The sequence below is a fragment of the Halovivax limisalsi genome, from assembly GCF_023093535.1.
GTDB lineage: Archaea > Halobacteriota > Halobacteria > Halobacteriales > Natrialbaceae > Halovivax > Halovivax limisalsi.
This window is the reverse complement of record NZ_CP095757.1, coordinates 1-230,686: the sequence shown is the minus strand read 5'-3', so window position 1 is coordinate 230,686 and position 230,686 is coordinate 1. Positions and strand designations below refer to the sequence as shown.

195 protein-coding genes, 1 tRNA gene, 2 pseudogenes and 2 CRISPR repeat arrays (1 of these 200 cut by a window edge) are annotated in these 230,686 nt (G+C 66.7%); of the genes and pseudogenes, 103 read left to right on the top strand and 95 right to left on the bottom strand.

The annotated features are described in order from the left end of the window. The 4 genes from MXA07_RS00990 to MXA07_RS00975 all read right to left on the bottom strand — a co-directional run. Positions 1 to 122, bottom strand: partial view of a hypothetical protein gene (locus MXA07_RS00990; RefSeq protein WP_247730189.1) — the 5' portion only. 220 nt of this gene lie to the left of the window's left edge; the window shows 122 of its 342 coding nt (coding positions 1–122); the start codon lies at positions 120 to 122; its stop codon lies beyond the left edge, outside the window. Positions 123 to 308: 186 nt separating this feature from the next. After that, positions 309 to 947 (bottom strand): IS6 family transposase, encoded by a 639-nt coding sequence (locus MXA07_RS00985; RefSeq protein ID WP_247730188.1) that lies wholly within the window; start codon positions 945 to 947, stop codon positions 309 to 311. Between the two features lie 170 nt (positions 948 to 1,117). Continuing rightward, the gene (locus MXA07_RS00980) at positions 1,118 to 2,854 is read right to left on the bottom strand and encodes an excinuclease ABC subunit C (RefSeq protein ID WP_247730187.1); all 1,737 of its coding nucleotides are present in this window, start codon (positions 2,852 to 2,854) and stop codon (positions 1,118 to 1,120) included. A gap of 9 nt (positions 2,855 to 2,863) precedes the next feature. Next, a complete protein-coding gene (locus MXA07_RS00975) occupies positions 2,864 to 3,610 on the bottom strand; it encodes a hypothetical protein (protein ID WP_247730186.1) in 747 nt (248 codons plus the stop codon). Positions 3,611 to 3,864: 254 nt separating this feature from the next. Between MXA07_RS00975 and MXA07_RS00970 the strand changes: the two genes are divergently transcribed. The 3 genes from MXA07_RS00970 (at position 3,865) to MXA07_RS00960 (ending at position 6,098) form a co-directional block, all read left to right on the top strand. Continuing rightward, positions 3,865 to 4,179, top strand: a complete 315-nt coding sequence (locus MXA07_RS00970; RefSeq protein ID WP_247730185.1) for a DUF7967 family protein — start codon at positions 3,865 to 3,867, stop codon at positions 4,177 to 4,179. Between the two features lie 105 nt (positions 4,180 to 4,284). After that, complete coding sequence (locus MXA07_RS00965; RefSeq protein ID WP_247730184.1) at positions 4,285 to 5,217, top strand: ABC transporter ATP-binding protein; 933 nt, start codon at positions 4,285 to 4,287, stop codon at positions 5,215 to 5,217. Beyond that, positions 5,214 to 6,098, top strand: a complete 885-nt coding sequence (locus MXA07_RS00960; RefSeq protein WP_247730183.1) for an ABC transporter permease subunit — start codon at positions 5,214 to 5,216, stop codon at positions 6,096 to 6,098. Before MXA07_RS00965 ends, MXA07_RS00960 begins: the two co-directional genes overlap by 4 nt. Positions 6,099 to 6,169: 71 nt before the next feature. Here the strand turns inward: MXA07_RS00960 and MXA07_RS00955 are convergent, their stop codons facing one another. Beyond that, positions 6,170 to 8,743 (bottom strand): efflux RND transporter permease subunit, encoded by a 2,574-nt coding sequence (locus MXA07_RS00955; protein WP_247730182.1) that lies wholly within the window; start codon positions 8,741 to 8,743, stop codon positions 6,170 to 6,172. A 313-nt stretch (positions 8,744 to 9,056) separates the two neighbouring features. On the opposite strand from MXA07_RS00955, the gene MXA07_RS00950 reads away from it, so the two are divergent. Next, a complete protein-coding gene (locus MXA07_RS00950; protein WP_247730181.1) occupies positions 9,057 to 9,698 on the top strand; it encodes a helix-turn-helix domain-containing protein in 642 nt (213 codons plus the stop codon). A 513-nt stretch (positions 9,699 to 10,211) separates the two neighbouring features. On the opposite strand, the gene ligA is transcribed toward MXA07_RS00950, so the two are convergent. Next, positions 10,212 to 12,368, bottom strand: coding sequence for an NAD-dependent DNA ligase LigA (ligA, locus tag MXA07_RS00945; protein ID WP_247730180.1), 2,157 nt, complete (start codon positions 12,366 to 12,368; stop codon positions 10,212 to 10,214). 141 nt (positions 12,369 to 12,509) lie between these two features. On the opposite strand from ligA, the gene MXA07_RS00940 reads away from it, so the two are divergent. The 3 genes from MXA07_RS00940 (at position 12,510) to MXA07_RS00930 (ending at position 16,551) form a co-directional block, all read left to right on the top strand. Continuing rightward, on the top strand, positions 12,510 to 13,307 hold the full coding sequence (locus tag MXA07_RS00940) for an aldo/keto reductase (protein WP_247730179.1): 798 nt from the start codon (positions 12,510 to 12,512) through the stop codon (positions 13,305 to 13,307). A gap of 229 nt (positions 13,308 to 13,536) precedes the next feature. Next, entirely contained in the window at positions 13,537 to 15,150 is a 1,614-nt protein-coding gene (locus MXA07_RS00935) for a hypothetical protein (protein ID WP_247730178.1), read from the top strand. A 111-nt stretch (positions 15,151 to 15,261) separates the two neighbouring features. Further along, on the top strand, positions 15,262 to 16,551 hold the full coding sequence (locus MXA07_RS00930; protein WP_247730177.1) for an adenosylhomocysteinase: 1,290 nt from the start codon (positions 15,262 to 15,264) through the stop codon (positions 16,549 to 16,551). A gap of 48 nt (positions 16,552 to 16,599) precedes the next feature. Here the strand turns inward: MXA07_RS00930 and MXA07_RS00925 are convergent, their stop codons facing one another. Further along, positions 16,600 to 16,821: a type II toxin-antitoxin system HicA family toxin gene (locus MXA07_RS00925; RefSeq protein ID WP_247730176.1), complete on the bottom strand. Its 222-nt coding sequence runs from the start codon at positions 16,819 to 16,821 to the stop codon at positions 16,600 to 16,602. 42 nt (positions 16,822 to 16,863) lie between these two features. Next, positions 16,864 to 17,133 (bottom strand): type II toxin-antitoxin system HicB family antitoxin, encoded by a 270-nt coding sequence (locus MXA07_RS00920; protein WP_247730175.1) that lies wholly within the window; start codon positions 17,131 to 17,133, stop codon positions 16,864 to 16,866. A 222-nt stretch (positions 17,134 to 17,355) separates the two neighbouring features. On the opposite strand from MXA07_RS00920, the gene MXA07_RS00915 reads away from it, so the two are divergent. Then, positions 17,356 to 18,189: a hypothetical protein gene (locus MXA07_RS00915; protein WP_247730174.1), complete on the top strand. Its 834-nt coding sequence runs from the start codon at positions 17,356 to 17,358 to the stop codon at positions 18,187 to 18,189. Between the two features lie 63 nt (positions 18,190 to 18,252). Continuing rightward, on the top strand, positions 18,253 to 18,480 hold the full coding sequence (locus MXA07_RS00910) for a hypothetical protein (protein WP_247730173.1): 228 nt from the start codon (positions 18,253 to 18,255) through the stop codon (positions 18,478 to 18,480). 8 nt (positions 18,481 to 18,488) lie between these two features. Here MXA07_RS00910 and MXA07_RS00905 read toward each other — a convergent pair whose 3' ends face one another. Together MXA07_RS00905 and MXA07_RS00900 are read right to left on the bottom strand one after the other, a co-directional pair. Further along, positions 18,489 to 19,853 carry an MFS transporter gene (locus MXA07_RS00905; protein ID WP_247730172.1) on the bottom strand — a complete coding sequence of 455 codons (1,365 nt, stop codon included), beginning with the start codon at positions 19,851 to 19,853 and terminating at the stop codon, positions 18,489 to 18,491. A 146-nt stretch (positions 19,854 to 19,999) separates the two neighbouring features. Further along, entirely contained in the window at positions 20,000 to 20,911 is a 912-nt protein-coding gene (locus tag MXA07_RS00900; RefSeq protein ID WP_247730171.1) for a winged helix-turn-helix domain-containing protein, read from the bottom strand. A gap of 141 nt (positions 20,912 to 21,052) precedes the next feature. Here MXA07_RS00900 and MXA07_RS00895 point away from each other — a divergent pair, with 141 nt between their 5' ends. The 3 genes from MXA07_RS00895 to MXA07_RS00885 all read left to right on the top strand — a co-directional run bounded on the left by MXA07_RS00895 (position 21,053) and on the right by MXA07_RS00885 (position 23,245). Further along, on the top strand, positions 21,053 to 21,889 hold the full coding sequence (locus MXA07_RS00895; RefSeq protein ID WP_247730170.1) for a CPBP family intramembrane glutamic endopeptidase: 837 nt from the start codon (positions 21,053 to 21,055) through the stop codon (positions 21,887 to 21,889). A 119-nt stretch (positions 21,890 to 22,008) separates the two neighbouring features. Then, positions 22,009 to 22,530 (top strand): Holliday junction resolvase Hjc, encoded by a 522-nt coding sequence (hjc, locus tag MXA07_RS00890; RefSeq protein ID WP_247730169.1) that lies wholly within the window; start codon positions 22,009 to 22,011, stop codon positions 22,528 to 22,530. A 94-nt stretch (positions 22,531 to 22,624) separates the two neighbouring features. After that, entirely contained in the window at positions 22,625 to 23,245 is a 621-nt protein-coding gene (locus tag MXA07_RS00885; RefSeq protein ID WP_247730168.1) for an alpha/beta hydrolase, read from the top strand. A gap of 78 nt (positions 23,246 to 23,323) precedes the next feature. Here MXA07_RS00885 and nucS read toward each other — a convergent pair whose 3' ends face one another. Beyond that, positions 23,324 to 24,151, bottom strand: a complete 828-nt coding sequence (gene nucS, locus MXA07_RS00880; protein WP_247730167.1) for an endonuclease NucS — start codon at positions 24,149 to 24,151, stop codon at positions 23,324 to 23,326. A 168-nt stretch (positions 24,152 to 24,319) separates the two neighbouring features. Between nucS and MXA07_RS00875 the strand changes: the two genes are divergently transcribed. The 3 genes from MXA07_RS00875 (at position 24,320) to MXA07_RS00865 (ending at position 26,494) form a co-directional block, all read left to right on the top strand. Beyond that, complete coding sequence (locus MXA07_RS00875; protein ID WP_247730166.1) at positions 24,320 to 24,736, top strand: universal stress protein; 417 nt, start codon at positions 24,320 to 24,322, stop codon at positions 24,734 to 24,736. Between the two features lie 208 nt (positions 24,737 to 24,944). Next, positions 24,945 to 26,033, top strand: a complete 1,089-nt coding sequence (locus MXA07_RS00870) for a DUF7957 family protein (protein WP_247730165.1) — start codon at positions 24,945 to 24,947, stop codon at positions 26,031 to 26,033. A 74-nt stretch (positions 26,034 to 26,107) separates the two neighbouring features. After that, positions 26,108 to 26,494, top strand: coding sequence for a MaoC family dehydratase (locus MXA07_RS00865; RefSeq protein WP_247730164.1), 387 nt, complete (start codon positions 26,108 to 26,110; stop codon positions 26,492 to 26,494). Between the two features lie 561 nt (positions 26,495 to 27,055). On the opposite strand, the gene MXA07_RS00860 is transcribed toward MXA07_RS00865, so the two are convergent. The 6 genes from MXA07_RS00860 to MXA07_RS00835 form a co-directional block, all read right to left on the bottom strand. Continuing rightward, positions 27,056 to 28,318 carry an MFS transporter gene (locus MXA07_RS00860; protein WP_247730163.1) on the bottom strand — a complete coding sequence of 421 codons (1,263 nt, stop codon included), beginning with the start codon at positions 28,316 to 28,318 and terminating at the stop codon, positions 27,056 to 27,058. 11 nt (positions 28,319 to 28,329) lie between these two features. Beyond that, positions 28,330 to 30,396: a dipeptide ABC transporter ATP-binding protein gene (locus MXA07_RS00855; RefSeq protein WP_247730162.1), complete on the bottom strand. Its 2,067-nt coding sequence runs from the start codon at positions 30,394 to 30,396 to the stop codon at positions 28,330 to 28,332. Beyond that, complete coding sequence (locus MXA07_RS00850) at positions 30,397 to 31,308, bottom strand: ABC transporter permease (RefSeq protein ID WP_247730161.1); 912 nt, start codon at positions 31,306 to 31,308, stop codon at positions 30,397 to 30,399. Beyond that, entirely contained in the window at positions 31,305 to 32,294 is a 990-nt protein-coding gene (locus MXA07_RS00845) for an ABC transporter permease (RefSeq protein WP_247730160.1), read from the bottom strand. Before MXA07_RS00845 ends, MXA07_RS00850 begins: the two co-directional genes overlap by 4 nt. A 26-nt stretch (positions 32,295 to 32,320) precedes the next feature. Further along, on the bottom strand, positions 32,321 to 34,216 hold the full coding sequence (locus MXA07_RS00840) for an ABC transporter substrate-binding protein (RefSeq protein ID WP_247730159.1): 1,896 nt from the start codon (positions 34,214 to 34,216) through the stop codon (positions 32,321 to 32,323). A 304-nt stretch (positions 34,217 to 34,520) separates the two neighbouring features. After that, positions 34,521 to 35,663: a pyridoxal phosphate-dependent aminotransferase gene (locus tag MXA07_RS00835; RefSeq protein ID WP_247730158.1), complete on the bottom strand. Its 1,143-nt coding sequence runs from the start codon at positions 35,661 to 35,663 to the stop codon at positions 34,521 to 34,523. 654 nt (positions 35,664 to 36,317) lie between these two features. On the opposite strand from MXA07_RS00835, the gene MXA07_RS00830 reads away from it, so the two are divergent. Beyond that, entirely contained in the window at positions 36,318 to 37,331 is a 1,014-nt protein-coding gene (locus tag MXA07_RS00830) for a threonine ammonia-lyase (RefSeq protein ID WP_247730157.1), read from the top strand. A gap of 141 nt (positions 37,332 to 37,472) precedes the next feature. Here the strand turns inward: MXA07_RS00830 and MXA07_RS00825 are convergent, their stop codons facing one another. After that, entirely contained in the window at positions 37,473 to 38,639 is a 1,167-nt protein-coding gene (locus MXA07_RS00825; RefSeq protein WP_247730156.1) for an NAD(P)/FAD-dependent oxidoreductase, read from the bottom strand. 164 nt (positions 38,640 to 38,803) lie between these two features. Here MXA07_RS00825 and MXA07_RS00820 point away from each other — a divergent pair, with 164 nt between their 5' ends. Both MXA07_RS00820 and MXA07_RS00815 read left to right on the top strand, forming a co-directional pair. Further along, entirely contained in the window at positions 38,804 to 39,250 is a 447-nt protein-coding gene (locus tag MXA07_RS00820; protein WP_247730155.1) for a universal stress protein, read from the top strand. A gap of 111 nt (positions 39,251 to 39,361) precedes the next feature. Continuing rightward, on the top strand, positions 39,362 to 40,255 hold the full coding sequence (locus MXA07_RS00815; protein ID WP_247730154.1) for an NAD(P)-dependent oxidoreductase: 894 nt from the start codon (positions 39,362 to 39,364) through the stop codon (positions 40,253 to 40,255). A gap of 20 nt (positions 40,256 to 40,275) precedes the next feature. Here MXA07_RS00815 and MXA07_RS00810 read toward each other — a convergent pair whose 3' ends face one another. Beyond that, a complete protein-coding gene (locus MXA07_RS00810; RefSeq protein WP_247730153.1) occupies positions 40,276 to 41,442 on the bottom strand; it encodes an MFS transporter in 1,167 nt (388 codons plus the stop codon). A 276-nt stretch (positions 41,443 to 41,718) separates the two neighbouring features. Between MXA07_RS00810 and MXA07_RS00805 the strand changes: the two genes are divergently transcribed. After that, complete coding sequence (locus MXA07_RS00805) at positions 41,719 to 42,852, top strand: NAD/NADP-dependent octopine/nopaline dehydrogenase family protein (RefSeq protein WP_247730152.1); 1,134 nt, start codon at positions 41,719 to 41,721, stop codon at positions 42,850 to 42,852. Between the two features lie 367 nt (positions 42,853 to 43,219). Here MXA07_RS00805 and MXA07_RS00800 read toward each other — a convergent pair whose 3' ends face one another. Beyond that, complete coding sequence (locus tag MXA07_RS00800) at positions 43,220 to 43,804, bottom strand: cupin domain-containing protein (protein ID WP_247730151.1); 585 nt, start codon at positions 43,802 to 43,804, stop codon at positions 43,220 to 43,222. A 117-nt stretch (positions 43,805 to 43,921) separates the two neighbouring features. Here MXA07_RS00800 and MXA07_RS00795 point away from each other — a divergent pair, with 117 nt between their 5' ends. Further along, positions 43,922 to 44,077, top strand: coding sequence for a hypothetical protein (locus MXA07_RS00795; protein ID WP_247730150.1), 156 nt, complete (start codon positions 43,922 to 43,924; stop codon positions 44,075 to 44,077). A gap of 3 nt (positions 44,078 to 44,080) precedes the next feature. Then, positions 44,081 to 45,079, top strand: coding sequence for a YeiH family protein (locus MXA07_RS00790; RefSeq protein WP_247730149.1), 999 nt, complete (start codon positions 44,081 to 44,083; stop codon positions 45,077 to 45,079). Between the two features lie 104 nt (positions 45,080 to 45,183). On the opposite strand, the gene MXA07_RS00785 is transcribed toward MXA07_RS00790, so the two are convergent. Continuing rightward, positions 45,184 to 45,963, bottom strand: coding sequence for an IclR family transcriptional regulator (locus MXA07_RS00785; protein ID WP_247730148.1), 780 nt, complete (start codon positions 45,961 to 45,963; stop codon positions 45,184 to 45,186). Between the two features lie 1,444 nt (positions 45,964 to 47,407). Here MXA07_RS00785 and MXA07_RS00780 point away from each other — a divergent pair. Further along, entirely contained in the window at positions 47,408 to 48,046 is a 639-nt protein-coding gene (locus MXA07_RS00780) for a cyclase family protein (protein WP_247730147.1), read from the top strand. Positions 48,047 to 48,124: 78 nt separating this feature from the next. Here the strand turns inward: MXA07_RS00780 and MXA07_RS00775 are convergent, their stop codons facing one another. Then, positions 48,125 to 48,751, bottom strand: a complete 627-nt coding sequence (locus MXA07_RS00775) for an SWIM zinc finger family protein (RefSeq protein ID WP_247730146.1) — start codon at positions 48,749 to 48,751, stop codon at positions 48,125 to 48,127. Positions 48,752 to 48,973: 222 nt separating this feature from the next. On the opposite strand from MXA07_RS00775, the gene MXA07_RS00770 reads away from it, so the two are divergent. Beyond that, the gene (locus MXA07_RS00770) at positions 48,974 to 49,204 is read left to right on the top strand and encodes a DUF7472 family protein (RefSeq protein WP_247730145.1); all 231 of its coding nucleotides are present in this window, start codon (positions 48,974 to 48,976) and stop codon (positions 49,202 to 49,204) included. 94 nt (positions 49,205 to 49,298) lie between these two features. On the opposite strand, the gene priL is transcribed toward MXA07_RS00770, so the two are convergent. After that, entirely contained in the window at positions 49,299 to 50,450 is a 1,152-nt protein-coding gene (gene priL, locus MXA07_RS00765) for a DNA primase regulatory subunit PriL (RefSeq protein ID WP_247730144.1), read from the bottom strand. 206 nt (positions 50,451 to 50,656) lie between these two features. Here priL and MXA07_RS00760 point away from each other — a divergent pair, with 206 nt between their 5' ends. Continuing rightward, the gene (locus MXA07_RS00760; protein WP_247730143.1) at positions 50,657 to 51,568 is read left to right on the top strand and encodes an alpha/beta fold hydrolase; all 912 of its coding nucleotides are present in this window, start codon (positions 50,657 to 50,659) and stop codon (positions 51,566 to 51,568) included. A gap of 37 nt (positions 51,569 to 51,605) precedes the next feature. Here the strand turns inward: MXA07_RS00760 and MXA07_RS00755 are convergent, their stop codons facing one another. The 3 genes from MXA07_RS00755 to MXA07_RS00745 all read right to left on the bottom strand — a co-directional run bounded on the left by MXA07_RS00755 (position 51,606) and on the right by MXA07_RS00745 (position 58,360). Then, a complete protein-coding gene (locus MXA07_RS00755) occupies positions 51,606 to 52,847 on the bottom strand; it encodes a CARDB domain-containing protein (protein ID WP_247730142.1) in 1,242 nt (413 codons plus the stop codon). 28 nt (positions 52,848 to 52,875) lie between these two features. Then, on the bottom strand, positions 52,876 to 56,817 hold the full coding sequence (locus MXA07_RS00750; protein WP_247730141.1) for a S8 family serine peptidase: 3,942 nt from the start codon (positions 56,815 to 56,817) through the stop codon (positions 52,876 to 52,878). A 799-nt stretch (positions 56,818 to 57,616) separates the two neighbouring features. Continuing rightward, positions 57,617 to 58,360 (bottom strand): DNA polymerase sliding clamp, encoded by a 744-nt coding sequence (locus tag MXA07_RS00745; RefSeq protein WP_247730140.1) that lies wholly within the window; start codon positions 58,358 to 58,360, stop codon positions 57,617 to 57,619. A gap of 198 nt (positions 58,361 to 58,558) precedes the next feature. Here MXA07_RS00745 and MXA07_RS00740 point away from each other — a divergent pair, with 198 nt between their 5' ends. After that, on the top strand, positions 58,559 to 58,888 hold the full coding sequence (locus MXA07_RS00740; RefSeq protein ID WP_247730139.1) for a DUF7130 family rubredoxin-like protein: 330 nt from the start codon (positions 58,559 to 58,561) through the stop codon (positions 58,886 to 58,888). Positions 58,889 to 59,048: 160 nt separating this feature from the next. Then, positions 59,049 to 59,948 (top strand): ketopantoate reductase family protein, encoded by a 900-nt coding sequence (locus MXA07_RS00735; protein WP_247730138.1) that lies wholly within the window; start codon positions 59,049 to 59,051, stop codon positions 59,946 to 59,948. A gap of 92 nt (positions 59,949 to 60,040) precedes the next feature. On the opposite strand, the gene MXA07_RS00730 is transcribed toward MXA07_RS00735, so the two are convergent. The 3 genes from MXA07_RS00730 to MXA07_RS00720 form a co-directional block, all read right to left on the bottom strand. Beyond that, positions 60,041 to 60,805: a class I SAM-dependent methyltransferase gene (locus MXA07_RS00730; protein ID WP_247730137.1), complete on the bottom strand. Its 765-nt coding sequence runs from the start codon at positions 60,803 to 60,805 to the stop codon at positions 60,041 to 60,043. A 1,031-nt stretch (positions 60,806 to 61,836) separates the two neighbouring features. After that, positions 61,837 to 62,196, bottom strand: a complete 360-nt coding sequence (locus MXA07_RS00725) for a NifU family protein (protein ID WP_247730136.1) — start codon at positions 62,194 to 62,196, stop codon at positions 61,837 to 61,839. A 93-nt stretch (positions 62,197 to 62,289) separates the two neighbouring features. Beyond that, the gene (locus MXA07_RS00720; RefSeq protein WP_247730135.1) at positions 62,290 to 62,607 is read right to left on the bottom strand and encodes a DUF5783 family protein; all 318 of its coding nucleotides are present in this window, start codon (positions 62,605 to 62,607) and stop codon (positions 62,290 to 62,292) included. Positions 62,608 to 62,743: 136 nt separating this feature from the next. Here MXA07_RS00720 and MXA07_RS00715 point away from each other — a divergent pair, with 136 nt between their 5' ends. After that, positions 62,744 to 63,127: a hypothetical protein gene (locus MXA07_RS00715; RefSeq protein WP_247730134.1), complete on the top strand. Its 384-nt coding sequence runs from the start codon at positions 62,744 to 62,746 to the stop codon at positions 63,125 to 63,127. A gap of 1,655 nt (positions 63,128 to 64,782) precedes the next feature. Then, positions 64,783 to 65,484: a TVP38/TMEM64 family protein gene (locus MXA07_RS00710; protein ID WP_247730133.1), complete on the top strand. Its 702-nt coding sequence runs from the start codon at positions 64,783 to 64,785 to the stop codon at positions 65,482 to 65,484. Between the two features lies 1 nt (position 65,485). Here MXA07_RS00710 and recJ read toward each other — a convergent pair whose 3' ends face one another. Beyond that, the gene (gene recJ / locus MXA07_RS00705) at positions 65,486 to 66,967 is read right to left on the bottom strand and encodes a RecJ family nuclease (protein WP_247730132.1); all 1,482 of its coding nucleotides are present in this window, start codon (positions 66,965 to 66,967) and stop codon (positions 65,486 to 65,488) included. A 74-nt stretch (positions 66,968 to 67,041) separates the two neighbouring features. Beyond that, positions 67,042 to 68,148, bottom strand: a complete 1,107-nt coding sequence (locus MXA07_RS00700) for a CapA family protein (RefSeq protein WP_247730131.1) — start codon at positions 68,146 to 68,148, stop codon at positions 67,042 to 67,044. Positions 68,149 to 68,334: 186 nt separating this feature from the next. Between MXA07_RS00700 and MXA07_RS00695 the strand changes: the two genes are divergently transcribed. Beyond that, positions 68,335 to 68,970, top strand: a complete 636-nt coding sequence (locus MXA07_RS00695; RefSeq protein WP_247730130.1) for a hypothetical protein — start codon at positions 68,335 to 68,337, stop codon at positions 68,968 to 68,970. 45 nt (positions 68,971 to 69,015) lie between these two features. Here the strand turns inward: MXA07_RS00695 and MXA07_RS00690 are convergent, their stop codons facing one another. After that, positions 69,016 to 69,771 (bottom strand): uroporphyrinogen-III synthase, encoded by a 756-nt coding sequence (locus MXA07_RS00690; RefSeq protein WP_247730129.1) that lies wholly within the window; start codon positions 69,769 to 69,771, stop codon positions 69,016 to 69,018. Further along, complete coding sequence (gene hemC / locus MXA07_RS00685; RefSeq protein ID WP_247730128.1) at positions 69,772 to 70,986, bottom strand: hydroxymethylbilane synthase; 1,215 nt, start codon at positions 70,984 to 70,986, stop codon at positions 69,772 to 69,774. A gap of 197 nt (positions 70,987 to 71,183) precedes the next feature. Here hemC and MXA07_RS00680 point away from each other — a divergent pair, with 197 nt between their 5' ends. Beyond that, positions 71,184 to 71,561 carry a hypothetical protein gene (locus MXA07_RS00680; protein WP_247730127.1) on the top strand — a complete coding sequence of 126 codons (378 nt, stop codon included), beginning with the start codon at positions 71,184 to 71,186 and terminating at the stop codon, positions 71,559 to 71,561. Between the two features lie 513 nt (positions 71,562 to 72,074). Here MXA07_RS00680 and MXA07_RS00675 read toward each other — a convergent pair. From MXA07_RS00675 to MXA07_RS00660, 4 genes and pseudogenes are all read right to left on the bottom strand, one after another. Beyond that, positions 72,075 to 72,947: a hypothetical protein gene (locus MXA07_RS00675; RefSeq protein ID WP_247730126.1), complete on the bottom strand. Its 873-nt coding sequence runs from the start codon at positions 72,945 to 72,947 to the stop codon at positions 72,075 to 72,077. Positions 72,948 to 73,248: 301 nt separating this feature from the next. Next, the gene (locus tag MXA07_RS00670) at positions 73,249 to 74,301 is read right to left on the bottom strand and encodes a guanosine monophosphate reductase (protein WP_247730125.1); all 1,053 of its coding nucleotides are present in this window, start codon (positions 74,299 to 74,301) and stop codon (positions 73,249 to 73,251) included. Positions 74,302 to 74,398: 97 nt separating this feature from the next. Further along, positions 74,399 to 75,445 (bottom strand): NOG1 family protein, encoded by a 1,047-nt coding sequence (locus MXA07_RS00665; RefSeq protein ID WP_247730124.1) that lies wholly within the window; start codon positions 75,443 to 75,445, stop codon positions 74,399 to 74,401. Between the two features lie 223 nt (positions 75,446 to 75,668). Then, a pseudogene (locus MXA07_RS00660) lies at positions 75,669 to 75,902 on the bottom strand (HepT-like ribonuclease domain-containing protein); the annotation flags it as partial. A 713-nt stretch (positions 75,903 to 76,615) separates the two neighbouring features. On the opposite strand from MXA07_RS00660, the gene MXA07_RS00655 reads away from it, so the two are divergent. Together MXA07_RS00655 and MXA07_RS00650 are read left to right on the top strand one after the other, a co-directional pair. Then, entirely contained in the window at positions 76,616 to 76,987 is a 372-nt protein-coding gene (locus MXA07_RS00655; protein ID WP_247730122.1) for a DUF5518 domain-containing protein, read from the top strand. Between the two features lie 93 nt (positions 76,988 to 77,080). Beyond that, complete coding sequence (locus MXA07_RS00650; protein WP_247730121.1) at positions 77,081 to 77,917, top strand: arylamine N-acetyltransferase family protein; 837 nt, start codon at positions 77,081 to 77,083, stop codon at positions 77,915 to 77,917. Positions 77,918 to 78,034: 117 nt separating this feature from the next. Here the strand turns inward: MXA07_RS00650 and MXA07_RS00645 are convergent, their stop codons facing one another. The 5 genes from MXA07_RS00645 to MXA07_RS00625 form a co-directional block, all read right to left on the bottom strand. Beyond that, positions 78,035 to 78,922, bottom strand: a complete 888-nt coding sequence (locus MXA07_RS00645) for a sulfurtransferase (RefSeq protein WP_247730120.1) — start codon at positions 78,920 to 78,922, stop codon at positions 78,035 to 78,037. Positions 78,923 to 79,145: 223 nt separating this feature from the next. Continuing rightward, positions 79,146 to 80,243, bottom strand: coding sequence for a glycosyltransferase (locus tag MXA07_RS00640; protein WP_247730119.1), 1,098 nt, complete (start codon positions 80,241 to 80,243; stop codon positions 79,146 to 79,148). Continuing rightward, the gene (locus MXA07_RS00635; RefSeq protein ID WP_247731687.1) at positions 80,240 to 81,238 is read right to left on the bottom strand and encodes a glycosyltransferase family 4 protein; all 999 of its coding nucleotides are present in this window, start codon (positions 81,236 to 81,238) and stop codon (positions 80,240 to 80,242) included. Before MXA07_RS00635 ends, MXA07_RS00640 begins: the two co-directional genes overlap by 4 nt. Positions 81,239 to 81,327: 89 nt before the next feature. After that, entirely contained in the window at positions 81,328 to 82,185 is an 858-nt protein-coding gene (locus MXA07_RS00630) for a hypothetical protein (RefSeq protein WP_247730118.1), read from the bottom strand. 153 nt (positions 82,186 to 82,338) lie between these two features. Continuing rightward, positions 82,339 to 83,907, bottom strand: a complete 1,569-nt coding sequence (locus MXA07_RS00625; RefSeq protein WP_247730117.1) for a sulfatase — start codon at positions 83,905 to 83,907, stop codon at positions 82,339 to 82,341. 207 nt (positions 83,908 to 84,114) lie between these two features. Between MXA07_RS00625 and MXA07_RS00620 the strand changes: the two genes are divergently transcribed. Beyond that, positions 84,115 to 84,651, top strand: coding sequence for a DedA family protein (locus MXA07_RS00620; protein ID WP_247730116.1), 537 nt, complete (start codon positions 84,115 to 84,117; stop codon positions 84,649 to 84,651). Positions 84,652 to 84,712: 61 nt separating this feature from the next. Here MXA07_RS00620 and MXA07_RS00615 read toward each other — a convergent pair whose 3' ends face one another. Continuing rightward, positions 84,713 to 86,116: an aryl-sulfate sulfotransferase gene (locus MXA07_RS00615; RefSeq protein ID WP_247730115.1), complete on the bottom strand. Its 1,404-nt coding sequence runs from the start codon at positions 86,114 to 86,116 to the stop codon at positions 84,713 to 84,715. 564 nt (positions 86,117 to 86,680) lie between these two features. Between MXA07_RS00615 and MXA07_RS00610 the strand changes: the two genes are divergently transcribed. Further along, entirely contained in the window at positions 86,681 to 87,700 is a 1,020-nt protein-coding gene (locus MXA07_RS00610; RefSeq protein ID WP_247730114.1) for a lysylphosphatidylglycerol synthase transmembrane domain-containing protein, read from the top strand. 42 nt (positions 87,701 to 87,742) lie between these two features. On the opposite strand, the gene MXA07_RS00605 is transcribed toward MXA07_RS00610, so the two are convergent. From MXA07_RS00605 to MXA07_RS00585, 5 genes are all read right to left on the bottom strand, one after another. Then, complete coding sequence (locus MXA07_RS00605) at positions 87,743 to 88,228, bottom strand: metal-dependent hydrolase (RefSeq protein ID WP_247730113.1); 486 nt, start codon at positions 88,226 to 88,228, stop codon at positions 87,743 to 87,745. A 165-nt stretch (positions 88,229 to 88,393) separates the two neighbouring features. Next, a complete protein-coding gene (gene hisE, locus MXA07_RS00600; RefSeq protein WP_247731686.1) occupies positions 88,394 to 88,669 on the bottom strand; it encodes a phosphoribosyl-ATP diphosphatase in 276 nt (91 codons plus the stop codon). Positions 88,670 to 88,857: 188 nt separating this feature from the next. Then, positions 88,858 to 89,325 carry a bifunctional nuclease family protein gene (locus MXA07_RS00595; RefSeq protein ID WP_247730112.1) on the bottom strand — a complete coding sequence of 156 codons (468 nt, stop codon included), beginning with the start codon at positions 89,323 to 89,325 and terminating at the stop codon, positions 88,858 to 88,860. 121 nt (positions 89,326 to 89,446) lie between these two features. Beyond that, positions 89,447 to 90,049 carry a pyridoxal 5'-phosphate synthase glutaminase subunit PdxT gene (pdxT, locus tag MXA07_RS00590; RefSeq protein ID WP_247730111.1) on the bottom strand — a complete coding sequence of 201 codons (603 nt, stop codon included), beginning with the start codon at positions 90,047 to 90,049 and terminating at the stop codon, positions 89,447 to 89,449. Between the two features lie 210 nt (positions 90,050 to 90,259). Then, positions 90,260 to 90,421 carry a preprotein translocase subunit Sec61beta gene (locus MXA07_RS00585; RefSeq protein ID WP_247730110.1) on the bottom strand — a complete coding sequence of 54 codons (162 nt, stop codon included), beginning with the start codon at positions 90,419 to 90,421 and terminating at the stop codon, positions 90,260 to 90,262. A gap of 359 nt (positions 90,422 to 90,780) precedes the next feature. Here MXA07_RS00585 and MXA07_RS00580 point away from each other — a divergent pair, with 359 nt between their 5' ends. After that, positions 90,781 to 91,641, top strand: a complete 861-nt coding sequence (locus MXA07_RS00580) for a DUF8054 domain-containing protein (protein WP_247730109.1) — start codon at positions 90,781 to 90,783, stop codon at positions 91,639 to 91,641. 97 nt (positions 91,642 to 91,738) lie between these two features. Then, the gene (locus MXA07_RS00575; protein ID WP_247730108.1) at positions 91,739 to 92,986 is read left to right on the top strand and encodes an aminotransferase class V-fold PLP-dependent enzyme; all 1,248 of its coding nucleotides are present in this window, start codon (positions 91,739 to 91,741) and stop codon (positions 92,984 to 92,986) included. Positions 92,987 to 93,387: 401 nt separating this feature from the next. On the opposite strand, the gene MXA07_RS00570 is transcribed toward MXA07_RS00575, so the two are convergent. Next, the gene (locus MXA07_RS00570; RefSeq protein ID WP_484496858.1) at positions 93,388 to 93,921 is read right to left on the bottom strand and encodes a PIN domain-containing protein; all 534 of its coding nucleotides are present in this window, start codon (positions 93,919 to 93,921) and stop codon (positions 93,388 to 93,390) included. Beyond that, on the bottom strand, positions 93,908 to 94,444 hold the full coding sequence (locus MXA07_RS00565; RefSeq protein WP_247730106.1) for a winged helix-turn-helix domain-containing protein: 537 nt from the start codon (positions 94,442 to 94,444) through the stop codon (positions 93,908 to 93,910). Before MXA07_RS00565 ends, MXA07_RS00570 begins: the two co-directional genes overlap by 14 nt. Before the next feature lie 1,192 nt (positions 94,445 to 95,636). Then, positions 95,637 to 96,062: a CRISPR direct-repeat array (repeat unit 30 nt; unit sequence GTTTCAGAAGGACCCTTGTGGGGTTGAAGC). 791 nt (positions 96,063 to 96,853) lie between these two features. Between MXA07_RS00565 and cas6 the strand changes: the two genes are divergently transcribed. From cas6 to cas2, 8 genes are read left to right on the top strand one after another with little or no spacing between them, the layout of a single operon-like run. Next, positions 96,854 to 97,681, top strand: coding sequence for a CRISPR-associated endoribonuclease Cas6 (gene cas6, locus MXA07_RS00560; RefSeq protein ID WP_425492183.1), 828 nt, complete (start codon positions 96,854 to 96,856; stop codon positions 97,679 to 97,681). Further along, positions 97,678 to 99,852, top strand: coding sequence for a type I-B CRISPR-associated protein Cas8b/Csh1 (cas8b, locus tag MXA07_RS00555; protein WP_247730104.1), 2,175 nt, complete (start codon positions 97,678 to 97,680; stop codon positions 99,850 to 99,852). The genes cas6 and cas8b overlap by 4 nt, the downstream gene beginning before the upstream one ends. A 40-nt stretch (positions 99,853 to 99,892) precedes the next feature. Beyond that, complete coding sequence (gene cas7b, locus MXA07_RS00550; RefSeq protein WP_425492209.1) at positions 99,893 to 100,957, top strand: type I-B CRISPR-associated protein Cas7/Csh2; 1,065 nt, start codon at positions 99,893 to 99,895, stop codon at positions 100,955 to 100,957. A gap of 4 nt (positions 100,958 to 100,961) precedes the next feature. Continuing rightward, positions 100,962 to 101,822, top strand: coding sequence for a type I-B CRISPR-associated protein Cas5b (cas5b, locus tag MXA07_RS00545; RefSeq protein WP_247730102.1), 861 nt, complete (start codon positions 100,962 to 100,964; stop codon positions 101,820 to 101,822). A gap of 14 nt (positions 101,823 to 101,836) precedes the next feature. Continuing rightward, the gene (locus tag MXA07_RS00540; RefSeq protein ID WP_282102532.1) at positions 101,837 to 104,671 is read left to right on the top strand and encodes a CRISPR-associated endonuclease Cas3''; all 2,835 of its coding nucleotides are present in this window, start codon (positions 101,837 to 101,839) and stop codon (positions 104,669 to 104,671) included. Further along, complete coding sequence (gene cas4 / locus MXA07_RS00535; protein ID WP_247730100.1) at positions 104,668 to 105,237, top strand: CRISPR-associated protein Cas4; 570 nt, start codon at positions 104,668 to 104,670, stop codon at positions 105,235 to 105,237. The genes MXA07_RS00540 and cas4 overlap by 4 nt, the downstream gene beginning before the upstream one ends. A gap of 3 nt (positions 105,238 to 105,240) precedes the next feature. Further along, positions 105,241 to 106,236 (top strand): type I-B CRISPR-associated endonuclease Cas1b, encoded by a 996-nt coding sequence (cas1b, locus tag MXA07_RS00530; RefSeq protein ID WP_247730099.1) that lies wholly within the window; start codon positions 105,241 to 105,243, stop codon positions 106,234 to 106,236. A 2-nt stretch (positions 106,237 to 106,238) separates the two neighbouring features. Further along, the gene (cas2, locus tag MXA07_RS00525) at positions 106,239 to 106,499 is read left to right on the top strand and encodes a CRISPR-associated endonuclease Cas2 (protein WP_247730098.1); all 261 of its coding nucleotides are present in this window, start codon (positions 106,239 to 106,241) and stop codon (positions 106,497 to 106,499) included. A 101-nt stretch (positions 106,500 to 106,600) separates the two neighbouring features. Continuing rightward, positions 106,601 to 108,212: direct repeats of the CRISPR family, unit length 30 nt; unit sequence GTTCCAGAAGGACCTTTGTAGGGTTGAAGC. A gap of 150 nt (positions 108,213 to 108,362) precedes the next feature. Here the strand turns inward: cas2 and MXA07_RS00520 are convergent. Further along, entirely contained in the window at positions 108,363 to 108,689 is a 327-nt protein-coding gene (locus tag MXA07_RS00520) for a DUF7344 domain-containing protein (RefSeq protein ID WP_247730097.1), read from the bottom strand. Positions 108,690 to 109,116: 427 nt separating this feature from the next. Between MXA07_RS00520 and MXA07_RS00515 the strand changes: the two genes are divergently transcribed. Further along, the gene (locus tag MXA07_RS00515; protein WP_247730096.1) at positions 109,117 to 109,548 is read left to right on the top strand and encodes an iron-sulfur cluster assembly scaffold protein; all 432 of its coding nucleotides are present in this window, start codon (positions 109,117 to 109,119) and stop codon (positions 109,546 to 109,548) included. A gap of 274 nt (positions 109,549 to 109,822) precedes the next feature. On the opposite strand, the gene MXA07_RS00510 is transcribed toward MXA07_RS00515, so the two are convergent. The 3 genes from MXA07_RS00510 to pspAB form a co-directional block, all read right to left on the bottom strand. After that, positions 109,823 to 110,233, bottom strand: coding sequence for a hypothetical protein (locus tag MXA07_RS00510; RefSeq protein ID WP_247730095.1), 411 nt, complete (start codon positions 110,231 to 110,233; stop codon positions 109,823 to 109,825). A 192-nt stretch (positions 110,234 to 110,425) separates the two neighbouring features. Beyond that, positions 110,426 to 111,457 carry a DNA repair and recombination protein RadA gene (gene radA, locus MXA07_RS00505; RefSeq protein WP_247730094.1) on the bottom strand — a complete coding sequence of 344 codons (1,032 nt, stop codon included), beginning with the start codon at positions 111,455 to 111,457 and terminating at the stop codon, positions 110,426 to 110,428. A 106-nt stretch (positions 111,458 to 111,563) separates the two neighbouring features. Then, a complete protein-coding gene (gene pspAB, locus MXA07_RS00500) occupies positions 111,564 to 112,184 on the bottom strand; it encodes a PspA-associated protein PspAB (RefSeq protein WP_247730093.1) in 621 nt (206 codons plus the stop codon). 333 nt (positions 112,185 to 112,517) lie between these two features. Here pspAB and MXA07_RS00495 point away from each other — a divergent pair, with 333 nt between their 5' ends. Continuing rightward, on the top strand, positions 112,518 to 113,786 hold the full coding sequence (locus MXA07_RS00495; protein WP_247730092.1) for a glycosyltransferase family 2 protein: 1,269 nt from the start codon (positions 112,518 to 112,520) through the stop codon (positions 113,784 to 113,786). Positions 113,787 to 113,972: 186 nt separating this feature from the next. On the opposite strand, the gene htpX is transcribed toward MXA07_RS00495, so the two are convergent. Further along, complete coding sequence (gene htpX, locus MXA07_RS00490; protein ID WP_247730091.1) at positions 113,973 to 114,857, bottom strand: zinc metalloprotease HtpX; 885 nt, start codon at positions 114,855 to 114,857, stop codon at positions 113,973 to 113,975. A 479-nt stretch (positions 114,858 to 115,336) separates the two neighbouring features. Between htpX and MXA07_RS00485 the strand changes: the two genes are divergently transcribed. From MXA07_RS00485 to MXA07_RS00405, 17 genes are all read left to right on the top strand, one after another. Continuing rightward, entirely contained in the window at positions 115,337 to 116,458 is a 1,122-nt protein-coding gene (locus MXA07_RS00485) for a 60S ribosomal export protein NMD3 (protein WP_247730090.1), read from the top strand. Beyond that, positions 116,451 to 117,749, top strand: coding sequence for a class I SAM-dependent methyltransferase (locus MXA07_RS00480; protein WP_247730089.1), 1,299 nt, complete (start codon positions 116,451 to 116,453; stop codon positions 117,747 to 117,749). Before MXA07_RS00485 ends, MXA07_RS00480 begins: the two co-directional genes overlap by 8 nt. Before the next feature lie 345 nt (positions 117,750 to 118,094). Continuing rightward, entirely contained in the window at positions 118,095 to 121,358 is a 3,264-nt protein-coding gene (locus tag MXA07_RS00475; RefSeq protein ID WP_247730088.1) for a S8 family serine peptidase, read from the top strand. Between the two features lie 210 nt (positions 121,359 to 121,568). Beyond that, a complete protein-coding gene (locus MXA07_RS00470; RefSeq protein WP_247730087.1) occupies positions 121,569 to 124,445 on the top strand; it encodes a S8 family serine peptidase in 2,877 nt (958 codons plus the stop codon). Positions 124,446 to 124,514: 69 nt separating this feature from the next. Beyond that, a complete protein-coding gene (locus tag MXA07_RS00465) occupies positions 124,515 to 125,102 on the top strand; it encodes a cohesin domain-containing protein (protein WP_247730086.1) in 588 nt (195 codons plus the stop codon). Between the two features lie 326 nt (positions 125,103 to 125,428). Beyond that, complete coding sequence (locus MXA07_RS00460; RefSeq protein ID WP_247730085.1) at positions 125,429 to 125,992, top strand: cohesin domain-containing protein; 564 nt, start codon at positions 125,429 to 125,431, stop codon at positions 125,990 to 125,992. A gap of 239 nt (positions 125,993 to 126,231) precedes the next feature. Further along, positions 126,232 to 126,978 (top strand): cohesin domain-containing protein, encoded by a 747-nt coding sequence (locus MXA07_RS00455; RefSeq protein WP_247730084.1) that lies wholly within the window; start codon positions 126,232 to 126,234, stop codon positions 126,976 to 126,978. Positions 126,979 to 127,226: 248 nt separating this feature from the next. Then, positions 127,227 to 129,068 carry a cohesin domain-containing protein gene (locus MXA07_RS00450; protein WP_247730083.1) on the top strand — a complete coding sequence of 614 codons (1,842 nt, stop codon included), beginning with the start codon at positions 127,227 to 127,229 and terminating at the stop codon, positions 129,066 to 129,068. 319 nt (positions 129,069 to 129,387) lie between these two features. After that, positions 129,388 to 131,358, top strand: a complete 1,971-nt coding sequence (locus MXA07_RS00445; RefSeq protein ID WP_247730082.1) for a S8 family serine peptidase — start codon at positions 129,388 to 129,390, stop codon at positions 131,356 to 131,358. Between the two features lie 223 nt (positions 131,359 to 131,581). Further along, entirely contained in the window at positions 131,582 to 133,381 is a 1,800-nt protein-coding gene (locus MXA07_RS00440; RefSeq protein ID WP_247730081.1) for a cohesin domain-containing protein, read from the top strand. A 210-nt stretch (positions 133,382 to 133,591) separates the two neighbouring features. Then, positions 133,592 to 135,598, top strand: a complete 2,007-nt coding sequence (locus MXA07_RS00435) for a S8 family serine peptidase (protein WP_247730080.1) — start codon at positions 133,592 to 133,594, stop codon at positions 135,596 to 135,598. 135 nt (positions 135,599 to 135,733) lie between these two features. Next, positions 135,734 to 137,647, top strand: coding sequence for a S8 family serine peptidase (locus tag MXA07_RS00430; RefSeq protein ID WP_247730079.1), 1,914 nt, complete (start codon positions 135,734 to 135,736; stop codon positions 137,645 to 137,647). 221 nt (positions 137,648 to 137,868) lie between these two features. Further along, positions 137,869 to 140,595, top strand: a complete 2,727-nt coding sequence (locus MXA07_RS00425; RefSeq protein WP_247730078.1) for a S8 family serine peptidase — start codon at positions 137,869 to 137,871, stop codon at positions 140,593 to 140,595. Positions 140,596 to 140,886: 291 nt separating this feature from the next. Further along, positions 140,887 to 142,842, top strand: coding sequence for a S8 family serine peptidase (locus MXA07_RS00420; protein WP_247730077.1), 1,956 nt, complete (start codon positions 140,887 to 140,889; stop codon positions 142,840 to 142,842). Between the two features lie 609 nt (positions 142,843 to 143,451). Continuing rightward, entirely contained in the window at positions 143,452 to 149,526 is a 6,075-nt protein-coding gene (locus tag MXA07_RS00415) for a cohesin domain-containing protein (RefSeq protein WP_247730076.1), read from the top strand. A 289-nt stretch (positions 149,527 to 149,815) separates the two neighbouring features. Further along, the gene (locus tag MXA07_RS00410; protein ID WP_247730075.1) at positions 149,816 to 153,055 is read left to right on the top strand and encodes a S8 family serine peptidase; all 3,240 of its coding nucleotides are present in this window, start codon (positions 149,816 to 149,818) and stop codon (positions 153,053 to 153,055) included. Positions 153,056 to 153,325: 270 nt separating this feature from the next. After that, positions 153,326 to 154,171: a hypothetical protein gene (locus tag MXA07_RS00405; RefSeq protein WP_247730074.1), complete on the top strand. Its 846-nt coding sequence runs from the start codon at positions 153,326 to 153,328 to the stop codon at positions 154,169 to 154,171. 400 nt (positions 154,172 to 154,571) lie between these two features. Here the strand turns inward: MXA07_RS00405 and MXA07_RS00400 are convergent, their stop codons facing one another. Then, positions 154,572 to 156,443 (bottom strand): helicase C-terminal domain-containing protein, encoded by a 1,872-nt coding sequence (locus tag MXA07_RS00400; protein WP_247730073.1) that lies wholly within the window; start codon positions 156,441 to 156,443, stop codon positions 154,572 to 154,574. 181 nt (positions 156,444 to 156,624) lie between these two features. On the opposite strand from MXA07_RS00400, the gene MXA07_RS00395 reads away from it, so the two are divergent. After that, positions 156,625 to 156,712: transfer RNA gene (locus MXA07_RS00395), tRNA-OTHER, on the top strand. A 72-nt stretch (positions 156,713 to 156,784) separates the two neighbouring features. Here MXA07_RS00395 and MXA07_RS00390 read toward each other — a convergent pair. Beyond that, a complete protein-coding gene (locus MXA07_RS00390; protein ID WP_247730072.1) occupies positions 156,785 to 157,051 on the bottom strand; it encodes a DUF7561 family protein in 267 nt (88 codons plus the stop codon). Positions 157,052 to 157,141: 90 nt separating this feature from the next. Between MXA07_RS00390 and MXA07_RS00385 the strand changes: the two genes are divergently transcribed. Next, on the top strand, positions 157,142 to 158,113 hold the full coding sequence (locus tag MXA07_RS00385) for a YkgJ family cysteine cluster protein (protein ID WP_247730071.1): 972 nt from the start codon (positions 157,142 to 157,144) through the stop codon (positions 158,111 to 158,113). A gap of 155 nt (positions 158,114 to 158,268) precedes the next feature. Here the strand turns inward: MXA07_RS00385 and MXA07_RS00380 are convergent, their stop codons facing one another. Next, positions 158,269 to 158,442, bottom strand: coding sequence for a DUF5786 family protein (locus MXA07_RS00380; protein ID WP_247730070.1), 174 nt, complete (start codon positions 158,440 to 158,442; stop codon positions 158,269 to 158,271). Between the two features lie 190 nt (positions 158,443 to 158,632). On the opposite strand from MXA07_RS00380, the gene MXA07_RS00375 reads away from it, so the two are divergent. Further along, positions 158,633 to 159,703: a DUF5784 family protein gene (locus tag MXA07_RS00375; RefSeq protein WP_247730069.1), complete on the top strand. Its 1,071-nt coding sequence runs from the start codon at positions 158,633 to 158,635 to the stop codon at positions 159,701 to 159,703. A gap of 139 nt (positions 159,704 to 159,842) precedes the next feature. On the opposite strand, the gene MXA07_RS00370 is transcribed toward MXA07_RS00375, so the two are convergent. Together MXA07_RS00370 and MXA07_RS00365 are read right to left on the bottom strand one after the other, a co-directional pair. Further along, on the bottom strand, positions 159,843 to 160,061 hold the full coding sequence (locus tag MXA07_RS00370) for a hypothetical protein (RefSeq protein ID WP_247730068.1): 219 nt from the start codon (positions 160,059 to 160,061) through the stop codon (positions 159,843 to 159,845). A gap of 121 nt (positions 160,062 to 160,182) precedes the next feature. Further along, positions 160,183 to 160,470: a DUF5789 family protein gene (locus MXA07_RS00365; protein WP_247730067.1), complete on the bottom strand. Its 288-nt coding sequence runs from the start codon at positions 160,468 to 160,470 to the stop codon at positions 160,183 to 160,185. Between the two features lie 201 nt (positions 160,471 to 160,671). Here MXA07_RS00365 and MXA07_RS00360 point away from each other — a divergent pair, with 201 nt between their 5' ends. The 4 genes from MXA07_RS00360 to MXA07_RS00345 all read left to right on the top strand — a co-directional run bounded on the left by MXA07_RS00360 (position 160,672) and on the right by MXA07_RS00345 (position 162,766). After that, the gene (locus MXA07_RS00360) at positions 160,672 to 161,475 is read left to right on the top strand and encodes a PHP domain-containing protein (protein WP_247730066.1); all 804 of its coding nucleotides are present in this window, start codon (positions 160,672 to 160,674) and stop codon (positions 161,473 to 161,475) included. Between the two features lie 82 nt (positions 161,476 to 161,557). Next, the gene (locus tag MXA07_RS00355; RefSeq protein WP_247730065.1) at positions 161,558 to 161,722 is read left to right on the top strand and encodes a DUF6757 family protein; all 165 of its coding nucleotides are present in this window, start codon (positions 161,558 to 161,560) and stop codon (positions 161,720 to 161,722) included. A gap of 157 nt (positions 161,723 to 161,879) precedes the next feature. After that, complete coding sequence (locus tag MXA07_RS00350) at positions 161,880 to 162,464, top strand: peroxidase-related enzyme (RefSeq protein WP_247730064.1); 585 nt, start codon at positions 161,880 to 161,882, stop codon at positions 162,462 to 162,464. Between the two features lie 119 nt (positions 162,465 to 162,583). Next, on the top strand, positions 162,584 to 162,766 hold the full coding sequence (locus MXA07_RS00345) for a hypothetical protein (protein ID WP_247730063.1): 183 nt from the start codon (positions 162,584 to 162,586) through the stop codon (positions 162,764 to 162,766). Positions 162,767 to 162,784: 18 nt separating this feature from the next. On the opposite strand, the gene MXA07_RS00340 is transcribed toward MXA07_RS00345, so the two are convergent. Beyond that, complete coding sequence (locus MXA07_RS00340; protein WP_247730062.1) at positions 162,785 to 164,377, bottom strand: heme-binding protein; 1,593 nt, start codon at positions 164,375 to 164,377, stop codon at positions 162,785 to 162,787. Between the two features lie 172 nt (positions 164,378 to 164,549). Between MXA07_RS00340 and MXA07_RS00335 the strand changes: the two genes are divergently transcribed. From MXA07_RS00335 to MXA07_RS00300, 8 genes are all read left to right on the top strand, one after another. Continuing rightward, complete coding sequence (locus MXA07_RS00335; protein WP_247730061.1) at positions 164,550 to 165,074, top strand: PadR family transcriptional regulator; 525 nt, start codon at positions 164,550 to 164,552, stop codon at positions 165,072 to 165,074. 207 nt (positions 165,075 to 165,281) lie between these two features. Further along, the gene (gene pyrH / locus MXA07_RS00330; protein ID WP_247730060.1) at positions 165,282 to 166,007 is read left to right on the top strand and encodes a UMP kinase; all 726 of its coding nucleotides are present in this window, start codon (positions 165,282 to 165,284) and stop codon (positions 166,005 to 166,007) included. Then, positions 166,004 to 167,842 carry a lysine--tRNA ligase gene (lysS, locus tag MXA07_RS00325; protein ID WP_247730059.1) on the top strand — a complete coding sequence of 613 codons (1,839 nt, stop codon included), beginning with the start codon at positions 166,004 to 166,006 and terminating at the stop codon, positions 167,840 to 167,842. Before pyrH ends, lysS begins: the two co-directional genes overlap by 4 nt. Positions 167,843 to 167,970: 128 nt before the next feature. Further along, the gene (locus MXA07_RS00320) at positions 167,971 to 169,779 is read left to right on the top strand and encodes a site-2 protease family protein (RefSeq protein WP_247730058.1); all 1,809 of its coding nucleotides are present in this window, start codon (positions 167,971 to 167,973) and stop codon (positions 169,777 to 169,779) included. A 179-nt stretch (positions 169,780 to 169,958) separates the two neighbouring features. Beyond that, the gene (locus MXA07_RS00315) at positions 169,959 to 170,789 is read left to right on the top strand and encodes a molybdopterin synthase (RefSeq protein ID WP_247730057.1); all 831 of its coding nucleotides are present in this window, start codon (positions 169,959 to 169,961) and stop codon (positions 170,787 to 170,789) included. A gap of 420 nt (positions 170,790 to 171,209) precedes the next feature. After that, positions 171,210 to 172,463 carry a NosD domain-containing protein gene (locus tag MXA07_RS00310; RefSeq protein ID WP_247730056.1) on the top strand — a complete coding sequence of 418 codons (1,254 nt, stop codon included), beginning with the start codon at positions 171,210 to 171,212 and terminating at the stop codon, positions 172,461 to 172,463. 442 nt (positions 172,464 to 172,905) lie between these two features. Next, a complete protein-coding gene (locus MXA07_RS00305; protein ID WP_247730055.1) occupies positions 172,906 to 173,151 on the top strand; it encodes a DUF7123 family protein in 246 nt (81 codons plus the stop codon). A gap of 134 nt (positions 173,152 to 173,285) precedes the next feature. Further along, positions 173,286 to 174,404, top strand: a complete 1,119-nt coding sequence (locus MXA07_RS00300; protein ID WP_247730054.1) for a site-2 protease family protein — start codon at positions 173,286 to 173,288, stop codon at positions 174,402 to 174,404. 56 nt (positions 174,405 to 174,460) lie between these two features. Here the strand turns inward: MXA07_RS00300 and thiL are convergent, their stop codons facing one another. Continuing rightward, positions 174,461 to 175,378: a thiamine-phosphate kinase gene (gene thiL, locus MXA07_RS00295; RefSeq protein WP_247730053.1), complete on the bottom strand. Its 918-nt coding sequence runs from the start codon at positions 175,376 to 175,378 to the stop codon at positions 174,461 to 174,463. Between the two features lie 112 nt (positions 175,379 to 175,490). Here thiL and MXA07_RS00290 point away from each other — a divergent pair, with 112 nt between their 5' ends. The 3 genes from MXA07_RS00290 to MXA07_RS00280 all read left to right on the top strand — a co-directional run bounded on the left by MXA07_RS00290 (position 175,491) and on the right by MXA07_RS00280 (position 177,038). Continuing rightward, positions 175,491 to 175,946: a 30S ribosomal protein S19e gene (locus MXA07_RS00290; protein ID WP_247730052.1), complete on the top strand. Its 456-nt coding sequence runs from the start codon at positions 175,491 to 175,493 to the stop codon at positions 175,944 to 175,946. Between the two features lie 157 nt (positions 175,947 to 176,103). Further along, a complete protein-coding gene (locus MXA07_RS00285) occupies positions 176,104 to 176,445 on the top strand; it encodes a DNA-binding protein (RefSeq protein WP_247730051.1) in 342 nt (113 codons plus the stop codon). Next, positions 176,445 to 177,038, top strand: a complete 594-nt coding sequence (locus MXA07_RS00280) for a DUF7411 family protein (RefSeq protein ID WP_247730050.1) — start codon at positions 176,445 to 176,447, stop codon at positions 177,036 to 177,038. Before MXA07_RS00285 ends, MXA07_RS00280 begins: the two co-directional genes overlap by 1 nt. A 44-nt stretch (positions 177,039 to 177,082) precedes the next feature. Here MXA07_RS00280 and MXA07_RS00275 read toward each other — a convergent pair whose 3' ends face one another. Next, positions 177,083 to 178,117 (bottom strand): sensor histidine kinase, encoded by a 1,035-nt coding sequence (locus MXA07_RS00275; RefSeq protein ID WP_247730049.1) that lies wholly within the window; start codon positions 178,115 to 178,117, stop codon positions 177,083 to 177,085. A gap of 294 nt (positions 178,118 to 178,411) precedes the next feature. Here MXA07_RS00275 and hisS point away from each other — a divergent pair, with 294 nt between their 5' ends. Further along, the gene (hisS, locus tag MXA07_RS00270; RefSeq protein WP_247730048.1) at positions 178,412 to 179,746 is read left to right on the top strand and encodes a histidine--tRNA ligase; all 1,335 of its coding nucleotides are present in this window, start codon (positions 178,412 to 178,414) and stop codon (positions 179,744 to 179,746) included. A gap of 84 nt (positions 179,747 to 179,830) precedes the next feature. On the opposite strand, the gene MXA07_RS00265 is transcribed toward hisS, so the two are convergent. Both MXA07_RS00265 and MXA07_RS00260 read right to left on the bottom strand, forming a co-directional pair. Further along, entirely contained in the window at positions 179,831 to 180,016 is a 186-nt protein-coding gene (locus MXA07_RS00265; RefSeq protein WP_247730047.1) for a hypothetical protein, read from the bottom strand. 162 nt (positions 180,017 to 180,178) lie between these two features. Beyond that, positions 180,179 to 180,331 (bottom strand): hypothetical protein, encoded by a 153-nt coding sequence (locus MXA07_RS00260; protein WP_247730046.1) that lies wholly within the window; start codon positions 180,329 to 180,331, stop codon positions 180,179 to 180,181. Between the two features lie 199 nt (positions 180,332 to 180,530). Here MXA07_RS00260 and MXA07_RS00255 point away from each other — a divergent pair, with 199 nt between their 5' ends. Next, positions 180,531 to 182,024: a sulfatase family protein gene (locus MXA07_RS00255; RefSeq protein ID WP_247730045.1), complete on the top strand. Its 1,494-nt coding sequence runs from the start codon at positions 180,531 to 180,533 to the stop codon at positions 182,022 to 182,024. 299 nt (positions 182,025 to 182,323) lie between these two features. On the opposite strand, the gene MXA07_RS00250 is transcribed toward MXA07_RS00255, so the two are convergent. Continuing rightward, complete coding sequence (locus MXA07_RS00250; protein ID WP_247730044.1) at positions 182,324 to 182,599, bottom strand: PadR family transcriptional regulator; 276 nt, start codon at positions 182,597 to 182,599, stop codon at positions 182,324 to 182,326. A gap of 387 nt (positions 182,600 to 182,986) precedes the next feature. Between MXA07_RS00250 and MXA07_RS00245 the strand changes: the two genes are divergently transcribed. Then, a complete protein-coding gene (locus tag MXA07_RS00245) occupies positions 182,987 to 183,307 on the top strand; it encodes a hypothetical protein (RefSeq protein WP_247730043.1) in 321 nt (106 codons plus the stop codon). 89 nt (positions 183,308 to 183,396) lie between these two features. On the opposite strand, the gene MXA07_RS00240 is transcribed toward MXA07_RS00245, so the two are convergent. After that, on the bottom strand, positions 183,397 to 184,914 hold the full coding sequence (locus MXA07_RS00240) for a sulfatase family protein (RefSeq protein WP_247730042.1): 1,518 nt from the start codon (positions 184,912 to 184,914) through the stop codon (positions 183,397 to 183,399). Between the two features lie 211 nt (positions 184,915 to 185,125). On the opposite strand from MXA07_RS00240, the gene truA reads away from it, so the two are divergent. After that, positions 185,126 to 186,055, top strand: a complete 930-nt coding sequence (truA, locus tag MXA07_RS00235) for a tRNA pseudouridine(38-40) synthase TruA (RefSeq protein WP_247730041.1) — start codon at positions 185,126 to 185,128, stop codon at positions 186,053 to 186,055. Positions 186,056 to 186,074: 19 nt separating this feature from the next. Here truA and MXA07_RS00230 read toward each other — a convergent pair whose 3' ends face one another. The 3 genes from MXA07_RS00230 to secF all read right to left on the bottom strand — a co-directional run bounded on the left by MXA07_RS00230 (position 186,075) and on the right by secF (position 188,964). After that, positions 186,075 to 186,230: a hypothetical protein gene (locus MXA07_RS00230; RefSeq protein ID WP_247730040.1), complete on the bottom strand. Its 156-nt coding sequence runs from the start codon at positions 186,228 to 186,230 to the stop codon at positions 186,075 to 186,077. A gap of 191 nt (positions 186,231 to 186,421) precedes the next feature. After that, on the bottom strand, positions 186,422 to 188,056 hold the full coding sequence (locus MXA07_RS00225; RefSeq protein ID WP_247730039.1) for a preprotein translocase subunit SecD: 1,635 nt from the start codon (positions 188,054 to 188,056) through the stop codon (positions 186,422 to 186,424). Beyond that, positions 188,053 to 188,964: a protein translocase subunit SecF gene (secF, locus tag MXA07_RS00220; RefSeq protein ID WP_247730038.1), complete on the bottom strand. Its 912-nt coding sequence runs from the start codon at positions 188,962 to 188,964 to the stop codon at positions 188,053 to 188,055. The genes MXA07_RS00225 and secF overlap by 4 nt, the downstream gene beginning before the upstream one ends. A 163-nt stretch (positions 188,965 to 189,127) precedes the next feature. Between secF and MXA07_RS00215 the strand changes: the two genes are divergently transcribed. After that, positions 189,128 to 189,517 (top strand): DUF7968 family protein, encoded by a 390-nt coding sequence (locus MXA07_RS00215; RefSeq protein WP_247730037.1) that lies wholly within the window; start codon positions 189,128 to 189,130, stop codon positions 189,515 to 189,517. 67 nt (positions 189,518 to 189,584) lie between these two features. On the opposite strand, the gene MXA07_RS00210 is transcribed toward MXA07_RS00215, so the two are convergent. Further along, positions 189,585 to 190,076 (bottom strand): DUF5812 family protein, encoded by a 492-nt coding sequence (locus tag MXA07_RS00210; protein ID WP_247730036.1) that lies wholly within the window; start codon positions 190,074 to 190,076, stop codon positions 189,585 to 189,587. Between the two features lie 50 nt (positions 190,077 to 190,126). Continuing rightward, complete coding sequence (locus MXA07_RS00205) at positions 190,127 to 190,816, bottom strand: mechanosensitive ion channel family protein (protein ID WP_247730035.1); 690 nt, start codon at positions 190,814 to 190,816, stop codon at positions 190,127 to 190,129. Positions 190,817 to 191,074: 258 nt separating this feature from the next. On the opposite strand from MXA07_RS00205, the gene MXA07_RS00200 reads away from it, so the two are divergent. Together MXA07_RS00200 and MXA07_RS00195 are read left to right on the top strand one after the other, a co-directional pair. Further along, positions 191,075 to 192,385, top strand: coding sequence for a glucose-6-phosphate isomerase (locus MXA07_RS00200; RefSeq protein WP_247730034.1), 1,311 nt, complete (start codon positions 191,075 to 191,077; stop codon positions 192,383 to 192,385). 191 nt (positions 192,386 to 192,576) lie between these two features. Then, on the top strand, positions 192,577 to 193,752 hold the full coding sequence (locus MXA07_RS00195; protein WP_247730033.1) for a CPBP family intramembrane glutamic endopeptidase: 1,176 nt from the start codon (positions 192,577 to 192,579) through the stop codon (positions 193,750 to 193,752). 86 nt (positions 193,753 to 193,838) lie between these two features. On the opposite strand, the gene MXA07_RS00190 is transcribed toward MXA07_RS00195, so the two are convergent. The 8 genes from MXA07_RS00190 to MXA07_RS00155 all read right to left on the bottom strand — a co-directional run bounded on the left by MXA07_RS00190 (position 193,839) and on the right by MXA07_RS00155 (position 201,408). Beyond that, positions 193,839 to 194,297, bottom strand: coding sequence for an NOB1 family endonuclease (locus MXA07_RS00190; protein WP_247730032.1), 459 nt, complete (start codon positions 194,295 to 194,297; stop codon positions 193,839 to 193,841). 16 nt (positions 194,298 to 194,313) lie between these two features. Beyond that, the gene (locus MXA07_RS00185; RefSeq protein WP_247730031.1) at positions 194,314 to 194,559 is read right to left on the bottom strand and encodes a PRC-barrel domain-containing protein; all 246 of its coding nucleotides are present in this window, start codon (positions 194,557 to 194,559) and stop codon (positions 194,314 to 194,316) included. Between the two features lie 107 nt (positions 194,560 to 194,666). Further along, entirely contained in the window at positions 194,667 to 194,915 is a 249-nt protein-coding gene (locus MXA07_RS00180; protein WP_247730030.1) for a hypothetical protein, read from the bottom strand. A gap of 461 nt (positions 194,916 to 195,376) precedes the next feature. Next, a complete protein-coding gene (locus MXA07_RS00175) occupies positions 195,377 to 195,805 on the bottom strand; it encodes a HalOD1 output domain-containing protein (protein ID WP_247730029.1) in 429 nt (142 codons plus the stop codon). A 114-nt stretch (positions 195,806 to 195,919) separates the two neighbouring features. Then, complete coding sequence (locus MXA07_RS00170) at positions 195,920 to 196,402, bottom strand: Lrp/AsnC family transcriptional regulator (RefSeq protein WP_247730028.1); 483 nt, start codon at positions 196,400 to 196,402, stop codon at positions 195,920 to 195,922. A gap of 90 nt (positions 196,403 to 196,492) precedes the next feature. Further along, positions 196,493 to 199,678: an ATP-binding protein gene (locus MXA07_RS00165; protein ID WP_247730027.1), complete on the bottom strand. Its 3,186-nt coding sequence runs from the start codon at positions 199,676 to 199,678 to the stop codon at positions 196,493 to 196,495. A gap of 80 nt (positions 199,679 to 199,758) precedes the next feature. Then, entirely contained in the window at positions 199,759 to 200,376 is a 618-nt protein-coding gene (gene engB / locus MXA07_RS00160) for a GTP-binding protein EngB (RefSeq protein WP_247730026.1), read from the bottom strand. A 120-nt stretch (positions 200,377 to 200,496) separates the two neighbouring features. Further along, on the bottom strand, positions 200,497 to 201,408 hold the full coding sequence (locus MXA07_RS00155) for an MBL fold metallo-hydrolase (RefSeq protein ID WP_247730025.1): 912 nt from the start codon (positions 201,406 to 201,408) through the stop codon (positions 200,497 to 200,499). 104 nt (positions 201,409 to 201,512) lie between these two features. On the opposite strand from MXA07_RS00155, the gene MXA07_RS00150 reads away from it, so the two are divergent. From MXA07_RS00150 to MXA07_RS00140, 3 genes are all read left to right on the top strand, one after another. Continuing rightward, the gene (locus MXA07_RS00150) at positions 201,513 to 201,767 is read left to right on the top strand and encodes a hypothetical protein (RefSeq protein WP_247730024.1); all 255 of its coding nucleotides are present in this window, start codon (positions 201,513 to 201,515) and stop codon (positions 201,765 to 201,767) included. A gap of 123 nt (positions 201,768 to 201,890) precedes the next feature. Further along, on the top strand, positions 201,891 to 202,949 hold the full coding sequence (hemB, locus tag MXA07_RS00145) for a porphobilinogen synthase (protein WP_247730023.1): 1,059 nt from the start codon (positions 201,891 to 201,893) through the stop codon (positions 202,947 to 202,949). Positions 202,950 to 203,091: 142 nt separating this feature from the next. Further along, a complete protein-coding gene (locus tag MXA07_RS00140; protein ID WP_247730022.1) occupies positions 203,092 to 203,805 on the top strand; it encodes a class I SAM-dependent methyltransferase in 714 nt (237 codons plus the stop codon). Between the two features lie 24 nt (positions 203,806 to 203,829). Here MXA07_RS00140 and MXA07_RS00135 read toward each other — a convergent pair whose 3' ends face one another. Then, complete coding sequence (locus MXA07_RS00135; protein WP_247730021.1) at positions 203,830 to 204,765, bottom strand: DMT family transporter; 936 nt, start codon at positions 204,763 to 204,765, stop codon at positions 203,830 to 203,832. A 150-nt stretch (positions 204,766 to 204,915) separates the two neighbouring features. Continuing rightward, positions 204,916 to 205,497 (bottom strand): DUF8170 family protein, encoded by a 582-nt coding sequence (locus MXA07_RS00130; protein ID WP_247730020.1) that lies wholly within the window; start codon positions 205,495 to 205,497, stop codon positions 204,916 to 204,918. Between the two features lie 102 nt (positions 205,498 to 205,599). Here MXA07_RS00130 and MXA07_RS00125 point away from each other — a divergent pair, with 102 nt between their 5' ends. Beyond that, on the top strand, positions 205,600 to 205,995 hold the full coding sequence (locus tag MXA07_RS00125) for a winged helix-turn-helix domain-containing protein (protein ID WP_247730019.1): 396 nt from the start codon (positions 205,600 to 205,602) through the stop codon (positions 205,993 to 205,995). Positions 205,996 to 206,172: 177 nt separating this feature from the next. On the opposite strand, the gene MXA07_RS00120 is transcribed toward MXA07_RS00125, so the two are convergent. Beyond that, the gene (locus tag MXA07_RS00120) at positions 206,173 to 206,388 is read right to left on the bottom strand and encodes a hypothetical protein (protein WP_247730018.1); all 216 of its coding nucleotides are present in this window, start codon (positions 206,386 to 206,388) and stop codon (positions 206,173 to 206,175) included. A 164-nt stretch (positions 206,389 to 206,552) separates the two neighbouring features. Between MXA07_RS00120 and hemL the strand changes: the two genes are divergently transcribed. Together hemL and MXA07_RS00110 are read left to right on the top strand one after the other, a co-directional pair. Continuing rightward, complete coding sequence (hemL, locus tag MXA07_RS00115) at positions 206,553 to 207,827, top strand: glutamate-1-semialdehyde 2,1-aminomutase (RefSeq protein ID WP_247730017.1); 1,275 nt, start codon at positions 206,553 to 206,555, stop codon at positions 207,825 to 207,827. Positions 207,828 to 208,513: 686 nt separating this feature from the next. After that, positions 208,514 to 209,329 (top strand): DNA-directed RNA polymerase subunit epsilon, encoded by an 816-nt coding sequence (locus tag MXA07_RS00110; RefSeq protein ID WP_247730016.1) that lies wholly within the window; start codon positions 208,514 to 208,516, stop codon positions 209,327 to 209,329. A 184-nt stretch (positions 209,330 to 209,513) separates the two neighbouring features. On the opposite strand, the gene arlG is transcribed toward MXA07_RS00110, so the two are convergent. Next, on the bottom strand, positions 209,514 to 210,248 hold the full coding sequence (gene arlG / locus MXA07_RS00105; protein ID WP_247730015.1) for an archaellum stator protein ArlG: 735 nt from the start codon (positions 210,246 to 210,248) through the stop codon (positions 209,514 to 209,516). A gap of 133 nt (positions 210,249 to 210,381) precedes the next feature. Further along, the gene (locus MXA07_RS00100; protein ID WP_247730014.1) at positions 210,382 to 211,674 is read right to left on the bottom strand and encodes a TIGR00341 family protein; all 1,293 of its coding nucleotides are present in this window, start codon (positions 211,672 to 211,674) and stop codon (positions 210,382 to 210,384) included. A 248-nt stretch (positions 211,675 to 211,922) separates the two neighbouring features. On the opposite strand from MXA07_RS00100, the gene MXA07_RS00095 reads away from it, so the two are divergent. Beyond that, positions 211,923 to 213,917, top strand: a complete 1,995-nt coding sequence (locus tag MXA07_RS00095; protein WP_247730013.1) for an AMP-dependent synthetase/ligase — start codon at positions 211,923 to 211,925, stop codon at positions 213,915 to 213,917. 39 nt (positions 213,918 to 213,956) lie between these two features. On the opposite strand, the gene MXA07_RS00090 is transcribed toward MXA07_RS00095, so the two are convergent. The 4 genes from MXA07_RS00090 to MXA07_RS00075 form a co-directional block, all read right to left on the bottom strand. Then, the gene (locus MXA07_RS00090) at positions 213,957 to 214,565 is read right to left on the bottom strand and encodes a metal-dependent hydrolase (RefSeq protein ID WP_247730012.1); all 609 of its coding nucleotides are present in this window, start codon (positions 214,563 to 214,565) and stop codon (positions 213,957 to 213,959) included. 205 nt (positions 214,566 to 214,770) lie between these two features. Beyond that, complete coding sequence (locus MXA07_RS00085; RefSeq protein WP_247730011.1) at positions 214,771 to 216,018, bottom strand: Zn-dependent hydrolase; 1,248 nt, start codon at positions 216,016 to 216,018, stop codon at positions 214,771 to 214,773. 139 nt (positions 216,019 to 216,157) lie between these two features. Then, positions 216,158 to 216,550, bottom strand: a complete 393-nt coding sequence (locus MXA07_RS00080) for a hypothetical protein (RefSeq protein ID WP_247730010.1) — start codon at positions 216,548 to 216,550, stop codon at positions 216,158 to 216,160. 124 nt (positions 216,551 to 216,674) lie between these two features. Beyond that, positions 216,675 to 217,811, bottom strand: a complete 1,137-nt coding sequence (locus tag MXA07_RS00075; RefSeq protein ID WP_247730009.1) for a thiolase family protein — start codon at positions 217,809 to 217,811, stop codon at positions 216,675 to 216,677. 208 nt (positions 217,812 to 218,019) lie between these two features. Here MXA07_RS00075 and MXA07_RS00070 point away from each other — a divergent pair, with 208 nt between their 5' ends. The 4 genes and pseudogenes from MXA07_RS00070 (at position 218,020) to MXA07_RS00055 (ending at position 223,887) form a co-directional block, all read left to right on the top strand. Continuing rightward, the gene (locus MXA07_RS00070) at positions 218,020 to 218,457 is read left to right on the top strand and encodes a hypothetical protein (protein WP_247730008.1); all 438 of its coding nucleotides are present in this window, start codon (positions 218,020 to 218,022) and stop codon (positions 218,455 to 218,457) included. A 165-nt stretch (positions 218,458 to 218,622) separates the two neighbouring features. Further along, the gene (locus MXA07_RS00065) at positions 218,623 to 220,602 is read left to right on the top strand and encodes a beta-propeller domain-containing protein (RefSeq protein WP_247730007.1); all 1,980 of its coding nucleotides are present in this window, start codon (positions 218,623 to 218,625) and stop codon (positions 220,600 to 220,602) included. A 510-nt stretch (positions 220,603 to 221,112) separates the two neighbouring features. Then, a pseudogene (locus MXA07_RS00060) lies at positions 221,113 to 221,649 on the top strand (DUF5806 family protein); the annotation flags it as partial. Between the two features lie 411 nt (positions 221,650 to 222,060). Beyond that, complete coding sequence (locus tag MXA07_RS00055) at positions 222,061 to 223,887, top strand: sensor histidine kinase (protein WP_247730006.1); 1,827 nt, start codon at positions 222,061 to 222,063, stop codon at positions 223,885 to 223,887. A 96-nt stretch (positions 223,888 to 223,983) separates the two neighbouring features. On the opposite strand, the gene MXA07_RS00050 is transcribed toward MXA07_RS00055, so the two are convergent. Continuing rightward, positions 223,984 to 224,610: an MBL fold metallo-hydrolase gene (locus MXA07_RS00050; protein WP_247730005.1), complete on the bottom strand. Its 627-nt coding sequence runs from the start codon at positions 224,608 to 224,610 to the stop codon at positions 223,984 to 223,986. Between the two features lie 120 nt (positions 224,611 to 224,730). Here MXA07_RS00050 and MXA07_RS00045 point away from each other — a divergent pair, with 120 nt between their 5' ends. After that, positions 224,731 to 224,904, top strand: a complete 174-nt coding sequence (locus MXA07_RS00045) for a DUF5786 family protein (protein WP_247730004.1) — start codon at positions 224,731 to 224,733, stop codon at positions 224,902 to 224,904. A gap of 172 nt (positions 224,905 to 225,076) precedes the next feature. Further along, positions 225,077 to 225,637, top strand: a complete 561-nt coding sequence (locus MXA07_RS00040; protein WP_247730003.1) for an endonuclease dU — start codon at positions 225,077 to 225,079, stop codon at positions 225,635 to 225,637. 122 nt (positions 225,638 to 225,759) lie between these two features. On the opposite strand, the gene MXA07_RS00035 is transcribed toward MXA07_RS00040, so the two are convergent. Then, on the bottom strand, positions 225,760 to 226,104 hold the full coding sequence (locus MXA07_RS00035; protein WP_247730002.1) for a winged helix-turn-helix transcriptional regulator: 345 nt from the start codon (positions 226,102 to 226,104) through the stop codon (positions 225,760 to 225,762). 285 nt (positions 226,105 to 226,389) lie between these two features. Between MXA07_RS00035 and MXA07_RS00030 the strand changes: the two genes are divergently transcribed. Together MXA07_RS00030 and hisH are read left to right on the top strand one after the other, a co-directional pair. Continuing rightward, positions 226,390 to 227,004, top strand: a complete 615-nt coding sequence (locus MXA07_RS00030; RefSeq protein WP_247730001.1) for a uracil-DNA glycosylase — start codon at positions 226,390 to 226,392, stop codon at positions 227,002 to 227,004. Positions 227,005 to 227,094: 90 nt separating this feature from the next. Continuing rightward, positions 227,095 to 227,874, top strand: coding sequence for an imidazole glycerol phosphate synthase subunit HisH (hisH, locus tag MXA07_RS00025; protein ID WP_247730000.1), 780 nt, complete (start codon positions 227,095 to 227,097; stop codon positions 227,872 to 227,874). 178 nt (positions 227,875 to 228,052) lie between these two features. Here the strand turns inward: hisH and MXA07_RS00020 are convergent, their stop codons facing one another. The 4 genes from MXA07_RS00020 to MXA07_RS00005 form a co-directional block, all read right to left on the bottom strand. Then, positions 228,053 to 228,202: a 50S ribosomal protein L40e gene (locus MXA07_RS00020; RefSeq protein ID WP_247729999.1), complete on the bottom strand. Its 150-nt coding sequence runs from the start codon at positions 228,200 to 228,202 to the stop codon at positions 228,053 to 228,055. 69 nt (positions 228,203 to 228,271) lie between these two features. Further along, positions 228,272 to 229,363, bottom strand: a complete 1,092-nt coding sequence (locus tag MXA07_RS00015; RefSeq protein ID WP_247729998.1) for an aminopeptidase — start codon at positions 229,361 to 229,363, stop codon at positions 228,272 to 228,274. A gap of 90 nt (positions 229,364 to 229,453) precedes the next feature. Next, positions 229,454 to 230,176, bottom strand: coding sequence for a queuosine precursor transporter (locus tag MXA07_RS00010; RefSeq protein ID WP_247729997.1), 723 nt, complete (start codon positions 230,174 to 230,176; stop codon positions 229,454 to 229,456). 158 nt (positions 230,177 to 230,334) lie between these two features. Then, positions 230,335 to 230,586: a hypothetical protein gene (locus MXA07_RS00005; protein WP_247729996.1), complete on the bottom strand. Its 252-nt coding sequence runs from the start codon at positions 230,584 to 230,586 to the stop codon at positions 230,335 to 230,337. Positions 230,587 to 230,686 lie beyond the last annotated feature (100 nt).

The following is a 230,686-nucleotide window of genomic DNA, read 5'->3' as shown; positions in this document are numbered from 1 at the left end:
ACCAACTGGTCTGCCGCACCCACACCACTTCTCCCTTTCTCAACAAGTGTGTCTTCCAGCTGCAGTTCTGTCTCGTCACCTCTCGGCATGAGGCTGAGTTGCACGTCCAGCGACGCGTCCATCAAGTTGACCGCTCGGATCAATCCCAACGGGAGTGATGGAGCGGAGCGAAATCGACTGCATCCAGGTGTGGCGACTGTGGCGACTCCACCGACTGTCGCGAGCACCGTCCGACGGTTGATCACGGCTCTATCGTCGACTGCCGGACTGCTCGCGGTTATACGTTTGTATCCGCTTTGCGGTCGTGTTCAGATAAGCCGGTTCTTGGCAAATGCGAGCGATCCTAACCACTGGTCGGCGGTTTCTAATTGCGCGTGACTGAACGAGCTGAAAAACGAAAACGTGCGTCGTTTTACCTCTCGAAACACTCGCTCGGCGCTGTTTTGAATTCCCTGTCTTTCGTACCTGAACGTAAGTCTATGGTGGTGGTGGTAGGCGTATTGGAGCGAATGATCGCCGTCGAAAAGAAATCCGGCGTCGTCGACGTCGTGTTTCTCTCGAAGTTCGGCGAAAAACGAGTTCGCTAACACCTTGTTCCTGGTCGATACAAGCTTCGTATGCAGCAAATCATTCGTATCAACGTCGACGGCGGCGTACAGCCAGTACCGTTCCCCGTCGAGTTGGATCACCGTTTCGTCGACCGCAACGTGATCCGGATGTTGGCCCGAAACTGGCTGTAATTTTGCTTTGTGTACCCAGTTATGAACAGTCGATCGAGCGAAGTGAATGCTGAATACATCGAGAATTGAGGCCGTCTTTGCCAGTGAGAGACAAGTCAGATGAAGCTGAATGCCGAGCTTCATAAACAGTCGAGGCGTTGCTTCTCGCTCCACAACATCCAAGTCGATCTGGCTGATACAACCAGTGAGACGGTCGGTTTCGGACATACCATCACATAACCCCGTCATCTCACTCCTTCAAACTCCTATCTGAACACCGCCGGGAGGACGGTCCCGAGCGGCAAAGGTCTGCGGCAGACGTATTCCGGCAGCCGTATCGGCTGCGGAGCCATCGCGGCGGACGCGATCGATGGGGCCGCGATCGACGGCCGTCGGGGCTACAGCCGCGACTTGACCGTCTGGGCGGTCTTCTCGCCGACACCGTCGACGCTCGTCAGGTCCTCGAGGCTCGCCTCGCGGACGTTCTCGACGCTGCCGAACCGGCCCAGCAGGCGCTTTCGCGTCTCGGGGCCGATTCCGGGGACGTCGTCGAGCACCGTCTTCACCTCGTCGCGGACCGTCTGGTGGTACTGTACGGCGAATCGGTGGGCCTCGTCGCGCACGCGCTGGAGGAGGTGGAGGTGGGGCGCGTCGCTCGGCCACGAGTGCTCGCGATCAGGGGTGATCACGCGCTCTTCGGATTTCGCGAGGCCGACGGCGGGCACGTCCCACCTTTCCGCCTCCAGGGCCTCTCGGGCGGCCTCGAGTTGCCCTTTTCCGCCGTCGATCAGGAGGAGGTCCGGATCGGGCCGGTCGTCGCGATCCTCGACCGCTCGCCGGGCGCGCCAGGCGACCAGCCGGCGCATGTTGGCGTAGTCGTCGTTCTCGTCGTCGAGCTTCTTCCGGCGGTAGTCCGGTTTCTCCGCGCTGCCGCCCACGAACGTGACGTCGCTCCCGACGGCCGATTTCCCCTGGGCGTGGCTCACGTCGAAGCCCTCGATCCGGCGCGCACTGTCGATCTCGAGCGCGTCGGCTAACATGGCGCACTCGTCGCGGCCGCCGACGTTGCGCCGGGCGTTCTTCAGGGCGAGGTCGACCAGCTTCGCCTCGCGGCCGGCGCCCGGCACCCGGACCGCGACGCCTTCGGCGTCGAGCCAGGCCGCGACCTCCTCGTCGTCGTGGCGCTGGGGGAGCAGGAGTGCGTCCGGCAAGTCCCGCTCGGCGTAGTGCTGGACGACGAACGCGGCGATCACGGTGGGGACGCCCTCGTCCGCGCCGTAGGGTGCCGCGAGGGTGAACCGATCCCGGTCGACGAGTTTGCCGCCCTCCGATCGCAGCCGGGCGACGGTCGCCTCCTCGCCCTCGATGGCGACGCCGAGGACGTCGACCGTGTCCTCGCCGCCGTGGGCCTGGACGGCCTCGCCGCCCTCGCCGTGAAAGCGCTCGACGGCGGCCAGGCGATCGCGGAGGTGGGCCGCCCGCTCGAAGTCCGCCGATTCGGCCGCGTCTTCCATGGCGGATTCGAGCGGATCCGCGAGGATGCCCGTCTCGCCGCTCAGGAACCGGCGGACGGGCTCGACCGCCTTGCGGTAGGCCGCCTCGTCGATCTCGCCCGTGCAGGGCGCCGTACAGAGGCCCATCTCGTAATCCAGGCAGGGCCGATCGCGGCCGCTGTACTTGTGATCCGAGCAGCCGCGGAGGCCGTACGTCTCGCGCAGCGCCTTCACGACGGTCTCGACCCGCGTCTTCTTCGTGTAGGGACCGAATACCGCGGCGGATTCGCTGGGATCTCTCGTAATTTCGATCCGCGGGACCGGGTGATCGGTCAGCTGGACCATCGGGTAGGACTTGTCGTCCTTCAGCCGGACGTTGTACCGCGGCTGGTGGCGCTTGATGAGGTTCGCCTCGAGCAACAGCGCCTGCGTCTCCGTGTCGGTGACGGCCACGTCGATCGCGTCGGCCGCCCGGACCATCCGCCGGATGCGCGCGCTTCGGGGGTCGGCGTACGATCGCACGCGCGAGCGGACGTCGACGGCCTTCCCGACGTAGAGGGTGCTCTCGCCGTCGAGAAACTGGTAGACGCCGGGCTCGCGGGGAAGGTCCGACGCGCGCTCGCGGAGCCGCTCGGCCTGCATCGAGCCCGGTTAGGTCGTCGACCCGTATGAGCGTGACGCGTTTCCGTCGTCGGTCGGCGGCCGCTCGATCGCCGATTCGAGCGCGGCGACGGCGCGCTCGTCGGCCTCGGGTCGCGGGATCGAGAGGTCCGGCCCGCCGTCGACGGCCACGACGAGGCGCTGCGAGCGCGTCCGGAGGTACCAGCCGAAGGCCCCGAGCCCGGCCGCGATCGTGAGCAGGCCGGCCACGAGCAGGAACAGGTCGAAGACGGCGAGCAGCGATTCGATCCCGTCGAGGGTGTCCTGGACGACGCCGGCCGTCGCCCCGCTCGGATCCACGGCAGGGACCATCCCGGCGACGTCCGTCGTCGCCGCGGCCAGCGCCAGACCGGTACCGAGTCCGACGAAGCCGATCGACCAGACGAGTAGTCGCAGGGATTCGACCATCTGGAGGCGGACCGCGGCCACGTTCGCCCGTTCGACCTGCCGTACCCGTGGACCGTCGGCCCCCTCGGGCGCGAGCAGCAGGACCCGGTGACTCGTCACGACGAGATCGTGTCCGTCCGCGTCGACCCGTTCCAGAACCGACTCGCCGCCGTACAGGAGCCCCTCGACGCGGTCGGCTTGGGATTCGCCGCGACCGTCCGTCGGGACGCCGTCATCCCCGCGGCGCTGGCCGCCCGATTCAGTGACGTCTCCGTCGGTCAGGCGCTCCACCTCGATCCCTCGCGGTCCCGCCCCCTCCCGACCGTCGCGGCGATCGTCTCGCGGGACCATCTTACCCGCTCTTCGGTGGGTTCGTGGAATAACATTCCGGCCCTACGATCGCTGCGGCCGGGTGTACGGCCAGCCTACGCCGACGCGAGGGCACGGATGTCCGGCAGTGACGACCCCGCCTGAGAGCTGCACCGACGGGCGAGCTGAACCGTTGCGGTCACCCGCACATCGTCTTCGCGGTGATCCGCCAACAGTTCGCCTCCCGGAGCGCCACACCGCCAGCGGGATATGCCTCCCCGTCGAACTGCGACGGTGTGACCGACCGGGACGCGGCGGACGGGGGCGAATCGAACGCGGCTGGGGAGTCGACGGGCGTCCGCTGCTGGCTCGTCGAGCGGACGCTCGACGATCGAAACCTCGTGACGCTCGTCTACGCGACGCCCGAGGGGGATCGATATCTCCGCCGCGAGCGGAACGCTGCCAGCCTCCGGGCGGGGGACGCGCCGACGGCCGCGATCGAGGCCGACCCCGAGTCGCTGGAGCCCGTCGAAGACGGATCGACGCGCGAGCGATACGCGACTGAAGCAACTCGCGTGGCAGCCGCTCACGACCCCGACGATCCGATCTGACCCGAGTCACCGATACCGCGCTCGCGGACCGACGCCGGGTCGGATCACCGTCGGAATTGCTATAGATTGACAATCCTTTTATCCCTGTCATGGGATGGAGCGAATATGGCAACAGTCACCGTCGATGGGGTGTCGAAGCACTTCGGCGACGTGGTCGCCGTCGACTCCCTCTCCCTCTCGATCGACGAAGGGGAGATATTCGGCTTCCTGGGGCCCAACGGCGCAGGAAAGTCGACGACGATCAACATGATCCTCGACTTCGTCAAGCCGACCAGCGGCTCGATCTCCGTCCTCGGGATGGACGCCCAGCGCGAGAGCAAGCAGATCCGCCAGCGCATCGGCGTCCTGCCGGAGGGCTATCACACCTACGACCGCCTGACCGGCTACCAGCACCTCGAATTCGCGATCAGCTCGAAGGGTGCGACCGACGACCCGGACGCCCTGCTCGAGCGCGTCGGGCTCGATCCGGTGGACGCCGAGCGCAAGGCCGGCGGCTACTCGAAGGGGATGGCCCAGCGGCTCCTGCTCGCCATGGCGCTGGTGGGCGAGCCGGACCTGCTGATCCTCGACGAGCCGACGACCGGGCTCGACCCCAACGGCGCCCGCGAGATGCGCGAACTCGTCCGCGACGAAGCGAGTCGCGGCGCGACGGTCTTCTTCTCGAGTCACATCCTCGGACAGGTCGAGGCGGTCTGTGACCGCGTCGGCATCGTCCGCGAGGGCCGGCTGGTCGCCGAAGACACCATCGAGGGGCTGCGCGACTCGGTCGGCGGCGGGGAGACGCTTCGGATCGAACTCGACCGCGCCACGGACGAGGCGGTCCAGGCGGTCCAGTGGGTCGACGGCGTGACGTCGGCCTCGATCGATCGGGACGCCTCGGATCCCACGATCGTCGTTTCGACCGGCGGTTCGAAGACGGCCGTCCTCTCCGCGCTCGAGGACGAGGGCTTCGTCGTCGAGGACTTCGCGACCGAGGAGGCCTCCCTGGAGGAGGTCTTCCGCGCCTACACCACCGACGGAGCGGAGGTGACGGCATGAGTTACGCGGCCGTCGCCCGGAAGGACTTCTCGGACGGCATCCGCTCGAAGATGCTCTGGGGCCTGATGGCGCTGTTCCTGCTCGGCGTCGGCGGAATCACCTACCTCTTCGTCGACACGGCCGGTACGACGGACTTCGGCAGCGGCGTCGAGCGCCAGCTCGCCGTAGCCTTCCTCTTTACCATCTCGGCGCTGCCGGCGATCGCCTTCCTGGTCCCGCTGACCGGCCTCGTCGTCAGTATCAAGTCCATCGTTCGCGAGCGCGAACTCGGCAGCATCAAGATCCTCCTCTCGCTGCCCCACAGCCGGCTGGAGGTCCTCGGCGGCAAGCTGATCGGCCGCTCGGCGCTGCTGACCGTTGCGATCCTCGTCAGCTTCGTCCCGAGCGCGGCCCTGCTGATGACGCAGTTCGACGCGTTCCCGGTGCTCGAACTCGCCGTCGTGACCCTGATGACGGTTCTCTTCGGCGTCGCGTTCGTCGCCGTCGGGATCGGCGTTTCGGCGCTCGTCAGCACGGAGACGCGGGCGACGATCGTCGGCGTCGCGGTCTTTATCCTGTTTTACGCGTGGAAGAGCATTTTCAACTACGTCAACAGCCGACTCGGACTGTTCAGCGGCGAGGCCGAGCTGTTCATCCTCCGATTCGACCTCTTCACCGTCTTCCAGGATACGCTGCTGGCGCTACTCTCGTTGCGCTACGACGTCATCCCCAACACGTCGATGGTCGGGTACGGGCAGCGGGTAATCGAGAATCCACAGCAGTACCAGGCGCTCGAGCAGCCGTTCTACCTGCAGCACTGGTTCGCGTTCGTCATCCTCGCGCTCTGGGTCGCCGTCCCGATAGCGATCGGCTACTGGCGCTTCCAGCGGACCGATCTCTGAGCGGCCGGGACCACGCGAACGGGCGCTTCGACTCGTTCTCCCGTGCGCCGAGTCGGTCCGTCGCGCGACGATCACGGGACGGTTCGACTCCCGGACCGCGCCCAGACGACCAGTAGACTCGGCAGGACGAACACGCTGGCGAGAAAGGCGTACACGATCGTCAGCGCGGTGATGAGCCCGAACGACTGGAGGAAGGGCAGGATGGCGACGAGCAGGACGGCGAACCCGCTCGCGGTCGTCGCCGCGCTCGAGAGCAAGGCGCCGCCGGTTCCGGTGACGGTTTCCCGAAGCGCCGCGGCGGTCGCGTCCGCGATCGCGAGTTCCCGGACGAACCGTTCGCTGACGTGGAGGCTGTAGTCGACGCCGAGGCCGATCGTGAGGCCGGTGATCATGCCGGTGACGATGTTGAAGGGGATGTCGAGCAGCGCCATCGTCCCGAGCACCCACGTCAGGGTGGCCGCGACGGGGAGGATGGTGACGACGCCGAGCGAGGCGCTCCCCTCGGTGAGGCGGTAGGCGACCGCGAGGACGACCAGGACGGCCGCCAGCGCGACGAGCAGGCTCGTGATCGCCGTCTCCGCGAGCTGGTCGGCCGTGATCCGGTTGACCACGACGTCGCCCGTCGCGATCGCGGCGACGCCGTCGCCGTCCGCGTCGGCGGCGACCGATTCCAGCTGGTCCTGCACGGTCCCGTCGTCGACGCTCCCGTCGACGGTCACGATCATCCGGAGCGCCTCGTAGGACCCGTCCTCGCGGTGGAGGACGTTCGACGCGTCTTCGGGCGCGATCCGGTAGAGATCGTCGTAGACGCCGGTCACGTTCCGATCCGGAACGCCGTCGCCGTCCGCGTCGGCCGACGCGAGCGTCGCCGCGAACGAGGGGTTCTCGGCCGCCACTCGATCCAGCACCGTGATCGGGTCGGTGACCGCTGGCTCGCCGTCGGCGTAGGTCTCGGTCGCGCTCATGTTGCCGGCGGTGGCCCGGGCCGCATCGAGTCGATCCAGCGTCGTCGGATCGGTGACGTCGCCCCTGACCAGGATCGAGGCGGTCGTGTCCTGCCTGACGAAGTCCGCCTCGAGCGTGTCGATCGCCCGCTCGGCCGTGTACGTGCCGGGCGCGACGGGTTCGGGCAGGTCCTTCAGCCAGTCGTCTGGATCTTCGGCCAGAAAGCCGGATTGCTCGAAGCTGGCGTCGACCGTCGTCGCGCCGTAGGCGCCGACGCCGCTGACGACGAGCGCGACGACGATGACGGCCGCGGGCGCCCGCGCGGCGAGCGTCGCCCCGGCGCCGAGGAGGCGATTGATCGGTCCGCGCCCCGTGCCGACCGCCGGCTGCGCGCGATCGACGCCGCGGGCCTCCAGGAACTCGTCGAGTTCGACCTTCAGCGCGGGGACGAGGAGGCCGAAGACCGCTAGCGTGGCCGCGATGCCGATCGCGCTGACGATGCCGAGATTCCGGAAGATCCCCAGCGGACTCGTCAGGTTCGAGAGGAACCCGATGACGGTGGTGACCGTCACGTAGACGAGCGCGACGCCGACGCTGCCGAGCGCGACGGCCATCGCGCGACCGGGCGCGGACTCGCCGGCGGCCCGGGCCTCGCGGTAGCGCATGACGACGTGGAGGCCGTAGTCGATCGAGAGCCCGATCAGCAGGACGAGCACGACGACGAACGGCTGACTGAACGGGATACCGAACCAGCCCATCGCGCCGAACGTCCAGACGAGGACGAGCGCGACCCCGGCGAGCCCGAGCAGGATGTCGAGGCGATCCCGGTAGACCACCACGAGGACGACCAGGACGAAGGCGATGGCGAGGGGCCCCACGAGCGTTACGCTGTCGACCATCGAGTCGGTGATCTCCGTGGAGACGATCCCGTCGCCGTAGACGAGCACGGACATCGAGTCGTCGTCCGGAGCGAGGTCCTGCATGGCCGTCTGGGACGCTTCGATCTCGTCCGGCGCATCGCCCGGGGCGAACGAGGCGCCGGGCGACTCCTGCGTGACCGCCAGCAAGGTCGCGTTGGTCTCGGTCGATCCCGGTTCGTAGTAGTCGGGCACGAGTGAGAGCGCCCGCGAAGAGCGGTCACCGTCGCCGGCGAGGACGTCACCCACGAGCCGTTCGACGTCGTCGTCGGAGAGCGACCGGAGCGCGTCGAGCTGGGCGTCGATGCCGGGCGTTCGCTCGCCGTCCGACGGTTTCGCGCTCGCATCGGAGGGCGCCGTCCAGTCCCGCATTGTGCCCCCGTCTGACGATGTGGTCCCGTCTCGCGTCGCGTTCGCCCGGTCGCGCTCGTCGCGGATCGCCGCGGTCGCGACCAGGGTCGCCACGCTCCGGGTCTCGACGACCGTTTCGTCGTCCCGCAGGGCGCGTTCGTACTCGAGCGTGGCGACGAGCGTCTCTCGATCCAGGACGTTCTCGTCCTGCACGACGATCTGCGCCATCGTCGTTTTCGAGCCGTCGGCGGAGAAGTTCGCGTCGACGTAGTCCGCGGCATCGGTCGCCGCCGCGTCCGCCTGGAACTGATCGAGCGACGTCGAGCGCTCGACCATCGGCACGCCGGCGCCGACGACGGCCGACGCGACCAGCATGATCGCGACGACGAGGCGCGCGTTGTCGGCGAGGAACCCCGCAATCCCCGTCGTCATCCGACGGTCACCCGGCGAGCGGTGACCGAGTCACGCCGCAACGGTCTCGACCGTTCGGTCCCGTCTTCCAGCCGCCACCGATTGCCTCCGTCCGTCAGTCCCGACCGTTCGGTACGGTCTTTCGGCTCTGACCGATCGGCCCCGTCGTCCAGTCCCGATCTCAGCGCCCTGGCGTCCGGATATGAACCGAGCCCTCTCATTACTGGCACGTACGGTTGGCGTCCGGGTAGCCGAACGGGCGAACGCTCGAGGAAGGGACGAATATATTCGAAGGTGGCGTTATTCTTCGCCGGACCGTCAGATCGCACACGCGATGCCCCACGCGAAACTGGCGATCGACCTTCCCGCCCAGACCTGGATCGGCGAACTCTCGAGACAGCACCCGGCGGCGGTCTTCCAGGTCGTCACCGGAACGCCGGGTGACGACGTCGGGATCGGCCTCGTCCGCCTCGTCGCGAGCGACCCACTTCCGATCATCACCGACATTCAGGCCCGCGAGAACGTCGAACGGCTCGAACTCCTCTGGACGCACGACGACGAGGCGCTCCTCCAGATCGAGACGACGAATCCGCTTCCCCTCGTGCCCGCCTGGCGCGCCGGCGTGCCGCTCGAGATGCCGTTCGACATCCAGGACGGGTGGGCGACGTGGGAGGTGACGACCTCGCGGAGCCGGCTCTCGGCCCTCCGAACGCAGCTGGAGGACCTCGGCATCGGGTTCTCCATCGAGCACGTCCGCGAGATCGACGCGAGCCAGGCCGATCGGTTGCTCACCGACCGCCAGCGGGCGGTGCTCCGGGAGGCGATCGAGGCGGGCTACTACCGGACGCCGCGCGAGGCGACGCTGGGCGACGTCGCCGACCGACTCGGAGTGGCGAACTCGACGGCCAGCGACGTGCTCCACCGCGCAGAGGACCACGTTATCCACTGGTTCGCCGAGGAACACATGGGTCCGTGACGAACCGTTCGCCGAGGCATGGCACGGCCGAGTCGGCCCGGTTGGACGTCAGGTGGACCACGGTCGGTGACTTCAACGTCCACTACACGGACGCCGACGGGCGAAATCTCCGATGGGACGTCCATCCGCCGGGTTCCTAGACCGACGGACGACCGTCACTTCCACCCGCCGCCGGCTGCATCGGACGCACCCGAGGGCGTGGAACCGTCCTGTATCGAGGTGTCCGAAGTCTTTCCCGTCGCCAGAGCGGTCCTCACCTGCTGGCGACAGGCGTACGACCGCGGCGACTTCGAGGAATGTAACGCCGTAGACGATCCGCCGTGAGCGATACGTTCAGAGTGATATCGATATCTCGTCCCCCCATTCGACGCCGTTCTCACCGCTTCGTCGGTGAGCCTTCCTTCGACGCCGCTCCGTCGAACCCCACTGCGTGGCGGCTTCGCCGCCACGTTTTCGGAGGGCGATGAAACCGGCCTCCCTCGCGACCTCGACCCTGGCCCCTGCGATCTCGATCTACGCAACCTCGATGCCGTTCGCTGCGAGGAGCTCCGTGAACTCCGCCTCGTCGATCACCGGGACGTCGTTCGCCTCGGCGTCGGTCTGCTTCGAGGCGCCGGCGTTCTCGCCGGCGACGAGGTAGTCCGTGTTGCCGGAGACGCTGCTCGTCGCGTTCGCGCCGTGTGCCTCGACGAGGTCCTGGGCGTCGCTCCTGGTCCAGGCGTCGAGCGCGCCGGTGAAGACGAAGGTGAGCCCGTCGAGTTCGTCGCCGCCCGCTTCGATATCCGCAGCCTGTGGCGAGACGTGCTCGAGAAGTTGCTCGACGACGGCCGCGTTGGCCTCGCTCGTGAAGAAGTCATGGACGGCCCGCGCGACCGTCTCGCCGACCTCGTCGACCGACTCGAGGGCTTCGGGCGAGTCGACCGCCGCCTCGCGGACCGCCTCGAACGTCTCGAATTCGCGCGCGAGTTCGCGCGCGGTCGTCGGGCCGACGAGCTGGATGCCGAGCGCGGAGAGGAAGTCGGCAAGGGGTGGCTCGCGAGCGTCTTCGAGCTCGGCGAGGAGGTTGTCGGCGCTGGTCTCGCCCCAGCCCTCCAGCCCGACGAGGTCCTCGCGCTCGAGTTCGTAGAGGTCCGCGACGGTCTCGAGGAGGCCGGCCGCGACCAGCTGCCGGACGCTCTTCTCGCCCAGTCCCTCGATGTCGAGGCCGTCGTCCGAGGCGTAGTACTCGATCGAGCGCCGGCGCTGGGCGTCGCAGGCGAGCCCGCCCGTACAGAAGGCCATCGGCCCGTCGCGCTCGAGCTGGCTCCCGCAGACGGGACAGGTGTCGGGCAGCACCCAGTGCCCGTCGCTCTGCTTCTCGACGACTTCGGCGACGTACGGGATGACGTCGCCGGCCCGCTGGACGCGGACGGTGTCGCCGACGTTGACGTTCTTCTCGGCGATCTCCGAGGGGTTGTGGAGGCTGGCCCGCGAGACCGTCACGCCGCCGACGTCGACGGGATCGAGCAGGGCGACGGGCGTGGCCCGGCCCGTCCGGCCGACCTGTACCGCGACGTCCTGGATCGTCGTCACCTCCGCGCGGGCGGGGAACTTGTAGGCGAAGGCCCACCGGTCGTGACGGGCCGTCGCGCCCAGCTCCTCGCGGGCGGCGTAGTCGTCGACCTTGATGACGACGCCGTCGATCTCGAACGACAGGTCGTCGCGCCGCTCCATGAGGGCGTCGCGATAGCGAATGGCGTCGTCGATGGACTCGACGCGTTCGAGTTCTTCGGTGACGCGCAGGCCCCAGTCGGGGAATCGTTCGAGGGCCTCCCAGTGGCGTTCCAGGCCGTCGCTCGAGTCGAGCACCTCGAAGAAGAAGACCGAGAGCGGGCGCTCGGCGACGATCGTCGGATCGAGCTGGCGGATCGTCCCCGCGGTCGCGTTTCGCGGATTGGCGAAGGGCTCTTTTCCTTGCTCGATGCGCTCGCGGTTGTGGGCCTGGAAGGCGTCTTTCGGCATGTAGACCTCGCCGCGAACGGCGAGAAAGTCGGGGTGGTCGCCGCGAAGTCGCTGCGGGACGGTACGGATCGTCCGGGCGTTCTTGGTCACGTCGTCGCCCTCCTGGCCGTCGCCGCGGGTCACCGCGCGAACCAGCCGGCCGTCCTCGTAGACGAATTCGACCGAGACGCCGTCGAACTTCGGCTCGCAGACGTACGCGAAGTCGGATCCGGCGTCGGTGAAGTCGGAGAGAGTTGCGGCATCGCCGTCGACCGCCGCGGCTCCGGTTGCGCCGAGTTCGTCCCGAACCCGGCGGTCGAACTCGTAGACGTCATCGACCTCGCCGCTCTGGTCGATCGAGAGCATCGGGGCGACGTGTGCGACCGTCTCGAATGCGTCGACGGGTTCGCCGCCGACGCGGTTCGTCGGGCTGTCGGGAGCCGATCGGTCGAAGTGGTCTTCGAGCGCTTCCAGCCGGGAGAAGAGCGCGTCGTAGGCGCGATCGGCGATCAGCGGGTCGCTCTCGACGTAATACCGGCGGTCGTGCTCGCGGATGGCCTCTCGAAGTAGCTCGATCTGTCGATCGGCCTCGGTCCCGTCCAGTTCCTCGACGGGCCGGAAATCGGTCGGCGGCTCGCTGAGGTAGGGGTTCTCGCTATCGGCGGCGAGGGATTCCTCGTCGGCGTTCATTGGCGGCGTTTGGAACTGGGGGTCGGTAAACGTGCTGGGTCGCGGTGGCGGACCGCTGGTGCTGGCGATCGTCGCAACTACGTCGCGGTCTCGCTTGCCGCTTTCCCGGGACCGGAGTGCGAAGACCGCGTTCACTCGCCCGTGACCACGGAGATTCCACAGCCGGGATTCGGCACGTCGGGCCACGAGGGTGACGACTGCACCGAAAACGTCGTCCGCGCGCTCGAAGCGGGCTACCGCCACGTCGACACGGCGCAGATGTACGACAACGAGGACGCGGTCGGCGAGGCGCTCGACCGGGCGGAGGTGGATCGCGACGACGTCTTCCTCGCGACGAAGGTCGCCCCCGGAAACCTCGCGAGCGAGGACGTCGTCGAGACGACCCGGGAGAGCCTCGACCGGCTCGGCGTCGACGCCGTCGACCTCCTGTACGTCCACTGGCCGACCGACGCGTACGAGCCCGACGATTCCCTCCCCGCGATGGACGAGGTGCGCGACCGCGGCTGGACGCGCCACGTCGGACTCAGCAACTTCGACGTCGAACACCTGGAGGAAGCCCGCGAGATCCTCGACTCGCCGGTGCTGGCCCACCAGGTCGAGTGTCACCCGTGGCTCCAGCAGGACGAACTGGTCGCATACGGCCGCGAGCACGACATCACGACGGTCGCGTACTGCCCGATAATGCAGGGCCGGGCCGACGAGGACGAGACGCTCGCCGAAATTGCGGCGGCCCACGACGCAACACCCCACCAGATCGCGCTGGCCTGGCACCACCAGCGCGAGGGCGTCGTCGCCATCCCGAAAGGGAGCGGCGAGCACGTCGAGGCGAACCTCGAAGCGCGGGAGATCGACCCGTCCGACGAGGAAGTGGCCCGGATCGATGGCATCGACCGTGAGGAGCGACTGATCGACCCCGACGCCGCCGTCTGGAACGGCTGAGCGTCCGATGGATTCACAGCCCCTCGGTCGATCTTGGCGAGTCCCAACAGCAATTGTCGGCCAACCCGATGGTAATTGGCGATGTAAACGTTTTTACGCCCCGTTTCAGTTGGATACGATACCGGATGCCGTCCGCTTTCGACTGCGCCCGCCGTCTCCCGCCAGACCCACTCACGGTCCTCCTCGCGTCTCGAAAACGGTCGACTGACGTATCCGCTTTACTCGTTCGATGCCCCTGAAACAGTTACTTCGACAAAGTCACCTGATCGGCCGGACCGAGTGGCGTCGCGACGGGCGTGCGTTCACCCGGTTCGTCTCCGGCCCGGCGTTCGCACTGGCCCTCGCCGCGATCGTCGCCTGGTTTAGCCGGCCGATCGCGAGCGAGTACGCCGCGGGTCGGCGGCCACTCCCCGTCAACGTTCCGGTCCTCGCCGTCGCCGCGTTCGGATGGGTCATCGTCGGGAGCGGTCAACTCGCCCACCGTCGGTTCCAGCGACTGGAACCGGCCCTGCAATTGCAACTCTCCAGTGCGACAGCAGTGGCCATCGGTCTCATCGCATTCGTCTATGTCCGGTACCTGACATCCGTCGCCCCGTTTGCGGTCGGGGTGGCCGTCGGCGTCGGATTGGGCCTCGAGTCGCCGATTCTCGCGCTCTGGATCCTCGCCGCCGTCCTGCCGACTCTTGCCGTCGCCGTCTCGGTCGGCACTGCGGGGCGGCTTCTCGCTCACCACGTCGGCAAGCGCGTGATCGGCGGCCGGGGACTGGTCGGCTCACTTCGCCTCGTCGGTGTAGTGTTGCTCCCGTTCGTCCTCGTCGGCCTCCTGTCCACGTTCGGCGATCCGCTGTTCGAATCGACCGGGCCCGCTGCCCGCGCTCCGGGTCTTCTCTCGTCGCTGATCGGCCTCGACGATCCGATCGCCGATCCATTCGCCCCGGTCGCGATGGGGCTTCTCGTCTTCGCCGCCTCGATTCTGGCTTGTACGGCGGTGACGACGGCGGTCGTCCGTCGAATCTGGTTGAGCGATCCGGTCGACTCGGCTCGGTCCGTCGATTCGCGGTCGGTGCTCCCGCCGGGTCGTCTGGACCGCGCGTTCGGTCACCTCGTCTCCTCGCGGACGCTGGCCGTGATCCGGATGACGATGCGCCTCGAACGGCGCAATCCGCGGACGGTGCTGTACCCTGGCTACGCCATCACGTTCGCCTCGTTCGTTGGCGCGCCGATCTTCGCGTTAGCGGAGCTTCCGGTCACGCTCTTGCTCGTTCTCGCACTCGGGCAATCGGTCGGCCTCGTCTTCGCCGGCGATCCGATCGGTCGCTCCTACCGCGCGCTTCCAGTCCTCCTGCTCAGCGCCGATGCGCGCTCGTTCGTCCTCGCACCGATCGTCGCCACGACCGCCGTCGCCAGCGTGCTCGTGGTGCCGCTGGTCGTCCTGATCGGACTGGCGACGGCTATCGGCCCGCTGGAAGCGCTCTTGCTGGTATTCGTGGGTCTCTCCGTCGCGACCACGACCGCATCGGTCACGTGCTGGCGCCAGCTCGGCGTCTCGCCCGCCGACATCGGCCCCGCGCCGTCGCTGTTCAGCGACGTCGTTACCCACGGCGAATCGGGCTTGGGCGGCTTTCGCCACCTGGGCGTGACGCTCCTGACGACGTTGCTCGTCGTACTGCCAGCCTCGCTGGGCAACGCCTCGTGGGTCACCGAGTCGCTCGCGGCAACCGGGATCCCGTCCGCGCTAGTCGGTTACGCTTCGCTCGTCGTGACGATCGCGCTCGGCGCCGCAGTCACGCGGGTGGCGACCGGCCTCGCGTGCGAGCGCTATCGAACCTACGAACTCGACTGATGGCCGATTGTGACGTGACATTCCATTCCGTCGACTGCCGGTTCGGTTTCGAGCACGTCCCCGTCGTCCGCTGTCGGTAGGGTTTTGGCTGCGGTCCCATTCGGTTCGGGTATGAGTACGTATCCGCGGATATCCGACCAGCTCGACGACGTCGCCGACGCCGTCGAGGAGGGCCGCCGGAAGATGGAGTGGGCGCGCCAGCACATGCCGATCATGGAGGCCGTCAGGGAGGACTTCGAGGCCGACCAGCCCCTGGCTGGCGAGCGCATCGCGATGGCGATGCACGTCGAGGCGAAGACGGCCATTCTCGTCGAGACGCTGGCCAAGGGCGGCGCGGAGGTCGCCGTCACGGGTTGCAACCCGCTGTCGACCCACGACGACGTCTCCGCCGCGCTGGACGACGTCGACAACATCACCAGCTACGCCAAACGCGAGGTCGACGACGAGGCGTACTACGCCGCGATCGAGGCGACGCTCGACGTCGAGCCCACGATCACCGTCGACGACGGGATGGACCTCGTCGCCGCGATCCACGAGGACCGCCCCGACCTGATCGATTCGATCGTCGGCGGCTGCGAGGAGACGACGACCGGCGTCCACCGCCTGCGCGCGATGGCCGCCGACGGCGCCCTGGAGTACCCCGTCTTCGCGGTCAACGACACGCCGATGAAGCGCCTGTTCGACAACGTCCACGGCACCGGCGAGTCCTCGCTGGCCTCGCTGGCCATGACGACGAACCTCTCGTGGGCCGGCAAAGACGTCGTCGTCGCGGGCTACGGCTACTGCGGGAAGGGCGTCGCGAAGAAGGCCAGCGGCCAGAACGCGAACGTCATCGTCACCGAGGTCGAGCCCCGCCGCGCCTTGGAGGCCCACATGGAGGGCTACGACGTCATGCCGATGGCCGAGGCCGCAGAAGTGGGCGACGTCTTCCTCACCACGACGGGCAACCGGGACGTCATCGTTCGCGAGCACTTCGAGCGCATGCAGGACGGCGTCCTGCTCGCCAACGCGGGCCACTTCGACGTCGAGATCGACCTCGACGCGCTCGACGACCTCGCCGCGGATCGCTACGAGGCCCGAGACGGCGTCGAGGCCTTCGAACTGGACGACGGCCGCCGCCTCAACGTCGTCGCGGAGGGCCGGCTGGTCAACCTCGCCGCGCCCGTCTCCCTGGGCCACCCGGTCGAGGTCATGGACCAGAGCTTCGGCGTCCAGGCCGTGGCGGTTCGCGAACTCTTAGAACGCGAGTACGCGGAGGCGTACGAGCCCGGCGTCCACGACGTCCCCGACGCGCTCGACCGCGAGATCGCCGAGATCAAGCTGGCGGCCGAAGGCGTCGACTTCGACTCGATGACCGACGCCCAGCGCGACTACGTCGACAGCTGGGATCACGGGACCTAGAGCGGGTCGGACCACGACACCGACTCTCCTGTCGGATTTGCCCCCGGCCTACAGATTTCGATCCAGCCAGTCCAAAAATCGCTGGAAGTCCTTCATTCCAGCCTGTTCGCCGATCTTCCTGAGCGTTCCCGTCGAGAGTTCGTCGTGACGCGGAACGGGGACGGTTCGTGCGTGTGAATCATGTTCGGCGGGCGGCTCCCACCGGAGGATGAAGTGGTCGCCGTTCACCCGGTCGACGTAGAACGGTCCGCAATTGACCAGTACGCGCATCACGTCGTCGCCAGAATAGGTCCGCCTCGACATCCGTCCGTCCTACTCGAGCACGTCAGGGATCGAGTCCCCTGATTCGTTCTCGTCCGGATCGATACCGACCGCGTCGAGTTCTTTCTGCGTCGGTGGCCGGCCCTCACCTTCGTACCCGGCTACGGCCTCGTCGAGGTTATCGAGCGCTGATTCACGAGTCTTCCCCTGACTAGTCACGTCCGTGTGCTCGTCGGTTGCGACCCACCACTCGTCTTCCTTCGTGAGCGTAATCCGCGCCTCGACGCTGGTGGCGTCGTTCGAACCGATATCGGTACTCATGGGCTGTCACCTGAATAGAACAGCCTAACACGTTTATATCTTCACATATGTGTGGCTGGTGAGGGGTTGTCCGCACCGGCGGAGACAGGACGTATGAGCTACTGGTCCCAACGAGACTCCGTCGACAGCTGGGATCACGGGACCTAGATCGGGCCGACTTTCTACCCAGACAACTAGGAGGAATAATTACTCCACAGCGACGACTGTCCGTCAGACTCTGCTATGGAACTCCGACTCGACAGACCGTCGGCGGCGATCGGTGCCGTCGGCGGCCTCACTCACGTCCTCCTTGTCGTCACGCTCCTATCGTATTTCGATTACTCCCCGTTCGTGACGTCGACTGGTCTGGTCTTCCTCTCGATCGGTGTCTTCATCCTCGGGGCGCTCCCGCTTGCGGTCTCTGCGTACACGCGTCTTCTCCTCCCCAGCGGTGGCTTGCTCGCACTCGCCGCGAGCGTCACGGTCGTCGAGGTGACGACGCCCGCTCCGCAGAAAGTCGTCGAATTGGGCGGGCACGCGATCATCGACGGCTCGTTTCACGCCCTGCGGTACGCCGATTCGTGGTATCTCTGGCTCTCGATCCTGCTCGTCGCCGGCCTCGCCGAATTCGCGATTCGGCGCGGGTACGCCATCGGTGACGATCGACTTCGACACCTCCCGGAATTCTCGCTCGTCCGATCCAGACAGTGGACGGTGGTCGCCGCCTGTAGCATCGTGGTCGGGACAGGGACGATGGTATTGCTAATCGACGGCACCCTGTGGGATACCGTCCCCGGCTACGTCGTCGGCTTTGGGGCCGCTGCCGTCGCGACGGCCGTTCCCTTCGCGGCGTTACTCGCACGGGGCCTCGTCTCTCCAGTTCTGCTGTACAGTCTGGTCATCACGACCCACGCTCGGGCCGAAGCCTTCTCGAGTCCCGATGGACTGGCCATCGTCTTTCTCGGGTTCATGGCGGTCGTGTTCGCGATCGTCGCCGTGATCGAGTGGCTCGTCCGCTCGCGCCTGTTCGGGTGGGACGGCGGCCGATTCGTCGACAGTCAGTCTCTCAGTCGGTAAGTACGCGGAAAGAATCTGACAACATCGACACCGTAATAATTGCGCGAGGCTGTACGGAACCTAATGGCTACAGAAGGAGACGACGCGTCGTCCGGCCCAGGACCTCAGTACGGCAGTAAAGCGGCGTTTATCCTCGTTCTCGCCATCTTTTTCGGATTTTTCGTAGCCGTGTTCGTCACGAACGACCTTGGACCCATTCTGCAGTGGTTTTGGATCGGCATCGCCGTGACCGTGGTCTACCTCCTCGCCGCCCTGGCCAACGCGGTGGAGCGACTACGACAGGGCTCGTGAACGCTCACCTACGCCTCCAGGCTCGTCTCGGCGGCCGGCGGCAACGACCGCAATCGCCCGTTCGCGAGGACGTAGGCGGCCTGGGCGATGGCCGCCGCACCGATGCCGGCCATGGCCACTCGCGGCCCGAACGCGCCGGCGACGACCCCGCCCAGCAGGGCGCCGACCGGGACGACGGCCGTCGAGGCCGAGCCGAGGAGGCTGCTCACCCGGCCGACCAGCGCCTCGGGCGGCGCGGTCTGAACGATGGTGGCGATCTGGACGTTGACGGCGCCGATGGGGACGAGCGCGAGCGCGAACAGCGCCGCCGTCAGCGGCAACCAGTCTGCCAGCAATGCGGCCGTCCAGCAGGCCCCGGCGGTGAGACTGGCGGCGAGGAAGACGGTGCCGAACGGCCGGTCCTCGATCATCGAGGCCGAGAGCGCCCCGAGGAACGTACCGCCGGCGAACGCCGCCATCAGGATGCCGTAGGCGCCCGCGGCGCCGATCGCGGACATCGCCGCTGGCACTGCCAGCGTATCCGCGTAGGCCGGAATCGCCGCAAGGGTCATCCCGCTGGTGGCGTTGAGGATCGCCGCGGCGACGACGAGCGGCAGCAGGAAGGTTCCCCGGACGACCGCGGCCCCCTCGCGAAGGCGCTCGCGGTAGGTGTCGGGCTCGTCGGCGGTCTCTCCCGAACTATCGCCGTCGTCAGCGGAAACTTGCCCACCATCGGTCGCCGCGGCCGTCCCCTCACCCGGGTTGTCGGCCCGCTCTGGCGTCTCGCCCGCTCGCTCGTCGGCGGTCTCGGTTCGGTCCCTGGCGGGCGGGATGGACAGCGTGGCGAAGACGATCGCGGCCAGCCCGAACGTGACTGCGTCGATGGCGAACAGCGATACGGCGCCGACGAGCCCGATGATGGCGCCGCCGGCGCCGTTGGCGACCATGTCGAACCCCTGGTAGGCGACGGAGAACGCCGAGTTCGCCGCCACGAGCTCCGAATCGTCCAGGATCCGCGGGAGCGCGGTCGTCTGGGCCGGGTAGACCACCTGGTTCGCGGCCGAGAGCACGGGCATCACGGCCAGGACGTGCCAGACCGAGAGGGCGTCCATCGCGTGAGCGAGCGGAATCGTCGCGACCACGACGGCCTGGAACAGCTGCGTGCCGACGAGCAACCGGCGGATCGAGTAGCGGTCGACGATCGGCCCGGCGAGAAACTGGAACGCCGCCGGCCCCTGGGTCAGGAAGCCCGCGACGCCGGTGTAGAACGGATCGCCGGTCAGACTGTACACGAGCCACATCGCCCCGACGAAGTAGAGACTGTCGCCGACGTTGGTGATCACGCGGCCGGCGAACAGCCGTCGGAACGTCCGATTTGCGAAGGGTCCTCGCATGGACGAGATCACCGCCGCCGACACCATAATTATAATCAGAACGACATTTCTGTAACGCACGGGACAGAAGGCGCGTTCTGTACGTCCATTGCCACTTCGAGGCGGCACGTTCCGACTGCGAGGCGGCGTCGAGTCGTCGCGTCCGCTCAGGCCTGCTCGCGTCGAACCGTGTCACGAACCGTCAGCTCGTCGTCGACGAACAGCGTCAGCGTCTCGTCCTCGATCCGGTACGTGACCGTCGCACGGTGTGGTTCGTCCTCGACGAGCGTCGACTCCGGGATGGCGGTGCCCGCCCCCAGTTTCCAGAGGCGGATGGCGCGGACGTCGATTCCGTGCTCGTCGTGAAAGGTGACGACGGCCGGGTGGTCGAGCAGGACCGTTCCCAGGTTTATCTGCGTCGTCGACCCGCAGCGGTCGCAGTCGTAGGTGACCATCACGAGCTGGCCCGGCACCTGCGGATCGATTTCGGCGTCCCCCTCGTCGGAGAGCGCCTCGAGGGGTTCCGCCGAGAGCGCGGGCGCCACGCGGGCCGCACACATCTCGCAGAATCGGTTTCGCGCTCGACTCAACAGCGTGCGAACGTAGCGGTCGGCCACCGCCGGAAACGCCGCGGGCTCGTACCCCGCGAACGCGCCCGGCGGGATCGGAAAGGCCGCCCCGAAGGGACACGACTCGCAGGCGACCGTGGCGCGGTCGTCCGCGTAGGAGAACGCGAGCGAATCGCCACAGAGCGGGCAGGGATCGTCGAGCTCGAGCTCCTCGACCGTGCCGTCCATCGTGTAGGTGCCCGACAGGAGCGCGCCGACGACGTGGCGACCCGCCGAGCGCAACTCGTAGCCGTCGTCGGTCTTGCGGACGAACGCGTCGGTGAGCTTTCCCAGGTGGTAGTTGAACTGCCCGGAGTCGCGGACGCCGACGGCCTCGCGCAGGTCGGCGAAGGAACACGTCGTCTCGTCGGCCTGCCAGAGCGCCCGGAGGATGTCGATCCGGATCTCGTCGGCCAGGATGGAGAAGGCGGCTTCCGGTTCCTGCACGTCGGTGATCGGCGAGTCGTCCATATCGACTCTCTCGCCGGCCGACCCATAAAATATCGACGACGAACCGGGTCGCCGAGGCGGTCCCGCCGGTCGCCGGGGACGTGACCCCGATTGGAGTCGCGAAGAGGAACATCCAAGACGCTCGCTCTGGAACTGTGACCGATGGCCTCGCACCAGTCCGGTTCGACCGTTCAGGCGCCCGGCGGGCCCGTTCGTGCGGTCGTCGCCGCGGTGTCGCTCGCGGTCTTCGGGATCCTCGTCTCGAGCGTGGTGACGACGCCGCTGATCCTGCTCGACCCGCTCCTGGCCAATTCACCGGCCGACGCCTCGATGGCGAGTACGACCGCGCTGCTCGTGTTCAACTTTCTCGGATTCATCGTCGCAGGTGCGATCTACCTCTGGTGGACCGGGCGCGGGTGGGCCTGGCTCGACATCTCGTGGCCGACCCGTCGCGGCTGGAAGTACGTCGGCTTCGGCGTCGTCGGCGCGATCGGCTTTTACATCCTCCTCAGTGTCGTCACGACGGTCCTCGGCCTCTCCGGGTCGCAGAACGACGTGATGCGCTTCATCGGCGACGATCCGAACATGGTCCTGATCATGATCGGGATCGTCTTTCTGTTCAACGCCCCGGCCGAGGAGTTCCTCTTCCGGAACGTGGTGCAAAAGCGCCTCTACGCGTCGTTCGACCGCCTGACCGCCGTCGTCATCGCGAGTCTCGTCTTCGCCGTCATCCACGTGCCCTCCTACGCGCTGCTCTCGGACGGCACGGTCGCCCCCGCCGGCGCGATCGCGACCTCGATCGCCAGCGTCTTCGGCGGCGCGCTCATCTTCGGCTACCTCTACGCGAAGTCGGACAACCTCCTCGTCCCCACGATCGCCCACGCGACGTTCAACGCCGTCCAGTTCGGCCTCCTCTACCTCGTCCTGCGCTACGCGCCGGAGGAACTCGAAGCCGAGCCCGCGTCCGTCCTCGAACTGCTGGCCGTCCTCCCGTGGTGAATCGGCGGCTGAGGAGAGCGTCTCGTCCGGTCACTCCGTGTGACCGTCCGCGGGGGCCCGATTTTCACCTCCGGCCCGCTCCCGTCTCGTTTATGTGCGCCCGTCCGCGAGATAGCCCCATGTCACAGGCGAAGGGTGACCGGCGCGAGCGCGAACTCGTCAACCGGCTCGACGAGGCCGGGTTCGCCGTCATGCGCGCACCCGCGAGCGGCTCGGCGACCGAGCGCGAACTGCCGGACGTGCTTGCCGGCGACGGCGAGACCTTCTACGCCATCGAGGCCAAGTCCAGCTCCGGCGACCCCATCTACCTCACCGGCGAGGAGGTCGAGGCCCTCATCTACTTCGCGCGGAACTTCGGCGCGAAACCCCGAATCGGCGCTCGCTTCGACCGCGAGTCGTGGTACTTCTTCCACCCCGGCGATCTCCACCACACCGACGGCGGCAACTACCGCGTGAAGAAGGAGACCGCGATATCCGAGGGAACCGACTTCGAGGAGTTCGTCGGCCACAGCGAGAAGATCACGCTCGACGAGGTGGACGAGGACGTCGGCACCAACCCCGATCCCGAGGTCGTCCGCGTGCTCACCGCCGTCGAACAGGGCGTCGTGGACGTCGAGGAGGCGGCCGATATGCTGAAGTAGCGGTTCTGGACGGGTCTGATCCGGGAAGCGCTCCGGTTCGACCGTCGTTTTTCCGACAGTTTTATCGGACCGTCCCGTGACTGTCGGTTCGCCTATGTGTGCGATGGACGTGACACTCGAGGTCGGCGACGAGCGGTATCCGGGTCGATTGAACGTCCCGAACGAGGAGACCGATCGCGGGGTCCTGCTGGTCCCGGGCGCCGGTCACGGCCCGTTCGGCGACGTGTTCCTCCGCTTTTCTCGGACGGCCGCGGAGGCGGGGTACCATGTCGCTCGCTTCGAGACGTGGCCGTTCCCGGCCGATCTGGAGGAAAAGACCGACGCCGAGTTCGAGGCGGAACTCGAGGCGGCGGTCGATTTCCTCCGGGATCGAGGCTGCGAGACGATCGCGGTGGTCGCGAAGAGCTTCGGCGGCCGGATCGCGCTCCAGCACCTCCCAGATACCGTGGATCGGCTCGTCCTGTGGGCGCCGGCGGTTCTGGCGGGCGAGCACGACGACGAGCCGTCCATCTCGGAAGCCGAACTCGCCGCGATCACGATCCCGGTACGACTCCTCCAGGGCGACGAGGATAGAGGCCTCTCGGTCGAGGATGCGGCACAGATCGTCGAGGGACTCCCGCGGGGGGAACTGGTCGAACTACCCGGTGAAGACCACTCCTTCCGCCGCGACCACGAGCGCGTGATCGAGGAGACGATGGCGTTCTTGCCCGACTGAGAGCTTCTCCGGGGTGAGGGATTCTCCGGAGTGATGGCTCCGCTCTGAGTACCGTCGTTTCCGCCCGAGTGAAGGCGGTCAGCGCCGTCCGTCCGCCTCGGGTTCCAGCGCGACGAACTCCAGTCGTCGCTCCTCGAGCATCCGGCGGGCGCGGTCGGTCGCCGACGGCGCGACGAGGACGCCTCTGACCGGCCCATCGACATCGGGCTCGCGGTCGACGGCCGCGACGTAGCGGTCGAGCTGGCCGACCGCGTCGGGGCCGGCCCGGCTGCGCTTGAGTTCGAGGACGACCGGGTTCCCGTCGGCGTCCTCGCCGTAGATGTCGACGGCGCCGGCGGCGGTGTCGCGCTCGGTCGCGATCGGGGAAACGCCCGGTTCGACGAGATCAGGGTCGGCGAGGACGCGCCGTCTCAGGTCCTCGTGCGTGCCGGTGAGGGCGAGTTCCGCCTCGTCCGTGAGGTCGAACGCCGACACCTGGAAGACGCGTTCGAACGAGACGGACAGCGCTTCGTCCGGCGAGGAGCGCGTCGAGCGGATGACCAGTCGGTCGTCGGCTCCCCCGGTCTCGCTTCGTCCGTCCTCGATCCGACCGTCGCCAGTCCGTCGATCGTTCGGCCCGCCGTCCCCGTCTCGCTCGACCGCGCAGGTACAGCCGGGCGGCTGCCAGTTGACGGGCTGGCGCCCCTCGTCGGTGTGGACCATCACCGTCCCGTCGGGTTTGATCATCAGGTGCCGGTCGCCTGCGCCGAGGGTGCTCGCGGCGCGTCCATCGTACTCGACGGTACAGCGACCGACGGCGGTCAGGAGCGCCCCGCGTTCGATGGCGTCGGTGATCGCGTCTTCGGCGGCCGCCAGGGACGGACGGGTGAGCGTCCGGACGCGTTCCTCCAGCAGTTGCGGCGTCACGGGCCCGTTAGCCCGGAACGGCGCAAAAGCGGCGTGCCGGCCATCGCAACGCCGGCGGCCGGGCGCTTGCGACGCGGTCGACCGTCGGCGGGTCTCGCGCTGCCGACCCGGCTCACCCGTCGCCGCTCGAACCGAACCGCTATGGCCCCGGCCGGCAAATGGCGAGCCATGACGGTACTCGTCGCCTTCGACGGCTCCGATCCCGCCCAGAAAGCCCTCGAACACGCGGTCCGAACCTTCGAGGACGAGGAGATCGTCCTCTTGCGCGTGCTCGACCGCCCCGACGGCCTGATCGACGCGGGCGTCGAGTTCACCCGCGAGAAACTCAAAGAGCTGCGCGAGGAGACCCGGACGGACCTTTCGGCGGAGGTCGAGGCCGTCCTCGACCCGGGCGAGGTCGACCTCCGGACCGAGGTCGCCGTCGGCGAACCCGCCCGCGAGATCGTCGAGTACGCGGAGGAGCACGACGTCGACCACGTCGTGGTCGGCAATCACGGCCGCGACGGGATGGCCCGCGTCCTGCTCGGCAGCGTGGCCGAACAGGTCGTGCGGCGGGCGCCCATGCCCGTCACCGTCGTTCGGTAGGCGGTCAGTCGATTTCTGACCGATAGAGTCGTTTCTCCTGACCGAACGGGAGCTTCCAACTAACGCTTCCACAACGTTCGCGGACATCTTCAAGGGAACCTCCGTCACCGTCCAGGCCGACGATCGCCACGAGATCGTCGACGGCGTCGGGACGGCCGAAGCGGAGGCGATCGAGGTCGGCGGTGTCTTCAACCAGGTCTCGAAGGAGTTGCGCACGGCCGGGTTCTCCCACGCCCGGGTCGAGGCGGGCCTGGGCGTCCTCGAGGGGATGACGACCGGTGCCGGTGAAACGCTCGGCGGGATTCTCGCGGTGTACGACGACCCGGGCGTGATCCTCGAACCGATCGAGGCGGTCCCGGAAGTCGTCGGGAACTTCGACGAGGTTATCGAGGTGTTACCGGCTTCGATCGAGGAGCAACAGAAGCTACATAACCCGCACGAGGAGGGTGACCAGTACTACGCCGATTTTCGTCGGGGCTGGTACCAGGGCTACTTCTTCTGGTTCGTCGTCGAGAGCGAGCGCCCCTGGGACGAGGTCGGCTGGGCGCCGCCGACCGAGGCCGACTTTCACGAGTCGGCTGCGTCCGTCGACCCCGACGAGCGCGCGGATCAGCTGGAATCTGCCTTCGAGGATCCGTTCGCGTCACTCGACGCTGGTGAGATCGGGACCGATCTCTGCGTTCCTCGCGAGATGATCGGGCCGGCGTTTCGCAACGAGGACGTCGAACTCGTGCGCGTCCGGGTCGACGACGAACGGAACCTGGGCCGATGGCGAGATCGAGTAAAAAGGTATCTAGGGAGGGGAACTATTTTGTCCATCCGCTCGATCCCACTTACTGTACGGGCTGCTGAGGACCGTCCGTGGCCACGGTGTAGAGATGAGGGGTTACGTCCCGGAGTTCGAACTGCGAGATCGACTCTCGAACGCGACCATCCAGAACCAGCGAGCGCTATCACGATGATTGACGTCGATTACGACGGCCGAACAGTCCGAATCGGGGCCCTCGAGCGAGACCTTCCTGGCCCGATCGAGGCCGTCAGGGTGGTCGACGAGTTGATCGTCGTCCGCTTCGATAGCGACGACCCCGCTTACGAGTCGTGCAACGTTCGGGCGTTCGAGTCGGACGGCACCCTCCGCTGGACGATCGAGTCGACGACCGGGCCCGCCGGCGACGAGAATCCGTACGTCCGGATCGCGGAACGAAACGGCGAGCTGTGGGCCGCCGACTGGAAGGGGATGGAGTACCAGATCGATCTCGTAACGGGGACCCATCTGAATCGTACCGTGCGGAAATAACGGTATCCATGCCACGCCGCCGACTCTGCCACTATTCTTATTGGTTCGGCCGTCGGAGCCGTACGAGAGCCACGATGGACCGGATCGCCGAGGGCGAGACGCGCGTATTCGAGCGGACGTTCACGGTCGAGGAGGTGCGGGCGTTCGCCGACCTCTCCGGCGACGCCCAACCTCGCCACACCGAGCCGGACGACGACGGGCGCGTGATGGTCCACGGCTTGCTGACGGCGACCCTGCCCACGAAGATCGGCGGCGACCTTCAAGCGCTGGGCCGGTCCGTCGCGTTCGACTTTCACCGGCCGGTCTACACGGGCGAACGGATCACGTGTTCGCTGACCGTCGAGTCGGTCGCGGATCACGGCGATCGGTGCGAGTTCACCACGGACGTCGTCTGTGAGAACGCGGCCGGCGAACCCGTGCTGACGGGATCGATCGAGGGCCTCGTCACGGCGGACGAGTAACGCCGCGCACACCGTCCGACAGATTCGGTACGCGGGGCGGTTCGACCGCCGAACCGGCTGGTTGTCGTGCGTATCAGTCACCGACCGATCTGGCCCGTTGCTCCTGAAACCGCGGTGTCGACCGCGTCGCGACCGATCGATCGGGATATCGGCGTATTATATTGTGAAAAATATACATTTTAGGTGCTGGCCTCGGACCACCGTCACGGTCGGCCGGCGGGTCGGCTCCGACTCCGACTGATCGATTCCGATATCAGTACTCTCCGGACGATAACCGGCTGCGACGGCCCGTCTCGAAATCATACCGGCGGTTAGTACAGTGATCCCGCCTTTCACACCGGGGTATCCGTAAAATCCGATTTCAATCGTCTGATTCGATGATTTACGGACGTTTCGACCGTCGGCAGGAGTCGCCGGCGACGGGATCGACCGCCCACCGACACTATTGATAGAATTAAACAATACTATCGGCCTTCTTCGATTTCGACTCCTCGCACCGATCGAGAACGAACGCGCGTCGCAGGGAACCGAGGACAACGCCCTCGCTCTCCGCCGTGGCCGCTATCGAGCGGCCGGGTCGGGGTCCACGCGCCGAACCAGGAGGAACACGATCACGGTGACGACGCTGACCGCGCCGATCGAGGCGAACGCGACCTCGTCGTTCGCTTCGGTGGCGATGACGCCGAAGACGGTCGGAGCCGCGGCGCCGCCCAGTGCGCTGGCCGTCGTCATGACGCCGAACAGGCTCCCGCTCGAGGCCGGGTCCGAGAACTGGGCGGTGATCGCGTTCATGGCCGGCGTTTTCATGTACAGCACAAGCCCGATCGCGAAGAAGAACGCCGAGAGCGCGCCAAGGGTCGCGGGTACGATCGCGACGAACGAGAAGAGGACCGCCGCGGCGACGCCGGCGGACGCGCCGAGGGTCCGCCGGTCGACGACGTCGGACAGCGACCCGGCCAGGAGCGAGGCGACCCCGCTCCCGAGGAGCAGCGCGAGGAAGACGACGTTCGCAGCGAGCGTCGAGTCGCTGGTGCGCCCGTAGGCGAAGGCCGTCGTGAAGCTGTGCAAGGCGCGTATCTCCGCCGAGACGAGCGCGTGCATCGCGAACAGGAGGATGACGAACTTCAGCGTCGCCGGCTGCCCGAGGAGCGCGACCCACGAACGGGTCTCGACGCCGCCGGCCCCGTCGGGTTCCACCCGATCGCCCGAATCCGAGCGCTCCTCGGCCGCTTCCGCGTCCTCCCGGTCCGGATACCAGAGGAGGAAGACGGCCGTAAAGACCACGCCGAGCCCGCCCGCCGCGATCAGGGCCGTCCGCCAGGTCGAGAGTTCGCTGACGCCGCCGATGACGACGGGCGCGAGCGCGACCCCGACGATGCCGCCGAGGCCGTGGATCCCCATCGCGCGCCCCTCCGTGTCGCCCGATTCGATGTCGCTGATGAGGGCCATCCCGGCGGGGTGGTACGCGCTGCCGCTCACGCCCGAGACGAGCTGTGCGACGACGAGTTGCGCGTAGGAGTCCGCCTGGCTGGCGATCAGGACGCCGACGACGAGTCCGATCGTGCTGACGGCGATCAGCGGCCGTTTTCCCACCCGATCGGCGACGATGCCGACCGGCAGCTGGCAGATGGAGTAGGCGGCGAAGAAGACGGTTAGCAGGAAGCCCGCGGCCGCGTAATCGAACTGGAACTCCGCGACGAGCAGCGGCAGTATCGGCGGCAGCGCGACGCTGAAGAACTCGTTCATCGCGTGCGCGCCGCTGATCAGCCCGACGCGGCGGGGATTGGCGACCGCTAGCCACTCCGAGAACGGTACCCGGCCCATGCGCTACGGGCTCATAGCAGGTCGGTCACGTCCTCGCCCAGTTCCATCGGGTGGTGACACGCCTTCCGGTGATCGCCGTCGCTCGACGTGTCCGTCAACGCCGGATCGTTCTCCCAGCAGTCGTCCTGGGCGTGCGGGCAGCGGGGGGCGAAGTTACACCCCGCTTCCAGGTCGATGGGATCCGGCGGTTCGCCCGGCAGCAGCACGCGATTCCGTTTTTTCAGCGGATCTTTCTGCGGCCAGGCGGCGAGTAGCGCGGACGTGTACGGGTGGTAGGCGTGCTCGAGCACGTCGCCCGTCTCGCCGATCTCGACGATGTTGCCGAGGTACATGATCGCGAGCCGATCGGCGACGTACGCCAGGCTCGAGAGGTCGTGGGAGATGTAGAGGATCCCGATGTCGTTCTCGCGCGCGAGTTTTCGCATCAGGTTCAACAATCCGACGCGCAGCGAGACGTCGAGCATCGAGGCCGGCTCGTCGCAGATGAGCAGGTCCGGCCGGAGGACGAGCCCCCGGGCGACCGCGACGCGCTGGCGCTCCCCGCCCGAGAGCTCGTGGGGTCGCTTCGACAGGAAGCGCTCCGGCGGCGTGAGCCCGACGTCTTCGAGCGTCTGGATGACCTCCCGCTCGCGGCTGCCGTCGCGGTCGCTCTCGATGTCGTGGATATCGAGGGGCTCTTTGACGATCTGGCGGACGGTCTGGCGCGGGTTGAGCGAGTCGAAGGGGTCCTGGAAGATGATCTGTGCCTGTCGTCGGAACTCCTTGAGTTCGCCGCCGCGCAGCGCCTCGAGTTCCTCGCCGTTGAACTCGATGGTGCCGCCCGTCGGCTCCTCGAGGCGGACCATCGTCATGCCGAGGGTACTCTTTCCGCAGCCGCTCTCCCCGGCGAGCCCGACGATTTCCGACTTCGAGACCGTCAGGTCGACCCCGTCGACCGCCTTGACGTAGTTCGGTTCCCGACCGCGGATCTGATCCATGAGCGACTGCCCGGTCGAGAACCACTTCTGTAGGTCTCGAGTCTCGATGACCGGCTCCGACGTCGCGTCGAACTCGGCGTACTCGTCTGCGGACTCGATGCCCCAGACCGTCGGATCGGTCGCCTGCTCGCGGAGGTCCGCCGCGTCGGACTGATAGTGACACGCCGAACGCTGTCCCGTCTCCGCGTCCTCGTGCAGCGGCGGGTGGGCGGCTTCGCACTCCTCGGTCGCGAACGGGCACCGGGCGCGGAAGACGCAGCCGTCCAGCTCGCCGCGGCGTTCGGGCGGCGATCCCGGGATGGAGACCAGACTCTCGTCGTGCGAGCCGATGTCCGGGAACGAGTTCTTCAGCCCCATCGTGTACGGGTTCGTCGGCTTGTCGAGCACGTCGTCCGTCCGGCCCTGCTCCATCGTCTTCCCGCCGTAGAGGACGGTCAGCTCGTCGCAGAGCTCTGAGACGACCCCGATGTCGTGGGTGATCATCAGGAGCGAACTGCCCGTTCGCTGCTGGACCTCGTCGATCTTGTCGAGGATCTTGTCCTGGACGATGACGTCGAGGCCGGTCGTCGGCTCGTCCGCGATGATGAGCTTCGGGTCGAGCGCCATCGCCATCGCGATCGTGACGCGCTGGCGCATCCCGCCGCTGAACTGGTGGGGGTACTCGTCGATGCGGTCCGGATCGATCCCCACGATGTCGAACACCTCCCTGGTCCGCTCGCGGGCGTCCTCGCGGGAGACGTCCCGGTGCTTTCGGATGGCCTGGACGATCTGGTCGCCACAGGACATCACCGGGTCGAGCGCGTCCATCGCGTCCTGCGGGATGAAGGCGATATCCTCCCAGAGCAGCTTCTGTTTCGTCTTCGAGTCCGCGTCGATGAGATCGACGCCGTCGAACAGGACGCCGTCGCTGTCCACCTTGGCCGACGACGGGAGGAGTTGCAAGATCGCGTCGGCGATGGTGGACTTCCCGCTGCCGCTCTCGCCGACGAGGCCGTAGTTCGTTCCCTCGTCGATGGAGAGCGAGACGTCGCTGACGGCGTGGATGTAGTCGTCGCCGGTGCGATATCGGACCGATAGATTGTCGATGTCGAGTAGCGTCATTTATGCCTCACTGATCTCCGGATTGACTATCTCTTCGTACGCCCGGCCGATGAAGAAGACGGCGACGCAGACGAGCGCGATGCCGAGCGCCGGCGGGATGACCCACCACCAGGCCTCGCGCATCGACCCCGAGTCGAACGCCTGGCGGAGCATCCGACCCCAGCTGGTCGTCGACGGGTCGCCGAAGCCGAGGAACGCGATGCCGGCCTGCCCGTAGATGGCCCACCCGACGCTGTAGGCGCCGTAGAGGAAGCCGATCGGCAGGACGTTCGGCGCGACGTGGACGAACATCGTTCGCAGGTGTCCGGCGCCGCTGGCGCGGGCGCCTTTCACGAACGTCCGCTCTTTCACCGTGATCACCTCGGAGCGCAGGACGCGCGCCGTCTGCTTCCAGATGATGGCCAGGTACGCGACCGAGATCAGCCAGACGCTGGGCTCGACGAACGAGAGGATCAGGATCACCAGCGGCAGCCCCGGTAGCGCGAACGCGAGGTCGGTAAAGCGCATCAGCACTTCGTCGACCCAGCCGCCGAAGTAGCCCGCCGTCAGCCCGACGAGGAACCCGAACGCGGCCGCGAACAGCCCGCCGACGACGCCCGCGATCAGCGTCGGACGCGCCCCGGTCAGGAACTGACTGAAGACGTCCTTGCCGTACTGGGTCGTCCCGAAGGGCGCGGCGAGGCTCGGCGATTCGAGGCGCATCACGGACGCGCCTTGCCGCATCGTGTGTTCGATCGGGTGGTGCGGGGCGATGTGCGGGCCGAAGAGGCCGAGGAAGACGAAGACGCCCAGGATGATCATGCTGATGAACGCGCCGCGGTCCTGCGACAGTATCTTCAACTGCTTCAGGACCCAGCTGCTGCGCTCTTTGACCGACCGAAGCGGATTCTCCATCGCGTCCATCGTGCTCATTCGGTATCACCCATGTTGATCGTCGGGTCGAAGTAGCCGTACAGCAGGTCCGCGATCAGGTTCGCGATGATCACGGCCAGCGCCATCAGGAACACCGCCGCCTGGACCGTCGGATAGTCCTGGTCGATGATCGCGATGACGAGCTGGCGGCCGATGCCCGGCCAGGCGAAGACGACCTCCAGCAGGATCATCCCCTGGAAGATCATCCCCATCCGGATCGCGAAGTACGTGATCAGGGGGAGCATCGAGTTCCGCCCGGCCCGAAGGAGCTGTTCGCCCTCGGAGAGCCCCTTCGCGCGGTGGAGCTTCAGGAACGCCGACCCCTGTCGCTCCACGACGCCGTTTCGTGCGAGCAGCAGGAAGTCGCCGCTGTAGACCAGCGCCGCCGTCACGAACGGCAGCACGTAGTGGTGTGCGAAGTCCATCGAGAGGAACGTCTCTTGCCATCCGTCCGGATTGGCGATCGGATCGCGCATGCCGAACGTGGGGAACCACCCGAGCTGGTACGAGAAGATCATCAGCAGGAAGATGCCCGTGATGAAGATCGGCGTCGACCGGAAGGTGGTCCCGAGCAGGATGCTCGCGCGCTCGAGGCGCGACCCTCGCTTCCAGCCGGCGTACATGCCGATGAGGGAACTGACGATCGCGGTGAAGACCAGCGACGGGATGAGCAACACGAGCGAATTGACGAGCTTCGGCCTGATGACCTCCCAGACCGGCGCCCCGGACTGTATCGAGTAGCCGAATTCCCCGGTGAGCAGCGACGAGACGTATCTCAGGTACTGAACGTGGATCGGCTCGTCCAGCCCGTACTGTGCTCTCAGCGCTTCGACCTGCTCCGGGCTGAGCTGGTTGCTCAGCAACATGCTCGTGTACGGCGATCCGGGCAGCGCTCGAAGGATGAAGAAGATGATCGACACGGCGACGACCGCCAGCGCTATCGAGACGGTGACGCGCTTTAGTATAAATCTCTGTAACTTGTTCATTGTGTTCGAAGTGTGGATCTCGGTCGTTAGGAGAAGTCCGGCTGACCGAGTTCCTCGCGGCGCATGTTCGTGTTTTCGGGCTGGACCCGCTCGACGAACGCCTCCCAGGCCTCGCCGCCCGGATACTGCAGATCTCCGTTATTCCAGGTGTAGCCGGCCTTCCGGAGGATCTCCTTGCCCTTCTCGATGTCGTACTCGCGCGGGACGGTGTCGTCGGTGTACCACGGCGAGCTGTCGACGATGGGGTTGTTCGACTTCGAGACGGTTCCGTACCCCTGCATGACGTCCTCGACGAACTGCTCGACGCTCCAGGAGTGCCGACAGAAGGCGATGCGGAACTCCTTGTCGCGCAGGAGGGGAATGGTGTGGTCGACGGAAGTGTTGACGCCGACGAAGTTCTCGGCCTCGACCAGGCCGCGACCCTCGCCCTCGGACGCCCGCTCGGCCTGCGAGACCGAGAGCGTGCCCGAGATCGCGTCGATGTCGCCCTGCTCCATCGCGCCGATGGTCGAGTCGATGTTGCCGGTGTTGACGAACACCAGGTTGTCGATGCCGGGCCCCTCGGTGTAGTCGTCGCCGAGGTGTTCCTGCTGGAAGTCGTCGCTCCAGAACCAGTTGTCCTTGTACGACGAGAACTCGAGGCGCGTGCCGGGATCCCAGCTCTCCCACTTGAACGGCCCCGTCCCGATCGGCGGATCCGGCGAGAAGTCGGCCGGATTCGACGCGTCCTCCCACCGGTGCTTGGGGAGCATGACGTTGCGGACCATCCCCTGGGTGAGGAAGCGGGCGTCCGTCGATTTCAGATTGTATTCGACGGTTCCCGCGCCCGAGTCGTCGACGATCTCGACCGGGTTCTCCTCGTCCAGGTTGTCCCAATAGGCGGCAACGTTCGACGCGGGCGGATCCATGAACGCCTCCGTCGTCCAGACGACGTCCTCCGCGCTGAACGGCTCGCCGTCGTGCCAGGTGACGCCGTCGCGCAGCTCCACCCTGACCGTCGTGTCGTCGGTGAACTCGGCGCTGGTAGCCAGTCCGGGGATGACCTCGAGGTTCGGGCCGATGTCGTACAGGCTGTCCCAGACGAGCGTCATCCAGATGGACGCGGCGTCGGAGGTCGACCACATGAAGTTCGGTCGATTCATCTCGCGCTGGGTGCCCTTGATGAACGTCGTGCGATCGCCCGTCGGCTGGATCGTCACGAAGCTCCATGGGTAGTAATCGTTCGTGACGCCGGCGCCCGGCATCGGGTAGAACCCCTCGAAATCGGCCGTGTTGACCGGGCTCAGGACGGGCGGGAAGTACGTCCAGCCCTGCACTTCGTCTTCGGCCCACAGCTTCTGGCCCTCGTGGACGAGTTCCATCCGGGCTTCCTGATCCGTCTCGGCGAGCTGTTTCTGGACCAGCTCGGTCATCTCGGGGTTGCAGTAGTTCTGGAAGTTGTTCGACCGGCCGCAGATCTTCCGGCCGAGGAACGCGTGCGGGTCGGCCGCACGCTGGGGTTCGGGCGCCTGTGCGATCATCACCACCGGGTAATTCAGGCCCTTGTTGACCCACCCTTCCACGAGCAGCGAGAACGGGTTACTGACGGTTTCGCCGTTGAGCCCGAGGTCGCTGGCACCGCGGGCGATCATGCGGGCGTACTCGCCCATCCACGACGTTCGCTCCGGGGTAAACTCGACCGGGAACTCGCCGACCGTCGCGCAGGGTTCGGCGGTCATCTTGTACCCCATATCGTTCTCGTGTCGACCGCCTTCCCACTCGTTGTAGTACTTGGTCTCGACGGATCCCTCGACGCCGTCCGGGATCTCACAGCTCTCGTCCGCGCCGTCACCGCCGAGGCAGCCGGCGACGGCGGCACCTGAAGAGACGCCGATCATTTGTAATACGTCGCGCCTGTCGATCTTTTTGGGAATGTCCTCCATCGTCATTATACCGGTGGTTGCCACATCATTGTCTTGGTTGCTAACTTCTAGCGCATCCGTTAGAGAGTAGCCTCATCACTTAAACCTTCTCCCGCCCTAACTGAGGTTTTCCATTGTATTTACGGGCAGAGATTTAATATATTCGTGAGGCGGTGTTCGCCGGCTGCTGAGTTCGGGCGGGCGGGATCCACGCGCTACGACGACGGCCCGACTCGGGGCTTCATCTCGCGGTACTGACGCCGCCCGGCAAACTGCCGGGCGGATCGACGGTTCCGTTCGGGTGAGGGAGCGCGAGTCGCCCCTCTCAGTCGAGCAACCCGGCGCCCGCGAGTCGATCGACGGCTTCGGCGAGTCGATCCGCGCTGTTGGCGTAGGAGAGGCGAGCGTACTCGGGCGTGCCGAACGCCGAACCGGGCACGGTCGCGACGTGGGCCTCTCGAAGGGCCGTCTCGGCCCACTCGTCGTGGCCCTGGGTCGGTACGAGCAGGTAGAACGCGCCGTCCGGGGCCGCGATGTCGACGCCGTGCTCGGCGAACGCGTCGACGATCACGTTCCGGCGCTCGCGGAGCGTCGCGCGCATCTCTGCGATCGCGTCGTCGTCCCCTCGGAGCGCTTCGACGCCCGCGTGTTGGACGAAGTTGGGGGCGCAGGAGACCGAGTGCGCCTGGACTTTCATGGCCTCCGTCACGATCGAGTCCGGGGCGCACAGGTAGCCGAGTCGCCACCCGGTCATCGAGTACGACTTCGAGAATCCGTTGACGGTCACGGTTCGATCGGCCAGTCCGTCCAGCGACGCCGGGCTGACGGGCTCGACGTCGTACGTGATGCGGTCGTAGATCTCGTCGGAGATGATCGAGACGTCGTGGTCGACGGCGAGGTCTCGCACCCCCGACAGCGCGCGCCGGGAGAAGACCGCCCCGCTCGGATTGCACGGCGAGTTGAGGATGATGACGGCGGTTTCGTCGGATACCGCGTCGCCGAGCGCTTCGAGCGCCGGCTCGAGCTGGAAGTCGTGGCCCGTCAGATCCACGTGCGTGGTCGACCCGCCGGCCAGCGAGACCATCGGCTCGTAGCTCACCCACGCCGGATCGAGGAGGACGACCTCGTCGCCCGGATCGACGAGCGTCTGTACGGCCTCGAAGACGGCCTGTTTGGCCCCCGGCGTGACGATGATCTCGTCGGGGTCGCGGGCGATGCCGTCCTCGCGCAACCGGTCGGCGATCGCGTCGCGGAGCGGTTCGATCCCCTGGGCCGGCGGGTAGCCGGTGTGGCCGTCGTCCATCGCCGCCTTCCCCGCGGCGACGATGTGCTCGGGGGTCGGGAAGTCGGGCTGGCCGAGGCTGAGGTCGATTACGTCGTGACCGTCGGCCTCGACCGTCGCGGCCAGTTCGCTGATCGAAAGCGTCGCGCTCGGCGCCGTCCGTCGGGTTCTCAGTGTGGCTTGCATGGCTGATTGCGGGCGCGCGATCGGCGTCGCCGCGCGTGACCGGATCGGGTGGACGCCGGCCGGGGCCTTGGTCGCCGAGCCGGTCCCGACGACCGATCCGAACCGGTCGGGCCACCGTCGCGCAGTCCGACCGATCGCACCGTCCGACCGACCTGTTTCGCGAAGAGTATGATAAAGGACTCGGTCCCTGCTACCACCGGGCGTGCCTGCCGCCTCGCCCGCGCCCGTTCAAATCCGTCGGGCGTTTCTTCGAACCCGATTCGGCCCGGACAGGGAGCCCATCCCGTGGCCGATCCCGGCGATCGGGTTTCGCCCACGGACGGATGGTTGAACACACCGCGATTGTGTTCACTGGCGCGGACTGACGGCGTCGAGCAGCAGTTCAACGGGCGTGATTGCGAGTCGGTCGCTCGGCCCGGTGCCAACCGCGCCGGCCCGCTCGACGACCTAACTCATCGGTCACGGCCGCGGCACGTCCCTCGACCGGGGACGGACCGGCGACCGGATACGGCGCTGGGGCGGATGCCAGCCCAGCCCGGCACACCCGCCGGCGGTCGACGTTCCCGTTCGAAGCAGTCCGATCGTCGGCCCCGGTTCCCGGCCGACGGCGTTCGGGGGAAGATTGATTGTCCGCCGTTGGCGCCCTCTATACGAATGAGCGACAACAGCGCGACGCTTATGGACTCGACCGCCGACGTACCGTCGACGATCCCCGATCGTCCGACCACCGCGGACATCTTTCGCGCTCGCCAGACGATCCGCGAGCACGTTCCGAAGACGCCGCTGGTCTACAGCGACTTCCTCTCCGCGGAACTCGACGCGGACGTCTACCTCAAGCGGGACGACACCCTGCCCACGGGGGCGTTCAAACTCCGCGGCGGACTGGTGCTCGCCGCCCACCTCGCCCGACGGGAATCCGTCTCGAAGCTGATCACGGCGAGTACGGGCAACCACGGTCAGTCGATCTCCTACGCCGGGCGGGAGCTCGGCGTCCCCGTCGAAATCGTCGTCCCGAACGAGGCAAACGAGTCGAAAGTGCGCGCGATGGAGGCCCTCGGGGCGACGGTCCGCCACCACGGCGACTCGATGGACGAGGCGTTCGCGTGGGCGAACCGGCGGGCGGACGAGGAGGGGTTTCGGTTCGTCCACCCGGCGAACGAGACCCAGATCGTCGCCGGCGTGGCGACCGCCGGGCTCGAAGTCGTCGAGGAGCTGCCGGACGTCGACGTCGTCTTCTCGCCCGTCGGGAGCGGGAGCTACGCCTCGGGGTACTGCCTGACGGCCGGCGAACTCGCCGGCGCTGACGTGATCGGCGTCCAGAGCGAGGGCGCCGACGCCGCCTACCGCGCCTGGCACGACGGTGGCATGGACCCGATCGACGACGTGACGACGTTCGCCGAGGGGATCGCCGTCGGCACGCCGTTCGAACTGACCATGTCCGTGCTGCGGGACCACCTGACGGATCTCGTCCGCGTCTCCGACGCCGACCTCCGCGACGCCGTCCGGCGACTCGTGTGTGACGAACACGTCTTGGCGGAGGCGGCGGGCGCGGCGAGCGTCGCCGGCGCCTACGCCCGCCGCGACCGGCTCGCGGACCGGACGGTCGTGCTCCCGATCAGCGGCCGGAACCTCTCGGCGTCGAAACTCGCGTCGATCCTCGCCGAGTGAGCGTCGTCACCGGTCGTCGCTCCAGACTGCATCTGTCCTTCCGTTGACCGTCTTCCAGTTTCCCGGCCGGAACGGATCGATCACCGCCGGGCCCGATCGCACGCAACGCTTCGATCACCGGTCGGTCCGACTGGCCACCGCTCAGGCGAGCCGTTCCGGTTCGATCCGATCCGCCGGCGGCCGGTCGAATCGATCCGGACCGAGGCGATCGAGGTCGATCGCGTCGGTCGATCCGTCGACGATTCGCTCGGCGAACGCGCGGCCGATCGTCGGCGCGAGCATGACGCCGAGGCCGTTGAAGCCCGACGCGAGCACGAACCCGTCGATCTCGGTCGGCCCCAGGATCGGGTGGCCGTCCGGCGTGTGGGTCTGGACGCCGGTCCAGCCGTTGACCACGCCCACGTCCTCCACGGCGGGGACGAGTTCGCTCACCTTCGAGAGCGCGTCGAACTGGTAGTCGAGGTCGACGCCGCTGCCCTGGACCGCCGTCGGATCGTCGACGTCCTCGACGTCCCCGTCGAGGTCGCAACACAGCATCGACCCGTTGGCCTCGGTTCGAAAGTAACACCGACTGTCGCGATCGATGACCAGCGGGCTCGCCGCGTCCGTCACCGACTCCGTGACCGCGATCCGGCGCGCCGAGCGCGTGATCGGCAGGTCGAGTCCCACCGACGCGGCCAGTTCGACGCCCCACGGCCCCGCCGCGTTGATCACGTACTCGGCCTCGACCGTCCCCCGGCTCGTGGTGACCGACGTCACCGAGCCGTCGTCGACGGTCACCGACTCCACCGGCGTCCCCGTCTCGATGGTCGCCCCGCGCTCGCGGGCGGCGGTGGCGAATCCCTGCGTGGCGGTGTACGGATCGAGGTGGAGGCACTCCGGGGCGAAGAAGCCGCCCTCGACCGCCTCGGGGTCGATCGGCGGGAACCGCTCGGCGACCGCGTCGGCGTCGATCAGTCGGGTCTCCACGTCGTGCGTTCGAAGCTGATCCCGGCGGTCGGCCCACTCCCGTCGCTCCGCCTCGTCGTGCACGAGATAGAGGTAGCCCGTCTCCGCCACGTCGAGTTCGACGCCCGTCTCCTCGCCGAACCGCCGGTAGAACGCGAGGTTGCGCGTGCCGGCCGCGATCTGCATCGGGTGCGAGAAGACGTTCCGGACGCCGCCCGCCGCTTTGCTCGTGGTGCCGCTCCCGAGCTGGTCCCGCTCGAAGAGGGCGACGTCGATCGCGTCGCGATCGGCGAGGTGGTACGCGATGCTCGTCCCGACGACGCCGCCACCGACGATCGCCACGTCAACGTCCGAAGGCATTGCCACGCAGTCTCTAATCCACCGCATTAAGGGTTCGGAGTCGGGCCGCGCCGACGCGCTCGGTGCCGGCCGGGACCGCAGTCGGCCGTCACCGCCGCCACCGTCGCGATCGCGGGCTCGGCCGACACGAACTTTTAAGACTCCCTGCTCACATTCTCGGCCGCATGGTTATCATCGCCGCGGTCTCCGGGACCCGAGAGGTAGATCCCGTCGTGGAAACGGCCTACGACCTCGCGGAGACGTACGACGAGGACCTCCACGTCCTCCACGTGATTCCCGACGAGGAGTTCCAGGAGCGCCAGTCCGGCGGCGGATCCGACGACAACCCGTCGTACTACCTCGACAACGCCATCACCGACGCCGAGGAGCTCGCGGCGGACGTCGTCGAGGCGACGCTCGGCGACTACGACGAGGCGCGCGTGACGCCGACCGGCGAGGTCGGCGACCCGACCGAGATGGTCCTCGCGCTCGCCGACGACCACGACGCCCGCTTCATCGTCATCGGTGGCCGGAAGCGGACCCCCGTCGGGAAGGCGCTGTTCGGAAGCACCACCCAATCGCTCCTGCTGCACGCCGACCGACCGGTGGTGACGGTCATGCGCGGGGAGTGAGCGGGCGACCGACGATTCGACCGAACGGACCATCCGTCGACCGGTCCGTCGAAGGACGCGACGATCGAACGGACGCTACTATTTTACCGACCGGGGCTGAACGCGTGAGCCATGCCACCAACTATCGGTGTGGTCGGGCTCGGGAACATGGGGAAACCGATGGCGGAGAATCTCGTCGACGCGGGGTACGACGTCGTCGTCCACAACCGCTCGCCGGAACCGGTCGAGGCCGTGGAGGCCTACGGCGCGACGGCGGCCGCCTCGCCACGCGCCGTCGCCGACCGGTCGGACGTCGTCGTCACCTGCCTGCCGGACTCGGACGCGCTCGAGGCGGTCGCCCTCGGCGAATCGGGGCTCGTCGACGGGTTCGATTCGGGGACGGTCCTCGTCGACACGTCGACGATCTCGCCCGTGGCGAGCCGGCGCGTCGCGTCGGCGCTGGAGGAGGTCGGCGCCGCGATGCTCGACGCGCCGGTCAGCGGCGGGACGGAGGGCGCCGCGGCGGGGACGCTCTCGATCATGGTCGGCGGCGACGAGGCGGTGTTCGAGACCTGCCGGCCGATCCTCGAGACGCTGGGCGAGACGATTACCTACTGCGGCGGCCCCGGCTCGGGCCAGGTGACCAAGGTGTGCAACCAGATCATCGTCTCGGTGACGATGCAGGGCATCTGCGAGGCGCTGGTGTTCGCGGCGACGGCCGACGCCGATCTCGAGGCCGTCCTCGGCGCCGTCCGCGACGGGACCGCCTCGTGCTGGATGCTCGACAATCGCGCCGCGGACATGATCGCGGGCGAGTTCGACCCCGGGTTCTTCGCCGAGTACCAGTACAAGGACCTGTGCCTGGCGACCGACGCCGGCGACGCCTACGAGGCCCCGATGCCCGCGACGAAGACGGCCCAGGAGCACTTCAAGGCCGCCGTCGCGATGGGCTACGGTCGCGAGGCGAACACGGCGGTCGTCAAGGTGCTCGAGGAACTGGCCGGCGTCACCCTTCGCGACAGCTAAGGGCCGGATCCACACTCGGCTCAGCCCGTCCGGTAGAGGATGACGAGCGCGACGGCGAGACAGGCCAGGAGCGTCAGGTAGGCGATCGAGTAGCCGACGCGACCCGCGAGCACGCCGACCGACGTCGGCCCGAACGCGCCCACGCCCGTGTAGATCGTCTTGAACACGCCGAAGTCGCCGCCGACGTTGCCGGACGGGAAGATGTCGAGCAGGTACGCCTGCATCGCGGACGGGAAGGACATCAACCCGGCTCCGAACACCGCGATCGCGGCGAAGACCGCCGGCGCGCTGCCGGCGACGACCAGCCAGAGCACCCCGACCCCGCAGGCGAAAATCGCGCTGACGGTGACGGACATGCGGGAGAACCGGTCGCTCAGGGTCCCGGAGATCGGCATGAACACGATGCCGACGAACCAGACGAAGGCGAACCCGCCGCTGGCCAGCGCCGGGGAGAACCCCTTGGTCGCCTGGAGGAACGTCGGCAGGAAGCCGATGCCGCCCTGCCAGACGAAGACGACGAGCGAGTACGCGACGACGAGCCGGCGAATGCGCGCCGTTCCGAACACGCGCCGGATCGTCTCGAGGGCGTGTAGTTCGACGCGGCCGAGGCTGACCGGTTCGGAGAGCATGCGGTGGAGACAGAGGAGCGTCACCACCAGGCCGGCCGCGATGGCGACGAACACCGACTGCCAGGTGTCGCCCGTGAGCACGAACGCGACGAGGCCGGCGGCGAGGATCGCTCCCACGTTACCCGCGGCCATGTTCACGCCGATCGCCCACCCCTGATTCGACGGCGCCAGGTCGAAGACGACCACGCGCATCGTGATGAAGTAGAGGCCGGCACCGATTCCGACGCTGACGACCGAGAGGAGCAACGCCGCGTACGTCCGCGCAAATCCGAGCGCGACGAATCCCGCGACCATCAGCCCGATCCCCGCCGCCAGCACCGGCTTGCGCGAGAGCTGATCCGACAGTCGACCGCCCGGGTAGTGCGCGGCGGCGTAGAGCACCGACAGCGCCGTCAGCACGAACCCCGCGGCGCCGGGCGAGACCGAAAACTGCTCGATGATCGTGGGCAGGAGCGGCGGCAGCGCCTGGCGGCCGAGCTGGGTGAGGAACCAGCCGAACGAGAGGACGACGATCAATCGGGTCGATCGATCCCCGAGTCGTCCGATGCGGTCCAGCACGTCCGGACGTACCGAGATGACACGTATATGTATACCGTCTCCCGACCGCCGGCGACCGCGACCGATCCGGGGGCGCCCCGCGAACCGGCGCGGTGTAACGGCGCGCTGGCGACGGCCGCTCGAAACCGGGTTCGCCGAACCGGCGTTCGGCAGCCCCCGCAGTGGTGCGCCGCTTCGATTGCAATCATTAGATATTCGCGGATTATGCTGGTGAAAAGTAATGCTTCCCACTCTAAAATCCACAATCTATTAATGGTCCGCACGTGAGCAACCGGTATGGCAGCAACAGCCGATGAGAGTGAAGACACGGAGACGGACCCCCTCAGCGTCGCGGTGCTCGGTGCGGGGAGCCAGGGACACGCCTTCGCCGGGTTCCTCGGCCTGCAGGGATGTGACGTTTCGATCGTCGGGCGCAGCGGCGACAAGGTCGACGAGATCGCCGACGCGGGCGGGATCGAGGTCGAGGGATCCGCGACCGGCTTCGCCGAGATCGACCCCGACGCGGCGACGACGAGCGTGGCCGAGGGAATCGCCGGCCGAGACGTCATCTTCCTCGTCGTCCCGGCCTACGGTCACGAACACTTCGCGCACGAACTCACCGACGCCGTCGAGGACGGCCAGACGATCGTCGTCGGAACCGACAACTTCGGTAGCCTCCGGATGCGCCAGATCTTCGAGGAAGCCGGCGTGACGGCCGACGTCACCATCGCCGGCGCCTCGATCTCGCCGTTCCCCGGCCGGAGCCACGACCCGGCGACGGTCGACATTCACGGCGTGAAGGCGAACGTCCCGATCGCGGCGGTGCCCGCCACCGAGACCGACCGCGTCGCCGACCAGCTCAATTCGGCGTTCAATCCGGACGTGCAGTTCAACCCGGCGCGGGACATCTTCGAGGTCAACCTGACCAACCTCAACGTCCCGATGCACACGACGATCTCGCTGTTCAACCTCACCCACATCGATCGCGGCGACGAATACCGCTTCTACGGCGACGGCCTCACGCCCGCCGTCGAACGCCTGATCACGTCGCTCGACGGCGAGCGCCTGGCGCTGGGCGACGGACTCGACCTCGACATCCCGTCGCTCCCGGACCTCGTCGACGACATGTACGAGGTGTGCGAGGGCGAGACGATCATGGAGCTGCTCGGCGAGAGCCCGATTCACAAGTCCGGACTCGGCCCGACGAGCCTCGAATTCCGGTACATCACGGAGGACGTCCCCTACGGGCTCGTCCCGATGGCGTCGATCTGTGACGAACTCGGGATCGCGTGTCCGACGCTCGATTCGATGATCCACCTGCTGTCGGTCGCGACGGGCACCGACTTCGAGGCGGAGGGCCTGACGGCCGAGGAACTCGGCCTCGACGGGCTCTCCAGCGAGGAGATGCAGGCGCTCGTCGGCGGCGAATAACCGGCCTCCGCGTTCTCTTTCTGCATTCGGTGGGTGACAGCGCGCGTAGCGCAGCGGTCGACGAACGGTCCGGACGCGGCCCCGCTGGCGCCGGAAGCGGCCAGTCGCCGATCGGAGAACGGGCGACCGTCGCGGACCGCGCGGCCGACCTGGCGCGCACGATCGAACGCGCGCACGCTGGCGTGCCAGGAGCGCGAGCCCTGCCGGTTGAGCGGATCAACGCCTGGCGTTATAACGCGACGAACACTCGTCACTCACTCGGTCGGTTCTACGCCCGGGCGCAGTTGCCCGTTACGTTGCCGTCAAAATTCCGTCGCCAGCGACACGCGTCGCTCCGTCGGTGGGCTCTCCCGCGGTACGTCGTCAGTTAGTCGTCGTCTTCGCGAAGCTGGAACTCCTTGCGCTCGTAGACGTCACCGTCCGCGTCCTCGTCGTAGACGTAGCCGTAGGACTTGTAGCTATCGTCGGGGTAGACGTGGAGCGACCGGCTGCGAACCGGACTGTACACCGCGTGGATCTCGTTCTCCCGGGGGTCGACGACGGCGGACTCGCCGGGTTCGGTGACCGTGGTCCCGAGCACCTCGAAGGTGTATTCGTTCTCCCCGACCTGAGTCGGTTCGAGGTCCGAGAGCGCGAGGTGTCCCTCGACGAGGACCTCGAAACAGGGACGCCCGTGGTGTTCGTGTGGCATCAGCGCGTACTCCGGCGGCCACTCCATGTACCGGATCACGTGCCGTCCGGGGTCGCCGATGACCTTCTTCCGGGTGTACTCGCCGGGTTCGGCGTGTTCGGTTTCGAGTCCGTCCAGGAAGCCGGGTCGCTCGATGGCGTCTTCGAGCAGCGCCGGGCCCTCCTCGACGAAGACGTCGTCGCCCTGTTCGAGGAGCTCTCCTAGTTCTTCGTATACTTCTCTGACGTGTTCGTTAGCACTACCGGTCTCTTGCTGACTCATCTCGACTGGAATGGCTCGGCGGAGAATATTAAAACTATTGTCCCCGGGTGCCGATCGCCGCTTCGACGGACGAGCCAACTGGAAGCTTTATAGTCGTGGTGGGCAAGACCTCGGGTGATGAGTGTCGCACGGAGAGCGATCGCACAGTTACTGCCCGGCGTGCGGGCCGTCCGTCGGGAGCTGGGCCGCCAATGGCTCGAACTCGACAGAGGCTGGAAAGCGACCGTCCTGAGCGTGACCCTGCTCGTCACGATCATCTACGCCCCGATTTGACCGATGGACGACAGATCGCGCCGGTCGATCGGCTTCGCTCTCGGCTTCCTCACCCTGGTCGCCATCGCGGCGGTCGCGCACGCGCTGGCGGTCTCCGTCGGCGGGAGCGCGCTGTTGCTCTCCGTCGCCATCGGATTCGTCATCGCGAACACGGTCGGCGTTCCGGCCGTCATCCGGCGCGGCGTCGGTTTGCACAAGCTGTTCCTGGAGGTCGGGATCGTCCTCCTCGGCGTTCGCCTCTCGCTGTCGGACGTCGCGTCGACCGGGGTCTTCGTCGTCGTCCTCGCCGTCGGCGTCATCGTCCTCGGACTGGTGCTGGTCGAACTCCTCTCGCGGACCGTCTTCGGCATCGACCGCAAGACCGGAACGCTGCTCGCGGCCGGCTCGAGCATCTGCGGGGTCTCGGCGGCCGTCGCGGTCGCCGGCAGCATCGACGCCCACGAGCGCCAGCTGGCCTACGCCGTCGCGACGATCCTCGTCTTCGACGGCCTCACCTTGCTGACGTACCCGTTCGTCGGTCAAGTTCTCGCGCTCACGCCCAAGGAGTTCGGGCTCTGGGCGGGGAGCACGATGTTCAGTACGGGCCCGGTGACCGCGGCCGGCTTCGCCCACTCGGCCGACGCCGGGCAGTGGGCGACGGTCACCAAACTGGTTCGGAACGCCTTCATCGGGATCGCCGCGATCGCGTACTCGTTCGTGTACGCCCGGAAACGGGCCGGTGGTGGGGCCTCGCTGCGCGGCCTCTGGGAGCAGTTCCCGAAGTTCCTCGTCGGCTTCGTCCTCGTCGCCGCGGTGGCCAACGCGGGGCTGCTCGGCCCCTCACAGATCGAGGCGACGAACGCGCTGACGGACGGCCTGTTCCTCCTCGCGTTCGCGGGGCTCGGAACCGACATCCAGCTCGCCGACATGCGCGATACCGGCATCCGACCGATTCTGGTCGTCCTCACGCACCTGATCCTGATCAGCGTCCTGGTCCTGACGGTCGTGACCACGCTTCTCTGAAGTCGTCGCGTCGACGGGGGAGTCGAACCGGCGTGACGAGACGCGCCGGGCGCGACGATTCACACGAGCGAATCGAGACGCGACGATACGAGCGAACCGATACGCTACGACCGCGAATTCGCGTACGTGAGGCGCAACTCGATCTCGTTGGTCGCCCCGAGGAGGTAGTTGGGGACCTCCTCGCGGAACCGCTCTCCTCTGAGGCGGTTCTCCGGCGCTCCGATGCCGATGGCGCCGACGGCCCGGTCGTTCGCACGGATCGGCGCCCCGATGCCGCGAACGCCCTCGATCTCCTCGTTCTCGTTGAACGCGTAGCCCCGCTCTCTGATCGCGTCGAGCTCCGCGAACAGGTCGTCGACGTCGGTGATCGTGTTCGACGTGCGGCGGGGGAGGCCGCGCCGTTCGACGATCTCCTCGACGCGCTCGCGCGGCAGGTAGGCGAGCAACGCCTTGCCGGCCGCGAGGTAGTGCAGGTGCGAGCGCTCGCCGATCGTACTCTGGACCTGGAGGGCGTTTTCGCCCATCGCCTTGTCGAGATAGACCGCCCAGCCGTGTTCCTCGACGATGAGCCACACCGCCTCGCCGGTCTCGGTGGCGAGTTTCGTCAGCTGCGAGGCGGCGGCGTGGGAGAGTTCCATCTGATCCCGCACGTGGACCCCGAGTTCGAGAAACTGGAGACTCAATCGGTACTCGGTTCCCTCCTTGACCACGAACTCCTGTTCCTCGAGCGCCGAGACGTGGGCGTGTGCGGTACTCTTCGCGACGTCGAGCTGGTCGGCGAGTTCGGTCACCGTCGCTCCCTCAAGGTCGCGAAGCGATTCGATGACCTCGAACACCGTTCCGGTCGTCTGGATCGTGCGCCGTTTCGAACCGTTTTCGCTCATACAGGGGTATTGCGGCCGTCTATGATAACTCTGGCCGTTGTATCCGCCACGGGGTCTCGGGAATGATCGACCTTCCGTTCGACGTTATCGAACGAACCGGGACGAATCGAGATGGACCCTTTCGCCGGGGAGGGTAGGTCGGATCGAAGAGATGGGGTGCCACATTCGAAATGCCTCACTCGCGCGCGTACGAACTACACCGTTCGGAGCCGTCACGCACCCCCGTCAACGCGATTCCGGTCGACCGCTAACCGTGTGGAGCGCACCGTCGGAATCGTGACGATGCCGTCGACCGCAGCCGACCCGGATCAGATCTCGACGCGAGTTTCGACGACGTGATCCGGACACGACGTGGTACGATCCGTCTACGCGCCGCGGACGAGTACTGTTTCGCTCCGTGGACCCCGTCAACCCGGCCGTGGCGGTCGACCGACCGAGCGAGTTCCCGGTGTTCGATGTTATCGAACAGCTGCCCACTCGACGGGAAATCCGGTGGAACGACTGCCGGGCTGGCGTCGGTACGTTCGTCCGTCTCCCGAAAACTGCCGCTGCGAGCCCGATCCGTCGGTTCGGTCACCGCAATCTCCGCTCGTACCCTCCCGACGGCTCGTGCCATCCGCTGGTCGGTTCGGACGAACGCCCGTTTTCCTCAGCGAAAACCCGTTACAGACATACGTTTGTAAGAAAGGTGGACCCGATCGCCCGCCCTACCCGGCTCGCTCACTCGCGATGGCGATCGAACCCGTATGCGCGGGTTTTCTTTCGACGACCGTCACGATACCCGCCACGAATATCGTTCGTTACTATCGAACGAGGGGTGCTGGTGGCGGCGCGACGTATTCGGCGGTGACCGGTCGCAGTCCGGCTAAGGGACCCGCGCGACCTCGACTGGTGGATGACCGGTGCAGCTACCGGGCGCGAATCGTCGACCGGGCGTCCAGTTTCGCAGATAGTATTGTACTAAAACCACAAGATCATTGCGAATATTTGCTTGACACGATCTCCCAGCCGGCGCCACGTCATTCTAACAATCCGCCCTCTGGCCCTCACACTCGAAATAATGACGTTTTAGTGTTCGTGTACCGTCCTGCGCCAATACGCGTTATAGAACGACATTATTTGATTATTTTTCCCTTATCGGAGGATAATGAATCTATTTCGTATTATCATCGTTTTACCGTTGGATATGATGGTACTCTCCGGATAACGTGAATTGAATGTTCCATATCGGATCTATATTGTATTATTATAACAATACTAAACCGGTACAGAGCGCCCGATCCAGTCGAGGGCGAACTGTTCCGCGCCATCGGTCGAGAGCGGTTCTCAGGGACTCCCCTTCCGCGTGTTTCACGTCGGACGGATTCAGCGGCTGTCGCGCAGATCGCCGTCCTCGACCCGGGAGCCGATACACTGATGGTTCGGACGCGTTTCCCTCCGGTCGATGCTCGTCGATCTCTCGATGCCGCTGACGGAGGACCTGCCGGTCTTTCCCGGCTACCCGTCCTTCGAGGCGACCAAGATTCGCTCCCACGAGGAAGACGGAGCGGTATCACACGCGCTCTCGCTCACCACTCACCTGGGGACCCACGTCGACGCACCCGCCCACTTCGTTCCGGGCGGCGCGACCGTCGACGACCTCCCGCTCGAAACGCTGACGGGCGCCGCCCGCGTCGTCGACCTTCGGTCCCACGCCGGCGAGACGATCACCGCCGACGTCCTCGCTGCCGAGGCGGGCTCGATCGACGAACCCATCGCGCTCTTGCTCACGGGCGACGTCGACGACTCCTTCGAGGCGGCCGACTTCTTCGAAACGGCGGCGGTCCTCGACGAGAGCGGCGCCGAGTGGCTCCTCGAACAGTCCGTCTCGGCCGTCGGGAACGACTTTCTCACCGAGTCCATCTCCGTCGACGAGCGACCGGTGCACCACGCCCTCCTGGGCGCCGGGGTGCCGATCGTCGAGTACCTGTGCAACGTCGACGATATCGTGACGGCCGACGTCGTCGAGTTCTCGTGTCTGCCGCTGTCGCTCCCGTCGCTCGAGGCGGCTCCGGCGCGCGCCGTCGCTCGCGTCGACGAGTGACGCGACTCGCTGCGCGCGCCGGCGGTGAACCCCGGCGATGCCCGCTGTCTCTGGCCGGGCCGGCGCGGCCCGATACCGTCAGTCGGCGACGGCTTTCAGTCGCGTTCGCGGGAAGAGGTACACCTGCAACTCCGGAGGAACCGGGCCGTTTCGCCGAACCGTCGCGTGGGGGAACACCGCCGCGACGACCGGTTCGTCGGGGTCGTAGCGCTCGTTGGTCTCGTAGGCGGCGACGGTCTCGCCCGTCGAGCTGATTCTGGTCGCGTCGGCCCGCCGATCGGAGACGTCGACGACGGTCACGGTCGCCCCAGACTCGCGATCCCGCGCCCGGTCGCCGGGCGAGAGGGCGTGGGCCTCGCAGTAGACCGGCGCCTCGATCGGGTCGTCGACGAAGACGGTCTCGCCGCAGTCGGTACACGTCGCGGCCAGTTTGCCGGGTGGCGGCGCGCGTCCCTCGGTGATCTCGATCGCGACGCGGCGGACGTGCTTGCAGCGAGCGCCCCGGAAGAGGTGGTCGGGGCAGCTGCATCGCCCGCTCGTCGCGTCGACGAGGTAGGTTTCGTCGCTCTCGGCTTCGACCTCGTAGAGGCCGTCGCCCAGCGCGAGGACGGACATCGATTCGGTCCGCGCCCGACGCGACCGCTCGTCGAGGCGAGCCGTGTCGGGAACGGGCAGCGACGTTTTCGGAGAGGCTGTCTGTGACATGATTTCGAAGACGCTGGTGGGTTTCGGTGGCGTCTCGTGGCGGTGAGGTGGTGGGCTGGCCGTACGTCTCGGTACGAGTGAACTGAGGAACCCGACGGCGATAAACGGTCGCCTGCGTGCGCAAGCGGCCGATCGAGCGCCCGACCGCTCGCCGATTCGGCCCCCGCAACAACCGTCCCCGACCTTCGACACGCTTTTGTCCGGACCGACGAATTCGATCGTATGTTCGACCGCGAGAGCCTCATCGAAATGGCGGCGGCCGTCGTGTGCGTCCTCGTCATCCTCGGCGGACTGCTGTTCGTCGGCTCCACCTACGGGGACGGCCAGTTCCTCGGCGAGGAAGGTGCAACGATGCTCATCGCCGTGATCGTCGCCTCGATTCTGTTCGCGACGATGGTCGGCGTCGCCCTGGCCTACACCGTCTCGGAACCCGAGAACGGCGCGTCGGCCTGAGACGCGTCCCACCGCCCACGAAGCTGCGAAAGAGGAAGCGTCCGCCGGCTCTCTCTCTCTCTCTCTCTCTCTCTCTCTCTCTCTCTCTCTCGAGTCACTCCGCTTCGGCGGTCGTCTCGCGCCAGTCCTCGAGATCGTCCTCGTCGGCGTCGTCGAGGCGCTGCTCGTAGTAGGCCATCGGGTGCGGAATGCGTTCGCAGAGGTCGTCCATGTTGACGCAGTCGCCGTACGATTGCATCGTCGCACACGAGGGCGGCGAGTACTCCGTCGGCGAGGTGTCGCCGCGGATGTGGTCGGTCTGGTAGCGCGTCATCTCCTCGCCGAACGCGGAGTTGACCCGGTAGAGTTCGACGATCTCGTCGGTCGACATGCCGATCGAGGTCAGAAAGGCCGTGATGGCGAACCGCGAGTGGTGCGGGAGGTGCTCGCCCTTCTGGATGTCGTCGAGCAGAGCCTGCATGCAGGGCGGAAAGAGCTCCGGCACAACCGTGTCGATCTCGCGGACGAGTTCGAGTTCGGCCACCAGTTCTTGCAGCCGGACCACCTCGTCTTCGAGCGCCTCCGCGATCGGCTCGGGCACGTCGAACGGGAGGCCGGCTTCCACCCGGTCGGTGACCGCCTCGCGGAGCAGCGCGCGCAGTTCGGTCTCCGACACCGGTACCGCGCCATCCGCCAGTTCGCGGTTGACCAGTCGCCACTCGTCGCCCCAGCAGTCGGCGGCGAGTGGAAGGTACGCACCCACCTCCAGCAGGTACGTCGGCTCGCCGGTCGCCCGTCCGGCCGTCGCCGCGCCGGGGGCGAACCCGTCGCCGGCACCCTCGGCGCTCCCCTCGTCGAGTGCCGGGGGTGCCTCGCGGATTGAGCCCGCGAGGCCGAACTCCGCGAGCAAGTCGCTGCGGTCGATGCCCGCCGACTCGACGCTCTTGAGTTCCGTCGTGTCCTCGAAATCCGCGGTGAAGCGCTGGTGGGCGGTCGCGCCCTCCGCGCGTGCGTACCGGCGGACCAGGACGCGCTCGTCGACGAGCGAGACGAGGACGCGCGCGACCGGGTACGAGAGGAGTTCGACCCGGGCGTCGGGGACGCCCTCACCGACGTCGCCCTCTTCCAGGGCTCGCTCGACGCGCGAGCGGGCCCGTTCGACGACTGCCGGCTCCGACTCGACGACCGCCGCCAGGTCCACCGCCTCCGCGGCGACGGCTTCCCGTGCGTCGTCGAGGAACGGATACCGTGCGTAACGCGGATCCATCGCTAGCGTTGAATGTGCGCGACGATGGATAAACACGATGGTTGAATCGTTCACGAGTCGTGAGTGTGTCTGGATGCGGGCGACCCACGGCGGTGCGTCTCGTTCACGCCCGTCCCGGCGTCGCTGCGCGTGGCAACACGCGGCGATGGCGTCGCGACGCGGCGCGTGGCGGTGTCTTGATGGATCCGCGCGACGAATCGTGAGACATGCCCCACACTAGCCGCGACGGCGTCACCCTGCGCTACGAGGCGGATCGGACCGACGATCCCGCGGGGGTCGTCGTCTTCCTGCAGGGACTCGGGCTCGGCCGGTGGGCCTGGCGCTGGCAGCGCGAGGCGCTTCGCGACCGGTACGACGTACTCGCGCCGGACACGCGCGGCGCCGGCGTGGCGGACGTGCGCACCGACGGCGGCGTCCGGGTGGCAGCCACTCGCGTGACTCGATCGGACGACGGACTCGGCCCCCTCGTCCCGCGACTACCGGGCCGGATCCGCCGGCCGGTTCTGGCCCGCCGAGCCGCCTACTCCGTCGCCGGGCTGGCGGCGGATCTGGAGGCCGTTCTCGCGGACGTCGGCGAGCGCTCGGTCCACCTCGTCGGCCAGGGCCTCGGCGCCGCCGTCGCGATCGAACACGCCCGGGCCTACCGGCGGGCGGAATCGCTCGCCCTCGTCGGCGCTCACGCTGGCGGTGCAGCGTTCGACCTGCCGGCGGAGATCCGCGAGACAATCCTCGATCCCGACGGGTCGACCGAGCGGTTGCGCGTTCGCAATCGATTGCGCCCGTACTTCTCGCAACCGTTCCTCGCCCGACACCCACGCCTGGTTGACGAGGTGATCGACTGGCAGGCGATGCAGGGACCGAGCCAGGCCGCCCTCGAGGCGGGCGTGGTCGCGTGGGAACGCTTCGACGCGACCGACTGGCTCGACCGCGTCGACGTGCCAACCCTCGTCGTCCACGGCGACGCGGACCGACTCGTTCCGGTCGACGCGGCGTGGGAACTGGCCGACCGGCTCCCGAACGCCGAGTGCGAGGTCGTGGACGAGGCCGGGCACCTGGTCGGGGTCGAAGCCGATCGAGTGGTGAACGATCGACTGCGCGACTTCCTCAGTTTTCGATAACGCGTCTCCGTTCGAAACCGCGTGGCGGGACGGGTGATCAGTTCACGATTCGCCGACCCGCGAGCGCGAGCGTGGCGATCAGCGCGGCGATGGCACCGAAGCCGGGGATCGAATCGTCGTCCCCGCCATCCGCGCCGTCCGTGCCGTCTTCACCGTCCTCGCCGTCGTCCGTACCGTCTTCACCGTCCTCGCCGTCGCCGGACGGCTCCTCGACGGTGACGGTGCCGGCGGTGGTGCCGCCGACGCTGACCTCATAGGTACCGGCTTCCTCGAAGGTGTGCTCGAAGCTGACGGCCGTGGTCGCGCCACCTTTGAGCGTCACCTCCTCGCTGGCGACCGCCTCGCCGTCGATGGCGAGCGAGACAGTCGCCGTCCCCTCGGCCTCACCGAGGTTCTCGATGGTCCCCTCCGCGGTGACCGACGCACCGACCGCGACGGTCGAATCGCTGAGCGTCGCCGCCGTCACCTGCAGGTTCGGCTCACTCGGGTCCGACGGCGCGGGCGGGAGCGACGGCCCCGGTGCGGAGCCGGCGTCCTCGTCGACCGTGATCGTGGTCGTCGCCGAGCCGAAGTCGATCAGATCGACCGTCGCCTCGTACTCGCCCTCGTCGTCCAGCCGGACGGCGAATGGAATCGTCGTGGTTTCCCCGGGTGCCAGCCCCTCGATGGTCCGTTTGCCGACGACGTCGCCGTCGAAGTCCCCGCCGTCGAGGCTGAACTCGACGGTCGTAGGCGTGGTCACCTCGCCGGTGTTCTCGACGACCGCGGCGACGGTCGCCGAGTCGTTGGGCTGGATCTCGGTCGTCGATTCCTCATCGTCGATCGAGACCTGGTAGGAGCGCTCGCCGATGTCGGAGCCAGAGAGCGTCACCTCCTGGAGATCGCTGGAGGCCCACGTGACCGCCGGTTCGGCGTCGACCGTCTGGCCGTTGACGCGGAAGGTGACGGGCTCGCTGGCGTCTTCGGAGTCGCCGGGAACCTCGAGTTTCTCCTCGCCGATGGCGGGGCGGCCGAACTGGCCGTCGGCACCGACGCTGATCGAGCCGCGCTTTTCCCCGCCGACGTAGGCGGTCACGAGCGTCCCTTCGGGCGCCGGTTCGCCGTCGATGAGTACCTCGCCATAGTACGCGGCAGGAAGGGCGGGTGGTTCGTCATCCTGCGCGAGTGCCGGTGCCGCGATGGCTCCCGCACCCGCGGCCGACAGGAGGACGATGAGGGCGAGGCTCGTCGCGAGCAGCCGCCCCGATCTGCCCCGGCGTCGTATCATGTGCTGTGTCATAGGTACATAGAGAGATGGATAGCGTCTGTTAGCCGTCAGCTGCTTCCAGGCTCACGGTATCGGTTGGTGTGAGTGTCGGGATGTACCGTTCCGCCACTCCGGTCGACGAGCCGGCTACGTTCGTGCTCGCCTCGCCGATCGTGATGTTCTGCACCGGGGCGATCACGTCGGGCGTGGCGACCGTGAGGCTCTGGTCGCCCGTCGGGTGGAACGACCGGATCGTCTCCTCGAACGTGATCGTGACGGTCTCACCGCTTTCGACCGTCGCGGTGGTGGCGTTGACGATGAACGTCTCGTTGTCCGCCATGATGTCGGCGGCCGGGTCGGTCACGTTCTCCCCGATCCGGAGCTGGAACTCCGCATCTTCGGCGGTCTCGACGCCGAGATTCGTCACGTTGACGTCGATGCTGAACTGTTCGCTGATGTTCAGGGTCCCCGGGGCCGTGAAGCTCTCGTTGGTGAGGTAGGTCGTCTCTTCGGGAGTGAGTGAGACGCCCGTATCGCCCGCCGACGCCGACGTGTTGTCCGTCGCGTACGCGACGCCGTCGGGCGTGACGACGGTGTGGTCGGTCCCGGTCGGGACGTCTTCGATCGTGAACTCGCCGTCGGAATCGGTGTAGGTGGCGAGTCCGGTCCCCTTGAGGCCGACGGTCGCGGCCTCGACCGGCTCACCGCTGTGTTCGCCGACGACCGTCCCTTCGATCGTCGTGGTCGAGACGTTCAGCAAGTCGTTCGCCTCCGAGAGCGTCACGCCGTCGTAGGCGTAGGCCGGGACGCTCCCGTTCTGATTCGCGTAGACGAAGTAGCCCGAGAACGGGTTCACGGTGGCGTTCTCGACGCTATCGCCGGGCAGGCTGATCGCGGATCGGTCGAGGTCCTCGCCGTGGACCATGCCGCTTTCGGGGTCGGCGAAGACGTCGAGGACGGCCGACGGGTCGGCCGAGCCGTCGAAGACATCGCCGACGTGGGCCTGCTGGGACGGCGCGATGAAGTTCCAGCCTTCGCTCAGGTGACCCACGCCGGGCGTGGGCGTCTCGACGTCGCCAGCCGGGCCTTCGAAGTAGACCTGTGCGACCGAGTCGTTCTCGGTCACGACGACGACGGCGTCGAGCGGCTCGAGTTCGTCGTCGGCGCTCGCCTGCGTCCACTCGTCCGCTGTCGCGTCGAACGCCCAGACGACGCCGTTGGTGTCGTCCGGGAGCATGTCACCGACCGTCATGTCGGAGACGCCCGGGACGCCGATCGCCGTCGGTTCGTTCGCGTTGACGTGGAACGCGTACTCGGTACTCGCCGCCAGCTCGGCGTCGAGTTGCTGGATGGAGCCGTCAGCCGTCGAGGCTTCGGTGATCTCTTTGGTCCCGTACTGCGGATGGTCGACCACCATCAACCACTCCGTCGGCGATCTGTCGCCGACGTCGATCGCGTACTGGCCGTTCTCGTCCGTCGTCACCTGGCCCACCGTTTCGCCCGTGGTGAAATCGACGAGCCGAACCTGCGCGGCTTCGACTGGATCGCCGTCGGCGTCGGTGATCGTGCCGGCGACAGGGCCGGCGCCGCGGATCAGGAGCGGTGCGGTCTCGATGGTCATCAGCCCACCGCTCATGTTGTACAGCGCAATCCCCTGTTGGGCCTGGCCGGCGCCGAGAAGGCCGCCCGCACCACTTATCGGATAGGTCCCCTCGTAGCTCTGGCCCCCTTCGAGCGTGATCGTTTCGAGCTGGGCTGAGCCCCCGGTCTCCGCGTTCGCGACCTGCAGGACGGCGGTGAACTGGGCCGTCTCGTCACCGTGGTTGGTGACGGTCATCGTCGGCGAGATGGTTCCGTCGAGGTCGATCGCGTCCTGGAACTGGACGTCGAGCGAGACGTTCGCCTCGCTCGCCTCGCCGAGCGTCTCGGTCGGCCCAGTGGTCACAGATATCGGATCTCCAACGCCGGCAAACGTATGGTTCAGCCCGACCGGCGGACCGGAATCGGTCACCGCCCCAACCTCGACCTCGACGCCGAGGCTTCCGTTGAAGGTGGTGACGTTCTCGTTGCCCGCGACGTCGACCGTCTGGCCGAGTCCCACGTCGGTCGCGATGACGGATGGGTTCGATGCCTCCGTCGTGTTCCAGACGGTCACGTTCTCAATCAGTACTGGATCGACGCTGTCTGCGGTCAGGTTGACGCTGTACTCCTGTAGATTCGCCACCCGCGTATCGACCATGAACGAACTGTTCGACCCGACGACGTCGGGCTGGTCGGTCGTGACCTCGGCCCCGACGGTGTCCTCGAGCGTGAGCGTCAGGTCAGTGTCGCTCGTGATCTCGGTCATCGTGACGTTCATCCCGTAGCCGAACGTCGTCGAGGCGAAGCCGTACTCGCCATCGGCGAACGTCTCGACGACTTGCCCGTTACCGTCGGTGAAAGCAACCATCCCGTTGCCCGTCTCGTTGTTGACCATCTCGACCGGGAGGTCGGGCATCGGGGTGCCGGAGGCGTCCTCGACGGTCACCGTCACCGCGTTCCCGCTGTTACTCACGTTCGCGACCGCCGCCTGGGCGTCGATGATGCCGTGACCGTAGCGACTGTCCTGGTCGCCGATCGACGTCGCGGCGTCCGTCGCGTACTGCGACGGCGGCTTCATCGCCTCGGCCTCCAGCGTCTCCTTGATCTCCGAGACCGTGAGGTCCGGGTTCGCCGCGCGCATCAGGGCGACCGTCCCCGAGACGTGCGGTGCGGCCATGCTCGTCCCGGAGTAGGCGTCGCTGTAGCCGCCGCCCGGCACGGAACTGTAGACGTCGACGCCCGGCGCGGCGACGTCTGGAACGATGTACTCGTCCGGCCACTCGGCCGGCGCACGGTAGCCGTACGCCGTGGCTTTCTCGACCTTCTCGCCGCTTGAGAAGGTCGCGATCCCATAGTTCGAGTTCGACGCCCCGACCGAGAACGACGTGTAGTCGTTGCCGGGCGTCCCGGTCGACCCCTCGCCCGAGTTGCCGGCGGAGGCGACGACGATCGAGCCCATCGAGTGAGCGGTGTCGATCGCGTCGATGAACACGGTCGAGTACGTCGTTGCACCCAGGCTCATCGAAATAACGTCGACATCCTCGCTCGCCGCCCACTGCATCCCGGCGAGGATCTGGGCGAAGCTCCCCGACCCGCCGGGGATCACGGCACCGGCGTACAATTCCGCGTCAGGGGCCACCCCGATGTGGGTGGCGTTTTCCGCGCCGCCGAGGACCGTCCCGGCCACGTGGGTCCCGTGGCCGCTCGAATCGGACGGCGGCTCGCCGGTTATCATGCCGCTCTCGTTGAAGTGCGCCCAGTTTGTCTCCGCATCGAAATCGGCGAACTCGGGGTGATCCGCGTCCAGCCCGGTGTCGAGCACCGCGACGGACGCCCCATCGCCGGTCACGTTGAACTGTTCCCAGGCCTCGTGGGCGCGGATCTGTTCGAGGCCGTACGTGTACTCCTCTGCGTCGGCCGAGACGAGGCCGGTCTCGCCGTCGAACGGCGCCGGTTCGTCCTCGCCGTCTCCGACGAACTCGAGACCACCCTCCTCCGAGGCGTCCGCGGTCACCTCGAAGTTTTCGTACAGTCCGGTGACGCCCTCGACGGTCGTCAGTTCTTCGAGTGCGACCCGGTTTGTGTCGACCTCGATGAGAGCGACGTTTGCGATCCAGAACTGATTCAGCACCTCGACGCCGGATCGCTCGCTCGCGAACGTTTCGAGCGGCGCTTGCGTCTCGGCCGCTTCGCGTTCGAGCGCCGCTTGCGTCGCCTCCGTGGCTGCCGACGCGAACGACGACGTCTCGGCGTCCATGCTGACCATCACCTCGATGGTCTCACCGCCCGATGCGTGCTGGCTTAGCGCCGAATCGATCGTCACATCATCTCCGGACTGCGTCTGTACCTCGTCGACGGAGAGTGGCGAGTCACTCTCCGTCTCCTCGCCGTTGGCCGTGTTTGTCGTTCCTCCCGTCGCCATCGCGACCGGCGATACCATCATCGCCAGTGCCATGAGAACGATAAACCCGGTCCAGATTCGCCTGCCTGACATAGGTACGTCGACCCGAACTGCTAACTGGAATGACTTATAAGTTTCTCCCACAATCTACTTAATTTGATAATGCGTGCGACAGTTTATACTACCCAAATCACAAGTGATGGGGGGATGGTCTTTAGTGCGCACTCTCCATAGACGTTCTCTGTCACTTACACGTCGGAGGCGCCGAAATCGGTGGGGCGCCGTCTCGGCCTCGCACCCGTATCAGGTTACGCTACAGCGCGTCGGTCGACACCCTGGCCGGTCGAGTCTCATCGCGCTATACTATCGGACCGAAGCCATTGGCAACGCGATCCGCTCTCGGCGCCCGTCCCGGTCGGTGACGGGCGGCCCGGATCGATCGAAGCACGAACCAGTTCGTCCGTTGGGAGACGAATTGAAACCGGCGACCGTGGCAGTCGCTCTCCCCGATTCGAGACGGTGGGCGTTCGGAATGGACTGGGCGGGGCACGTTCCCCTCGGCCAGTGGCCGCGGCGCTTTATCGCCGCCAGAGACGACACGGACAGCTACGTTTGCGAACATTCGGGGTACGACGATGGCGGTCGCGTTTGGCTCCCGCTCGCGTGGCGTCGGTATCGAGTCCCCCTGTGTTCGGGCAGACTGCAGCGAAGCGACGACGAGCGGGACGTCTCGAGCGCGGCGACCGACGGTTTCGGTCAGCAAAACGGATACAAATCGAGCACAGTCGACGGTCCTCCACGGCAAAACTGACCCGGTCGGTCAGTCGCTCTGGATGCGAGGCGCCAGCATGTAGGTGACCTGGCCCTGTCCCTCGGCGAAGCCGTAGTAGAGCTTGATGGGGAACTCCTCGCCGAGGTCCGCGGTGACCTCCGCGTCGGCGGGGATGGCCTTATTCATGTCCTTCAGGTAGTCGAGGCTGAACAGGGAGTGAGCGTCGCCGGCTTCGAGGTCGATCAGCTCGTCGTCGGTGAGTTCGAGGTGGACGTCGTCGGTGTCGCCTTCCGCGTCGACGTAGAACTGCTTCTCGCTCGCGTCGACGCCCAGGGCGATGTGATCGGAGACCATGTCGGCGGCCTTGACCGCCCGGTTGACGTCCTTGCCCTCGAGGACGATCCGCGCCGGCAGATCGAGATCCGGAATGTCCGGTTCCTGGCGGATGGAGTCGGGATCGATCAGCGCGAGCGTGTACTCCAGCCCCTCGATCTGGGCGTGGAGTTTCCGCGTCTCCTCGTCGAGTTCGAGCTGGATCAGCTGGCCGGATTCGGCCATGCTGGCGATATCTTCGAGCCGGGAGAGGTCGACGCCGATGAGGCCGCCGTCGGCCTCGTAGGACTCGAACGCGTCCGCGTCGAGGGAGAGATCGACCATGCCCACGTTCGCCGGGTCGACCGCGCGGATGCGGAGACCGTCCTCCTCGAGGTGGATCTTGCACTCCTCGACCAGCACGCTCACCGAGTCCAGCGCGCTGGAGAGCGTCTCCGCGCTCACGATGGCCTTGAACATATGGTCGGGGTACGGACGAATCACATAAAAAGCCCATCGGTCTCGTCGCACCGACGGCGCGGCGGCGCTCTCGCGACTGTTGCGATCGACCGCGGGTTCGCCAGCCCCGGCGATCGGGCCGAGGACGATCCACTCGGTTTCACCGTCCTTGCACACTGCGGGCAGAGCTTTACCCGGGCTATCGGCGTACGATTCGTCATGGACGAATCAGGGGCGACTCCGACGGGGACGAAACCGGACGAGGACGCGCCGACGGTCGCGCTCGGGAAGTCGGTCTACGACGAGGGAGGGACGGTCCTCGGAACCGTTCGCGGCGTCGACGACGACGGATTCTACGTGACCACCCGGGACGGGATCGACTCGCTGTCGGTCGAACACGTCCGCTCCGGGCAGGCCTTCGGCGAAGCCGAACTGATGTGGCGCTGTACGGTCTGCGGCGAGATGGGCGAGATCAGCGACGGACTGCCGGCGACCTGTCCGAACTGCGGGAGCGAAAAGGAGGAATTGATGTACTGGACGGAGGACTGAACCCGGCCGCCCGCAGCAATTTCGATTCGGCCCTTCCGCGTTGGTCCGTCGTCGGACAGCGCTCGTCCCGTCTCCGTCCGGCCGGCTTCGGCCCCGTTCGCCGGATCGGCGTCCGTCGCGAATCCGAGAGTATTATTGAGTGGCCGCGCGAGGATCCCGCATGGATATCGTCGTCTTCGGCGCTGGCAGCCTCGGGAGCCTCGTCGGCGGGTTGCTCGCGCGCGAACACGACGTGACGCTCGTCGGACGCGAACCCCACGTCGCCCGGATCGAGCGCGAGGGGCTCGTCGTGGAGGGTCGGATCGACGCACACGTCCACCCGCGGGCGACGGCCGACGGGTCGGGACTGGCGGCCGACCTCGCCGTCGTGACGGTCAAATCGTTCGACACCGGCGCGGCCGGCGCAACGCTCGCGACCGGCTCGTACGACGCGGCGCTCTCGCTGCAGAACGGCATGGGCAACGAAGCGACGCTGGCCGACCACCTCTCGTGTCCGGTTCTCGCCGGCACGGTGACCTACGGGGCGGTGCGGTCTGCTCCTGGTCGCGTCGAGTGCACGGGCGTCGGAACGGTCACCTTGGGCCCCCGTCGAGGCGGGGCGACCCCGCTCGCCGACCGAATCGGGATCGCGTTCGAGACGGCGGGGATCGCGACGACGATCGCTCCGGACATGCCGCGTCGGCTGTGGCGGAAACTCGCTGTGAACGCGGGCATCAATCCGGTCACCGCACTTGCCCGGGTCGAAAACGGTGCGACACTCGAGTCGCCCGCCCGCGATCTCGCCGCGGACGCCGCTCGCGAGACGGCCCGCGTCGCACGGGCCGAGGGTATCGACCTGTCCGACGACGAGGCGCTCGAGGCCGTCGAGTCGGTCGCCCGCGCGACCGCCGACAACCGCTCGTCGATGCTCCAGGACGTCGACTCCGGGGCGCGAACCGAGATCGGAGCCATCTCGGGGTACGTCGTCGAGCGGGCACGGGCGACAGGCATCGACGTCCCGACGAACCGTACGTTGGCCCGCGCGATTCGAGCCTGGGAGCGTGGCCGCAACGTCCGATAGGAATGCGACGGCCCCAGGGCCCACCCGGGCCGACCCATCGCTGAGCATTGGTCCGACGGCCCCTCACTCGCCGAGGCACGTTGTGGCGTCGCTTATCGCTTGGTTGCCCGCACGCAGAGGAAGACTGGATACCTCGACTCTTTCTCGTATCGTTCCGGTCGTAGTTTCTCGAACGCCTCGGTCGGCTGGGGCTCGACGATCCTGTCCAGTTCGAAGTCGGCATCGAGGACCGGATTGAGGATCGCTGCGAAGGGGCGTCGGTAGTACGGAACCTCGACGTCCCACGATTTCGTCAACATCTCTATCTCGAAGTAGTTCTCGGCCTCGTCGTTTTCTGGCGGAAACTGGTCGACGGGATGGCCAGTCGAGAGTACGAGGAAGCCACCAGATGTGAGGATCCGAGCGAACTCGGAAAGCACCTGGTCCCACTCTTTGACGTAACTGAGTGCGAGTGCGCAAACGATACCGTCGAACGAATCGGTGTCGAGGAAATCGAGCGGCGCTCCCAAATCGGCCTGCTCGAATCGTGCCCGGTCGCCGACCGCCTCGATCGCATGACTGAGCATCTCCTCGCTCCCGTCGATTCCGAGGACGTCAGCGCCCTGTTCGACGAGCCACGAGGTATATGCGCCAGTCCCACAGCCCGCGTCAAGGACACGCTTTCCCTCCACATCGGGAATCAACGACGACGTCGCGGGAAACTCCAGTTCCGCATTATAGGCGTTTGTTCGGACGTCCGCCGCGTAGGTATCTGCCAGTTTATCGTACGCGTCCGTCGCGATCGGATCGTCCTCGGCAGTCATGTTTGGGTTAGTACAGGTGGGTAAAAGAACGCTCCTGTTCGGGGACGGGGCCACGCCGATTACTCACGACAGAACTCGGTCCGAGGAATACGACCGATGACCTGTGACGATTCAGCCAGCAACCGCCATTTTTGATATAGCGTCATGAGATTTACTATATGAATGGGGCTCGCTTCCGCGCCTCGCTACGAACTCCGCTGGTGGCTGTTTCGCCGCCGCGTGCGATCGTCGGATGTCGTTACGACCGCCTCAACAGTGACGGGGCAGAAGAGTTGTCGTCCAGGGGGTCGGCCTACTGTCGACCGAAAGTGTTCAGCTCGGCTCGCCAGGACTTGTCGCTTCGTTCGGGGTCCGCCGCGAGGTAGTCCGATAGTGCCCTAGGCGCGTCACTATCGAACGACTCGTCCGATCCCATCGGTCGAACTGGTGAGGGGGCAAATTGAGTCCGAGAATCCGACCGTGTCTAACCGGGGCCGTACCCGTCGGATGCGGGGCTGGCTCTGATTCGGTCACACTGATTCGAACGCGATTCGGGTGGGATTGATATGAACGGCTGATTCCGTGCTGACCGCTTGGTCGGTCCGCTCGATTCGCAGGTGGTGGGCCAGGGCGGATGTCGGGTTACCTTCCACTCCGCTTGTTGTAGACGGCCGGCTCTCTGTGCGGCGATCGGGAGTACGAACCGGCGTGTCGGCAGCCACCGATCCGTCCGTTCGGACTACGAGGCTCGCGACGCGGGTCGGGGCCGCGATCGGCGCCGAACCCAGTTCTCGTCACCGTATCGCCCTCGATAAATCCCATCGCGCGATACGGAATTCGGAAGTGTGCGGTAAAACGGTCCCTGATCGAGACGAGGCTGGTGGCGCGATCGAGAGACACGGGCCAGGTCAGTTGCACCGCTCGTCGTCGAGCGTAACTGACACCTCGAGTACTTCGACGGAACTGGGGGCAACAAGTGTGAATCGGACGCAATCGACGCCGACCGAATTCGTCGATCGGGTGCGCCCGACGAGCACCGCGGTCCGATCGGCAGGCGAACCGCAGCGGCTCGTACGGTGTACTACGTTGCGGATCGAATAGCCGATTTAGAAGGGGGCCTGCGGGCCTTCGTCGTCCTCGCCGTCGTCGACCGTTTCGCCGGGGAACGACGGACTCGGGGCGCCACCACCCATGCCGCTACCGCCGTCCATGCCGGTGCTGGCGTTGACCTTCGTGATCTCCGGGATCTCCTTCACCATGCGGCTCTTGATCGCCTGGATCGTCATGGGCGAGATACCGCAACCGCTGCAGGCGCCACCCAGTGCGATCGAGACCTCGCCGCTCTCGCGGTCGATGTCCTGGATCGCGGCGCTGCCGCCGTGCATCTGGATTTGCGGGAAATTGCGTCGCAAGAAGTTGGCGACGCGCTCTTCGAGGTCGTCTTCCTCCTGTGTCTCCGTACTCATATCATCCCGTTGGGTTCGTACCTCCTTAGGCCTTCCGTCGAGGGTGTTCGGCCTTGCCGGTGTGTCAACGATACGCGGTGCCGGCCCGGGCGGTCACGCGAAGTCGAAGACGCGGGCCAGTTCCCGTTCGATCTCCTCGACGTGGAGCTCCAGTAGCTGCTCGAACCGGTCTTCGTCGACGAGCACGCCCTGCAACCGATCGTACGGATCGTCCGGTAGCTCGACGCGGAACTCGCCGTCGCCCTCGTAGACGGGTTCGCTCTCGTTCAGCACTTGCTGGTCGATCGCGTGGACCAGCTCGGAGTCGTACTGGTCGTTCATTCGGTTGAACGCGTTCTTGTACGCCTGCTGGAGCTCCGGGAAGTAGTTCGCGTACTTGTCCTCGAATTGGTCCGGGTCGAACTCGGTCATCGGGTGTCAGTTTGCACGGAACGGCAAAAAGTCGGCCGATCGTCCGCCTCCGTGCACGCGCGAGAACGAACCGGCGCGACGGTCGCATACGCAAGCCGAATCGGTTTTCACTCCGGTCGCATCGACCTCAGCATCGATGTCGTTCGAGTGGGAGCCGCTGCCGTCCGAATGCATTCCGCCGGGCTGGTGCCTGGTCAACGAGACCCCGGATCGCATCGTCTATCGCTGCGCCGAATCGGGGCTGCGGTTGGAGGCGGTGCGAACCGCGGCCGACCACGTCGACCCATCTCTCGGACTCTGTCAGTGCTGGGAGCTGCGCCTTGGCTACTCGATTGGAGAACGGGATAGCATCGATCCCCTCACCAGGGTGTCGAGTCGCCGAGAACTGTGCGACGAGTTGCGCTCGATTCTCGACCGATTGAGCGCACACGCGCCGACCGTTTCGGATCCGCTGTCCGTGCTCGGGCGAATCCGCGAACGGTACAGCGATCAGTCGGATTCGCCGCCCCGGTTTTCCTGACCCCGACGGCCAGGGCGGACGGTTCGTTGCTGCGTTCCGGCTCGCTCCACCGGTGCCAGCCGCACACGGTGTCTGACCGGATCGACGGCACACATACAAATCACTTGACTGTTGTCGGTCGCTCGGACCGCAAGCCCGATTTCTGTATCGCAGTATCGGATACATCGGATACGTGAGGGGGATGACCGGCGCCGACGAACGTCGACCGGCCGTCGATGCGGTGGAGCGGTCGAACCGCAAGGGCAGGCCCGTGAAATCGGCCGCGTCTGCCAGCTGAGAGGTGTATCTGAGGTGGGGCTCCGGCGAAAATTCGTTCGATGGGATTCAGTCCTCCTGCTACGTCCTACCGCTGGGGGCGACGCCCGGTTTTGTTCGTCCACGTACGGACAGGTGCATGTCTGCCGTCACCGACCGGTCCGAATTGGCGAACGGGCTGTCTGATCTCCCGGGCCGACACTCATTTCGTGGACGAACCGGTCCATCGGACGGCTCATCCGATGTTTCGGAGCCCCTCGGTCGGTGGTCTGCTACTATCGACTGGTCGCCGTGGCGTCGAATCAAACGATTCGCACACCGGGACGTTCTTGCGGTGACGCCGGGCCGTGGATACCGGTTGTGCGCTCGTGCGAGCGCTCGCGTGAGGCAGAATACCCTCGGGGTGTTCGTGGGTTTTCGCGATCGCACGACTCCCTCTCCCTCCTCGGCTTAAACGATATATCGTATATCGCGATATGGAATTCCTTAGTTCGGCCGATCTGACGGCAGATTCGCATTGCACCACGGCGGTGGGGGACGCCTTCTGGTTGTTCACCGTTCGGATTGCCGGGCGCTCGATCGGGGCAATAATCCCTTCACAGAGACCGGCCGAGCGTGGCTGAAACGATCCGTCGTTCGATCTCGATGGCCGACTCCTCCTCCCGAACGGCAGGTTCTGCCGGGACCTCCTTTCGCGTCTGCCTGCGAGAATCTCGCACGGCACTACCGCTGGCGGACCGCTACGGTAGACTCGCGAAGCGATCGATGATCCGGGAACGGGATCGGGTGGCGCGCCCTCCTGCGCGTGAGGTATTGGGTTGCTGTCCACGCGGTGCCGCCTCGCCCGGTTCGACAGTGACGATCGACTCCGTCAGGACCGTTCGACTCGACCGATATCGGATCGGGAGAACCGTTCCCCCGGTCTCTCCGGTTCGAACGGGTACCGAATGCGGGCTGATCGGTCGAGCGACGGCCGGTCTCTATCCAGGCGGTGGACCGAACTGACTTTTCGTGACTTCCGCTGAGCTGCACCCGGCTCGAGGCGTATCACCGCCGCCCATCCACGACCGCCGAGCGATGCGCCGGTAGTCCCTACGGATCGGAAACCCGATGGTCCTGCGATCGTCGGTGTCGCCGGCTACACGAGCTGCGTCGAACGAACCCTCGTCATTTCTGATCGGATTGGCGACCCGAAGACATCGGATCGTATGCTCGAGCCGGCAGCTGCGAATTCAATATCGCATTACAGAGTTTACCTTATAAGTTGGCGGCAGGCGGTCGCGTTTCGGACGGGCAGCTCAGCGCCTCGGGCGACGGCGATCGCCGTCACGCACCGTCGTCGTTTTCGGCGGGCTGGAAATAACAAAATTGAAAGCCTCCGGCGGGGTGTGTACGACCGAATGGGTATCTTCTCGTCCCGACGGGATCGATGGCGCGCTCTGGGACTGCTCTGTCTCCTCGCGCTCGCGTTCGGGGCCTTGTATTTCCTCGTGCGTGAATTCGCGCCGTTCGTCTTCGACGCCGACGCCTTCCGTTCCTGGATCGACGGCTTCGGCGTACTGGCGCCGCTCGTCTTCGTCTTCGTCCAGGCGCTGCAGGTCGTCGTCGCGCCGATCCCGGGGCAGGTCCTCGCGTTCGCGGCCGGCTACGTGTTCGGTCCAGTCGCCGGGACCGTCTACAGTTTGACCGGCGTCCTCATCGGTAGCGCCGTCGCGTTCTCGATCGCCAAGCGCTTCGGTCGGGGCTTCGTCGAGAGCATCCTTCACGACGACGTCGTCGCTCGATTCGACGGATTCGTCGACACCGTCGGGATTCCGGGCCTGCTCGCGTTCGTCCTCGTTCCGGGGCTCCCCGACGACGCGATCTGTTTCCTGGCGGGGTTGACGAAGTGGTCGCTGCGAACGTTCCTGCTCGTAATCGCGGTCGGTCGACTGCCGGCGTACGTCTTTACGGTGTACGCGGGCGGGGAATTCGCCAACGGACGGATCACGTACGCGTTCGCTATCGTCGCGATCATCGTTCTGGCGTCGGTCGTCGGTTACCGACGCCAGGAGACGATCCGCAACGTCGTCGAGCGACTCGAACTCCGACTGCCGCTGTGAGTCACGCGTCGAGCTGGTCGCCGATCAACCGATCGGCGTGTTCGATGAAGTCTCCCTCCCGCCCGGCGGGGACCGTCGCGCCGGCGGCGACGTCGTGACCGCCGCCGTCGCCGTCGACTGCACGGGCGGCCTCGCCGAGGACGGCGCCGAGGTCGAGCCCGCGACGAACGAGCGCGTGGGTCCCTCTGGCGGAGACCTTCACGGCGTCGGCCTCGTCCCGTTTTGCGGCGAAGGCGACGATCGGCCGGTCGCGGTCGATCCCGGCGTTGCCCAGCGCCATGCCGGCGACGATGCCGACGATGGTCTCCCTGATCCGATCGCCGGCGTGGAACCACTGGAGGTTCTCCGCCGGGGTGACGCCCTCGTTCGTCACCAGGTCGATCCCCTCCGAGAGGTTGCGCCGGTGCGAGCGAAGGAGCGAGCGAGCGCGCTCGAGCGCGCCGTCCCGATCGCCCAGGCAGACCGCGAGCCCGACGTCTGCGCGCTCGTATCGGGCGGTCGCGTTGAGTAGCGTGGAGAACTCGCTCGCGTCGCGGAGTTCGGTGCCGATCGATTCGGCGGCGAGGTGGTAGCTGGTTCCGACGAGGCCGTCGATCTTCTCGGCCGGAACGCCCCGCGAGACCGCGCGCTGTAAGAGTGCGCTGGCGACGGTCTGTTTCTCCGCGGCGTCGAGGTCGGCCCAGCGACGCCACTCGCCGTCCTCGCGCAGGTCGATGTCCAGCCCGTCGAGGAAGCGGACGGCGCCGGACTGGTCGTTCGAGATGCCCGGGATGCGGACGTCGGTCGCGTACTCGAGCAGTTTCGGGAGCGGCCGTGTCTGCGTGCCGTACAGCGCGAGGTCGGTCGCCGTTTCGAGGACGCCGGCTTCGACGCCCTCCGCGACGATCGCCTCGTTCGCCCCCCGGAGCTGCCCGCTCGAGGCCTGCATGTCGCCGACGGCGCCGACGACGGCGAGGGCGGCCAGATCGCGGTTGTCCGCCCTGGCGGTCGCGGCGACGGTCCCGCCGTCGGTCATCGCGTCGGTCGCTGGGGCGCGGTCGATTTCGTCGGCCAGCGCCCGCGCGACGAGGTAGGTCGTCCCGGCGCCCGAGAGTTCGCTCGCGCCGTCGAGCCCCTCGAGGAGCGGGTTGCAGTGGTACTCGGCGTCGACGTCGGCGGGCTGGTGGTGGTCCGCGATCACCGGCGTGAACCCGCATTCGTCGGCGGAGGCGTCGATGACGTCGAGCTGGCCGCTGCCGAAGTCGGTGAACCAGACCGTCTCGTAGTCGGCGGCGCCGATCCGCGCGACGGCGGCCTCGTCGAGTTGCTTCTCGAAGACGACCTCGAACGGGATCGCCGCCCGTTCGAGTGCGCTCGCGGCGACCGCGGCGCTCGTGAGCCCGTCGGCGTCGATGTGGGAGGCGAGCAGGACGCGGTCGGCGTCGGCCAGGCGCGTTGCGCACGCCGTCGCGCGTGACCCGAGTTCGGGAACCGGACCTGCCATCGCTCTCCTGTGGACCGGCTTCGCTCTTAAACCCGCGGATGGGCGGTCGGATGCGGGCACTCGCCGCGTCGTCCTCAGAGCGCGAGGACGAGGTGCTCGCCGTCGCGTTCGTAGGTCGTTCCGAAGGGAGCCGAGCGCTCGCGCATCGTTTCGCGGAGCCAGGCGGCTTCGCCGCTCGCGGCTCGCCTGACCGTCTCGTCCTCGATGACGGCAGGGACGAGGCGGCATTCGACCGGGGCGCCGTCCTCGGCGAGGCCGACCTCGAAGAGGAACGTCCGGTCGTTTCGGAGGTCGTCCTTGATCACGTAGTCGTCGACGATGTCGCCCGTATCGTGGAGGATCAGCCCGTCGCGATAGCGTTCGACGCCCTGGACGACGTGGGCGCTGTGGCCGTGGACGAGGTCCGCGCCGAGTTCGATCAGCCAGCGGTGGAACGCGGCGAGGTCGTCGTCCGGGTAGACGACCCAGTTCGGTCCGAGGTGGACCGACGCGACCAGCAGGTCCGGATCGAGCGTCAGCGCGCGCTCGATGGCCTCGCGAACGATCCGCCGGGTCCGCTCGTTCGCCGGATCGGATTCGACGTAGGCCGTCCCGGGCCGGTCCTCGCGAACGCCGTACTCGGCGTAGTGGTCGGCGAACGAGACCGCGGCCGCGGTGGCGTCGCCGGCGGCGAACGTCGCCGGTTCGTAGACGGCGGCGGGCGTCTCGCCGGCACCCGCGTTCGCGATGCCGGCGTCGTCGAGCGCCGCGACCGTGTCGCGGAGGGCGACGGGCCCGAAGTCGAGCAGGTGGTTGTTCGCGAGCGCGGTGCAGCGAACGTTGCCCGCGTCGAGTGCGGGAACGGCCCACGCGGGGTCAGCCCGGAAGTAGTACGCGCGATCGGGGAACCGCTCGCCGCGCGTCGAGAGACAGCACTCGAGATTGCAGCAGACGGCGTCGAGCGATTCGAGCCGGGGCCGCAGGTCGCTCCAGACCGCTGCCGGGTCGACCGCTGGCGAGCCGTAGCGGTCGTCGAGATTCCGTCCAAGCATCGCGTCGCCGGCGAAGCCGATCCACGTCGTCGCTCGGTCGGATCGGCCTGGTTCAGTCCGATCGCTCCGCGGGAGCGCACAGCCGGCGAGGGCGGTCGCTCCCGCGGTGAGGCCGGCGGTCGAGACGAATCGTCGTCGGGTCGGTGTCATGCGCGTCCGCTCGGTGGCGCTCCGTGGTCGCGTATCGGACGGGGCCGTCAAATATCGAGCGGTCGGATCCGACGAGTCGGGGCCGTCCGAGACCGCATCCCGTTCGCCGTTCAGAACCGTTCACCGAGATGAACGCGGTCGAACGGTCGTGTCGGTTTTATCGTCCCGGTCGAACCGTCGGTCTGCATGCCCCGTTCAGAGTCGACTGACGAGACGGCATCGCCCTCCAGAGACCAGGCGGATCCGAACCACGGAGCCAGCGACGGCTCCCGCCGAACCGACGATTCGGTTGCCGACGCGGACCGGGCCGACGAGGCGTCGTCGGTGCGTTCGCCGACCGATTCGGCCTGGCGACCGACGGTGCACGACGAGCGGGCGATCCGGACGACGACCACGGTCGTCCTGGGCGGCCTCTCGGTCCTCGTCGTACTCTTCCTGCTCAGCCTCTTACCCGGCGTCGACGCCGCGGGCCGCGCGTTCGCCGCGCTGGGCAGTGGCGTACTCGGCGTGGCGCTCGCGGCGACGATCGGCTACCTCGCGCTGGTCCTCCCGCGGCGCGTCCGCACCGCGTTCGACCTGCCGCGGGACGTTCGCGTGCCGGCCGCGTCGGCGCTCACCTGGGCGCTCACCCTGGTTGCCATCTTGACGCTCCACCGGGGCCTCGCTTCGCTGTACGGACTGCTCGACGGACCGACCCTGCTCTACGACGGGCCCTTCTTCCTGCTCGCGATCGGTCCCGTCGCGCTGGTCGCCCGGGCGCTGTGGCGCCTGATCGACCCGGCGGCGTCGCTCCTCTCGCGAAAACTCGCGGGCAGCCGGTAAGGGCTCACAGCCGGCCGGTCTTCTGGTCCGACGCCGAGAGTCGCATCAGGACCGGTCCCGTTCTCCGAGCACGTCGACGGTCTCTCGCGCCAGCGTCTCGAACGTCGCCTCGCTCGCCACCAGGTCGACGTCGATACCCGTCTCGACTGCGGTCTCGGCGGTCGGCTCGCCGATCGCACTCACCACGAGGTCGTCGAGCGCGTCGGCTACCGCGTCCCGGACGCCGCGTTCGGCGGCGGCTTCGAGGAAGTGTTCGACCGTCAGCGACGACGTGAAGCAGGCGGCGTCGAGGTCGCCGCGGGCGGCCAGCTCGGCCGACTCGCCGCTGTTAGCCGGTCGGACGAGGCGATACAGGACGGTCTCGGTGACGGTCGCGCCGGCGGCTTCGAGCCCGTCGAGTAGCACCTGGCTGCCGTGGTCGCTTCGAGCGACTTCGACGCTGGCCCCGTCGAGGTCGTACTCGCCCCGCAACGCGTCGACGAGGCCGCTCGACGTGTACTCCCCGGGGACGAGGTCGACCGGGTAGTCGTGCTCGCGCAGGACGTCGGCGGTGGCGGGCCCGATCGCACAGATAGTGGTCCCGTCCGGGTGCCAGCCCGCCTCGGCGGCGCACTCGACGCCGGTCTTGCTGGTCAGGACGGTGTAGTCGGCGCCCGTCCGCGGCGCGGCGCCGGTCGGCTCGACCGCCAGCATCGGATCGGGAACGGGCTCCGCGCCGAGCGCTTCGAGGCGGTTCGCGGCGCGCTCGATCCGCTCGTCGTCGGGGCGAAAGACCGCGACGCGCGGCCGGCTGTCGGTCATCTACTTTCCCTCCGGCAGGTCGTCGGCGTCCGGCACGGTATCGCTCGTCCCTTCGCCGTCCGCCGTGTCGTCTGCACTGGCGCCGTCCGCTCCGCCCTCGTCCGCCGCCTCTCCGTCTCGCTCACCCTCGCCTTTCCTGGCCGATTCGATCAACTCGGCGGCGCCGCGATCGGCGAGCTCGTGAGCGAACTCGCGCGCCGCGGTGGCGTGGGTCTCGATCGGCAGGTCGCGCGTCGCCGTGATCGACGTCTCGCCGTCGCGGTCGTAGACGGCGACGGCGGTGTGGACGTACTCGCCCTGAACGACGGCGTGGATGCCGAGCGGCGCGATGCAGCCGCCGCCGAGCGTCGCGAGGATGGTGCGCTCGACGGTGACCTCGACGCGGCTGCGCGGGTGGTCGATCGCCGACTGGATCTCGCGGGCTGTGTCGCCGTCGGTCGCCGTCACGCAGAGGGCGCCCTGGCCGGGAGCGGGTACGAACTGCTGGGTGGGGAGGTCCCGGAACGGGACGGCGCTCGCGAGGCCGCTGCGTTCCAGGCCGGCCCTGGCGAGGACGACCGCGTCGTACTCGGTGTCGACTTCGCGGCCGAGCGCCTGCTTTTCGAGCTCGGGCCGGTCGTCGAACCACTCCTCGACGGTCCGGTCGAACGCGGGCTCGAAGTCCTCCTCGCCGGCGTGGCCGTTCCGTTCCGTCTCGGCCTCGGTTCGCGCCTCGTGCTCGGCCTGGAGCCCGGGCGCGAGCAGCTTCTCGAGGCGGGTGTCGACGTTGCCGCGGATGGGTTCGACCGCGAGGTCCGGGCGAGCGGCGAGGAGTTCGGCCCGCCGACGCAGGCTCGACGTGCCGACGGTCGCGCCGCGGGGGAGTTCGTCGATCGTCGACCCGTCGGGCGTCGCGAGGACGTCGCCCGGGTGGGCCCGCTCGGGGACGGCGGCGGTGACGAGTTCCGACGGCTGTTCGGTGGGGACGTCTTTCAGCGAGTGGACGGCGCCGTCGCAGTCGCCGTCGAGGACGCGCTGGTCGAGCTCGCGGACGAAGGCGCCGGTCTTGCCGAGACGGTGGATCAACTCGTCGCGGATCTGGTCGCCGGTCGTCTCGACGGTGACGAGTTCGACGTCGTATCGCCGCTCTTCGAGCCGCTCGCTCACCGTCGCCGCTTGCCGCCTGGCGAGCAAGGACCCTCGCGTCGCGAGTCGTAGCGTCCCCCGTGATTTCATGGTCCCCTCTCCGGGGCGAGGGTACGAAAACGGCACGCTCTGGGCGCGTCGAATCCGTTCGGCCAGTCGACACGACCGGCGCCGACCGAGCGAACGGTGCCGGACCGCCGCGACGACCGATCGGTCGGCCCCCGCCGCGACGCGAACGGATCAGGCCCACCGAAACCCGTTTTTGGCTACCAGTCCACTGGCGAGGTATGGCACCGTCAATCCGGGATCCGTACCGCATCGGTATCGCCGTCGGGGTCGCGCTCGCGATCGTCGGCGTCGTCGCCTACGTCCTGCCGGAGGAGTCGCACTTCACGGCCCTCCTCCCGGCGGTACTCGGCGTCGGTTGCGTCTTCCTCGGGCGTCTCGGCCTCGCGACGGACCGCGACCGGCTGGCGACGTACGGGCTCGGACTGTTCGGACTGGCCGGCGCCGGGGGTTCGATGCGCGCCGCGGGCGACATCGTCACGCTCGTGACCGGCGGCGAGGTCGGCAGTACGATCGCGACCGTCGCGCAGGGACTGACGATCCTGTTCTCGCTGCTCTTGGTGCTCGTTGTCGCGGCCTCGGTGGCGTCGGATCGATAGCGCCGGGTATCGGGTTCGACGCTCGGTGGAGTGTTGTGATCCATGGTCGCGAGGCAGTCGTTGGCCGTCAGGCCTTTGCCCGCCCCGGCGAGAAGATGGTGACAAGATTCCTGTGCGTGAATCGATCGTCCAGCTACCGTTGTTTCTTGCGTTCGTCTATACGCCAGTGGTCTGCATCGGGACGCTGATCTCGCGGTTGGGGATGACAAGGGGCCATCTACTTCAATAACGGCGAGGCAATGTTTCACCCCAGACCCCACGAAGTCCTGCTGAATGGCACCTACGTAAGCCACACGAACATCATGGGGATCTCGAACCTTCGCTGAGGCCCGGAACCACGCTCCGGGTGACGGTTTCGGGCACCCCTGTTTCGGGACGGACCGCGTCCTAGTCCGGATCGATAGCGGAGGCGCGGCTCATGTTCGAGCTAGTATGACCACGCTTCCGGACTTGACGGGGCGAGGTGCGGCTCGATCGGTCGGTGACCCGACCCACGATCGCCGACGACGTCGGTCAGGGGAACTTCTCGTTCTCGTCAAGCTGGTACTTGCCGTCACCTGGTGGGGACCATTCCCACTTTTCGCCGAAGTGAAACTCGTGCAGCGCATTCGCGGTACATGCCGTCAGTTCGTGCTCGGGGTCTGGAATCTGTGAGGTGACCATCCAATGGTCTCCCGAGCAGGTATCGGCTGGGATTTTGTCCTGTTCCTGCCAGTAGGTAGCGTACCCTGTCGCCATAACCGAAGTTGTGTGAATGGGCGTTGGATCGGTATCCGGGACGTAGTAGGAATCGCCCATCGCATGATCGTTTTTGTATCCTGAAAGGGTCGTCTCGTTGAAGGTCATGCAGTGGACTGATTCGTGAACGGCGAAGTTGTAGCCGTGATCGTGGCCCGTCAAACTACCGCCGTACTCGTGAATGTGGTTTGAATTGACGTAGAATGAGGCATTTTCCCCGTGTTCTCGATCGGCGTTATAAAGCTTTCCATTCGCCCTCGCGGCGTAGAGATCTGAGTTCTTCGTGAGACAGACGTTGATCGCCCACGGCTCATCTGCGTAGTCCGGAAACCGCTCCTGAACGTCGTCGACGTGCTCGATCGGGTCAAGCGGCTCCCAGTCCGTTTGGTCGTCCACGTACACACTGTCCACGTATGGCATCCAGTCTTCCATCCACCTCGCGAGGTCTTCCAGACCGGCCATGGCACCCTCGTGAAAGTTATTGGAGGGGTCGGCGGTCGTGTCCCGCCGAACTCGGAATTTTAGATCCCGATACTCCCTCGAATCGTTTTCGTATGGACTCGTCGCTGCGGCCACACTCCCGGCCGCCCCGAGAGCGCCTGTTGCGATGATTGTGCTACTCGCCGAGAGGAACTTTCTACGTTCCATACAAATAAAAACACACTATTCTATCTATAAAATAATTACGATAAGATATATTTAATTATATTATACTATACACACTATAATTTTTTAGATTTGGTCTCGGCTCCGTCGGATTGTCGAAAAATAAGTCTAACGGTGGAGAACCTTCAGCAGACAGTTCATGAAGCATCGCAAAGCCAACCAATTGGTTGCCCTCTCGGGCAATACGGCGTCTCGAAGTCACGCAAAGGATGCGAGAGTTAGGGGGGACTTCGGAGTGACAGAGACAAGCCGTGCCGGTCGATTCGAATGGTCGTATCGACCGCTACTCAACGACGACGGTCTCCCAGTCGTGATCGCCGTGGGCGCCTTCGCGCTCGCGCGCGCTGTCGGCGACGCGGATGAATTCGGCGGCGTCGCGGGCGTCCTCGATGGTGTGTCCGCCGGCGTAGCTCAATCCCGAGCGGATGCCGGCCGCGAACTCGGCGGCGACGTCGACGAGCGGGCCCGTGTACTCGGTGAGCCCTTCGACGCCCTCGTCGGCGTCGGGAAGTCCGTCGCTGTCGGTGCGAGCCTCGTTCGCCGCCGTCGTCGCCATGCCCCGCGATCGCTTGTATCGGCTCCCGTCGATCTCGACGACCTCGGGCGGCGCCTCGGCGGTGCCGGCGAACAGGCTCCCCATCATGACGGCGTCGGCGCCGGCGAGCAGGGCCTTCACGGCGTCGCCCGAACAGCGGATGCCGCCGTCGGCGATCGTCCGGACGCCGTGCTCGGCGGCCGCCTCGGCGCAGTCGGAGACGGCGGTCAGCTGGGGGACGCCGGCCCCCGCGACGCGCCGCGTGGTGCAGTGCGAGCCCGGGCCGATGCCGACCTTGACGCAGTCGGCCCCCGCGTCGGCCAGGTCGGCGACGCCGTCCGTCGTGGCGACGTTGCCCGCGACGAGGTCGACGTCGGGGAACGCTTCGCGGAGCTCGGCCACCGCGTCGAGACAGCGCTCGAGGTGGCCGTGGGCGACGTCGACCATCACGCAGTCGGCGCCGGCGTCGAGGACCGCCTCGGTTCGGTCGATCGGGTCGCCGGCGATGCCGACTGCCGCGCCGACGGTCGCCCCGGCGGCGGCCGCCTCGCGCACCTCGGCGGCCTGTTCCTCGATCGTCAGAAAGCGGTGGATCGTCCCCAACCCGCCGGCCTCCGCCATCGCGATCGCCGTCTCGGCCTCGGTGACGGTGTCCATCGGGGCCGAGCAAAGCGGCGTCGCGAGTTCGAGGTCGTCCGTCAGATTCGTCGAGAGATCGACGTTCGAGCGGCTGTCGACGCCGGATCGCTGCGGGACGACCAGCACGTCGCCGTAGGACAGTCCGGTTCGGAGTTCGTCCATCCCGCACCTAGGGACGGGATCGAGCGCCAAAAGGCTGGTGTGGGGTTTCGGCTGGTGCCGCACGGGTTCGCGATCCGTCCGCGCCGGAGAGCCGTCCTCACCCCTCGAACGGCAGTTCGGGTTCGTAGCCGATGGCCTCGACGGCGGCGTCGAGCACCGCCTCGACGTTTTCGCCCGTCTCGACGCTCAGCAGGTAGTCGGCGTCGAGTTCGGGGACCGCATCGTCGCCCGGGTCGAACCGATCGACCTTGTTCGCGACGGTGAGGACGGGGACGTCGACCGACTCGAACTGGGCGACGATGGCGTCGCGGAGTTCGAGCTGGGACTCGATCGGGTAGCCGGCCGCGCCGCTCGGGTCGAGGAAGACGAGCACGCAGTCGGCGAGGTGCTCGACGGCGCTTGCGGCCTGCGATTCGATCTCGTTTCGTTCCTCCGGCGGGCGGTCGAGGAGGCCTGGCGTGTCGACCACCTGGTAGCGGATGTGATCGCGTTCGAGGTGGCCGACGCCGACACCCTTCGTGGTGAACGGGTAGCTCGCCGTCTCGCCGCGGGCCCGGGTCACGCTGTTGACGAACGAGGACTTGCCGACGTTGGGGTAGCCCGCCACGACGATCGTGGGCTCGTCGGGATTGATCTCCGGCAGGTCCCGGAGCGCGTTGCGCGCGTCGTTGATCGCCCGGAGGTCGACGTCGACCTGCTCGACGACGTCGGCCAGGCGGGCGAATGCCTGCTTGCGGTGCTTGCGCGCGGTGTCGACGTCGGTCTTGCGCAGCTTCGACTGGTACTCGCGCTGGATCTCCTCGGTCTGCCTGGCCGCCCAGGAGACCCGCGAGAGCGCCTGGCGGAGACCGTCGACGCCGGTGCGCTCGTCCTCCTCGTCGGCGACCGCCTCCGGTCCAAGCGTCACGTCGGCGAGGATGGCCCCCGCCAGTTCCAGGTAGAACGGCGAGACGTCGTACTCGAAGTCCGGCCACGCCGTGACGACGTTCTCCAGGTTGTCGGAGATGATGTTGCCCGCAGTCTGCAGCATCGACTGCTGGGCCTCCAGCCCCTGCTTGGCCCGTCCGGACCGCGCGGCCCGCGAGAACGCCTTGTCGATCAGCTCTTCCGACGTCGGCGTCGTCGGAAGGTCCTCGAAAATCATATCCACGAGTACGGGCGGACGCGTTAAAAGCGCGTCCGTTGGGCGGCGAGGCGGGTGCGATGTATCGTATCTGGCGCGGTTGAGTCCCTTTCTCTCGTCACTGGCCTGCTGTGGTCACAGCAGTTCCTGTGAACGAGAGTTCTAAAAATGAAATTTTTGGATGCTTCACGGAGTCATCCGTCCCCTCCAGATAATCGCGTCGCTCCGACAAGCACGACCGAAATCACTCAAAACTTTGCAACGACTCGGATACCGTCTCGTGATCCAGTCCGTCTCCATACTCACTGGCACGGACGGTTCTGAAGTATGCGGTCTTTGCCATCTCTGCCACCACTGACGGGGAGAGGACACCTGCATCCTTGAGTCGTTCCATGGCCGCTGCGTTCGAATCCGGGGCCTCGCCCTCGATATCTTTCAACAGCATCCGGGCGATGTCGAGCGCCGCGCCGGTGAGTTTTTCGAACCTCCGCTAGACGAAATCTCGCGTTTCGACGTCTTCGACGTAGTCGGTGGGTCGAACGGTTCGTAGATCTCCCAGTACCCTCGGGTACGCTCGTAGGTTGGACGCTGATAGGTCGCATCGAGGAGTTCGTAGAGGTCGTCGTCACTCGGTACGGCCACGAGTTCGTCGTCAGTGTGCGTATTGCTCCCGACGGGTTCTGCAACTGGGACGAACCCATCGAATGTGAGTTGTACCTGTTCTTCCCCGTCGTTTCGAAGTCGCAGGTCTGCGACGGCTGAGCGTGCGTTTTCGGGGTTTTCCGCCCGACGTATATTGTCGACGGTCAGGGAAAATCGAACACTGTGGTCGGTAGTACGTGCTTTTCCCTTCGAAAACCGAGGTGTGACGGGGGCCAACGATCCGTATCGCCACGTTGTTCGTCGCCTGCATCCGTGTCTTTCGTCTGCCCACCTTGTTTGCCGTTCGTATTCGTGTCGTTTGCTTTCTCGTCTCGCTCCAAACAGCCAGAAATGGGTGGGACAGCAATGAGGGCTACTCCTGCAAGCCAATCTCGTCTTCGCATAATATAATTGTACAATATCTATCATTAAACGTTGTATCAAATCCTTGCACCCATGTAGTTGTCTTGGGGGAGAACGACTTTGACGTGCCTCCAGGGTGCTCTCCGCGGCGACGACCTTTTGCTCGTGCCCGGCCTATCGAACGGTATGACAGACTGGCGCGCCGTGATCGTCGGCTTTCTCGTCATGACCGTCGCCTCGATCCTGGGGTTGTCGCTTCCGGTCTTCGGCCAGCTGGCCGCGGGCCTGCTCGGCGGGTTCGTCGCCGGGTTTATGGCCGGCGGCGGGCTCGGACGCGGCGCCTGGCACGGCACCCTGGCTGGCGGCCTGGGCGCGATCGTCACCGGCGTGATCCTCGCGCTGGCCGTTGGGATCGGCGGCCTGGCACTCGGCCCCGTCGGCGCGGTCGTGGGCGGCGTCGCCGGCCTCGCCATCCTCTTCGTCGCGATCGCGGTCGCGTTCGTGATGGCCATCGAGAGCGCGATCGCCGGCGCGATCGGCGGCGCCATCGCGGAGTGACGGCCGAATCGCGATGGGCGGCGAGATGGCGGGAAAGCTACCAAAACTTGTTGCTGGAAACGTTGAGTATCCCGCCGACACCAGTCTCACCCGATGACGGACGCGAACGCTGCGACCGACGAGGGGCGACCGACCGGACTCGCGATCGAACCCTACCTGTCGCGTCTCGGACTCGACCCGGACCCGGTCCCCCAACCGACGCGCGAGACGCTGGAACGGCTCCAGCGGGCGCACGTGCTGACGGTGCCGTTCGAGAACCTCGCGATCGTCGGCGATCCCCGCGGCGATAGCGCCCCTGCCGGCGTCTCGCTCGACCCGGCGGCGTGGTTCGAGAAGCTCGTCGAGCGCGAGCGCGGCGGCTACTGCTTCGAGTGCAACGGCCTGTTCCACCACCTGCTGGGCGGACTCGGGTTCGACGTCGACCGCGTCGCGGCCTGTATCGTCTCGGACGACGACCCGCCGTGGCCGGCGAATCACCACGCGAACCTGGTCCACCTCGATCGGTCGTACGTGGTCGACGTCGGGATGGGGACGCCGCCGATGCGCCGGCCGACGCCGCTCGACGGCGCGACGGTGGCCGACGACGTCGGCGTCTCCTGGCGGGTCGTCGAGAGCGACCGTCCGGACGCCACGCACCGGACCGAGTATCGAGCGCCGGGCGAGGACGCCTGGACCGTCCGATACCGCTTCGAGACCGAACCGCGGGACCTGTCGTACTTCGAACCGGCCAACGACCACCTCCAGCGCGCCCCCGAGTCGTCGTTCACCGGCGACCCGATCGCCTCGATCGCCACCGCGGACGGCTACGCGAAGCTCGCGGGGCTGACGCTGACGCGGTTCGACGGGGGCGAGAAACGCGAGCGGACGGTGGACGAGGCGGAGCGCGATCGGCTACTCTCGTCGACGTTCGGGCTGTCGGCGCCGTCGTGAGCGACGGAACGCAGTAGTCGCCGGATCACCAAACGACGCCGCCGTCAGCGGCGCGACGCCGAATCGGGTCGCAACGGTGCGGCCGTCCGGTGTCGTCACGCCGCACCGCCGGTGCGGTCACTGCGCCTCGCCGGTCTCGATCGGCTGGCGGACGAGGTTGCCCCACTCGGTCCAGGAGCCGTCATAGTTCTGGACGTCCTCGAAGCCGAGCAGTTCCGCGAGGACGTACCACTCGATCGAGGAGCGCTCGCCGACCCGGCAGTAGGTGACGACGGACTGGTCCTCGTTGATGCCGACGTCGGCGTAGAGCTGGCGCAGTTCGTCGGCACTCTTGAACGTGCCGTCGTCGTTCAGGACGGACGTCGTCGGGACGTTCTTCGCGCCGGGGATGTGGCCGCCGCGCTGGGCGGTCTCCTGGAGGCCCTCGGGCGCGATGACCTCGCCGGTGAACTCCTCGGGCGAGCGCACGTCGACCAGCGGGACGCCGGAGTCGACGGCCTGTTCGACGTCCTCGCGGTAGGCGCGGATGTGTTCGAACGGTCCGGCGGCGGTGTACTCCTGGGAGGAGAACTCGGTGACGTCGGTGGTCAGCGGGTAGTCGTTATCGACCCAGTAGGGCTTCCCGCCGTCGATCACGCGGACGTCGTCGTGGCCGAAGTACTTGTACTCCCAGTAGGCAAAGAGCGCGAACCAGTTGGGGACGCGCCCGCCGCCGTAGAGGACGACCGTCGAGTCCTCGGTGATGCCCGCCTCGCCGTTGAGTTTCTCGAACGCCTCTTTGTCGAGGATGTCGCGCGTGACCGGGTCGCTCAGGTCCGCGTCCCAGTCGAAGAACGTCGCGCCGGGAATGTGACCGTCCTCGTAGGGCGTGTACTCGGAGTCGGCCGTAACCGTCGGGTTGTTCACTTCGAGCAGGCGGTACGCCGGGTCGTCCGACCGGAACTCGTCGAGGCGATCCTCGACCCAGTCGGCCGTGACGAGCGCGTCGGTCTCGTGGTTCGTCATGCATCCACTCCTTCGTCGTCCGTATCAAAGTCCCTGCGGGTTGCGACTGCATTGTCCGTGGCCTGTGACGCCCGAATAGGGCCTCAGGCGCCAGGGTACGGGCGGGTTTCGCCGCGCGTTCCGATCCGGCCCACCGACCGCCGTCCGAGGAAGCGGCAACAATTTCCGCCACCCTCCGCCGACGGGAGGTCCCGTCTCGCGGCCGACATGTGCGGTGGCACCGTCAATCTTCCGCCCGGCGTTCGGCCGGTTCGATAGACTCGACGCTCGGACCATGCGCTCGGTCGTCCCCGAGCGCGTCGCGGTATAGTTGTTCGAGCGTCTCGAGCGTGTGGCGAACGTCGTACGGCTCGACGGCCGCCCGGGTGTCGTACGATCCCGAGAGACAGCGCTCGACGGCGTCGACCATCGACGCGACGTCGCCGAGTTCGAACCGCTCGCCCTGGTCGGGGCCGATCGTCTCGTCGAACGGGGGCACGTCGGCTGCGGCGACGGGCGTCCCGCAGGCGTTGGCCTCGAGCGTCGAGAGTCCGAGCGTGTCGCCGGTCGAGGCCGTCACGAAGGCGTCGATCGACGAGTAGAAGATCGGCAGCTCTCGCCGCGGAAGGAACTCGCGCAGTTCGACGTTTGCGGGGGCCTGCCCCTCGAGCGCCTCGCGCCGGGGGCCCTCGCCGACGACGACGAAGTCGTACTCGGGGCGCCGTTCGGCCACTCGCAGCAACTCTTCGACGTTCTTCTCCATGCTGAGACGGCCGCTGTGGCCGATCACCGTCCGGTCGGGGTACCGGTCCGCCTCGGTCGGCCGGAAGAAGTCCATGTCGATGCCGACCGGTAACGGGACGTACTCGACGTTCCGATCGATCCGTTTCGTCGAGGCCGTGACGAAGTCGAAGCGTCGCAGGAAGGCGCTCTCGATCGGGACGTACAGCTTTCCCAGCGCGGCCGCGATCGAGGCGATCTTGACGCTCTGGTGGAAGTACTCCTCGAGCGGCGTGTGGTGGGTGTAGATGGCTGGCACGTCGCGTTTGCGGGCGTAGCGTTCGCCGAGGCGGCCGACCGGCGCCGGGCCGTGGCAGTGGACGATGTCGAAGTCCGGCAGCGTCGCGAGGCGGCGGTAGAGGGGAATCCGGTAGCCGGCGTAGAACGGGTTCGGCAGCGACCTGACGGGGTGTTCGCGCGGGCCGGGTTCGTAGGCGCCGTCGGGGTAGATCACGTGAACCTCGTGACCGGTCAGCTCGAGTTCTTCCCGCCAGAGCTTGATCGTGTACGTCACGCCGTCGATCTCGGGGAAGTAACTGTCCGTGAAGAACCCGATCTTCATGCGGCGAGCACCTCCCGGTAGAGCGAGGCGTACGCCGCCGCGATCTCGTCGATCGTGAACGCCGCCGCGCGCTCGGCCGCGGCGGCGCCGAGCCTGCGTCTGCGCTCGGCGTCGTCGAGTTCGTCGATCGCCGCGGCGAAGGCCGCGACGTCGGACTCGCCGGGACCGGGCGAGACCTTCAGGCAGTTTTCGCCGTCCTCGAGCCACGCGAAGGGCTCGATGTCGCGGACGACGACCGGCTTCCCGGCGGTCATCGCCTCCAGCAGGGCGATCCCCTCGTTCTCCTCGTGGGTCGGGAAACAGAAGACGTCGCCCGCCGCGAACGCCCCGCGCACGTCCTCGACGTAGCCCGTGAACGTGCAGTTTTCCGGCGCGGTCTCGACGAGGCGGGTCGTCTCGCGGCCCTTCAACGAGAGATCGAGCGGCCCGAACCAGGCGAAGTCGACGTCGGGCCTGGCCCGGGCCAGCCCGACGAACGTCTCCAGACCCTTGCGCTTGATGACGTGGCCGACGAGAAAGACCGTCGGCTCCGAGAGGTCGTAACGCTGGCGGTACTCGGCCTCGAGCGACTCGAATCCGGCGAGCTTCTCGGCGTCGACCCCGTTCGAGATCACGGTGGTCGGGACGTCCGCGTAGTCCTCGATGAGTCGGCGGTTGTACGCGGACGGGCAGATGAGCGCGTCAGCGTGGTCGTAGGCCCAGCGGAGGTACGGCTTCAGCGGCCGCGCGAGCGCGTTCGTAAACCGAAAGCTGTCGCCGAAGTCCTCGGCGGTGACGTGCGTGTTCGCGACCACCGGAATTCCCCGGGCGCGAGCGCGCCGCGCGTACCACACGGACCGCGGCCCCATGAGATTGCAGTGGAGTACGTCGGCCTCGAGCGTGGGTTCGGTCGTGTACGCGACGCCGAGTCGCTCCAGCACCGCTCGCTGGTGGGCGACGGAGGCGCTGATCCCGCCGGTGACGCGGTCGCCGAACTCGAAATAGTGGCTTATCAGCGCGTCGTCCACGGTTCCGTCCGTGCGGTCGCTTCTCGACGGGCGAGATCCGGTCCCGTCCGATGCCGCGCCGTCGCCGCCGCGATCGCTCAGTCGACTTCGAGCCACGGTACCTCCATCAGCGCCGGGATGTGGGTCTCGACGTGGTGTTCCCAGACGCCCGCCTCGCCGAACGCCTCGCCGTGGTCGGCGGTGACGACGACCCGGCCGTCGAGTTCGGTGACGAGGTCGGCGACGCTCTCGAGTGCGATCCGCAGGTTCTCCTCGTAGAGCGCGAGGGCGGCCTCGCGGGTGCCGTTTTTGATCAGCTCCCCCTTGTCGAGTTCGAGCCAGAGGCCGGCCTTCTGGGCGAGTTCGCTCCCCTCGAGTTTGGCCTCCACCTTCGGGCGGATCGCGTCGCCCAGCGATGCCAGCGTCCCGTCGCCCACGCCGTCGGTCTCGGTTTCGCCCTGGCGCTTGATCCCCTTCTGGATCTGCGTGAGCTTCGCGCCGTTGCCGCGCGAGAGGTACGGCGCGTGCGGTTGCATGTAGTGGAGGACCGTTCGCTCGGTCCGCTCGACCGCGTCGGAGTGCTCGCGGAACGCCGCCTCGATGCCGCCCGGCGGGACCGTCCCGAGGTCGTCGTCCCAGCCGGTCTTCCAGACGTCGAACAGGTCGCTGATGTGCTCGGCGGCCGTCCACCGGTAGTCGCAGCTGGCGCCCCACTTGAGCTCGTCGAGCGGGATTCCGAGGTCGTTGATGAACGGGTTGCCCGAGAAGTACGCGAGGTCGTGCTCGCCCGTGAACGTCCGGTAGGCCCACTCGGGCGTCGACGACCCGACGCTCCGGCGTTTTTCGAGGGTCCCGTCGAGGTACTCCTCGTAGACGTCGGCGAAGACGTCGTACCGGCAGGCGTCGAGCACCAGACAGTAGTCCCAGTCCGATTCCAGAAACCGCTGGTCTTCCATTACCCGTACGGTACGCGACGACGCACCTAATTATTGGATCTGAAAATCCCCGTCACCGGCCGGTAACGGCCGATTAACCGGTTTGTTCCGGCCTCTTACCCGACGTCACCCGCCGGTTCCGCTCCGTCGGTGACGCGCCGAGTCGCCCGACCGTCACTCGAGGTACCCGAGTTCGCGCAGCCGATTGCGGGTCCGTTCGTCCGCCCTCTCCAGCGCGTCCCCGGGATCGCCGGCCGCGTCGCCCGGCTCGTCCCACGCGCCGCCGACGGCGGTCTCGAACGCCGCCAGCGCGCGCTCGGCCGCCGCGACGACGTCGTCGGCCGCGGGCTCGACGGGGGTTCGTTCGGCGGGATCGCGATCGAGCCGATATCCCTCGTCGGGGATGCGATCGGCGCGGACGTACTTGCCGGCGGGGCCCCGCGCCGCGCGCAGGCGCGAGTACGCCCGGTGGTCCTCCGGGAGCGTCACGCCGGCCTCGTTCGCTTTCTGCTCCAGGTGGTGCAGTTCGATGAGCGGTCGTTCGTACTCGACGAAGGCGTACTCACCTTCGCTCTCGGCCACGGCCCGCTGACCGGGGTCCGGCGCGGAGACCTCGTCGAACGCGCGGTATTCCTCGCGCAGGAGCGATCGCGTGGGGTCGAACGCGACCGGGTCGGCCGCCGCTCCGGCCGCCGCGTCGGTCGGCGCCACGTCGAGCGCGTCGAGGACGGTGTGGTAACAGTCGAGCAGTTCGACCAGATCGTCCCGTCGCCCCGCGCCAAGGTCGGGGTGTTTGACCAGCAGGGGGACGGCGATCAGTTGCTCGTAGAGGGCGAACTCGTGGCCGTAGAGGTCGTGTTCGCCGTGGAGTTCGCCGTGGTCGGCAGCGACGATCACCGCGGTCTCGTCCCACCGACCGGTGTCGCGCAGCCAGTCGAACAGCCGGCCGAGTTCGGCGTCCATGTGGGCGATCTCGGCGTCGTAGAGGGCGCGAATGTCGTCCCACTCCGCGTCGTCGATCTCGCGCGCACCCGCGTTGTACGCCTTCGAATTCTGGCAGACGTCGTCGGGATCGACGTCGGGCGCGAACCGGTCCTTCGTCGACGCGGGCGGGTAGTACGGCAGGTGGGCGTCCATGAGGTTGACGAACGCGAACCAGCCCTCGTCGCTCCCGCTCGCCTCGACGAACGACCGGGTCCGGTCGATCACCGCCGGCGTCTTCGAATCGGCGCCTTCCCCGCTTGCTAGCTTCGCGTGGGCTTTCGCGCCGAGGTGGACGAGCGTCGAGGCGAAACTCCGGAGGACGTCGTTGTCGTTGATCCGCCGCCAGAGCCCCGCGAGCGGGCCGGAGAGGACGTCGCCCGGTAACACTTCGAAGAACGAGTCCTGGGCGTCGAAGCCGTCGGTGAGCCCGGTGTAGGGCGTGATCCAGGCGTTCGAGGAGTAACACGCGGTGTCGTAACCCGCCGCCGAGAGCGAGGTCGCGAGCGTCGTCGCGTCGTCGAGGTAGGGGCAGGCCTGGTCCGCACCGTGCTCGCTCGGATAGCGTCCGGTGAACAGCGACGCGTGGACCGGCAGCGTCCACGGCGCCGGCGCGACGGCCGACTCGAAGACGGTCGCCTCGTCGGCGAACCGGTCGAGTTCGGGCGTCGTCCCGCCGTCGTAGCCGTACGGGCCGAGGCGGTCCGTCCGGACCGTATCCAGGATGACGAAAAGAACGTTCGATCGACCGTTCCCGTCCATTATCGAGTGCAGGCGACCCATCCCATTAAATCGATTGACGCCCCGGGTCGTCGGATCGCTGCGGGAACGGCGAGTGCGTGATGGCACAGCGGTCCGACGGAATCCAAGCGCGACCGACGACGGAACCGCAGCAGTGCCAGTCATCGGGCCTCGGTCTGTCGATCCGAACCGTCAACGCTTACCGGACCGATAACGGATGAACGGACGATGCCCGTCTCGTCCGGGATCGTCCTCGCGACCGATCGCGCGCCGAGCTGGCTGGAGTCGTATCTCTCCTCCGAGATCGGCTTTCTCGTCCTCTTCGGAATCTGCATCCTCGAGGGAGCGATGCTCCTCAGATTCATGCCGAGCGAGCTGGTCGTCCCGCTCGCGCTCGCGCTCGTCGGCTCGTCGCCGGGCGACGTCGGGGCGATCGTGGCGATCGCCGTCGTCGGAACGACGATCGGCCAGACGGTGCTGTTCGTCCTCGCCCGTCGAGCCGGTCGCGAGTACGTTCTGCGCACGCGCTGGGTTCCCGTCACCGAATCGCGTCTCGCCCGGTTCGACGGCTGGTTCGACCGCTGGGGGCGTCTCGCGGTGGCGCTCAGCAACACCATGCTGTTCGTCAGGGGCGTCCTCACCGTCCCCGCCGGCCTCTCGCGGATGCACTGGCGCACCTTCGTCGCGCTATCGGCCGTCGGCTCGCTTGCCTTCCAGTCGATCCTTGCCGGTCTCTACCTGGCGAGCGGCCACGTCCTCGTCTGAACGTCGGGGTCGGTATCGCCGGCGACCCGATCGAGCGAACCGAGGCGGTCGTGACCGGCGGTCAGTCGCCGCCGCGATAGATCGGCGACCGGAAGCGGACGTCGGCGTCGTGCAGGCGCCAGCGGATTTCTAGACCGGCCCACGCCAGGGTCGACAGGACCGCGACGCCCAGAACTGCGAACTCGCCGCCGCCCATCCAGGCCGGCGTCGCGAACAGCAGCCCGTTGTAGAACCGGTGTGGCAGGAGCCACTGGAGCACCCGGTCGCCCAGACCGAGCGGATCGATCAGGGGGCCGTCGTCCGTCTCGTCGGCCGCGGTCCGCGATTCCAGCCCGAGTTCGGCCGCGCTCGTCCCGCCCGCGCTCTCGGCGCCCGTCTCCAGGCGCTCGGCCTCGTAGGGCAGCGTCGACGGAACCGACCAGACGATCTCGCCGCTCCGGTCGACCTCGAACACGCGCTGGCCGTGGGAGTCGGCGATCAGCGTGTTCCCGTTGGGCAGGCGGTCGGCGTCGCGGGGCCACTGGATGCGGTCGTCGGCCCACTGCCACGAGCGAACCCACTCGCCGTCCTCGCGCTGGAACTCCTGGACGCGGCCGTTCTCCGAGTCGGCGACGAGCAGCGCCGGACCGCCCCGGGACTCGGGGATGTAGTCGGGATTGTGCTGCTCGAACTGGACGTCGTGGTCGTCCTCCGAACCGAGCGTCCACTCGTCGACCAGGCCCGTCCCCGGGTCGAGGAAGACGACCTGATCCTGGTTGCGGAGGCTGGCGACGATGCGGCCGTCGTTCGGATCGCCGGGCGCGTCGACGTACTCCACGTCGTTGATGTGGGCCCAGTCTACGGGGTAGGGGCCGCCGCCCTCGACCGGAAACTCGGTCTGGGCGTCCCAGAGCCACTCGACGATCTCGGTCTCCGTGTCGACGACGAACACCTGGTCCGCGACGATGTCCGCGATCGCGACGTGCGTCTCGTTGATCCGGGTCGAATCGTGCCACTCGCCGGCGGTCTCCTTGTAGTCGTAGCGCTCGTAGACGACCGCCGGTTGCGGATCATCCTCCGTGAGGTCGATCCGTTCGATCACGTTCAGCGCGCACGGCGGGTCCGAACAGGTCGGTCCCGCCGAGTGGATCGTGTCCGTCGCGGCGTACTCGATGGTCATCGGCTCGCCCTCGACCGGGTCGGCGTCGAAGTACTTCGTCCGCGAGTTGTTGTAGTAGGCGACGTCACCGCCCGGTCCGTAGACGGTGATCGTCCCCGCCCGCCCCGACTCGGTGACGACCGTGTGGTTCTGCGCCTCCGGGGCTCGCGGGACGTCCGCCTCGGTCGCCGTCGAGATGCTCTCCGAGGCCGACACCGCCAGAAACGCGCCGGACAGCACGACGACGATGACGACCGCGAACCGGAGTCGGGTGCGGGTCACCCGCGATCGGCCGTCCGCGAGCGCCGCTCGAACGCGCCCGCTCATCCGGGCCGCACCCCCCTCTGGTCTCGCGTGGGCTCGATCATCAGCAGAATTTTACGAGGGCGATATATGACTCTTGGCTCGTTACTCACCTTCGGCCGCGCTCCAGCACCCTTTTCGGCCGGGGCGTGCAGGCGTCTGCAAGGAAGACGCGCGTTCTCATCTCCCGTGGCGCCGGGTTCATCGGGTCGAAGATCGCGACCGCCCTCGCGATCGGGAACGACGTCGTCGCCCTCGACGACGGCTCGAAGTTCCGGGCCGCAACCGGCTGGGAACCGAATCTCCTTCGAAGAGCGCGTCGAACGCGTCTGTGAACCCTCCCTGTCGGACTGACACGGTCCCCGGCGCGATGCGGGGACGCGGGAGCGTTCGCGGCTGGCGGGGTGTTCGCGGCTGATGGCTGAGCCGGGAACCTGCCGGGACGGAGGAGAACTCCGGGCGTGATGGCGGACCCGGTCGGGGGACCGATGGGGCGTACGAGGCCGCGCCGACTGTCCGCGGCCGCCCGATTTACGCGATGCGAGACCGGTGGGGAAGTTTCAAGTTCGCGTCCGATCCAGAGTCGGCATGAACGGTCGCACCCGTCTCACGGCCATCCTCGCCGCGATCGGGGCGATCGCCGTCTTCGCCGGCCTGCTGTTCGTCGTCGGCGCGGGCCGCGTCGTCGACGCCCTCTTCGCCGCCGACCCGCTCCTGATCGCGGCGACCCTCGGCGTCGCCGTCTGCTGGCTGGCGGCGTGGGGGCTGATGCTGCGAACCGTCCTCGGGACGCTCGACGTGTCGATCTCGCCGGTCTCCTCGTTCTTCGTCTACAGCGGGGCGATGTTCGCCAACAACGTCACGCCGTTCGGCCAGGCGGGCGGCGAACCGGTCGCGGCGCTGGTCATCTCGAAGGTGACCGACTCGCGCTACGAGACCGGCCTGGCCGGGATCGCGAGCGTCGACGTGCTCAACGTCATCCCGTCGGTCTCGCTGATCGTCGTCGGCGTCGGCTACTACGCGACGACCGCGGCGCTGGGCCAGCGCCTCGAGACGGCGCTCACCTCGGGCCTGTTCATCATGGCCGGGATCGTCCTCGTGGTCGCCTTCCTCTGGTCGGCCCGGGCGTGGCTCGTCGATCGGCTCCCGGCGGCGATCTCCGGGGTCGCGGCCCGCATCGGCCGCTCGCGCGTCGACCCCGCCGCGCTCGAGGAGTCGATCGCTGGCCGACTCGAGGGCTTCGTCGAGAACGTCGAGCGAGTGGCGACCGATCGCCTGCGCCTGACCGCGGTGCTGGGCCTCTCGCTCGCGGGCTGGTTGCTCCAGGCGGTCGCCCTCCTCGTGGCGTTCCTGGCCGTCGGTCACAGCATCCCGTTCTACGTGGCGATCTTCGTCATCCCGCTTGCAAACCTGGCAGGGGCCGCACCGCTCCCCGGGGGCCTCGGCGGGATCGAGGCGGCGTTCGTGGCGTTGCTCGTCCCGACGACGGGCGTGGCAGCGTCGGCGGTCACCGCGGCCGTGCTCATCTTCCGCGGGGCGGTCTACTGGCAACCGGTCCTGATCGGTGGCGCCGCCGTCTCCGCCTACGGCGTCCGGTCGGTCAGATAGGCGATGGATCGGGCGACGTGCCGACCGACCGTTCGGACGCGGTCAGCTATCGGACCCGGTGCCCGTCCGGAGTTCGGACGGGAGGTACGGATCGAGGGCGGTCGTTCGCCAGGCGAGGAGGGCCAGGCACCCGGTCCACAGCAGCGGCGTGTCGTAGACGGTGTGGATCGGCAGTCCCGGGCTCCAGTCGGACTGCAGCGGAAAGAGCCACTCGATGCCTTTCGGCGAGAGCGAATCGAGCAGCAGGTGCGAGCCGTAAGCCAGCCCGACCGCGCTCGCGACCGACCGATCCCTGGCGGCGACCGCCGCGAGGACGAGCGCCAGCCAGACGAGCGGCGAATGCGTGAGTCCGCGGTGGACGAACGGCCACTCCAGGGCCGCCGGAAAGAAGAAATCCGCGTCGGGAAGCAGGCCGAAGCCGAGACCGAGCCAGGGGTCGGCGTCGGTGAACGCTCGCACGAGGGCGTACCCCAGGAACGCGTGGGTGGCCAACGCGCCCGCGTAGAAGACGACTCGACTCACCACCATAGGCGACCGTTTCGTGCGGAGTGGTACCACTGTTTCGGCTGCGCCCCAGCCGTCCGGACATCGATTGCGGACCTCATCGGAATCCCGACGCCCGATCGGTCCGCGGCAGACCGAAAGCCCGGCGCCGCGTTCACCGGCAGTCGGAACCGGACCGGCGCCGCGCGTTCACCGCCGCGATTCGAGTTCGGCGTACAGCGTTTCGACGTCGAGTTCCTTCATCGAGAGCAGGACGAGCAGGTGATAGATCAGGTCGGCCGACTCGGCGGCGAGGTCGTCGGGCGCGTCGTCTTTGCCGGCCAGGATCACTTCGGTCGCCTCCTCCCCGATCTTCTCCAGCACGGCGTTCTCGCCCTTCTCGTGGTCGAACAGCGAGGCCGTGTACGACCCCGTCGGTTGCTGGGCCTTGCGCTGCTCGATCACCGCGAAGAGTTCGTCGAGAATCGCCGCGTCCGCCCTCGAGTCCGGTTCGGCGGAGCCGCCGCCGTCGTCACCGACGGCACTCGCCGCATCGTCGGCCCCCGATCCGTCCGCGCCAGCGCTCGCCGCATCGTCGGCGCTCGCCTCAGCGTCGGTCGTCGCGTCCGGATCGCTCCGGTCGAACTCGTCGCTCTGGGGCGGCTCCTCACCGCTCACGCGAGTTCACCTCCGACGTCGCGGATGTCGGCGAGGTCGGCGAACGTCTCGCGATCCTCGCGACTCCGCTCGAAGACGTCCTCGTGTATCTCGATCGGGGCGTTGGTCCGGGCCGCGAGGGCCAGCGAGTCGCTCGGTCGCGCGTCGACGACGGCGTCCCCGCGCGGCGTGGTGACGTGCAAGTCCGCGATGTAGGTGCCGCCGTCGGCGCCGCGCTCTTCGAGGTCGCTGACGACGACGCGTTCGACGCGGCCGCCGAGTTCCTCCATCACGTCGAGCAGCAGGTCGTGGGTCAGGGGCCGACCGATGTCGGCCGCCTCGAGCCCGCGAGCGATGCTCGTCGCCTCCTCCCGGCCGACGAAGATCGGGACGACGTCGTCCTCGTCGTCGACGCCCAGGATCAGCACGGGGACGGCACCCTCCGGCGTTCCGGCGAGGCGGACGCCGTCGATCGTCGCGTTCATACCGCCACGGACGGGTGCGACGGAGAAAAACCCTCGCGACGCGATCGGCCCGGCGCGGGCGGTTCCGTGCGCGAGTATCGCACGGCCGTCCGGTACGGCTATCGGGGGTCGTCCGGTCGGGCTAGCGGGCGGGCTCCGGGCGCGGTTCGTCGAAGAAGGTGAGCCCGTGGAGCCGGTCGTCGCGGGTGAGTTCCGGGTGGAACGAACAGCCGACGACCGGCCCCTGTCGAACCGCCACGGGGCGGCCGTCCCAGGCGGAGAGCACCGTCGCCGCGCCGACGTCCGCGATCGCCGGGGCGCGGATGAAGACGGCGGGGAAGGGTTCGTCGAGCCCCGCGACGGAGAGCGGCGCCTCGAAGCTGTCGCGCTGGCGGCCGAACGCGTTGCGCTCGACGGTCACGTCGAGCAGACCGAGTTCCGTGACGCGGTCGTCGGCCGCGTCACGCGAGGCGACGATCAACCCCGCGCAGGTGGCAAGCAGCGGCTTTCCGTCCTCGACGTGGGTCCGGATCTCCGGGGCGATCCCCTCGTCGTGGATCAGCCGCGAGATGGTCGTCGACTCCCCGCCCGGCATCGCCAGCAGGTCGCACTCGGGCACCACTCCCGACTCGCGAACCTCGCGGACCGCGACGGTCCGGTCGCGCCGCGCTCCCGCGCGCTCGATCGCCTCGGCGTGCTCCGAGACGTCACCCTGCACGGCGATCACCCCCGCAGTCAGCGTCATGGCGCCCGCTTGGGCCCTCTCGGTGAAAAACGTCTCGACGGCCCGCTCGACCCGACGAACGGGCGCGATGCTACCGAACGCGATAGACGGGGAGTCGCACACCTGCCGATCAGCGATCCGGTCCGCTCCTGGGGAGTACCACCCGAAAATCGAACGCGAAACTGCTCGGACGACGAGTTCGCCCCCGGTGTCGCGTGTCGACCCTGGCGATCAGGCCATGAACGACAGCAGCTGGACGAAGACGCCCAGAAGGACGCCGAAGACCAGCACCGTCTTGGGGTCGATGCGGATGGCGTTCTGGTCTTCCGCGTCGAAGTACCTGACGAGACCCGCACTGGACATCAGGCCGCCAGTGTTCTGTCCTTTATCCATACACGCCCCTCGGCCCCGCGGCGAACTAAAGCTTTCGACACGCCTCGTCGGCGTTCGTCATCCCCTCGGATTTCGACACGGCGTATCGGCGTTCGTCACCCCACCGACGTGCGACACGCTGCACCGTGAGCGACGCGACACGACCGGCGGTGCCGTCGGCTGCCGTCACCCCTGGCACCGATTGATCGCGGGACTGGTTGCCTCCGATCACCACAGACGACCGGAACGGACCGTGTCGTGACGAATCCCGGGATAAACTGGTCGGTGTGCCGGACCGATGCGGGGTAATTTTCGGAGGCATGGCACGTTTATCCTGTCACACCGGAGTATTTTTTATACTGGTCGTTCTCTGTCGCGGTATGAGCTACGGTATCGCGCGTATCGTCGACCGGGTACGGCAGCCGGAGTACACCGGGGAGAACCGGTGTACGCCGTGTACGATCGTCAACGTCGTCATCGCAGCACTCCTTTCGGGTACAATTGCCGCCGTCGTCGGCTCGCAATACGGCGTCCGGCCGGCCGCTGGGATCGGAATCGCGTTCTTCGCGTTCTCGCTGGGGGCCATCTACGTTCGGGGGTATCTCGTCCCCGGGACGCCGACGCTGACGAAACGGTACTTCCCCGACTGGCTGCTCGCGAAGTTCGACAAGGGTCCGGCCGCCGAGACCGCGGAACCGCTCGACGGCGAGGCGGCCGACGCCGGCGAGGCGAAGCCGGTCGATCCGGAATCGGTGCTCGTCGACGGGGGCGTCCTGGGTCCCTGCGACGAGGAGGACGATCTCTGCCTGCCCGACGACCTGCGCGAGCGCTGGCGCGAGCACGTCGAGACGGTCCGCTCGGCCGACCGCGTCCCGCAGGTCGCCGCGTTCGTCGAGCAGGACGTCGACGCGGTGGAACTCGAGGACCGCGAGGGAGAGGGTCGCATCGTCGTCAGGGCCGACGGCCACGTGGTCGCCCACTGGGAGTCCGAGTCCGCGTTGATCGCCGACCTGGCCGGCGCCCGCCTGCTGGAGACGGAACTGTCCGAGTGGGACGAGCTGACGCTCCAGGCGCGCGGGCAGGTCGTCGGCGGCCTCCGGGCCTTCCTCGAGACCTGCCCGAGTTGCGACGGGCGGATCGAGATCGAGGGCGAGACCGTCGAGTCCTGCTGTCGCTCCTACGAGGTCTACGCCGTCACCTGCAACGACTGCGGGGCGCGCCTGCTCGAAATATCGCCCTGAGCCGGGGTCGGCCGCTCCGGGCACCGCGGCGTCGCCGGTCGCGTCGAATCGCGCCGCAACCGAAGGAGTGTTTTTCCTGGGGCCCAATGTAGAAACAATGAGTCATCAGCGTCCCGACGCGCTCGACGTTCCCGCCATCCGATCGGCCTACCCCATCCTCGAGCGGACCTTCGACGGCACCCAGCTCGTCTACCTCGACAACGCGGCGACGACGCAGACGCCAGATCCCGTCGTCGACGCGATGAGCGACTACTACCGCGAGACGAACGCGAACGTCCACCGCGGCATCCACCACCTGAGCCAGGAGGCGTCGATCGCCTACGAGGAGGCTCACGACCGCCTGGCCGAGTTCGTCGGCGCGAGCGGCGGCCGGAGGGAACTCGTCTTCACGAAGAACACCACCGAGAGCGAGAACATGATCGCCCACGCGTGGGGCCTTCGCGAACTCGGCCCCGGCGACGAGGTCGTCCTCACCCAGATGGAACACCACGCCTCGCTGGTCACCTGGCAGCAGGTGGCCATGCGCGCCGGCGCTGACGTGAAGTACATCCGCGTCGACGACGACGGCCGCCTCGACATGGACCACGCCCGCGAGGTCATCTCCGACGACACGGCGATGCTCTCGGCGGTCCACGTCTCGAACACGCTGGGGACGGTCAACCCCGTCTCCGAGCTGGTCGACCTGGCCCACGAGCACGACGCGCTGGCCTTCATCGACGGCGCCCAGGCGGTGCCCACCCGGCCCGTCGACGTCGAGGCGATCGACGCCGACTTCTACGCCTTCTCCGGGCACAAGATGGCCGGCCCGACCGGCATCGGCTGTCTCTACGGCAAGGAGGATCTGCTTGCGGACCTCGATCCCTACCTCTACGGCGGCGGGATGATCCGCAAGGTCACCTACGACGAATCCTCGTGGGGCGAGGTGCCCTGGAAGTTCGAGGCCGGCACGCCGCCGATCGCGGAGGCGGTCGGGCTGGCCGCCGCGGCGGACTACCTCGACGACATCGGCATGGAGCGCGTCCGCGCCCACGAGGAGCGACTCGCCGCCGCGGCCTACGACGCCCTCTCGGGGATCGACGGCCTGACGATTTACGGCCCCGAGCCCGGTCCCGACCGGGCCGGCCTGGTGAGCTTCTCGATGGAGAACGTCCACGCCCACGACCTCGCGTCGATCTGTAACGACCACGCGGTCGCGATTCGGGCCGGCGATCACTGCACCCAGCCGCTGCACGATACGCTCGGCGTCTCCGCGACCGCGCGCGCCTCGTTCTACGTCTACAACTCCGTCGACGAGATCGACCCGCTCGTCGAGGCGGTCGAGGACGCCCGGGCGCTGTTCGCGTAGGATCGGGGGCCGTCACGCGACCGCTCTCGGGCGCAGCAAATTCACTTCTCGATCCGCTCGCTCGATTCTGTCTAGCCGCGTTCGGTCGTCACCGTGTGAATCGCTCCCGGACGGTCTACTCGGTCCGTATTCAAGGAAACTAGCGCTATCGTTGAACGCCGAGCTCGTCGAGTACATCAGCGTCGAACGAGACACCATCTCGTTCAACCTTCAGCCCGTTTTGGTTGAATGGTCGGGTGCGCTCGTCGCGGCGATCGGCCAGGCGATGCGGATGTTCGGCGCCCTCGACTACTTCGGACCGAGACGGGCTCGGACCTCCCGAACGCCGACGGCGACGCCCACCTGCGTCTGTAGTGCGATCTGGCGGGTCGGGCATCGCTGATCCGCGTTCCGAAACTGGGCTATCGAAACGCCTCGGCCGTGATCGTCTCCAGGTACGCCACGCTGGCGTACCGAAATTCGATCTGCCCGTCGTACCCGTGGTTCGGGAGGAGCGCCTCGGCCGCTCGTCCCGCAGGCTTGTCGGTCGTCAAGAGCACGACGTGATCTGCGTCCCCTGACGCGAGGAGCTGTGCGGCGAGCCCGACGAGCGCGGTGTCCGCCTTCTCGATGACGTCCTCGTCACGGTCGGTTTCGGTGGCGATGAACCGACGTGACTTGCCCATCACCGTCGAAACGGGCGACTGTGCGTGCTCTAACTCGTCGACGACGATCAAGCCCGTTTCGAACGCATCGGCGTACGGAACGCCCGCCGACGGATACCCCGCTGCAGCGGGATCGCCACCGAGCTCCTCGTAGACTCGCCGCGGAATCCGCACCGAAGCGCCCGCCTGTCGGAGCGCCCGACACAGCCGTCGAAATTTGTTCCTATCCGAGCGCCGCACCGAACGAAGACGCCGGTGTCGGCGATATACGCCGTCGTCATACAGCCGCATCCGCGTACTCGGCGGCGACGGGTTCGAGCGCCTGGAGGATAATCTCGGCTTCCAGCGGCGAGATGTCGAGTTCCCTGGCCGCGATGCGATGATTGACCGTCCCGTCGACGTACTCGGCGGCGTATTCGAGGGCGGCGGCCAGGCCGTCGGGGCCGTGGCGATCGACGAAGACGTCGACGTCGTCGTTCTCCTCGCGGCGGGCGACGGCTGCGATCAGCGCCGGCGTAATCGTCCGGCTGTCGCCGTCCGTCGAGAGCGTGAGCGCGATGGTGCGGGCCTCGTACTCGTAGGGGCGCTGCTCGCGGGTTTTCTCGACGAAGTCAGCCGTTTCGAGCTTCCCGACGTAGTCGTAGACGGTTCCCTGGGGGAGGTCGAGCTCGTCGACGATCTCCGGCACGGTGACCGGGCCGTGCCGGGAAATGTGTGCGTACAGGCGAGCGAGCGACGGCGTATCGAGGATGTCGGCTACCGTCTGGAGCTGCCGAATCGGCGGTCGACCGGACCGGGACGGCGATTGCGCCATCTCGATTACGAACTATCCATAATTCGTGATAAGGGTTGCGCCGCGATCCGCAACTCAGTTCCCGAGCGGTCCAGCCACGGAGCGACGGTTTTGGGTCCGGCTTCGATTCCATTCGGGACGGAGACAGCTACGACGAGGGCGTTCGATTCGCTACGGTGCGGGCGGTCGACGCACTACGATGACGAGTCCAGCAAGTCGTTCACGTCCGCGACGCCGAGCCGACAGCCGCACGGGGCGACCCGCGCGTCCATCGGCCCGCGGATCGTCAGACTCGCGACCGGCGTACCACAGCGCGGACACCGCGAGCGACCCGAAGCTCCTGCATCAGTCCGAACGCCGCCGTCCGACCGGGTCTCGCCGCGCCGTTCGCCGGCGTCGCCACTCGACGGTCGATCGGTCATCCAGACACCCCACTGCTCCCCACGGAGCGAACGACAACAATCGGACGCAACGCTGGCGATACCGGGCGGCTCGGCGGTCGTGCGAGAGGTTTATGTCTCGCGGGCGGATACGCAATCATGGCTTCGGGTCTCGCGACTGGAAGCCACAGTCTCGGGTGCTCTGACACCCGGGACATTTCTGATGCCTGTCCCCTGGCGAGTGGAGACTGGAGCTTCCAGTACGGCGTAGCCATTGGGTATACTTATATCTATCTAACAGGTGAACGATGGGATTTTCTAACCTGTGGGTGGGGTAAACGGGAGATGTCTGGCGTTCTGGGTGTAGAGAGTGGTGTCGATTGGCGATTTCGGTGGCGTTTAGTTTAGTCAGGACCGTAGCTCTTGTGAGCGAGAATACCCAGAAAGCCCGACTTTCTCGCGGTCATCGGCGTATGCGCCGATTGATCGAGGGATCGGTATCTCTCGCTGGTTGCGACTCGCTGCAATCTTCGGACTTCGTCCTGCGGTTTCTGAGACGTGGTCTCAAATTAGCGGGAGTTCGCATCCGCGTCACTTGCATCGTCTCGCACCTCGAGAACATCGTCCCTTTCGACCCCATCCTACGGTGGTTGTTCGTCCGGTTTACGCCTAACTAACCGCAACCGAGGTTTCGGTGGTGTTTAGTTGGTGGCTCGGTGCGATCCATTTCACCGTTCGTCGACCCCCTGGGGGCTGGCACACTATTGGGGGTCGACGAAAGCCGGGTTCCCAACCCGAGAATATTAGGGCCTCTACCCCCGATTTGGGGCATGGTTTCAGAAGGACCCTTGTGGGGTTGAAGCGACTTGGACACGCATTTGCATAATAGTACCGAATAGTTTCAGAAGGACCCTTGTGGGGTTGAAGCGCGGAGGACTACATTATTGAAAACGTCCCGGCGGCCGTTTCAGAAGGACCCTTGTGGGGTTGAAGCCTGCTACAAGCCCCTCAAAGTCGTCTACCGCCCTGCGTTTCAGAAGGACCCTTGTGGGGTTGAAGCCCCGAACCCGATATCGGATCGGGCACGACGCCCAGTTTCAGAAGGACCCTTGTGGGGTTGAAGCTCGAAGCCGCGCCCCGAACAGACTACCTTAGTTGCGGCGTTTCAGAAGGACCCTTGTGGGGTTGAAGCGACGAGGACGTCGACATCGACGAGCTGCCCGAGGTCGGTTTCAGAAGGACCCTTGTGGGGTTGAAGCAGCCGAGAGCCCCTCCGAAAGTGGCTGAATGAGTATGGTTTCAGAAAACCTATGGAGGGTTGAAGTATGTCAGACAGTCGTTTACGCGGCACGAGGCTTGGTTTGGTAGGCTTCTTCAGAGTGTGGTGGCTTGAAGATTGCCGGACGAATGTGTATCCGATCCCCCTTACAATCAACCATTTGCTATTTAACGAAACGCTTATCAGTCATAGTCTACTCTGGAGAATAAGAGGTGACATACACTCGGCACCAACTCTAATCTGGGGTGATCCTAGATCGCCCACATGAGGATACTGTGCTTCCATGCTCTGTCAGGAGGGGAAGCACAGTTGAGCCTAGCTATCCGGCTAGCCGCATATGCGGTTAGTCCGGGTAATACTAGAAAGTGACGCAAACCCGGATAATCGTCAAAATGAGTGAAAATAAAACAGACTCGAATAAAGCATCAAAACGGAAGGAAAGGAAGTGGAATAGCAATCCAACCGTCAATTGGATACGCCGTGGCCATACGCGGGCGGATCCTGACCGGTATAGGATAAGCACGGCCTGAGACGAAGAGCGAAAAGACTAATCAACCGAAAACCGCAGTCAAAATGACTTGGCACGACACGGATTCAGCAGGACCAAGACGGGTTGAAGAACTCGACACCATCTCAGTGCCAAGGAATCATTTCAGCAGGACCCGAGGAGGGCCGCTCCTATTTATAAGTGATAGATAGATATAAAATGTTCGAGCATAACCATTGGTGCGTGAATGATAGTACCAAAGTAACAGGGGGCAGAGTCACTCGATGAGAATCCTGGCCCGGCTTCGTGCACGCGCAGATTCAGTCTATGACAATACGTATCACGACAAGCTTCGTGGGCGTATGTGGAGAGCGCTGGAGGGGACGGAATTTGACGACCGACACGACGAACACCAGCCAACCGGGCTGTGTTTCTCGAATCCGTTCCCGCCTGGAAATCTGTCGGAGGATGACCAGCGAACACTACTCGTCGCATCTCCGGAGCGAGATCTACTCGGCACCGTCGCGAACGATTTCGACGAAGACCCTGAGCTAAATATCGGTGAAATGCCGTTCGAGATCACCGATATGTCCCTTCTCGCGCCAGACGTCGGCGAGCCAGGAACGCGCGGTGTCCTCGAAACGGGAACGGGCGTTCTCGTTCGAATTCCCCCGGAGCGCTGCGAGGAGTATGGTATCGAAACGGACGGCGAGAACCCGACCTTCTGGAAACCCGAACACACGCTCGAACCACTGAAAACACAACTCGAGAACAACCTCGATCAGAAGCACAGTCAGTTCTGCCCTGAGGATTTGCCAGGTCCGAGCGATCGACCTGGCGATCTCTTCGACAGCTACGAACTAATCAAGACCTACGCACTGCCGGTGACGGTTACCCAGGGTGTCGAAATGACGTACATCATGAGCAAGTGGCGCTTCGGATACGAGGTTCGTGACGACCACCATCGTCGGCACCTGAACCTCGCCCTCGATATCGGCGTCGGCGAACGGAATATGCTGGGCTTCGGCTTCCTCAATATCGATGAGGATTCGGTCGTACCCGCTGGACAAGCGGCGAGAGAGATATCGGGTCGCCGGGGGCAGGCTCGATGACTGGGCTGGACCGGACGAAACTCGATCAGTACCTCCCAGACGGACCGATAACGTCGTTGCGACGGATTCAAACGCTCTACGGCGCTCTCGCCGAAGCGTCCAGCGGCGACCTGATCGGTGGCGACCCGGAGTTCGGGCTCTACTACACGCCTGGCGAACTCGAGGGGTTCACGACGTCGGATCCGGGTGAGAACAAGCGGTACCTGATCACGGTTGAAGTAGATCTCACTGCCGAGACTGTGACGGCCGAGGACGTCAACGTCGACGTGGACTTTTTGGAGCCAGAGACCGTCGGAAAACTCGGATTCGCTCGCTATCCGTGGGGTCGCGGTATCGACCACAGCATCACTCGCCGTGGTGCCAAGGGCGGCTCGGATACCGATGCTGCAGCCACATATTGTATCGACTGTCTGGAGCGCTGGACGAACGCGGACGGCCGGGAACCCGCTATCGGCGAGGTTGCAAAAACCCATCCAGATGGCTGGGTCATTCAGCTATTACAGGAACTCGGGACGGAAGAAGTCGTTCAGGAGAAAATCAGGGACCTACTCCATGAGAGATATACTGACGATGAGCGTGTCGTCACTACGGTCAAACTTCGACTTGACCCTGAAGACCTCGAAGAGGAGCCCAACGGCGAGGAGACTGGCTGGTTCTACCCTGGCGAGATAGGCGTTCTCAACGCGGGAATGAAAGCGCGGAAAGATGACAAACTGGCCTCTAAACAGGTGAGTACGCCGTCGCGAGGTGAAAGCGCTTGCATGGTCACCGGCGATCGTACAGAAGTGTTCGGTACCGCCGAAGACCCCCTTGCATTCTTCACGCTCCAGCACGCCGAGAAGTTTGAGGGAATACGAAGAGAGCAAGCTTGGCGCTCACACCCGGTTTCATCCGACGCTGCACTCCTGATCCAATCCGGTTCCTCACTCGTAGATGCCTGTCGAACGACCCGGAACGGGCTCGGTGTCTACACGCTTCCGTACTTCGTCGACACGGACGAACGGGACGCGGAAGAACTTTACCACGCACTCGAGCGGCTCCAAGAGTTTGATGGTGACGACCAGCATCCGATGTTCTTCCTCGAAAAGACCATCGAGGAGGAGGCTGGCCGGGAAAAAGCTGAATCCTTGCGCTTCTACGTCATCTCGTTACGGAATGACAGCGGCGATATCAACGTCATTCACGAGGTACCGGACGTCTCGCCGTACTGGCCCCGAAAGATCGCGAGTGCACACCGAACCGTCCTCCACGAGTCGAGCGCATTCGGCCCAAGTGGCTTCGAGTTCGTCGAGAACTGGCAGCCGATTACGCCACTTACCGAGGCTGACGACGTGGTAAATTCGATCGTCAGTGGTCGCTACGCCTGGGGAACCATGCCGGTAATGGCGGGTGACGAGGGTGCGATGGCAGACGATCTCTCCGAGTGGCTCACCTACGCGCTTCTGACGGGGGCGGAGATTCCCGTTGAGCGGTTACTCTCTGGGTACGTCGAGCGAATCGAACAGGAGTATCGGGATGATGAGGAGGACCGACTACCGACCAACCACATCAAGACGCAGTTCGCCCAGCTCGAAGCGCTGGCGAGAGCCGGGTTGCTGACCGGCGATTCGTCGTCCGAAGATCTGACGACGCCACCAGAAACAATGACCCAAGACGTTCCAACGAAGGCGGAGATCGCGGGTGATGGCGATCTCACTCGTAGTGCCGTCCGACGGTACAGACTCGAACAGTTCATCGAAGAAAGGGAGTCGCTGGCCGACAATCCCCACCGAAAAAGTGCGTTCTTGTTCGGCGTCCTCGTCGGGATGGTGAGCTACCACCAGTCGGACACGAGGGATATGAACCGGACGGTTGTCGATCAATATCCACCGACGCAGGTAACCATCGATCGCCTCGTCAGGGTCTGGCCGGAACTCGCAGAGAAGAGCGACGTGTACGCGAAAGACGTAGGCTGGGTAGGAACGTCGCTCTTCCCGGAGGTTCTCGATAAGCAAACTGAGGGATTCGTCCATCCTGGTGAGTGGGACCTGTCGCTCCAAGATGTTCGGTTCTTCTACGCCCTCGGTGTCACTTTCGGTAAGCGAGCCGATACTCGGGCACGCGACCTTGCGGAACGGATCGAATCCGAGGGCGGGGAACCGAACGACGCGGAGGCCGCAAATGTCGCATAGAACGTTCGACGAGTATAACGAATCCGATACCGAGAAAACCATGTCCGAAACCGACGCCGATTCCGACGTCACGAATCGCTCAGAGATCGTCTTCGTAACCGACGCTCAGGACTGCAATCCAAATGGGGACCCAATGGGCGAGAATCGTCCGCGCATCGATCCAGTCACCCAGCAGGCGGCGATCACTGACGTCCGACTGAAACGGTACCTCCGCGACCAACTGCGGGCCGACAACCATCCGATTTTCGTCAAGCGAACCGACGACGGTGCCGAGATCCGTGCAGCCCTGGCGCTTGACCTGTTTGACGAAGTCGAATCGGTCGAGGATCTCGACGAGGTTGACGACATCGAAAGCGAGTTCCTGGCGCGAGCGACTGACATCCGATATTTCGGTGCGACACTCTCGTTCAACGCGGACACCAACGACGAACTGTACGAGGCCGTCAAGGAGCGATTCCCGAGCCAGTTCACCGGACCAGTCCAGTTCTCGCCGGCTCGCTCTCTCAACGCTGTCGAAACTAGCGAGGAGACGAGCATGCTTACGAGTGTCATCGCGACGCAGGACGAGAAGGAACAGGGTGGCTTCGGACTCGACGACCATCGGATTAAGTACGGTATCTTCCCGTTTCATGGACTGGTTGACGAAAACGGTGCCAGTGATACCCACTTGAACGAGACTGACGTCGAACGGCTCGACACGCTCTGTTGGCGCGCAGTTAAGAACCAGACCATCTCGCGAAGCAAGATCGGTCAGGAGCCGCGGCTGTACGTCCGGGCCGAGTACTCGACCGATGGCTACCACGTCGGGGACCTGCACAACGCCATCACGCTCGATGAGACCGAATCAAAACCAGACGGCGAAATGCGCTCGGTTCGGGACGTCTGCCTCGACGTCAGCGATCTCGTGGAAACGCTCGAGTCCGTGGCCGATGACGGTCATCTCGGTACGGTTCATATCGCAGGAAGCGATCGATTGGCCGTTACGTGTGATGGCGCCGAAATCGAATTTGCTGACGAGATAGCCGACGAACTCGAAGACCGTGGCGTTCCCGTCGACGGGTTCGATGTCTACGAGAAGTTCAACGAAATGTCGACGGCGGAGTGAGATTATGGCGAAACGAGATACCGCGAGCCAGGCCCCCATCGAGGACGATGTCGATGTGGGATCCGCACCATCGATCGACAGCGACGGTGTCCCGTCGGCATGTCTATCGTTCGTGCTCCGTAGCGATTGGGGCCACTTCCGCCGCATTGACCGGACAGTGACAAAGCAAACGTATAGAATCCCACCCCGAACGACCGTGGCCGGTCTCCTCGCGGCGATCGCCGGCGTCCGCCGTGACGGCTACTACGATATATTTGCGCCCGAATCGTCCGCCGTCGCCATCACGCCGGTCTCGCCGATTCGGACTGTAACGCAGCCGACGCTCGGACTTGGGACGCACCCCGGCGAAACGATGGACAGCAGAGGTGGTTCTGGCAAAAAAACGATCAAGGTCAAGTACCCGGATAGCACCGATAACCGCCAAATTCATAGTTACGAGTTGCTCGTTGAACCGGCCTACCGAGTCGACGTGGCCGTCGAGGACGATCGATTCTACAGCGTTCTCAAACACCGACTCGAAACGGGCACCTCGTTTTACCCCCCATCGATGGGGCTCTCGGAGTTCCTCGCGTGGACCGAGCCGATCGACGGGGAAGAGGAGCGTTTCGAATTTCATCCGGAACCGGTCGAAACCGGAGAGTCAGTTCGAGTCGATAGCGCCGTTCCGGATGGGATTGACGAAATCGTTCCACAGGCAGGCGTCACATACGATGTCGAGCGACTCCCTGGATACATGGAAGCTCACGATGGAGGCCGCCGGACGACAGGCTTCATAGACTATGCGTTCGCAAGTGAATCACTGCAAATTCGCCCTCAAGCGGTCTCACCGGTGGAGGTCAATGGTCACGTCGTCGCGTTCGAGTAACCAGCACCGACACTATGTCCATAAATTCCATTATTTCCCATCCACGGAACGGTCGGCCAGACTATAAACTCGAGTCCCATCTCGAAGATACGAAGTCTCGAATGCTTGCAATTGGCCGATTCGAGGATTCGGGGGGGTGTAGTGAACGGCGAGTTGCGAGCGTCATCGGACTGCTCCACGACTTTGGGAAGGTAGCACCGGCGTTCCAGAGAAAGATCCATCCCACCGCCGAATTTCACGGATCGCCCCAGGAAACCTATCACGCTCGACTCGGTGCACTTGCGGCCTTTTGGGTCCTTCAAGAGATCGGTGGTGACGACCGCGACGCACTCGCGGCCTTTATAGCCATCTCGCGACATCACGGGTCCCTCCCTGATGCCATCCCACACGTGTTTACGGACATCTATGGGACCGAAACGGGCGAGAAGGACAACGTAAAGGGGTGGGCGACGGATCAGGTCGAGTCGATCGATAAGTCGGAAAACGAACTACATGCCAGGAAAGCCGACGAAATACTCGTCAGGGCCGGGAATAACACGACAACCTGGAACCGATTTGCTCGCGCTATTACGGACGAATCCGTGTACGAGTCACTGGCCGACCTGGTTTCCGTGCATCGAGGGTACAGTAGAAAAGAAAATGTCGATTCGCTTCCGCCCGAACTATACGATAGGACACTCAGGTACTGGGGGCATCTTACACTCGCGGACAAGACCAGCGCAGCCGATATTTCGCTCTCGAAACTCGAACGTGACCCTCTCACACTCGAAGCCCTCGATACGTACGTGGCAGATCTAGAGGGGAACGACGAGTTAGAACGAACGTTGAACAAGTTCCGGGAACAGGCCAGGGACGCCGCACCGGAAAACGCCGTCGAGCGATTGCTCGACGACGGTGCGGACATCGGTCGGCTAACGCTTCCGACCGGTCTCGGCAAAACATTCACTGGAATCACGACCGCGTTCACACTCCGTGACGAGATTGCTGACCGACGCGAACTTGTGGAAGAACCAACCGTCGTCTACGCGCTACCATTCACTTCGATTATCGAACAGACACGGGAGATTTTTGAAGACCCAGATATCTGGGGTGCCGATCCGGCTGGACACGCATTGACGATCCACCACTATCTGAGTGAGACGGTCACCCGAGTCGATTCGGAAGTCGGAACGGACGGAGAGGCCGAAACTGACCAGCGAACCCACGCTGATGCGATGCTCGGTGAGAGCTGGCGGGCGGGAACGGTGTTAACCACGTTCGTCCAACTGTTTGAGAGTCTAGCCGGGCCGAAAAATAGTCAGGGGCTCAAATTTCCCGCGTTACAGGACGCTGTGATCATCCTCGACGAGCCACAGGCCCTGCCGAAACGCTGGTGGGCGGCGATCCCGCGACTAGTCCGAACGCTACGGACAGAGTTCGATGCCACGGTGATCGCGATGACGGCGACCCAACCGGCACTATTCGAGAGTACCGACGACCTATCCGCCGTCGAATTGCTCGACGACGTGGATGAGTATTACCACCACGCGCGCCGGGTCCGATATACTATCGACGATTCAGTGTGGACCTTGGGAGATTCGGAGGGGGAGACGGTCCCTCTCGATCACGAAACGGCTGGCGAACGTATCGTCGACGCTGCCTCAACCGGTGAAAACACGGGGACCACGGAGAACTCCGCACTGGCTGTCTGTAACACGATCGCCAGTTCGAGACGACTGACTGAATGCGTAGAACAGGCAGCTGGAGTGACCGTAGAACACATCGGAAAAATCTACAGGGAGGTCGTCGAGAGGGCCGAAGGTACTTCAACAGTGGTGCGAACCGATACGGACAATGCCCGTTTCAGCGGAACGGAACGAATCGATCAGCTCGCCTCGGCAGTCCTCGATCGTCTGGGATTCATCCCAGACGGTGACTGGAACGGACCCGAAAGTGGCCACGTCAGCGACGCCTCGTGGTCCTGGTCGAGATCGGATACCCCGCCATTCTTCCTCGCGACGTTCAATTCGCGATACCGACCGAAGGACCGACGTGTTCTCATTAGGCTCGCCGACGTACTGACGGACTGCGAGGTCCCGTTCGTACTCGTCTCGACGCAGGCGGTCGAGGCCGGCGTCGACCTCAGCTTCGCTCGCGTTTTCCGTGATCTCGCTCCACTCGACAGTATCGTCCAGGCCGCTGGACGCTGTAATCGGTCGTTCGAGTGGGGCGAAGAGAACGGTCGCGTCACGGTCTGGTTGCTCGACGATCCCGACGATCCGAATGGGGGTATCGATCGAACACCCACCAAGTACGTCTACGGAACCGATCTCGGCAGCCATCTGACGATTATCGCCGAAACACTTCGAGACACTCTCGAAACACAAACCGACGTTGACGAATTTACAGTGACGCGGTGTGCCGTACCAACGTACTTCGAACGAATCCGTGAGAAGGCACTCGCCAGCCAAGAGCTGCTCGATCACATCGAACGGTGCGAAGCAAAGCAACTTGGCCGGACGTCACTCATTCAGGAGGATTACCCGACCGTCGATGTCCTCGTCGCTGTAACTGACCAAGAGAAAGCACTCCTTGAGGCAATCGGTGACGCGTTCAATGAAGGGAACACACCACGGGCCTATGAGTTCCTTCAGCAAGCATCCGATCTGCGCGTATCTATCCCCGCTCGCGACGCAGAGAGTGCGCTTACCCAGGCCACGAGAGTCGATCGAAAAAAGCGCGGCGAACGAGAAGGTGTACAGATTCTCGCCTATAGACCCGAGACCCCGGGCGGCTCTTACGATCTCGATAGCGGCGGGTTCGTGGCGAACGACGACGACGTGGTCGCCGGCCGATTCACCGTGCTATGAGTGAGAGTCCCAGTTATTCGAAGAAGAGTCGGATCGACGATCTCATCGATAGCGAACGGAATCCGCACCGTGAACCGCCCGTCCGGATCACCGGGTTGATGGTCCAGTACTATCACGTCTGCCGGCGAGAACTCTGGTTCATGTCCAGGGGTATCGACATCGATAGAAGCACGCCAAATATCCAACGAGGAAGCTATACCGATGAGACGAGCTACCGGGACAGTCGCCGATCGTTTTCGATCGACGGTCGCATCGCCTTGGACGTACTCGACGACGGCGACGTGATGGAAGTGAAGGTCTCCTCGTCGCTGGAGAAACCGCCGCGAATGCAACTGCTGTACTATCTCTGGTATCTGGACCGGATCCACGGCGTCGAGAAGTCGGGTGTATTGGCGTATCCGCGTGAACGTTCCCGCGAGCAGGTGGAGTTGACCGAGGACACCGCCATCAGCGTCGAGGAAACCCTCGACGGAATTATCGACGTCGTGGAGTCTGATAGTCCACCACCCCTCGAGAAGAAACCGTACTGCGACTCGTGTCTCTACCAGGACATCTGCTGGTTGTAACCCATGCCACAGGATAACCACCACATCTTTGCCGACGGCGAATTGTCGCGCAGCGAAGACACGCTCAGGATCGATACCCTCGATGGCGAAACGAAGTATCTCCCGGTCGAGAGCGTCGGAACGATCTACCTGCACGGCCAGATTGATTTCAACACCCGGGCACTCGGGTTACTCAACGAACACGGGACGGCGGTCCACATTTTCGGCTGGAAGGATTACTACAAAGGATCCTATCTACCGAAGCGACAGCACCAGTCAGGGAACACGGTAGTCGAGCAGGTTCGCGCATACGATGACGACGAGCGCCGTATGCGGATTGCTCGGTCGATGATCGAGGCGAGTATTCACAATATGCGTGCGAATCTCAGGTATTACCATACTCGTGATCACGACTTTGGCCCGGAGATTCAGACGCTCGACCAACAACGCAAGCGAGTAAGCGCCGTCAGTGACGTAGAGGAACTTCTCGGTGTCGAGGCGACGGCGCGTAAAGCGTATTACGGCTGTTTCGACGACATTCTCAGAGATCCGTTCGAACTGACGCGACGGGAGTACAATCCGCCGTCGAACGAAGCCAATGCTCTCATTTCGTTTCTCAATGCGATGGTATACACGACCTGCGTCTCCGCGATTCGAAATACCGCGCTCGATCCCACCGTCGGCTACGTTCACCAACCCGGAGATAGACGATTCACCCTGTCGTTAGACCTGGCAGACATATTCAAACCAATTCTTGCGGACCGGGTGATGTTTAGAGTCATCAATCGGCAGCAGTTAGGGATTGACGACTTCGAGCGGGAACTCGAGGGATGCCTGTTGAACGAGGATGGTCGGTTGACCGTACTGGAAGTCTACGAACAACTGCTCGATCAGACCGTGAAGCACCCGAGATTGAAACGGAAGGTGAGTTACAAGACTTTAGTCCAAACCGACGTGTATTCGCTAAAGAAACACGTCCTCGCCGGCGAGCCGTACCGGCCCACGGAGCGGTGGTGGTGACGATGTTCGTCCTCGTCACGTACGACGTGCCGGCGAAACGGACGCGGATTTACCGAAAGCTCCTACGAAAACATTTAGAACACATTCAGTACTCTGTGTTCTACGGCGACATCACAGAGGGGCAACTCGTCACAATCCAGAACGAAATCCATAACGTCCTCGACTCGGACGACTCGGTCTACATCTTCGAATCAAATGTATCTGCCTCAGTGGAGTGCACTGTTCTCGGTGACGCAGACGAACCAGGAAGTAAGTTCACGTAAGTTTCGTCGACCCCCCGGGGGTTGACACACTATTGCGGGTCGACGAAAACCTTGATGTGAAATCCGCCTATAGAGAGGTATATGGCCCGATATCGGCCATGGTTCCAGAAGGACCTTTGTAGGGTTGAAGCTCAGTTCGTGGCCCTGCTCTTCGAGCGCGGTCCGAGTTCCAGAAGGACCTTTGTAGGGTTGAAGCGCCGCACCAAGCCAGGACCCGGCGGACGAGATGTTGTTCCAGAAGGACCTTTGTAGGGTTGAAGCGTATCCGAGTTGCTGCAACCCAACCCTTGCAGCCACGTTCCAGAAGGACCTTTGTAGGGTTGAAGCGGATTATCGACGAATCGCTCGCGAAGGATATCCCGGCTGTTCCAGAAGGACCTTTGTAGGGTTGAAGCGCGGTGGAGACTGGCCTATCTTTCGCCATCTCGAGTTCCAGAAGGACCTTTGTAGGGTTGAAGCGTCGGATCGAACGATAACTACCTCTATGCGATCGATGGTTCCAGAAGGACCTTTGTAGGGTTGAAGCGATGCTGCAGGTCAGACGCATCCATTCGGACCGGCCGTTCCAGAAGGACCTTTGTAGGGTTGAAGCTGACTCCGCCGCTGCAGACGTCGTAGTCAACGAGAAGGTTCCAGAAGGACCTTTGTAGGGTTGAAGCTCGTTATTCGGCTCGAGGTCTTCGACGTGGTGGAGCGTTCCAGAAGGACCTTTGTAGGGTTGAAGCAGCCCGAGAGATCCGCGAGAAGGAGGAACAGAACGGTTCCAGAAGGACCTTTGTAGGGTTGAAGCTGCGCCGAGCGACAGACCGGGCCGACCACCCTGATCGAGTTCCAGAAGGACCTTTGTAGGGTTGAAGCGGTCATCCTCTTCGTCGGGGTTTACGCGATCTCCGAGGTTCCAGAAGGACCTTTGTAGGGTTGAAGCATGATGGAGGCGCTGGAAGGGACGGTCGAGATCCCGTTCCAGAAGGACCTTTGTAGGGTTGAAGCGCCGGGGTTCGACGACGTCGACTCACCGCGAAGCCGGTTCCAGAAGGACCTTTGTAGGGTTGAAGCGCGTCGCGGAACGACTACAACGCCGAGCCGATCATCGTTCCAGAAGGACCTTTGTAGGGTTGAAGCCAGCAGCAGTATCAGGACGGCAGCGACGACGGAGACGGTTCCAGAAGGACCTTTGTAGGGTTGAAGCGGAGTCGCCGCCGTTCGAGGCGAGCGCCGCCGCGGTTCCAGAAGGACCTTTGTAGGGTTGAAGCTCCAACTCGGACCAGCAGGATCGCGACTTCGCCCTGGGTTCCAGAAGGACCTTTGTAGGGTTGAAGCGTCCACCAGTCGACCGGCCGGCTGTACACCGGCGAGTTCCAGAAGGACCTTTGTAGGGTTGAAGCAACCTCACTATGGTTGATGACGTCCTCCAGGCGGCCTGTTCCAGAAGGACCTTTGTAGGGTTGAAGCCGCCCTCAGACATCGCGATCGACCTCCTCGGTTCCAGAAGGACCTTTGTAGGGTTGAAGCATTGATGAGCGTCTTGCCAAGAATAGCGAGGAAGAAAGTTCCAGAAGGACCTTTGTAGGGTTGAAGCCGATACAGGAACAAGTCGAGATTGAGCGGCCACTACTCGTTCCAGAAGGACCTTTGTAGGGTTGAAGCATTGCGGGAACCGACACCAAACTGACTAATGTCACAGTTCCAGAAGGACCTTTGTAGGGTTGAAGCATCCCGCAACCGGCGCTCTCGTCCGTCTGGTAGGAGTTCCAGAATGATCCTTTAGGGTTGAAGCGGGCACCCCATCGGATTACGACGATGAAGATCGCTGGAGTTTCAGACGGATCTGGTGGGATTGAAGCCGGCACCGACGCCACCGCCTCACAACCGCTGGTCGGCGACGGCCCGTTCCAACAGGTCCGATTCAAGGACGGGATGGTCGCGAAACCGGACGGTGCGGGCGTCGTAGTCGTACTCCACGAGTCCGAGGTCGTCCAGCCTGGGGAGCGCGCTGTGGTGGAGTTGGACGTCGATCTGCGGCGGATCGAGACTCGTCAGCCGGCTGGCGGCGTGCGAAAGCGCGGAGAACGTGACGGTGCTGGCGTCGTGTTCCCGGCCGTACGCCACGACGGCGCGGCAGCACTCGTTCGACAGTGCGGTCAGGACGTCGCTGGTATCCAGCGGGTCGGATGCGATGTTCGTTGTCATGGCTGTGATGGGTGTGCCGGCGGGCGATTCCGGCGGCCGATCGAGCCGACGCTCGGCCCGTCGCCGGTGGGTGGGGGATCGCTCGCCGACTACAGTTGCCGGTATCTGGGCCCACGTACCCCATCTATAAAAGGTAATTGCTAATAATAACTAACTGTGCAGGCCGTGTGAGGCTCCTCGTTCGCCCCTGTATCGCCCGAGACGGTTTCGGGCCTGACGACGGCGACGTCCGTGCGGGGACCGACCGCCAGAGCGCCGTCCGACCGACGGTCTCGCCACTCCTGGGCGTTGTCGGTGTCTCTATCGTGCGATCTCCTCCCTACGGCGCTCGCACCGCCACAGCCTTCTCGGATTGTCGCCGCACCGGTGGCCCGCATTCTCACCGTCAGCGCAATCCTTTTGGCCGAACCGACCGAAGTACGTCCAAATGGGACTTGGTTCGGATATGTACCGACAGCAGATCCTCGATCACTACAAGAACCCGCGCAACTACGGGGAACTCGAGGATCCAACGTTCAGCCACGTCGGCGAGAATCCGATGTGCGGCGACGAGATCCGGATGGACGTCGCCCTCTCCGGCGAGGGCGAAGACGCCGTCATCGAACGCGTCGCGTTCAGCGGCGACGGCTGCGCCATCAGTCAGGCGTCTGCGAGCCTCCTCTCGGAGGAACTGCCGGGCACCACCGTCGCGGAACTCCTCGAGATGGACCGCGACGACGTCATCGACCTGCTGGGCGTCGACATCTCGCCGATGCGCATCAAGTGTGCCGTCCTCGCCGAGAAGGTCGCGCAGGACGGCGTCGAGATCCACCGGGGCGAACTCGACACCGAGAAGACGACGATCGAGGACGGCGAGTAACACCGAACTTTTCACCGCCGAACTTTTTACGCCTCGGGTGCGCGAAGCGCACCGCTCGGCGCAAAAACTTCGATGAAAAAGTGCCGGCGGCTTCGCCGCCGGGCAACCGCTCGCTCCGCTCGCGGATGCTCGTTCTACAGTACTAGGGCGTTGAATTACGAGTAAGGCTCGGTGCTCGTGAGAATGTCCGTTAGCGGACGCGTTTCACACCGCATTTACGATGACTGCATGATACCCATACGGGAAACCGGGGCTAATTGCTATTCTTGGACAGCTATCCAGCATTGCTCCGATTTTCGAGCGCCTCGAGCGCAGTCCGGCGGTGGTTGACGACTCGGTCGATCCCTTCCTTCTTGTCCTCGGGATCCTGCAGGCCGTCGAGCCAGCGGCAGTCCGCGTAGAACGCGACGAGGGCGGTGATTTCGTCGTCAGTGAGTCTCCCCAGATCGCCGCCGACCGAACCGTAGACCGTCGGCGGTTCGATACGCTCCGTTACGGCTTCGTACTGTCCGTCTTCGATCATCTCATCGAGATAGTCGTAGGTCCGAAGCTCCGCGGCCAGCGCCCCTCGTAGCCGATCGGTTCGATCCCGTTCACGCTTCCAGTAGAGAATTCCGGAGCCCACGGCGGTCGTGATCGATCCGATGAGCGCTCCCAGGACAAACCCGGTCGCAGTCGCCGCCATAGTTGGTAATCACTTTCCTGTCGGGTATGGCTGGGCCTTGCAGCGGAACCTCACAACCGGTGTGCGGTAGGAAGAGCATCCGCGAGCGAAGCGAGCGGTTCTCCGGCGGCGAAGCCGCCGGCACTTTTTCATCGAAGTTTTTGCGCCGAGCGGTGCGCTTCGCGCACCCGAGGCGTAAAAAGTTCGTTGTTGTTATTCCGCCACGAGGCCCTCGTCCTCGACGCGCATGACGGCCTCGCCGTCGGCGAGGTTTGGCGCGTCGACGAGGCGGACGATCCGCTTGGTGCCCTTGGACTTGCGGAGGTAGATGCGGAAGGTGGACTTGTGGCCGAGGATGTTACCGCCGATGGGCTGGGTCGGGTCGCCGAAGAACGAGTCGGGGTTCGAGGCGACCTGGTTGGTGACGATGACGGCGGCGTTGTAGAGGTTGCCGACCTTGTCGATGTCGTGGAGGTGCTTGTTGAGTTTCTGCTGGCGATCGGCGAGCTGGCCGCGGCCGACGTACTCCGCGCGGAAGTGGGCGGTCAGCGAGTCGACGCAGAGCAGGCGGATCGGGTACTCGGAGTCTTCCTTCTCGCTCGCGAGTTCCTTCGCCTTCTCGGCGAGCAGCATCTGGTGGTTGGAGTTGAACGCCTTCGCGACGTGGATCTTCTCGAGGATGGACTCGACGAGTTCCTCCACGGCGGCCTCGTCGTCGGGCGAGCCCTCGATCTCGCGGTCGTCCATCGCGGCCTGGATGGCCTCCTCCGGGAGTCCGCGGACCATGTCGTCGATCCGCTCCGGGCGGAACGTGTCCTCGCTGTCGATGAACATCGCGCTGCCGTGGAGGCCGCCGACCTCCTTCGGGAGCTGGACGTTGATGGCCATCTGGTGGGTGACCTGGGACTTCCCGGAGCCGAACTCGCCGTAGACCTCGGTGATCGACTGGGTCTCGATCCCGCCGCCCAGCAGGTCGTCGACCTCGTCGATGTGCCAGGAGAGCTTCCCGATCTTGTTGCGCCGTTCGAGGACGGTCGAACCGGTCTCGAAGCCGCCGACGTCGGCCGCGTCGCGCGCGGCCGAGACGATGTCCGCGGCCGTCGATTCGCCGACGTCCGCCGTGTTCGAGAGTTCCGAGGGTGAGGCGACCGCCAGGCTCTGGAAGGAGTCGAAGCCGGCGTCTGTGAGTTTGTCCGCCGTGGCCGGGCCGACGCCCGGCAGCGTTTCTAAGTCTGCGTCTGCCATACCAGCCGGTTGCCCCGGATGGGGGATAAACCCTCGTTAACAGGGAAGTGAAAGTGAAAGTGCCGGCGTGCGCGGCGGTGGAATTCGAGAGCGCTCGCTCGAACCGTCACTCCCAGGGGTGAGTTCCGTGCTCGCTGGGCCAGAGCGGGTACCAGTACTCCTTGTCGGGTTCGATCTCGAGTTCCCCGTCGAGGACGGACTCGAGTTTGAACTCGACGCCGTTGTCGCGCTCGCGGCCGGGTCTGGGCGCGAACGGGTAAAACGAGCCCCGTCGGAAGGAGTAGATCCAGTAGGCGCGGCCGTCCTCGCCGTCTCGGCTCGGCTTCTGGTAGGCGAAGACGGCGGCGAGCAGGCGCGAGCCGTAGCCGTTCTCGACGAACGTGTCGGCGGCGAAGTGCATGCTCGTCACGAGGTCCTCCGGGTCGTCGTCCCTGAGGACGACCCACTGGTAGCCGTGGTCGTCGGCCTGGACGGCGAAGTCGGTGCCGGTCTCCGCCCGGCCGCTCTCGAGGATGGCCTCGACCTCGTCGACGGTCTGCTCGAAGCCGCTGGCGTCGACGCCGGAGAAGCAGAGCGCCGCTTCGTCCATCGCGTCGTATCCCAGTTCCGCGTGCATCGTGAGGTAGGCGGTACTCATCCCGAAGAGGTCCTCCGGATCGGCGTCCCGGCGCGCGTCCGCCTCGGCGCGCAGGCCGAGCGCCGCTCGCAACCCGTCGAGTAGTCCCATACCCGACACTGAGTCGCGTTCGCCCAAAAGCGTAGGCGGTCCGGATGTGGGGGCCGGTCCGCAGAAAATGGCGCCGGCTGTCGCGTCAGGTCGACCCTGATACGCCGAGGCGACTCGGCCCGCGACGGAGTCTACGCGGACGCGTCCGGGCGATCGAAGCGACCGGGTCGTGCCCACGTCGGCCCCCGACGGACCCAGCGATCGAGCCGCGCTATGGTCGCTGACGGGCTGGTAGCGGTCGGAGAACCCGCTTCTGGCGCGGGCGGCGCGAGACAGGTGGATTTAATATAGACTAATAACAGGTTTTCCTTAATGAGTATCGACGTACGCCGAGTGGCGGGTCTCGGAGGATCGTTCTTCGGAACGGGACTCTGCCTCGCAGTCGGTGTCTACAATGGGGTCCAGGAGATGACGATCATCCCTGACCTCCCGTGGATCGCGTTCGAAGTCGCGACCGTGAGCGCCATCCCGGCGATCCTTCTGTTCACGTTTCTGGCGACCCTCTCGGGGGTCCTGCTGACCCGCGAGGTATACACGAGTGCCGACCCCGACGAACGACTGCTCGACGGCCCGCGAATCGAGGCCGTCGTCCCGGTGTACCGAGACGGCGGCGTCCTCCCGACGAGCGTCGAGTCCCTGCTCGAGTCCAACTACGAGAACGTCGGCGTCGCGATCGTCACCGAACCCGGCGACACCGAGACGATCGAGGTCGCCCGCGAACTCGCCGAGCACCCGGACGTCCGCGTGCTGACGAATCGCCAGCCCGGATCGAAGGCGCGCGCGATCAACGACGCGATCTCGCAACTCGACGCCGACTACTACTGCGCATTCGACGCCGACGAGTGGGTCGACCCCGACTTCGTCCCGCGGGCGATGTACGAACTCATCGAGAACGACCGGGACATCTTCCAGGCGCGACGCGTTCCGCGGGCCAACGGCGCGGTCGAGACGCTCGCGTACTGCGAGCGCCTGCTCTTTCACGCGAGTTACAAGCTCATCGAACCGCTCGGCTTCACCTACTGTCGGAGCTCCTCGTCGGCCTTTACGCGCGAGGCCATCGAGGAGGTCGGCGGGTTCAACGACGTCATCACCGAGGACATCGACTTCGCGCACACCTGCTTTCGCCACGGCCTCGACGTCCGCCAGGCCCGCAACATCTCGAACGAGATGGAGGCGCCCCACACACTGCGAGATCTCTGGGGCCAGCGCAAGCGCTGGCGCCTCGGGCACATCGAGGTGTTCCAGAAGGCGATCACCGGCGGCTTCGCGCCGAGCGGCATGCGCGGTCACGCCTCAACGCTCCGGCTCGCGACCAGTCTCACCGCGAGCGTGCTGATGGTCGCGCTGCTCTCGAAGGTCGCCGTCCTCGTCTACTACGGCTTCTACGAGTACGCCCTGTTGCCCCTGCTCGCGGTGACCGCCACCGTCGTGCCGGTGTTGATCAACGACTGGCGGCAGGGTCACGTCCCGGACCTCTCCTGGACGGTCCTCCTGGCGCCGTTGATCTACCCCGGTTTCGGCCTGGTGACCATCCGGTGTGTCTTCGAGTACTTCCTCAGCTGGGACGGCGAGTGGTATCAGGTCGAAAAGACCGGCGCCTGAGAGGCGTCGGATCCGCTTCGTTCGCCCGCCGAACTTTCGTGCGCGGCGGGCCGGCGGTCGTCCCTGCGCCAGAACGAGCCGCCGTTCCCTTCGCTCACGGAGCCGTCGGACTACGGCCGCACCTGCTTTCGGCGAGGACGGCGGTTTCCGTCGTGGTGCGTTCGAGCTGGAGACCGGCCGCCGTCCTCACGCGCGTTCAAGTTCGCGTTCGAGCTGCTGGAGCTGCTCGATGCGTTTCTCCGTCGGCGGGTGGGTCGAGAAGAGCCGGCCGACGACGCCGGACTTCAGCGGGATGATGAAGAAGGCGTTCATCTCGGCCTCGTCGCGCAGGTCGCTGTCGGGGATCTTCGCGACGCCGTCGGAGATGGAGACGAGCGCCGAGGCCAAGGCGCCGGGGTTGCCGGTGATCGCTGCGGCGCCGCGATCCGCGGCGTACTCGCGGTAGCGCGAGAGCGCGCGCATGAGAAAGTAACTGACGATCCAGACGACCAGCGAGATGAGGATGGCGACCACGATTCCGCCACCGCCGCGGTTGCCGCGGCCGCGGCCGCCCCCGAAGAAGGCGCCCCAGCGGACGAACATGAACGCGATGGTGCCCAGCAGCGAGGCGAAGGTCATCACCATCATGTCGCGGTTTTTCACGTGGGCGAGTTCGTGGGCGAGGACGCCCTCGAGTTCGTCGCGATCGAGCGTTCGCAGCAGCCCCGTCGTCACGGCGACCGCCGCGTTCTTCTGGTTGCGCCCCGTCGCGAACGCGTTCGGCACGTTCTCGTCGACGACGGCCACTTTCGGCTTCGGCAGGTCGGCTTGCTGGGCGAGCCGTTCGATCGAGCGGTGCAGCTCCGGGTACTCCTCGGCCGAGACCGTCTTCGCGCCCATGCTCTTCAGCGTCAGCGTGTCGCTGAAGTAGTACTGGACGATCGAGAACCCGCCGAAGATGACGGCGAAGATGAGCGGCCCGCCGCCGGTGTAGGCGGTGATCCCGCCCGCGAACACGATGTACAGGAGAAACAACAGGAACATCGTGACGAACATTCGGCCTCTGAGACCCCAGTCCGGCTTCCACTCCATGCGAAACCGTACGGCTCGCGCCGGGATAAACGCGATGATAGGTGCGGCTGGCGCCGCGACCGACCCGCTCCGGGCCAGATCGGGGAGGGTTCGTCGAACGCCCGACCGTCCGAGCGGTTCGACGGCCCATCGCCTGCGGAGGGGCTGCGCGGCGATCTGACGGCCACCGAGTTGGAGTCGGGGGACCACCGCTTCGCGGACGAGTGACGACGGGGCGTTTCTAACGGGAATAAACGCCGGCCAGCACCGACGGTCGACCCCTTCGTTTCGGGTGGAAACCGGGACGATGTCGGCCGGTACGATGGCTCGCGGCGAGTGCGCTCGGTCGATCTGACGGGGCGGCTTGCGACCCACGTGCTGGCGGCGGAACCGTCGTCCGGTCGGGCGGGTCGCGATCGGTCGGCGGCACCGCGTACGCGCTCGACCCGGGCTGACGGTCGAACGCGGCGCTTATCCGGATCCGGGCCGAACGACGCTCGATGAGCGAGACACGTGCGTTCTGTCCCCGGTGCGGGGACCCGGTTCCGGAGCGCCCGCCGGAGTCGGACGCGAGCGACCCGATCAGGCCCGCTTCGACGGTCGATCTCTGTCGGTCGTGTTACTTCGACGATTTCGCGTTCGTCGACGCGCCCGACGAGCTCGTGGTCGAGGTCTGTGCGCGTTGCGGCGCGGTTCGCGAGGGCGAGCGCTGGGTCGACGTCGACGCGAGGGACTACACCGACGTCGCCATCGAGGCGGTGAGCGACGCGCTCTCGGTTCACGTCGACGTCGACGACGTCGCCTGGCAGGTCGAGCCCGAACACGTCGACCAGAACACGATCCGGATGCACTGTCACTTCACCGGCGTCGTCCGCGGCGAACCGGTCGAGGAGACGGTCGTCGTCCCCGTGACGATCGCGCGGGGCACCTGCACCCGCTGCGGGCGGATCGCGGGCGACTACTACGCGAGCGTCGTCCAGCTTCGCGCGGCGGATCGGACGCCGACCGACGACGAGATCGAGCGGACGGAGGCGATCGCGACCGAGGTCGTCGCCGAGATGGAGGCGACCGGCGATCGCAACGCCTTCGTCACCGAGATGGGCGAGGTGGACGCGGGCCTGGACGTGAAGGTCTCGACGACGAAGATCGGCAAGAAGATCGCCAACCGCGTCGTCGAGGCCTTCGGCGGGACCGTCACCGACTCCGAGACGCTGGTCACCGAGGACGAGGACGGCAACGAGGTCTACCGCGTCACCTTCGCGGTTCGCCTGCCGCCGTTTACGTCCGGCGACGTGATCGACCTCGCGGACGACGATGACGGGCCGGTCCTCGTGCGCAGCGCCCGCGGCAATCTCAAGGGGATTCGCCTGCGGACGGGCGAGCGCTACGAGGCCGCCCACGAGGACGGGATCGCCCCGGAGGCGCGCAAACTCGGGACGGTGGCCGACGCCGAGGAGACGACCGTCGTCACCGTCGAGGACGAGCGCTCCATCCAGGTGCTCGATCCCGAGACGTACGAGGCGAAGACGATCGCCCGGCCCGACTACGTCGACCCCGAGGCCGAGACCGTCCCCGTCCTGAAGAGTCGGGCTGGCCTGCACGTCCTCCCCGACGATGGGTGAGGAGCCACCGACGGACGCGGACGCATCGCCGGACGTGAACGTGTCGGCAGACGAGGACGTGGCGACGGGTGGGGAGGCGTCGACGGACGAGGAACCGTCGGTCGAAGCGCCGTCGGCGAACGAGGAGACGCCCGTCGAAGCGTCGTCGACGGACGAGGACCCCCTCGCGGTCGTCGTCGACGAGCGCCGCACCGAGATCGCGATCGAGTCCCTCCGCGCGGAAGGCGTCTACGACGACGCCCGCGCCGTCAGGCCGTTCGACGACGGGCGGACGGCCCTGCCGGTCGAGCGCCCGCCGGCGGCGACGCGGATCGACCGCGTCGTTCGGCAGGTCGATCCCGAGTACCGCCCGACGGATCTCGACACCCTGCTGCGAGAGCGAGGCTGGAGCGAGCGCGAGCGCGACCGCGAGCGCGCGCCGGGGTCGTGGGCCGTCGTCGGCGACGTCGTTCTGGTCACGATCCCACCCGACTGTCCCGACGAGGGCGACGTGGCCGACGCCCTGCTCGAGTTACACGGCGGCGCCGAGACGGTGCTGGCCGACGAGGGGGTGTCCGGACGTTTTCGCGAACCGCGGACGCGTCACCTCGCCGGCGAGACGGACACGGAGACGGTCCACGTCGAGCACGGCACCGCGTACGCGCTCGATCCGGCCGCAGTCATGTTCTCGCCGGGGAACCAGGCCGAGCGCGTTCGCATGGGCGAGGTCGTCGAACCGGACGAGCGGGTCTTCGACATGTTCGCCGGGATCGGCTACTTCACCCTGCCGATGGCTCGGGCGGGCGCGAACGTCACGGCGACGGAACTGAACCCGACCGCGTTTCGATACCTCATCGAGAACGCGGTCCGAAACGACGTGACCGACGACGTGGCGGCGTACAACACCGACTGTCGCGAGCTCGCCGGGTCCGTCGACGCCGACCGCGTCGTGATGGGCTACTACGGGATCGGGGCCGCTGCGGAACCGGACGACGAGCGATCAGCCGACGAGTCCGAGGACGCCGATCCGACGACCGGTTCGGACGCGGCTTCGGGGGACGATTCGGCGGCCGGCCGTCGGCGTGAGTCGGCCGTATCCTTTCTTCCGGCCGCGCTCGAGTCCCTCGCGTCCGACGGCGTGATTCACCTTCACGCGGCCGTCCACGAGTCGGATCCGCGGGCAGTCCTCGACGATCGCATCACCGACGCGGTCGCGTCCCGGGGTCGATCCGCGCGTATTCGTGACCGCCGCCGGGTCAAGACCCACAGCGCAGGCGTCGTTCACGTCGTCCTCGACGTCGCGGTTTCGTGAGTCGGGCGCGACGCCCCTTCTCGACGTCAGGCGGGTAGGTGTCCCGCACTCCACGGACAGGCGGGCGGTGGCACCTCCGGTCGATCTCTCGTCTCGGTCGATGCCGCTCGGCGTGCCCACGGGTCCGTCGCGCCCGTGGATGTCGCGTTTCGGCCGAACTACTGTCGGGCAAATCTGGCGATAGATGGCTTCTGTAGGGTTATTTTGGCAATCAGGGACCGTCGGGGACGAATATCATTCTCCGTATTGTGATTAAAATGCAACTTCTATACCGGCATAGAAAGTATTATTATTCACGTCCACAAGTGTTTCAATGAGTCACCGTACCATGGTGGCACAAATACAATGACTCTGAATCGAACGCAGATCGTCGCGGTACTGTTCGCGGTCCTGATGGCAGGCGCCGTCTTCGCGCCGCTCGGAGCGGCGTCCGGGGGATCGGTTTCCTCGACGGCCCTGGCGTCGGACGCGACAGCGACCGACACGACTCCGGCACAGATCGACGAATCGCTTCACAACGAAGAGGGCGAGACCGAACTCATGCTGTTCCTGTCGGAACTCCCGCAGACGGCCCGACAGCAGAGCGCAGAAGAGTTCGAAGCAACGCTGAAGTCGCACGCGGAGACGACTCAGGAGCCCGTTCTCGACTCGCTGGACACGCTCGACGCCGTCCAGGTCGAGGACACCTTCTGGATTCGCAGTGCTATCAAGGTGACGGCTGACCTCGATCAGGTCGACCTCGAGACGCTGGCATCCATCGAGGGTGTCCAGAGCGTCGAGCCGCACATCATGGTCGATCCGCCCCAACCCGTCGAGGTCACCAAGAACGTCGAACCGTCGGGCTCCGCCCCGACCTACGGGCTCGAACAGATTCGCGCGCCCGAGACGTGGGAGGAATTCGGCGCGACCGGGCAGGGTGTCCGCGTCGTCGTCGCCGACACGGGCGTCGACGCCGACCACCCGGACATTGACCTCGCGGACTGGTACGATCCGATGACCGGTTCCGACACGCCGTCGGACAGTCACGGTCACGGCACCCACACCAGCGGCACGGCCACCGGTGGCGACTCCTCCGGAACGGCCATCGGCGTCGCTCCGGACGCGGAACTCGCACACGTGAAGGTGTGCGGTTCGTCGGGCTGTGGCGGGGACGCGATCATGGAGTCGTTCCAGATCGCGATCGACACCGACTCGGACGTCATCAACCTGAGCCTCGGCGGCGGGGTGACGGGTTCGTACGTCGACACCGTCTACAACGCGATGGATTCCGGCGTGCTGGTCGTCTCGTCGATCGGTAACGACGGCGAGGGAACGGCCGGCTCGCCCGGTGCGGTCTACGACTCGATCGCCAGCGGTGCGACCAACGAGAACGAGGAGGTCACCAGCTTCTCCGGCGGCAAGACGATGTCGGAGGGTGACTTCGGCGGCAACTGGATGGACCACTGGCCGTCCGGCGAGTTCATCACGCCGGACATCGCCGCGCCCGGTGCGCAGATCACGAGCGCCCAGCCCGGCGGCGGCTACCAGGAAATGTCCGGGACGTCGATGTCCTCGCCGCACAAGGCCGGTGCGGCTGCAGTGATCCTGTCGGCCAACCCGGACCTCGGTCCGTGGGAGGTCCAGGACCTGATGATGGAGACGGCCTGGAAGCCCGACTCCTGGGATCCGAACGACGCGATGGCGTACAACCCCGACACCGGCCGTGACACCCGATACGGCACGGGTATCATCGACCTCTACGCGGCGGTCGAGCAGGCCGGCGGTGGCGGCGCCCAGGGGACGATCGAGGGCACGGTGACCGACGAGAGCGGCGCGGCCATCGAGGGCGCGACGGTCTCGGCGGGGACGTCGAGCACGCAGACCGATTCGAGCGGTAACTACGAACTGACGGTCAGCGCGGACACGCACACGGTGACGGCGGAGGCCTCGGGCTACGAATCCTCGAGCCAGTCGGTGACGGTCGGCGAGGAGGAGACGGTACGCGCCGACTTCACGCTGGCCGAATTCGAGGGTTACACCGTCGGCGTCGTCAGCGACGGCTCCTACGGTAGCGACGTCGCGAGCATGCTCGAGGGCGAGTTCGGCTCCGACGTGATGATCGAGTCGATCTCCTCGTCGGAGGCGATCGACAGCGACCACGACGTCTACGTCGTGCAGAACATCCAGAACAACGCGCAGGCGTTCTACGACGCGACGAGCGGTAGCGACACGGGCGTCGTCTACCTGGACCAGTGGAGCCAGGACAGCTCTGGCCCGAACGGCGTCGAGCAGCTCGCCTCGGTGAGCAGCGCGGTCGACGGCGTCTCGGACGACTACCAGAGCGGCGCGGACGGGCCGTACTACGCGGTCCAGAACTCGCACCCGATCGTCGAGGGTCTGGGCGACTCGATCGAGATCCACACCAGCGGCGACTCGGACCACGCCTGGGCGACGGGCACGAGCTACGACGTGATCGCCGACGTCGAGGTCGACGGTTCGTCCGTCGGGACCGGCCTGGCGGTCGACGAATCGAGTTCGACGGTGCTGGCGACGTCGTCGGGGCTGAACGAGTACGTGGGATCGGGCGATCACACGTCCGATTCGGTGACGCTGCTGGCGAACGCGGTTGATTACCTCGCGTCGGGCGAGGACGACCCCGAGCCGGAAGGCTCCATCCAGCTGAGCGACGCCTCTGGCAGCGCGGGTGACGAAGTGACGGTGACGCTTTCGAGCGACGTCGCGGACGTCTCGGGCTACCAGGCCGAGATCAACTACGACTCGAGCGTCGTCGACTTCGTGAGCGCGAGCGGGGTCGACCTCGACGACCCGCAGGTCAACGACGAGAGCGGGACGCTGGGCCTGGCGGTGAGCGGGTCGAGCAGTGTCGACGCGCCGGCGATGGCGGAACTGACGTTCGAGCTGACCGGCTCGGCGGGCGACTCGACGCAGCTGAGCTTCGGCGAGTCGAACACGGAACTGGCGGCTGGCGGCGAAATCGTCCAGCCCTCGGAGTACCGCGCCGGTACGATCGACGTCTCCGACGGCGGCGCGCCGCCGGAGGGCTTCATCCGCGTGGGTGACGCGTCGGCCGGCGAAGGCGGCGAGGTCACGGTGTCGCTCGATACCGACCTCGACAACATCGCCGGTTACCAGGCGGAACTGAACTACGACGATTCGGTGGTCAGCTTCGTCGAGGCCTCGGGCGTCGACATCGCCGACCCGACGGTCAACGACGAGCCAGGCACGCTGACGCTGTCGGCGAGCCAGACGAACGGCGTCGACGCGCCGACGCTGGCCGACCTGACGTTCGAGTTGACCGGCTCGGCGGGCGACACGACGACGGTCAGCTTCAACGAGGACTTCACGCAGCTGAACACCGAAGATAGCGTGGTCCAGCCGGCCGATTACATCGCCGGCGAACTGTCGATCGAGGAAGGCTGTGGACTGATGGGCGACGTCGACGGTGACGGGCAGGTAACGTCGCTCGACGCGACGAAGACCCAGCAGCACATCGCCGGCCTCGATCCGGGCAACTTCAACGAGGACTGTGCGGACCTCACCGAAGACGGTCAGATCACGCCGGCCGACGTGACGGCGATCCACCAGACGATCGTCGGCATGACGGCCTGAGGCGCGACTGACCCCCGGTTCGATCTTTTTTCGTTATTTTTCCCCGCGGAGAGCGCTCGCTCCGTCAGTTTGATCCCGGCTGGGCTTCGACGACACCGACTCGCTCGTCCACGCGGTCGAAGTATCCATGTGTAGTAGAATTAATAGTAAATTACTATATCCTCGAAATAAAATATGGGGACGCCTATCTCCACAGATAGTGAGCCACCCATGAACGCGAACACGAACCGGCTGTTGGCGATCGTGCTGGCCGCACTGATGCTGGGGGCGGTCTTCGCCCCGCTCGGTGTGGCAACTAGCGGTCCGGTCGCGACGTCGGCCGACGACGCGATCGCGAACTCGTCGACAGCCTCGATCCACGAATCGCTCGAAACCGAAACCGGCGAGACCGAACTCATCCTGCTCCTGCCCGATATCGACGAGCAGGTGCGCCAGCAATCGGCGGACGCGGTGGTCTCGGCGCTGCAGTCGAAGGCCGACGCCACGCAAGAACCGGTCCTCGACGCGCTCCGATCCTACGACGCCGTAACCGTCGAGAAGACCTTCTGGATCCGGAACGCGATCCACGTGACGGCCGACCTCGACGAAGTCGATCTCGAGACGCTGGCCGAGATCGACGGCATCGAGGCCATCGAGCCGAACGCCGAGACCTCCCTTCCAGAACCCGTCGAGGTCACCGAGGACGTCGAACCGTCGGGGACCGCCCCGACCTACGGGCTCGAGCAGATCAACGCGCCCGAGACGTGGGAGGACTTCGGCGCGACCGGCGAGGGCGTGCGCGTCGTCGTCGCCGACAGCGGGGTCGCCGGCGACCACCCCGATATCGACATGGACGATCAGGATCCGTGGTTCGATCCGGAACAGGGTACCTCCGAACCCGTCGACAATCACGGGCACGGCACGCACGTCAGCGGGACGGTCGCTGGCGGCGACTCCTCGGGGACGGCGATCGGCGTCGCGCCCGACGCGGAGATCGCCGGAGCGCGAGCCTGCGGCCAGAGTTGCACCGTCAGCAACGTCATCGACTCCATCCAGTGGGCCGTCGACACCGACTCGGACGTGGTCAACCTGAGCCTCGGCTTCGGCCTCGGCTCCTACGCCGACACGGTCAACAACGCGATGGACGCGGGCACGCTCATCGTCGCTTCGATCGGTAACTCGGGCGAGGGAACCGCGGGTTCGCCCGGTGCGCCGTGGGACTCGATCGCCAGCGGTGCGACCAACGAGAACGAGGATGTCACCGACTTCTCCGGCGGGCAGTTCCTCGAGGAGGGTGACTTCAACGGTAACTACCTGAGTCACTGGCCGTCGGACGGATACATCACGCCGGACATCGCCGCGCCCGGCTCCCAGGTGCTGAGCGCCCAGCCCGGCGGCGGCTACCAGGAAATGTCCGGGACGTCGATGTCCTCGCCGCACAAGGCCGGTGCGGCTGCAGTGATCCTGTCGGCCAACCCGGACCTCGGCCCCTACGAGGTCAAGGACCTGATGATGGAGACGGCCCGGAAGCCCGACGACTGGGATCCGAACAGCGCCCAGTGGTACAACCCGGACACCGGCCGCGACTCCCGCTACGGAACGGGGATCATCGACCTCTACGCGGCGGTCGAGCAGGCCGGCGGTGGCGGCGCCCAAGGGACGATCGAGGGCACGGTGACCGACGAGAGCGGCGCGGCCATCGAGGGCGCGACGGTCTCGGCGGGGACGTCGAGCACGCAGACGGACTCGAACGGCGAGTACGAACTGACGGTCAGCGCGGACACGCACACGGTGACGGCGGAGGCCTCGGGTTACGAATCCTCGAGCCAGTCGGTGACGGTCGGCGAGGAGGAGACGGTACGCGCCGACTTCACGCTGGCCGAATTCGAGGGTTACACCGTCGGCGTCGTCAGCGACGGCTCCTACGGTAGCGACGTCGCGAGCATGCTCGAGGGCGAGTTCGGCTCCGACGTGATGATCGAGTCGATCTCCTCGTCGGAGGCGATCGACAGCGACCACGACGTCTACGTCGTGCAGAACATCCAGAACAACGCGCAGGCGTTCTACGACGCGACGAGCGGTAGCGACACGGGCGTCGTCTACCTGGACCAGTGGAGCCAGGACAGCTCTGGCCCGAACGGCGTCGAGCAGCTCGCCTCGGTGAGCAGCGCGGTCGACGGCGTCTCGGACGACTACCAGAGCGGCGCGGACGGGCCGTACTACGCGGTCCAGAACTCGCACCCGATCGTCGAGGGTCTGGGCGACTCGATCGAGATCCACACCAGCGGCGACTCGGACCACGCCTGGGCGACGGGCACGAGCTACGACGTGATCGCCGACGTCGAGGTCGACGGTTCGTCCGTCGGGACCGGCCTGGCGGTCGACGAATCGAGTTCGACGGTGCTGGCGACGTCGTCGGGGCTGAACGAGTACGTGGGATCGGGCGATCACACGTCCGATTCGGTGACGCTGCTGGCGAACGCGGTTGATTACCTCGCGTCGGGCGAGGACGACCCCGAGCCGGAAGGCTCCATCCAGCTGAGCGACGCCTCTGGCAGCGCGGGTGACGAAGTGACGGTGACGCTTTCGAGCGACGTCGCGGACGTCTCGGGCTACCAGGCCGAGATCAACTACGACTCGAGCGTCGTCGACTTCGTGAGCGCGAGCGGGGTCGACCTCGACGACCCGCAGGTCAACGACGAGAGCGGGACGCTGGGCCTGGCGGTGAGCGGGTCGAGCAGTGTCGACGCGCCGGCGATGGCGGAACTGACGTTCGAGCTGACCGGCTCGGCGGGCGACTCGACGCAGCTGAGCTTCGGCGAGTCGAACACGGAACTGGCGGCTGGCGGCGAAATCGTCCAGCCGGCAGAGTACCTCGCCGGTACGGTCGACGTCGGCGAGGGCGACCCCGGCGAGTGTGACCTCCCCGGTGACGTCGACGGCGACGGCCAGGTGTCGTCACTCGACGCGACGAAGACCCAGCAGCACATCGCCGGCCTCGATCCGGGCAACTTCAACGAGAACTGTGCGGACCTGGACGGCGACGGTCAGATCACGCCGGCCGACGTGACGGCGATCCACCAGACGATCGTCGGCATGACGGCCTGAGACGCGACTGACCCGCGGTTCGATTCGGTTTCGTTATTTTTCGCCGCCGCGAGTGACCCGAGCGGGCGTTTGGAGCCGGACATCCGGCTGAGCGACGCTTCGGACGCGGCGGGCGAGCAGGTGACGGTCGAACTCGAATCGGACGGCGCCGACGTCTGGGGGTACCGGGCGGAGATCAGCTACGACGCGAGCGTCGTCGACTTCGTCGCAGCCTCGGGCGTCGATCTGCCCGATCCGCAGGTGACAGACGAGAGCGGGACGCTCGACGCGTCGGCAAGCCAGTCTTCGGGCGTCGGTGGGCCGACGCTGGCCGAGTTGACGTTCGAACTGACCGGTTCGGCGGGTGACTCGACGCAGCTGAGCTTCGACGAGTCGAACACGGAGCTGGCGGCTGGCGACGAAATCGTCCAGCCCTCGGCGTACCGCGCCGGTACGGTCGACGTCGGCGAGGGCGACCCCGGCGAGTGTGACCTCCCCGGTGACGTCGACGGCGACGGCCAGGTGTCGTCGCTCGACGCGACGAAGACCCAGCAGCAAATCGCGGGTCTCGAACCCGGCAACTTCGACGAGGCCTGTGCGGTTTTCAACGGTGACGACCAGATTACGCCGGCCGACGTGACGCCGATCCACCAGACGACCGTCGGCACGACGGTCTGAGACCCGACGACGGTGGATCGGACCCGTCAACGTCCCTTCAGTTGTTCGATATCACGAGTCCCGCACACCCAGCGACGCGCGGTTCCGTTCGCGCCGATCGCTCTCGGTGGCGACCGGTCCGCCCTCTATCCGATTCGGTCGTGCGAACGGTCGCCACACCTCCGGGCATCGGGGGTCGGCGCGATGGAACACGCTCTTTTTCTCCCTCCTAATGGAAAATTATAATACGCTTCTTCCACAGTACAATAAGGTGTGAGCCACTCGTGTTACAACACCTTTCGCAGCGAAACCGAATAGCCGTCGTCGCCATCGCACTGAGCGTTCTGTTGGTCGGAGCCGCGCTCGGCCCCGTCGGCGGGGCCGTCGCGGACCGAACGGACACGATCGGCGCCGCTGACGGGGTGGCGGCCGTCGAGGCCGAACAGGTCGACGGGACGCTCTCGCTCGTCTCCGGCTCGTCGAGCGACGGAAGCGCGACGGTCACGCTCGAGACCGACGTCGAAGCGGTTGCGGGGTACCAGGCGAACGTCACGTTCGATCCGGACGTCGTCCAGGTCGAGTCGGTTTCGGGCGTCGACATGAGCGATCCGGTCGTCAACGTCGACAACGAGGCGGGTTGGGTGTCGTTCACCCAGAGCCAGGCCACCAGTACCGAGGCGCCGACGCTCGCGGAGATCACGTTCGACGTCGTCGAATCGGGCGAGACGGAGTTGGCGTTCGTCGCCGACGACTCGCTCGTGAACAACGAAAGCACGATGCTGGCGCCCGAACTGGATGGCACCACGCTCGAGGTGGACGACTCGGGCGACGGCCTTCCAGGCTTTGGACCCCTCTCCGCGCTGGCCGCCGTTTGCGCGCTGCTCGTCGCCGCGAGCGCCCGTCGCGACTGACGATCGGGGGCGATTCCGACTGGCGACCGCCGACACACCGTGGCGTTCGACGCCCTGACTCGAGGCCGTCGCTACCCTCGGCGGATCGGTCGCCCATCCGTGCATCTTCGCTTTCGCCTGCGAGTCGCCGACGCTGTCCGATAACCGCTCGCAGAGAGCGTTCATTTCGAGCTACCAAGTGGTCTATTCAATATCGAGATTGGAAAGATACATTATCGTATGGCTGCATGGATACCACTGTGTGGCTACCCGAGTTCGAGACGATGGGCAGGCCGTCCGCGACACGACCGGCGATCGTCGCCACGATCGTGCTGGTGAGTGCGTTGCTGGTCGTCTCACCCGCCGGCGCGGTCGACGAACGGGTCGATCCGGCGAGCGGCGAGGCGGCGATGGAGCGTCAGTCGTCGAACGCGACGCTGTCGCTTGCGGTCGCCGAGCGAAGTAGCGATCGGATCACGGTTCGACTCTCGACGGACGCGACGGACGTCGCGGGTTACGGCGCGAACGTCACGTTCGATCCGGCTGCGCTCGCGGTCGAGTCGGTCTCGGGCGTCGACATGAGCGATCCGATCGTCAATCGCAACAACGAGGCGGGCTGGGTGTTTCTCACCCAGAGTCGGGCTCGCGGGGTCGACCAGCCGACGCTGGCCGAGATCACCTTCTCCGTTCGGCAACCGGGCGAGACGCAACTCTCGTTCGTCGACGGTGCCTCGACGGTGAACAACGGGCAGGTGCCGCCCGAACAGATTCCGGTAGATCCTGTCGGAACGACGGTCTCCGCCGGGGGTGCCGGCGACGGTGCCGACGGCGGTGGTTCGGTCGGCGACGGTACGGACGGGGGTGCCGGCTCGACCGGAGACGGCTCGACCGGTGCTCGCATCGACGAGGACGCCCACTTCGCGGTGATCCCCGTCCTGATCCTCGTCCCGACGTTGATCGCTATCTGCGCGCTGTTCGTCGCGTCGTCGCTTCGACGCCGATTCTGACCGCACTCTTGGTTCCCTTCCGGCTGCACGTGGGTAACGTGACGCGGACGGGCGGGCGAAATTCGCGTATCGACTGTCGCAGACGAACCTGCCGGGGTTTCTTCGATACATAACCGCTCCAACTGTGTATTTCGTCGGATTCTACTCCCTCCGACTTTTTATCGCATTCAATAAGATATATTACCGCTGAGTAAATTGTAGAATAAGAGGGGAACACAGTGTTAGAAAGGACCGATGGGGTGAACGCGGTGGACGTCGTGCTCGTCGTCACGATCGCGCTGGTCGGCATCGGGTTGATCGTGCCGGCCGCTGGTGCGGTCGACGTGCGCGAACTGTCAGCCGACGAGCCGATCGACGGAACTGGCGATTCGACCGAGAACGCCTTCTCGCTCGTGGCGGGGGAACAGGATGGCGATCAGATTACCGTGACGGCCCGGACGAACGCCACAGACGTGGCGGGCTACGGTGCTGAAGTGACGTTCGATCCGGATATCGTCGAGGTCGAGTCGGTCTCGGGCGTCGATATGAGCGATCCGGTGACGAACATCGACAACGCCAACGGGTCGGTCTTCTTCACGCAGAGTCAAGCGAGCGGGATCGACTCGCCCGAACTCGCAGCGATCACGTTCAATGTCCTTGCGGCAGGCGAGACGGAACTGGCGTTCGTCGAGCGGGAGACGACGATGAACGACGGTCAGTCGCCGCCGGAGCCGATCCCGTTCGAGCCGGTCGGCACGACCATATCCGTCGAGGGCGATGGCGGCGAGGAGCCGCCCGAAAATACGTTCTCGCTCGAGGCTGGCCAGCAAGACGGTGACCAGGTCACGGTCACAGCCCGGACGAACGCCACAGACGTCGCGGGCTACGGGGCGAACGTCACGTTCGATCCGGATATCGTCGAGGTCGCGTCCGTCTCGGGCGTGGACATGAGCGATCCGACGACGAACGTCAACAACGAGGACGGCTGGGTATTCTTCACGCAGAGCCAGGCGAGCGGTATCGACGCGCCCGAACTGGCCGAGATCACGTTCGACGTGGCCGCGACGGGTGAGACGGAGCTGTCGTTCGTCGGGGCGGACACGACGCTGAACGACGGGCAGTCGCCGCCGGAGCCGATCCCGTTCGAGCCGGTCGGCACGACCATTTCCGTCGAGGACGAGGGTGATGACGAGTCGCCGACGGAGACGCTCTCGCTCGTGGCGGGCGAGCAGGATGGCGAGCGGATCCCCGTCACGCTCGAGACGACGGTCGCGAATACGGCCGGCTACCAGGCCAACGTAACGTTCGACCCCGGGGTCGTCGAGGTCGCGTCCGTTTCGGGCGTCGACATGGCCGACCCGGTGACGAACGTCGACAACGAGTCGGGTTGGGTCTCCATCACGCAAAGCCAGGCCACGGGCGTCGACGCACCGACGCTCGCGACGATCGCGTTCGACGTCGTCGAGGCGGGCGAGACGGACCTCGAATTCGTCGAGGCGGACTCCCTCGTCAATAACGAGAGCGAACGGGTCCCAGTCGACTACAATGGAACGACCGTTTCCGTCGAGGAGGATTCGGACGACGGCGGTGGCGGCCCGACCCTCCCGCCGCCGACGCCCGACCCGGCCGAGTTCGAGTTCGAGATCCAGAAGGCCCCGGTCTCGACGCTTACGGTCGGCGAGTCGATCGAGGTGCCGGTGGCGGTCACCAACGTCGGCGAGGAGGCTGGCGAGTACGAACTGACGCTGGCGAACGAGTCGGCGGCGATCGTCACCGAAACGGTCTCGCTCGACGGCGGGGCGTCGACGACGGTCACGTTCGAGCACACGTTCGAATCGGCGGGAACGTACGCCCTGTCGCTCAACGACGAGTCGCTCGGATCGATCGAGGTCACGGAGTCGACGGACCGGTCGGACGAGAGCGACGACCGATCGGACGAGGGTGACGACGGAGCGTCGGACGGCGACCAGTCCGACGGTGGCGACGACGGAGCCGACGGTGCCGATGCCACGGGTCCCGACACCGGATCGGGCGACAGCATCCCCGGATTCGGCGTCGTGGCCGGGGTGACGGCCGTGCTCGCGTTCGCGCTGGTGACTCGACGACGATGATTCCGCGGGCGACCCTCCCAGCGCGACGGGTCGCCGGTCGCGGCCGCCGGTCCACGGGCGTGCGCATCGATTACGGTCTGTTCACCGTTTTCTGCCGGTGAGGTTCGGACGTCGCCAGATTCAACCCGGTGCGGTGCTCGTTTTTGCCGATCCCCTCCGACGAGGACGGCGCCTGCACCACTCTCGGGGACGGCGCCGCTCGCTTCGCAATCTGGCGTTTATACCTACCGGTCGACGGCTAATTTGACCATCATTCATAGTGTTTTTATTCACGCGCTAACATTCGGGATTAACCATCCTCAGAGATGGTAGAAAATGCATGAACGCGCGCACGACGCAACTCATCGCCGTACTGTTCGCCGCGCTCCTGATCGGTGTCGTATTCTCACCGCCGGGGGTAACAGCCGAGCCGTCGCTCGGTTCGAAGACGGGCATCGACCCTGGCTCCCCGTCTCCGACGGACGCGGCCGAGATTCACGATTCCCTCTCGAACGAATCCGGCGAGACGGAACTGTTCCTCGTTCTTCCGGACGCGCCCGAGGTCGACCGGCGGGGCGGGCCCGACGCGGTGGTCGACGCGCTGCAGTCGACGGCCGACCGAACGCAGGGTCCGGTCATCGAGGCGCTCGATGACTACGACGCCGTGACGGTCGAAGAGACCTTCTGGATTCGCAACAGCGTCCTCGTCACCGCCGACCTCGACGAGATCGACCTGGAGACGCTCGCCACGATCGACGGCGTCGAGCGCATCGAACCCAACGTCGTCTTCGACGCCCCCGAGCCCGTCGAGGCGACGCCGGCCGACGATGCGCGTGACGACAACGTCACCTATGGACTGGATCTGATCGACGCGCCCGAGGTCTGGGAGGACTTCGGGGCAACTGGCGAGGGCGTTCGCGTCGCCGTCGCGGACACCGGCGTCTACACCGACCACCCCGACGTCGAACTCGCGGCGGAGGACGGCTGGTACGATCCGATGAGCGACTCCGCGGAACCGGTCGACGACTTCGGCCACGGCACGCACGTCACCGGAACGATTTCCGGCGGTAACGCCTCGGGGACGGCGATCGGCGTCGCGCCCGACGTCGAGATCGGGGCAGTCAGGGTCTGTAACGCCCTGGGGTGCTCCAGCGATGCGATCGTCGAATCGTTCGAGTGGGCCGTCGAGACCGACTCGGACATCGTCAACTACAGCCTCGGCGTCGGGGCGTACGGCATCTACGCCGAGTCAGTCTACAATACGATGGACGCGGGCACGCTCGTCGTCGCCGGCGCCGGAAACGAGGGTGACGGCGACGCCATCTCGCCCGCCGCTCCCTGGGATTCGCTCTCCGTCGGGGCCGTCGCGGAGAACCGTAGCGTCGCCGGGTTCTCGAGCGGCGACAAGATCGAGGAGAGCGACTTCGGCGGCCTCTGGCGGGACCGCTGGCCGGAGGGATCCTACATCGTCCCCGACGCGGCCACGCCCGGCGTCGACGTCTACAGCGCGAACTCCGCCAACGGGCAGATGCCCGGCTGTGACGGTGCGGAGTACTGCGAGGTCAGCGGCACGTCGATGGCGACGCCGCACATGACCGGTATCGCGGCGCTGGCCCTGTCGGCGGACCCCTCCCTCGGCCCGTGGGAACTCAGAGAGCAACTCCCCGAATCGACCTGGAAGCCCGACGATTGGGACCCCGACGAGGCCCAGCACTACAACCCGGATACCGGACGCGACTCCCGGTACGGCGTCGGCATCGTCGACGCCTACGAGGCCGTGAGCCAGGTCGCCGATCCGGGCCCGCCCGAAGAAGCCGAATTCGCCGTCTCGATCGACGGCACGAACGCGCCGGTGACGGAAGGCGAGAACCTGACCGTCGACGCGATCATCGAGAACGTCGGTAACGCGAGCGGTGACGACACGATCGAACTCGCCGACTTCGACGGGATTGTCGTCGACAGTCAGTCGGTCGCGCTCGAGGCGGGCGCGTCGACGACGGTCGAACTGAACTGGAGTACGGAGTCCGGAGACGCCGGCTCCGGCGAGGTGACCGTCAGCAGCGGCGACCACAGCGACTCGGCGTCGGTCGAGATCGACCCGGATGAGTCCGATCCCGGCTGTGAGCTGCCGGGCGACGTCGACGGCGACGGGCAGGTGTCCTCGCTCGACGCGACGAAGACCCAGCAACACATCGCCGGTCTGGATCCGGGCACCTTCGAGGAGGCCTGTGCGGACCTGACCGGCGACGGCCAAATTACGCCGGCGGACGTCACCGCGATCCACCAGACGATCGTCGGCGCCTCGACCTAGCCTCGCGAATCCGTGTCGGCGATTTTCGATCCCGTCTCGGTTTCGCTGCGGTACCGGCGCGTCACGGACGTTCGACCCGTCGCAGGCGCTGATCTCGCCCCGTCCCGGACCTTTTCAATCAAAAATAACACTAATTTTAATCCTTCGGTAACATCTATAATGTTCGAGGTCCAAGAACGATGCACCATCGGACCAGATGGCCCATCCATCCATGAAGCGGAATATGACTCGACTGCTCGCCGTTTCGCTGGCTTTGCTCCTCGTGGGCGCGACCTTCGCGCCGATCGCGGGGGCGGTCAGCGGGACCGCGACGTCGACGGACGTCGGCGCATCGGCGACAGCAGTATCTGGCGCGGACGACATCGACGCATCGATCGCGAAACACGGTTCCGAATCGACGAACGAGGTCGCTTCGACCGCGGCGGTCACTGTCGGCGTCGTCGGCGACGGCGCGTACGCGGCCGACGTCGCCGGCATGATCGAGGACGCCTCCGGGGGCGAAATCAGCGCGGAGGTCGTCTCCGGCGACGAGGCTGCCGGCGCCGGCTACAGCGTCTACGTCGTCCAGCACATCGACGACGCCGCCGTCGAAGACTTCGTCGAGGCGACGAGTAGTGCCGACGTCGGCGTCGTCTACCTCGATCAGTGGAACGAGGCGAGCCAGGACGCCAACGGCGTCGAACAGTTCGCTTCCGTCAGCGACGCCGTCGATCGGGTCGAGGGCGACTACGATCCGAACGAGAGCGCGGACGGGCCGAACTACGTCGTGACGGATTCGCACCCGATCGTCGAGGACTACGCCGTCGGCGAGTCGATCCCGATCCACACCGAGCCGTTCGCCGATCACGCCTGGATCAACGGGACGACGTTCGACGCCATCGCCGACGTCTCCGTGGACGGCGAGACGAAGGGCGTCGGCCTCGCGGTCGACGATTCGAGCGCCACCGTCCTCGCGGCCTCCTCGGGCCTCAACCAGTACGCCAACGCCACCGCCCACACCGACGCCGCCGCCTCGCTGCTGGCCAGCGCCGTCGCGCACGTGAACCCGACGCCGGACGAGGGATTCATCCGCGCCGGTGACGCGACGGCGGCCGAAGGCCAGACGGCGACCGTCTCGCTCGATACCGACCTCGAGAACATCGCCGGCTACCAGGCCCGGCTGAACTACGATCCGTCCGTCGTCTCGTTCGTCGAAGCGTCGGGCGTCGACATCGCCGACCCGACGGTCAACGACGACGAGGGCACGCTGACGCTCTCGGCGAGCCAGACGAACGGCGTCGACGCGCCGACGCTCGCGGACCTGACCTTCGAGGTGGTCGGCTCGACGGGTGAGGCGACCGACCTCACCTTCGACGCCGACTTCACGCAACTCAACACCGAGGACGCGATCGTCCAGCCCGCCGAGTACGTCGCGGGCTCCATCGCGGTCGAAACCGATACGCCGCCGGAGGGCTTCATCCGGCTGGGTGAGGCCGAGGCGAGTGCGGGCCAGACGGCGACGGTTTCGCTCGATACGGACCGCGAGAACATCGCGGGCTACCAGGCTCGCATCGACTACGATCCGTCGGTCGTCGCGTTCGTCGAGGCCGCTGGCGTGGACATCAACGATCCGACGGTCAACGCCGAGAACGGGACGCTGACGCTGTCGGCGAGCCAGGCCCAGGGCGTGGACGCGCCGACGCTCGCGAACCTGACGTTCGAGGCGGTCGGCTCGGCGGGTGACGCGACGGATCTCACCTTCGACACCGAGTTTACCCGGCTCAACACCGAGGACGCGATCGTCCAGCCCGCGGAGTACCTCGACGGCAGCGTCACCGTCGGCGAGTCCGCCTGTGAACTGCCGGGCGACGTGGACGGCGACGGGCAGGTGACGTCGATCGACGCGACGAAGACTCAGCAGCACATCGTGGGTATGGACCCCGGCAACTTCAACGAAGCCTGTGCGGATCTGAACGGCGACGGCGAGATCACGCCGGCGGACGTGACCCAGATCCAGCAGATCATCGTCGGGATCGAGAGCTGATCCGGGACGGTTCGATCGAGATTCCTACTCGAATCGAGCGGCTCCGTTCCGGACTATTCGGCCCGACCTCGTCGCGTCTCTTTTCGCGCGTATTCGTCGCACCCCGTCTCGCTGGCAGGTTTTTCACATCCAACATAGTAATTATAATTTATTATTTCTAGAAAAGAATTATTATGCCGTCGAGGAAAGGTTATATCCAGAACGATTCAGATGACTCCGAAACGACTTATCGCCCTCGTCCTGGCTGTCCTGGTGCTCGGGACCGTCTTCGCACCGCTAGGAGCGGCGAGCCCGACAACGCTCGATCCCCAGGCCACCGAGCCCGCGGACGTGGCCGACGCGACGGCACAGATCGACGACTCACTCTTCGACGAATCGGGAGAGACCGACCTCTTCCTATATCTGCCGGACGTCGGCGAGGCGACCCGACAGACCGATCCCGAGGCGGTAGAATCGGCGCTGAAGTCGATCGCCGAGCGGACCCAGGGACCGGTGCTCGACGCGCTCGACGAGTACGATTCGGTGACCGTCGAGGATACGTTCTGGATCCGCAACAGCGTGCTCGTGACGGCGGATCTCGACGCGGTCGACCTCGAGACGCTGGCAGCGATCGACGGCGTCGAGCGGATCGAACCTCACGTTTCGGTTCCGGCGCCCGAACCCGTCGAGGCGACGTCGGTCGCGCACTCGCAGGACGATCACGTCACCTGGGGGTTGGACGCGATCAACGCCCCGGACGTCTGGGGTGAGTTCGGCGTGACTGGCGAGGGCGCCCGCGTCGTCGTCGCCGACACGGGCGTCGACGCCGACCATCCCGATATCGACCTCGCCGACGAGGACGGCTGGATCGATCTCGTCGGCGATGCCGACGACCCGGTCGACGACAGCGGCCACGGCACGCACGTCAGCGGGACCCTCGTCGGCGGAAACGCCACGGGCACCGCGATCGGCGTCGCGCCAGACGCCGAACTCGGCGTCGCCAGGGTCTGCGAGGTGGACGGCTGTCCGCTGGACGCGATCCTCGGATCGATCGAGTGGGCCGTCGAGACTGACGCGGACGTCATCAATCTGGCCATCCCCGGATCGGTCACCGGCGATACCGTCGACGCCGTCTACAACGCGATGGACGCGGGGACGCTCGTCGTGGCGTCGATCGGCGGCGACGGCGAGGGGACGGTCGCCTCGCCGGGCGCCGGCTACGACTCGATCGGCGTCGGGGCGACCGACGAGGACGGCGGCGTCGCGGATTTCTCCGGCGGCGACCGGCTGGACGAGGGCGACTTCGGCGGGAACTGGATGGACCACTGGCCCGAGGAGTCGTACGTCGCGCCGGACGTCGTGGCGCCCGGCGTCTACGTGCTGAGTGCCCAGCCGGGTGGCGAGTACGAGGAGTTTTCCGGCACTTCGATGGCCGCGGCGCACGTGGCGGGTGCCGCGGCGACGATACGCTCGGCCGATCCGACCGTCGACAGCTGGGCGATCCGGGAGCTGCTGGCGCAGACGGCCTGGAAGCCGGACGACTGGGACCCGACCGAGGCGCAGTACCACGACCCGGAAACCGGGCACGACTCCCGGTACGGGGTCGGCAGCATCGATCTGCACGCCGCCGTGAGCCGGGTCACCGAGCCCGATCCGCCGACGGAGCGGTTCCTCCGGCTCGGCAACGCTACCGCGGCCGAAGGTGACACCGCGACGGTTTCGCTGGACACCGACCTCGAGGGCATCGCCGGCTACCAGGCGCGCATCGACTACGATCCGTCCGTTGTCTCGTTCGTCGAAGCGTCGGGCGTCGACATCAACGATCCGACGGTCAACGACGAGAACGGGACGCTGACGCTGTCGGCGAGTCAGGCCCAGGGCGTGGACGCGCCGACGCTCGCCGAGGTAACCTTCGAGGCGGTCGGCTCGGCAGGTGATGCCACCGACCTGGTCTTCGATACCGAGTTCACGCGACTCTATACGGAAGATAGCATGGTCGAGCCCGCGGAGTACCTCGACGGCAGCATCGCTGTCGGCGAGTCCGCCTGTGAACTGCCGGGCGACGTGGACGGCGACGGGCAGGTGACGTCGATCGACGCGACGAAGACCCAGCAACACATCGTGGGCATGGATCCCGGCACCTTCAACGAAGCCTGTGCGGATCTGAACGGTGACGGCGAGATCACGCCCGCAGACGTGACCCGGATCCAGCAGATCATCGTCGGGATCGGAAGTTGAGGGCCGTCTAACCCCGGTGTGAACCCGTTTCGGTTGCGGCAGATCGTGACACTACTCGTATTTTCTCAGAAACTATTTTTACTAAATAAACTTAGTTCCGGGACGAGTCATCGCGACACGATGGCACGAGCACACATGAGATTGAGCAACACCCAACTGCTGGCGGTACTGTTCGCCGCGCTGCTGGCGGGGACGATGTTCGTCCCGCTCGGTGCGGCGACGCACCCGTTGTCGTCCGCCGACGACGCGGCGACGGACGCGGCGTCAGTACACGAATCGCTTTCGAACGCGTCCGGCGAGACCCAACTCCACCTGGTGTTACCGGACGTACCCGCCGTCGAGCGCCGGGGCGGGCCGGACGCGGTCGTCTCGGCCCTGCAGTCGACGGCCGAACGGACCCAGGAGCCGGTTATCGAGGCGGTCGAACGCTACGACGCGGTGACGGTCGAGGCGACGTACTGGATCCGAAATAGCGTCTTCGTGACGGCGGATCTGGACGAAATCGACCTCGAGACGCTGGCGGCGATCGACGGCGTCGAGCGCATCGAGCCGCGGGCGACGATCGAGACGCCGAAACCGGTCGCCGAGAACCCCGACCCCGAACCGACCGACGATCACGTCACCTGGGGGCTGGACGCGATCAACGCCCCGGACGTCTGGGAGGAGTTCGGCGTGACCGGCGAGGGCGCTCGCGTCGTCGTCGCCGACACCGGCGTCGATCCGACCCATCCGGATATCGATCTCGCCGAGGAGGACGGCTGGCTGGACCCGGCTCAGGGCTCCGACACGCCGGAGTATAGCAACGACCACGGCACGCACGTCAGCGGAACGGTCGCCGGCGGCAACGCCTCCGGAACGGCGATCGGCGTGGCTCCCGGCGTCGAACTCGCGCACGCGCGCGTCCTCGGCGGTGACGGAACCGGTCCCGACCCGCTCGTCGAAGCCTTCGAGTGGGCCGTCGAGACCGACTCGGACGTCATCAGCATGAGTCTCAGCGGCCAGACGACCGGCATGTACTCCGAGGTCGTCTACAACACGATGGACGCGGGCACGCTCGTCGTCTCCTCGATGGGGAACAACGGCGAGGGAACGGCGGGTGAACCCGGTTCGGGGTACGACACGGTCGGTAGCGGGTCGATCGCCGAAAACCTGGCCGTAACCGGCACCTCCGGCGGCGACAAGCTGACGGAGAGTGACTTCGGCGACAACTATCTCGACCACTGGCCCGACGGCGGCTACATCAAGCCGGACCTCGCGGCGCCCGGCTTCCTGGTGCTGAGCGCCGTCCCCGGCGGCGAGTACGAGGAGAAGGCCGGGACGTCGATGTCGACGCCGCACAAGGCCGGCACGGCGGCCCTGATCTTCTCGGCGAATCCAGACCTGACCGCCTGGGAGGTCAAAGACATCATGATGGAGACGGCCTGGAAGCCCGACGACTGGGATCCGAACGAGGCCCAGCACTACAACCCCGACACCGGTCGGGACTCCCGGTACGGCGTCGGCATCGTCGACGCCTACGCGGCGGTCGAGCGAGCGGGCGAACCCGAACCCGCCGAGTTCGACGTCTCGATCGACGGGACGAACGCGCCCGTGACCGAGGGCGACGAGCTGGTCGTCGACGCGACGGTCGAGAACGTCGGCGGCGAGAGCGGTGACGAGACGATCGAACTGGCCGACTTCGACGGCGCGGTCGTCGACAGCCGGTCGGTCTCGCTCGAGGCGGGCGCGTCGACGACGGTCGAGCTGACCTGGAACACCGACGTCGGCGACGCTGGCTCCGGCGAGGTGACCGTCAGCAGCGAAAACGACACCGCTTCGGCGGCCGTCGAAATCGAACCGGACGAATCCGACCCCGGCTGCGAACGGCCCGGTGACGTCGACGGCGACGGCGAAGTAAATTCGCTGGACGCGACGAAGACCCAGCAGCACATCGCCGGCCTCGATCCGGGCACCTTCGACGAGAACTGTGCGGACCTGACCGACGACGGCGCGATAACGCCGGCGGACGTGACGGCGATCCACCAGGCGATCGTCGGCTTCGCGGCCTGATACGGTCCCGAGCCGGTTTCGGTTCCTGCTCGACTCGAGCGGCTCGCGTTGGGAATGTTCGGCCCGATTATCTTCGAGTTTCCTGTGGTCTCCGCACCTTCCCAGCGTCCCGTTTCGTCGGTCGGAACGGGCACAAATTACGCCAGTAGCATAACTGATTTAATTAGTCGAATAGTGAACCAAACTGCCATCGAGAGATGGTTACCTTCGAAATATTACAAATGAACACGAACCGATGTACTGCCGTCGTACTGGCTGTGGTGCTGCTCGGGGCCGTCTTCGCTCCGCTGGGAGCGGCGAGCCCGACCACGCTCGAGTCGCAGTCTACCGAGCCCGCGGACGCAGCCGACGCGACGGCGCAGATCGACGAATCGCTCTTCGACGAATCCGGAGAGACCGACCTCTTCCTGTACCTGCCGGACATCGACGCGTCGACCCGGCAGGCCGGTCCGGACGCGGTGGAATCGGCGCTGAAGTCGACCGCCGAGCGGACCCAGGGACCGGTGCTCGACGCGCTGGATGAGTACGATGCGGTGTCCGTCCGGGATACGTTCTGGATCCGCAACAGCGTGCTCGTGACGGCGGATCTGGACGAAATCGACCTCGAGACGCTGGCGGCGATCGACGGCGTCGAGCGCATCCTGCCGGCGCCGACCCTCGAGGTGCCCGAACCCGATGGTGCGACGCCGGCCGAGGCCGGTACTGGCGAGCCCACCTGGGGTCTCGACGCGATCAACGCGCCCGAGGTGTGGGAGGACTTCGACGTGACCGGCGAGGGCATCCGCGTCGCGGTCGCCGACACCGGCGTCGTCGCCGACCACCCCGACATCGAACTCGCCGAGGAGGACGGCTGGTACGACGCGACCGGCGACTCCTCGGAGCCGGTCGACACCTTCGGCCACGGGACCCACGTCACCGGGACGATCTCGGGCGGCGACGCCTCGGGAACCGCCATCGGCGTCGCGCCCGACGTCGAGATCGGGGCCGTGCGCGTCTGCCCGGGCCAATCCTGCGACTCGCAGGCCATCATGGAGTCCTTCGAGTGGGCGGTCGAAACGGATTCGGACATTCTCAACTTCAGTCTGGGTGGCACGCCGTACGGGAGTTACATCGAGCCCGTCTACAACACGATGGACGCGGGAACGCTCGTCGTCGCTGGCGCCGGCAACAGCGGGGAAGGAACCGTCATCTCGCCGGCCGCACCGTGGGACTCCGTCGCCGCCGGTGCCATTCACGAGAACCACAGTGTCGCCGGATTCTCGAGTGGCAAGTTGATCACGCCGGAGGACTTCCAGCTGGGCGAGTGGATGAGTCACTGGCCCGAGGACGAGGAGTACATCGCGCCGGACGTCACTACGCCCGGCGTTAACATTTACAGCGCTCACTCGGGCGGTAGCATGGCCGACTGTGGTGACGCCGAGTACTGCCGCGTCAGCGGCACGTCGATGGCGACGCCCCACTCCTCGGGGATCGCCGCGCTGGTCATGTCGGCCGATCCCGACCTCGGTCCGTACGAGGTCAAGGACGTCTTGATGGAGGCGGCCTGGAAACCCGAGGACTGGGACCCCGGCGAGGCCCAGCACTACAATCCGGACACCGGGCGCGACTCCCGGTACGGCGTCGGCATCGTCGACGCCTACGAGGCCGTGAGTCAGGTCGCCGAGCCCCCGGGCGAGGCCGAGTTCGCCGTCTCGATCGACGGGACGAACGCGCCCGTGACCGAGGGCGAGGACCTCGTCGTCGACGCCACGGTCGAGAACGTCGGCGACGGGAGCGGTGACGACACGATCGAACTCGCCGACTTCGACGGTGCGGTCGTCGACAGCCAGTCGGTCTCGCTCGACGCCGGCGAGTCGACGTCGATCGAGCTGACCTGGAACACCGACGTCGGCGACGCCGGTTCCGGCGAGGTGACCGTCAGCAGCGGCGACCAGAGCGACACCGCGACGGTCGAGATTCAGAGCGACGAGCCGCCGGAGGAGGGCGTCATCCGGCTGGGATCGGCCAGCGTCGCAGCCGGTGAGGAAGTGACGGTCGACCTCGACACCGACTTCGACGACATCGCGGGCTACCAGGCCCAGATCAGCTACGACGCCAGCGCATTCGACTTCGTCGAGGCGTCGGGCGTCGACATCAACGATCCGACCGTCAACGACGAGAACGGGACGCTGACGCTCTCGGCGAGTCAGGCGCAGGGTGTGGATGCGCCCACGCTCGCCGAGTTGACCTTCGAGGCGGTCGGGTCGGCTGGCGACTCGACGGACCTGGCGTTCGCGGAGTCGGAGACGCAGCTCAACACCGAGGATGCGATCGTCCAGCCCACGGAATACGCCGACGGCTCGCTCACCATCGAGGCGGACGAGCCACCGGAGGAGGGCTTCATCCGGCTGGGTGAGGCCGAGGCGAGTGCGGGCCAGACGGCGACGGTTTCGCTCGATTCGGACCTCGACGGCATCGCGGGCTACCAGGCCCGTATCGACTACGATCCGTCGGTCGTCTCGTTCGTCGAGGCCGCTGGCGTCGACCTTCCGGACCCGACGGTCAACGCCGAGAACGGGACGCTGACGCTCTCGGCCAGCGCGGCCCAGGGCACCGACGCACCGACGCTCGCGAACCTGACGTTCGAGGCGGTCGGCTCGGCGGGTGACGCGACGGATCTCACCTTCGACACCGAGTTTACCCGGCTCAACACCGAGGACGAGATCGTCGAACCCGCGGAGTACCTGGATGGGTCCTTCGCCGTCGGCGAGTCCGATTGCGCGCTCGCGGGCGACGTGGACGGCGACGGACAGGTGACCTCCATCGACGCGACGAAGACCCAGCAGCACATCGTCGGGATGGATCCGGGCACCTTCAACGAGGCCTGTGCGGATCTGAACGGCGACGGCGAGATCACGCCGGCGGACGTGACCCAGATCCAGCAGATCATCGTCGGGATGACGGGCTGAGGCCGGCTCTTGCGCGGGGAACGCCCCGCGTAAGCGCCAGCCGGTGTCGCGATCCACGTTGTATTTCGTTTCGTTCTTACCTTCCTCGACCGGGCCGCCCAGCGTGACGCGAGCGACCCCGTCGGGCGGACCGATTCCCAGATCGTCCGGTACAGTTCGCACCCACGAGCCGTTTTATGTACTTATTACACTAGTACCTAAGAAAATATAGTCAATATTAGCCATTGCAGCAACTAATTTTATAGTAGAAAAAATATGCCGATTACCTCGCCGAGAGGTGTGACACGATTCATGAGAAGTCAACGCACGACACTGATCGCCGTACTGCTCGCGGTCGCGATGGCCGGCGCGATTTTCGCGCCCCTCGGTGCGGGGGCGAGCGGCCCGCTCCCGTCGTCTGCGACGACCACCGAGACGGTATCGGACGATCCGACGACGGCGACGATCGACGCATCGCTTAACGATGAAACGGGCCCGACTGAACTCTGGCTGGTATTGCCGGGCGTCGCGACGACCGACCTGCAGGGCGGACCGGACGCGGTGGTCGACGCGTTGAAGGCCCGAGCCGCGGTGACCCAGGAGCCGGTGGTCGCCGAGCTCGAGCGCCTCGACGGGGTCGCCGTCGAGGACACCTTCTGGATTCGCAACAGCGTCCGGGTGACGGCCGATCTCGATCGGGTCGACCTCGAGACGCTGGCGGCGATCGACGGCGTCGAGCGTCTCGAGCCGACCGTCGAATTCGAGGTTCCCGACCTGGTACCCGTGTCGAATCCTGTCGAGCCCCGGGACGACCACGTCACTTACGGACTCGATCAACTGAACGTCACGGAGGCCTGGGAGGAACTCGGCGCGACGGGCGAGGGCGTCCGCGTCGTGGTCGCCGATACGGGCGTCCACGCCGACCACCAGGACATCGATCTCACCGAGGAAAACGGCTGGAACGACATCTTCAACAACGAGAGCGAGCCGGTCGACCGCATGGGTCACGGCACGCACGTCAGCGGGACGATCGCTGGCGGCGACGCATCGGGAACGGCGATCGGCGTCGCGCCCGACGCCGACCTCGCGCACGCGAAAGTCTGTGATTCCACCGGGAGTTGCGCCGACGCCGACGTGATGGCGGCGTTCGAGTGGGCAGTCGAGACGGACTCGGACGTCATCAACTTCAGCCTCGGCACGACCGAGCTCGGCACGTTCGCCGACGTCGTCCACAACACGATGGAGGCGGGCACGCTCGTCGTCGCGGGAAGCGGAAACGAAAACGAGGGGTCGGTCATCACCCCCGCCGCGGCGTACGACTCGATCTCGGTTGGGGCGACGAACGAGGAACGGGAGATCGCGCTGTTCTCCAGCGGCGACCTCGTGAGCGAGGGCGACTTCGACGGGAACTACTACGACCACTGGCCCGGCGAGTTCATCGTTCCCGACGCGGCCGCGCCGGGCGTGGCCATTTACAGCGCGCGTGCGCCGGACGCCTGGATGCTCGGCTGTCAGGAGGGCGAGTACTGCACCCTGCAAGGGACCTCGATGGCGACGCCGCACGTGACCGGCGTCGCGGCGCTGGTCCTGTCCGCGAACCCGGACCTCGGGCCGCGAGCGGTCAAGGACGTCATCCTCGAGTCGACCTGGAAGCCGGACTCCTGGGACCCATCCGAGGCGGACCACTTCAACCCCGAGACCGGGCGGGACTCCCGCTACGGCATGGGAATCGTCGACGCCTACGAGGCCGTGCAGCTGGCCGCCGAGCCGGGCGTGGCCGAGTTCGACGTCGAGGTCGCGGGGACGAACTCGCCCGTGACCGAGGGGGAGGACCTGGTCGTCGACGCCACCGTCGAGAACGTCGGCGACGCGAGCGGCGAGCAGACGGTCGAGCTCGCCGATCTCGGTGGGATGACCGCCGATTCGGCGTCCGTCTCGCTCGAGGCGAACGAGTCGACGTCGATCCAGTTGACCTGGAGCACGAAGCCCGGCGACGCCGGCTCCGGGGAGGTGACGGTCAGCAGCTCGGATCACGGCGACTCGGTGCCGGTCGAGATCCAATCGGACGAGTCCGACCCCGGCTGTGAGCTGCCGGGTGACGTCGACGGCGACGGGCAGGTGTCCTCGCTCGACGCGACGAAGACCCAGCGCTTCATCGCGGGCCTCGAACCCGACACCTTCGACGAGGACTGTGCGGACCTGGACGAAGACGGCGATATCACGCCGGCCGACGTGACGGCGATCCACCAGACCATCGTCGGGTCCTGAACACGGAATTGGGCCGGTCCACGTCCGGCACCGGCTTCGGCTGCGTTCCCCGCACTTCGTCGTTTCTCGACTCGAATTCGGACTGGTCGAAGCAACCAGAATATTATACTGTATTATAGCTATACAAATGTGACTGAATCGTCCCGGTGCTAACCGCACTGATTCGTCAGCGGTCGGGGCGGTACGCCGGTGCCGTGGCCCGGATTCAGCAGTTTACCGCCGGACCAGGCATCTATCCGATCGACGCCGGTGAACTTTTTATTTATTAGTGACTAACGGCTCCTCATTTTAGTATCGGAAATTCTCCCCGGAAATGTACGATAGGAAACGTATAATTACAGCTTCTACAGCTGTGGAAAAGACTATTATGCTATAGCAATCAACGTAGAATGAGTCACCATTCCGGTGGCATAAAATGCCATGATACTGAACAGAAGTCAACTTATCGCGGTCGCGCTGGCCGTTTTCATGCTCGGGTCGGTGCTGGCACCGATCGGTGCAGCGATGGGTGCCGGCCCGCAGGGCCCGCTCGATTCGGCCTCGACCGCCACAGATGAACAAGCTTCTATTGTACTGGAATCGGTATCGGTTGGAGATGAATCGGCGACGGTGAGCGTCTCGACCGACGCGTCGTCGGTCGCTGGTTACGGCGCGAACGTCACGTTCGACCCGGATGTCGTTCAGGTCGAGTCGGTCACCGGCGTCGACATGAGCGATCCGGTGACGAACATCAACAACGAGCAAGGTTGGGTCTTTTTCACCCAGAGCCAGGCGAGCGGGGTCGATGCGCCCGAACTCGCCCAGATCGAGTTCTCCGTGCAGCAGTCGGTCGATACGGAGCTCGAGTTCGTCGGCGCGGACACGACGCTGAACGACGATTCGAGTCCGCCGGAGGATATCCCGATCGACCAGCTGGTTGGCACGACGCTCGACCTCGGCGACGGCGGTGAAGAACCGCCCGAAAACACGTTCTCCCTGGTTGCCGGCGAGCAGGAGGGCGACCAGATCAGCGTCACCGCCCGGACGGACGCTGCAGACGTGGCCGGGTACGGTGCGGAAGTCACGTTCGATCCGTCGGTCGTCGAAGTGGCGTCCGTCTCCGGAATCGACATGAGCGATCCGGTCGTCAACGTGGACAACGCAAACGGATCGGTCTTCTTCACGCAGAGCCAGGCGAGCGGCATCGATTCGCCCGAACTCGCCGAGATCACCTTCGACGTAGTTTCGACGGGCGAGACGGAGCTGTCGTTCGTCGAGGAAGAAACGAGTCTTAACGATGGTTCGAGCCCGCCGGAGCCGATCCCGTTCGAGCCGGAGGGCACGACGATCGCCGTCGAGGACGACGGCGGCGAGGAGCCGCCGGAGAACACGTTCTCGCTGGAGGCCGGTGAACAGGACGGCGACCAGATAACGGTGACGGCCCAGACGAACGCGGGGAGCGTCGCGGGCTACGGCGCGAACGTGACGTTCGATCCGTCTGTCGTGGAGGTCGCGTCCGTCTCGGGCGTCGACATGAGCGATCCGGTGACGAACGTCGACAACGAGAACGGCTGGGTCTTCTTCACCCAGAGTCAGGCGAGTGGCGTCGACGAACCGGAACTCGCGGAGATCACCTTCGACGTGGTCGAGACGGGCGAGACGGAGCTATCGTTCGTCGAGGCGGACACGAGCCTGAACGACGATTCGAGCCCGCCTGAACCGATCCCGTTCGAGCCGGAAGGCACGACGATCTCGGTCGAGGACGACGGCGGCGAGGAGCCGCCGACGGACACGCTCTCCCTCGTTGCGGGCGAGCAGGACGGCGACCAGATATCCGTGACGGCGGAGACGACGGTCGCGAACACGGCTGGCTACCAGGCGACGGTGACGTTCGACCCGTCGGTCGTCGAAGTGGCGTCCGTTTCGGGCGTCGACATGGCCGATCCGGTGACGAACGTCGACAACGAGGCCGGGGAGGTCTCGTTCACGCAGAGCCAGGCCGAGGGCGTGGACGCGCCGACGCTCGCGGAGATCACGTTCGACGTGGTTGCGACGGGCGAGACGGACCTCGAATTCGTCGCCGAAGACACGCTCGTCAACAACGAGGACGAGCAGGTGCCGGTCGACCTCGAGGGGACGACCATCTCGGTCGAGGACGACGGTGGTGAGGAGCCGCCCGAAAACACGTTCTCGCTGGAGGCCGGCGAGCAAGAGGGCGACCAGATCAGCGTCACCGCCCAGACGACCGTCGAGAATACCGCTGGCTACCAGGCCAACGTGACGTTCGACCCGGACGTCGTGGAGGTCGCGTCCGTTTCGGGCGTGGACATGAGCGATCCGACGACGAACGTCAACAACGAGGACGGCTGGGTCTTCTTCACGCAGAGCCAGGCGAGCGGGATCGATTCGCCCGAACTGGCCGAAATCACGTTCGACGTGGTTGCGACGGGCGAGACCGATCTCGAATTCGTCGCCGAAGACACGCTCGTCAACAACGAGGACGAGCAGGTGCCGGTCGACCTCGAGGGGACGACCATTTCAGTCGAGGACGACGGTGGCGAAGAGCCGCCCGAAAACACGTTCTCGCTTGAGGCCGGCGAGCAGGAGGGCGATCAGATCAGCGTCACCGCCCAGACGAACGCGGGGAGCGTCGCGGGCTACGGCGCGAACGTGACGTTCGATCCGTCGGTCGTCGAAGTGGCGTCCGTCTCCGGGATCGACATGAGCGACCCGGTCGTCAACATCGACAACGAGAACGGCTGGGTGTTCTTCACGCAGAGCCAGGCGAGCGGGATCGACGCGCCCGAGCTGGCCGAAATCACGTTCGACGTTGTCGCGACGGGCGAAACCGATCTGTCGTTCGTCGAGGGGGACACGACGCTGAACGACGATTCGAGCCCGCCGGAGGACATTCCGTTCGAGCCGGTGGGCACGACGATCTCGGTCGAGGACGACGGCGGCGAGGAGCCGCCGGAGAACACGTTCTCGCTGGAGGCCGGCGAGCAAGAGGGCGACCAGATAACGGTGACGGCCCAGACGGACGCTGCAGACGTGGCCGGATACGGTGCGAACGTGACGTTCGATCCGTCGGTCGTCGAAGTGGCGTCCGTCTCGGGCGTCGACATGAGCGACCCGGTCGTCAACATCGACAACGAGAACGGCTGGGTATTCTTCACGCAGAGCCAGGCGAGCGGGATCGACGAACCGGAACTCGCGGAGATCACGTTCGACGTCGTGGCGACGGGCGAGACTGATCTGGAATTCGTCGAGGCGGATACGAGCCTGAACGATGGTTCGAGCCCGCCGGAGGACATTCCGTTCGAGCCGGAAGGAACGACGATCTCGGTCGAGGACGACGGCGGCGAGGAGCCGCCGACGGACACGCTCTCGCTCGAGGCTGGTGAGCAAGACGGCGATCAGATCGGCGTCGCGGTCGAGACGACGGTCGCGAACACGGCTGGCTACCAGGCGACGGTGACGTTCGATCCGTCGGTCGTCGAAGTGGCGTCCGTCTCTGGCGTCGACATGGCCGATCCGGTGACGAACATCGACAACGAGGCCGGGGAGGTCTCGTTCACGCAGAGCCAGGCCGAGGGCGTGGATGCGCCGACGCTCGCGGAGATTACGTTCGACGTGGTCGCGACGGGCGAGACGGACCTCGAATTCGTCGCCGAAGACACGCTCGTCAACAACGAGGACGAGCAGGTGCCGGTCGACCTCGAGGGGACGACCATCTCGGTCGAGGACGACGGTGGTGAGGAGCCGCCCGAAAACACGTTCTCGCTGGAGGCCGGCGAACAGGACGGCGACCAGATAACGGTGACGGCCCAGACGAACGCGTCGGACGTCGCGGGCTACGGCGCGGAAGTGACGTTCGACCCCTCGGTCGTGGAGGTCGCGGACGTCTCCGGGATCGACATGAGCGATCCGGTGACGAACGTCGACAACGAGAACGGGTCGGTCTTCTTCACGCAGAGCCAGGCGAGCGGCATCGATTCGCCCGAACTGGCGGAAATCACGTTCGACGTGGTCGCGACGGGCGAGACGGAACTGTCGTTCGTCGAGGAGCGGACGTCGCTCAACGACGGGCAGTCGCCGCCGGAACCCATTCCGTTCGAACCCGTCGGCACGACGATCTCGGTCGAGGACGACGGCGGCGAGGAGCCGCCGGAGAACACGTTCTCGCTGGAGGCCGGCGAGCAGGAGGGCGACCAGATAACGGTGACGGCCCAGACGAACGCGGGGAGCGTCGCGGGCTACGGCGCGAACGTGACGTTCGATCCGTCGGTCGTCGAAGTGGCGTCCGTCTCCGGGATCGACATGAGCGACCCGGTGACGAACGTGAACAACGAGAACGGCTGGGTGTTCTTCACGCAGAGCCAGGCGAGTGGCGTCGATGCGCCCGAACTGGCCGAAATCACGTTCGACGTGGTCGCGACGGGCGAAACCGATCTGTCGTTCGTCGGGGCGGACACGACGCTGAACGACGATTCGAGCCCGCCGGAGGACATTCCGTTCGAGCCGGTCGGCACGACGATCTCGGTCGAGGACGACGGCGGCGAGGAGCCGCCGGAGAACACGTTCTCGCTGGAGGCCGGTGAGCAGGACGGCGATCAGATCAGCGTCACCGCCCGGACGGACGCTGCAGACGTGGCCGGGTACGGCGCGGAAGTGACGTTCGATCCGTCGGTCGTCGAAGTGGCGTCCGTCTCGGGCGTCGACATGAGCGATCCGGTGACGAACGTCGACAACGAGAACGGGTCGGTCTTCTTCACGCAGAGCCAGGCGAGCGGGATCGACGCGCCCGAACTGGCCGAGATCACGTTCGACGTGGTCGCGACGGGGGAGACGGAGCTATCGTTCGTCGAGGAAGAAACGAGTCTTAACGATGGTTCGAGCCCGCCGGAGCCGATCCCGTTCGAGCCGGTCGGGACGACGATCTCGGTCGAGGACGACGGCGGCGAGGAGCCGCCGGAGAACACGTTCTCGCTGGAGGCCGGTGAACAGGACGGCGACCAGATATCCGTGACGGCGGAGACGACGGTCGCGAACACGGCTGGCTACCAGGCGACGGTGACGTTCGACCCGTCGGTCGTCGAAGTGGCGTCCGTCTCTGGCGTCGACATGGCCGATCCGGTGACGAACGTCGACAACGAGGCCGGGGAGGTCTCGTTCACGCAGAGCCAGGCCGAGGGCGTGGATGCGCCGACGCTCGCGGAGATCACGTTCGACGTGGTCGCGACGGGCGAGACGGACCTCGAATTCGTCGCCGAAGACACGCTCGTCAACAACGAGGACGAGCAGGTGCCGGTCGACCTCGAGGGAACGACGATCTCGGTCGAGGACGACGGCGGCGAAGAGCCGCCGGAGAACACGTTCTCGCTGGAGGCCGGCGAGCAAGAGGGCGACCAGATCAGCGTCACCGCCCGGACGAACGCGGCCGACGTCGCGGGCTACGGCGCGGAAGTGACGTTCGACCCCTCGGTCGTGGAGGTCGCGGACGTCTCCGGGATCGACATGAGCGATCCGGTGACGAACGTCGACAACGAGAACGGGTCGGTCTTCTTCACGCAGAGCCAGGCGAGCGGCATCGACGCGCCCGAACTGGCCGAAATCACGTTCGACGTTGTTGCGACGGGCGAGACGGACCTCGAATTCGTCGAAAAGCGGACGTCGCTCAACGACGGACAGTCGCCGCCGGAGGATATTCCGTTCGAGCCGGTCGGGACGACGATCTCGGTCGAGGACGACGGCGGCGAGGAGCCGCCGGAGAACACGTTCTCGCTGGAGGCCGGTGAACAGGAAGGCGACCAGATAACGGTGACGGCCCAGACGAACGCGGATGACGTCGCGGGCTACGGTGCGAACGTGACGTTCGATCCGTCTGTCGTGGAGGTCGCGTCCGTCTCGGGCGTGGACATGAGCGATCCGACGACGAACGTCAACAACGAGGACGGCTGGGTATTCTTCACGCAGAGCCAGGCGAGCGGGATCGATTCGCCCGAACTGGCCGAGATCACGTTCGACGTGGCCGCGACGGGTGAGACGGAGCTGTCGTTCGTCGGGGCGGACACGACGCTGAACGACGGGCAGTCGCCGCCGGAGGACATTCCGTTCGAACCGATGGGTACCTCCATCCAGGTCGAGGCGTCGTCGAGCAGTGGTGGCGTCTACTTGCCGCCGCCGAAAGTCGAGAATCCTGCGTCGTTCCAGATCGACTCGGTCGAACTCTCCGCGACGTCGGTCACCGTCGGTGAATCGATCACGCTCCGAATCACGGTCTCGAACACGGGCGACGTCGAGGGGCAGTACGAGTTCCCGATCGACGTCGGATCCACGCCGGTCAGCGTCCAGGAGCTCACACTCGGCGGTGGCGAGACGACGACGATCGAGGTCTCGCACGCGTTCGAGTCGGCCGGTACGGTGACTCTCTCCGTCGACGGGACCGCCGTCGGCGACGTGGCGGTCACCGAATCAACCGCCGGTTCGTCCGCGAGCGCCGAGTCGGCGGAGAACGGGTCGACCGATTCCGACGGTGCTGCGAATGACGACGGCGCGGACGACGGTGCCTCGTCAGACGGCGATGCCGAATCGGACTCCGTCTCGCCGAACGGCACCGACGGCATGCCCGGGTTCGCCGCGGCGAGTGCGCTTATCGCCCTCTTCGCGACGGCGCTTATCGCCCGGTTCCGGATCGGCAACTGATCGGCGAGGCAAGCCGCCGCGACTCGGCGGTCCGCAAACGGTTACGACCGCAGATATGTACCTTCACTGACTACTGTTGCAGATTGTTCCGCTCGAACGCACGGCTGACACTGTTTTCGAAACTCCGGCGGCTCCCAGATATACCTTCGAATATTAAAGTTTGAAACGAATATCTAACTAAAGTCTCAATTGATGATTGCCGGCCACAATACTTTATTTGTGGCTGCAATGCCTCCGTTCGCATGATAGTCAGACGATCGAGACTGTCACCGAACGGAGGAAGTACCAGATGACGACACGAATCACGCGTTTCGTCGCCGTTTTGTTCGCCTGTTTCCTGGCGACGTCCGTCCTCGCGCCCGTCGCGGTGGCGGCCACGCCGGCCGCGTCGTCGATCGGTGACGCGGCGGTCGCGCCCGACGCGTCGACGGAGACGACGGCGACCGTCGATCCGGCGCTCCAGCGCGAATCGGGCAAGACGGAGATCGTCGTTCGCCTCCCGGCCGCCGAGGAAGCCGCCCTCGACGGCGATCGGGAGGCGGTGATCGACGCCCTGCAATCGCACGCGAGTCGGACGCAGGCGCCGGTTCTCGACGAGATCGAGGGAATGGACGGCGTCACCGTCGAGCGAACGTGGTGGATCACGAACGCCATCATGGTCACGGCGGATCTCGATCGGGTCGATCTCTCGTCGCTCGCGTCGATCGACGGGATCGAACGCCTGCACGCGGATCGCCAGTTCGAGGCCCCGGCGCCGATCGAGGCGTCGCCGGCCACCGAAGCGGTCGAGAACGTTACGTACGGCCTCGACCAGATCGACGCGCCCGAAGCGTGGGACGCGTTCAACGCGACCGGCGACGGGGTTCGCGTCGCCGTCGCCGACACCGGCGTCGACGACGATCACCCGGACATCGAACTCGCCGAAGCGGACGGCTGGGTCGACCTGGCCGGTAACTCGACGGAACCGGTCGACAATCACGGCCACGGGACGCACGTCAGCGGGACGATCTCGGGCGGGAACGCCTCCGGCACGGCGATCGGCGTCGCGCCCGACGTCGAACTCGGCGTCGCTCGCGTCTGTCTCACGAGCGCGTGCGACGGCCAGGCGATCCTCGACTCGTTCGAGTGGGCGGTCCAGACCGACTCGGACGTCTTGAGTATGAGCCTCGGCGGCCCGCTCACCGGCGACTACATCGAGCCCGTCCGCAACTCGATGGCGGCGGGGACCCTCGTCGTCGCCTCGATCGGTAACTCCGGCGAGGGGACGGCCGGATCGCCCGGCGCCGTCTACGACTCGCTCGCCAGCGGCGCGACCGACGAGGCCGGGAACGTCACGGCGTTCTCCGGCGGGATGCTGATCGACACCGACGAGGCGTGGGGCGAGGCCGCCCCCGACGATTGGCCGGCCGAGTACATCACGCCCGACGCCGCCGCGCCCGGCGCGGAGGTCTTCAGTTCGAACGCCTACGGCGGCGAGATGTGCGGCGACGTCGAGTACTGCGAGGTCAGCGGCACGTCGATGTCGGCGCCGCACAAGAGCGGCGCCGCGGCGGCGATCCTGTCGACCGCGAGCGAGGACATCGACCCGTACGAACTCACGGATCTGCTGACGGGAACGGCCTGGAAGCCCGACTACTGGGACGAGTCGATGGCCGAGGACGCCATCGGCGAGAAAGACACCCGGTACGGTCACGGCATCATCGACGTCCACACCGCGGCGGCGCTCGCCAACACCTCCGCCGGGATCGAGGGTACGGTGACCGACGCCGACGGCACGCCGATCGAGGGCGTGACCGTCACCGTCGACGACGAATTCACCGCCGAAACGGACGAGAACGGCGCGTACGCGTTCACGCAACTGCCCGGCAATCACACCGTCAGCGTCGACCCGTTCGGCTACGAGGCCGCCCAGCAGTCGGTGACGATCGAGAACCACAGCCACGTCGCCGACGCGGACTTCGCGCTCCAGCCGCAGCTCGACGCCGCGGTCGCCGCGGACCAGCCCGACCGCATCGAGGGCGGCGAGTCGCTCTCGACCACGCTGTCGGTCGCGAACCTCGAGTCGATCACGGTGTCGCTCACGGGCGAGTACGACGAAGCCGACGCCGCGCTCTACGTGGACGGTACCGAGACGGACTTCGGCGAGCCGGTCACCTTCGACGACCCGTTCACGGGCGATCTCGAGGTGATGGTCGAGACGAGCGCCGACACGAGCGGCGAACTCGGCCTCGAACACGGCCTCGACGGCCTCGGTGAGACGCTCTCGATCGAGACCGGGCCGACGATGGTGTTCGAAGACCTCGTCGACGTCGCCGTGGTCGACGACACCGAAACCTTCGGTGCCGACGTCGCGGCGACGCTCGACGACGAACTGCCGATGGAGTACGCACCCTCGACCGTCACGTCGAGCGACCTGCTCGAGGGAACCGCCGACGTCGACGACTACGACGCGATCGTCGTCCAGAACGTCGATCCCGCGATGGGCGCGGAGCTCGTCAACGCGACCGACTCGATCGAAACCGGCGTCGTCTACCTCGACCAGTGGGGCAGTACCAGTAACGGCATCCCCGTTCACTCGGACGTGACGGGCGAGCCGGCCGACACGTTCCAGGACGATCTGGGGACGCCCCCGGTCATCTACGAACTCCAGGCCGACCACCCGATCTTCGACGGCGTGGGCGATGCCGGCGATACCGTCGACATCCACACCGGATCGTTCGCCGACCTCTCGTGGTTCGAGAACACGTCGTACGACGTGCTCGCCGCGTCCGGCGACCAGGACGGGATCCACGGCGACGCGTTCGCGATCGACGAGGAGTCGGCGACGATCTTCGCGTCCTCGCTCGGCTACACGCCGTGGGCCGGGAGCGGTGATTACACCGAGGACGCCGACGCGATCCTGGCCAACAGCGTCCAGTACCTCGTCGAATCGTCCGGACCCGAGGCGACGATCTCGCTCGAGGACGTCACGACCAGTCCCGGCGAGACGGTCGACGTCGACCTCTCGGTCGATACGGCCATCGCGGGCTACGAGGCGACTGTCTCCTTCGACCCCGACGTCGTCCAGGTCACCGACGTCGACGGCGTCGACATGGCCGACCCGATCGTCAACGTCGACAACGACGCGGGCACCATCTCGCTCGCGCAGGGCCAGGCCGACGAGGTTCCGGCGCCGACCGTCGCCTCGATCGAGTTCGAACACGTCGGCGACGCCGGCGACGAGACCGACCTCGTCTTCGACGAGGAAGAGACCGCGGTCAACGACGCGAACGGCCACCTGTTCGTCGCGACCGATGACGGCTCGATCGGCGTCGCGCCGTGTGACCCCGGCGACGTCAACGCGGACGGTGACGTCACCACCTACGACGTGACGCTCACCCAGCAGTTCATCGTGGGCCAGGAGCCGACCGACACGTTCCACGACTCCTGTGCGGATGTGAACGCCGACGGCGTCGTCACGCCGGCCGACGTGACCCTCATCCTGCAGGACATCGTCGACACCCACGGTCCGGACGCCATCGCCGGCTGACCCAGACACGTCACGAACGTCACACTCTCCGACCGGCACCGATCCGTGCCGGTCTCGCCGGCGCGTCGCTGAGTGGCGTCGCGCCGACGACGTGCGGCCGCGGCACGACCGCTCGACCACATCGCCGCCGTCGTCTGCCGCCACCCGTCCGGGCGCTCACACCGCCCGACGGGCCTCACGTCGCACCGTCCGTCGACATCGTCGACGAAGCACACGCGCGATAACCGGATATCGCCCGGTCGCCCGAAACACCCCTCTCGAAACCAATCGATGATACGCTCGAAATCGACCCCGCTGACCCGACTACTGTGCGTCGTCCTGGTCACTGCTATCCTCGTCGGTGGCGTCGGCACCGCTTCGCCCGCCTCGACGGCTGGTCTCGTCGCCGACCAGGAACCAACCGATCAGTTGCCCGCAACGGCCCATTCGTCGACGGCGCCGACGGACGAATCCGCGGCCGAACTCGAACTCGAGGTGGTCGAGGAGTCGCCGGAGACGGTGACGGTGTCGCTCTCGACCACCGCCGAGAACACGGTCGCCTACGCCGCCGCTCTCGAGTTCGATCCGGACGTGGCGACGGTCGAGTCGATCGACGGCGTCGACTTCGAGTCGCCGTACGCGAACGTTGAGGACGGCCGGGTGACGTTCACGCAGTCGACGATCCCGGACGAGGCCGTCGACGCGCCGGAACTCGCCCGGATCACGTTCGACCTCGCGGCGGGCGAGACGGAACTCTCGTTCGTCGAGAGCGACACCATCGTCGAAAACGCCGACATCGAGGAAGTTCCGCTCTCCATGCAGGGCGTCACGATCGACGCCGACGGCGGCTCGGCCGGAGCGCCCGACACGGGCGATCGCGATCCGGATGCGTCCGACGAGTCGGCGGACTCCGGGACCGACGCGACGGATAATTCGGACGCTGCGGCCCCCGGTTCGTCGGCTGGCACGGCCGATCCGGGTGCGTCCGGCGACGATGCCGACCGGTCGGACGGCGGCGAGGGCGGGTCGCCCGATGTGGCCGATCCGAGCGGTGACGACGCCGTCCCCGGATTCGCCGGTAGCGCGGGTGTCCTGGCCGTGCTGGCCCTACTCGCGTTTGGCCGGCGGATCGGGTGATCGACTTGGGCGTCGTCGCTCGGGGCCGAGCGGATCCGTCGCCTGCGACCGGCAAGACCGACCGTCCCGGACCGCACGCGGGATCGGCCGCCCACGGATCGAGGGGGTCGTGAGGTTAATGTCGGTCCGGCGTCCACTGACCGGTATGAATCGGAACCAGCTCATCGCGCTCCTGTTCGCGTTCCTCATGGTGTCGTCGATGGTGGCCTACGGCGTGTCGACGCTCATCTGACCCGGCGGTCCACGCAGCGCTACCCCGACGGTCCACCGCCGCCCGGACCGCCCGGGCCGCGCCGTCTGTTGCCGTCGGCAGGCTGGCGCTATCGTTCCTCATCGGTGCTGTGTGCCGGTCGTTCGGCGGTGCGGTGCGAGTCGCTGAAATCACTGGCAACTCGACCGCTCAGCTCTCGGTGTCCCAGACGTCGGCGAGCGGACTCGCCCGTTCGCGTCGCGCGTCGGTTTGGGTCGAGTGGTCGGTCGGTTCCGACCGCGACGGGGAGCGATCGGTCGCGGGTGCCGTCGACGCGGTGGCGTCGCCGACCGCGGCGGCGGGGTCGAACGGCGGTAAGTCGGGCGTCGACAGGCGATCGACTTGCGCGGCGAACCAGTCGGGCATGTCCGATCGGGCCCGTTCGAAGCAATCGAGCAGGCTTTCGTCGGCGAGATAGGTCGCGCCGTAGTCGTCGGGCGCGCGGACGACGCGGCCGCAGGCCTGCATGACCGTTCGAAGCGTCGCCCGATAGTACCAGGCCCACTGCCCCTCGGCGAGGCGGTGGGCGATGCGGGAGTCGCCGGTGTTCTGGAACGGCGCCTTGCAGAGCACCTGCCAGCGCGCGAGGTCGCCGTTCAGATCGAGCGCCTCCTCCATCTTCACGGAGAGGAAGACGTCGGAATCGTCGGCGGCCTTCCAGCGCTCGAGGGCGGCGTCGCGGTCGTCGCGGTCGTGACTTCGAACCCGGGCGCCGACGCCGAAATCCGAGAGCGTGTCGCGAAGGCGCTCCTGGATGTCGTAGGAGTGGGCGTGGACGATGCCCTTCTCGTCGGGGTGGGCGGCCATGATCCGGACGATCGCGCGGGCGATCTTCGGGAGCGTCTCGTCGCGGTGCTCGTAGGTCATCTTCCCCCGCGTGACGTCGTACAGCGGCCGGTTCTCGACGGGGAAGGTGTGGCCGACGTCGACCAGCGCGACGTCGTCGGGGTCGAGCCCGACCTGTCGGCAGAACGCGTCCTTGTTGAGGATCGTCGCCGAGAGCAGGGCGAACTTGTTGCCCCGATCCCAGACCGTGTGGGCGAGGTACTTCTCGGGGTTCATCGGCTTGATCGTCACCGGACCGCCGGCCGGTTCGTCGGCGGACTGTCCGCCCTCGCCGCCCGCCGCCGCGGCGTCGGCTGCGGTTGCGGCGCCGGCCGACGGATCTCCGGACGGCGCCGTCTGGTCGACCAGCCACGTCGTCGGGCTCTGCGGATCGCGATAGTCCGAGACGAACCAGTCGAGGTCGCCGACGAGCTCCTGGAGGCGGTCCCGCTCGCGGACTTCGGCGGGCGTCAGTTGCTCCTGGGCGAGCAGGTCGTCCTTCCGGCGGGTGCAGACGTCCGCGAGGCTCTCGGCGTAGGTCGCCGCGCGTTCGAGCGGATCGCGGTCGGCGGCCTCGAGGTCCGGCACGCGCAGGTCGTCCCAGAACGGAACGGTTCGCGGGCCGAGGTGGATCGTCGCGTACATCTCCGCCCACTCCGCGAGGCCGTGGGCCTCGTCGATGACGACGACGTCGCGCTTGCGAAAGACCTCGCTGCCCGCGGTCTGCATGAAGTACGCGAGCGTCATCGCCGCGATCTCGCGGTTCGACGCGATGGCGCGGTCGGAGAAGTACGGACAGCGGTGTTTGACGTCGCAGTCGTAGCCCCGTTCGCGCACGCAGGGCGCCTGGTTCACCGGCGTGTTCTCCTCGCCGGGGAGGATGCAGCTGTAGTTTCCCTTCCCCCGAATGATGTTGAGGTCGGCCAGCAGGTCGTCCGCCGCGACGTCGTCGAGCTGGGAGACCTGCGGCGTCGTGTAGTAGGCGCTGCTGGCCTCGCTCGGCTCGGCCTCCGCGGCGGTGCGGGCACAGCCAGCGATGGCGCGAGCGAGCAGGGACTTGCCGCTGCCCGTCGGCGCGCGCACGAAGACCACGTCGTTGCCGGCCGCGAACGCGTCACGGATGTCCTGGAGGGCGCGTTCCTGGGTCCCGCGGTAGGTCGGCGCGGGAAAGGCGTCGAAGATCCGTGCTGGTTGCACTGTCAGAGAGGGCGGCCGGGGTCGTCCTAAACCTGACGACTGTCCGCGGCCGGTGACGGTCGAAGCCGTCGACGACCGCCCGACGACGACCGGAAATCGGCCCCTAGGGACCGGTCAACCGACCGTTTCCGACGGTAGCCGATCGATTACGAATACGACGGCCGGACGGTCGTTCGAGTGTGGAAGGGTCGCTCAGCGGCAGAGCACCACGGCGCCGCTTGCCCGTGGCGGCCATCCGGCCGCGTGGCGTTCAAATCCCACCCCTTCCGCTTATTACATCGCCGGCGAGGAAAGCGGTGACTGTAATTTGCACGGATGGCTCGCTTCCCGATTAGTCTCGATCACTCGGGGGCGGCCGGGTCCTCCTCGACCGGTCGGTCCGCGTGTTCGAGGTCGCGCTCGGAGAGGGCCGCGACGTCGGCCTCGGTCGGTTCCTCGGGCAGGAGTCGGATACACGGGTAACACAGCTCGTGCGTCGTCCCGCCGGTGAGTTCGAGCGTCAGCCCGGTGCCGCCGGTCGCGCGGCGCTCGTCGAGCCCCTGAAGGGTGACGATCGACCCGGCGGGGACGATCTGGCGGTCACAGCCGTCGCACGCGGTTCGAGTCACAGTGGAGATGATCGACTGTCCCTGAAAGCGATTCGGCCGGCACCCGCCGTGGGGGTGAACGTTTTGCCGTCGACCGTCGAACGACCGCACATGGAGCTACGGTGTCGCGGCTGTGCTGGGTGCTGCCTCGACTGGCGGCCGCTGGTCGGCGCCGACGGGCGGGTCGGCGAGCCGGAGTCGGGCGACGGACGTGTCGCCGACGTGGCGGACCCGGCCGGCGGAGCGAGCGAGTTCGAGGATCCCAACCGCGGTCCGTTCCCATCCCTCGACGACGTCTACAACCTCGTCCCGCTGGAGCGCGACGAAGTGCGGGCGTTCGTCGACGACGGGCTGGGCGACGTCCTGGCGCCGCGGCTCTGGGCGGCCGGGCCGGACGATCCCCGCGTCGAGGTCGGCGACCACCGGGTCGCGGCGGTCGCGGGCCGCCCCGCGTTCTTCGTGGGCCTTCGAAAACCGCCGAAGCCGGTGGCGCCGTTCGGTCGCGAGGAGCCGACCTGGTTGCCGACGTGTACCTTCCTCGATCCGGAGACCTTGCAGTGTCGCATCCACGAGGACGAGCGCTACCCGGCAGAGTGCGGCGCGTACCCGGCGCACAACCTGGCGCTCTCCCGCCAAACGGAGTGCGAGCGCGTCGAAGACGCGACGGGCGAACCCCGGTTACTGTCCGTCGGCGACGACGATCCGACCCCGCCGGACGATCGCCTCCTGCTCGGCCCGCAGGCGATCGGCGGCAAGGTGTTCTGCCACCCCGATCCGTCCGAGATCGAGGGGGCGGTCGACCGACTCGCCCGCGGCGAGGCGACCGCCGCGGATCGCGCCGCGTTCGTCGCCGTGGCCGCCGCGTCGAGTCCCGGGATGGTCGAAATCTCCGATCGCCACTACGAGGAGGCCCTCGAGCGAACTATCGAGGCCTCCTCCTGGGCCGGGCGGGCGATCGAGGAGTGGGAGCGGCTGGCCGAGGACGCGCCGGCGGATCCGTCGCTCGCCGAACGAGTCGAAACTGCCCGCGGAGCGCCCGAGACGCCGGGGTGGGAGGATCTGGCCGGTGACCCGTCCGGGTGACCGGCGACCGCCCGAATCGACGGCGCTTCGTGGTTCGGATCCGCTTCGATCCTGCCGGGTCGGTGATCCCGGCGGAGCACCACCGGTCGAACCGCGAGCGTCGAGGAGCCGTCGCGGCGCTGTCCGCCGGTGGGTGTCGCGGAGAAACGGGTCGATCAGTTCGATTTGATCTCCTCGAACTGGTTCAGCAGAGCTTCGGTCGACTCGCCGGAATCGTACTCCACCTGTCCGTGGTAGATGGTTCGCTCGTCGTCGAAGTCCGCGTCCACGGTCGAGGCCTGCTTTTCACGGCGCTCGTGCTCGTCCTCGTCATAGGCACCCATTGACATGGTAAGTATACGCATCGTAGGGGGGTCGGAGATATCAATGTAACGGTCGTTCACACCTATCTGTCGAGTGTATGAAACCAATACGGGCCCCCTCCGGCGGGGTCACGGCGGTATTCACCCGTGGTGTGGCGGATTCGACGGCGCGGACGAAGCCGAAGAGGTATCACGGTCGCCGTGCCAACGACTACGCGTGGCCCGTCCGCTCAGATTTCGACACTCGCCCGAGGCCTGGAGCGAGGGGCGCGTCGAACGCCAGCTTTTGTCGTCCTTGCAGGACAACATCGGTGCCGAGGCCGTTTCCCCGCGATTCGAGGCGGGCGGCGGCTGGACGACCCACCGCTTCGAGATGGACAACGGCGACGTCGCCCTCTTCGCGCGCCGGGACGACGAGGCCTACTGGATGGGAAACACGGAGACGCCGAAGGCGCTCTGGCGGACGGAGAAGTACGGCTGGCGCGAGGTCCCCTACCACGTCGCTCGCTGGGCCCAGCGGGAGTTGCTCGCGACGCTGCACGAGGAGGATCCATGGCTGGCCGACTATCCGCACCTCTCGTGGTTTTTCCTGCCGGTCTTCATGTCGAAGGACGGTCGCGACTCGACGCGGGCGTTCTTCCGCGATCACGCGGGCGGCTTTCCGGACGTCGACCGCGAGACGGCGCTGCAATTTTTCGAAGACCTCCTGCACCGCGGGACGCTCGACCCCTACCGGCACACGATGTCGGGCAAACTCGGGACGAGCGAGACGGTCGACCGGGTCCGAATGAGCGCCGCGATGGCCGAGTTCGTCGCGGCGGACCTCCTCACGACGGCCGGCTACGACGTCACGCCGGAGATCGAAGTGACGACCGGTCACTCGCTCGATTTCAGGGCCGAGGACGACGCGACGAACGTCCTCGTGGAGGTGACGCGCCCGCAACCGCCCGCGACGCGAGCGGCGAACGGCCCGGTCGCTGCGATCCGGGATACGGCACAGACGAAGACCGACGGCCAGCTCGCCGCCCACGGCGGCGGGGCGGTCCTCTTCGTGGACTGTTCGTCGTTCCCGGACGACGCCTGGCGGGCCGTTCGCGACGAGCGGCCCGACGTCAGACACCGCCCCGCGGTCGTCTATCGCGTTCGACCCATGAGCCGCGAGGCCGATCCCAAAGAGGCCTCGGATCGAGAGAGCGGGGAGCGTCGACGACCCGCGAGCCGCATCGAGGGCTATCGGAAGGGGTCCGTTCCGCTCGATCTGGACGTAGCGATCGAGTACGTCGACTGAGCGAACGCGTCTAGTGACGGCGTCGAGTTCACGATCCGCGCGGTGATCGCGTTCGTCGGTGATCGACCGTCGATGCGCGGCCGGTCTCGGCCCGGTCGCTCGTGCTCGGCTGCGCTCGAGTCCGTCACGCACCCTTCCGTCAGTGTGCCCGTTCGTCGGTCGCCCGTTCGCCGCGTTCCGACGTATCGCGCGGAGCCGAGACCACTGCCAGCAGGAGGGCGACGATGCCGGCGAAGGCGATAGCGATGCCGGCGAACGCGACGGGCGTGAGACCGCCCATGAAGATCCCGACCAGCATGACGACCAGCCCGACGAAGAGGCCGGCGACGGGAATCCCGAACCCGATCGACGGTACCATGCTCACTGGTACCATGCCGTACTACTTTACTTTCCGGGTCGTCGGTCGCCGTTGCTCGACGAGGGAGTTCACGGCCGTCGACGGGGGTTTCCCGGCCGCTTGCCAGGCCGTCGACGCGACGTCAGAAGGAGAGGGTGGCGGGGCTGTAGGGACTTCCCGGCGGCGTCGGATCGCGGTCGCTGTACCCGTAGCGGCCGATGGCTTTCCGACTCAGCGCGCTCTGCAGCGTGAGTTCGACTTCCTCTGCCGTCTCGAACGTCTCGGGTGCGACGCGGTCGAGCACCTCGCCGACGGTCTCGGTGCCGTTCGGGAGGTCGATCGACCGATTTCCGTACGCGTCGACCAGGGCCGCCGACGTGATCGGGTACTCGATATCGTCCGTGAATCTGACGGTGCCGGCTGTGGGCATTACGTGGGACCCGACGCCGGCCCCAAACTTAACTATTTACCATGAAGAAAGGGGTGCGACACCGTCTCGAACGGGGCCGACACTCGAACCCATTGCCAGCCCCGGACGGCGAATCGCCACCGCCAAACGAACCGCTCGTCGCCGACGCGAGGCCTCGCGACCGGACGCGACACAACGCCTTTGGCGTGCTGGACCGTCCGATTGCGTGTGACTGAAACTGGTCCGTACGCGGATCTGCACGTCCATACCACGCGATCGGACGGGTCGCTGGATCCGGCGGCCGTGGCCGATGCGGCCAGGACGGCGGGCCTCTCGGTGGTGGCGATCACGGATCACGACGCCGTCGCGCCGTTTTCGGGGATCCGGACGGACCGGTCGGGCGATCGACCGATCACGGTCGTGAGCGGGATCGAACTCAGGGTCGAGACGGCGACCGGCGCGCGAATCGATCTGCTCGGCTACGGCGTCGACCACACGGACGCGCTTCTGGAGGCCCTCGACGGGATCCAGGCGAACCGACGGGAACGGGGACGTGCGATGAGCGAGCGAGTCGAATCCCGCCTCGATATCGACCTCGACGTCGATCCGGGGCGCGGTTTCGGCCGGCCCCACATCGCCCGCGCGATCGACGCCAGCCCGGCGACCGACCTCGACTACGGGGATGCGTTCGACGAACTGATCGGCGACGACGGGCCGTGTTACGTCCCGCGGGAGATCCCCTCGTTCGACCGCGGCCGGGACCTGCTCGCCGACGCCTGCGACCTCGTTTCGCTCGCCCACCCGCTCAGATATCGCGATCCGGGCGACGCCCTCGCGCTCGCGAGAAACGTCGACGCCGTCGAACGAGCGTACCCGTACGGCGACGCCGTCGATCTCTCGCCGGTCGATCGAGCGATCGAGGAACACGGGCTGGCCGTCACCGGCGGGAGCGACGCCCACGACGATCGACTCGGACGTGCAGGGCTGGATCGAGCGGACTGGACGTCGCTCCCGATCGAGGACTGACCGGTCGACGCGGCGGGCCGTCGGTCGCGGTAGGTTCGGTGGAGAGCGGTGGGTTCAAACGGGCCGCGGTCCTAGGCCGACCATGCACTGTCACTACTGCGATCGATCGGCCGCGTTCACCGCCGAGTCCGGCGGGATCACGGTCGGTCTCTGCGAGCGCCACTTCAAGGAGCGCCTGGAGGAGCTCGCCGACGCGGACGGACTGGAAGCGCTGAAAGAGCGCGTCGACGTCGACCGAACCGAGTAACGCGTCGGGTTTGCGCGCCATCCCCAGCCCATTCGTTCGATTCTCGCCCGCCCGTCTCCGGCGCGCCCGCGCCGCGGGGGAACGTCGTTCGCGACGCTTCGAGTCTGACGTGCGGGCGGACCGATGTCGACAAGTGAGCCCCGATTGGAGTACCCGTATGGTCGAACTCGCGGACGACGCGATGGAGAACTTCCCGGTCCCGGACGTCGAAGCCCTGCCCGAGGACCTGCGAGACCGAATCGAGGACGAGACCGAGCGCGCCGGCTTCACCCCGAACGTCTTCGCCGGCTTCGCGTACAAACCCTCGCACTTCCGGGCGTTCTTCGCGTATCACGACGCGATCGTCGACGACGCGGCCCTCGAACGAGCGGAGATCGAGATGCTGATCGTCGCCGTCTCGGGCGTCAACCACTGCTACTACTGCAACGTCGCCCACGGCGCGCTCGTTCGCATCTACGCCGAGGACCCGCTGCTGGCCGACCAGCTGGTCGCGAACTACCGGACGGCCGATATCAGCGATCAACACAAGGCGATGCTGGACGTCGCCGTGAAACTCACCGAGCGCCCGGCCGAGGTCACCCGCGAGGACCTCGACCGGCTCCGGGAGGTCGGCTTCAGCGAGGAGGAAATCTGGGACATCGGCGCCGTGACGGCGCTGTTTAACCTCTCGAATCGGATGGCCATGTTCGCCGACATGCGCCCGAACGAGGAGTTTCACACGCTGGGGCGAAAGCAGGACTGAGCCGGCCCCGAAAGCCGGTTGCCTCGACCGAACCCGAGCGTACCGGATCGGCTCGCTCGAACCGTCCGGGCTCCTTCGTAACCGATTTGGCTCGTTCGCACGAACGCCGACGATACGAGATGCAACTCCAGAGCTTCCTCCTGGCGACGGCGTTCGCCCACGTCGGCCTCGCTATCTTCGTGCAGCTGCACGCTCATCTCACGGGTACCGAGCGCGGCAACTGGCCCTACCTCACGCTCGTCCTCGGCCTCGCGGCCGTCGCTGGCTACTTCTTTTACGAGCCGACCCGAGACGGCATCTAGACGGAATTTCGCGGCCGATCAGGCCAGAAAGACGTGCCGCGGCCGCTCTTCGAGGATGTCCCGGCCGTACTCGACGGTTTCGGCGAAGTCGTCGCTCCGGAAGAACTCCATCGCGTCCTCGCGGGAGTCCCAGCGGCTGGCGATGAACATGTCGTTCTCGTCCTCGCGGTTCGCGAGCAGGTCGGTCTTGCGGTGGCCGTCCATCCCGTCCAGGGTCTCGCCGACGTCGGCGAAGGTGCCGACGAAGTCGGCTCTGCGCTCGGGTTTGACGGCGTAGAACATCCCCATCGTCCCCCAGGAATCCGCTGAATCGTCTCCTGCTTGCCTGACGACCTCCGGCAGGTCCGCGAGGAACCCGGCCGCCGTCTCCGCCGCGCTCTCGGTCTCCCAGAGGCTGACGACGGCGGTCTCGGCGTCGTCGCTCGCGACCTCCGTGGGTTCGTACACCGCCGTCTTCACGTGCGTGTCGTAGTGGTCGAAGTTCGTCCGGAGCCCGTCGACCTCCCCGAAGAGTTCGTCGGGATCGGCCGCGGAGTAGAGGACGACCGCGCGGACGTCCTCGCCGTGGGGCTGGCCGGCGTAGACGCCGAGCTCGTCGAGTTCGCTCCGGACGTCGCCGGGCGGGTCCCCGGACTCGCCCCCGTGGTGATGGCCGTCACCGCCACCGTGTCCGTGGGCCGAGTCGTCCTGCCCGTGCGGCGAATCGCCGCGAGCGCCGTCGTGGTGGCCGCCCGACTCGCCACCGGTCGGGTGGCCGTTCGCCTCGCCGCCGTGTTCGCGTCCGGTTCCGGCCGCGCGTGGGTGCCCGTCGCCGGCGTCCGGTTCGCCGGTCAGCGATTCGCCGGCCATGAACGCGCGGAGGTTCGCCGGGTCGAAGCGCTGACCGAGGCGGAACCGGCCGAACTCGGCGTACTTCGAACTGGACGGGTCGAAGCGCATCTCGTAGAGCAGGTCCTTGATGTCGGCCGGGTCGTCGCCGAAGAGCGTGACGCCCCACTCGTGGTCGTCGAGGCCGGCGCTGCCGGAGATGATCTGTCGGACCTTGCCGGCGTAGGTCTTGCCGATTTCGCCGTGACTGGACATGTGTTCGGCCCGTTCGTCGAACGGCATGTCGTACCAGTTGTACTCTGGATCGCGCCGCTTGTCCATCGGGTAGAAGCTCAGGTAGTCCGCGTCGGGGATGTCGGGATAGAGCCGCGATTCGATGTACCGTTTCATGCCGGGATCGGCCTCCGCGTCGGGGTCGAAGTAGTCGCTGGCGCCTGCGTAGCCGGAGGCTTCGGTGACGGAGACGTAGGAGTCGCTGCGCTCGGTGAACGTCGCGAACGCCGTTTGCTCGAATCGGCGTTCGAGGACGTTCAGGTCGGCGAGCGACGGGCGCAGGTGCACGACGAGGAGATCGGCCTCGTGGCCGAGGATCGCGGCGGTCGCCGAGGCGCCCTCCTCGGCGTCCGCGACGCGCTCGGCCGCCCGCAGGTAGTCGACGCCCTCGGCGATCGCTCGCTCGCGGCGCCGGTCGGGGGCCTCGCGCCAGGCGTTCCAGTCGACCGTCCGGAAGTCGTGGAGTACGTACCAGCCTTCGGCGGTGTCGGGTGGCGTCCGTCGTTCCATAGCCCACGCTTCGCGCGCACTCGACAAGAATGACCGGATTCCGGCCCACCTTCGCCGTTCGACGGGCCGCGCTCGGCTCACCGTCGGCCACAGGCGCCCGGCGGCGCGGGATCGGCGGTTTGTGTGCGCATCCGAAACCCTTTACCACCGCCCGTTTATTATCGTTCAACACATGCGGAAAAGTGGACCGCCGAAGGGCCTCATCGCCTATCTCGTTCTCGAACTCCTCGAGGAGAAACCGCGGTACGGCTACGAGATCCTCAAGGAGATCAAGGATTTAAGCGGCGGCCACTGGGAACCCTCCTACGGGTCGGTGTACCCGATCCTCTACAAGTTCGAGGAGAAGGGGTGGGCCGAGCGCATCGAACGCGAGGACGAACCCGACCGGAAGTACTTCGAACTCACGGCGGCGGGGACCGAGGAACTCGCGGACCGGCGCGAGGAAACCGCGACGAACGCCCGCGAGTTCGGCGACGTCATCCTCGGATTCTACCACGTCTTCGCCGTCATCGCGACCGACGACCGCTTTTCGGTCCCGGCGCGCGACGGCCACTGGCGCTTCGACGAGGCCTTCAGCGAGTGGATCGTCGAGCAGGTCGCCCGCCACCACGAACACTACTTCGACACCGATTTCGACCGCATCTCCGACACACCGGAGGAATTCTACGAACGCCACGACATCGATCCCGAAGAGTAGCGAGATTCGAACGAGCGCGAGGCGGGAACGAAGTGACCGCCTCGGAATTGCGAGCGGGGAAACCGCGAGCCGCGAAGCGAGCGAGAACCGCGGAACGGCGAAGGGGGTCGCTCCGCTCCCCGTTCGGTATCCCGAGGGCTCTCGCCTGGGCTCGAGCCCTCGCACTTGACAACCCTTAAGATTCCAACCGAGTTACGACGCGACAGCATGAAAGTAGTCGTCTCCATCGGTGGCAGCGTGTTGATACCCGAACCCGGATCGGAGCGGGTATCGAAACACGCGGCCGTCGTCGAGGACCTCGTCGCCGAGGGCTGTCGCGTCGGCTGCGTCGTCGGAGGCGGCGGCGTCGCCCGGGAGTACATCGAGGCGGCGCGCGGTCTGGGGGCGAACGAGATCGAACTCGACCAGATCGGGATCGACGTGACGCGACTCAACGCGCGGCTGTTGATCGCCGCGCTCGGGGAGGATTCGGTGACGGCGCCGGCCCACGATTACGAGGAGGCGGGCGAGGCGCTCCGGCGGGACGGCCTCTCCGTCATGGGCGGCGTGGCGCCGGCCCAGACGACCGACGCGGTGAGCGCGGCGCTCGCGGAGTACGTCGACGCGGATCTGCTCGTCTACGCGACGAGCGTCCCCGGCGTCTACAGCGACGATCCGAACGAGCACGACGACGCGACGAAGTTCGACGACCTCACCGCCGGCGATCTCGTCGACGTGATCGCGGACCTGGAGATGACCGCGGGAGCGTCCGCGCCCGTCGACCTGCTCGCCGCGAAGATCATCGAGCGATCGGGCATGCGGACGATCGTCCTCGACGGGACGGATCCCGACCGCATCGCGCGCGCCGTCCGCTCCGGATCGCACGAGGGCACCGACATCCTCCCCGCGGGCGCGGGGGACGAACCGACCTACTGGGCGGGCGACGAGCGATGAGCGCCGACGACGCATCGACGACCGCTGGCGAGACGAACGGGGGGACGGACCCCTACACCCTCCAGCGCGACCGTGACGGGGATCGGGACGGCGAGCACTACGCGTTCTGGGCGGACGCCGTGGCGGACCGCGTGGAAGAGCGCGTCGATTCCCGGATCGAGGCCGGCGACCGGGACCCCGACGCGCCGATCGTGATCAAGGGCGGCATCTCGCCGTCCGGCGTGCCCCACCTCGGGAACGTCAACGAGATCATGCGCGGGTACTTCGTCGCGGACGTCCTCCGCGAGCGCGGTCACGAGGTCCGGCAGGTGTTCACCGCCGACGACCGCGACCCGCTCCGAAAACTCCCGCGGACGCTCGCCGACCTCGACGGCAACCTCGTCGACCTAGGCGACGTCGACGCGGGCGCGCTCGGCCGGAACCTGGGGCACCCCTACACCGACATCCCGGACCCGTTCGGCTGCTGTGACTCCTACGGCGACCACTTCGCGACGATCATCCAGCAGAGCGCCGACGCGGTCGACGTGCCGATCGACCTGCTCTCGAACACCGACCTCTACGAGGACGGCACGCTCGAGGGCGTCACCCGATTCCTGCTCGCAAATCGCGAACAGGCGCGCGAGGTACTCTCGACGTACCAGGACACGGTCGAGGCCGACGGCGATTACGTCCCGTTCAACCCGATCTGCGAGAACTGCGGGAAGATCACCGAGACGGTGACGAGCGTCGATCTCGACGACGGCGACGATGGCACCGGCGGAGATGGTGGCACGGTCGACTATCGCTGTACCGACCTCGAGGCCGGCGACCGGACCATCGAGGGCTGCGGCCACGAGGGCACCGCGACTCTCCGCGAGGGCAAGCTCCCCTGGCGCTTCGAGTGGCCCGCCCAGTGGCAGGCGCTGGGCGTCGACTTCGAACCCTTCGGCAAGGACCACGCCGAGGGCTCCTGGCCGAGCGGCGAGGACATCGCCCGAAACGTCCTGGGGAACGAGCCGCCGGTGCCGATGGTCTACGAGTGGTTCACGCTCGACGGCGCGGCCTTCTCCTCTTCCGAGGGGAACGTCATCCTGGTCTCTGACGTCCTCGACCTGATCGAGCCCGAAGTGCTCCGCTACTTCTTCGCGAAGGACCCCGCGAAGGCCCGCGACTTCAGCGTCGAGCGACTGGACCAGCTCGTCGACGAGTTCGACCGCTTCGAGCGGATCTACTTCGGGGAGGTCGACGCCAGCGAGGACGAGAAACGCTTCGCCGAGCGCGTCTATCCACTCGTCGTCGGGGCGGCAACTGCCGCCGAAAGCGGGGCGGCTACTGCCGCCGAATCCGAGCCCCCCGGCGGGCGCAGGGAGGGCCCCGACCCCAATCGCGTCCGCTTGCCCTACACGTTCGCCGCCGTCCTCGGGATGACCGACGATCCGTCGATCCGCGAGGAGATCGCCCGGACGGAGGGCCACATTCCCGACGACGCGCCCGAACCGGTCGTCGCCGACGCGCTGGCCCGCGTCGAACGCGCCCAGGCGTGGGCGCGTCGCACCGGCAACGAGTTCGATTACGAGCTCAAGCGCGCAGCGTTGCCCGACCACGACTTCGACGACGCGACCGAGGCGGCGCTCGACGAACTGGCCGACTTCGTCGCGGCGGGCGGCGACGAGGATCCCGACGAACTGCAAGGCGAAATCTACGAGACGGCGAAGCGACACGACGTCCCCGTCGGCGACTTCTTCGCGGCGGGCTATCGCCTCTTCTTCGACGACGATCAGGGGCCGAAGCTGGGGCAGTTCCTCGCGAAGCTCGACCGCGAGTTCGTCGTCGACCGGCTCCGCCGGGAGCGCTGACCTGGGCGCGACGGAACCGGGCCGACCCAGACCGTTTGACGGACCCGAAGGCGAATCGGTGGGCGTCGACGGAGGGGCCGAAGCGCCAGACACAAATCACTCCACCCCGTCGGTGGGGGTGACGACTAATGGGAACTGTGCTCCCCGCACTCTCCGTCCCGCCGCTCTTCGGGTCGACGATATTGACCTGGATACTGATCGGACTCGGGCTCTACTGGGCCGCCCTGTGGGCCGTTCGAAAACGCGTCGACCTGCCCGACTGGGTGAGCGTCCAGGGTCCGATGGTGACGCTGCACACCAAGCGCGGTCGGGCGTTTCTCTCATGGCTGGCCGGTCCGAAGCGCTTCTGGCGGGCGTGGTCGAACTTCGGCGTCGGTATCGCCCTCGTCGTGATGGTCGCGATGTTCCTCTTCCTGCTCAGCGCCGCGATCAGTTCCGTCCTCGCGCCCCAGCCGACGCAGATCCAGCAGCCACGAAACATCCTCATCATCCCGGGGCTCAACGACTTCCTGCCGCCGTCCGCGACGCCGGGGATCGTCGCCGGACTCTTCGTCGGCCTCGTCGTCCACGAGGGTGGCCACGGCCTGCTCTGTCGCGTCGAGGACATCGACATCGACTCGATGGGGATCGCGCTGCTGGCCGTCCTGCCGATCGGGGCGTTCGTCCAGCCGGACGAGGAGAGCAGTCGAGACGCGAGTCGCGGCGGTCAGACGCGGATGTTCGCCGCCGGCGTCACCAACAACTTCGTGGTGACGCTGGCGAGTTTCGCGCTGCTGTTCTGGCTCGTCGGGAGCGTCATCGCCGTGGCCCCGGGCGCCGCCATCGGCGACGTGATCGACAACTCCCCCGCCCAGGACGCCGAGATCCAGCCGAACGACCGCATCACGCACGTCAACGGCGATCCCATCGGGGGGAACGACGAGCTCGGACGCGCTCTCGACGCGACCGATTCGGGGACGATCACGGTCACGATCGACGGCGACGAGCAGCGGCAGGTGGATCGCCAGCCGATCGTCACCTCGAAGATCGAGGGCGGTCCGACCGGGATCGGCCTCCGCGATCGCATCGTCGACGTCGACGGCGAGTCGGTGACGACGGTCACCGGATTACGCGCGGCCGTCGGCGACAGCGAGCGGGCGACGGTCACCGCCCAGTCGGCCGACGGCACGCGAACGACCCACGACATCCCCATCGGGGCTGCCGTCCAGGTCCTCGAGGGGAGCCCGCTCGACGAAGCCGGTGTGCCGGTCGACTCGTTCGTCGTCGTGACGACCGCCGCCGGCGAGCGGACCGTCGATGGCGCGACGTTGCAGGACGTCGTCGAGGCCAACGCGGGCGAGACCATCGCGATCTCGGGCTATCTCGGGGGCGAATCGGTCTCCTACGAGGTCACCGTCGATCCGCAGTCGGCGCAGTTCGACGCTGCGGTCTACGACGGAATCTCGGGCCTGCAGATCAACGACCTCGGCGTCCAGCTCTATCCGGCGGAGGCATTCCACAGCGTCCTCGGCGGCGGGGGCGAGAACCCGTTCGCCATCACCGAAACGTTCTTCGGAAAGATCGTCTTCGCCCTGTTACTGCCGATCATCGGGTTACTCGGGTTGCAGTTTAACTTCGCGGGCTTTGCCGGAGGGATCGAGAACTTCTACGAGGTCCAGGGCGCCCTCGGCGGACTCGGCGAGCCCGCGATATTCGCGCTTGCGAACGTCCTCTTCTGGACGGGCTGGATCAACCTGAACCTCGGCTTCTTCAACTGCATTCCGGCCTTCCCGCTCGACGGCGGTCACATCATGCGCACCTCGGCCGAGGCGATCATCTCGCGCCTTCCCGGGATCGACGCGACACGACGGCGGGTGCGCGTGGTTACCACGCTCGTCGGCGTGACCATGCTCGCGAGTTTCGTTCTGATGATCTTCGGACCGACGCTGCTCGCCTGATCGACGAGCGAGGGGCCGGATCCAGAGCCGGACACAGAAGCGGGGTAGACGTCCCGTTCCCGCTGCTTCCGGCTCGCCGTTGACGGCTCCGTCGGTTGTCGTTCATACACCCGAGGCGGTCACTTCGTTCCCGCCTCGCGCTCCCCAACAGCTACAACGAACCCCCACCACGTCCTAGTATGCACGTACTGGGGATTACGGACGACGGGGCGTCGGCCGGTGCGATCTCGGGCGCGGTCGATCGTCTCGTCGGTCGATTCGGGCGCGAGGGTCGGGTCGGCGTGATCCGCTACGACGCGACCATCGCGGACGGGGCGACCTCGGCGCCCGACCGCGCGCCGAGCGGGGGTGACGTCACCTACGACCTCGGCGCCGATGGCGACTGGGCGGCGACGGGGACGGGTCTGTCCGTCGCCGGCGCGCTGGATTCGCTCGCGACCGAGTGCGACTTCGCGGTCGTCGTCGGCGTCGAGAATCTTGCGCACCCGACCATCGCGGTCGGGGCGGATCCCGAGGCAGCCGGTGACCACCTCGTCGCCGTCGACTCGCCCGGTGACCTCGACGTCGACGCCATTTTTCGATCGGTCGCGGCGAGCGATCCACACGAGACGCTCGAATCGCTCGTCCGGCGCGTCGAGCGGTCCCCTCGCGCGGAGCGTGCGGGGGCGATCGCGACGTTCACCGGGCGGGTGCGCGCGAGGGACGAACCCGACGATTCGCCCACCGAGTACCTCGAGTTCGAGGCCTACGAGGACGTCGCCGCCGAGCGGATGCGCGCCATCGAGGACGCCCTGCTGGCACGCGAGGGCGTCCACGAGGTCGCGCTTCACCACCGGACCGGCGTGGTCAGATCCGGCGAGGACGTCGTCTACGCGGTCGTCCTCGCGGGCCACCGGGCGGAGGCGTTTCGGGCCGTCGAGGACGGGATCGATCGGCTGAAAGACGAGGTCCCGCTCTTCAAGAAGGAAGTCACCGTCGACGACGAATTCTGGGCGCACGAACGCGAGTGACCGGCGGGGCGATCGACTGGCACGACCCCGCAACGGCCACCGACCCGTCGCGTAGTTCGGACCAGTACACCTGGACGGCTGGGGCTCGGCGCCGACTGGAAGTTGGCGTACTACGCCGCATCTGTTCCCCTCCCGAATCCGTTCCGTCCGCCCGGCGGCGGGATACGCTTCCTACTCGGGTGCCACGCCGGGTACGGCCCGCCACCGGGAGCATCATCCGCTCGATCCGGTCGTCTGGACCGACCGATCCGGCGGATGCGTGGCGCTTCGGATCCGTTCGCTGCGAATGACATGTCAAACGTGGCGTCCGTAATGGACCGGATACGATTCTTCACTGGCGTATTTACGGGGAGTATGACTACTCGAATATGGTATACTTACAGCGTAGCAAAGTGACCCATTCCAGTATACTCGGTCGTCATGTCAGATGACGATCCCGGCGACTCGCGGATCGCTCGACGAGCGTACCTCGGAAGCGCGGCCACGGCGACCGGCGCACTCACGCTCGGCGCGGGCAGCGCCGTCGCCGGCGAGGACGACTCCGAGACGGATTCGAAGGATCACTCGAAGAAAGGCGACAAACGCGGGACGGACGACGATCACGGGAAGAAAAAGAAGAAAGGGTCCACGGAGATCGACCAGGCGGGCGTGGTCATCGACGAACCCGGCTACTACGAACTGACGGCTGACCTGTCTCACGACCACGATCACGACGACTGCGACTGCGACGACACCGACGATCACGGACTGGCGGCCATCGAGATCCGTGCCAGCGACGTCACGCTCGACGGGTGCGGTCACGGGATCGTCTGCGAGGATTCGGACGACGGTGCCGACGATCACCCGCTGGAAGAGATGTTCGGGACCGCTGGCATCCTCGTCCGCCCGCCCGGCCACTCCGGCGAGAAAAAGAACAAGCACCTCACCGACGTGACCGTAACGGACGTCACCGTCGAAGGCTGTGACACCGGCATCGGGTTCTACCGCACGAAGGGCGGCACGATCGACGACGCCGCCGTCCACGACAACGAGCGCATGGGCGTCGGGCTCGCCCGTTCGGCCGACAGCTGCGTCGAGAGCACGGTCGCGACGGACAACGGCCACGGGTTCCTTCTGGTCGACGTCCACGATTCCGAACTCCGATACAACAATCCGGCGTACAACGACGGCCCCGGATTCACGCTCGCCGCGGACCAGGACGGCACGTGGGACAACGTGCTCACGCACAACCGGTCGTGGTACAACGCACACGGATTCCAGCTCCAGGGCGCCAACGACAATTACTTCGCCCGGAACGAGGCCAACGAGAACGACCAGTGCGGGATGCTCCTCACCGGGTCCGCTGAGAACGTCATCACCCGAAACGAAGTCGAGGCCAACGGCGATTGCGGCATCTGCTTCGATTCGGCCCACGGGAACCGACTCATGCGCAACCAGACGAACGACAACGGCCGATCGGGCGTCTGTCTCACCGAATCCGACGGGAACGCGTTCGTGGCCAACGCCTCGAACGACAACGCCGAGTACGGCTTCCACCTCGTCGACTCGGACGGGAACGCCGGCCCGGACAACGCAGCGTCTGGAAACGGTGACGGTCCGATCTGCATCGACGGCGGCGACGGAAACGAGATCGAGGTCAACGACAACGTCTACCTCGATAATATGGGCTGCTAACCGAGCGCGTCGCTCCCGGTCTCGCCTCACCGGTCGCTCTCCGCCACCTCGCTCCAGTGCCGTCCGTACTCGATGTTCGCACTCGTTGTTTCAGCCGATACTATTGATCACGCCGCGTCTGTGGACGATGATGACGTCGGATCGATCGTTCGCCGTCCTCGCTCCGCCGTCGATCGCCGGTGACCCTCGCAGGGGCGAACTCAGTTCGACGAGACCGAAATTTCCAGTTCATTTGATAATAAATCGGCACTAACGGAGCAACTCACAGACCACAGAAATAAAGTCTCAAAGCGTATTATAAAATTTCTACGGCGCTCAAAATGGATATTGAAACGTTCACCATCGTCGCGATATGGCGCGATTACCGGTCCGAATCATAAAAGCGAGCGAAACGCCACGAAGTAACCTGCCTTTATAACAGGTAGCGAGGGATTGCGTTGGGATGTCGATGAGTACGACTGCCTCACCCTCCACGGACAGCAAGAAACGCCGCCTGAAGCAGTACCTGCGCGAACGCGCCGAAGACGGAGAGATGTACTTCAAAGGGAAGTTCATCGCCGACGACGTCGGCCTCTCGCCGAAAGAGATCGGCGCGCTGATGGTTCGACTGTCCGAGTCCGCGGACGACCTCGAAGTCGAGAAGTGGTCCTACACGAGCGCGACCACCTGGCGCGTCCAGGCCGCGTAAGCGCCGAACCGCCCGAACACGTCCGGTCCCCGTGCCCTCCGCACGGTCCCCATTTTCGAACGGCGCTACCCGCCGAGTTTCGTCGCTCGCCCGCGAACCGGCGATTTATACGCGACGACGAAGAACGGCCGGTAATGCCCGCGGAGCCGACGACGGACGAGCCGGCGCTCGAGCGGATCCAGTCGGTCTTCGTCGTCGACGAAATCCACCGCGAATCCGATCGCATCGTCTACGTCGGCCGGCCCCGAGCGCGTCCCGGCGCCGTCGCGCGGGAACTCTGGCCGGCGTTTCACGAGGCCGGCTACGACCTCGAACTCACGCGTCGGGCGGGCCGCTTCGCCATCGTCGCGACGCCGAAATCGATCGGCATCGACGGGATCCCGTGGACGCACCTGCTGCTCTTCGTCGCGACGGCGCTCTCGACGCTCTTCGCGGGCGCGTTCTGGTACCAGCTCGATCCGATCGCGAACCCGCTGGGGGCACTGGGCGCGTGGCCGTTTGCGGCCGCGTTACTCTTCGTGCTGGGCGTCCACGAGATGGGCCACTACGTCGCGAGCCGCTATCACGGGGTCGACGCGTCGTTGCCGTACTTCATCCCGGTGCCGACGCTCATCGGGACGCTCGGCGCCGTCATCAAGATGAACGGCCGGATGCCGAATCGAAAGGCGCTGTTCGACATCGGCGTCGCGGGCCCGCTCGCGGGACTGGTCGCGACGGTACTGGTGACCGTCGTCGGGCTCCACCTGGAACCGATCCACGCGCCGCAGGAGGTCGTCGAGAGCGCGGACGCCGTCGAACTCCGACTCGGGTATCCGCTCCTGCTCGAGGGGCTTGCCGCCGCGTTCGGGGAGCCGCTCTACCGCGGCGACGTGACGACGATGGTGAACCCGGTCGTCATCGCCGGCTGGGTCGGCATGCTCGTCACCCTCCTCAACCTGATCCCCGTCGGGCAACTCGACGGCGGGCACATCCTCCGGGCGATCCTGGGGCCCGATCAGGAGTCGGTGGCCGCGCTGGTGCCCGCCGCGTTGCTCGCGCTCGCGGGCTACCTCTACTTCGTCGCCGACTACGGCGGGCAAGCGGTCTCCATCTGGGTACTCTGGGGCGTGTTGACGACGCTCGTCGCCGCGATCGGGCCGGCCCAGCCGGTGATCGATCGATCGCTGGATCGCCGTCGCCTGGCGCTCGGGGTGGTGACCTTCGGACTCGGCGCCCTCTGTTTCACTCCCGTGCCGATCGAACTCGTCGCCTGAGAGCGGTGTCGGCTCCGATCGAGTTGCCCGGGACGGTTCCGTTCTCTCGTCCGGCGTCATCGCGATTCGCCGTGACCGTACCCTTCGTCGGCCAGCGCCTCGCCGTCGACCGTTACGCCGGATTCGACGACGCGCCCGAGGACAGACAGCGCGACCGGCGCCGACTCGCGCGCGTCGTCGATCCGGGCCTCGGGAATCGTACAGACGAGTTCGAAGTCCTCGCCGAACGTCAGCGCCGGTTCGAGCGCCGCTTCGGTTGCCGATTCTCGACCCTCGGACGCCCGACCGTTCGCCACGACGGCGGTCAGCGCGTCGTCGATCGGGACGCGGTCGGCCTCGATCGCGAAGCCGCAGTCGGAGGCGGCCGCGAGCTGGTGCAGCGAGCGGGCGAGGCCGTCGCTGGAATCCATCATGGCCGTCGCGTCGGGAGCCAGGGCGCGACCGGCCGCGACGCGGGGCTCGAAACGAAAGAGCTCGTTGGCCCGCTCGTGATCGCCCCGTTCGAAGCACCTGATGGCGGCGGCGCTCCGGCCGAGCGTGCCCGTCACGCAGACGAGGTCGCCGGGTCTCGCTCCGGACCGACGCACCGGTCCGCAGTCCGTCACTCGACCGAGCGCCGTCGTCGCGACGGTGAACTCGTCGTGTTCGTCGAGGTCCCCGCCGACGTAGCTGGCGCCGACGCGATCGCAGACGTCGCGGGCGCCGCGGACGAAGTCCAGGAGTTCCGCGTCGTCGAACGACGGTGCCGCGTAGACGGCGACGGCGGCGGTCGCCGCGGCGCCCATCGCCGCGACGTCCGACAGCGAGGCGCCGACGGCCCGCCAGCCGGCGGTGTAGCGCGTGGTCCCGTCGGGAAAGTCCGTCGTCTCGTGGAGCATGTCCGTCGTGAGGACCCGCCCGTCGACGACGGCAGCGTCGTCGCCAACCGGGTCGAGCTCGCGGTCGAGTAGCCCGAGCGCCGCGCGTTCGTCCATATGCCTCGGCGTTCGCACGCGGGCGAGAAAAGCCATCCGGAGCCGTGTCGGGCCCGACCAGCGTCGAGCGACACCGATGTTGTTAAATGGCGGCGCCGGATACGCACGTTCAATGGCTACGATGTACGACGTCCCGGCAGACGACCTCATCGAGGCGCTCGCCGCGGACCTCGCGGACGACCTGGACGAGCCCGAGTGGGCCGTCTTCGCAAAGAGCGGCGTCAGCAACGAGCTCCCGCCCGAACAGGAGGACTTCTGGGCGACCCGCGCGGCGAGCCTCCTTCGCAAGGTCGCGGACACCGGCCCCGTCGGTGTCGAACGCCTCTCGACGGAGTACGGCGGCTCCAAGCGCGGCTCGAACCGATACCGGGTCGCGCCCGACAAACGTGCGGACGGCTCGAAGAACATCATCCGGACGATCCTCCAGCAACTGGAGGAGGAGGGCTACGTCGAGACCGCCGAGGGCGAGGGGCGTCGCATCACGGCCGAGGGCCGCAGCCTGCTCGACGAGACCGCCGGCAACGTCCTCGAAGACCTCGACCGACCGGAACTCGAACGCTACGCGTAACGCGCGCTGTCTCCTCGTCGGCTGGTCCCGTCGGCCGTCGTCGGTTCCGCGTTCCACGCCGGCGCGCTGTCTCGAAGTCCGTTCGTCCGGTGCCCGCGGCGCCGGCGACGAGTCTGCTCCGTAATGATTTTCCCGCCGGCGACCCAATCGACGTGATATGAGCTCCGGGGACGACGAACTCGACGAACTCCGCCAGGAACGCCTGCAGGAACTCAAAGAGCAGGCGGGCGAGGAACAGGCCGAGGCCCAGCAGGCCCGCCAGCAACAGGCCGACGCCCAGAAGAAGGCGGTCCTTCGACAACATCTCACCGACGAAGCGCGAAAGCGGCTGAACACCGTCAAGATGAGCAAGCCCCAGTTCGGCGAGCAGGTCGAGCGCCAGGTCGTCGCGCTCGCCCAGAGCGGTCGCATTCAGGGCAAGATCGACGACGCGAAGATGAAACAGCTGCTCAACGAACTCAAGCCCGACTCGAAGAGTTTCGACATTCGGCGCCGATAATGCGACTCGGATTGCTGTACAGCGGGGGGAAAGACTCGACGCTCGCGGCGTTGCTCCTCGAGGACTTCTACGACGTCACCCTCGCGACGGCCCACTTCGGCATCACCGACGACTGGGAACACGCCGAGCGCGCCGCCGAGCGCCTCGGCCTGCCGTTCGAGCGACTCGAACTCGACGAGTCGGTGGCGGCCGACGCCGTCGACCGGATCCGCGAGGACGGGTTTCCCCGGAACGGCATCCAGCGGGTCCACCTCGCCGCGCTGGAGGCCCTCGCGGCCACGGACGAGTTCGACGCCATCGCAGACGGCACCCGCCGCGACGACCGGGTTCCCACGGTCTCGCGCGCCCAGGCCCAGAGCCTCGAGGATCGCCACGACGTGGAGTACGTCGCGCCGCTGTCGGGCTTCGGCCGCGGCGCGGTCGATCGGCTGGTCGAGTCGACGCTCGACGTGACCGTCGGGCCGAGCGAGGAGATCCCCCGCGCGGACTACGAGGCCGAACTCAGGGCGAAACTTCTCGCGGAGGAGGGTCCGGGTGCCGTCGCGGAGTACTTCCCCGATCACGACCAGACCCACGTCACCGGGCGGCGGTAGCCGAGGTCAGTCGAACGAGGGTCGCTCGTTCTCCGCCTCGCCGGCTAAAACTCGAACCGCGCACCGCCCTCGTCGCTCTCGGTGACGGTGGGGTTCCAGTCGTGGGCTTCCGCGATGGCTTCCACGATCGCGAGCCCGAGACCGGATCCCTCCGCGGCGGTCGAGACGCCCCGATCGAAGACAGAGTCACGGAGGTCTTCGGGGATGCCCGCGCCGTCGTCCGCGATGTAGAAGCCGTCGCGCGTGGGGCCGACGCGGACGGTTTCGGCGTCGCCGTGTTCGAGCGCGTTGCGAAAGCAGTTCTCGAAGAGCGCCTTCGCGCGGGATTCGTCGACGACGAGGCGGCGCTCGCCCTCGATTTCGAGCGTTGCCGTCCCGGTGTCGACGCTGTCCCAGGCGGTCGCCGCGAGGTCGACCAGCGGGACGGGCTCCGGATCGACCACCTCGGAGCCGCTGCGAGCGACCGAGAGGGTGTCGTCGATGAGTTCGTCCATGCGGTCCAGGTTTTCCTCGACCATCTCGAGGTTCTCGGCGTCGCCCGTCCGGAACGCCTCCTGCAGGCCGGTCTGGGCGACGCTCAGCGGGTTTCGAAGGTCGTGACTCACGACGGAGGCGAACTGTTCGAGGCGTTCGCGCTGGCGATTCGCGTCGCGCCGGGCGGCTCGCTGGCGGATGTGGAACCAGCCGGCGACGCAGCCGGCGGCGACGCCGACGGTTCCCGAGAGCAACGTCAGGTAGAAGGGTTTCGGCGGGCCGACCTCGTTCACCTGGAGGACGTGCAGGTGCAGCGCCGTCAGGACGAACGCCGCGTAGAACCCGCCGAGCCCGTAGGCGAAGACGGTGAGACGGTCGCGCGACCCGACGTTCCGTCGCACCAGGTACCGATCCGCGAGAACGACTCCCGTCGCCGCGAGCAACGGGCCGACGCTCTCCAGGATCGCCTGGGACGTGACGTTCTCCGCGACGACGCGGACGCCGATCACGGCCGCCAGGAAGAGTCCGAGCGCGGTCAGCGGCGACAGCGGTAAGCGCGCCGCGACCGAATCGATCCAGTCGTCGTCATCGACCCTCGAGTGCACGTGCTGGGTGAGGAACCCGACCGAAATGAATCTCTGGGCTGCGCTCACTCCCGTCGCATTCGAACCAATCCCTCCGAATCTCAAGAATTATCGCTATCGGATGGAACGAAAACCGCTACCGATGAAAACTGACGTCTTGGGGGATATCCAGTCGTTCTCGCCGTACCGACGTACCCGATGATCCACCGCTGCGAGCCCGTAATTTAGATAAAATTACATATTTGGCAGTCGTCGAACGTCGCCGGGCGACGCCGAGAGGACACATCAAAGTACGACCCGCGCGAACGGACCGCTATGTACGACCGCATCAAGGGCTTTCGCGACTTCTACCCCGCGGAGATGGGCGCTCGACGGGCGACCATCGACACCCTGGAGGAGACGGCCCGACAGTACGGCTTTCGCGAGATCTCGACGCCGTCGCTCGAACGCGCCGCGATCTGGACCGAGAAGAGCGGCGACGACATCGTCGAGGAGCTGTACGCCTTCGAGGATCAGGGCGGCCGGCACGTCACGATGGTGCCCGAACTCACGCCCACCGTCGCGCGCATGGTCGTCGCGAAGCAGCAGGCCCTCTCGAAGCCGATCAAGTGGTTCTCGACGCGGCCGTTCTGGCGCTACGAGCAGGTCCAGCAGGGTCGCCAGCGCGAGTTCTACCAGACCAACGTCGACATCTTCGGCTCGAGCGAGCCCGAGGCCGACGCCGAGATCCTGGCCTGGGCGGCCGACGCGCTGACGGGCCTCGGCCTCACCGGCGAGCACTTCGACTTCCGCGTCTCCCACCGCGACATTCTCGGCGGGCTGCTCGAGGAATACGAATCGGGAACCGACGCGACGGGCGGTGAGACCGACCGGCGAGAAATCGACGTCGAGGCCGGTATTCGCGCGGTCGACAAATCGGAGAAGGTCGACCGTGCCGAGTACCTCGACCTGCTCGCGAGCGCCGGTCTGACGGACGGCCAGGCCGAGGAGTTCGCCTCGTTGATCGAGCGCAACGACCTCGAGGCCGTCCTCGCACACACCGACTCGGATCGGGTGACCGACGCCGTCGAGAACCTGCAGGCGGTCCTCGCCGCGACCGACGACTTCGGCGTCCGCGAGCACTGCACCATCTCGCTCGACACCGCGCGCGGGCTGGACTACTACACCGGCGTCGTCTTCGAGTGCTTCGACTCGACGGGCGAGGTCTCCCGGTCGATCTTCGGCGGCGGGCGCTACGACGACCTCATCGAGTCCTACGGCGGCCAGCCCACGCCCGCGGTCGGCGTCGCGCCCGGCTACGCCACGCTCTCGCTGCTCTGTCAGCGCGCCGGCGTCTGGCCCGAGGAGGAACTCGCGACGGAGTACTACGTCCTGCAGGTCGGCGACACGCGCCCGACGGCCGCCCGGATCGCCCGCGACCTCCGCGAGCGCGGCCACGTCGTCGAGAGCGACGTATCGGGGCGGTCATTCGGCGCGCAGATGAACTACGCCGACGCGATCAACGCCGAGACGGTCGTCATCGTCGGCGAACAGGACCTCGCGAACGACGAGGTGACGGTCAAGGACATGGCCACCGGCGATCAGGTCACCGCGCCCGTCGACGACTTCCCCGGCGATCGGGAGCGGCCGACGATCGACGACTTTGCTTGATCGTCCGGAGTGAGTCGACCGGGGCCGGCGGTGACCCGACCGACGTCGCCGACGCTCCAGATCGCGTCCTCCCCGTCGTCCGAATCACCGGTCCAGCTCGACGGTCGGCTGAGCGGGTTCGTCGCGGGAGGCGTCCGCCTCGATCGTCTCGATCGGGGCGTGTCCGGTCTCGACGTGGTGGTCGATCATCGCGCGATTCAGGTCGCTCCGGCTGGTCCCGTCGCCGGTTCCTTCGGCCCAGTCACAGACCTCGCAATAGGCGGTGGTCACGGTTCTCGAGTATCGGCAGGGACGCGCGATCGGTCAGTCGTCGGCTGTACGTCGACACGCATTTTAGGTGCGCGTGACTCTCCGCCGATTCCATATAATTCTACGGACCGATGGCTGACGCGGTCGGATCGGTTCGCGACGGCGCCAGTTCGATCGGGCGGGTTAGACGAGCAGGGACGTGATCCAGGGACCGAAGACCCACAGCAGGACGACGGCGACGATCGTGACGGCCATCCAGACCGCGAGGCCGATGGCCGCGAGGCGGGCGTTCTCCCTGTCGATCTCGTCCGGGACGTGTGCGGCATCTGTGGACATACGCCCCGATACGGGCTGCTCGATAACGTATCCGGATCCACGATATCCGGGGTAATTTTTGCTACCCGGGCGGTCGCCGCCGTTGGCCGGGTGGCGGTCGCTGCGCGCTGGTCGGTACCGAATCAGCGCGGGCCGGTCCGGAGCGGGTCGCGCCGCTGCCCACCCCACCATTAACACCGCGGTCGGTGTAGCGACGCCGATGGTCGACGCGCCACCGAACGTGCTGGTACTTCTCACCGACCAGGAGCGATACGACGTCACGGCGCCCGACGGGCCGCCGGTCGAGACGCCCGCGTTGGATCGCCTCGCGGCCGACGGGATGCGGTTTACCGAGGCGACCACGCCGATCAGCATCTGTACGAGCGCGCGGGCGTCGTTACTCACCGGGCAGTTTCCCCACGGGCACGGCATGGTGAACAACAGCCACGAGGCGGACGCGATCCGCCCGAATCTTGATCCCGGGCTACCGACGTACTCCGAACGGCTCGCCGAAGCTGGCTACCGCTGTACGTACGCGGGCAAGTGGCACGTGGGGCGCGATCAGGGGCCCGAGGATTTCGGCTTCGCCTACCTCGGGGGCAGCGACGACCACCACGATCCCGATCTCGACGACGCGTTCGCTCACTACCGTGCCGAGGAGTTCGGGGCGCCACTCGGCGAGGTGGCCTTTTCCGACGCCGTCTACACCCGCGGTGGCGACGGAACGCTGGTCGCGGCGACCACGCCGGTCGACATCGAAGCCACGCGCGCACACTTTATCGCCGACCGGACGATCGAGGCGATCCGGGCCCACGCGGACGATCGAGCGCCGGATGCCGGGGCGGGTGGCGACGAACCCAGTCCCGGGGAAGCCGAGGCTGGTCGGCCGTTCTTCCACCGAGCGGACTTCTACGGGCCCCACCATCCGTACGTGATCCCGGAACCGTACGCGTCGATGTACGATCCCGCCGACGTGGAACTGCCAGCGAGCTTCGCCGAACCCTACGCCGGCAAGCCCCGCGTCCAGGAGCAGTTTCTCTCCTACCGCGGCGTCGATGACTTCGATCGCGCGACCTGGAAGGCGGTGCTCGCGAAGTACTGGGGGTTCGTCTCGCTGCTCGACGACCAGATCGGCCGGGTGCTCGACGCGCTGGCGGAGAGCGGACTCGCCGCCGACACGATGGTGGTCCACGCGTCCGATCACGGCGACTTCGTGGGCGGCCACCGCCAGTTCAACAAGGGGCCGCTGATGTACGACGACACCTACCGGATCCCGCTCCAGGTCCGCTGGCCCGGCGAGGTCGAGGCGGGGTCGACCTGCGACGCGCCGGTCCACTTGCACGACCTGGCGGCGACGTTCTGCGACGCAGCCGACGTCCCGATTCCGGACGCCTTCGACGCGCGCAGTCTCGAACCGCTACTCGACGGACGACGCCCTCACGCCTGGCCGGACGCCACGTTCGGCGAGTACTACGGCGAGGAGTTCGGCCTCTACACCCAGCGGATGGTCAGGACCGACCGCTACACGTTCGTCTACAACGGCCCCGACACGAACGAACTCTACGACCGCGAGGCCGACCCGGCCCAGCTCGTCAACTTGATCGATCACCCCGACTACGCCGACGTGCGTGCGGATCTGGTCGATCGCCTCGTCGGCTGGATGGCGGAGACGAACGACCCCTACCGGACGTGGGTCCCCCGGACGTTCGAGTGAGGTTGTCAGGCAACTGCGCGGTCGACGATCGCTCGGCGGGTCGCACGTGGCTGACCGGGTCGACGCCTACCGGACCCGCGAGCGGACGGATGGCTCTTCGATGTCGCGTGTCGGGGCCGCTCCTGCCGATCGAATCTTCGTCGCTCCAGGGGCGGAATCGGCTGCACTCGGTGCTGGGGGACGAGCGGTCGACACCATCGGCTCACCGGACCGACCGACGGCGGTCCATCTGGGGCGGGTGCGCAAACGCGAGTGCTGTCGCTGCGTGATCGCGGTCGCCGCGCGGGAGGCCGACGCCATTACGTATCGACGTACTGCGATTCCCACTCGCGTCGGTCCTCGATCAGCTGCCTGCCCTCCTGGGTGATGTCGTAGTAGTTCGTCCGGCGGTCGAGCTGGCCCTTTTCGACCAGCCCGCGGTCGACGAGCGTGTCGAGGTTCGGATACAGCCGGCCGTGGTTGATATCGGAGCTGTAGTAGCCCTCGATCTCGGCTTTGACTTCCTGGCCGGACGGCTGATCGGCCGCGGCGATCACGTACAGCAAGTCGCGTTGGAACCCGGTGAGTTCGTGCATCGACAACCAGAGAGACACTCCACGAGACGGACCGTTGTTACTGCTTTCATACCGGGAATAATGACGCCATACTGTCGGTGCGCCTGAATCGTTGCGCCGCGCGTCCGTCCGTTTCGCTGTCGGTAATCATCGTTTCATCGATCGTCGTCGCTCGCAGCGCCGAACCGGTCACCGCGGTCGATCTCCGGGCTCTCACGGGCAACCGCCCGCCCTCGCCGGAGTAGTCGGCCATTGATCCGCCTGCGGTTCTGGTAGGCGTCCGATACAGTCACCCGTTCCTGAGAGTCACCCAGGCAGAAATTTACAAATATGGAGTAATTTATCTATTTCTGACCGAACGTCCCGTGGGACTAGAAGACTTATGGTCGACCCCCAGCGTTTCCCGGTATGGCACGCGACAATCCGGTACGAACCGGTGTGCAGTCGAACGGAGAGGAACCACTTCCAAATCTCGTCACGATCGTCGGCCGAGGCGTTCCGTCCGCCTTCGAAGTGACGGTCGACGGCGAGATCGAAGCGGTTTCCGACGATCCGGTCGCCGATACCACGATCGTCTCGGGATCGGCGGTCGAAGGATCGATCGAGGTCGGCGTCACGCGCCTCCGTTTCTCGGGCGAACTGGCGAACGTCCACCTCGTCGACTGGAGCGGAACACCCGCACCGGAATCCGCCAGCACCCCGTCCGTTCACGTCGAGTACAACGTCTGAAGCGACGGATCGATCACTGTCTCTACGTTCGCTCCATTCCGACGAGACGAATCTCTGCCCCTTCCCGACGCGACGGGTTCACCCTCGGGTCAGCGATATCCGAGGTCGGCGAGTCGCTGTTTGGTTCCCTCGGTCATCGCCACGGCGTCCGACCGAACGGGCGCGTCGAGCGGACCGAGTCGGGCGTCGAGTCGCTCTCGCAGTGCGGCCACCGCCGACGGCTTCGCGTCGGCGACGTCGCGGGCCTCGTTCGGATCGCGCCGCAGGTCGTGCAGGCGCCGAAAGCCGTCGTCGCCCTCGACGTACTTGTAGCGCTCGGTGCGGACGGCGCGCAGTCGGCGATCGAAGTCGTAGATCCGATCGGGTACGTCCCCGAACCGGGCCTCCAGCCGGTCGATCGACGGTTGCGGCGTGACGTACTCCGCGAAGACGGCCTCTCGAGGCGCAGCGGTCGAATCCAGGCCCAGCGAGCGCCCCTGGCTCTGGTCTCGAAGCGGGTCGTCCCGGATCCCGGTTGCGTCGAGGAGCGTCTCGGGCAGATCGAGCAACTGGACCAGCTCGTCGCGACGGCCGCCGTTCGCGAAGGGGCCGCCGTGGATCACGAGCGGGACGGACAGGACGGTGTCGTAGAGGTTGTACTGGTGGCCGAAGAAACCGCGTTCGCCGACGTGTTCGCCGTGGTCGCCGCAGATCACGAAGACGGTCCGCTCGAGTTCGCCGGCGGCGTCGAGGGTCTCGCGGAGCGTCGCCAACTGCTCGTCCACGTAGGCCAGCGATCCCCGGTAGAGCCCGCGGAGCGCCTCGAACTCCGCCTCGGAGAGGTCGTACTCGCCGCAGTCGAAGGCGCGGGGATCCTGACGAATCGACCTGGCGGTCTCGTGGTCGACGCCGGCGGGGAGGAACGCCGCCGCGTACTCACGGGGTGGATCGTAGACGACGTGCGGTTCGATACAGTTTAGAAAACAGAAGAAGGGCCGAGAGCCGTCCCGATTCTGGAGCCACTCGCAGATCCAGTCGACGCTCCGCGCCGCGCCGTCGTCGCCGGTCGGCTGGACGAACTCGCTGTAGACGACGTTCGCGAGGTTGACGAGCGGATTGCCATCGAAGAGGCGTTCCCGTGCGGCCTGGAGCTTCTCCGTCAGGCACTCGCCGCGAACCACGGTTCCCATGTCGGTATCGGACTGGCGGTACTGCCAGCCCCGTCGCAGGTGACCGAACCCGCGGTCGAACCCGAACTCGTCGGTGATCCAGGTGTTGTTCGAGACGCCGACGGTCTCGTAGCCGGCGTCGGCGAACGCCTCGGGGAGCGTCCGCAGTCGATCGTCGAGCGCCGGGCTGGCGCCGTGCGTGCCGTGCTCGCTGGGATACGTGCCGGTGAACAGCGAGGCGTGGGACGGGACGGTCCACGGCGCCGTCGCGAACGCACGCTCGAACCGCGTACCCGCCTCGCCGAGTCGTGACAGCGTCGGCATCGTCTCCGCGTCGACGTCGATCGATCGGGCGGTATCGAGCACGACCAGACAGACGTTGCGCCGACCGTCGTCGCTGCTCGACCGCCCAGTAGTATGGCTCTCCCCGTCCTCCGCCGAATCGCCAGCAAGGGTCATGGTACCCGTACCTGCAGCGGTGAGTGTGAAGGTCACCGCCCCGGCGTACGCAGGTGGTACTCGATCGGTCGCTACCAGCACTTCCGCCGCTCGTCACGCCTCCCGGAGCCTAATTTCGGGAAGGAGCCGTGGTGCGGGGACCGCTGAAACGAACGAGAGTGAGTAACCGGACCCGACGAAGCTAACCCGGTGGCGACGGAACCCGCCCACCATGCGCGCGTATCGCCTCGCGTACGACGGCCGGAACTATCGCGGCTTCCAGCGCCAGCCCGATGTCCCGACCGTCGAGGACGCCATCTTCGACGCGCTCCGCGCGCTGGGAGCTTACCGGCCAGCCGAGCACTCGGCCGTCGATGGCGGTGAGGTCCCCGATCGGCCCCGGGGCTACGCCGCCGCCGGCCGCACCGACGCCGGCGTCTCCGCGCTCGCCCAGACCGTCGCGTTCGACGCGCCCGACTGGCTCTCGTCGCGGGCGCTGAACGCCGACCTCCCGGCCTCGATCCGCGCCTGGGCGCACGCGGACGTGGCGTCGGACTTCCACGCGACCCACGACGCGAGCGAGCGCACGTACGCGTACCACCTCTACGCGCCGCCGGCGGACGACCGCCGTACGTTGGCGGGCAGTGACGAGGCCAACGCGCCAACGAGTGACCAGGGAGCCGACTCCGTCGCCGACGCCGACTGGCCGCCCGTCTCTGACGATCGCGTTCGCGAGGCGTGTCGCGCTCTCTCGGGCACGCACGACTACCATAATCTCACGCCGGACGACGACAACACCGAGCGGACGATCGACATCGCGGCCGAGCGCGACGGCGACGTTCTGGTCCTCACCGTTCGCGCCGGCGGCTTCTGCCGACAGCTCGTCCGGCGCCTCGCCACGCTGATCCAGCGCGTCGGAAGCGGGGAGGCGTCGCTCGAAAAAATCGATCGCGTCTTCGACGCCGATCCGCTGCCCGGTCACGAGGGGATTCCACCAGCGCCGCCGGAACCCCTGGTTCTGACCGATGTAACGTACCCGAACGTCACCTTCGCGGTCGACGAGGAGGCGGCGACGAGCGCCCGAACCGTCTTCGAACGGGCCCGGATCGAGCGGACGATCGGCGCTCGCGTCGCGCGGCAAGTGAGCGATGGTTTACTTTGATGTGCGCTTCCTGAGTCATTCACAGGACGAACACGTAAAACGCGATCACCAGCGAGAGTATCATATAGCCGACGACCGCGAGGGCCACCCACCGCGGCACGTTCCCTGTCGTCAGCGGGAGATTGGGATCGAAGTGCGGGTCGCGGTTCGGCGGCTTCGGTCCGTCTGACGTCATCGGTCCGAAATTCTGTCTGTAGGACTAAATAGCTGACTCCGACCGAAATCGGCCACGGCTGTTTCCGACGGCGTCCACCGGCTGCGACGCATCGGGGAGCCCGGCTGCGAGAGTCAGTCCGCCTCGGCGTTTGGCGCCGACCAATTCCCCGTTCGGACCGTCGAACCGGCCGCCACCGAAACGCACGATCGCTACTGCCCGCGCGTCATGAGCTTGCGGAGGATGTCTCCGTAAGCCGGGCGGGTGACGAAGACGCCGATCAGGACGCCGAGGATGGTGATGATGGCGAACCCGCGCAGGTCGCCCAGGCTCATCACGGCCAGGGGCGACATGGCGATGATCGTCGTCGCCGCGGCGGCACCGATGATCCAGAACGCCTTGCGGAAGCGCGTGTCGAACACCCGGCCCTGGCTGACGTCGCCCTCGTCCATCACCTCGTCGGCGATGATGATCAGGTCGTCCACGCCCGTCCCGACGACGGCGATAAAGCCGGCGACGTGGGCCAGGTCGATCGCCATCCCGGCGGTCGCGGCCACGCCGAGCAGGATGAGGACCTCCGCCATCGCGGTGAGGATCATCGGGAGGGCGACGCGCCGGTCGCGATAGCGCACGAACACCGTCGCGCTGACGGCGAGCACGGACAGGATCCCGATGAGCAGCGAGTAGGACTTGAACTGCTGGGCGAGCGCCGGCTGCACCGAGAAGTACTGCGCGTCGCCGAAGTCGAGCGGCGCGGTCAGCGCCCCGGCCCGGAGGTTGATCGAGAGCTGCTGGGCTTCGGCTCGCTCGTTCGACGTCATCTGGAACGTCGGATTGTTGGCCCACGTTCCCGCTCGCATCCCCTCTGCCAGGTCTCCCATCGAGTGCGCGCTGACGACCTCGTCCCCCGAGATCGTGACGAGGCAGTACTGATTGCTCCACTCGTCCATGTTGACCTGCCCGTCCTCTACATAGTTGCGGCTGCATTGGCCCTGCCCCTCTCTCGTGAACCCGAGTTCGTTCATCCGCGCCTGGAACTCCGGTGCCGTCTCGCTGACGACGTTGACGCCGACCTCCCACTGACTGGTTTCGGAGTCGTACTCGGCGCGACCGACGTTCGTGAAGTCCTCTTGTTCGAGGACCGTCTCGTTCGTCAATCCGTCACCGTCGGGGTCGGGATAGTGCGCCTCGATCCTGACCGTCCCGCGCTCTTCCAGTAGCGACTCCAACTCGCTGGTGGTGTATCCGGGCGCCTCGGAGACGATGAAGTGCTGGCCGTTGAGCCGCTCGGTCTGGTAGACGCTCCCACCCGAGAGACCCGCCTCGTTCAGCTTGCTCTGGAGGGTTTGGATCATCTCCTGGCGAGTCGCCTCGGTGACGCCGTCCTGGACGGCGTCCGCGGAGACGTCGACGCCGTCGACGGTGGAGACGGCCGCGGCGAACTCTTCGGCGGTGACGTTCCCGTCGAACACTTCCGCCGTGTACGAGATCGTCTGCCGACCGTTAGCGGTGGTTTGCTCGGCGCGGACGCGAGCGTCCTCCGGTGGCAAGCCAAGTTCGTCGATGAGTGCGCTCCGGAGGTCCGATCGCGGATCGCTCGTCGTTGGCTCGATGTCCTCGACCATCATTCCGACCGGGGGTGCGCTGATGCGGGCCCCGCCGTCGAGGTTGAGTCCGAACGCGAGGTTGTGGATCGGCTGGTCCACGTCGCTCTCGTTGTCGACGCTGACCGGATCACTGTCGCCGATCAGGCCCCCGGGGATGAACAGCGCCGTGAGCGCGAAGGCGACCAGGAGCACCAGGAATCCGACTCGACCCCACTTGCTGACTGCGCCGCGGAGGCTCATCGCGTCACCCCCTCGAACTTGTACCAGCGAAGCAGGCTGAAGTTGAGCAGGTAGGTGTTCATGATGTCGGCGGCCAACCCGACGAACAGGATGAGGCCGATGCTCGTCAGGAGTTCGATCCCGAAGAACCAGGCGGTAATCGCCATCACCGCCATCGCGGCCATCGCCGTGACGGTCATCGTGATTCCGGTTCGCGTCGCGCGGTGGACGCTCTCGTAGAAGCTGCCGCTCCGGCGCAGCACGTGGTTGTTGAGCAGGATGTCGGAGTCGACGGAGTACCCGATCAGCATCAGGAGGGCGGCGACGGTCCCCAGCGTGAGTTCGATGTTCGCGAGGTTCATGAAGGCGAGCGGGATCATCAGGTCCGAGAAGGCCGAGATGACGATGGCGATCGACGGGACGAACGTCCGGAAGAGCGCGAAGGCGATGAGGCTCATCCCGAGGAAGGCGGCGCCGATACCGAGCAGCGCCGTCGACTGGGTCTGGGCCCCGAAGGAGGCGGAGGTGAGCGACTCGGACTGGACGACCTCGTCGTCACCCGGCGCTGGTTCGAGATCGGCTTCGGCCTGCCCGATCAGCGATTCGAGGACGCCCTGGGAGTCCTCCTCGAACCCCGGGAGGTCGCCGGCGGCGAACTGGACGATGTAGCGATCGTCCTCGGCGACCGGCTGGACCGACGTCGGTTCCTGATCGAACGCGTCGGCGACGGTGGACTGGTCGGCGGTCGTGCTCAGCGTCAGTTCCGCACCGCCGGTAAACTCGATGCCGAGTGCCAGCGGCGTGCCCGTCAGCGCGAACGTGATCGCGAGAATCGCGAGCGCAACGGCCAGAAGTGCGAGTGGCACCGCCACGAGCTGGCGGTGGGAATACCGGGTGTAATCGAGTTCCGGTACCTCGAGTGAAGCCATATATGCCACCGGCTAGTGATGGCCGTAACGTAAACCTTCTCAATTTCAGGCCGCTCGCGCTGAGATATTGTCCCGACCCGCTCGCGCCGGCAGCGGCTGGATTCGACGTCCGTACCGAACGACGCGCGCCACACCTATTACGCTCGCGACCCTACGACGGCCGATGACGTCGCCATCCACCCGTTCCGGATGTGACCGCCCGGACGGTCGGCGCGGCGCGGCCGCGGATCGAATCGTGCTCTCGTACCCGGCCGACCTCTCCTCCTGGGGCCGGTTCCAGGTCGAGAAACCGTCCTTTCTGGCGTTCCTCCGCAAGACGCGCGAGACGGCCGCCGAAGGCGACGCCTGGGCGGAGTTCGTCGGCGTCGGCTGCTGCGGCAACACCCTCGACGTGCCGCTGCGCGTCGAACGCGTCGAGGGCGGCGAGCAGGTTGGGCCTGAGACCGACATCGAGTACACCGTCAGGGAGGCCTGCGGGATCGACGGGAGCTGGCGCGTCCAGAGCGACGACGGCCCGTCGCACTCGGAGACGGCGACCGAACCGCCGACGTGACCGACGGCGCCGCCTCCGTCTGCGCCGTCCGAACACCGGATCTACCCGGTTCACACTCGCTGGCGTCTCAATCGGGAAGATACCGGACGCTGAGGACGCCCTCGGCCGCATCGCTCCTGACCTCGACGCGGACGGCGTCGAGTCGCGCGGCCCTTGCGATCGTCTCCGGATCCTCGAGGACGTCCCTGGCGGCCGCCTCCGTCTCCGCGGGCTCGACGCTGAGGACGTGAATCTCGCCCGTCCCGGCGCGTTCGACTCGGTCGAGATCGCCGATCGACTGCTCGTCGGCGACCGCCCGCTCGTGGGTCGTCGGCGAGAGGTCGCTGTCGACGACGTCGACCGTTCGCCGCTCGCGCAGCTCGACGACCTCCCAGGCGACTTCGAGCGGCGGCTCGGCGGCGAGCGAGGCGTCGACGACCTCGTTCGATTCGAGATCCGGATTCGACGCCAGGGTGTGGATCCGGGCGGTCTCGACGTCTCTGAGGACGGGACTCGCCTCGTCCGCGTGGGTGACGACGAACGTCCCCGAGACCGTCTCGGGCTCCGACTGATCGCTCATCGTCGGATCGAGGCGCGCGATCCCTATCGCGTTTTCGACTCGTCCGCGTGTCAGTCGTCGCCGACGACCTCCTTCGCGGCGGGTTCGAGGTCGTCGCGGTGGGCGTCGACGATGAGGTAGGCGACGACCAGCGCGAGGGCGATCCCCGCTCCGAAGGCGAACGCCTCGGCGACGACGTGGACGAACGTGACGCTGACGCCGAGCGTGTCGAGCGCGAGGACGGCGACGACGACGTACAGCCCGGCCCGGAGTCCGTCGGCGACGGCCGCCTGGTCACCCAGGCGGGCGGCGAGGTCGGATTCGCGCGCCCGTCGAGCCGCGTTGTCGGCCACGACGAACCCGAGCACCAGGAGTCCGAGTCCGCCGACGAGGACGGGAAGGTAATCGATGCCGCTCTCGAGCCACTGGGTGACGTGCGTAAAGCCAATGTGTTCGAACGCCGCGAAGACGGCGATCAGGAAGACGTAGTATTTTGCGATCGACCCGAGGGACCGAGAGACGGCTCCCTCTCCCTCGCCGAAGAGCGCACCGAGCGGCGTCCGCCGGACGAGGCCGTCGGCGTCGGCCCGAGCCGCGATTTTCGTGACCGTCGGGGCGACCCGACGGGCGACGAACGTTCCGACCAGCAGGATGACGAGGGCAACGAACAGTTCCGGCAGGAGCCCCATCGCCTCGAGAACGCTCGCTTTGATCGTTTCCACCAGCGTGCTGCCGAACGAGCCGGTCGACCCGGTCGTCATGGTCGAACCTCCGATCCGATATATCTGCCCGATATTGTCTGTAATTCAATAACTTCTATCATACAGCTTATGTCCAATGATGGCGAATTAAATAGCTGTCGTTCTGCCATCGCTAGATACGACGTCGCTTCCACCGCTCCCGGGGTCGATGGACGGCCGCAGGGCTGGCGGTGGCCGGTCTCGCTCGTCGGTGTGGAATCCGGTGGTGGTCGGTGACGTGACGGAACGCCTTTGACGCCGGCGCTCGCGCACTCGGGCATGGACGTAGACATCGCGAACGCGCTCTCGTCGGTCGCCTCGCCCGGCGTCTCCCGGGAGGCGCTCGATCGGCTCGACGACCGGGTGGCCCGGGCCCACGACCGTATCGAGGCCGGGCGGGCCGACGACGACCACGGCTACGCGGCGCTGAACCTGCCTGACCGAACTGACCCGGACGCGATCCGGGCGGCCGTCGAACCGATCGCTCGCGTCGACGGCGAGGCGATCGAGGCGCTGGTGACGATCGGGATCGGGGGGAGCGCCCTCGGCGCGGCGACGATCGTCGACGCCCTGGACCCGGAGCTGGAGACGGTCTTTCTGGACAACGTCGATCCCGCCTGGGTCGCGGACCGAATCGAGTCGCTCCCGCTCGAACGGACCGCGGTCGCCGTCGTCTCCCGGTCGGGGACGACCGCCGAGACGCTCGCGAACTTCCTCGTCGTCCGCGAGGCGTTCGACTCGGCGGGCGTCGACTGGACCGACCGGACGATCGTGACGACGGGCGAGTCCGGGCCTCTTCGCGAGCTGGCCGACGCGCACGACCTGCCGGCGCTCGACGTCCCCGACGGCGTCCCCGGCCGGTTCTCGGCCCTCTCCGCGGTCGGGCTCGTCGCAGCCGCGGCCGGAAACCTCGACCTCGACGCGCTGCTCGCGGGGGCCGCCGCCGAGGCCGAGACCCTCACTGGATCGCTCTTCGAGTGCCCCGCCTACGCCTACGGTGCGACAGCGCACGCGCTCGCGACCCGCGGCGTCCGCGTCAACGCGTTCATGCCCTACGCCGAGTCGCTGGAGACGACCGCCGAGTGGTTCGCACAGCTGTGGGCCGAGAGCCTGGGGAAAGACGGCCTCGGCCAGACGCCCGTTCGCGCCCTCGGCGCGACGGACCAGCACTCCCAGTTGCAGCTCTATCGCGCAGGCCCGCGGAACACGCTCGTCACGTTCGTCGCGCCGCGCGAGCGGTCCGATCTGGCGATCCCGGAAACCGACGTCGCGGAACTGTCCTACCTCGGCGGTACCCCGCTCGCCGACCTCCTGGACGCCGAGTTCCGCGCGACGGAGGCCAGCCTGGCCGCGGCTGGCCGACCGACGGTCCGCATCGAGATCGAGCGCGTCGACGCGTTCGAACTCGGGGGGCTCCTCTACGGCCTGGAGGCCGCCTGCGTGCTCGCCGGCGAACTCTCGGGCGTGAACGCGTTCGACCAGCCGGCCGTCGAGTGGGCGAAGAAAGCGACTCGCGGCCTCCTCGGCGGCGGCGAGTTCGCGGAAGCGGACGCGGTGGCCGAGAAGGACACGCTCAGGGTGGAGCGCTGAACGAACCGGTCGGTTTCGACCGGTCAGAACGCCGTCGGCCAGTGAGCGGGCCGGCGAGCGGTGAACGGACCGTCGAACGGTGCACGGACCGTCGAGCAGTGAGCGGAGCTGGGATCGACGCGCCATCAGCGGCCCTCCCGCTACCTACGGATATCCGCAAATCCATTAGTCGCGCACGCGAACGACCAGGCATGACCGACGAATCGCCCGGCCGGGCGACGGCTGCCGGTGACGGAGCCGACGCGTCTCCGACGCGCGTCACTTCGGCTTCCCGCGACCGGGTCGATCTCGCGACCCTCGCCGCGACGACGATCGCACTCGTCGGGGCGAGCGGGCCGCTCGTGGCCGGGTCAACGGACCCGTTCGCGATTGCGATCGTCGGTCTCGGTGCATCCGCCGTCGGCGCCGCTATCGGCGTTCGCTGGGCGGCCCTGTCGCGACGAGTCGGCGGCGCCGTCGCGTGCCTGTCGGGGCTGCTGCTCGCGCTGCTGTCCGTCTACGGACTCGCCCACGGCCGGACGGCGGCCGTCCCTATTCCGCCGATCGAGGCCGTCCCGTCGCTGGTGCTCGCGGTTTTCGGCGCCGCGCTCACGGTCGCCGGCGGCGTCGCGTTCGTCACCGGGATCACCGACGACGGGCTGCGTCGGCGGCTCTCGGCGACGGTCCGCTACAGCCTGGTCGCGGTCGCCGGCTACCTCGCGATCACCGTTTGGGTGGTCCTGCTCGCGACCACCGTCGTCCCCCTCTTGACGGGCGCGCCCGCGACCGAACTCGCGGTCACCGAGCGAGCGTTGCTCTCGCAGGCCGGGACGGTTCTCGGCCTGGGATTCGCCGCGTGGGCGTTTCTCGTCTGGACCGAGCGCGATCGTTCGTTCGTCGATCTGTCGATCCCCACCCTCCGGGACCTCGGCTACGTCGTGGCGGGGACGGTCGCCATCGTCGGCGCCGCGCTGGCCATCGGCGCGCTGCTGGGCGCGACCGGGACCGAGAGCGCGGCTCACAGCACCTTCGAGGGGGCGAGCGAGGCGCCCGAAGTGCTCCTCGTCCTGGCGGTCGCCTCGATCGTGGTGGTCGGCCCGTTCGAGGAGTTGCTCTACCGGAACGTCGTCCAGAAGTCGCTGTACGGACCCTTCTCCCGAGCGGGCGCCGTCGTCGTCGCGAGCGTCCCGTTCGCGCTGGTACACGTCTCGGCCTACGCCGGCGGCTCCGTCGGCCAGTCGCTCGTCAGTCTGGGGATGGTCCTCGTCCTCTCGCTGCTCCTCGGTACGATCTACGAACGGACTGAGAACCTCCTCGTGCCGGCGCTGGTCCACGGCTGCTACAACGCGGCGGTCTACCTCTCGGCGTACGCCTCCCTCGTGGGATAGGCTGCGCCGCGCTTTCGGCGTCGGTCGATCGGTGGATCGGGTTGACCCGGCCGAGCGGCGGTGGTCGAATCGGCCCTGCTGGCGCCTCAGGTCGGGTTCTTGCGCGTCAGCTCGCTGCCGCAGATCGGACACCGATCCTTCTGCTCCTCGAACTCCCGTCCGCAGCCGCGACACTGGAACTGCCAGTCGCGCTGCTCGGTGATGCCGTCGCGGGCGATGAACTCGACGGCGACGCCGAGTTTCTCCGCGACGTTTTGCATCGCGTAGTCGTCCGTCACGAGCGTCCCGTCGAGTTCGAACGCCGTCGCGACGAGGCGGCTGTCGGTCTCGGAGAGCTCGTCGGCGTCGCCCGACTCGCGGGCGGCTCGAAGTACCGTCTCGGTGGCTTCGTCGTTCGGGATGTGGATGTGCATCCCCGAGCCCTCCATCGCGTCGTAGCGGTAGGCGCTTTCGTCTTCGAGTTCCTCGCGGACGAGCGGGATCGTCGCGGTCTGTTCGGTCGTGTGAAAGTCGTGGATGAACGCGGACGAGTCCAGAACGTACATGCAGAAGTAGTGGGCCTCAGCGGTCGACGACGATGTAGTCCTTGACGGCCTGGACCCGCGAGACGGGGATCTGGAACCGGCCGCGCTCGTCGACGTCGAAGTCGACGCCCCGCGTCGGGAGTTCCTCGTCGGGTTCGACCACGAGGTCGTAGAGCTGGCCCGAGGAGAGGTCCATCGTGATGTTGTAGAGCAGTCCGAGTTCGGTGCCGTCGGCGCCCATCACCGACTTGCCGGAGAGGTTCTCCGCGAGTACGTCACTCATGCACGCCCCTTCAGGTTAATCGCTATTAAACACCACGGGACTGTCAGACGCCTCGACCGGCCGCCGGGTCGCCCGTCGGTCGGGCGTCCCGCGGGTGGAACGGGCCGTCACCACTCCGGCGACGCGACGCGACAGCCGCACGGTCGCAGTCGGTGGTCGTGCGGCCCCGTGGTGGTCACCTGGAGCACGGGCCAATGACAGTGCGGACAGCGTCGATCCGTCGGGAGCGCCTCGTCCGGCACGTCGCGCATATCGACGGCCGCGAGCTCCTGCGGTTCGACGCTCGCCCAGTCGTCGGCGTCGAGCGACTCGAGCAGTTCGTCGGCGGGACGATCCCGTTCGGGACCGGGGGTCATCGCCATCGCCCCCCACCCGAGCGTTCGGTCGGCGACCGCTCTCGGTGCCCGAAACGGTCGACGGGCCGATCCGACGGCGGATCGAATGCGAATGAGTTCGAATACATGGCACGGAGGTACGAAGAACGACCGCGAGCAGCCCCAATCCCCTCGATCTGTCGCGAACCGGTAGATTCGACGTAACTGCTACCCGATCGTATCGTGTGCAATTATCACGACTATGTAGAAACATATAATACCTTTGGATATTCGAAAAAACCGGTTCGTTCGATCGGAACGCGGCGTCTCGGTCCGCTCCGTCGGATGAAGCGGATATCGCGGGAGCCCGACGCCTTCGAACGAGGGTAACCGGATCGGGGCGGATACGGAGCCCGAAAACGCCCCGCGGCCCGCGTGAAGCGGGGCGGCGAATCGTCCCGGCCTCGGTGAGTAGCCGCGGAGGCCGTCCCGGACGAACCTCGCTAATCGTCGGTCGGTGCGTCGGATCGATCGTCGGCCGTCGGCTCGCGTCCATCGCCGACCGAATCGGGCCGTTCGGCCGTCGAGCGCTCGTTTCGGCCGTGGCCGGGCGAGCGATCGGAGGCACCGCGCGTGACGTCCTCGGGTTCCCCTCGATCGTCGACCGTACTCCCGTCGATCCCGACGGGCCCGGCGGTCGTCTCGCTGCCGTCAACGATGACCTCACCGGAACCGTCCATCCGAACGGAGTGGCCCAGATACTCGAAGGCGACCGACGTCGACGCGTCCCCACCGTCGACGAGTCGATCGAGGGCGTCGGGATCCAGGACGTGCCGGAGCGGCGGTTGCAGGTCAATCGGCCGCACGCCTTCGACCGCGGCGATCTGTTTGACGACGGCGATGCTCGGTGCGGTATCGGTCGACGATTCCATCGGCCGTGGTATCGCGCGAATGGCCTTGAACGCTGGGGAAGCGTTCGGTCCAGGTCGTCGGTAGAAACCTTTCTTTCACACCGCTCGTCGCGGACCGCTCGCGCGTCGACTCGATCACTCGTCGAGCGCGTCCTCGCCGAAGTGAGAAAACGGCTGGTAGTACGTACTCTTTACGAGGCCCGAGTCGACCACGCTAACGCCCAGTTCTTCGAGTCGTTCGACCACGTCCGCCAGTTCGCTGATCTCGCGCGCGACGGCGGTGACGTGCAGGTTCCGCTCGCCGCTCAACACCGTCCGAACGTCGGTGACGTTGTCCAGTTCGATCGCCTCGCGGGCGCAGGATTCGCGCTCGTCCGCCGGAGCCCGACAGACGAGCAATTGGACCGGGTTGACCCCGACCCGTTCGAAGTCGATGTCGACCGTATAGCCCGCGATCACGCCCTCGTCCTCGAGTCGACGGATTCGGGAACTCACCGTCGAGTGCGAGACGCCGACGGTCTCCCCGATGTCGGTCGTCGAGTTGTTTCGCGCGTCGTCCTGGAGCGCCTGCAGGATGGCGCGGTCGATCCCGTCGAGCTCGAGGTGATCCTGACTCATGTCGACGGTACGTCGCCGTTCCGTAAGAAACGCCGGCCGGTTCCGCCGTCGCCCGCCCGACCGGTTCCCGATCGCGTTCCGGGGAACCGGTCACATCGACTCGAGCAGCGATCGACAGCGCGTCGCGACGAGTTCGATGCCGTGCTCGGTCGCGATGGCCCGGGCCCGCTCGACGTCTTCGCTCGCCGCGTCGTGCTCGCCCAACTCGAGTCGTACCCGCGCTCGTTCGACCAGCAATTCCGCTTCCGTCGGCCGCTTTTCCGCGTCGACTGCATCTTCGATACCCTCGGTGAGGAGTTCCAGTGCGCGTTCGTGGTCGCCGGTCGCGTGATAGTACGGACCGAGAGCCACCGCGTACAATTCGGCGCGGTCCTCGCCGCGCTCGATCGCCTCGACGTGTTCCGACGCCGCCGACGGATCGTCGGCCAACCTCGCCAGGATCAACCCCTCGCGGTTTTCGAGCGCTTTCTGTTCGTTTCCGAAACGACGTGACAGCTCGAGCGCGCGTTCGTGTGCCTCGATGGCGGTCTCGACCGCACCCCGTTCACGGCTGATATACCCGATACGCCAGTTGGCGTCGGCCTGACAGGACTTGTCGTCTGTTTCCGCCGCGACGTCGCGTGCGCGCTCCGCGTACCGAAGCGCGGCATCGAGTTCGTCGCGATAGTACCGACCGCCCGCCTGGACGTCGAGCGCGGCTGCGAGCCCGCCGCGATCGCCGATCGATTCGGCCAGCTCGATGGCCTCCCGGCTGTGTTCGATGGCTCCATCGAGCCGGCCCAGCTCGACGTCGATCGAACCGAGGTTGATGAGCAGGTTCGCCTGGTTCTGCGCGTCGTCGAGCGCGCGGGCGATTTCCAGGCCGTCCTCGTAGTACTCGCGGGCGCGTTTCGGGTCCCCCCGGAGGTCAGTGATCAGGCCGAGGTTGTTCAGGGCGGTTGACTGACCGCGTCTGTGGCCGATCTCCTCGAACCGCTCGAGTGAGTCGGTGAACGCGTCGGCCGCACCCGCCTCGTCGCCGGTTCGCATCCGCACAGCCCCGAGCGCGTTGAAGGCGGTCGCCAGTTCGTGCTCGTTCCCGAGGTTCTTCCAGGTAGCGATCGCCGTCTCAATCGGTTCTTCGGCGTCGGTTATTTCTCCGAGGCGGAATTTCGCGGACCCGATACCTTGCAGGGCGCGGGCCCGTTCGGTCTCGTCTCCGATTTCCTCCGCCACCTCCAGCGCTCGCTCGTACTCCTCCAGCGCCTTCGTTTCCTCGCCGGTCTGTAAGAAAACCATGGCCCGACTGTCGCGGAGTCGACACTCCTCGGTCGGCGCGGCGCCGTCCTCGTCGACGAGTTCGAGCCCGCGGTTTGCCAGTTCGAGCGCCTCGTCGTGCGAGCCCTGTTGCCAGTGGGCCCGGCTTCGCTTGCGACAGGTGCGCTGGACGACTTCGGGATCGGTCGTTCGCTCCGCGACGTACTCGAATCGCTTCCGCGCGTCCCCGAAGTCGCCGAGCGTGTGGGAGATGTCGCCCATTCGCTCGAGAATGTCCTGGACGGCGGTTTCGTCGTCCCGCTCGCGAGCACAGGTGAGGGCGCGTTCGTACGTCTCCGTCGCGAGCTCGAGCGCGTAGACCGACTCGGCGTGGTCGCCGGCCTGCAGGTAGTACTCGATCGCTCGCTCGCGTTCGCCACATTCGTGGTAGTGTCTGGCGATCGTCGCCGCACGCTCCTCGCTCGGTTCGTGATCGTCGAGCGTTCGGTACGCGTCGGCCACCGCTCGATGGAGCGTCTCGCGACGGCCCGGTTCGATGGTCTCGTATATCGTTTCCCGGACGACCGGACTGGCGAATCGAAGTCGGTTGCCGTCGTCGGTTCGGTCCCAGATGGTCGCGTCGACCAGCAGATCGACGTACGTCCGAACCGTGGAGGGATCGAGCGATGCGACGGCCTCGAGCACGTGCGGGTGAATCCGTTCCCCGACGACGCTCGCGATCGCCAGCACCTCGCGAGCCTCCGCACCGAACGCGTCGATTCTGGTCACGATCGACGATTCGACGTCGTCCGGTATCCGCACCTCGTCGGGGCCGTCGGGATAGACCCCGATCCGGGGATCGACGTCGCCGGTTTCGAGGAGGGAACTGACGCACTCCTCGACGAACAGCGGGATTCCGCCGAGCCGGTCGAACACGCTGTCGACGAACCGATCGGGGACGGCCCGCGTCCCGACCAGGCGGTGGACCAGTTCGCCGGTCGTCGCCCGATCGAACGGCTCGATCTCGAGGTGGTCCGCGGATCGCTCGTCGAACACGGTGGCTAACGGATGGTCCGCGGTGACGTCACCGGATCGATAGCTGATGACGAGGAGCAGCGGAGCCGTCTCGACGCGTTCGGCGATCGTGCCGACGAGCGCTGCGGTCGAGTGATCGATCCACTGGGCGTCGTCGAGACAGAGGACAAGCGGGCGATCGTGGGCCAGCTCGCGGACCATCGTCGCGATCTCCGCGAACCGGGCCCGTCGCTCGTCCTCGAAGTCACCGCTCACCGTCGGATCGAAGCCGCTCACCTCCTCGAGGGTGGTTCGAATGCGATCGACCGGTCCGTACTCGGGATGGCCGTCGAGCGCTTCCAGAAACGATCCGTATGGTTCGGAGACGTCTCGAATGCACCGACCCATGAGGAATAGCCCGCCGTCGGATTCGACCGTTTCTCCGAACGCCCGGAGCAAACTCGTCTTGCCGATGCCGGCGTCTCCGGACACGCGAGCGGTCACCGCCCCCTCAGCGCTCGCGCGCTCGAAGCGCGTCCGTAGCCACTCCCGTTCGGCCTCGCGATCGACGAACGCGTCGTCGCCCATTTCGTCCTCGAGAACGAGGACGCCGTCTTCCGTCGCGGCCGAGAGTGCGCTCGCCATCGGCGCCTCGTTCGCGTCAAGGTACGAATCGACGGCGTGAAGCGGGATAAGCACGTCTCCGTGCGACGTTCGAACCCGCAGGGGTTGATCCTCGATTCGGGCGCGAAACTCGCCGGCGCGCGCTCGACCGGACTCGGTGAGGCGATAGACCGACCGCTCTCCGCGGGTCTTCCCTGCGTCGACTCGCCGTTCTTCGACGAACCCCTCGTCTTGCAGGGTTGTGAGCGCGGAAATCATCGATATTCGGCCCGCTACCGTCGTGGTGCCGAGTCCGAGCGCGGTCGCGAGTTCGGAACTCGTCATCCCCGTGGCCGCGTCGGTCCCGTCTTCGACCGACGCGAGGTACAGGCAGAGGCGATCTTCGAGTGAGTGGTCGAGCATGCGTACGGGGGTCGAGCCGGTTCGTAGGGAATACATTCGCCCGACGGACGAAACTGTTGTGGCCTCAAGGGGATCGCTTCTCAGAAGAACTTGAAGAGGTCGTCCCGGCCCGCCTCGTGGAGGTGGGTTCGCACCGCCTCGGTGAGGGCGTCGATGGAGCCGCGCTTGGCCGTGATCGGCGCGATCGTGTCCTGCCACTGCTGCCACGGCGGCACCAGCCCGAGGCGGTCGCAGAGTTCGTCGAGGCGCTCGTCCCGGTCGTCGACCTTGTCCATCTTGTTGACCGCGACGACGGTCGGGACCCCCAGGTCCTGCAGGAAGTGAAACATCTCGACGTCGTAGGGGATCGAATCCGGACCGGTGTGACGATCGATGATGTCGACGGCGCTCTTGCCGTCGACGACGATGACGCCCACCAGCAGGCGCTCGGCGTAGGTCTCCAGGTAGCGAACCACGTCGGTCTTGATCTGCTCGCGTCGCTCTTCCTCGACGCCGCTCATGAAGCCGAAGCCCGGCAGGTCGGTGAGGACGAAGTCCTCGGGCGCCCAGTCGTAGTGGTTGGGCTGGCGGGTGACGCCCGGCTTCCCGCCCGTCGGGACGGCGTGGCCGGTGAGTTCGCGCATCAGCGTCGACTTGCCGACGTTGGATCGGCCGACGAGGACCACTTCCGCGTCGCGATCCGGACGCCCCTCGAACATACCCGTCGATGGACGGCCGGCGCTGATAAGTCCCGCGACGCTGGCGACGGGGCGCCGATCGGAAGCGGGGCACGCTCCGTCGACCGGTTCGACGTCGATCGTCCGTCGGTCCACTCGTCGTCACGCCCGTTCCCGATCGAGGTACGCGAGGACGCCGCGGACGTTCATGCTCACTTCGCCGCGGGCCTTCTCGGTGCCCCAGACGGCGTCCATGTCTGTCGCCTCGGCGAAGTGCTCGATCACGGCCTCGTCGTCGCCCAGCTCCGCGCGTTTCTCGCGGACGGCGTCGACCCATCCCGAGAGCGTCTCGGCGTAGGCGTCGAGGACGTCGCCGGTCTCGCGCGGACCGAAGTGGGCGAAACACAGCGTCGACCGATCGAGCGACTGCAGGGTCTCGACGTCCGCGAGGCAGGTCTCGAGGTCGAACTGCGGCGGGGGCGAGGTCGGGTGGACCTCCTCGATCGCCGGCACCCAGATGCCGGCGGCGTCGGCGGTGAAGATCGCGTCGTTCGCGGGGTCCTCGAAGACGAAGTGGTGCGGCGCGTGGCCGGGCGCGGCGTGCGCGAGGAGCGAGTGCGCCCCGAGATCGATCTCGTCGCCGTCGTCGTACGTCTCCAGGCGCGCCTCGGGGACGGGTTTCGGTTCGGTGTAGTACCGCCACTGGTCGCCGACCGCCGCCTTGGTTCCCTCGACGAGTCGCGAGGGATCCGCGACGTGGCGAGCGCCGGGCTCGGGCGCGTAGACCGTCGCGTTCGGACAGGCCTCGGCCAGGAAGCCGGCGCCGCCGGCGTGATCGAGGTGGACGTGCGTCAGCGCGATCACCGCGAGGGACTCGGCGTCGATCCCGACCGCCTCTATCGCGTCGAGGATCCGCTCGTAGTTCGTGCCGATCCCCGAGTCGACGATCGCCGGTCGCTCGTCGTCGACGATGTAGACGGAACCGTACTCGGCCGTCCCGTACATGCCCGTGTCGACGGAGTGGAGATCCGTGCAGTCGCCGATCGTTACCCGCTCGACGTCTCCGATTGCCATACGCCGAGAGGCGGTCCGAGAGCGCAAAAAGGCTGGTTTTGTCGATGCGGTACCTGGACGCGTCTCGTTCAGGGAAAGACTGATATGTGGTACCGTCGAACAGTGTGACAACCGTGTACACGACCGACGTGCGCGAGAACCCCGATCGCGGGCGGACGGCGACGGGCCCGCCCGGCGACGAGGGCTGTGACCACGAGCGCACCGTCTACGTCGAGTCGGCCGTCGGCGGGTCGCTCACGTGCCAGGACTGTGGGACCACGATTCCCGCCGAGGCGGACCCCGACGAGAGCCGGACGGAGGACGCCGGTCTCGATAGTCGGTGCCGGTGGGTCCTCACCCGCGTCGGCGGTCGGTTCTGATCGGGCCGGCGCGACTCCCGCGAGAACCTGCGCTTGCGCGTTCGGATCCGTTCGTGGGCACGAGCTTCGCCGAGCAATCCGGAGAGCGGGGCCTTTTTGCGCCGTCTCTCCCTTCGTTCGGACATGGACCTCACGCATCGACCGCGTCGACTGCGAAGCGACCCCGTCCGCGACCTGGTGCGGGAGACGTCGCTCTCGCCCGCGGACTTCATCGCCCCCATCTTCGTCGACGCGACGACCGACGAGCGCCGCCCGATCGAGTCGATGCCCGGCCACGACCGCGTCCCGATCGACGACGCCGTCGCCCGCGTCGAGGACGTCCGCGACGCCGGCGTCGAGGCGGTCATGGTCTTCGGAATCCCACGATCGAAGGACCCGGCGGGCACCCGCGCCTGGGCCGAAGACGGCGTCGTCCAGGAGGCGGTTCGTCGAATCACGGCCGAGACCGACGCGACCGTCTTCACCGACGTCTGCCTCTGCGAGTACACCGATCACGGTCACTGTGGCCCGCTGGAGGAGGGGCTGGACGCCGACGGCGGCGGTGGTGCTCGGTCGGCCGAGGCCGACACGACGGCGGAGCCGCCGGTGGGGGCTCCGGACGACCATGCCGGACCCGCGCTCACCGTCGACAACGACGCGGCCATCGAGTCGCTGGCCCGGATCGCCGTTTCGCACGCCGAAGCGGGTGCGCACGTCGTCGCCCCGAGCGCGTCGATGGACGGCATGGTCGGGGCGATCCGCGAGGGCCTCGACCGCGCGGGGTTCGAATCGGTCCCGATCATGTCCTACGCGGCGAAGTACGAGAGCGCCTTCTACGGCCCGTTCCGCGACGCCGCCGACGGCGCCCCGGCCTTCGGCGACCGCCGCCACTACCAGATGGACCCCGCGAACGCGCGGGAGGCCCGGCGTGAGGTCGCCCTCGACGTCGAGGAAGGGGCCGACGTGCTGATGGTCAAACCCGCCCTGCCGTACCTCGACGTCGTCGCGGACGTCCGCCGGGAGTTTGATCACCCCGTCGCGGCGTACAACGTCTCGGGCGAGTACGCCATGCTCCACGCCGCGGCCGAGAACGGCTGGCTCGACCTCGAGGAGACCGCCCGCGAATCGCTGCTCTCGATCAAGCGCGCGGGTGCAGACCTGATCCTGACCTACTTCGCGGAGGACGTCGCCGCCTCGCTGTGAGTGGGCGCCGTCTCCACGAGACGGGAGCGCGAGGGCCCATCCTCCGACCGGGCGGCCGCCGTCGCCGACTACTGTAACTAGTCCGACCAGTCGGTGCGTTTTTGCCGCCGGGGAGCGAGTCGACACCCGAGAGCGATCCGTCGTGACCAACGAAGCTTCTTCGGACGAGACCGCGAGCGAGCCGGCGGAAACGGCGCCGACTGTCGGGGCGGGCGCGCGGGCGCCGACCGATCACCCGAAGACGGCATCCGATATCGCGTCGATCTACGCGGACCAGGCCGACACCATGGAGCGGATGCGCTGGCTCGACCGCAAACTCACCGGCCGGTACCGGCGCCGCCAGTTCGGCGACGCGGCGGGTCGCGTCCTCGACGTCGCCTGCGGCGGGGGGACGAACTTCGCGTTTCTCCCCGTTTCGACCGATCTCGTCGGCGTCGACATCAGTCCGGAGATGCTGGCGGCGGCACGGCGTGAACTCGATCGGCTCGATCGGGACGGCGAGCTGGTCCGGATGGACGCCCAGCAACTGGCCTATCCGGACGACAGTTTCGACACCGTCATCTCGGCGCTGTCGACGTGTACCTTTCCCGACCCCGTGGCGGCGCTCCGCGAGATGCAACGGGTCTGCAAGCCGGACGGCCGGATTCTCCTCCTCGAACACGGCCGGAGCGACGTCGGACCGATCGATCGCTTCCTCGACTGGCGTGCCGAGGCCCACTACGAGAAGCACGGCTGTCGGTGGAATCAGGACCCCGTCGAACTCGTCCGCGATGCGGGCCTTCCGTTGATCGACGTCCACGAGCACGTCCTGGGTATCATCACCCGGATCGAGGCGAGTCCGGTCGCGGTCCGCTGATTCCGTTACTCGTCACGGAACCCGTCAGTCGTCCTGTGACCCGGTCGGCTCCGCGAGCCTCGCGTCGCCGTATCGCCGGAGCAGCGACCGAAGCGCGCGTCGCTTCACGAGGGCGAAGCCGGCGAGGACGACCACGAAGCCGACGACCGTCGTCACCTCGATCCCTTCGTCGAGAACGAGCCAGCCGGTCGCGGCGGCGACGACCGGGATGACGTAGTTGACCAGGGTCAGCTCCACGGAGCCGAGTGCGTCGAGCAGGTGGAAGTACAGCAGGTAGCCGACGGTGCCGGCGATCAGGACCAGGTAGGCCAGCGCGAGCCCGACTCTGGGCGTCCAGGCGACGGCCTGGGTCTCGCCGAGGCCGAGGCTCGCGGCGTGCATCACGGCGGCGCCGAGGACCATCATCCAGCCTTGCATCGCGGCGACCGGCAGGTCGCTTCGCGTCGACTGGACGAGTACCGTGCCGAGCGCCATCGCGACGGCGGAGACGAAGATCAGGCCGACGCCGATCGCGTGCGGTCCCGACAGCGTGGCGCCGGTCGGCCGGGCGACGATCGCGGTCCCCAGGAACCCGAGCGCGAGGCCGGCCAGTCCGATTATGCCGATTCGCTCGTCCGGCAGGAGCACGCGCGAGAAGCCGGCCGCGAGGATCGGGACCGTCGCGATGACGACGGCACCCACGGCGCTGGTGACGGACTGTTGACCGAGAAACCACAGGAGGTTGTGCAGGCCGACTACGAGCACGCCGCCGGCGACGATCCCGGCCAGGTCGGCCCGGCCGGGGAGCACCCGCCCGCCGGCGAGGACGGCGACGGCGAGGACGAAGAGCGCGATCCCGTCGAAGCGCAACGCGGCGAACAGCACCGGCGGCGCGTGCTCGACGCCCACCTTCACCGCCGGAAACGAACTCCCCCAGACGACCGCCAGGAGGACGAACCCGAGCGCGCTGCGACGGCTCATGGACGCGTCGTTCGAGTCGGACCGACTTACGGATTCCCATCGTGATGAGACGTCTCAACAGGATCAGACTCCGGAATCCTGCGCTGAGAATCGACGACACGGGCCGACGCACGGACGGAGTGGCAGTCAGCGATATCGGTGTCGACCGGGTCAGTCGATCGAGTCGAGAAACGAATCGATCGCGCGATCCAGTGCAGCGTCGAGCTGATGCATGGGTGCGTCGGCCGCACCGTCCCACTCGATCAACTGGTCCCGCCGACTTGCAAGAAGCATGTAATGGGCCATCATGCCGTCGAACGGTTCCTCACGAGGGTCCAGTTCTGGATATCGCCGCTTCAGAATATACGTCTTCGATCGGTACTCCGTGTGATCGAGATATCCCGCCTCCCATTCGTGTCCACCATCCGTATGTTCGTATATCCCGACGATATGAGTGGCACGATCGGCATAGATCTTGAATTGGGTGGTCCAGTACTCCCAGGCGGCATACGTATCGTCCATCAGAAAGGCGTGACCCTCGTTAAACAACCGATCCCGGGCACGTTCGAGGCGAGTTTTCTCTTCGTCGTTGTAGCTTCCTAGAACGAAAAACGATCGATCTGCGACGATCACGTCGTGGACATCCTCGTTGAGTGCTCGTGTGAGCGAACGGTACTCCTCGATTTCGAGCTCGTCCCGGTCCGAGTAGCGCCTCGTATCGTCTATTAACCGATGCAATTCACTGTCACCCATAGCGATCATTTCCAAACGCGATCAACATGAGCATTCGGATCCGCTCCGACCAAGTTGGCTGTCGCCAACATAGTTTTACCGCTCGAACGCGAACGACAAGGTGTGTCCCAATCTATTCCGCCCGCCGAAAACAGCGCGTTCTTCGACGTGGTCGACGCGCTGTCGGCGCCGTCTCGACGAGATATCGTCTCGAACATCGTCGCCCACCCGAAGGGTCTCCCGTCGATGAAAGAACTCGAATTCATGACGGGGCTCCACCGGTCGACAATCTACGAACACATCGACGAACTCCATAGCGCGGGACTCGTCGAGACGGAAACGCTCCCCGAAGAAGCGGTGAAGCGAGATCAGCCGAGAACGTTCTATCGGCTCACCGAGAGTGCGCGGGAGTTGTTCGACAAAAACGACGTCTTTCTCGAAGCCCATTGGCGAGAACTCTACGCAACCGTTTCGAAGCCGGACGAGATTATCGAGGCCGAAGAGGCGCCCAGGCCGTAATGTATCGTTCGGGCCGCGAACCGATCCGTCACTGAATTCGGCTGCGGACGACGTAACCGGTTCAACGTGGTGGCGAATCGCATCGGCAGGATTTGGTGCGAGCTGTCTTGAGTTACCATCGCTCACGCGAACCGGTCTCGCTCGCGCTCGACCGGCTCTTCACCCGACGAACCCCCGTCACGCGATGACTGCGCCACCGACGACGAGTGGCGTTCCGACTACCCGTCCGACCAGCACCGACGGTCGACTCATTTCGATCTCCGACGGCCGCTGGTTCGTTCCGACTGATTTCACCCAGCGGTTGAACCAGTCGATGACGGGATGATCGACCGCCGACAGCGAACCGCCGATCACCAGTATGGCGCCGAACCCGAGCGGCGTCCGGTCGGACATACTCGCCACCAGACGGATGGCCGACATGTGTGCTCCGGTTCTTTCCGTTCGTGACGCAGGTACTCCTCGACTGTTCGTCGGTCAATCGGACCCGATCTCCGTCTCCCGGTCGAGGTCAGACGAACCTCGGTACATCTTTGCCGGGTGAGGGCCAACCCGCGCGTATGAAGCACGATCGATCACGCGACCTGTACGACCGGGCGCTCTCCGTGATGCCGGGCGGCGTCAACTCCGCCGTCCGGGCGGCGGTCGAACCGTACCCGTTCTTCGTCCACAAGGGCGACGGCGGCCACGTGGTGGACGTCGACGACAACCGCTACGTCGACTGGGTGATGGGCCTGGGACCGCTGCTGCTGGGCCACGACATGCCGGAGTCGGTGCGGGCGGCGGTCCAGCGCCGGGCCAGCGAGGGACCCATGTACGCCGCGCCGACGGAGGTCGAGATCGAACTCGCGGAGTTCGTGACCCGGCACGTCCCGAGCGTCGAACAGCTCCGCTTCGTCAACTCCGGGACCGAGGCGACCGTCTCGGCGGTCCGCCTCGCGCGGGGGTACACCGGTCGGAACAAGATCGTCGTGATGCAGGGCGGCTATCACGGCGCCCAGGAGACGACGCTCGTCGAGGGCGACGCCGAACATCCGCGCCCCTCTTCGGCGGGCATCCCCCAATCGTTCGCCGAGCACACGCTCCCGGTCCCGTTCAACGACCGCGACGCGATGCGGGAGGTCTTCGAGGCCCACGGCGACGACATCGCGGCGGTGCTCACCGAGCCCATCCTCGGCAACTACGGCATCGTCCACCCGGAGGAGGGCTACCACGAGTTCCTCCGCAATATCACCGCCGAACACGACGCCCTCCTCATCTTCGACGAGGTCATCACGGGCTTCCGCGTCGGCGGCCTCGGCTGCGCGCAGGGTCGCTTCGACGTGACGCCGGACCTCACGACGTTCGGGAAGATCGTCGGGGGCGGGTTCCCCGTCGGCGCCGTCGGCGGTCGGGCCGAGATCATGGAGCACCTCACGCCCGCGGGCGACGTCTTCCAGGCGGGCACCTTCTCCGGCCACCCGGTGACGATGGCCGCCGGCCTCGAGACGCTCACCTACGCCGCCGAGAACGACGTCTACGCGCACGTCGACGACCTCGGCGAGCGACTCCGGAGCGGACTGGAAGACATCGTCGCCGACCAGGCGCCCGAGTACACCGTCGCCGGGACCGCGAGCATGTTCAAGGTCCTCTTCACGCGCGACGGGACGGAACCCACCTGCGCGGCGGACGTCGAGCGCGGCGAGACCGACCGCTGGCGGCGAATCTTCTGGGAATCGATGCTCGAGGAGGAGATCTTCCTCTCGCAGAACCAGTTCGAGTGTCAGTTCGTCAGCCACGCCCACACCGACGAGGACGTCGACCGAACCCTCGAAGCCTACAAGGAAGCGCTCTGAGCCGGGACCAGTCCGCTGGCGCCGGTTTGGGGGAGCAGGTGCCGACGTGGCGCTGCGACCTTTAAGTGGTTCTCGTCACAACGGTTCGTAGTAGAGGGATTCTCCGGCGACCCGTTTTCGAGCGAGCCCCGCGTCTCCGTCGTCCAGTCGGTTTCATCGATGCGAAACGGTGCGAGTTTCTTCTGCGGTTCATCGCCACTCGATGCAACAGCCTCGCTTGACTATCGCCACGTTCTGCCGGGACCCCGGCCTGGCAGCGCTCCTCCCCCAGGCTCCCCATCCGCTGTACCGGCGTTTCTTTAAGTACTTCTGGCGACAACGGTTCATAGTGAGCCTTCTTCCGGGAACACTGTTCGGCGAGCATCCGCGCCGTCACTGTTGGGAGACGGATCACCGCTCCGCCTGTGGCCAGTCTTCGGATCGGTACTGATATCCATTCTTCCTTTAAGTGCTTCTGGCGACAACGGTTCGTAGTGAGGCTTCTTCCGGGATGCCGACCGGCGAGCGGTTGCGCTGTCACACTGTGCAAGGATACGTGCCGATTTGTCGATGACCGTCGCGTCGCTGCTGGTACCCGATCCGCCTTTAAGTGGCTCTGGCGACAACGGTTCGTAGTGAGCGAAGCGGGTTCACCGTCGTTGGGTGAACCCCGACCCTTTTGCCTCCCCGTTCCGTACGAGGAGGCGATGACCGACGGACAGCCACCGTCCGGTCCGTCAGACGACGGTGCCGGCTATTCCGACGACCGACGACACGGCGTCGTCGACCATCACTCCCCGCCGCCCGCGGGCCCTCGCCGCCGGATGGACCCGGCCGACGACCGACCGGTGAGCACCGGCCCGGGCGACGGATCGCTCTCCCGGCTGGACGCCGTCAAGGACGAACGAACCCGGCGGTGGGACGTCACCACGCCGAGCGCGACCCTCATCGGCCGCCCGGACGAGCCCGGCGGCGACGTCGACGAGACCGTCCGCCGGCTGCACGACGAGCGCCACCCCGCGATGGCGGGTCACAGCGCCCGGATGCACCGCCTGGAGAAGGCCCGCATCGCCCACGCGCTTGCCAACGCCTGCTCGCTCTCGCGCTGGGAGCGCGACCGCGTCCTCGGGATCGTCACCGAACTCGACCTGACGGCCTTCGGCAGTCAGCGGGCCGTCCCGAAGGTGTCGCTGGTCGTCATCCGCTACGTCGTCGACCACGAGCGCCGGCACCGTCTCGGTCTCGAGGACCGCGAGTGGGTCCGCGAGCGCTCACCCGAGGAACTCGAATCCCTCTACGACCGATTCGAGTCCGTGGCCGAGGATCCCCGGTTTGCTGACCTGCTGGAGGCCCACGGCCTCGACACGACGAGTCTCAACCGGCTCGATCGCGTCCTCCAGACACAGCTCGACGAGCAGGACCTCCACGGCGCGGCGCTCGGGCGCGCACCGCACCGCGATCCCAACCTGCCGGCGATGGGCGATCGCGGCGCCGATGTCGGCACGGACGCGGCGTCGTCCTAGGCGTTCGCTATCGACCCTTCGCTCGTCCACGCCCGGGAATTTCCGCGCTGCCCTCGCGTCTGTTCTGCCAACCGGATCGTCCGAGAGTCCTGAACGCGGCGATCCGTACGCGCCGGATTCTCCCGGCGAAGTCTCGTCTCCTCGCGAGCGCTGGGGCCGATGCGCTCTCGATGGAGACGGCGTCTCAGCCGTCCCACCGGACGACGATCTCGTCGGTGTCCCAGCCGGAATCGAGCGTGACGGTCACCGTCCCCGTCTGGGAGAACGAGAGCGTCGTCTCCGCGGTCCCGTCCGAGCCCGTCGTGACCGGATCGGGATCGACCGTCGCGGTCGCGGTGTCGTTGACGGTCAGGTCGATGGTCTCGTCCGGCTGGTCGGGGTCGGTCAGGATCGGCAGGTCGACGGTGTCGTTGTCGGCGACCCAGACGCCGTCCTGCAGCGTCGCGTTGTCGGGCTCGCCCCAGTAGGCGATCCGGTGTTCGAAGGTGAGTCGATCGCGCTGTCCGTTGACGTCGACCAGTACGCGGTGGTCCCCCGGATCGAGCGTCGTCTCGATCGCGACTTCGAGGACGGTGCCGGCGTACCAGCGATCGGCGTCGCGGACCGTCGTCGTGACGTTGGTGACGTAGGCGCCGTCGACGAGCGGCTCGAGGGCTGCCGGTTCCAGCGTCGACCCACCGACGTTCTTCACGTAGAGGGTGAGGACGCCGTTTCCACCGCCGTCGGCCGGTTCGTACGCGTCGACGGCCGGGTCGTTGACGATCGCAATCTCGGTGTCGATCGCGGTCGCGTCGCGCTCGCCCGCGTTCTCGACGGCGCCGCCGAAGATGGCGGCGTTGGTGACGATGGAGCCGACGAACACCGTCGTCACGGCGGCGACGGCGACGAAGAAGACCAACTGGACGATCGATTCTCGCACTGGCGCTCAACTCTCGTGAGTGAGCGACGTCGGGGCGTATAGTCCTGCCGGCCGGGGGACGACACTCTGATGACGCTGCGGCGGTCGCCGATTCGCGATCGCGACGGGTCGCCGACGGCGGCGTCGCGGCCGCTCACGCTTCGCCCTCGATGACGCCGACGAACCGGACCTGGACGGTCACGTCCGCGTCGGTCTGGGCGTCGATGCGTTCGCGTAACGTCGCGACGAGGGCCGGATCACCCTGTCCCGGCGGGCCGCCGACGGTCACGGTCACCGTTTCGGGTTCGCGAAACGGCAGGTCGTCGTCCATCTCGACCTGCAGGTCGAGCAACTGGTAGGCCTCGTCGTCCGCGAGGACGGATTCGACCTCGCTGCGCGCGGCCTCTTCGAAGGTGGCCGCCTGGTAGGAGGCGTAGGTGATCCCGCCGAGGAAGAGCGCGAACACGCCGACGATCACGACGAGGCCAACCACCCGCCGCCGGACGCGCTCTTCGGTCGGGCCGAGGTCCCAGATCCGCTCCGGTCGATAGCCGGCGTACCACAGGGTGAGCAGCCCGGCGAGGTTCACCGAGATGACGTTCACGATCACGAGGACGGTCGCGCCGATCGCCGCGGTCGGTTCGCCCCAGGCGATGGCGATCCCGGCCGCGGCCGCCGGCGGAATGAGCGCCGCGGCGATCATGACGCCGACGAGGGCCACGCCGATCCCGGTCGAGATGCTCACCACGCCCGCGACGCCGGCCCCCAGGGCCACGGCGAGCGAGAGCAGGTCCGGCGCGAGGCGCTCGCTGATCTCGGGGACGTTCGTCAGGTCGAGCCCCGGCGGGACGACGTTCGTCACGCGCACGACGACGGCGAAGGCGGCCGCGGCGAGGATGGCGACGAGCACGCCGGCGAGCTGGTAGCGGAGGCTCGAGTGAAACAGCTCCTCGTCGTTGAGCACCGAGCCGACGCTGGCGCCGAGGGCGGGCCCGATCAGCGGGGCGATCACCATCGAGCCGACGACGACGGCGGCCGAATCGAGCAGCAGGCCGGCCGTCGCGACGATCGCGCTGATGACGGTCATCGTCACGAAGACGTCCCGCGACGGCGTCAGCGACCGGGCCTCGCTCTGGAGTTCCTGGCGCGAGATCCGCTCGGACTCGACGCTCGACGCCTCGTACTCCGCTTGCAACGCGTCGAAGTGGCGAGAGACCACCGTCTCGGCCTCGACGACGACCGTGTAGGCGTCCTCGGGAATGCCCTGCTCGGCCAGTTCGTCGAGGATCGGTTCGACGGCCGGTTTCGGCAGCGGAAAGTAGACGACCGCGGTGTACCCCCGCTTGCTCGTCTCCTCGGAGACGACGTAATCGATGTTGCGGTCGTCGAGGGCCGACAGCACCGACCGGCGCGAGCCGACCGGAATCGTCAGTTGTACGAGACGCACGTTCGTTCGAGGTGACGAATCGGAGGTGCTTAACTGTCGGTGACCGCAGCCGTACCGATGACGGACCGCCGCCACTTCTCGTCCTGCGGTCGAATGCAGTGAACGTGGGAGAATAGTGCGGAAAAGAAAAACTCTCATCCCGATATGGGGCGAAATATTCCCAACTTCCCGGCGCCTCCCGATAAACGGACAGAAATCGGCTTGGCGATCATCGGTCTTTATCTTTCGTGAGCGTCTGGTTTCGGAACATGGATTGGCTGGCAGCGGAGCGCGATCACGACGACTGGGTGACGGGCGAGACGACGCTCGGTCGGCTGTTCGAGACGGCCGCGTCGCGATACCCCGACCGACCGGCCCAGCACTACAAGGGCGGGATCCACGACCGCACGCTGACGGGCTCGGTCGTCCCGCGGGCCGAACCCGGCGAGTGGGGCACGCTCACCTACGGCGAGATGCGCGACATCGTCTCGAATCTGGCGGCCGGATTCCGCGACCTCGGCGTCGACCCCGGCGACCGCGTCGCCATCTTCGCGAACACGCGCATGGAGTGGGCCCAGTCGGACTTCGCCCTGCTCTCGATCGGCGCCGTCGTCTCCACGGTCTACGCGGGTTCCTCGCCCTCGAAAATCGCCTACCTGCTCGGCGACGCCGGCGCCGACGCCGTCGTCGTCGAGAACGAGGACATGCTGGAACGCCTGGGCGAGGTCGAGGACGAGCTCGACCTCTCGTTCGTCGTCACGATGGACGCCGTCGCGGACGACCACGCCCGGACGGACGTCCACACGCTGGCCGACGTCTACGAGCGCGGGCAGGACGTCTTCGACCCGGACGCCTACCAGGAGTGGATCGACGAACCGGCGATGGACGACCTCGCGAGTCTGATCTACACCAGCGGGACGACCGGGAAGCCGAAAGGCGTGAAACTTACCCATCGGAACTTCCGGTCGAACGTCACGCAGATCCGAAAGCGCGTCGCGCGAAAACCGGAGACGCCGCCGGACGTCCCGTCGATCGACGAGCACACGACGGTCGTTTCCTACCTTCCGCTCGCCCACGTCTTCGAGCGAACCTCCGGGCACTTTCTCATGTTCGGCAGCGGCGCGAGCGTGGCCTACGCGGAGTCGCCCGACACCCTCCAGGCGGACTTCGCGGCGATCGGTCCGACGAGCGCGACCAGCGTCCCGCGCGTGTACGAGAAGATTTACGACGCGATCCGCGAGCAGGCGAGCGAATCGGCCGTGAAGGAGCGCATCTTCGAGTGGGCGGTCGACGTCGGCGTCGCGTACCACGAGGCCGACGATCCGGGGACCGTCCTCGAACTCAAGCGCAAACTCGCGGACAGGCTCGTCTTCTCGACCGTCCGCGAGGCCCTCGGCGGCGAGATCGAGATGCTCATCAGCGGCGGCGGCAGCCTCTCGGCTGAGCTCTGCGCGCTCTATCACGCGATGGGGCTGCCGATCTACGAGGGCTACGGCCTCACCGAGACCGCCCCCGTCGTGACGGTCAACCCGCCGGCCGCGCCGAAGATCGGGACGATCGGGCCGCCGGTCGCCGACATCCAGACCGGGATCGACCCGAGCGTCATTACGGACGACGCCTTCGCGGACGACCCCGGCGAGGTGGGCGAACTCGTCGTCCGCGGCCCGAACGTCAGCGACGGCTACTGGAACAACCCCGGCGCGACCGAGCGGTCCTTCTCCGACGAGCCGCCCGAATCCGTCGAGGGTGAACTCGAGAACCCGGACGAGGCCGGCCGGTGGTTCCGCACCGGCGACATCGTCCACCGCCGCCCCGACGGCTACCTCGAGTTCCGCGAGCGAGCGAAGGAGATCCTCGTCCTCTCGACGGGCAAGAACGTCGCGCCCGGCCCCATCGAGGACCGCTTCGCCGCCAGCGAGGTCGTCGAACAGTGCATGGTCGTCGGCGACGGCCGCAAGTTCGTCGCCGCGCTGGTCGTCCCGAACATGGAGCACGTCCGCGAGTGGGCCGACGAGGAGGGTATCGATCTCCCCGCGGATCCGGACGACGCCTGTGCGCACGAGCGCGTTCGCGAGTACGTCGAGCGCGAGGTCGATCGCGTCAACGAGCACTTCGAGGACTACGAGACCATCAAGAAGTTCCGCCTCGTCGGGACCGAGTTCACCGAGGAGAACGACCTCCTCACCCCCACGATGAAGAAGAAGCGCCGGACGATCACCGATCGGTTCGAGGATCGGATCGAGGAAATGTACCGCGAGAGCTAGACGTATCGCGCGGTCCGAGTCCGGGGTGCGCACGGGCTCCTACGTCGCCTTTCCCATCACCGCCAGAAATCGGCCGCCGAGACGCTTCCCGGCCGCCAGGCACTCCCGGAGCACCGGCGCGCCGTCGACGAGCCAGAGGACGAACACGACTCCGGCAAGGGCGAACTGGGCCAGCACGTAGGTCGTCTGATCGCCGGCCTGGACCTGGGCCCAGTACTCGGTGGCGAAGTGGGTGATCTCGCCGACGAGATCGGGACGCTCGGTCGCGCGCGAGTAACGGACGACCGGCCAGAGGTGCGCGTCGTAGTGAACCGTCCCGCTCTGGAGGTAGCCGTAGAACGCGTCGCCCGGGAGGTGCAGCACGTAGCCGACGGCGAGCGCGACGCCGGCGCGGACCCGCCCGAGGACCCGGGCGAACAGGCCGACCGCCAGCGTGAACGGCAGGACGAACAAGACCGAGTGCCCGAGCGCGTAGCCGCCATCGAAGACGCCGAACTCCCAGGCCAGCGGCTTGTCGATCAGGTCCGGGAGGAGCGAGCCCAGCACCACCGCGATCGCTTCCAGGCCGCCGGGGGACTCGCGCCACCAGAGGTGACAGAAGAGCGAGTACGCCAGGTAGCCGACGAGCACGTGTTCCCAGGGCCACATCGTCCCTCAATTCGGGAGCGACGACCGGGTAGTTATGCACGTTGTACCCGGGTGTAGAACTGGCATTCCGGGGAGCGATCAGCAGCGGGAGGCGCACTCGGGGACCGGATTTGGCTCAAGCGCGGGCGCGTCGCTGTCGATCACCGTCGAGGCGAAATCCGTCGATACCGTCCGGCTGCCACTCGGCTCGGGCAGCCGTATCCCGTTACTTCTGCGCCAACTCCGCGAGCGCCTCGGTGAGCACTCGCGCCGCCGTCGCGCAGTCCTCCCAGTCGGTCCACTCGCGCGGGTTGTGCGAGATGCCGTCGCGCGACGGCGCGAAGAGCATACCTGCGTCGGTGACCCGGGAGACGCGCATCGCGTCGTGGGCCGCGCCGGAGTGCATCGCCATCGTCTCGACGCCGGCGGCGTCGGCCCCGGACTCGAGCGCGGATCGACAGCGGTCGGCCATCGGCGCCGGATCGACGTCGAGCGTCCGGTCGAGCGCCGTTCTGACGGGTCGCTCGGCCTCGATCGACTCGAGTGAATCCTCGAGCGCCGTGAAGATGCGTTCCATCGAGGCGCGGTCGACGTCCCGGACGTCGACGCCGAGCTCGACGCCGCCCGGTACCACGTTGGTCACGTTCGGGCGCACGTCGAGCCGCCCGACGGTCGCGACGGCCGTGTTTCCGCCCGTCTCGGCCTCCCTTCGGCCGGCGGCTTCGACCGCGAGGACGAACTCGCTGGCCGCCGCGAGGGCGTCGCGACGCTCGTCCATCGGCGTCGCGCCCGCGTGATTCGCCTGGCCGGCGATTCGGGCCGTCGCCTGGGCGATGCCCGTCACGGTGGTGACGACGCCGACGGGGACGCCGGCCGATTCGAGCCGGGTGTCCTGTTCGACGTGGAGTTCGAGGAACGCCGCCCACTCGCTCGCGTCGAGGACGCCCTCGCCTCGGTAGCCGATGTCCTCGAGCGCGTCGGCCAGCGAGACGCCGTCCCCGTCGTCGAGGGCCAGCGCCTCGGCCGGGTCCAGTTGTCCCGTCGCGACGGCGGAGCCGAGCATCCCGCCGCCGAAGCGGGCGCCCTCCTCCTCGGTGAACGAGACGACGCCGATCGGCCGGTCGGGCTCGACGTCCGATTCCTGGAGGGACCGAACGGCCTCCAGGGCGCCGTAGACGCCGAGCGGGCCGTCGAAGATGCCGCCCTGCGGGACCGAGTCGAGGTGACTGCCCGCGACGACGGGCGCGGCCTCGTCCGCAGCGCTCGGCGGGCGCCACACCCCGAGAACGTTGCCGACGGCGTCGACCCGGACGGTCAAGCCCGCGTCGTCGAGTCGATCGCACAGCCGGTCGCGAGCCCGTCGATTGGCGTCGCTCCCGGCGAGTACGGTCCGGCCGTATCCGGCACTCTCGATCGCGCCAAATTCGCCGTTCGCCTCTATGTCCGCACGGAGCCGATCCGCGTCGACTGTCATACAACCTGTTGGCGGTGGCGCGCATTGACCGTTTGGGACGACGGCCCGAACGATCGCCCGGTGGTACGCCACGACTTCATCCTGACGCGCGCTGACGGATGGCTGAACCTGCGCGAGTGTGGGATGGTCCGTCGCAAAGTCAGTCGCGTTCGTCGTCCTCGGGGATGCGGGTCGGGTCGTCCCCGTCGTCGGACCGATTCTGCCAGTAGTCGTCGCCGCCCGTGTCGTCGGCCCCGTCCTCGTCGCTGGTCGCGTCCGGGTTCCGGGCGGCCGGACCGAGACCTTCGCCCTGCCGATCGGGGTGGATGTCGAACGCGCGGTCGCGATAGGGGTCCTCGGTCGGATCGTAGTCGCGTTCGCTCCGCGTCAGGAGGTACGCGATGAGCCCGAAGACTGGGATCAGACCGACGATCGCCGCCCACTTGCGCGGGTTCATCCCCACGTCGGTCGCGTCCCAGTGGACGACCCCGGCGAGAAGGAACTGCACCCCGATCGGAATGCCGACGAGCGGGACCAGCAGCGGATCGACCATGCCAGGCCGTTCGGTCGGCCCGTGTAAAACGCGTTCCCCGTTCGGGGCATCCGGCGTCGCTCCCGACCGTTTCGATTCCCATCACTCACAACAGCTGGACCAAACGGCGACTGCGCCGGTCACCTTACCGAACTTCGAAGTCGATCGCCGCCCCCTGTCCGAAGCCGACACAGAGCGTCGCGAGGCCGCGCCCGCCGCCGCGCCGGGCGAGTTCGTGGATCAGCGTGACCGGCAGGCGGGCGCCGGAGGCGCCGAGCGGGTGGCCGATGGCGATGGCGCCGCCGTTGACGTTGAAGATCTCGGGGTCGATGCCCAGTTCGTCGCGGGCGTAGACGGTCTGGCTGGCGAAGGCCTCGTTGAGTTCGACGAGGTCGTAATCCTCGATGTCGCGGCCGGTGCGCTCGAGGAGGCCGCGGGTCGCGGGGACGGGCCCGATGCCCATCACCGTGGGGTCGACGCCGGCGACGTTGTTGTCGCCGACCTCGGCCATGATCTCGAGGCCGTGGTCTTCGGCGAACGCCTCGCTCGTGACGAGGAGCGCGGCGGCGCCGTCGGAGATCTGCGAGGCGTTGCCCGCGGTGACCGTGCCGGTGCCGGTAAAGACCGGCGGGAGGTCGGCCAGCTTCTCGGCCGTCGTGCCCGGACGCAGCCCCTCGTCTTCGGTGACCGTTCCCTCCTCGGTCTCGATGGGGACGATCTGGTCGTCGAAGCGGCCCTCCTCGGTGGCTTCGACGGCCCGCTGCTGGCTTTTGGCGGCGTACTCGTCCTGTTCCTCCCGGGAGACGTCGTACCGCTCGGCGACTTCCTCCGCGGTCATCCCCATCATCAGGTCGGTGATGACGTACTCCTCGGCGAGTTGCGGGTGGAGTTCGCGGTCGGCTCCCTGCATCGGCACGCGGGACATGTTCTCGACGCCGCCCGCGATGACGCACTCGCGCTGGCCTGCTCGGATGGCGTCCGAGGCGGACATCACGGCCTGCATGGACGAGGCGCACCAGCGATTGATCGTCGCCGCGGGGACGCCCTCGCCGAGCCCGGAGAGCAGTGCGATGACGCGCGCGACGTTGTTGTCCTGTTCGCCCCGCTGGCCGGCGACGCCCCACATGAGGTCGTCGACGTCCTCGCCGGTGAGTCCGTGCTCCTCGAGAATGTGATCGATCAACGGAACCGAGAGGTCCTCGCTGCGGACGTCGGCGAAGACGCCGTCTTCTTTGCCCTGGGGCGTTCTGACCGCCGCCGCGATCACCGGTGTTCGCGTCATACCGTAGCGAACGGCCGTCATGCCCTTAAACACCCGTAGAACGCCCGGACCCGGGATCGGAGTTTACGATCCTCCCCGAGCGGCCGCCCGCAGCTCTTTTCGAATGTATTAACCCAGGATTAATCACGGAGCAGAAATAGATACGAATATTATGTATTTTAATATATATTAGCACAATTACTAAATGTGGGGAAAATGTCGTCCACGTATGGCACCAACGCCTACGACGAACCGCGACCGTCGGACCGTCCTCCGATCGATCGGACTGGCAGCCCTCACCCTCGCCGGGGCGAGTGCGAGTACAACTGCTGACGACGGCGGGTCGGACGAAGCGCCGGGTCAGCCCGACCCGGAGGAGGGGTGGGCGTGGAGCACGGACGACGCGGAGTCAGCTCCGGAGGAAGGGTGGGCGTGGAGTACGGACGACGCGGAGTCAGCTCCGGAGGAAGGATGGGCCTGGAGTACGGACGACGCGGAGTCAGCTCCGGAGGAAGGATGGGCCTGGAGTACGGACGACGCGGAGTCAGCTCCGGAGGAAGGGTGGGCGTGGAGCACGGACGACGCGGAGTCAGCTCCGGAGGAAGGATGGGCGTGGAAGTCCACTAACGAGACGTCTGGTCCCGAGGAGGGCTGGGCCTGGGAATAGCGTGACGACGGGGCCGCTCTCGAATACTGCTATTCGTCGCCTCCAGAACGGCCCAGTCCCTTCCTCGCTCGAACGATTCGAACGCTCTATCGCCCCGACCCGGTCAGTGAAATCGTCGTTTTACCTTGCGTCGATATCATGTGTGTCCGGTACGATCGGACAGCTATGGACGTATCACGATCGACGATCGTCGCGGTCGCGGCGGCCGCCCTTCTCGTCGGGGCGGCCTTCGGGGCCACGTTCGCGGGAGCACCGCAGTCACCAGCGTCGCAGCCGACCGAATGGAGCGCGTCCGGCGATTCGACGCTCGAACAGTTCGAGTCCGACGCGGCGTTCGAGCGCTACTTTCGAAACGCCGAGCGTCACAGCTATCTGTTCATGAGGCCGCAGGTGACTAGCGCGGGACTCGAGGCCGATGACGCCGCCGCTGGCGGAGCCGATGGGGGCGGCGATGGAGCCGACGGTGCACCCACCGGCGGAGACGCCGAGGATGCTGCCGGTGATTCGAGCGGGACGTCCGGTACGGCCGGCGATCGCGACGTCTCCGAGACGAACCGCCAGGTTGCCGCCCTCGACGAACCGGACGTGTTGAAGACCGACGGCGAGAGCGCCTTCTACGGCGGGTATCGCTTCCACCGCGGCGACGGCGAGACGAGCGTCCTCGACCTGTCGGATCCGGCGGAACCGAAGCCGGTCGCGACGATCCCAGCCGCGGGTGAACTCCTGCTCGTCGAGGAGACGGAGACGCTCGTCGTCTTCGAGAACGAGCGGCTCTGGGGCTACGACGTCAGCGACCCCGCGAACCCGGAGCAGGCCTGGAGCGAACCGCTCGACGCCGACCTCGACACAGCGCGTCTCTACGACGGCGAACTCTACCTCGTCCTCGTGGACCGACCCGACGGGGCGAACCCGTGCCCGGTTGCCGGCTTCGGCGGCGACCCGGTGCCGTGTACGGAGGTTTATCGCCCGGGCGCCCAGGCCGACGCGGACGCCGTCTACACGGCCGCCCGCGTGGACCCCGCGACCGGCGAGGTCACCGACGAGACCAGCGTCGTCGGCTCGCAGCGCCGGTCTGCGACCTACGTCTCCGAATCCGCGATCTACCTCAGCTACACGCGTTCCGTCTCCGACTACGAGGTCATGTCCGGATACCTCACCGGCCCCGGCGTCGACGACCTCGGCCTCGACGCCGACACCGTCGACCGACTCCGGAGGCTCGACGACCTCGACATCTCCGAACGGGCCAAGCGCGTCGAACTGGAGGCGATCCTCGACTCGTGGCTCGACGGCCTCGAGGACGAGGAGCGCCGCGAGGCCCACGAGAAAATGGACGACGGACTGGCCGCCTACGCCGAAGAGCGTCAGCGCGACCTCACGACCACCGGTATCGCCCGCATTGCGATCGACGGCGACCTCGAAGTGACCGACAGCGGCGAGGTCCCCGGCTTCCCGCTGAACCAGTGGTCGATGGACGAACACGAGGGGCACCTCCGGATCGCGACCACCATTCCGGGGAGCCACGGCGCCGACTCGGTGAACGACGTCTACGTCCTCGACTCGGCGCTGGAGGTCACCGGCTCCGTCCAGGGACTCGGCGAGACCGAGCGGATCTACGCCGTCCGATTCGAAGGCGACGAGGGCTACGTCGTGACGTTCCGCCAGATCGACCCGTTCTACACGCTCGACCTCTCGGACCCGCAGAACCCGGCGCTCGAAGGGGAACTCAAGATTCCCGGCTTCTCGACGTACCTGCACCCGCTCGACGACGCGGGCGATCTGATCCTCGGCGTCGGCGAGCAGGACGGCAAGGTCAAACTCTCGACCTTCGACGTGAGCGACCGACAGAATCCCGACGAACTGGACGCGGAGATCCTCGAGGACGAGCGCTTCTCCGAGGCGGTCCAGAATCACCGGGCGTTCCTCCACGACGCCGAGAACGGGGCGTTCTTCGTCCCGGCGGGCGAGTCCAGCTACGTCTACTCGTACGCGGACGGCAACCTCACCCGCGAGACCGAGGTCGACCTGGGCGGCCCCGGCGTCCGGGCGATGTACGTCGAAGACTACCTCTACGTCTTCGGCGAGGGCGAACTCGTCGTCCTCGACCGCGGGGCGTGGGCGGAACATCACCGCGTCGACCTGCGCTGATCGCGCCCCGACACCTTCGAACGGCGTTCGATCGTCCCATCCCGACGTACCGCTCTGCCATCGGTCCGACACGGTCCGGTCGGACGGATCACTGACTCGCCCCGGCCCGCGGACGACGACTCGCCCCTGTCGGAGGGACAGCCTTATCTCGGCGGTTTCGCAACACCATCCATGAACGACCGAGCCGAGGCGGGCGACGACGAGTCGGACGCGTCGGATGCGGGGACCGAGGCCGACGGTTCGACCCCCACGAACCGGGCGGCGGACGAGGCGCCGTCGACGCGCGCCGACGATCGCGACGAGCGCGAGCGGGACACCGGCTCACCGGACGGCGGCGCCGGGGCGCTCGATGGAGGCGCCGACGCACAGGAGCACGATGTTACCGACACGGACGGCGAATCCAGTTCGGGTGCGGACGACCTCGACCAACCCGAGACCGAAGGCGATTCACAGACGACCGACGCCGACGAATCTGACGACGAGTCCGGCGCCCCCGACGATGGCCCCGACGCGTCCGACGAGACGGACGCGATGCCCGGGGTGCCGGAGCCCGAGCGAACCGTTCCGGCGGACGTCCGGAAGTACGAGCGCTTCAAGAAGATGGACGGCGCCCAGTACGACCGCGTCAACGAGTTTCTCCGGGATCGCACCTACGTCACCGCCCGGGAGTGGGCGATCGCCCGCCTGTGCGCGGACTTCCGGACCGAAACTGGCGTCGAGATGACGAAGATCGGCGAGAACCTGCCGGAGCTGGTCCCGTTCATGACCGATACCTACACCCCCCAGGCGGTCAACCAGGCCCGCTCGTCGTTCGACGAGAAGGTCCGCAAGGCGGGCGCGACCTTCCTCTACGGCGCGATGTGTGACTTTTACACCGCAGCGGAACTCGACGACGTGATGTACGAGGTGACGGAAGTCTCGAAGTTCCTCCTGGAGGTCGAGGGCGTCGACCTCTCCGTCGAGGACGAACTCGAGGCCGAAGAGCGCATCTCGAGCGTCATGCGCGAGGTCCGCCGGGCGAGCAAACAGCTCCGCGAGGAGGAGACGCTCGGCGACGGTGAGGGCCAAGCCGACGGGGATGGCGGTCCCGACGACGCTGCGGATGACGATCCTGACGAAGCCGAGGGGGATCCCGAGAGCGTCGTCGAGAGCGGATCCGACGGCGCCGAAACCGAATCGATCGACGAAGCCGACGGCGGAGCGAGCGATGCACGCGGAGACGGGGCTGGTGCCGACATCGAGAGCGATCCGAGCAGTGAATCCGAGGGTGGGGTGGATGGCGGAACCGAGACCGGCGAGCCAAGCGACGCCGCGTGAGCTCCTGATCGGCCGCCTCGCTTGTCGCGGCGACGCGAGCCACCGCGATCCATCAAACTGTTTATCTTTGTTCCCGCGCTTCGACGCTCGAAACGGCCAGTATCTATTTGGTACTTTCCGGGCAGATACGCACATAGTCGGATGGAATTTACGACGATCCGGGTGGTGGCTACCTACGCCTTCAGCGGAACCTTGCCGCTCCTTCTCGTTCCGTACATTCTCAGACACCGGCGCAAGCCCGGAACCACCGGATTACTCCTCACGATCGTCGGCCAGGCCCTCTGGGCGCTTTCGATGGCTGCTATGCACGTCACGTCGGCCTACTGGCCCCGTCAGGCCATCATGTCCCTCTTCGTCGCCGGCGTCGCCTTCGGCGGCGTCGGCTACTTCTTCTTGGCGGCGGAGTACAGCGGCGTCTTCGGGGTGACGAGGCGGCGTCTTGCAGCGGTCTTCGCGCTGATCGTCGCGCTGCTGGTCCTCGCCTGGAGCGACCTCGCACACGGCCTCGTCTGGTCGAGGTCGACACCCGGAAATATCACGATGGGGACGCCAGGGCCCGTCTTCTACGTCTTTATCACGGCCGTGATAGTCGTCGCGAGCGTCGGGTTCTATTTTATCGCGCGCGAGGTAGTCGTGGGCCAGGGGATCCGCCGGTTGCAGGGTGCGATCCTGCTAGGTGCCGTCGCTCCGCTGCTCGTGATGGGAGCGATCGGAGCGTTTCTCCTCTCCGGGTTCGCCTACCCGTGGGCGCCATTGAGCCTCGTCGTCACGGTATTTTTCTACACCTGGGCGCTCTTTCGCGCGGACTTCCTCGAAGTCGGCTGGATCGGGCGACACCGGGTTGTCGAGGAACTCGACGACGCCGTCGTCACTCTCGACGTCGACGACCGCGTCGTCTACTCGAATCCTGCAGCCAGGCGGATCGCCGGCGTGCGTGGCGGTGCGAGCGGGTACACCCTGGACTCGTTCTTCGGGAATCTTCCCGGGGTCCGCGCGCACCTCGAGGCCGGCGGCGGCGACTTCGAATTTTCCCGCGACCTCGACGGCGACCGTCGACACTTCCAGCTCGACTGCTCGCCGGTCAGCCGCCGGGAACGACAGGTCGGTCGGCTCGTCGTCGTGCGGGACGTGACCGAACTCAAACGCCGCGAGGAGACGCTCCTCGAGCGCGAACGGGAACTCGACCTGCTCAGACAGGTCCTCTCGAGAGCGCTCCGGCACAATCTCCGGAACGACCTGTCGGTGATCCGGGGCTACGCGGAACTCGTCGCGACGGATCCGACGGTCGACGAAGCGACCCTTGCGAAGGGGATCGTCGAACGCAGCGACGACCTGGTCGAGATGAGCGAGAAAGCCTCGACCATCGAACGGCTCGTCACCGAATCGGACGCGACCGGCGTCCGCCGACTGGACTCGCTCCTCTCGGAAATCGTCGCCCAACAGCGGACGCGGTTCCACGGGGTCACCTTCGACCTCGAAACGGAACCGTCTCGGGGCGTGGCGGTGGACGGTTCACTCGCGCTGGCGTTCGAAAACCTGATCGAGAACGCCGCGGAGCACAGTACAGCTACCCGCGCCGTCGGGCAGGCGACCGACCCCGGGCCGCGCTCACGGTCTGGCGTCCTCGAAGACGCTGTGGGAGCGCCGGACGACGGGAGCCTGGAATCCACCGACCCTGCGCCCTCCTCGTCGACTCGGGACGGTGGCCCGACCGTGTCGATCCGGACGATCGCGACCGACGAGGGCGCAACCGTCGTCGTCTCCGACGACGGGCCGGGCATCCCGCGCGACGAACTCGCCGTCCTCGAGCGCGGCGAGGAGACGCCGCTCGAACACGGCAGCGGCATCGGTCTCTGGATCGTCTACTGGATCGTCGAACACGTCGGCGCGAGCATCGACTTCGAGTCCGGCGACGACGGGACGACCGTCCGCGTCACGGTCGCCGACGCGTCCGCCGGGCCCGCCTGACCGTTCGACGAGGCCGAGCGCGACCGAGTAATCGCACTCGCCGATCGTGATCGATCCGCCGCGACACCCTGATAACTTCGGTGTGCCCGCCGATCGTCACTCGTCCGGATACTTCGGTTCGCGCCGTCGCGCTCGCTCGAGCGCCGTCTCGACGACGTCGCGGACGTCGCCGTGGAACGCGTCGCCGTGGAACGCGTCGCCGTGACCCGCGTACAGGTGTTCGACGGACGCCGGCAGGCGATCGAGCAGCCGTTCGATGCTCTCGATCAGGGTGTCCCGGGACTGGCCGGCCATGTCGGTCCGTCCGAAACTGCCGTACTCGAACGCGCCGTCGTCGTGCACGACGACGTCGCCCGAGAAGAGCGTCGTCTCGGAGACGAACGAGACGTGATCGTCCGCGTGGCCCGGCGTGTAGACCACCTCGAACGTCTCGTCGCCGAGCCGGATCGCGTCGCCATCGTCGATCGCGTTCGTCCGGAGCGAGTGATCGGCGTAGGCCTCGACGGCCGGGTCGAACGCCTCGGCGACGGCCGGGAGCTCCGCGACGTGATCGCCGTGCTGGTGGGTCAGGGCGACCACGTCGAGGTCGCTCGTGTGCGCTTCGATCTCGTCGACGACGTCGGCGTAGGCCCCAGCGTCGACGAGCGCGGTTCGCTCCCCGGTGAGCAGGTACGCGTTACAGGTGAACGATTCGGCCGGTGCAGTCACGCAGTAGACGTCCATCTCGTCGACACCGACGCACCGAACGGCCTTAAAAATCGGTCGGCCGCCGCCTCGACGGTCCGGAACCGAGACGGGTTCCGGCAGTGGATTTTTGCCCGTTCGCCCAGTACTGGTGCGTGTATGGGTTTCGGTAGCTACGACGAGTCCGAACAACAGGACCTCGATACCGACTTCGACGAAGAAGATGCCGTTCAGTCCGAAGAGAACGGCCATCGAGGGACGATCGAGTTCGACAACGGGGCCTCGAGCGACGAACTGATCGATCGCCTCTCGGAGATCAAGGACGACGGCTGAGGATCTGACTCGGACGCTCGCACCGAGCCTCAGAGGTCGCGATCGCTTCCGGGACTCGGCCTCCGGCGCCGTCCCGCAGCGTCGCGGCCCATGGATCGCCCTCAGAAGTGACGACCGCGCTCGCGCCGCCCCGCATCGTTTTCAGACGCGACGCCGTTTTTCGAGCCGCCGCATGACGGACAAGCCAGGGATCCGCGCGCTCGGCGTGGCCGAATCGACCGTCGACGAGACCTGCACCGTCGCCGGCGCGGTCGTCCGGGCCGACCGCGTCGTCGACGGCGCCGCGTTCGCCTCGGCCACCGTCGGCGGCCTCGACGCGACCGACGCCGTCCTGTCCGTCGTCGACGAACTCGGCCGCGAAGACCTCCACGTCGTGCTCGTCGGGACCGTCGCACCGGCGTGGTACAACCTGCTCGACCTGGCGCGCCTCGACGCGGCGACCGACTGCCCGGTCGTCGCGGTCACCTTCGAGGGGAGCTCCGGGCTCGACGCCGCGCTTCGGGAGGCGTTCGACGGTCGGGCGCTCGAAACCCGCCTCCGGCGCTATCGCGCGCTCCCGCCGCGAACGCCGTGTTCGGTCGACGGCGAGCGGGTCTTCGTCCGCGCCCTCGGCGTCGAGTCCGCGGCGGCCTGTGATCTGGTCCGCCGATTCACGCCGGAGGGCGGGCGGCCGGAACCGATCCGCGTCGCGAGAACGCTGGCCCGGGCGGGCGCACGCTACCGCGACGAGTGAAACGCCACACGGCTGCCCGTGGCGGTCGTTCCTCGACGCACCCGCTGGTTGGCACCTGGCCGATCTTGTCAGACTCGGCCTGAATCGTCCGGTACCGAACGGAACGAGTCCGCAGCGTCGGGTTACTCCTCGTCCGATTCGTCGTCGCCGCGGGCCATCGCCGCCGCGGGCGTGCCGCCGTCGGTCGCCGCGTCGGCGCCGCTGATCAGCGACTCGAAATCGTCGACCTCGCCGTACTCGCTCTTGTGGACGAGCGCCGACTTGCCCAGCTGGGTGATCTCGTACAGCCCGGATCGATCGGCGGGACCGACCTTCTCGACGAGCCCGTAGTCTTCGAGGACGGGCAGGCGCGTGTTGATATTCTTGCGGCTCTTGCCGGTGTGGGAAGCCAGATTCGGTGCGACGTTTCGGCCCGTCTCCTCGAGCGCCTCGAGGATCAGGAAGTCGGTTGGTTGTCTCAGTTTCACGAAACCACGTCCGTTGACCACGAATGCAGCCAGAAATAGGTAATACTTCCGGCCTCCTGGCATTCCCGGGCGCGGCCGGTTCGGGTGATAAGCCGCCTCTACCGCCACCTTTCGGGGATTTCACCCGATCTTGGCGGAGGCGCGGAAGTCGCGGCAGCTTAAAAGGGACCGACCGGCCGAAGCGGTCTGGCGGTCGATCGCGCGCCGCTCGACGGTCGATGGGGCGGTACTGGCCGGCCGAATCGCCTTCGAAACGCGTAGGTGTCCGCTCGTCGATCCGGGCGTATGGACGCGGACGACCGATCGAAGATGGACGGCCTCGAGGTCGAGGCGTGCACTCGCTGTCCCGCCCTCGTCGAGTCGCGGAGCCGCATCGTCGACGGGACCGGTCCGCCGGATGCCGACGTGCTGTTCGTCGGCGAGGGGCCCGGCAAACGGGAGGACGCCGAGGGCGAGCCGTTCGTTGGCCGGAGCGGGGGCGTCCTCGACGAGCAGCTCCGGACCGTCGGCCTCGAACGCGAGTCGGTCCGCATCACCAACTGCGTGCGGTGTCGCCCGCCGGAGAACCGGGATCCGACGGGGGAAGAACTCGAACACTGCCGGGACTATCTCGAGGCCGAGATCGATCAGGTCGATCCGGACGTGATCGTCACGCTCGGGAAGGTGCCGAGCGAGCACCTGCTCGGTCGCTCGGTCGCCGTCACGTCCGAAGCCGGCTCGGTCGAGACGGTCCGCATCGACGGCACGCCGCGGCGTGTCCTCGTCTGTCTCCACCCGGCCGCGACGCTGTACGACCGGAGTCAGGAGTCGACGTTCGCGGAGACGATCGCGGAGGCCGCCGCGATCGCCGGCGTTTCCCCCGACGATGCGGGCGGGCAGTCGCGTCTCGGGGAGTACTGATCGCGGTCCGGTCGCGTCTCGGTTCCCGCCGAGTCCGGTCGGCCTGTGGCGAACGAAAGCACCTTGCCTCGGCAGCGACAAGTGACGAGTATGAGCCAGCAGGCAGGCCGGTCCGCACCCGAGACGGCCGCAGCGTCTGTCGCCGTCGTCGATTACGGCCTCGGCAACCTCCACAGCGTCACCCGCGGCCTCGAACGGGCCGGCGCGTCCGTGGAGGTCACCGACGACCCCGACGCCTTCCGCGCCGCCGACGGCGTCGTCCTCCCCGGCGTCGGCGCCTTCCGCGAGGGCGTCGAGAACGCCGATCCCCTTCGCGAGGATCTCCTCGCCGTCGCCGAGACCGACACCCCGCTGTTCGGCATCTGCCTCGGGATGCAGATGCTGCTCACCGACAGCGAGGAGGGCTCGGCCGGCGAGGCCACCGTCCACGGTCTCGACCTGATCCCCGGCACCAACGTTCGCTTTGCCGGCGATCGGAACATTCCGCACATGGGCTGGAACGACCTGACGGTCGAGCGATCGCACCCGCTCGTCGACGGCCTCGACGGCGACGAGCCGGCCGTCGGCGGTGCGTCGGGAACGGCCGACGGAGTCGACGAACCGGACGTGGGCATCGCTGCGGACGAACCGGGCGACGGCGATGCGGCCGGCGGCTCCGTCGACGGCCGGTACGCCTACTTCGTCCACTCCTACTACGCCGTCCCCGAGGACCAGTCGGCCGTCGTCGCGACGACCGAGTACGGAACCCGGTTCCCCGCCGTGATCGCCGACGAGTCGGGCACGGTCTTCGGCACGCAGTTTCACCCCGAAAAGAGCGGCGAGACGGGCCTGCAGATCCTGCGAAACTTCGTTTCCCGCTGCGCCCGGTGACGCCGCCGGGAGCCCCGTCGTGGCCCCGGCCGACCGTCGTCGAGCGTCAGTCCCTCCTGCGGTCCCCGTCACACGCCAGCGACGCGTCTCCCGACGAGCTGCGCATCGAAAACTCCTGCCGGCGGTGGACTAGCGGAGGGAACCGCCTCCGGCTCGGGCGAACCGAACCGTCACCGGCTCAGGCCGCGCGACTCTCTTTGGCTTTCGGTCGCAGGTTCCCGTACCCGCACTTGCGACAGTGCTCGGCTCGCTTCGGGTTCCGGGCGTTGCACTTCATGCAGATGAGCTTTTCGAGGGTTCGCGCTTCCGCGGCGTCGAAACTGGCCATACGCGTCCGGTCGTGACTCTCGCATTTGAATGTGGTGATCCGTGCGCCGGGTACGGTGTCCATCGGCTCCTACGCCTCGAATCCGTCCTCCCAGGCGAACGTTCCGTTTCGCTGGACGACCTCGCCGTCGATCTCCATGCGCGAGTCCTCGCTGACGTCGGTGATCATGTCGACGTGGACGGTCGAGTCGTTGCCGGCCTCGCCCTCGGGGAGGCAGGCGTCGTAGGCCCGGCCGAGCGCCAGGTGGACGGTGTCGCCCATCTTCTCGTCGAAGAGGATGTTGTCGGTGAAGCGATCGATGCCGCGGTTCATCCCGATGCCCAGCTCGCCGAGGCGGCGGGCACCCGCGTCGGTGTCGAGGATGTCGCCGATCACGTTCGCGCCCTCGGCGGCGTCGTGGGCGACCACCTCGCCCTCCTCGAATCGCAGCGTGACGTCCCGGACCGACTGGCCCTGCAGCGTCATCGGCACGTCGAAGGTCACCTCGCCCTCGGTGTCGGCGGGCGCGGTGAAGACCTCGCCGCTCGGCAAGTTGTGCGAGTCGTAGGCGACCGAGGCGGCGCTGTTGACCGCCGTCCGCCCCTCGATCGACATCGCGAGGTCCGTCCCCGGGCCGACCAGCCGAACCTCGCTGCCGGCGTCGAGGCGATCCTTGAGGACGGCCATCTCGTCGGCCAGGGATTCCCAGTCGCGGAGGACGGCGTCGTAGACGAAGTCCCGGTAGGCCGCGTAGGACATGTTCGCCTGCTGGGCCAGCGACCGGGTTGGGTGGACCGTCGACACCCAGCGCGTGTCGTAGCGCGCTTCGCGGACGGCCGCGTGCGCCTCGCGGACGGCCCGGCGCGTCTCGGCCGGGACGTCGGCCGTCGCGCTCGTGTTCCGGCCGCCGCCGAGGCGGAGGTAGACGTCCGCCGCCTCGAAGAGCGCGCGCTCGTGTTCGGGTTCCGGAACGTCCCCGACGGCGAGCCGGTGGGCGCGGTCGACCTCGCCGGAGTCGTAGGTCGAGAGCAACGACGCGCCGCGCTCGCCAACTTGCTCCGCGACCGCGACCGCGAGATCGTGGGCGTCGGGGCCGACGGACACGACGACGTCGTCGCCGGCGTCGATGCGCGCACTCCAGTCGACGAGTACCTCGGCGTGCTCGTGAACGCGTGGATCCATGGCGGTGATCTGCGACGAATCCCGAAAGGCGCGTCGGTTCCGGTCCGGGCCGCCGGGTCGGGCCCGACGTGCGGCGCCGCGGCGGGAGCGCTACTCGGCGGCGACGGCGCTGCCGGCGCCCATCCCGGCGCGCGACCGGGCCGCCCGGACGACGGCGTAGACGACCGGCGTGTCGACGACGGCGATCGCGAGCTTCAGCAGGTACTGGCCGATGATGAGGCCGATGATGGCCTCGTCCGACATGACGAACCCGCCAAAGAGCGCGGGGGCGATCAGGAACGCGACGGAGACGAAGATGACGGTGTCGATGGCCTGGCTCGTCCCCGTCGAGAGGATGTTGCGCAGCCAGAGCTTCTCGCGGCCGGTCGCCTCGCGGATGCGGTGGAAGAACCAGACGTCCCAGTTCTGGCTGACGAGGTACGCCAGGAGGCTGCCGAGGACGACGTATGACGCCGGCATGAGGACGTTCTCGAACGCCGCGGCGCCGACGACGGAGTTCGAGGCGACGGGGGCGGCCGCGGTCGACCAGACGAGCGCGAGCACGACGAAGTTCATCGCGAACGCCACGTTGACGACGACCTGGCCGGCACGCTTGCCGTAGAGTTCGGTGTAGCAGTCGCTCGCGAAGTACGTGAGCGCGTACGCGAGCGCGGCGCCCGGCATGAGGAGTTCGTCGCCGGTGAGCGGTAACGAGAGGGGGATCGAGAACGCGAGGATCTTCGACGCCGTCAACTGGGCGGTCACCAGCCCGGTGACGAAGACGCCGATGAGCGTCACCTGCGCGATCGTGGGGGTCCCGTTCGACGCTGTCATTGCCGTCTGTCTCGGGCGCACGCACCTAAAGGATGCTATTCGAGTGCGTCCCCAGTATTCTTCGGGAGCGACGCCGCGATTCGTGAGATACTATCTCGCGGTCACGACGGGGGCGGCGGGCGGTCCGTGCCGATCGACGGTACCCGGCGCACGCGAGCCTAGTTCCGGCGACTGGCGCCGTACAGCGGAACGAGGAGGACGAGAAACGCGGTGCCCAGTCCGGCGATGGCGAGCCAGCTGACCGCGAGCGTCCGCTCGTCGAGGTAGCCGGCGACCTCGGCCAGCCAGAGGACGCTGTAGCAACCGAGCAGGACGAGACAGGCCACGTAGATGCGCAGCCCCAGGCCGACGACGTGGTAGAGATTGGTCTTGGTGAGCCACGGACGCGGCGGTACGTCGATGTCGAACATGTCGGTTCTCCGGTCGTGAGACCTGCGGAGTTCTCCGCTGTACACCCCACTTCCCGGCGAACAATCGGTCGGCACTGTCATAATCGTAGTGGCTGGCGCC

Bases quoted from the DNA above. Each gene is read 5' to 3' on its own strand.
- MXA07_RS00985 (WP_247730188.1), bottom strand. From the start codon at position 947: ATGTCCGAAACCGACCGTCTCACTGGTTGTATCAGCCAGATCGACTTG.
- MXA07_RS00980 (WP_247730187.1), bottom strand. From the start codon at position 2,854: ATGCAGGCCGAGCGGCTCCGCGAGCGCGCGTCGGACCTTCCCCGCGAG.
- MXA07_RS00975 (WP_247730186.1), bottom strand. From the start codon at position 3,610: ATGGTCCCGCGAGACGATCGCCGCGACGGTCGGGAGGGGGCGGGACCG.
- MXA07_RS00965 (WP_247730184.1), top strand. From the start codon at position 4,285: ATGGCAACAGTCACCGTCGATGGGGTGTCGAAGCACTTCGGCGACGTG.
- MXA07_RS00960 (WP_247730183.1), top strand. From the start codon at position 5,214: ATGAGTTACGCGGCCGTCGCCCGGAAGGACTTCTCGGACGGCATCCGC.
- MXA07_RS00955 (WP_247730182.1), bottom strand. From the start codon at position 8,743: ATGACGACGGGGATTGCGGGGTTCCTCGCCGACAACGCGCGCCTCGTC.
- MXA07_RS00950 (WP_247730181.1), top strand. From the start codon at position 9,057: ATGCCCCACGCGAAACTGGCGATCGACCTTCCCGCCCAGACCTGGATC.
- ligA (WP_247730180.1), bottom strand. From the start codon at position 12,368: ATGAACGCCGACGAGGAATCCCTCGCCGCCGATAGCGAGAACCCCTAC.
- MXA07_RS00935 (WP_247730178.1), top strand. From the start codon at position 13,537: ATGCCCCTGAAACAGTTACTTCGACAAAGTCACCTGATCGGCCGGACC.
- MXA07_RS00930 (WP_247730177.1), top strand. From the start codon at position 15,262: ATGAGTACGTATCCGCGGATATCCGACCAGCTCGACGACGTCGCCGAC.
- MXA07_RS00925 (WP_247730176.1), bottom strand. From the start codon at position 16,821: ATGCGCGTACTGGTCAATTGCGGACCGTTCTACGTCGACCGGGTGAAC.
- MXA07_RS00920 (WP_247730175.1), bottom strand. From the start codon at position 17,133: ATGAGTACCGATATCGGTTCGAACGACGCCACCAGCGTCGAGGCGCGG.
- MXA07_RS00915 (WP_247730174.1), top strand. From the start codon at position 17,356: ATGGAACTCCGACTCGACAGACCGTCGGCGGCGATCGGTGCCGTCGGC.
- MXA07_RS00910 (WP_247730173.1), top strand. From the start codon at position 18,253: ATGGCTACAGAAGGAGACGACGCGTCGTCCGGCCCAGGACCTCAGTAC.
- MXA07_RS00905 (WP_247730172.1), bottom strand. From the start codon at position 19,853: ATGCGAGGACCCTTCGCAAATCGGACGTTCCGACGGCTGTTCGCCGGC.
- MXA07_RS00900 (WP_247730171.1), bottom strand. From the start codon at position 20,911: ATGGACGACTCGCCGATCACCGACGTGCAGGAACCGGAAGCCGCCTTC.
- MXA07_RS00895 (WP_247730170.1), top strand. From the start codon at position 21,053: ATGGCCTCGCACCAGTCCGGTTCGACCGTTCAGGCGCCCGGCGGGCCC.
- hjc (WP_247730169.1), top strand. From the start codon at position 22,009: ATGTCACAGGCGAAGGGTGACCGGCGCGAGCGCGAACTCGTCAACCGG.
- MXA07_RS00885 (WP_247730168.1), top strand. From the start codon at position 22,625: ATGTGTGCGATGGACGTGACACTCGAGGTCGGCGACGAGCGGTATCCG.
- MXA07_RS00875 (WP_247730166.1), top strand. From the start codon at position 24,320: ATGACGGTACTCGTCGCCTTCGACGGCTCCGATCCCGCCCAGAAAGCC.
- MXA07_RS00865 (WP_247730164.1), top strand. From the start codon at position 26,108: ATGGACCGGATCGCCGAGGGCGAGACGCGCGTATTCGAGCGGACGTTC.
- MXA07_RS00860 (WP_247730163.1), bottom strand. From the start codon at position 28,318: ATGGGCCGGGTACCGTTCTCGGAGTGGCTAGCGGTCGCCAATCCCCGC.
- MXA07_RS00855 (WP_247730162.1), bottom strand. From the start codon at position 30,396: ATGACGCTACTCGACATCGACAATCTATCGGTCCGATATCGCACCGGC.
- MXA07_RS00850 (WP_247730161.1), bottom strand. From the start codon at position 31,308: ATGAGCACGATGGACGCGATGGAGAATCCGCTTCGGTCGGTCAAAGAG.
- MXA07_RS00845 (WP_247730160.1), bottom strand. From the start codon at position 32,294: ATGAACAAGTTACAGAGATTTATACTAAAGCGCGTCACCGTCTCGATA.
- MXA07_RS00840 (WP_247730159.1), bottom strand. From the start codon at position 34,216: ATGGAGGACATTCCCAAAAAGATCGACAGGCGCGACGTATTACAAATG.
- MXA07_RS00835 (WP_247730158.1), bottom strand. From the start codon at position 35,663: ATGCAAGCCACACTGAGAACCCGACGGACGGCGCCGAGCGCGACGCTT.
- MXA07_RS00830 (WP_247730157.1), top strand. From the start codon at position 36,318: ATGAGCGACAACAGCGCGACGCTTATGGACTCGACCGCCGACGTACCG.
- MXA07_RS00825 (WP_247730156.1), bottom strand. From the start codon at position 38,639: ATGCCTTCGGACGTTGACGTGGCGATCGTCGGTGGCGGCGTCGTCGGG.
- MXA07_RS00820 (WP_247730155.1), top strand. From the start codon at position 38,804: ATGGTTATCATCGCCGCGGTCTCCGGGACCCGAGAGGTAGATCCCGTC.
- MXA07_RS00815 (WP_247730154.1), top strand. From the start codon at position 39,362: ATGCCACCAACTATCGGTGTGGTCGGGCTCGGGAACATGGGGAAACCG.
- MXA07_RS00805 (WP_247730152.1), top strand. From the start codon at position 41,719: ATGGCAGCAACAGCCGATGAGAGTGAAGACACGGAGACGGACCCCCTC.
- MXA07_RS00800 (WP_247730151.1), bottom strand. From the start codon at position 43,804: ATGAGTCAGCAAGAGACCGGTAGTGCTAACGAACACGTCAGAGAAGTA.
- MXA07_RS00795 (WP_247730150.1), top strand. From the start codon at position 43,922: ATGAGTGTCGCACGGAGAGCGATCGCACAGTTACTGCCCGGCGTGCGG.
- MXA07_RS00790 (WP_247730149.1), top strand. From the start codon at position 44,081: ATGGACGACAGATCGCGCCGGTCGATCGGCTTCGCTCTCGGCTTCCTC.
- MXA07_RS00785 (WP_247730148.1), bottom strand. From the start codon at position 45,963: ATGAGCGAAAACGGTTCGAAACGGCGCACGATCCAGACGACCGGAACG.
- MXA07_RS00780 (WP_247730147.1), top strand. From the start codon at position 47,408: ATGCTCGTCGATCTCTCGATGCCGCTGACGGAGGACCTGCCGGTCTTT.
- MXA07_RS00775 (WP_247730146.1), bottom strand. From the start codon at position 48,751: ATGTCACAGACAGCCTCTCCGAAAACGTCGCTGCCCGTTCCCGACACG.
- MXA07_RS00770 (WP_247730145.1), top strand. From the start codon at position 48,974: ATGTTCGACCGCGAGAGCCTCATCGAAATGGCGGCGGCCGTCGTGTGC.
- priL (WP_247730144.1), bottom strand. From the start codon at position 50,450: ATGGATCCGCGTTACGCACGGTATCCGTTCCTCGACGACGCACGGGAA.
- MXA07_RS00760 (WP_247730143.1), top strand. From the start codon at position 50,657: ATGCCCCACACTAGCCGCGACGGCGTCACCCTGCGCTACGAGGCGGAT.
- MXA07_RS00755 (WP_247730142.1), bottom strand. From the start codon at position 52,847: ATGACACAGCACATGATACGACGCCGGGGCAGATCGGGGCGGCTGCTC.
- MXA07_RS00750 (WP_247730141.1), bottom strand. From the start codon at position 56,817: ATGGCGACGGGAGGAACGACAAACACGGCCAACGGCGAGGAGACGGAG.
- MXA07_RS00745 (WP_247730140.1), bottom strand. From the start codon at position 58,360: ATGTTCAAGGCCATCGTGAGCGCGGAGACGCTCTCCAGCGCGCTGGAC.
- MXA07_RS00740 (WP_247730139.1), top strand. From the start codon at position 58,559: ATGGACGAATCAGGGGCGACTCCGACGGGGACGAAACCGGACGAGGAC.
- MXA07_RS00735 (WP_247730138.1), top strand. From the start codon at position 59,049: ATGGATATCGTCGTCTTCGGCGCTGGCAGCCTCGGGAGCCTCGTCGGC.
- MXA07_RS00725 (WP_247730136.1), bottom strand. From the start codon at position 62,196: ATGAGTACGGAGACACAGGAGGAAGACGACCTCGAAGAGCGCGTCGCC.
- MXA07_RS00720 (WP_247730135.1), bottom strand. From the start codon at position 62,607: ATGACCGAGTTCGACCCGGACCAATTCGAGGACAAGTACGCGAACTAC.
- MXA07_RS00715 (WP_247730134.1), top strand. From the start codon at position 62,744: ATGTCGTTCGAGTGGGAGCCGCTGCCGTCCGAATGCATTCCGCCGGGC.
- MXA07_RS00710 (WP_247730133.1), top strand. From the start codon at position 64,783: ATGGGTATCTTCTCGTCCCGACGGGATCGATGGCGCGCTCTGGGACTG.
- recJ (WP_247730132.1), bottom strand. From the start codon at position 66,967: ATGGCAGGTCCGGTTCCCGAACTCGGGTCACGCGCGACGGCGTGCGCA.
- MXA07_RS00700 (WP_247730131.1), bottom strand. From the start codon at position 68,148: ATGACACCGACCCGACGACGATTCGTCTCGACCGCCGGCCTCACCGCG.
- MXA07_RS00695 (WP_247730130.1), top strand. From the start codon at position 68,335: ATGCCCCGTTCAGAGTCGACTGACGAGACGGCATCGCCCTCCAGAGAC.
- MXA07_RS00690 (WP_247730129.1), bottom strand. From the start codon at position 69,771: ATGACCGACAGCCGGCCGCGCGTCGCGGTCTTTCGCCCCGACGACGAG.
- hemC (WP_247730128.1), bottom strand. From the start codon at position 70,986: ATGAAATCACGGGGGACGCTACGACTCGCGACGCGAGGGTCCTTGCTC.
- MXA07_RS00680 (WP_247730127.1), top strand. From the start codon at position 71,184: ATGGCACCGTCAATCCGGGATCCGTACCGCATCGGTATCGCCGTCGGG.
- MXA07_RS00675 (WP_247730126.1), bottom strand. From the start codon at position 72,947: ATGGAACGTAGAAAGTTCCTCTCGGCGAGTAGCACAATCATCGCAACA.
- MXA07_RS00670 (WP_247730125.1), bottom strand. From the start codon at position 74,301: ATGGACGAACTCCGAACCGGACTGTCCTACGGCGACGTGCTGGTCGTC.
- MXA07_RS00665 (WP_247730124.1), bottom strand. From the start codon at position 75,445: ATGATTTTCGAGGACCTTCCGACGACGCCGACGTCGGAAGAGCTGATC.
- MXA07_RS00655 (WP_247730122.1), top strand. From the start codon at position 76,616: ATGACAGACTGGCGCGCCGTGATCGTCGGCTTTCTCGTCATGACCGTC.
- MXA07_RS00650 (WP_247730121.1), top strand. From the start codon at position 77,081: ATGACGGACGCGAACGCTGCGACCGACGAGGGGCGACCGACCGGACTC.
- MXA07_RS00645 (WP_247730120.1), bottom strand. From the start codon at position 78,922: ATGACGAACCACGAGACCGACGCGCTCGTCACGGCCGACTGGGTCGAG.
- MXA07_RS00640 (WP_247730119.1), bottom strand. From the start codon at position 80,243: ATGAAGATCGGGTTCTTCACGGACAGTTACTTCCCCGAGATCGACGGC.
- MXA07_RS00630 (WP_247730118.1), bottom strand. From the start codon at position 82,185: ATGGAAGACCAGCGGTTTCTGGAATCGGACTGGGACTACTGTCTGGTG.
- MXA07_RS00625 (WP_247730117.1), bottom strand. From the start codon at position 83,907: ATGGACGGGAACGGTCGATCGAACGTTCTTTTCGTCATCCTGGATACG.
- MXA07_RS00620 (WP_247730116.1), top strand. From the start codon at position 84,115: ATGCCCGTCTCGTCCGGGATCGTCCTCGCGACCGATCGCGCGCCGAGC.
- MXA07_RS00615 (WP_247730115.1), bottom strand. From the start codon at position 86,116: ATGAGCGGGCGCGTTCGAGCGGCGCTCGCGGACGGCCGATCGCGGGTG.
- MXA07_RS00610 (WP_247730114.1), top strand. From the start codon at position 86,681: ATGAACGGTCGCACCCGTCTCACGGCCATCCTCGCCGCGATCGGGGCG.
- MXA07_RS00605 (WP_247730113.1), bottom strand. From the start codon at position 88,228: ATGGTGGTGAGTCGAGTCGTCTTCTACGCGGGCGCGTTGGCCACCCAC.
- MXA07_RS00595 (WP_247730112.1), bottom strand. From the start codon at position 89,325: ATGAACGCGACGATCGACGGCGTCCGCCTCGCCGGAACGCCGGAGGGT.
- pdxT (WP_247730111.1), bottom strand. From the start codon at position 90,049: ATGACGCTGACTGCGGGGGTGATCGCCGTGCAGGGTGACGTCTCGGAG.
- MXA07_RS00585 (WP_247730110.1), bottom strand. From the start codon at position 90,421: ATGGATAAAGGACAGAACACTGGCGGCCTGATGTCCAGTGCGGGTCTC.
- MXA07_RS00580 (WP_247730109.1), top strand. From the start codon at position 90,781: ATGAGCTACGGTATCGCGCGTATCGTCGACCGGGTACGGCAGCCGGAG.
- MXA07_RS00575 (WP_247730108.1), top strand. From the start codon at position 91,739: ATGAGTCATCAGCGTCCCGACGCGCTCGACGTTCCCGCCATCCGATCG.
- MXA07_RS00570 (WP_484496858.1), bottom strand. From the start codon at position 93,921: ATGCGGCTGTATGACGACGGCGTATATCGCCGACACCGGCGTCTTCGT.
- MXA07_RS00565 (WP_247730106.1), bottom strand. From the start codon at position 94,444: ATGGCGCAATCGCCGTCCCGGTCCGGTCGACCGCCGATTCGGCAGCTC.
- cas6 (WP_425492183.1), top strand. From the start codon at position 96,854: ATGAGAATCCTGGCCCGGCTTCGTGCACGCGCAGATTCAGTCTATGAC.
- cas8b (WP_247730104.1), top strand. From the start codon at position 97,678: ATGACTGGGCTGGACCGGACGAAACTCGATCAGTACCTCCCAGACGGA.
- cas7b (WP_425492209.1), top strand. From the start codon at position 99,893: ATGTCCGAAACCGACGCCGATTCCGACGTCACGAATCGCTCAGAGATC.
- cas5b (WP_247730102.1), top strand. From the start codon at position 100,962: ATGGCGAAACGAGATACCGCGAGCCAGGCCCCCATCGAGGACGATGTC.
- MXA07_RS00540 (WP_282102532.1), top strand. From the start codon at position 101,837: ATGTCCATAAATTCCATTATTTCCCATCCACGGAACGGTCGGCCAGAC.
- cas4 (WP_247730100.1), top strand. From the start codon at position 104,668: ATGAGTGAGAGTCCCAGTTATTCGAAGAAGAGTCGGATCGACGATCTC.
- cas1b (WP_247730099.1), top strand. From the start codon at position 105,241: ATGCCACAGGATAACCACCACATCTTTGCCGACGGCGAATTGTCGCGC.
- cas2 (WP_247730098.1), top strand. From the start codon at position 106,239: ATGTTCGTCCTCGTCACGTACGACGTGCCGGCGAAACGGACGCGGATT.
- MXA07_RS00520 (WP_247730097.1), bottom strand. From the start codon at position 108,689: ATGACAACGAACATCGCATCCGACCCGCTGGATACCAGCGACGTCCTG.
- MXA07_RS00515 (WP_247730096.1), top strand. From the start codon at position 109,117: ATGGGACTTGGTTCGGATATGTACCGACAGCAGATCCTCGATCACTAC.
- MXA07_RS00510 (WP_247730095.1), bottom strand. From the start codon at position 110,233: ATGGCGGCGACTGCGACCGGGTTTGTCCTGGGAGCGCTCATCGGATCG.
- radA (WP_247730094.1), bottom strand. From the start codon at position 111,457: ATGGCAGACGCAGACTTAGAAACGCTGCCGGGCGTCGGCCCGGCCACG.
- pspAB (WP_247730093.1), bottom strand. From the start codon at position 112,184: ATGGGACTACTCGACGGGTTGCGAGCGGCGCTCGGCCTGCGCGCCGAG.
- htpX (WP_247730091.1), bottom strand. From the start codon at position 114,857: ATGGAGTGGAAGCCGGACTGGGGTCTCAGAGGCCGAATGTTCGTCACG.
- MXA07_RS00485 (WP_247730090.1), top strand. From the start codon at position 115,337: ATGAGCGAGACACGTGCGTTCTGTCCCCGGTGCGGGGACCCGGTTCCG.
- MXA07_RS00480 (WP_247730089.1), top strand. From the start codon at position 116,451: ATGGGTGAGGAGCCACCGACGGACGCGGACGCATCGCCGGACGTGAAC.
- MXA07_RS00475 (WP_247730088.1), top strand. From the start codon at position 118,095: ATGACTCTGAATCGAACGCAGATCGTCGCGGTACTGTTCGCGGTCCTG.
- MXA07_RS00470 (WP_247730087.1), top strand. From the start codon at position 121,569: ATGAACGCGAACACGAACCGGCTGTTGGCGATCGTGCTGGCCGCACTG.
- MXA07_RS00445 (WP_247730082.1), top strand. From the start codon at position 129,388: ATGAACGCGCGCACGACGCAACTCATCGCCGTACTGTTCGCCGCGCTC.
- MXA07_RS00440 (WP_247730081.1), top strand. From the start codon at position 131,582: ATGACTCGACTGCTCGCCGTTTCGCTGGCTTTGCTCCTCGTGGGCGCG.
- MXA07_RS00435 (WP_247730080.1), top strand. From the start codon at position 133,592: ATGACTCCGAAACGACTTATCGCCCTCGTCCTGGCTGTCCTGGTGCTC.
- MXA07_RS00430 (WP_247730079.1), top strand. From the start codon at position 135,734: ATGAGATTGAGCAACACCCAACTGCTGGCGGTACTGTTCGCCGCGCTG.
- MXA07_RS00425 (WP_247730078.1), top strand. From the start codon at position 137,869: ATGAACACGAACCGATGTACTGCCGTCGTACTGGCTGTGGTGCTGCTC.
- MXA07_RS00420 (WP_247730077.1), top strand. From the start codon at position 140,887: ATGAGAAGTCAACGCACGACACTGATCGCCGTACTGCTCGCGGTCGCG.
- MXA07_RS00410 (WP_247730075.1), top strand. From the start codon at position 149,816: ATGACGACACGAATCACGCGTTTCGTCGCCGTTTTGTTCGCCTGTTTC.
- MXA07_RS00405 (WP_247730074.1), top strand. From the start codon at position 153,326: ATGATACGCTCGAAATCGACCCCGCTGACCCGACTACTGTGCGTCGTC.
- MXA07_RS00385 (WP_247730071.1), top strand. From the start codon at position 157,142: ATGGAGCTACGGTGTCGCGGCTGTGCTGGGTGCTGCCTCGACTGGCGG.
- MXA07_RS00380 (WP_247730070.1), bottom strand. From the start codon at position 158,442: ATGTCAATGGGTGCCTATGACGAGGACGAGCACGAGCGCCGTGAAAAG.
- MXA07_RS00370 (WP_247730068.1), bottom strand. From the start codon at position 160,061: ATGGTACCGTCGATCGGGTTCGGGATTCCCGTCGCCGGCCTCTTCGTC.
- MXA07_RS00365 (WP_247730067.1), bottom strand. From the start codon at position 160,470: ATGCCCACAGCCGGCACCGTCAGATTCACGGACGATATCGAGTACCCG.
- MXA07_RS00355 (WP_247730065.1), top strand. From the start codon at position 161,558: ATGCACTGTCACTACTGCGATCGATCGGCCGCGTTCACCGCCGAGTCC.
- MXA07_RS00350 (WP_247730064.1), top strand. From the start codon at position 161,880: ATGGTCGAACTCGCGGACGACGCGATGGAGAACTTCCCGGTCCCGGAC.
- MXA07_RS00345 (WP_247730063.1), top strand. From the start codon at position 162,584: ATGCAACTCCAGAGCTTCCTCCTGGCGACGGCGTTCGCCCACGTCGGC.
- MXA07_RS00340 (WP_247730062.1), bottom strand. From the start codon at position 164,377: ATGGAACGACGGACGCCACCCGACACCGCCGAAGGCTGGTACGTACTC.
- MXA07_RS00335 (WP_247730061.1), top strand. From the start codon at position 164,550: ATGCGGAAAAGTGGACCGCCGAAGGGCCTCATCGCCTATCTCGTTCTC.
- pyrH (WP_247730060.1), top strand. From the start codon at position 165,282: ATGAAAGTAGTCGTCTCCATCGGTGGCAGCGTGTTGATACCCGAACCC.
- lysS (WP_247730059.1), top strand. From the start codon at position 166,004: ATGAGCGCCGACGACGCATCGACGACCGCTGGCGAGACGAACGGGGGG.
- MXA07_RS00320 (WP_247730058.1), top strand. From the start codon at position 167,971: ATGGGAACTGTGCTCCCCGCACTCTCCGTCCCGCCGCTCTTCGGGTCG.
- MXA07_RS00315 (WP_247730057.1), top strand. From the start codon at position 169,959: ATGCACGTACTGGGGATTACGGACGACGGGGCGTCGGCCGGTGCGATC.
- MXA07_RS00310 (WP_247730056.1), top strand. From the start codon at position 171,210: ATGTCAGATGACGATCCCGGCGACTCGCGGATCGCTCGACGAGCGTAC.
- MXA07_RS00305 (WP_247730055.1), top strand. From the start codon at position 172,906: ATGTCGATGAGTACGACTGCCTCACCCTCCACGGACAGCAAGAAACGC.
- MXA07_RS00300 (WP_247730054.1), top strand. From the start codon at position 173,286: ATGCCCGCGGAGCCGACGACGGACGAGCCGGCGCTCGAGCGGATCCAG.
- thiL (WP_247730053.1), bottom strand. From the start codon at position 175,378: ATGGACGAACGCGCGGCGCTCGGGCTACTCGACCGCGAGCTCGACCCG.
- MXA07_RS00290 (WP_247730052.1), top strand. From the start codon at position 175,491: ATGGCTACGATGTACGACGTCCCGGCAGACGACCTCATCGAGGCGCTC.
- MXA07_RS00285 (WP_247730051.1), top strand. From the start codon at position 176,104: ATGAGCTCCGGGGACGACGAACTCGACGAACTCCGCCAGGAACGCCTG.
- MXA07_RS00280 (WP_247730050.1), top strand. From the start codon at position 176,445: ATGCGACTCGGATTGCTGTACAGCGGGGGGAAAGACTCGACGCTCGCG.
- hisS (WP_247730048.1), top strand. From the start codon at position 178,412: ATGTACGACCGCATCAAGGGCTTTCGCGACTTCTACCCCGCGGAGATG.
- MXA07_RS00260 (WP_247730046.1), bottom strand. From the start codon at position 180,331: ATGTCCACAGATGCCGCACACGTCCCGGACGAGATCGACAGGGAGAAC.
- MXA07_RS00255 (WP_247730045.1), top strand. From the start codon at position 180,531: ATGGTCGACGCGCCACCGAACGTGCTGGTACTTCTCACCGACCAGGAG.
- MXA07_RS00250 (WP_247730044.1), bottom strand. From the start codon at position 182,599: ATGCACGAACTCACCGGGTTCCAACGCGACTTGCTGTACGTGATCGCC.
- MXA07_RS00245 (WP_247730043.1), top strand. From the start codon at position 182,987: ATGGCACGCGACAATCCGGTACGAACCGGTGTGCAGTCGAACGGAGAG.
- MXA07_RS00240 (WP_247730042.1), bottom strand. From the start codon at position 184,914: ATGACCCTTGCTGGCGATTCGGCGGAGGACGGGGAGAGCCATACTACT.
- truA (WP_247730041.1), top strand. From the start codon at position 185,126: ATGCGCGCGTATCGCCTCGCGTACGACGGCCGGAACTATCGCGGCTTC.
- MXA07_RS00230 (WP_247730040.1), bottom strand. From the start codon at position 186,230: ATGACGTCAGACGGACCGAAGCCGCCGAACCGCGACCCGCACTTCGAT.
- MXA07_RS00225 (WP_247730039.1), bottom strand. From the start codon at position 188,056: ATGAGCCTCCGCGGCGCAGTCAGCAAGTGGGGTCGAGTCGGATTCCTG.
- secF (WP_247730038.1), bottom strand. From the start codon at position 188,964: ATGGCTTCACTCGAGGTACCGGAACTCGATTACACCCGGTATTCCCAC.
- MXA07_RS00215 (WP_247730037.1), top strand. From the start codon at position 189,128: ATGACGTCGCCATCCACCCGTTCCGGATGTGACCGCCCGGACGGTCGG.
- MXA07_RS00210 (WP_247730036.1), bottom strand. From the start codon at position 190,076: ATGAGCGATCAGTCGGAGCCCGAGACGGTCTCGGGGACGTTCGTCGTC.
- MXA07_RS00205 (WP_247730035.1), bottom strand. From the start codon at position 190,816: ATGACGACCGGGTCGACCGGCTCGTTCGGCAGCACGCTGGTGGAAACG.
- MXA07_RS00200 (WP_247730034.1), top strand. From the start codon at position 191,075: ATGGACGTAGACATCGCGAACGCGCTCTCGTCGGTCGCCTCGCCCGGC.
- MXA07_RS00195 (WP_247730033.1), top strand. From the start codon at position 192,577: ATGACCGACGAATCGCCCGGCCGGGCGACGGCTGCCGGTGACGGAGCC.
- MXA07_RS00190 (WP_247730032.1), bottom strand. From the start codon at position 194,297: ATGTACGTTCTGGACTCGTCCGCGTTCATCCACGACTTTCACACGACC.
- MXA07_RS00185 (WP_247730031.1), bottom strand. From the start codon at position 194,559: ATGAGTGACGTACTCGCGGAGAACCTCTCCGGCAAGTCGGTGATGGGC.
- MXA07_RS00180 (WP_247730030.1), bottom strand. From the start codon at position 194,915: ATGACCCCCGGTCCCGAACGGGATCGTCCCGCCGACGAACTGCTCGAG.
- MXA07_RS00175 (WP_247730029.1), bottom strand. From the start codon at position 195,805: ATGGAATCGTCGACCGATACCGCACCGAGCATCGCCGTCGTCAAACAG.
- MXA07_RS00170 (WP_247730028.1), bottom strand. From the start codon at position 196,402: ATGAGTCAGGATCACCTCGAGCTCGACGGGATCGACCGCGCCATCCTG.
- MXA07_RS00165 (WP_247730027.1), bottom strand. From the start codon at position 199,678: ATGCTCGACCACTCACTCGAAGATCGCCTCTGCCTGTACCTCGCGTCG.
- engB (WP_247730026.1), bottom strand. From the start codon at position 200,376: ATGTTCGAGGGGCGTCCGGATCGCGACGCGGAAGTGGTCCTCGTCGGC.
- MXA07_RS00155 (WP_247730025.1), bottom strand. From the start codon at position 201,408: ATGGCAATCGGAGACGTCGAGCGGGTAACGATCGGCGACTGCACGGAT.
- hemB (WP_247730023.1), top strand. From the start codon at position 201,891: ATGGACCTCACGCATCGACCGCGTCGACTGCGAAGCGACCCCGTCCGC.
- MXA07_RS00135 (WP_247730021.1), bottom strand. From the start codon at position 204,765: ATGAGCCGTCGCAGCGCGCTCGGGTTCGTCCTCCTGGCGGTCGTCTGG.
- MXA07_RS00130 (WP_247730020.1), bottom strand. From the start codon at position 205,497: ATGGGTGACAGTGAATTGCATCGGTTAATAGACGATACGAGGCGCTAC.
- MXA07_RS00120 (WP_247730018.1), bottom strand. From the start codon at position 206,388: ATGTCCGACCGGACGCCGCTCGGGTTCGGCGCCATACTGGTGATCGGC.
- hemL (WP_247730017.1), top strand. From the start codon at position 206,553: ATGAAGCACGATCGATCACGCGACCTGTACGACCGGGCGCTCTCCGTG.
- MXA07_RS00110 (WP_247730016.1), top strand. From the start codon at position 208,514: ATGACCGACGGACAGCCACCGTCCGGTCCGTCAGACGACGGTGCCGGC.
- MXA07_RS00095 (WP_247730013.1), top strand. From the start codon at position 211,923: ATGGATTGGCTGGCAGCGGAGCGCGATCACGACGACTGGGTGACGGGC.
- MXA07_RS00090 (WP_247730012.1), bottom strand. From the start codon at position 214,565: ATGTGGCCCTGGGAACACGTGCTCGTCGGCTACCTGGCGTACTCGCTC.
- MXA07_RS00085 (WP_247730011.1), bottom strand. From the start codon at position 216,018: ATGACAGTCGACGCGGATCGGCTCCGTGCGGACATAGAGGCGAACGGC.
- MXA07_RS00080 (WP_247730010.1), bottom strand. From the start codon at position 216,550: ATGGTCGATCCGCTGCTGGTCCCGCTCGTCGGCATTCCGATCGGGGTG.
- MXA07_RS00075 (WP_247730009.1), bottom strand. From the start codon at position 217,811: ATGACGCGAACACCGGTGATCGCGGCGGCGGTCAGAACGCCCCAGGGC.
- MXA07_RS00070 (WP_247730008.1), top strand. From the start codon at position 218,020: ATGGCACCAACGCCTACGACGAACCGCGACCGTCGGACCGTCCTCCGA.
- MXA07_RS00065 (WP_247730007.1), top strand. From the start codon at position 218,623: ATGGACGTATCACGATCGACGATCGTCGCGGTCGCGGCGGCCGCCCTT.
- MXA07_RS00055 (WP_247730006.1), top strand. From the start codon at position 222,061: ATGGAATTTACGACGATCCGGGTGGTGGCTACCTACGCCTTCAGCGGA.
- MXA07_RS00050 (WP_247730005.1), bottom strand. From the start codon at position 224,610: ATGGACGTCTACTGCGTGACTGCACCGGCCGAATCGTTCACCTGTAAC.
- MXA07_RS00045 (WP_247730004.1), top strand. From the start codon at position 224,731: ATGGGTTTCGGTAGCTACGACGAGTCCGAACAACAGGACCTCGATACC.
- MXA07_RS00040 (WP_247730003.1), top strand. From the start codon at position 225,077: ATGACGGACAAGCCAGGGATCCGCGCGCTCGGCGTGGCCGAATCGACC.
- MXA07_RS00030 (WP_247730001.1), top strand. From the start codon at position 226,390: ATGGACGCGGACGACCGATCGAAGATGGACGGCCTCGAGGTCGAGGCG.
- hisH (WP_247730000.1), top strand. From the start codon at position 227,095: ATGAGCCAGCAGGCAGGCCGGTCCGCACCCGAGACGGCCGCAGCGTCT.
- MXA07_RS00020 (WP_247729999.1), bottom strand. From the start codon at position 228,202: ATGGCCAGTTTCGACGCCGCGGAAGCGCGAACCCTCGAAAAGCTCATC.
- MXA07_RS00015 (WP_247729998.1), bottom strand. From the start codon at position 229,363: ATGGATCCACGCGTTCACGAGCACGCCGAGGTACTCGTCGACTGGAGT.
- MXA07_RS00010 (WP_247729997.1), bottom strand. From the start codon at position 230,176: ATGACAGCGTCGAACGGGACCCCCACGATCGCGCAGGTGACGCTCATC.
- MXA07_RS00005 (WP_247729996.1), bottom strand. From the start codon at position 230,586: ATGTTCGACATCGACGTACCGCCGCGTCCGTGGCTCACCAAGACCAAT.